Raw genomic sequence first — 183834 nt, forward strand, 5'->3', positions numbered from 1 at the left:
CGCCCGAAGGCGGCTGTTTCAGATCTGGCGTCAGGCTGGTACCGGCGGTCGGACTCGAACCGACAAGGGCTTGCACCCGGCGGATTTTGAATCCGCTGCGTCTACCAATTCCGCCACGCCGGCAACGCGCAGGCATTATACGTGGGCACCGGGCCAGGTCAATCGGCCGGCTGACTTCCCTGACACAAAACGGTATCCTTTCGGGCTTTGCGCGGCTCGCCGAGCCGCCCGCCACGCCCCAGAGCCGGACCGACATCCACCATGCAGCGCGCCGACTTTCACTACGAGCTCCCCGACGAGCTGATTGCCCGCTACCCCTCCGAGCAACGCAGCGACTGCCGCCTGCTGTGCGTCGATGGCGCCACCGGCGCGCTCGCCCACCGCCGCTTCCCCGATCTTGTCGAACTGCTCGCCCCCGGCGACCTGCTGGTGTTCAACGACACCCGGGTGATCCCCGCTCGCCTGCACGGCCACAAGGCCAGCGGTGGCAAGGTGGAGATGCTGCTCGAGCGCCCGCTGGACGCGCACCGCGGCCTGGCCCACCTGCGCTCAAGCAAGTCGCCGAAGCCCGGCACCGAGCTGGTCTTCGAGGGGGGCATCCGGGCGGTAGTGGAAGGTCGCCGCGAGGCGTTGTTCGAGCTGCGCTTCCTCGGCGAGACGCCGCTGATCGCGTTGCTGGAGCAACACGGCCATATGCCACTGCCGCCCTACATCACCCGCGAGGACGAGCTGGCCGACCGCGAGCGCTACCAGACCGTCTACGCGCGCCGCGACGGGGCCGTAGCCGCCCCCACGGCCGGGCTGCACTTCGACGAGCCGCTGCTCGAGGCCCTGGCCGCCAGGGGCATCGAAAGCGCCTACGTGACCCTGCACGTGGGCGCCGGCACCTTCCAGCCGGTGCGCGCCGACGACATCCGCGAGCACCAGATGCACAGCGAGTGGATCGAGGTCAACGAGACCGCCTGCGCGCAGGTTCGCGCCGCCAAGGCGCGAGGCAACCGCGTCATCGCCGTGGGCACCACCAGCGTGCGCTGCCTGGAGAGCGCCAGCGATGCGGCCGGCGAGATCGCCCCCTTCAGCGGTGAGACCGACATCTTTATCTACCCGGGCTACGCATGGCGCTGCGTCGATGCGCTGGTGACCAACTTCCACCTGCCGGAGTCGACCCTGCTGATGCTGGTGGCATCCTTTGCCGGGTTCGACACGACGCTGGCGGCCTATCGCGAAGCGGTGGCCGAGCGCTACGCCTTCTTCAGTTATGGCGATGCGATGTTCCTGACCCGCAAGGAACGCTGAGATCGATGATGCGGCGTAGGGTGCCCCCGCCATGCCGGATCTTCCTCCGCGCCCCTTGCCAGAAATTGAGATTCCAATGCGTGACGAAAGCTTCATGACCTTCGAGCACCTGGCCAGCGATGGCCGGGCGCGCCGCGGCCGCCTCACCTTCCCCCGTGGAACGGTGGAGACCCCCGCTTTCATGCCGGTCGGCACCTACGGCACCGTCAAGGGCATGACGCCCCAGTCGGTCGAGGAGATCGGCGCCGAGATCATCCTCGGCAACACCTTCCATCTGTGGCTACGGCCGGGCATGGAGGTGATCGAGGCGCATGGCGACCTGCACGACTTCGCCCAGTGGGAGAGGCCGATCCTCACCGACTCGGGGGGCTTCCAGGTGTTCTCACTGGGCGCCATGCGCAAGATCACCGAGCAGGGCGTGCATTTCCGCTCGCCGGTGGATGGCACCAAGGTGTTCATGGGCCCTGAGGAGTCCATGGCGGTGCAACGCTCGCTCGGTTCCGACGTGGTGATGATCTTCGACGAGTGCACCCCCTACCCCGCCACCGAGAAAGAGGCCGAGCTCTCCATGCAGCGCTCGCTACGCTGGGCGCAGCGCTCCCGGGAGGCCCACGGCGACTCCCCCTCGGCGCTGTTCGGCATCATCCAGGGCGGCATGTACCCGGCGCTGCGCGAACGCTCGCTCGAGGGTCTGCTGGAGATCGGCTTCGACGGCCTGGCCATCGGCGGGCTCTCGGTGGGCGAGCCCAAGGAGGAGATGATCCGGGTACTCGACTACCTGCCGAGCTGGATGCCCGATGATACGCCGCGCTACTTGATGGGCGTGGGCAAACCCGAGGATCTGGTGGAGGGCGTGCGTCGCGGGATCGACATGTTCGACTGCGTGATGCCCACCCGCAACGGCCGCAATGGCCACCTCTTCACCGCCGAGGGCACGGTCAAGATTCGCAATGCCAAGCACCGCCACGACACCGGGCCGCTCGAGGCGGGCTGCGACTGCTATACCTGCCAGCACTTCTCACGCGCCTACCTACACCATCTCGATCGCTGCGGGGAGATGCTCGGCTCGATGCTCAATACCATCCACAACCTGCGCCACTATCAGCGCCTGATGGCCGGTTTGCGCGGTGCCATCGAAGCGGGTACATTGGCGAACTTCGTGGAAGGCTTCTATGCGCAGCGCGGCCTGCCGGTTCCTCCCGCACCGAATTGACCCACGGCCGGCCCCATGGCCGGCCGTCGAATATCACGCTTTCATCACTCAGGAGATCGTCATACATGCTGGACTTCTTCATTTCCCCGGCCATGGCCCAGGATGCCGGCGCTGCCGGTGGCGGCATCGCCCAGATCGTCATGCTGGTCGGCTTCGTGGCCATCTTCTACTTCCTGCTGTGGCGCCCCCAGGCCAAGCGCGCCAAGCAGCACAAGCAGCTGATCGGCAACCTCTCCAAGGGTGACGAGATCGTCATCGGCGGCGGCATGCTGGGCCGCATCACCAAGGTGAGCGACGACAGCGAGTTCCTGAGCATGGAGATCGCCGAAGGCACCGAAGTCAGCGTGCAGAAGAACGCCGTTGCCGCCGTACTGCCCAAGGGCACGCTCAAGTCCATCTGACCCGGGCACCTTGCCGCCCCGCCGCGACTACTAACGAGCCGTGACGGGGCTGCCCTGCGGCCGGTGCGGCAGGAGCCGCGCGACCGGCTCCCGCCCTCACCGGTCGCCTTGTCCGTCTCCAACGTCCGCAATCTGAGGGCAGGGCTCCCATGCTCAACCGTTATCCCCTGTGGAAGTATCTGCTGATACTCGTCGTTCTCCTCGCCGGCCTGGTCTACTCCCTCCCCAACCTCTTCCCCGAGGACCCGGCGGTCCAGATCAGCAGCGAACGGGGCGACAGCACCATCGACGAACGCCAGCTGGAGCGCATTCGCGCCTCCCTCGGCGAGGCCGACATCGACATCCAGGCCGTACAGGAGGACACCAGCAGCATGCTGATCCGCCTCGCCGATGCCGACGACCAGATCAGGGCTCGCGACCGCATCAGTGACCTGCTGGGTGATGAGTACGTGGTGGCGCTGAACCTGGCCGAATCCACGCCAGCCTGGCTACAGTCGCTCTCCGCCTCGCCCATGACTCTGGGCCTCGACCTGCGCGGCGGGGTGCACTTCCTGCTGGAAGTCGACATGGACGCCGCCCTGGAGCAGCGCCTCGAGGTCAATGCCAGCGCCATGCGCGAGCAGTTGCGCAGCGAACGGATCCGCTACCGCGATACCCAGATCGAGGAGCGCACCGTTTCCATGGCCTTCGCCAACGCCGAGGACCGTGACGAGGCGCGTGGCCTGATCGCTCGAGAATTCCCCGAGTTCGACTACGCAAGCGAGGAAGGTGATCGCGGCGCCCGGCTGGTCATGACCATGACCGACCAGGCGGTGAACGAACTCCAGGACTACGCCATCAACCAGAACCTCACCACCCTGCGCAACCGCGTCAACGAACTGGGCGTGGCCGAGCCGCTGGTGCAGCGTCAGGGGCCGGAGCGTATCGTGGTCGAGTTGCCGGGCGTGCAGGATACCGTGGCGGCCAAGCGCATCGTCGGCGCCACCGCCAACCTGGAATTTCGCCTTGAGGCGCGCCCCGACACCCCGGAAAGCGAGACCGAGTCGTTCCCGTTTCGTAACAACCCATCACGCAGCGCCGACCTGATGCGCGATGTCATCATTACCGGCGACAGCGTCTCGAATGCCAACCACAGCTTCGACGAGAACGGCCGCCCCCAGGTCAACATCAACCTGGACGGCACCGGCGGCACCCTGATGAACCGGGCCACCCGCACCAATATCGGCCGCAACATGGCGGTGCTGTTCATCGAGCACAAGACCCGCGAACGCACGGTGATCGAGGACGGCGAGGAGGTTGTGGAGCGTGAGCCCTACACCGAGCGCGGCATCATCAGCCTGGCTACCATCCAGAGCGCACTGGGCAACAGCTTCCGCATCACCGGGCTCGACTCGCCCACCGAGGCGGCAGAGCTCGCCCTGCTGCTGCGCTCCGGCTCGCTGGCGGCACCCATCTACTTCGTGCAGGAGCGCACCATCGGGCCGAGCCTGGGCGCCGAGAACATCGAGCGCGGCGTGATGTCGGTGCAGATCGGCCTGCTGCTGGTGGTGCTGTTCATGCTGGTGCGCTACAAGGTGTTCGGCGTCTTCGCCAACGTGGCGCTGGCCCTTAACCTGACCCTGCTGGTGGCGGCCATGTCGCTGCTCGGCGCCACCCTGACGCTGCCCGGCATCGCCGGCATCGTGCTGACGCTGGGCATGGCGGTGGACGCCAACGTGCTGATCTTCGAACGCATACGGGAGGAGCTGCGCACGGGGCTGTCGGTGCAACAGGCCATCTCGGCCGGCTACGAGCGCGCCTTCACCTCGATCATCGATGCCAACATCACCACCCTGCTGGTAGCGGTGATCCTGTTCTCCATCGGCACCGGGCCGGTCAAGGGCTTCGCCGTGACCCTCTCGCTGGGGATCATCACCTCGCTGTTCACCGCCCTGCTGGTGACGCGAGCGATGGTCAACCTGACCTATGGCGGCAAGCCGGTCAAGAAGCTCTGGATATAAGAGGTAGCCATGAAATCCCTTGTCAATCGACAGCTCGACTTCATGGGCAAACGCCGGATCGCCTTCGCGATCTCGGGCGTGATGCTGCTGGTGTCGATCGCCTCGCTGCTGTTCCAGCAGCTCAACCTGGGGCTGGACTTCACCGGCGGCACGCTGGTGGAGGTCCGCTATGCCATGGCGCCCTCGCTGGATGCGATTCGCCAGCTCCTCGAGAACGAAGGCTTCCGCGACGTCTCGGTACAGACCTTCGGGGCGTCCACCGAGGTGCTGATCCGCCTGCAACAGGCCTTCGACCCCGATGTCGGCGAGCAGGTCGTCAACCTGCTGCGCCAGTCGGGCGACAGCGTCGAGCTGGTGCGGGCGGAGTTCGTCGGCGCCCAGGTGGGTGACCAGCTGCGCGACCAGAGCGGCATGGGCCTGCTGGTGGCGCTGGGCATCGTGATGCTCTACGTGGCCTTCCGCTTCCAGTACAAGTTCGCCATCGGCGCACTGCTGGCGCTGATGCACGACGTGATCATCGTCGTCGGCCTGTTCGCGCTGTTCCAGTGGGAGTTCGACCTCACCGTGCTCGCCGCGCTGCTGGCGGTGATCGGCTACTCCCTCAACGACACCATCGTGGTCTATGACCGCATCCGCGAGACCATCCGCAAGTCACGTATCGACGACATGCCGACGATCTTCAACGAGGCGATCAACATGACCCTGTCGCGCACCCTGGCGACCTCCGGCACCACCCTGTTGGTCCTGCTGGCGCTATTGATACTGGGCGGCGACATGATCCACTTCTTCTCCATCGCGCTGATCGCCGGCGTGGTGGTCGGTACGTTCTCCTCCATCTACGTGGCGGCGGCCCTGCTGCTGGCGGTGAAACTGGATCGCGAGGACCTGATCCCGGCGAAGAAGGAAGACCCCGAGGCCGAGGAGCTGCCCTGACAGCTGGAAGCTGGAAGCTGGAAGCTGGAAGCTGGAAGCTGGAAGTGCAGAGCCTGAACCGAATCCGCCCCCACAGCCTGGCTGTGGGGGCGGATTTTTTCTTCCCGCTTCAGGCTTTCAGTTTACGGCTTTTAGAAATGCGGCTTGAGCTGCTGCACCAGCGCCTTGTAGAGACGCGGGCCAGCCGCCATCAGGCGTCCCTCGATCTCGACACTGGGCTGACCGTCGGGGGTGCCCATCAGCGCGCCGCTCTCCTTGAGCAGCAGCGAGCCGACCTGCTGGTCCTGCTCCTCGAGGCCCAGCACGAAGGCCGCATCCACTCGCCCTGCCGCCAGTTCGGCGATGTCGAGCAGGCCGCTGCCCGAGGCACGCTGCAGTTCGATCTGCGGCCCGAGCTGCTGCACCAGAGTCAGGTAGGACGGCAAGAAGCGTGAACGCAGCCAGGTCTCGGGCAGGCTCATGGCGATGCGGGTGCCGGCCACGGCGGTATTCTTCGATACCCGCAGGCGCTTGCCGTTGAGCTGCGCACCGCGCCCGCGGCTGGCCAGATATTCGTCATCATTGAAGGGGCAGATCACCACCGCATGCTCCGGGCGGCCCTTGACGAGACACACGACCGACAGCGCGAAGCCGGGGGCAGCGACGCTGAGGTTGGAGTAGCCGTGGAAGGGTTCGATCTTCCACAGGGTGTCGGCACCCTCGCCCTCACCGGCGCGGTGAGGCGTGAAGCGACCCTGGACGCCGTGCTGGGGGTAGCCGCGGGAGAGCTGACGAACGATCAGCGTCTCGGCATTACGGGCGGCGTCCTCGAGCAGGCGGTCGAGGTTGTGCTCTTCATGGGCGTTCTCGATGCGCTCGCGGATGCGCAGGAACTGTTCGCCGGCGCTGCGTGCGGCACGCAGCGCGAATTGGACCATCGGATGCATGATCGGGCCTTGGGGAGTCGGTGGTGTTAAAGAACGGGTCGGCGCGCATCCTAGCAGAAGCACGCGGGGCGCGCCATTCGACGCATCGGGCCGGCGTGATAGAATCGCCCACCTTCTCCCAGGATCTACAGGCCCACCATGCTCGAGCGCATCCGCATCGTCCTGATCGGCACCAGCCACCCCGGCAACATCGGCGGTACCGCCCGCGCCATGCACAACATGGGTCTATCCGACCTGGCGCTGGTGGCGCCACGCTGCGAACCGCTCACCGCCGATACCGTCTCCCGTGCGTCGGGGGCCGACCACATCGTCCACGGCGCGCACACGGTGGAAACGCTGGAACAGGCGGTAGGCGACTGCACCCTGGCCGTCGGCGCCAGCGCCCGCTCGCGAACCCTGCCCTGGCCGATGATCACGCCCCGCGCCCTCGGCGAACAATTGCCCGCAGAGCTTGCCAGCCCCGCGGCGCGCGTCGCCCTGGTCTTCGGCCGCGAAGACAGCGGCCTGACCAACGCCGAGCTGCAGCGCTGCCATGCCCATGTGCATATCCCCACCAACCCCGACTTCAGCTCCCTGAACCTGGCCGCTGCGGTGCAGGTAGTGGCCTACGAGTGCCGACAGGCCTGGCTTGGTCAGCAGGTAGCGAGCGGTCCTGCCGAGATGCCTGCGGCCGAGCCGCTGGCCAGCCACCGAGAACTTGAGCACTACTTCGCACACCTGGAGCGCACCCTGGTCGCCATCGGCTTCCACGACCCGGCCACCCCACGCCAGCTGATGGCCCGGCTGCGCCGCTTCACCCTGCGGGCCCGTCCCGAGCGGATGGAACTCAACATCCTGCGCGGCATCCTCACCGCCACCGAGCAGCAGGCCGAGCGCCATAAGTAGATGATGCAAGCCGCTTGAAGCCGGCTCTCCGCGCCCCCACTATGAGGCCATCCCCTTACCGCCCTGCCACCCAAGGACCGTTGCATGCTTGAACGTCTGCGCGAAGACATCAACAGCGTATTCGCCCGCGACCCGGCGGCACGCAATTTCCTGGAAGTGCTGACCAACTACCCGGGCCTGCATGCCTTGCTCATCCACCGTGTCAGCCACTGGCTGTGGCGCAAGAACCTCAAGTGGCTGGCGCGCACGCTCTCGACCTTTTCGCGCTGGCTCACCGGCGTGGAGATTCACCCCGGGGCGACCATCGGCCGACGCTTCTTCATCGACCATGGCATGGGCGTAGTGATCGGCGAGACCGCCGAGGTGGGCGACGACGTCACCCTCTACCAGGGGGTGACCCTGGGGGGCACCAGCTGGAACAAGGGCAAGCGCCACCCGACCCTGGAGGATGGCGTGATCGTTGGCGCCGGCGCCAAGATACTGGGTCCCTTCAGCGTCGGCACCGAGGCCAAGATCGGCTCCAACGCTGTGGTCACCAAGGAGGTGCCCGCCGGCGCCACGGTGGTCGGCATCCCCGGCAAGGTCGTGCAGCGCGTCGAGCCGGACGAGGCCGAGGAATTGAACGTGGACCCCGCGCGTCGCGAAGCGATGCGCCGCAAGTTCGGCTTCGATGCCTACGGCGTCAGCCAGGACATGCCCGACCCGGTGGCCCGCTCCATCCAGGCGATGCTCGACCATATGCACGCCGTGGACGAGCGCATCGAACGCATGTGCACGACCCTGCGCAAGGTCGATGCCAGCTATCGCGATGGTCGCCTGCCGGAGCTGCGCGACGAGGACTTCGCCGACATCCTGGCCGACGTCGACAGCTGCTGCCCGCCCCGGGATGAGCAGGGCGAGGCGCCTACCGAGCAGACAACGCCGGGCGAGCGGGGGGCCGGCGACGCCCCTCGGCGGCGCAATGGTTGACCGGGATACTGGGTCTTTATCATAATGGCGAGTCTCGTTCATTGACTGCCGACCCGCGTGTCGGTGCCGAGGTGAGTTCCTCATGCGCCTGACCACCAAGGGACGCTACGCCGTCACCGCCATGCTCGACCTGGCCATGAATGCCGACACCGGCCCCATCTGCCTCGCCGACATCTCGAAGCGCCAGGAAATCTCGCTCTCCTACCTGGAGCAGCTGTTTGCCCGGCTGCGGCGCGCAGGGTTGGTGGATAGCGTACGCGGCCCAGGAGGCGGCTACCTGCTGGCCCAGGCTGCCGAGGGCATCACCGTGGCCCAGGTCATCGAGGCAGTAAATGAGTCCGTGGACACGACTCGCTGTGGCGGCCTCTCGGACTGCCAGCAGGGTGATACCTGTCTGACCCACCATCTATGGTGCGAGCTCTCCGAGCATATCCACGACTTTCTTCAGGACGTCACCCTCGCCCAGCTGGCCGGGCGCGGCGAGATCCAGGCCATCGCCAGCCGCCAACGCGGCCGCTGGGATGACGGTATCCTGGCCTCCACCACCTGAGAGCCGCCGCGCCTGACAGCCGCTCACCATAGCCCGGTCACCGCAGCCCGATTCGACAACCAGAACAGCGAGCCCATGAGCGTACCCGTCTACCTCGATTATGCCGCCACCACCCCGGTTGACCCGCGGGTCGCGGAGGTCATGAGTCACTACCTGACCCGCGACGGCATCTTCGCCAATCCCGCCTCGCGCAGCCATATGCTGGGCTGGCAGGCGGAACAGGCCGTGGAGAGCGCCCGCCGCCAGGTGGCAGACCTGATCACCGCCGACCCCCGCGAGATCGTCTGGACCAGTGGCGCCACCGAGGCCGACAACCTGGCACTGACCGGTTTCATGCGCGCCAATCGGGCCCGTGGTCGCCACCTGGTGACCTCCCTCGTCGAGCACAAGGCGGTGGTCGACACCGCGCTGGCGCTGGAGAAGGAGGGCTTCGAGGTGACCTGGCTGACGCCGGACCGCGACGGGCGGATCAGTCCGGCGCAGCTGCGCGAGGCGATGCGCGACGATACGGTGCTGGTCTCGCTGATGGCCGTCAACAACGAGCTGGGCGTGATCCACGACCTGGCGGCGCTGGCCGAGGTAAGCCATGCCTTCGGCGCCAGCTTCCACGTGGATGCTGCCCAGGCGGTGGGCCGCATCCCGCTGGATGTCGGCCGAATGGGCATCGACCTGATGTCGCTCTCCGGCCACAAGGCTTACGGCCCCAAGGGCGTCGGCGCCCTCTATGTGCGACGCAGCCCCGAACTCCGACTGGAAGCGCTGATCCACGGCGGCGGCCACGAACGCGGTATGCGTTCGGGCACCCTGCCGACGCACCAGATCGCCGGCATGGGAGAAGCCTTTGCCCTCGCCGCCGCCGAGGGTGAGGCCGACCAGACGCGTATCACCGCGCTGCGCGACCGCCTGCTCGAGGGCCTCGGCGATCTCGGCGGCATCCATTACAACACCGCTGTCGACGCCGCCGTTCCCAACATCCTCAATCTGGCGTTCGAGGGCGTGGAAGGCGAGTCGCTGCTGATGGCGCTGCGCGATATCGCGCTCTCCACCGGCTCAGCCTGCAACTCGGCAAGCGTCGAGCCCTCGTATGTGCTCAAGGGCATCGGCGTGCCGCGCCCCTTGGCGCTGGCCTCGCTGCGCTTCAGCTTCGGCCGCTTCACCAGCGAAACCGATATCGACCGCACACTGGATGCCCTGCGACATGCCCTGAACGGGCTGCGTCGCCGGGCGGTCTGACCCTACTACGTTCAGGAGAGAGACCATGGCGCACCTTTCGATCACCACTGCCGCCGCCGAGCAGATCCATCGGGTGCTCGACGAGCGAGGCCACGGCCTTGGCCTGCGGGTCTCGGTCAAGCCCAGCGGCTGCTCTGGCTACAGCTACGTGCTCGACTTCGCCGACGAGGCGGCCAATGACGACGTGACCTTCGAAGAGCACGGCGTGACGGTCTTCGTGGCCCCCGAAGCCCTGGAGATGCTCGACGGCAGCGAGGTCGACTACGTCTCGGAGGGGCTTAACCGCTTCTTCCGCTTTAACAACCCCAACGTCAAGGATGAGTGCGGCTGCGGCGAGAGCTTCAGTGTCTGAACGATTGTTCAACGCCGTCCCGCAGCGTTATACTCCTCGCCCGTTCGGCGGCAAGCTGCCGAATCGCCGGGCGCCAGCTGCCGAGGCGCCGGCCCGATTCCCGTGAATCGCCGCGCCGCCCTCTCCCTCGCGGAGACAAGGGCGGTGTGACGCTGTCCATCACGACTGCACTCATCACACCATCATCCAGCCAACCGGAGAACATGCCCCCATGGCCAACCAGCGTACCCTGTCCATCATCAAGCCGGACGCCGTCGCCAAGAACGTGATCGGCGAGATCGAGAGCCGCTTCGAGAAGGGAGGCCTGAAGATCGTGGCCGCCAAGATGCTCCAGCTCTCCGACGAGAAGGCCGGTGGCTTCTATGCCGAGCACAAGGAGCGTCCCTTCTTCAAGGACCTGGTCGGCTTCATGACCTCCGGCCCGGTGATCGTGCAGGTGCTCGAGGGCGAGGACGCCATCGCCAAGAACCGTGACCTGATGGGCGCCACCAACCCCAAGGAAGCGGCGCCGGGCACCATCCGTGCCGACTTCGCCGAGACCATCGATGCCAACGCCGTGCATGGCTCCGATTCCCCGGAATCCGCCGAGCGCGAGATTGCCTACTTCTTCGCGGCAGACGAGATCTGCCCGCGCTGAGCCGACCCTGATTTATGGCTGCGCCCCGGCGTCGACCGACGTTTCTTCGCTTGCGACATAAATCAGCAGCTCACTCAGGCAGCGTTTTCTGCCGAGCGGGGGCACTGCCCCCGCCACCCCCACTGCCCACGACGCGCTGATCGCCATGACCGCCACCACTGCTCCCCGTCTCACCAACCTGCTCGGCATGACCCGCGAGGAGATGGAAGCCTTCTTCCTCTCCATCGGCGAGAAGAAGTTCCGCGCCGCCCAGGTAATGAAGTGGATTCATATCGAGGGCTGCGATGACTTCGCGGCCATGACCAACCTCTCCAAGGCGCTGCGTACGCGCCTGGCCGAGGTCGCCGAAATTCGCGGCCCGGGCGTGGTCTACGAGGGAAGCTCCAGCGACGGCACGCGCAAGTGGGTGCTCGAGGTGGAGGACGGCAGCTATGTGGAGACGGTGCTGATTCCCGCCGACAACGGCAAACGTCGCACGCTGTGCGTCTCCTCCCAGGTCGGCTGCTCGCTGGACTGCAGCTTCTGCTCCACCGGCAAGCAGGGCTTCCAGCGCAACCTCACCGCCGCCGAGATCATCGGCCAGGTGTGGGTCGCCCAGCGCAGTGTGGGCCCGCGCCGCGACACCGCCAATCGCCCCGTCACCAACGTGGTGATGATGGGCATGGGCGAGCCGTTGCTGAACTATGACAACGTCGTGCCGGCCATGAAGCTGATGCTCGACGACGACGGCTATGGCCTCTCCAAGCGCCGCGTCACGCTTTCCACCTCCGGCGTGGTACCGATGCTCGACAGGCTCGGCGACGAGCTCGACGTGAGCCTGGCCATTTCGCTGCATGCTGCCAATGACGAGCTGCGCAACGAGCTGGTGCCGCTCAACCGCAAGTACAACATCCGTAGCCTGCTCGATGCCTGCCACCGCTACCTGGCCAAGTGCCACGACACGCGCATGGTGACCATCGAGTACACGGTGATCAAGGACGTCAATGATCAGCAGGAGCACGCCGAGCAGCTCGCCACCCTGCTCGAGGAACTGCCATGCAAGATCAACCTGATCCCGTTCAACCCCTTCCCGCACTCGGGCTATGAGAAGCCCTCACGCAATCAGCTAATGCGCTTCCAGCAATGGCTCTATGAGCTGGGCTACACGGCGCCGATCCGCACCACCCGCGGTGACGACATCGATGCCGCTTGCGGTCAGCTGGTGGGCCGCGTCAAGGACCGCACCAAGCGCCACGCGCGCTATATCCAGTCTATCCAGATCGACGCCGACTGAGCCGGGGCCACCTTGACTTCAACCGGGCGCGGCGCTTTGATGGACGGGCCTTTTTTCACTATCGGCCGCGAACCGAGAACCGCGCGGCCGTGGGTTTCGTGCCCACCCGGAGGGGATGCCATGAATCGTCGCCCGCGCTTGATCAGCCTGAGGCAGTTACCCGCTGCCACCGTGCTGCTGGGGGCGCTCTGGCTGGCCGGCTGCGCGACCCAGACCAACCTGCCGGGAAGCAGCGACAGTGATGCCGCCGAGGCTTATACGCGTCTCGGCGTCGCCTATCTGGAACGCGACAACCTGCCGCGCGCCATGAATGCCCTCGACCGCGCACTGGAGATCGACCCCAGTGACGCCGAGGCTCTGCAGGCGATGGCCATGGTCCACCAGCGCCAGGGCGAGTCCAGGCTCGCCGACGAGACCTTCCAGCGCGCCATCGACAACGCCCCCGCGTTCACCCGGGCACGTAACAACTACGCTGCATTCCTGTATGATCGTGGCCGTCTGAGAGAGGCCTGCGAGCAGCTCGAAGAGGCTTCCCGCGATACCCAGTACGACAACCGGGCGCAGCTGTTTGCCAACCTCGGCCAGTGCCGACTCGAGATGGGCGATATCGACGCCGCTCGCGAGAGCCTGAGTCGCGCCCAGGCCATGGCCCCGCGCCGTCCGCGCAGCTACCTGCTGCTGGCCGAGCTCGAGTATGCCCAGGGCAACCTCGGACGCGCCGAGCAGCAGATCGAGACTTACATGCGCCTGGCCGGCCCGCAGGCCGAGGCCCTGCGGCTGGCCCGCGACATTGCCCGAGATCGCGGCGACCCGGCCACTGCCAGCTTTTACGCCGATCAGCTGGAGTGATTCCGTGCCGGGCCCCGACCACCGTTTTCTGACGAAGGATGCTCAGTTATGAGCGACATTCACACCGATGATGCCGCCGAGACCGCGCCACGCCAGGCCTCCCCGGGCGAGATGCTGCGTCACGAGCGCGAGGCACAGGGCCTCGACCGCGAAGAGGTCGCCGCCGCCCTGAACCTGCGTCCGGCGGTAATCCAGGGACTGGAGAACGACAGCTACGAAGAAGTGCCGGTGCCAGCCTATCGCCGCGGCTACCTACGCAGCTATGCCAACCTGCTCGGCATCGAAGATGGTCCCGTGCTGCAGGCCTACAAGGCGCGCTTCGGCAGCCAGGAGAACGAACACCGCGTCACCCCCGTCCAGGTCACTCGGCCGCCGTCGCGCCTCGGCGCCTGGCTGTTCCGCCTGGTCACCGTGCTGGTGATCGCCGGCCTTATCGGCCTGACGCTGATGTGGTGGCAAAGCCGGGGCGGCAGCCAGCCCCCCTCCCCAGGCGACAGCGGGCCGGTATCGGTGGACAGCCTGGATGGCAGCACCACCATCACCGAGGACGGCAGCAGCAACGACACCGCGCTGCCTCCGCTGCCTGAAGAGGAGAGCGACCTCGGCCTGGTCGAGGACGCCCCCGGCGATGAGGCGACGGGCGATGAGGCCCCGCAACCGCCTGCCGACAGCGCCGACGAGCCGACGCCTGGCGAGGACGAGAGCGTCGCCGACGACCTGGCGTCCAGCGACGGCGAAGCGGCCACAGAAGTCGCACCCGATACAGCTGAAGAGGCCGCTGCCGAGACCGAGCAGACCGCCGAGGCACAGGCCCGCGATGCGCGGGTGCTAGAGCTGACCTTCAACGAGCAGTCCTGGACCGAGATCTTCGATGCCAGCAACCAGCGTATCTTTGTCGGCCTCCAGGAACCCGGCACCACGGCACGCGTCGAAGGCGAACCGCCGTTCCGCCTGACCGTGGGCAACGCCACCGGCGTCGAGCTGAGATGGGCCGGCGAGAGCGTGGACCTCACGGCTCGCGCCGGTGCCAACAACGTCGCCCGCTTCACCCTGGGAGAATGATTCCGTCATCATGCACGCACAATCCCCCATCGTTCGCCGCACGTCACGCCAGATCCATGTCGGCAGGGTGCCGGTCGGGGGCGATGCCCCCATCTCCGTCCAGAGCATGACCAACACCGATACCCTGGACGTGGCCGCCACCGTGGCGCAGATCCGCCAGCTCGAGGCGGCCGGCGCCGACATCGTGCGCGTCTCGGTCCCCGACATGGACGCTGCCGAGGCCTTCGGCCGCATCAAGCGCGAGGTCGAGGTTCCGCTGGTCGCCGACATCCACTTCGACTACAAGATCGCCCTGCGCGTCGCCGAGCTCGGCGTCGACTGCCTGCGCATCAACCCCGGCAACATCGGCAAGGAGGAGCGCGTCCGGGCGGTCGTCTCGGCCGCGCGCGACAATGGCATTCCGATCCGCATCGGCGTCAATGCCGGCTCGCTGGAGAAGGACCTGCAGAAGAAGTACGGCGAGCCCACGCCCGCCGCGCTGGTCGAGTCCGCCATGCGCCATATCGACCACCTCGACCGCCTGGACTTTCCCGACTTCAAGGTCAGCGTCAAGGCCTCCGACGTCTTCATGGCAGTGGCCGCCTACCGCGATCTGGCCACGCGCATCGAGCAGCCGCTGCACCTGGGGATCACCGAGGCCGGTGGGCTGCGCTCGGGCACCGTCAAGTCCTCGATTGGCCTGGGCATGCTGCTGATGGACGGCATCGGCGACACCATCCGCGTATCGCTCGCCGCCGACCCGGTCGAGGAGATCAAGGTCGGCTACGACATGCTCAAGAGCCTGCGCCTGCGCAGCAAGGGCATCAACTTCATCGCCTGCCCGAGCTGCTCGCGCCAGAACTTCGACGTCATCGGCACCATGAACGCCCTCGAGGAGCGCCTGGAGGACGTCATGACGCCACTGGACGTTTCGGTGATCGGCTGCGTGGTCAACGGCCCGGGCGAGGCGAAGGAGAGCGATATCGGCCTCACCGGCGGCAGCCCCGCCAACCTCGTCTACATCGACGGCAAACCGGCGAGCAAGCTGCGCAACGACCACCTGGTGGACGACCTGGAGCGGCTGATCCGCGACAAGGTTCGGGAAAAGCAGCAGGCCGAACAGGATGTGATCGCCCGGGACGCCTGATCCAGGGGTGGCCTCCGGCGAGCAGACAAGGAGCAAGCATTGAGCACGTCCCAAGCGAGTCGCGACGCGACAAGCCAGAAGAAGATCCAGGCCATCCGCGGCATGAACGATCTGCTGCCGGAGCAGTCGGTGCTGTGGCAGTATGTCGAGCGTCAGATCCAGGCGCTGATGCGGCGCTACGGCTATGCCGAGATCCGCACGCCGATCGTCGAGCAGACCGCGCTCTTCAAGCGCTCCATCGGCGAGGTCACCGATATCGTCGAGAAGGAGATGTACACCTTCGATGATCGCAACGGTGACAGCCTGACCCTGCGCCCCGAGGGCACGGCAAGCTGCGTGCGCGCCGCCATGGAGCATGGTCTGCTCCACAACCAGACGCAGCGGCTGTGGTATCAGGGCCCGATGTTTCGCCACGAACGTCCGCAGAAGGGTCGCTACCGCCAGTTCCACCAGGTCGGGGTGGAGGCCTTTGGCCTCGAGGGTCCGGACATCGACGCCGAACTGATTCTGCTCTCGGCGCGCCTCTGGAAGCAGCTCGGCCTGTTCGACCAGGTCACCCTGGAACTCAACTCGCTGGGCTCACCGCAAGCCCGTGCCGCCTACCGCGACACGCTGGTTCGCTACTTCGAGGCGCACCATGAGGTCCTTGACGAGGATTCCCGCCGGCGGCTGTCCACCAACCCGCTGCGCATCCTCGACTCCAAGAACCCGGCCATGGCCGACATGCTGGCCGATGCGCCGCGCCTGATGGATCACCTGGACGCCGAGTCGAAGGCGCACTTCGAGCGGCTCACCGCCATGCTCGACGCCGCCGGCATCAGCTACGTGATCAATCCGCGCCTGGTTCGCGGCCTGGACTATTACTCGCGCACCGTCTTCGAGTGGACCACCACGGCCCTGGGCAGCCAGGGCACCGTCTGTGCCGGCGGCCGTTTCGATGGCCTGGTCGAGCAGCTGGGCGGCAAGCCGGTGCCGGCGGTGGGCTTCGCCATGGGCATCGAGCGCCTTATCCTGCTGCTCGACACGCTGGACCTGATTCCCGAGGCGGCCCGTGGTGAACTGGACGTCTATCTGCTGCCGATGAGCGATGCCACCGAGCCTGCTGCCCTGCTGCTCGCTGAGCGCCTGCGCGAGGCGCTCCCCGCGCTGCACCTGCAGCTGCATTGCGGCGGCGGCAGCTTCAAGAGCCGGATGAAGAAAGCCGACCGCAGCGGTGCCCGCCTGGCCCTGCTGCTGGGCGAGGACGAGCTCGCCGAGGGCAGCGTGACCCTGAAATTCCTTCGCGAGGAGCGCGAACAGCAGCGCGTCCCCCAGACGGGGCTCGCCGACACCCTGACATCCCTGCTGACAGGCGAATCCTTCGCCTGACGGACACCGCGTGAGAGGAGACCGCCCGTGGCGGAGCTGAGAACTGAGGAAGAACAGCTGGAAGCCATCAAGCGCTGGTGGAAGGAGAACGGCACCTCGCTGATCGCTGGCGTGGCGATCGCCGCCGCCGGCGTGTTCGGCTGGAATACCTGGCAGGACTACCAGGCGAACAAGGCCGAGGCCGCCTCGATGCGCTACCAGCAGTTGCTGGACCTCACTGGCCAGGACAACTCGAACGAGCAGGCCCGACAGCGCGCCACCGAGCTGGTCGGCGAGATCACCGACGAGCATGGCCAGACCCTCTATGCCGACCTGGCACGGCTACTCGATGCCCGCCTGGCCGTCGAGGCCGGCGACCGGAGCCGGGCCCGCTCCGCGCTCGAAGCAGTCATCGAGGACAGCGAACGCGATTACCTCGAGGGCCTGGCGCGCCTGCGCCTGGCCCGCCTGCAGCTTGCCGAGGGCAGTGCCGAGACGGCCCTGACGACCCTGGAAGGCGTGCCCGAGGCCCTGGCCGCCCAGCGCGCCAACGTCCGCGGCAATGCTCAGCATGCCCTGGGACGCGATGCCCAGGCCCGCGATGCCTGGCGCGAGGCCCTGGCCCTTGCCGATCAACGTGACCAGCCGCTGTACGGCGTCCAGCTCAAGCTGGACGATCTCGGTGCCGAGGAGGCCACCCTATGAGACCCACCCTGCTGATTGCCGCCACCACCGCTCTGGCCCTGCTGGCCGGCTGCGCCGGCAAGGTCGAGCCCGAATATACGCCGCGCGAACTGCAGTCGCTGGAGGCCACCACCGAGCTGGAGACCCTGTGGCGCGAGCGCGTCGGCGACGGGCTGGGTGATGCCGGCTACCCGGTGGCGCCAACCCAGGACGGTGACACCCTGTTCGCCGCCGATGGCCGTGGCCTGGTGGAGGCTCTCGATGCCGACAGCGGCGAGAGCCGCTGGGACGTGGAGCTCGACACGCCGGTCTCCAGCGGCCTGACCGCCGTGGCCGGCAGCCTCTTCCTGGCCACCCGCAACGGCGAGATCCTCTCCCTGGACCAGGCCGACGGCGAGATCCAGTGGCGGGCGCGGGTCACCAGCGAGGTGCTGGCCGCGCCGCAGGCCAACCAGCAGCTGCTGGTGGTCCAGGCCGTCGACGGCAGCGTCACGGCCCTGGATCGCCAGAGTGGCGACGAGCGCTGGGTCTACAGCGGGCCGCGCCCCTCGCTGACCCTGCGCGGCACCGGCACGCCCACGGTGATCGATCCGGTGACCTTCGCCGGCTTTGCCAACGGCCGCCTGGTGACGCTGGACAACCGCAGTGGCCAGCCGCTCTGGGAGCGTCGCATCGCCATTCCCGAGGGGCGCAGCGAGATCGAGCGCCTGGTCGATCTGGCCGGTCAGCCGGTCCTCACCCAGGACGGCCGCCTCTTCGTCACCAGCTACAACGGCCGCCTGGCGGCCCTCGATGCCCCCTCCGGTGAGGTGCAGTGGTCACGAGAGCTCTCCAGCTACCACACCCCGATCCTGGTGGGGGACTACCTGTTCGTGGTCGACGAGGCCAGCCACGTCATCGCCGTGGATGCCGGGTCCGGCAACGAGATCTGGCGCAACGAGGCCCTCGAAGGGCGCTCGCTCACCGCGCCGGCCTTTGCCACCGACCACCTGGTGGTGGGCGATGTCGAGGGCTACCTGCACCTGATCGATGCCCGCGCGGGCGAGATCGTCGGCCGTACCCGCGTCGATGGCTCGGGCATCGGCGTGCGGCCGCTGACCGACCGCCGGCGCATCTACGCGCTGGCCAACGACGGCACCCTGGAAGCGCTGGAGCTTCGTCAATGACGCCGGTGATCGCCCTGGTCGGCCGCCCCAACGTCGGCAAGTCGACGCTCTTCAACCGCCTGACGCGCTCGCGGGACGCCCTGGTGGCGGATTTCCCGGGACTGACCCGCGACCGCAAGTACGGCAACGGCATGCTCGGTGACAAGGCCTACACCGTGATCGATACCGGCGGCATCAGCGGTGACGAGGAGGGTATCGATGCGGCCATGGCCGAGCAGTCGCTGGTCGCCATCGATGAGGCCGATATCGTGCTGTTCCTGGTCGATGCCCGCGCCGGGCTGAACGTCGCCGACGAGGCCATCGCCAACCACCTGCGGGTCAACCAGAAGAAGACCTGGCTGGTGGTCAACAAGGTCGACGGCCTGGAAGAGCACAGCGCCATGGCCGACTTCTGGCAGTTGGGGCTCGGCGACCCGCACCCCGTTGCCGCGGCCCATGGTCGCAACGTGACCGCGCTGATCGAGGAGGTGCTCGAGCCCTTCCCCGCGCGCGACGAGAGCATTCCCGCGGACACAGGCACCAAGGGCATCCGCATCGGCGTGATCGGTCGCCCCAACGTGGGCAAGTCAACCCTGGTGAACCGCCTGCTCGGCGAGGAGCGGGTGGTGGTCTTCGACGAGGCCGGCACCACCCGCGACGCCATCGAGATCCCCTTCGAGCGGCGCGGCAAGCCCTATGTGCTGGTCGACACCGCCGGGGTCAGGCGGCGCAAGAATGTCCGCGAGGTGGCCGAGAAGTTCTCGATCATCAAGACCCTGGAGGCGATCAAGGAGTGCCACGTGGCCATCGTGGTGCTGGATGCCCGCAGCGGCCTGGTGGAGCAGGACCTGCACCTGCTGGACTACGTGCTGACCAGCGGGCGTGCCCTGGTGCTGGCGGTCAACAAGTGGGACGGCCTGGAGCATGAGGCCAAGGAGTCGATGCGCGCCGAGATCAAGCGCCGCCTGGGCTTTGCCGACTATGCCGACCTGCACTTTATCTCGGCGCTGCACGGCACCGGCGTGGGGGATCTTTACCCGTCGCTGGAGCGCGCCTTCGCCTCGGCCAACGCCCACTGGTCCACCAATCGACTGACCACCATCCTCCAGGATGCCGTGGAGGCCCATCAGCCGCCGCTGGTGCGTGGGCGACGCATCAAGCTGCGCATGGCCCACCAAGGCGGCAGCAATCCGCCGATCATCGTGGTCCACGGCAACCAGACCGGCTCGCTGCCCGAGGCTTACAAGCGCTACCTGACCAACACCTTCCGCAAGGTGCTCAAGGTGCGCGGCACGCCGATGCGCTTCGAGTTCCGCTCGGGGGAGAACCCCTACGACCAGCTGGCCGGCGCCAGCGATCGCGAAAAGGCCAAGAAGCGCGAGCTGGGCCGCACCAAGGAAGCGCGCAAGAGCCGCCGCTAGCGTGCTCGTCCCGTCTTGACGGCGCTGCGGTAGCTAGCTGCCGTGCAGCCGACGCTTGCCCACCCATTGAGTGGCGAACTGCCAGGCGCCGCGACCGCTGCGGCCGCCGCGCAGGGTGGCGAAGCGGATCGCCTCCGCTCGCGCTTCGGCGTTCCAGTCCTCGCGATGGCCCAGCTGACTGACCCAATGGCAGCAGGCCTCGAGGTAGACATCCTGGTTGAAGGGGTGGAAGCCCAGCCACAAGCCAAAGCGGTCGGAGAGCGAGATCTTCTCCTCCACGGCATCGCCGTGATGGAGCTCGTCGCCTACCAGCCGCGATCCCTCGTTGTCGCTCATCGTCTCCGGTAGCAGGTGGCGACGGTTGGAGGTGGCGTAGAGCAGCACGTTGGGCGGCGGCCCGGTCAGGGCCCCGTCGAGCACGCTCTTCAGCGCCTTGTAGGCATCGTCGTGTCCCTCGAAGGAGAGGTCATCGCAGTAGACAACGAAGCGCTGACGTTGGGGGCGCAGCTGCTCCACCAGCATCGGCAGCGCCGAGAGGTCGTGACGATCCACCTGCACCAGGCGCAGCCCCTCATCCGACAGGCTATTGAGCAGCGCACGGATCAACGACGACTTGCCACTGCCTCGCGATCCCCATAGCAGGGCATGGTTGGCCGGATGCCCATGCAGGAAGGCACGGGTGTTGTCGACTAGCGCCAGCTTCTGGCGCTCGATGCCCAGCAGGTCATCAAGCGAAAGAGCATCGCGGGGCGGGACAGGCAGCAGCCGCCCGCCCAGCGCATGGCGCTGCCAGAGGGCGGCGACATCGCGCTCCCAGTCCACCTCCACCGGCGGAGGCGGCAGCCAGTGTTCGACGTGATCCAGCAGCTTGAGCAAACGACGCGACAGCTCGGCGTCCATGGGGCTTCCTCCGGGTATCCATGTTTCGCGGTTGACCTGATCCACCGTCGGGGTATCTTGTGGCGAACCTCGACGCCCCGTCCAGAGTCTCAGTGATCTGGAACCGACAGGAGCTCTCCATGCGCTGGACCCATTTGCTCGCCGTTGGCGCCCTGAGCGTCAGCCTCGCCGCCTGTACCACCTCGCCCACCGGACGCTCGCAGCTGACCCTGATGTCCGACGCGCAGCTCGACCAGATGGGGGCCCGGGCCTTTGCTCAGTATCAGCAGGAGCTGCCGACCGTCGGCGGCGCCCCGCTGCGCTACGTGCAGTGTGTGACCGAGGCCGTGGTCCGCGCCCTGCCCGAGCGGGAGCGCAACCAGAACTGGCAAGTCAGGGTATTTCAGTCCGAGCAGGCCAATGCCTTCGCGCTGCCGGGTGGCTACGTGGGCATCAATACCGGCCTGCTCGATATCGCCGAGAATCAGCACCAGCTCGCGGCGGTGATCGGCCATGAGATCGCCCATGTGCTGGCCCGTCACGCCAACGAGCGCGCCTCCACTCAGACGGCGACCCAGCTGGGCCTCTCGGTGATCTCCTCCGCCTCCGGCATGCAGGGCGCCGGCGGCGAGACCATGATGGCGGCGCTGGGCATGGGCGCCCAGTATGGCATCCTGCTGCCCTTCTCGCGGCGTCACGAGAGCGAGGCTGACACCCTGGGTCTTGACCTGATGGCCGAAGCCGGCTTCGACCCGCGTGCCAGCATTGCCCTATGGAACAACATGGGCGCCGCCGGGAGCGGTGCTCGGCCACCCGCCTGGATGTCCACCCACCCCAGTCACGGTCAGCGCATCGGCGGCCTGGAAGCGGCCATGGGCAACGCCATGGCCCGCTACGAACGCGCCCGCAACGCCGGCCGCACGCCCAACTGCCCACGCCCCTGACGACAGGCTCGATTCGCATGCTGAAACTCGGACTACTGCTGCTGATACTGCCCATCTTGGTGCTGATGGGCGCCTACTTCATGGAACTGAGTGACGTCCGCGACTGCCTGCTCGTTCAGGAGGGACACTGGGACTACCGAGCCGGTGTCTGCCGCGACACGGCCCAGCCCTTCGTGCCCTGGGTCGACCGTCATCCCTGGCTGGTCAACGGTGGCATGCTGACCTCGGTGGCAGGCGTGGCGCTGTGCATGGTGGGGCTGTACGTCAAAAAGCGCTGAGGGCCACCGGCCGTCGATCACACTTTCTTAAAGCGCCTGCCTGAGCATCTCCAGCACAGGCGCAGTATCGGGGCGCCTGCCGCGCCACTGGAAGAACGACTCCGCCGCCTGCTCGACCAGCATCCCCAAGCCATCCACGGTGTGTGCGCCGCGCTCGGCGGCCCAGCGCAGGAAGACCGTGGGCTCGGCGCCGTACATCATGTCGTGGGCGGTGGCCTCCGGCGCAAAGAGGTCGTCGGGCAGCGGCGGCAGGTCACCGGCAAGGCTCGCGCTCGTGCCGTTGATCACCAGGTCATAGGGCCCTTCCACGGCGTCGAAGCCACCGCCGGCGATCTCGCCCAGGTCGCGGAAGTCGGCAGCCAGGACCTCGGCCTTGGCTGCCGTGCGGTTGGCCACTCGCACGCTCACCGGTCCTTCGACCAGCAGCGGCTCCAGCACACCGCGCACCGCACCGCCGGCGCCCAGCACCAGGATCCGCGCCCCGGCCAGTTCCACGCCATGGCGCCTGAGATCACGCACCAGGCCTACCCCGTCGGTGGTGTCGCCATAGACCTTGAAATCGTTGCTCAGGCCGTTGCCGCCCAGGATCAGGGTGTTCACCGCTCCGGCTCGCCGACCACGCAGGCTGAGGGTATCGCAGAGGCGAAAGGCCTCTTCCTTGAAGGGCACGGTGACGTTGGCGCCGCGACCGCCTTCGGACACGAAGCGCCGCCAGGCGCCGGCGAAGTCGTCCAGTGGCGCCTCGATCGCGACATACTCGATGTCATCACCGGTCTGGCCAGCAAAGGCGGCATGAATGGCCGGCGACTTCGAATGGCCGACCGGGTGGCCAAAGACGCAGTAGCGATCGGTCATGCTCCTCCCTCCTCTTGCGGCTCGCCGAGCCAGTCGCGGGGCCGCAGGTAGTCCTCATAGAGCCGAGCCTCGGGGCTACCCGGCTCGGGGTGCCAGTCGTATTCCCAGCGCACCAGGGGCGGCAGCGACATCAGGATCGATTCACTGCGTCCGCCGCTCTGCAGACCGAAGAGGGTGCCGCGGTCCCACACCAGGTTGAACTCCACGTAGCGTCCACGACGATAGAGCTGGAAGTCACGCTCGCGCTCGCTCCAGGGTATATCACGACGCCGCCGTACGATGGGCAGGTAGGCGTCGAGGAAGGCGTCGCCCACGGCGCGCTGAAAGGCGAAGCACTGCGCAAAGCCGCCCTCGTTGAGGTCATCGAAGAAGAGCCCGCCGATACCGCGGGTCTCGGCGCGATGCTTGAGATAGAAGTAGTCGTCGCACCAGGCCTTGTAGCGAGGGTAGACCTCGTCGCCGAAGGGCGCGCAGGCATCGCGGGCCACGCGGTGCCAGTGCACGACATCCTCGTGCACCGGGTAGAAGGGGGTCAGGTCGAAGCCGCCGCCGAACCACCAGACGGGGGCTTCCCCCGCCTTTTCGGCGATGATGAAGCGCACGTTGCCATGGCTGGTGGGCACATGGGGGTTCTCCGGGTGCAGCACCCAGGAGACCCCCACCGCATGGAAGCTGCGCCCGACGAGCTCCGGCCGTGCCGCCGTGGCCGAGGGCGGCAGGCGCTCGCCGAACACGTGGGAGAAGTTCACGCCGCCCTTCTCGAAGAGCCGGCCGTGCTCGATCACCCGTGAGCGGCCGCCGCCACCCTCGGGCCGGTCCCAGGCGTCCTCGCGGAAGCGGCCGCCATCCTCGGCGGCCAGGGCCGTACAGAGGCGCTCCTGGAGGTCGAGCAGGTAGGTCTTGACGTCATCGAGATTGGCGTGGGCCAACGGGGCCTCCTGGGCTGGAAGAGGATTGGCGGGAAAGCGAGCGCGTCAGGAACGCAGCACCCGGCCGGTGACCAGGTCGCGGATGGTACTGGGGCGTTCGAGGCCGCCCAGCGGGCCGTCGAGGACGGCATCGAGGTCGGCACCGAAGGTCGCGAGGACCTGGTCGGCACTGATTGCCGGCGGCTCCCCGGCACGGTTGGCCGAGGTCGAGACCACGGGGCCACCGAAGGCTTCGCAAAGTGACACGACAAGCGGGTGGTCGGAGACCCGCAGCGCGACCCGGTCGTGGTCGCCGCGCACCAGGCGGTGGGCGCGTCCGTTGTCGGGGACCAGCCAGGTCGTGGGGCCCGGCCAGCTGGCCACCAGCGGGGCATGCAACGCCATGGGCAACCCCTCGAGCCAGGGCGCGAACTGGCCGATGCTGGCCGCCACCAGGATCATGCCCTTGGCAGGCTCCCGGCCCTTGAGGCGCAGCAGGCGTGTCAGTGCCCGGTCGTCATCGGGGTCGCACCCCAGGCCCCAGACGGCCTCGGTGGGATACGCGATCACGCCTCCCGCACGCAGGGCGTCTAGGGCCTGCTCAAGATCACTGGCCTCGATCATGGGTCTCCTCGTCTGAACGCGACATGCCGGGTGACCGGCCTCGGAGGGCTATCCTATCACGCTCCCCGCCGGGCCGGCAGGCGTATCCAGCCGCCGGCGGCGTGGGTCACGGCGCCTTCCAGCTCCAGTTCGAGCAGGCCGCGCTGACAGTCGGCAACGCCTCGGCCGGTCAACGTCACCAGGGCATCCACCGGCGTAGGCGTATCGCTCAGCCAACGCAGCAACGAGTCCTCGCGCGCCTCGACGGGTGCAGGGGCCGGATCGGGCCCGGCAGAAACGGCCACGGCCCACTGGCTGAGTTCTGCGAGGATGTCATTCAGGTCACGGACCAACACGGCACCATCGCGGATGAGTTGCAGGCAACCGCGCGCTGTCGGGTTATGGATCGATCCGGGCAGGGCAAAGACCTCACGGTTCTGCTCGAGGGCCAGCCGGGCACTGACCAACGAGCCGCTTCGCTCGGCCGCCTCTACTACCAGCACGCCCAGCGAGAGGCCGGTGACGATACGGTTGCGGCGGGGGAAGAAGCCGGCGCGTGCCGGCGTGCCCGGCGGATGCTCGGAGAGCAGCAGGCCACCGGGCTCCTGCAGGCGCCGATAGAGGCGGTGATGGCGCGGCGGATAGACGACATCCACCCCGCAGCCGAGCACCGCAACGCTTGCACCACCGGCGTCGAGGGCGGCCTGCTGGGCGGCGGCATCGATGCCCAGCGCCATGCCGCTGACCACGCACCAGCCACGCTCGGCCAGCTCCCGGGCAAAGCCTGCGGCATTGGTGAGCCCCTCGCGGGTTGGCCGCCGCGAACCGACCATGGCCAGCCGCGGCGGGCCAAGGGCACCGAGGTCGCCCAGCGCCCACAGCACCGGCGGCGGATCGGCAATCTGCCCAAGCAGTGTCGGCCAGGCCGGATGGTCGGGGTGAAGCAGGTGCCGGCCCGACTCGGCAGCGAGCCAGGCCTCGTCGGCCGCCAGCTCGGTGGAAAGGGGGCTGCGCGCAGGATGGTCGAGCCACAGCCGCAAGGCCATGCCGGCCTCACGCGGCAGTATGGCCAGCCAGCCGCCCGGCCATTCGGGTCGCGATGCCGTCAGTTCGGCCAGGCGCGCGGCTCCCATGCCCGGTAACCGGACGAGCGCCAGCCATTCCCGCGCCTGCACCGTCAGGGTCCCGCCCTAGCGCAGCGCCGTGTCCAGCAGCCGCTCGGGGCTATGGATGCGATCGCCCACGGAGAGCGTGCGACGGGCCTGCATCACCAGGCCATAGCTCATCTTTTCGTAGGGACGGAAGACCATCACCAGGCCGGCATCTTCGCCGGGCAGGCGCAGGGCCTCGCCGGTACGCGGGTCACTGACCAGCTCGCCGCGCTGCTCGACCATCAGCACATGGCCCGCCTTCAGGCCGTCGCGACGGCCACGGTCGAGCGCCACCACCTGCAGGCGGCCGATGAAACGCACACCGCCGGGCACCGCCAGGATACGCCCATCGATCTCCCGGTCGGGAGCCCGGGGCAGAAACTCGGTGACCAGCCGGCGATCCTCGAGCGGCAGCACGATGTCGTCGTTGCGCACCTCCTGACTGGCAGAGGTCACCTCCAGCACCGCAATGTCATCCTCCTGACGCAGGCGGCGCGCCTGACCGACACTCTCCAGTTCAAGGCCGAGCGACTCGCCGCTGGCGCTATCGACGTAGCGCTCACCCACTCGATAGATACCGAAGCGGCCGCCACCCGCGACCCGACCCCGGGCGTAGAGACGGTCGCCGGCACCGCTGACCAGACGACCATCATCCCCGGCGACCACGTAGGCCAGCTCGTCCAGCGCCTCGGCATCCTCGATCACGCGATGATCGCGCAGGAAGTGGCGTACGGTATCCAGGGGAATCGGCTCGATGGCCTCGCGGTGTGGAGTGGTGCGAACCTCCGGTGACAGCCGGACGATGCCCTGGCCACGCTCGAGGCCCAGGCAGGGACGCCCGTTGCAGTCATACAGGTAGACGACGTCGCCGGGATAGATCAGGTGCGGGTTCTTGATCTGAGGATTGACCTGCCACACCTCGGGCCACTGCCACGGATGCTGCAGGAAACGTCCCGAGATGTCCCAGAGGGTGTCCCCCTTTACCACCGTGTAGCGATCCGGCGCGTCGCCTTGCAAGCCATCTTCCCAGGAGAGTCCCTGGGCCTGGGCCAGGGTGCTGGCAAGACCCAGGGCAGCGCCCACCAGCAGGGAAGAGAGCCCGCCTTTCAGTCGTTGGCGCCAGCCCAAGGCGCATGCTGTCTGTCCCATCCCTGCTTTCCCCCACGTTGCTGGCCACACGCCCGACGCCAAGGAACGACGGCGACGTGGTATAGTCAGATACTATTGAAATGATGCGCACCTGGCAGTTTCGCCATCAAGCGCGTACTTCTAGAATAGTGTCATCCTGTAAATGACAGCATAACGGTGATTCCAACGCCATGGCCAAATTACCCATCCTCGAATTTCCCGACGAGCGGCTGCGCACGATCGCGACGCCGGTCGAGACGGTTGACGACGAGGTGCGCCGACTGGTCGATGACATGCTCGAGACCATGTACGACGCGCGCGGCATCGGACTGGCCGCGACTCAGGTAGACATTCACCGCCGGGTCATCGTCATGGACGTCAGCGACGATCAGTCACGCCCGCTGGTACTGATCAACCCGACATTCACGCCCATCGGTGACGAACGTGAGCCGATGCAGGAAGGCTGCCTGTCGATACCCGAATACTATGCCGATGTTCCCCGTGCCCTGAGGGTGCACCTCGAGGCGCTGGACCGCGACGGCCAGCCCTATGAGCTGGAGGCCGATGGCCTGCTCGCTCACTGCATCCAGCACGAATATGATCACCTCGAGGGGGTGCTGTTCGTTGACTACCTCTCCGTGCTCAAGCGCGACCGGGTGATGAAGAAGATGCAGAAGCGCCACCGGCAGATGCAGCCCGCCTGACCCATTGCCGATCCCAGCGTAACGCCGTCCCATGAAGGCCGACACCGACGTGTCGGCCTTCCGCGTTTTCGGCCACCTCCGTTATCATTAAGGACATCGCCCACTGGCAAGGCCCTGAACATGTCCCCACCCCTGCGCGTCATCTTCGCCGGCACCCCCGACTTCGCCGCCGAGAGCCTGGCAGCACTGCTGGCGAGCCACCACGACGTCGTTGCCGTCTATACCCAGCCCGACCGTCCCGCAGGTCGCGGTCGCAAGCTGACCCCGAGCCCGGTGAAGGCGCTGGCACTGAAGCACGACCTGCCGGTCCTCCAGCCGGCCACGCTGAAGGCTTCAGAGGTACGGGAGGAGCTCGCCGGCCACGCCGCGGACATCATGGTGGTGGTGGCCTACGGCTTGATCTTGCCCCGCGCCGTGCTCGAGACCCCGCCACTGGGCTGTCTCAACGTGCATGCCTCGCTGCTGCCGCGCTGGCGCGGGGCGGCACCCATCCAGCGAGCGATCGAGGCGGGCGATAAGGAGAGCGGCGTGACCATCATGCAGATGGACGCGGGCCTCGACACCGGCGACATGCTGCTGGTCAAGCGTACGCCGATCTCCGCTACCACCACCAGTGGCGAACTCCACGACCGCCTGGCGCGTCTCGGCGGCGAGGCGATCGTCGAAGCCCTGGACTCACTGGCCGGCGAAGGACTCGACGCCACGCCCCAGCCCGACACAGGCGTCACCTATGCCGCCAAGCTCACCAAGGCCGAGGCGGAACTCGATTTCCGGCGCCCGGCGGTCGAGCTTGCCGCCCGAATCCGCGCCTTCAACCCCTGGCCGGTCGCCTGGTGCGCCCTGGAGGGTGACCGCCTGCGCCTGCTGATGGCACGCACTGGCTTGCCCTCCGCGGGCGAGGTCCCGGTGCCACCTGGCACGCTGCTTGCCCACGGCGCTGACGCCATGCGCATCGCCTGCGGTGAGGCCGGCGATCAGGTGCTGGAGGTGACCCGCGCCCAGCTGCCCGGCGGCAAGCCCCTGGCGGTGAGCGAACTGCTCAAGGCCCGCGCCGAGCGCTTCGCGCCCGGCACCCGACTGGGACACATCGATAAGGAGGCCACACCATGAGCCAGGATCCCCCCGTGCACCGCTCCCGCGAGGACAATCGCGACAATGGCCTGGCCGTGCGGGCTGCCGCCGCCCGTGCCCTGGCCCCGGTGATCACCAGCAAGGGCTCGCTCACCGGCCTCGACGACCATCAGGTGGTGGCCCGCGATCGATCCCTGTTCAAGGCCCTGTGCTTCGGCACCTGCCGTACCCTGCCTCGACTCGAGGCACTGGCCGGCAAGCTGCTGGTCAAGCCCTTCAAGGCCCGTGACGCCGACATCCAGGCCCTGCTGCTGCTCGGCATTTATCAGCAACTCTACCTGCGCATCCCGGCCCATGCCGCCGTGAGCGAGACCGCCGGTGCCGCTCGGCTGCTGGGCAAGGAGTGGGCCACCCGTGTGCTCAACGGCTGCCTGCGCCGTCTGCAGCGCGAGAGTGAGGAACTCCTCGCCGAGGTCGACCGCGACCCGGCCGTGGCGCTGCTGCATCCCCGCTGGTGGCTCAAGGCCCTGCGCCAGGCCTGGCCCGATGACTGGCGTGCCATCTGCGAGGCCAACAATACGCCAGGCCCCATGACGCTGCGCATCAACCGCCGCCATGGCGACCGTGAGATGTACCTGGACCGCCTCGCCGCCGCGGGCATCCAGGCGCGTCTCTGCGCGCATGCGCCGGATGGCCTGACGCTCGAAGTGCCCAGCGATGTCGAGAAACTGCCGGGCTTTGCCGAGGGCCATGTGAGCGTCCAGGATGAGTCCGCCCAACTCGCGGCCGTGCTGCTCGGCCCCTCGCTGGCGCCGCGTCCCGGCGCTCGGGTACTGGATGCCTGTTGTGCTCCGGGCGGCAAGACCGCCCACCTGCTGGAGCTCTTCGACATCGACCTGCAGGCCGTCGACAGCGATGCCTCACGTCTGGCCCGGGTCGAGGATACATTGTCACGCCTGGGGCTCAGTGCCACGCTGGCCGAGGGGGACGCCACCGAGCGCAGCTGGTGGGATGGCACCTCCTTTGATGCCATCCTGCTGGATGCCCCGTGCTCCGGCAGTGGGGTGATCCGCCGCCACCCCGACATCAAGCGCCTGCGCCGTCCCTCGGACATCACCAGGCTGGCCGAACTCCAGGCCCGGCTGCTCGACAACCTGTGGCCGCTGCTGCATGCCGGCGGCACGCTGCTCTACGCCACCTGTTCGGTGCTTCCCGAGGAGAATGCCGAACAGATCGACCGCTTCCTGTCGCGCACGCCTGACGCGGTGGCGACCACCCCGGCCGACATGGCCTGGGGCCGTGCCGCAGGTGCCGGACGCCAATTGCTGCCGCAGCCCGACAGCCAAGACGGCTTCTTCTATGCCAGACTGGAGAAGCGTCCCGCCTGATGGCGGGCATCACACTCCCCATCACTGGAGGTTTCATGAGCCACCATACCTACAAGCATATCGAGTTGACCGGCTCCTCGGAGAAGAGCATCGAAGATGCCATCCAGAGCGCCCTGACCAAGGCGTCCGAGAGTCTGCACGGCATGCGCTGGTTCGAGGTCACGGACACGCGTGGCCATATCGAGGATGGGCGGGTTGCCCACTGGCAGGTCACCCTCAAGGTCGGCTTTACCCTGGACTGAGCCCCGCCACGACCTGTTCATCTCACGGCGGCTGGTTTAGGCTTGCCACATCATGCTGCGGCGCACAAGGTGCGCCGCTCTCGATCCCCCGCCGTCTGACCGGAGCGGAACGTAACGACCATGAAGATCATTATCCTCGGCGCCGGTCAGGTAGGTGGCACCCTGGCCGAGCACCTGGCCCGGGAAGAGAACGACATCACGGTGGTGGACACCGACGGTGAACGCCTGCGCGAGCTGCATACGCGCCTGGATATCCGCACGGTGACCGGGGCCGGCTCCTACCCCATGGTGCTTCGCCAGGCCGGTGGCGAGGATGCCGACATGTTGATCGCGGTGACCAACTCCGACGAGGTCAACATGATCGCCTGCCAGGTGGCCCACACCCTGTTCCGCACGCCGACCAAGATCGCCCGGGTGCGTGCCACCGCCTACCTGACCCGCAAGGGGCTGTTCGCCCACGAGGCGGTACCCATCGATGTGCTGATCAGCCCCGAGCAGGTGGTCACCGACCATATCCGGCGGCTGATCGAGCATCCCGGCGCCCTGCAGGTGCTGGAGTTCGCCGGCGGCCTGGTTCAGCTGGTGGCGGTAAAGGCCTTCTATGGCGGCCCGCTGGTCGGCCAGGAGCTGGGCTTTCTGCGCCGTCACATGCCCAGCGTCGATACCCGGGTAGCGGCCATCTATCGCCAGAACCGGCCGATCATCCCGCGTGGTGACACCGTGATCGAGGCCGACGACGAGGTCTTCTTCATCGCCGCCCGCCGCGACATCCGCGCGGTCATGAGCGAGCTGCGCCGCCTCGATCGCGACTTCCGCCGGGTGATGATCGCCGGCGGCGGCAATATCGGCGAGCGCCTGGCCGAGCACCTGGAGCACAGCCACCAGGTCAAGATCATCGAGCACAACCTCGAGCGCTGCACCCAGCTCTCCGAGCGCCTCGACCGCACCGTGGTGCTGCACGGCAGCGCCACCGCCAAGCGGCTGCTGGAAGAGGAGAACATCGAGGACTGTGACATCTTCTGCGCGCTGACCAACGATGACGAGGTCAACATCATGTCGTCGATGCTGGCCAAGCGCATGGGCGCCAAGAAGGTGCTGACGCTGATCAACAACGCCGCTTACGTGGACCTGGTGCAGGGCGGCGAGATCGACATCGCCATCTCCCCCCAGCAGGCCACCATCGGCAGCCTGCTGACGCACGTGCGGCGCGGCGACATCGTCAACGTCCACTCGCTGCGGCGCGGTGCGGCCGAGGCCATCGAGGCCATCGCCCACGGCGACACCCAGTCGTCCAAGGTGGTGGGGCGCCCCATCGGCGAGATCGACCTGCCCCAGGGGGCCACCATCGGCGCCGTGGTGCGTGGCAAGGAGGTGCTGATCGCCCATGACGACGTGGTGGTGGCATCCGGCGACCACGTCATCCTGTTCGTGATCGACAAGCGCCGGCTGCGCGACGTGGAGCGACTCTTCCAGGTCGGGTTGACGTTCTTCTGATGGCACGGCCCACGACCCCCGGTGACCCGAGGAGAAGCGACCGATGAGCCTGCGCATGATCCTGCGCATCCTGGGCCTGCTGCTGATGATGTTCAGCCTGACCATGGTGCCGCCGATCCTGATCTCGCTGCTGTACGCCGACGGCATGTGGGAGGCCTTCGCGGTGGCCATCGCTATCACCGTGGTCACCGGGGCGGTGATGTACCTGCCCAACCGCCACGCCCGCAAGGAGCTGCGTACCCGCGACGGCTTTTTGATCGCGGCGCTTTTCTGGAGCGTGCTGGGGCTGTTCGGCGCGCTGCCGCTGATGCTCACCGGGGACACGGCCCTGACCCTGACGGACGCCGTCTTCGAGTCCTTTTCGGGCCTGACCACCACCGGTGCCACGGTGATCACCGGCATCGAACACCTGCCCAAGGCTGTCCTCTACTACCGCCAGCAGCTGCAGTGGCTGGGCGGCATGGGGATCGTGGTCCTCGCCGTGGCCATCCTGCCGACCCTGGGGGTCGGCGGCATGGCCCTCTACCGCACCGAGATCCCGGGCCCGCTGAAGGACTCCAAGCTCACCCCGCGGATCACCGAGACGGCCAAGGCCCTCTGGTACATCTACGCCACCCTGACCCTGACCTGCATGCTGGCCTACATGGCGGCCGGCATGGACTGGTTCGATGCTCTCGGCCACAGTTTCTCCACCGTGGCCATCGGCGGCTTCTCCACCTACGACGCCAGCATCGGCCATTTCGACAGCGCCACCATCGAGATGATCTGCGTTTTCTTCCTGCTGGTCTCCGCGGTGAGCTTCAGCCTGCACTTTCTGGCCTGGCGCCAGCGCAGCATCACGCACTACTTCCAGGACCCGGAAGCACGTTTCCTGATGCTCTTCCTGCTTGGCCTGACGGTGATCACGGTGATCTCGCTGTGGCTGACCGGCACCTATGGCACCGAGCGTGGACTGCGTCATGCCCTGTTCGAGGTCGTCTCGGTGGCCACCACCGCCGGCTTCGCCGTGGCCGATTTCTCCACCTGGCCCGGTGCCCTGCCGTTCCTGCTGTTCGTCGCGGCTTTCGTCGGCGGCTGTTCGGGCTCGACCGGGGGTGGCATGAAAGTGATCCGCATCATCCTGATCCTCAAGCAGGGCATGCGCGAGGTGATGCGCCTGATCCACCCCAATGCGGTGATCACGGTGAAGATCGGCAAGGTCAGCGTGCCGGATGGCATCGCCCAGGCGGTGTGGGGATTCTTCTCTGCCTACGTGATGCTGTTCTTCCTGATGCTGGTGGGGGTGATGGCCACCGGGGTAGACCAGGTCACGGCGTGGTCCTCGGTGGGCTCGGCCCTCAATAACCTGGGGCCGGCGCTGGGCGAGGCCTCCGCCCACTACGGCGAACTGCCCGTGCTGGCCAAGTGGATCCTGGTCATGGCCATGCTGCTCGGTCGCCTGGAGATCTTCACCGTGCTGGTGCTGTTCACCCCGGCCTTCTGGCGCAAGTAGCCAACCCCAGCAAGCATCGCGGCGGGGTTGCCCGCCGGCTGGCTTCGTGGATAATCGCCTTTCACTCCTACTGCTCGAGCGTCCATGACCGACTCCCAGGACTCCGTGACCCCCGCTCGCCAGAGCGATACCACCAGCGGCCCTCGCCAGGTTCTGCAGGTGGGCGAGACCCGCTATACGCTGCTGGGCACCGCCCATGTGTCGTCGGAGAGCGCCGCGGACGTACGTGCGTTGATCCGCTCCGGCGATTTCGACGCCGTGGCCATCGAACTGTGCGACTCGCGCCACCACAGCCTCACCAACCCTGATGCCATGGGCGAGCAGGACCTGTTCCAGATCTTTCGCCAGGGCAAGGCCGGCATGGTGGCGGCCAGCCTGGCGCTGGGCGCCTTCCAGCAGCGCGTGGCCGAGCAGTCCGGTATCGAACCCGGAGCCGAGATGCGAGCCGCCCTGGAAGAGAGCCGCGAGGCCGACCTGCCGCTGCTGCTGATCGACCGTGACGTGGGCATCACCCTAAAGCGCATCTATCACAACGTGCCCTGGTGGCAACGCTTCTCGCTGCTCTCCGGGCTATTGGGCAGCGTGCTGTCGCGCCAGCAGGTCTCCGCCGAGGAGATCGAACGGCTCAAGGAGGGCGACGTCCTGGAGTCCACCTTCAGCGAATTCGCCGCCGAGTCCGCCTCCCTCTATATGCCGCTGATCAGCGAACGCGACCGCTACATGGTGCTGCGCCTGGCAGAGGACGCCGGCCCCGGGCGCTATCGCCACGTGCTGGTGGTGATCGGTGCCGGCCACATGAAGGGCATGGCCGAGCAACTGGCTCAGCCGCTGCCCGCCGACCCCACGCCGGAACGTGAGCAGCTCGAGGTGACCCCGCCGCCCTCGCGGATCTGGCGAGCGCTGCCCTGGGTGATCACGCTGCTGGTGCTGACCGGCTTCGCTATCGGCTTCTCGCGCAACACCCAGCTGGGCTGGCAGCTGGTCGGGGAATGGTTTTTGATCAACGGCGTGCTCTCCGGGGCTGCAACGCTAGCGGCTCTCGCGCACCCCGTCACGGTGGCGGCGACCTTCGTTGCCGCCCCGCTGACCTCGCTCAACCCCACCATCGGCGCCGGCTTCGTTGCCGCCGGGGTGGAGCTGTGGATGCGCAAGCCCAAGGTGCGGGACTTCTCGACCCTGCGCCACGACGTCACTGAGCTCAAGGGTTGGTGGCGCAACCGGGTCTCGCGCACCCTGCTGGTCTTCCTGACCGCCACGCTCGGCTCCGCCGCCGGGACCTGGATCGCCGGCTTCCGCATCGCCGGGGCGCTGTTCGGCGGCTGACCGCCCCCGCAAGGGCGAGCGCCGTGACGGTGCCCGCCACCGCCCCTAGTGCTCGCAATCCAGACAGTGGCGGGCGTCGACATGAGAAAAAGCAGAGCCCACACCATGGCCATGGTGTGATCGCCGGGCTATGTTCAAAGCAGCTGCAACGCTTATCGCATCGATCCCTGAGCATTGTGGTTGCAGTGTTTTTGACGACCCACCATGGCAAGCATCCGGATGAAGGTCTCCGGGCGCACTAGAGGGGAGCGAGGAGATGAAAACAGCCATTGCATCCATGGCGCTGACCAGCCTGTTGCTGGGCGCCTTTCCTGTGTCTGCCGACATGCATGGCGACATGCAAAAGCTGGCAGAGGAGAAACAGTGCCTGAGCTGCCACGCCAGCGACGATGACACCCCGCGGGCGCCGGGCTTCAACAGCATCGCCGCCAAGTACGCTGGGAGCGAAATGAGAGGCTACCTGGTCGATGTCGTGATGACGGGGGGCGAAGATCACTGGGGATCGGCGACCATGCCGGAGTCCGACGAGCGTGCCGAGGTCAGCGAGGAGGAGGCCGGGCAACTGGTCGACTGGATCCTGAGCAAGCACGAGAAGTGAGCCTCCGCACGGCGGGCGAGGCAAGGGTGCGGGCTCAGCGACGCGCACGTTCCAGTAGGCGCCGCATCGCTGCCGTCGGCACCTCGAGCTTGCTGTGGCGTCGACTGGCGGCGTAGCTGTCGTTGAAGGCGTCGAAATAGTCGTCGAGCACGTCGGCTGCCTGGGCGTCTCCGGCCTGCCGCAGCAGCTCGGTGGCGACCTCGGCGGTACAGAGGTGGGCGGCGGAGGCCGGCTTGCGCAACCGGTAGCGGGTAAGCCGCTCGGTGGCCAGTGGCAGCACCGGCAAGCGGTCGAGGTAGGGACTCTTGCGAAAGATCCGCCGGGCCTGCCGCCAGGTCCCGTCGAGGATGATAAAGACCGGGGTCCTGTTCTCCTCTGTTGCCGCCGTCACCGACTCCATGCCCACCACCCGGTCGGCATAGTCCGGCTGGTCATCCGGAAAGATCACGAAGGGCGCGAAGCGCCTGTCCTCGAGCAACGCCAGCAGCCGCTCGTCAGGGGCCGTGCGGTACCAGGTGAAGACCTCGGTGTCGGGCAGGACGTCGCCGATCAGCCGCCCGGTATTGGTGGGCTTGTGGTGCTCCAGCGGGTGAGTGATCAGCCACACCCTCGCCTCGCTGGTGGCGGTGACCCGATAGGGACAGAGGCAGTTGAGCAGCGGCAAATTGCAGCTCTCACAGCGGGTGACGAAGCTGCCCCGGGCCTTGAACTCGCGACGCGGGGGCCGCGGATGCCCGGTCGCGGGGTCGCGCTCGATGACGCCGTCGTGGAGGGTGTCGTCCTGCATGTATGCCATGGTCCGGGAGCCGAAAGGGGCGGCATTCTAGCATAGGCCTCGCGCGCCTTGCTGCCCGCCTACTCTACTCGCAGGGCTAGCGCAGCAGGGCTATCGCAGATAGCGCTCATCGCTCGGGGCTGATCTGGGGACAAGCCTCATCTTTCGTCATTGCGAACGCGCTTACTCGAGCACCGTCTCCGGCAGCCACAGCCGCCCTTCACGCTTCCAGTGGCGCACCAGTGCCGGCACGCCTTTCCCCGCCGGCTGACCCAGGCGGGTCACACCCGGCGGTGCCAGATCATCGGCCTCGGGGTCGACCAGTATGCAGGGGGCGTCCAGAGGGGCATGCTCGAGCAACGAGGCCGCCGGCATGACCGCGAGCGAGGTGCCCACCACCAGCAACAGATCGGCCTGGGCGGCAATCTCGCAGGCCTCGGCGAAGTGCGGCACGCTCTCGCCGAACCACACCACGTCCGGGCGCAGCTGGCTGCCCTTGTCACAGATGTCCCCCAGTCGAATACCGCCACGGGGCAGCGGGTAGTGCATGCGCGGGTCGACCGAGGAACGCGCCTTGAGGATCTCGCCATGCAGGTGCAGCACCTGGCGCGACCCGGCGCGCTCATGCAGGTCATCGACGTTCTGGGTGATGATGCTGACCCGGAAGCCCTGCTTCTCCAGCGCCGCCAGGGCCTTGTGGGCCGCATTGGGGCGCGCGCGGCGCACCTGCTCGCGACGCTGGTCGTAGAAGCGCAGGACGCGCTCGGGGTTCCGCCGCCAGGCTTGAGGCGTGGCGACCTCCTCGACCGGGTGGTCCGCCCACAGGCCATCGCTGGCGCGGAAGGTCTGGATACCGCTCTCGGCGCTGATGCCGGCACCGGTGAAGACCACCAGGTGGGGGCGTCTCGGTTCACCCATGGGCCGCCTCATGCTTGCTGGGAGTCTCTCGTCGCCATCAGTATGTCAGACCGTTATCGTCCTCACCGGCGAAGCGACGCTTGTTGCGATAGGGATAGACGTCGATCACGCGGCCATCGAGGATCGCCTGCTGCAGCCCTTTCCAGTAGTCGGCATCGAACAGCTCCGGGTGCAGCTGATAGAACAGCTTGCGCAACCTGACGTCGGCGAACAGGAAAGGCCCGAATTCCTCGGGAAAAATATCATTGGGCCCCACCGAGTACCAAGGCTCGTCGGCAAGCTCCTGCTCCGGGTACATCGGCTCCGGGATATGCCGGAAGTTGCACTCGGTGAGATAGCAAATCTCATCATAATCGTAGAACACCACCCGGCCGTGGCGGGTTACCCCGAAGTTCTTGAGCAGCATGTCGCCGGGGAAGATATTGGCGGCGGCCATCTGCTTGATGGCGTTGCCATAGTCCTTGAGCACCGCGCGCGCCTCGTCCGCGTCGCACTGCTCGAGGTAGAGGTTAAGCGGGGTCATCATGCGCTCGGTGTAGCAGTGCTTGATGATCACCTTGTCGCCGCGCAGATAGACGGTGGAGGGCGCCACCTCCAGCAGGTGCGCCAGGCAGTCGGGGTCGAAGTGGTCCTGGCGGGCAATGAAGTTGGAGAACTCCTGGGTGTCGGCCATGCGCCCCACCCGGTCGTGACGCTTGACGAGGCGGTACTTCTCGCGGACGTTCTCGCGCGACATGTCCTTGCTGGGGTCGAAACGGTCCTTAATGATCTTGAACACGGTGCGGAAGGAGGGCAGCACGAAGACCGCCATGACCATGCCGCGAACCCCGGGGGCGATGACGAACCTGTCCTCGCGGCGTGCCACCTGGCGATTGAGGGCGCGAAAGAACTCGGTCTTGCCATGCTTGAAGAAGCCGATGGCGGCATACAGCTCCCCCTGGGGCTTGTCGGGCATCAGTTCCTGGAGGTAGTGCACGAACTCGCTGGGCACCACTACCTTCACCTGGAAGTAGGCCCGGGTGAAGGAGAAGATGATCGAAACCTCGTCGGGCTCGATCAGCACGGTGTCCAGGTGCAACCCCTCGCCTTTCGCATGCAAGACCGGCAGCACCAGCGGCACCTGCTGGCCACCGCCCAGCACCCGTCCGACCAGGTAGGCGCCCTTGTTGCGGTAGAAGACGCTCTTGATCAGCTCGATCTCTGCCTCGGGATCCTCGCGGATGGCCGCGGGCAGCAGCCGCTGGAGCATGTCGCTGCCCAGCGCCGCATCCCGCGCGAGATCGACGAAGGGGGTCTCGAAGCGTCCCTCGCCCAGCGCCCAGCGCAACCCTGCCGCCCAATCACCGCCCACCCGCTGCCGGCGACACAGCTCGAGGCCGGAGTGATGCGCCGCCTGATCCCGGGAGCTATAGACGAACATCCAATCGTTGTGAATGTGCCGGTGATGGAAGAACGAGCAGAACATCGAGTTGAAGAAGGTCTCGGCCAGCTCGTAGTCCAGCCGCTGGTCGATCAGCTCGGCATAGTGCTGCCGTGCTTCACCCCAGTGCTCGCAGTGGGTCAGCAGGTCATCGTCGAAGGTGCGCCGCAGCCTGGCCAGGGTGTCCTGGACCTTCTCGTCATAGAGGTTGATGCGCTCCGCCGAGGCCTGCTGGGCCTCGCGCCAGGCGGCATCCCGAAAGCGACGGCTGGCATCCGCGGTGATCTGCTTGAAGCGCGAGCGGTACTCGTCGAAGCCATGCAGCACGGTGGCAGCGAGGTGATAGGCGGGTGAATGCTTCATGTTCAGCTCAAGCTCCGGGGATCGTTCCCCCCCAGCATGACGAATTGAGCACCGCAAGGCGAGCCGATCAAGGCGGTGACCCGTGGGGCTTCAGGCCCTGTTGCTGCCTCTCGCCCAGGGCCAGTACATGCTCCACTGCGCGCCAAAGCGCCCAGCCATCCCGCCAACCCGGTGATACGGCGACATGCTTCAGGGCCTCGGTTTCGAACAGACGCGCCTGACCGGCGGGCAAGGCATCGCGCAACCGCCGGCTGTGGCTTATCGGGATCACCCTGTCCTGAGGGCCATGAATCAGCACCAGCCTGGCCTGCAACCTGTCGAGCGAACGCTGTGACGGGTCGAGCGCCTCGAGCTCGTTCACCAGCGCTGGCGGCAACTTGCCGATCAGCGCCTCCACGCGGTCTGGCTGCTGGTTGGTCACCAGCGCGTAGAGCGCTCTCCCCGACGGCCCAAGCCGGCGGACATCGTCGGCCACCGAGGCGTCGGGGTCCGCCAGCCGGCGCCTGGCGATGCTCTCGAGCAGCGTGCGATCCTGCTCATCCCGCAACCAGTGCAGCTGGCTCAGCAGCACGGCCCAGCGCGCCTCACGCTGCGGTGGCGGCGCCGCCCGGCCGATACCGCCGCGGTCCTCGCCGGTGGTCACATAGCGCAGCATGTCCGTCATGTCATAGTAGCCGCCCACGGCCACCACGAAGCTCACCCGATGGGCCACCGCCTCGTCCATGGCGGCGATCAGCGTCGGCCCCACCGCAAAGCTGACCGCTGCTATCGCCGTCTGCGATGGCGTCTCGGCCCCCTCACGGGTGGCATAGCGAATGGCATCGACGATCGCCGTCACCTCGCGCGTGCTGATGGAGTAGTCCCTGAGACCGTCGAGTTCCGGCACCATCACCCTGAAGCCCACCCGGCCGAGGGTCCTCGCCAATGCCACCAGGCGCGCGTCGCGGCGGCCCTGCTCGGTGAAGCCATGCACCAGGATCAGCGAGCCCCGGTTCAACGTCGGCGGATGATAGAGGTCTGCCTGGTAGGCGCGCCCCTGGTGCTCATAATGAAGTCCCTCCCGGCGCGGCGGTTCGGTGCGACGCTTGAGCCGGCTTGTCTCGCTGCCCGCCGAGAGGTCACCCAGCACCAGCAGGGCCTGGTGGTGGCGATTCAGGCTGGCACAGCCAGACAGCAGAAGGGGGAGCAGGCTCAGCGCCATCAACAGAGTCCCAAGGCGTCGACGTGTTCTCATGTCGACCAGACTAGCGGCGATGTCGAGCTCTCACAGGACTTTTGCACGCACGACGGTTGCCGGACGGGATGACAGCACGCTACGCCCCAGAGACAATGGCGGCCCTTGCCCCCAACGGTGCCTCGATGACTGCCCCGCTGAGCCTTCTCCATCAGGACGATCACCTGGTCGCCGTGCACAAGCCGGCCGGCCTGCTGGTGCATCGCAGCGCGCTTGCCCGCGGCGAGCGCGAATTCCTGCTGCAACGGCTGCGCGACCAGCTCGGCTGTCGCGTCTATCCCGTACACCGTCTGGACCGCCCGACCTCAGGGGCCATCGTCTTCGCGCTCGACCCCGAGACCGCCGCGAGCCTCCAGGCGGCCTTCGCCGCCCGCCGGGTGGAGAAGCGCTATCTGGCGGTGGTGCGTGGCCTTGGCCCGCAACACGAGCGGCTGGACTACCCGTTGCGCGCCGAAGAGGGTCGTCGTCCCAAGGCCGAGATGCCGGCCATGACGGCGATGACCGAGGTCCGCCGCCTCGACAGCGTCGAGCTGCCGGTCCAGGTGGATCGCTACCCGCAGAGCCGCTACTCGCTGATGGAGGCACGACCGCAGACCGGTCGTCGCCACCAGATCCGCCGCCATCTTTCACGGCGCGGGTACCCGATCATCGGCGATGCCAAGCACGGCAAGGGCAATCACAACCGCTTCTTCGCCGAGCACCTGGAATGCCCGCGCCTGCTGCTCGCGGCGGTGGGTCTGGCCTTCGACCACCCGGTGAGCGGCCGGCGCCTCGATCTCTGCTGTCCGCTGGATGCCTGCATGACGAGACTCTTCGAGCGCTTCGGCTGGTCGGGTCACCTGCCGGCGCCTCGACACCCCGACCGTCCGAGCGTGATGCCATGACCGATTTCGCCTTCTCCCCTGTTGCTGTACCGGACGAGGATACCCGCTTCGGCGGCATCCGCCGGCTGTATGGCGCACGCGCCTTCGAACGCTTCCGCGACGCCCATGTGGTGGTGGTCGGCGTAGGCGGCGTGGGCAGCTGGACCGTGGAGGCCCTGGCCCGTTCGGGTATCGGCCGGCTGACGCTGATCGACCTCGACGATGTCTGTGTCTCCAACGTCAACCGCCAACTGCATGCCCTGGATGGCACCATCGGACGCCCCAAGGTGGAGGTGCTGGCCGAGCGCTGCCGGGCCATTCAGCCGGGCATCGAGGTCGTTGTCGACACCGCTTTCGTCACGCCGACCAACCTGGCCAAGCGCATTCCCGACGACGCCGACCATGTCGTGGATGCCATCGACAGCGTGGTCGCCAAGGCGGCGCTGATCGCCTGGTGCAAGCGTCGCAAGCTGGCGCTCACCGTCACCGGCGCCGCCGGCGGCCAGACCGACCCCACGCGTATCCGCGTGGCTGATCTGTCGCGCACCGAGCACGATCCGCTGCTGGCCAAGGTCCGCGCCAGGCTGCGTCGCGATTTCGGTTTCTCGCGCAACCCTAGGCGGCGCTTCTCAGTGGAGTGCGTCTACTCCGACGAGCAGCTGGTCTATCCCGGCATCGACGGCGAGGTGTGCTTCCAGAAGCCCGCCGACGGGGAGGCTACCCGCCTCGACTGCGCCTCCGGCTTCGGCGCCGCTAGCTTCGTTACCGGCAGCTTCGGCTTTACCGCTGCTGCCCGGGTGCTGACTCGGCTGGCAAAACAGGCTCGCGTCACGCCCTGAGATAGCGGTTCAGATCGACGCCCGAGACTACGCCCTCGATGCTCGAGCTTGAGCGCCTGTCCCTGAGACCCTGTCCTGGAAACCCTGTCCTTGAAACCCTGTGGTTGAGAACCTAGGAGCAGCACCATGGAACATCACCTGCCTCGCCCCGGCATCTACCGTCACTATAAGGGCCCGCTCTACGAGGTGATCGGCGTTGCCTGGCACAGCGAGACCGAGGAGCCGCTGGTCGTCTACCGTGCCCTCTATGGCGACTACGGGCTCTGGACGCGTCCTCTGGACATGTTCCTCGAGACCGTCGAGGTCAGGGGCGAGCCGGTACCCCGTTTCGCCCTGGAAAAAGCCTTTACATGAAGAACGCCCCGTGGCGACAGGCCACGGGGCGTTACTGGAGTTCTCGCGTCGAAACTGACCGGCAGTGCGCCGGGTAGCCGTTACTCTTCGCCGGCTTCCTGCATCTGCCGCTGCAGGTAATTCTCGATGCCGACCTTGTCGATCAGGCCGAGTTCGGTCTCGATATGGTCAATGTGACCTTCCTCGTCGGCGAGGATATCGCGGAAGAGGTCGCGGCTCACGTAGTCCTTGACCTGCTCGCAGTAGGTGATGGCCGCGATGTAGTCGTTGCGACCCTCGTGCTCGATCTTCAGGTCGCACTCGAGCATCTCGCGCACGTTCTCGCCGATGTTCAGCTTGCCAAGGTCCTGCAGGTTGGGGACACCCTCGAGGAAGAGGATCCGCTCGATCAGCTTGTCGGCGTGGTTCATCTCCTCGATGGACTCGTCATACTCCCACTTGGCTAGCGCCTTCAGGCCCCAGTCCTTGTACATCTTGGCATGCAGGAAATACTGGTTGATAGCTACCAGTTCGTTGCCGAGCGCGGTGTTCAGGTGTTCGATGACCTTGCTGTCGCCTTTCATCACAATACCTCGATTAGGGTTGTCAGAGAGCTGGATTGCCAGCTTGGCATGACCAACACAATCTGGCCAGCCGATACCCCTTCAGTCTAGGCAATGCCACGTATAGCTCAATCAAATCATATACTTGATAAGATAAAAGCAAATGATAGCGATTGTCATCAAACGGCGTAAGCGAGCCCCTCGGCTGCGGCGTTCAGCTCATCCCGGATCGCCTCGCGGGTGATGTCCTTGCCGGTGCAGGCGCACTTGCCACACTGGGTACCGCACCCCGTCAGCTGCTGAACCTCGCGCCAGCTGCGCGCGCCATTCTCGACGGTTTCACGGATCCGGTGGTCGGTCACGTTCTTGCAGATACAGACGTACATCACATCACCTCGCGCTGGCCATTAGGGTGAATGTAAATGATTCGCATGGGTAATCGCAAGCATATCCCACGAAAACCTGACCTCGGTCACGCCTGATGCATCAGCCTCCCCTCAACGGCGTTTGGGCAGGACCACCACCCGGGTACCGGAGGCGATATCCGGCCAGCCACGTTTCTCGCCATCGACAAGAATCCACAGGTAGCCCAGGCCAAAGGCCGCCAGGGAGATGCCGGCCACCAGAAAGCGCTGCAGCGCCTGGAGGCCGGTGATCGAGCAGCCGTCGGGGGTCTGCACGCGAAGGCGCCAGGCCTGCATGCCCAGCGTCATGCCCCCGCGGGTCCAGAAGTAGGCGAAGAAGGCAAAGGCCGTCACCGCCATCAGCAGGCGCAGCGAGACCACCTGGGCGATTCCCGTGCCGACCTGATCCGCCGGCACCTCCAGTAATAGCCGCACCACGGCCAGGTGCGCCGATGCAATGAGGATCCACAGCGCCAATACCAGCAATCCATCGTAGAGCATGGCGCCCAGCCGCCGGCCAAGGCCGGCCGGCCAGACATCGTCGAGTTGGTCGAAACGTCGTTGCATGAAGACCTCGGTTCAGCCGGTACGGCGTAACAGATAGAACCCCACTCCGGCACACAGCAGGGTGGGCGCCAGCACCGCCCAGACCGGCGAGAAGCCGAATACCGTGGAGGCGGGCCCCAGCAGGTCCTGGAGGTACTTGAAGAGCAGGCCGGTAATCACACCGTAGAAGACCCGCGTGCCGGCGGCCACGCTGCGCAGGGGGCCGAACACGAAGGAGGCGGCGACCAGCACCAGCGACGCCATGGTCAACGGCATCAGCATCTTCTGCCAGAAATAGAGCAGCGGCTGGGTTGCCTGCTGGCCCTGGTCGCGGAGGTAGCGCGCGTAGGCCCACAGCTCGCTGGGCGCCTGACTCTCCACGTCGCGCAGCAGCCGGTCGAGCAGGGACGGCGTCATGGCGGTCTCCCAGCCCAGGGTAGCGTGGTGCTCGACCTCGGTGCGCGCCTCATGGAAGCGTGTCACCGCCACGTCTTGCAGTTGCCAGTGGCCATCGCGCCATACCGCCCGCCGGGCACTCATCGCCTCGCGCAGGGCCTTGTCCTCGAAGCGGTAGCGGGTCAGGTCGAGCACGGTATCATCGGCGCGGATCGCCCCGAAGCGATAGAAGCTGTCGCCTTCGCGCTGCCAGCCGCCACGCTGGGTGAGCACCGCGCCCTCGCCCTGCATCTGTTCGAGGCGCCAGGCACTGGCAAACTGCTCGGTGCGCGGGCTGACGAACTCGGCGATGACCAGCACCACCAGGATCACCAGGATGATCGGCTTCATCACCCCCCAGAGGATGCGGACCAGCGAGCGTCCGGCGGCGCGCATCACCGTCAGCTCGTTGCTCGATGCCATGCTGCCCATGCCGATCAGTGCCCCGATCAGCACGCCCACCGGGGCATACTGGTAGAAGCGCCAGGGAAGACGCATCAGCAGATAGAGCAATACCTCAAAGGCGCCGTAGTCGCCTTCCACGTCGCCGAGATCGTTGATGTAGGTGATCACCAGATCGAGGCCCAGCAGCACCACTTGCACCACGATGATCGCGCCCAGCACGTTACGGGCGATATAGCCATCAAGCCGGTCGATGATCATCCGCTCATCCCCTTGTGCTGAGCCCGAACCATCATCACCAGGCCGATGGCCAGGAAGCCGCCATGAATCGGCCACATCCCCACCGTCACCGGCCAGCTGCCGCGGCCGATGGCGTCCAGCGCCGCCAGTAGCAGGCTGAGGTAGGCCACATAGAGGAAGATGGCCGGCAACAGCTTGGCAAAACGCCCCTGACGAGGGTTGACGCGGGACAGTGGCATGGCCAGCAACGTCAGGATGAAGACCATCAGCGGCAGGCCCAGCCGCCACTGCAGCTGGGCCCGCGCCGGCAGGGCATCGTCGGCAAACAGCGCGACGGTAGACGCATATTCAGGCGAGTCGAGGTCGGCCTGTTCGACCGCCCCCGAGAGGCGCACTGCGTAGGTGCCGAACACCAGTCGCTCGGCCTCGGCCCGCCCGGGGTCGACGCTATAGCGCTGGCCGTCGGCGAGCACCAGGAAGCGGCTGCCCGTTTCCGGGTCGACGGTCTGGTAGCCGGTTTCGGCACGCGTGATCGCGCTCTCCGGGGTACCATCGCCGCGAGATTGCCGCTCGCTGATAAAGACTTCCTGCATGCGGCTCTGGTCCTCGTTGATGCCCTCGATATAGGCCGTGCGACCGCCGCCGAAGCCCTGGAAGCGCCCCGGTGCCAGAGCGGAAAAGTCGAGCTGGCTGCGCTGCTCCTCGAGCAGCACCTCGTTGTGCAGGGCACCGGCCGGCGTCAGCCAGAGGCTGCACAGCCCTACCAGCGCCGCCACCAGGGTAGCCGGCACCAGGCTGACCTGCAGCAGGCGATTGGGGCTGGTGCCACAGGCCACCAGCACGGTGATCTCGCTGTTGAGGTAGAGCTGACCATAGGCCAGCAGGATGCCCAGGAAGAAGGCCAGCGGCAGGATCAGTTCGAGAAACCCCGGCAAATGGAAGAGCATCAGGGTGCCAAGGATACTCGCCGGGATGTCGCCCTCGGCGGCATTGGAGAAGTAGCGGATGAAGCGGCTGCCCATGATCACCAGCAACAGCACACCGGCCACGGCGGCCATGGTCAGCAGGATCTCGCGGGTCAGATAACGGAATATGATCAACGCTGTCTCCCGGCTCGGCCCCCCGCGGGGCCCGGCCATCTTCCATGCAATGACGCCTTGCCTTGGGTACACTGGGACGACTCGGCAACGTGCCGGCATTATCCAGAATCCCTCTTCGCTTGTCTCGTGGAGCCACAATGGAATTCCCTGTTCAGACGGCCAATCCCGCCAAGGCCGAGACGGCCTGTCTCGTGGTACCGGTATTCAAGGACGGGCCGCTGCTGCCCACCGCCGCCAAGCTTGACGATGTCAGCGAGCGGCTGATCGGCCAGCTGATCGAGCGCGGCGACTTCGATGCCAAGCTGGGCAATGTGCTGATGGTTCCCTTCGCCCCGGGGCTCAATGCCGATCGTCTGATGCTGGTAGGGCTTGGCGAGCGCGAAAGCTGCCGGGAACGCGCCTTCCGCAAGGCGCTCGATGCCGCCTTCAGCGCCCTGGCAGCGCTGCCCGTTGAAGACGTCGCCGTGGCCTTTACCGACGTGCCGGTGCCGGAGCGCGCCTGCGACTGGAAGGCCCGCATGGTAGCCGAGGCGGCCCATCGCGCCGTCTACCGCTTCGACGCCTTCAAGTCGGACAAAGCCCCGGCGCCTCAGCTCGCCCGCGTCACCCTGCTGGTCAACGAGCAGGGCGTTGCCGAAGCGGCCCGTCAGGGCGGACGCATCGGCGATGCCATCGGCCAGGGGGTGGCCACCACGCGTACCCTGGGTAACCTGCCGGGCAATGTCTGCACCCCGCGCTACCTGGCCGAGCAGGCCGAGTCCCTGGGTCAGGGAAGCGGCGGTGCGCTGTCCGTGGAGATTCTCGACGAGGAGGCCCTGGAGCGCCTGGGCGCCCACAGCCTGCTCTCCGTCGGCCGCGGCAGCGAGCAACCCTCGCGACTCATCGTCATGAGCTACCAGGGCGCCGACAACCCTGACGACGCGCCGCATGTGCTGGTCGGAAAGGGCATCACCTTCGATACCGGCGGCATCTCGCTCAAGCCCGGCGAGGGCATGGACGAGATGAAGTTCGACATGTGCGGGGCCGCCAGCGTATTTGGCACCGTCACCGCCATCCTGGCCCTCAAGCCCAGGATCAACCTGGTAGCCATCGTCGCCGCCGCCGAGAACATGCCCGACGGCCGTGCCACCAAGCCCGGCGACATCATCAAGACGCTCAAGGGCCTCTCCGTGGAGGTGCTCAATACCGACGCCGAGGGGCGCCTGGTGCTATGTGACGCCCTGACCTACGCCGAACGTTTCGAGCCGGCCAGCGTGATCGACATCGCGACCCTCACCGGCGCCGCCATCATCGCCCTGGGTCATCATGCCACCGGTCTGCTTGCCAACGACGACGATCTGGCGCTGGATCTGCTGGACGCCGGCGAAACCGCCTGGGATCGGGCCTGGCACCTGCCGCTGTGGGACGAATACCAGGAACAGCTCGACTCCAACTTCGCCGACCTGGCCAACATCGGCGGGCGCCCGGCGGGCACCATTACCGCCGCCTGCTTCCTTTCGCGCTTCGCCGACACGTTTCCCTGGGCTCACCTGGACATCGCCGGTACGGCCTGGGCCTCTGGCAAGGAGAAAGGCGCCAGTGGTCGGCCGGTGGGGCTGCTGACGCAGTACCTGCTCGACCGCGAGGCCGATCACGAGGTCGAGATCAGCGAGGACTGATTCGCCCCGTCAGGGTTGCCTTTTGCCGATGGTGACCTTTTCATATGAGTTGTCGACTTCCATGCTCCGGGCCCTTGCCGGCCCGGCACCCAGTTTTGTGCCGAGGGCGCCCGGATGCGCCCCGCCAGTAGCGGAGACCCTTGCCGTGTCCATCGAACGCTTTTCCGTGAGTCCTTCCACCCAGCCGACCGCGGCGCAGATCCGCGACGATATCCTCGACAATCCTGGCTTCGGTCGCTACTTCACCGATCATATGGCACATGTCCGCTGGACCCTCGATGCCGGCTGGCATGGTCATGAGGTGCGCCCCTACGGCCCGCTGACCCTGGACCCCGCCGCTGCCGTGCTGCACTACGGCCAGGAGATCTTCGAGGGCGTGAAGGCCTACCGCCATGCCGACGGCTCAGTGTGGACCTTCCGCCCCGAGAAGAACGCCGAGCGCTTCCGCCGCAGTGCGCGTCGCCTGGCCCTGCCGGAGCTCTCCGACGAGGACTTCGTTGACTCCCTGCGCGCCCTGCTGGCCCAGGACCAGGCCTGGGTACCCACGCCCGCCAGCGAGGCCGACGAGTCGAGCCTCTATCTGCGGCCCTTCATGATCGCCAGCGAGACCTTCCTCGGCGTACGCCCGTCCCACGAGGTCGACTACTACGTGATCGCCTCGCCTGCCGCCGCCTATTTTCAAGGCGGCGTAAAGCCGGTCTCCATCTGGCTCTCCTCGCACTACAAGCGCGCCGCGCCCGGCGGCACCGGATTCGCCAAGTGCGGCGGCAACTATGCCGCCTCCCTGGCGGCCCAGAAGGAAGCCGCGGCCCACGACTGCAGCCAGGTGGCCTTCCTCGACGCCGCCGAGAACAAGTGGGTCGAGGAACTCGGCGGCATGAACCTGTTCTTCGTGTTCCGCGACGGCCGCATCGTCACCCCGCGTCTCACCGACACCATCCTCGAGGGCGTGACGCGCGACTCGGTGCTGACCCTGGCCAAGGACGAGGGCCTGACCCCGGAGGAGCGCCCGATCAGCATCGACGAGTGGCGCGAAGGGGCCGCCTCCGGCGAGATCACCGAGATCTTCGCCTGCGGCACGGCAGCGGTCATCACGCCGGTGGGCGAGCTGGTCACCGAGAGCGACCGTATCCGCCTCTCCGCCCAGCGCGACAATGAGATGGCCAAGCGTCTGCGCACCCGCCTGCTCGACCTGCAGTATGGTCGCAGCGAGGATACGCGAGGCTGGCTGACCCGGCTGGTATGACAGCGAGGCCACTGCAGCGGTCCGCCAGGGCCCCGGCTATCACCACCGCGGCGAGGGGTGCCTAAGGGCAGGCCGACGCGGAGGTCCGACGCCAGGGATGGCGTCGGTAGCGTACAGGTACGTATTCACAGTGCCTCCGCAAAGGCCTGCCCTAAGGGAAAGCCCCGGGAAGACTCAGAATGACCCAAGTCGACTTCTACATCCTTCCCGATACCACGCTCGAGGCCCGCCTGCTCTTCGCCTGCCGGCTGGCAGAGACGATCTATCGCAAGGGCTACCGGCTGCACCTGCATGCCGAGGACGAGGCTATGGCCCGGGACCTGGACGACCGGCTCTGGACCTTCCGGGACGACGCCTACGTGCCACACGCCCTGTCGGGAAGTGAGGCAGCAGACAGCGTACCGGTGACCATCGGCTGGCAAGACCTGCCCATGGTCGGCGAACCGCCCCAGGCGCTGCTCAACCTGCATCCCGGCATTCCCGAATGGTTCTCGCGCTTCGAGCGGGTCGCCGAGATCATCAACCAGCACCAGGACGTGCTCACCGCCAAGCGCGAGTGCTGGCAGACCTACCGCAAGCGCGGCTACCCGGTTACTCCACACCAGCTCAAGGGCCAGTCGGGCTGACGCCTCCCCCGGCGTCACGCTATAATCGGGCCCATTTTTTCAGTATCCCCGGCACCCTGGCAGCGCCCGCAAGCGCGCGGCCATGGGTCGGTGCCACCTCCTCGACCCGGAACGCCCATGGACAAGACCTACCAACCCGAGCAGATCGAATCCCGCTGGTACGAGCGCTGGGAAGCCGACAACCGCTTCGCCCCCTCCGGCGAGGGCGAGCCCTACTCGATCATGATCCCGCCGCCCAACGTCACCGGTAGCCTGCACATGGGCCATGCCTTCCAGGACACGATCATGGACACCCTGATCCGCTGGCGGCGCATGCAGGGCCACAACACCCTCTGGCAGGTCGGCACCGACCATGCCGGCATCGCTACCCAGATGCTGGTCGAACGCAAGATCGCCGCCGAGGAGGGCAAGACCCGCTTCGACCTGGGGCGCGAGGCCTTCATCGACAAGGTGTGGGAGTGGAAGCAGGAGTCGGGCGGACACATCACCCGCCAGCTGCGGCGCATGGGGGCGAGCGTCGACTGGTCGCGCGAGCGCTTCACCATGGACGATGGCTTCTACCGGGCGGTGCAGGAGGTCTTCGTGCGCCTCTTTGAAGAGGACCTGATCTACCGCGGCAAGCGGCTGGTCAACTGGGACCCCACCCTGCACACCGCCATCTCGGACCTCGAGGTCGAGAACCGCGACCAGCAGGGCAGCTTCTGGCACTTCCGCTACCCGCTGGCCGACGGCGTCACCACCGACGACGGCCAGGATCACCTGGTCGTCGCCACGACCCGCCCCGAGACCCTGCTCGGCGACACCGGCGTGGCGGTCAACCCCGAGGACCCGCGCTACGCGTCGCTGGTCGGCAAGTTCGTGGAACTGCCGCTGGTCGGGCGTCGCATCCCGGTGGTGGCGGATGAGCATGCCGACATGGAGAAGGGCTCGGGCTGCGTGAAGATCACCCCGGCCCACGACTTCAACGACTACGAGGTGGGCCGCCGCCAGGGCCTGCCGCTGATCAACGTCTTCACCCAGGACGCCGCCGTCCTTGCCCGCGCCGAGGCCTTCGATATCCAGGGCCGCCCCCTGCCCGATATCGACCCGACGCTGCCCGAGGCCTACGCCGGCCTGGACCGCTTCGAGGCGCGGGCGCGCATCGTCGCCGACATGGAGGCCGCCGGCCTGCTCGAGCAGGTGGAGACCGTCAGCAACACCCTGCCCTATGGCGACCGGAGTGGCGACGTCATCGAGCCGTTGCTCACCGACCAGTGGTTCGTGGCCGTCGAAGCGCTGGCCAAGCCCGCCATCGAGGCCGTGGAGCAGGGCGATATCCAGTTCGTGCCGAAGAACTACGAGAACATGTACTTCGCCTGGATGCGCGACCTCCAGGACTGGTGCATCTCCCGCCAGCTGTGGTGGGGCCACCGCATCCCCGCCTGGTATGACGCGGAGGGCCACGTCTACGTGGCGAGAAGCGAGCCGGAGGCCCGAGAAAAACATGGCCTCGCGGCCGACCTCGAGCTGACCCAGGACGAGGACGTGCTAGACACCTGGTTCAGCTCCGGGCTGTGGACCTTCGGCACTCTGGGCTGGCCGGAACAGACCCCGGAACTCGCGACCTTCCACCCTTCCAGCGTGCTGGTTACCGGCTTCGACATCATCTTCTTCTGGGTCGCGCGGATGATCATGCTGACCGGCAAGTTCATGGGCGAAGTACCCTTCAAGCAGGTCTACGTGCATGGCCTGGTGCGTGACGGCCAGGGCCAGAAGATGTCCAAGTCCAAGGGCAACGTGCTCGATCCCATCGACCTGATCGACGGCATCGACCTGGAGAGCCTCGTCCAGAAACGCACCGGCAACATGATGCAGCCGCAGAAAGCCAAGGCCATCGCCAAGGCCACCCGCGCCGAGTTCCCCGAGGGCATCGAGCCCCACGGCACCGACGCGCTGCGCTTCACCTTCCTCTCCCAGGCCACCACGGGGCGCGATATCAAGTTCGACATGGGCCGCCTGGAGGGTTATCGCAACTTCTGCAACAAGCTGTGGAACGCCTCGCGCTATGTGCTGATGAACGCCGAGGGCGAGGATACCGGGCTCGCTCTCGACGGGCAGGGTGAATCACCGGTCGAGCTGTCGCTGGCCGACCGCTGGATCATCTCGCGCCTGCAGCAGACCGAGACCCAGGTGACCCGGGCCCTGGAGGAGTTTCGTTTCGACCATGCCTCCCAGGCGCTCTACGACTTCGTCTGGAACGAGTACTGCGACTGGTACCTGGAGCTCTCCAAACCGGTGCTGTGGGACGAGGCCGCCTCCGCGGAGGCCAAGCGTGGCACCCGTCGCACCCTGGTCCGCGTGCTGGAAGCGATCCTGCGCCTGGCCCACCCCATGATGCCCTTCATCTCCGAGGAGATCTGGCAGCGCGTCGCGCCGCTGGCCGGCACCTGCCAGGGCGAGGGGGACTCGCTGATGGTCCAGCCCTGGCCGCAGGCCGATGAGAGCCAGGTCGACGAGTCGGCGACCCGCGATATCGAGTGGCTCAAGGGCGTGATCGTCGCGGTGCGCAACATCCGCGCCGAGATGAACATCCCCCCGGGCAAGCCGCTGGAGGTGCTGCTCACCAAGGGCAGCGCGGAAGACGCCAGGCGCCTGGCGGCCAACCGGCCGTTCCTGGCCAAGCTGGCCAAGCTCGAGCGCGTCGAGTGGCTCGACGACCCCGAGCAGGCGCCGCTGTCGGCGACTCAGCTGGTAGGCGAGATGGAAGTCCTGGTGCCCATGGCCGACCTGATCGACAAGGAGGCCGAGCTCGCCCGTCTGGCCAAGGAGATCGACAAGCAGGACAAGCTGATCGGCGGCATCGAGAAGAAGCTCGGCAATGAGAGCTTCGTCGCCAAGGCCCCCGAGGCGGTGGTCGAGAAGGAGCGCGGCAAGCTCGCGGACTTCCAGGCGGCTCGCCGACTGCTGGTCGAGCAGCGCGACAAGATCGCCGCGCTCTGATCGCTGCCCACTCCCCCCAGCCACAAGGGCCCGCCAACGGCGGGCCCTTGTCGTTCAGGGGGCGGTCGCTACGGGATCAGTCGACGCGTCGCCAGCCGCCCAGCACCCGCTGGTCGGGACCGAAGAACACCAGCCGGTCGTGGTCGATCAGGTAACGATAGGCGTTCTCCAGCATGCCGGTCACGCGGGCGGCGTCCTCGGCCCGGGGGCAGGCACGCCGGGTGGTGGCCAGCTCCGAGAATTCGATGCGGTTGTTCTCGCCCAGCGCGGCCCGGCCGATCAGTCGGTTGCAGCCGTCGCTGCCGCTCACCCGGCCATCGCGGTCGATCACGAAATGGGGACGCTCCGGCATCTCGAGACGCTCGTTGGTGCCCACCAGCAGCAGGTTCCAGCGCTGGTCGACTACCGGCCCCTCGAGCCGGGCCGTGGGGTCATCGATCTGGGGAGCCGGACGGCTGCTGCAGGCGGCCAGCAGCAGGGCGCCAGCCGCGAGCAGCAGCGTGTTGCGTAACGATTTGATCATCATGGTATCTTCCTTGAGGCATGAGGCGATTGCCCAGGCACCAAGCTTGCCCCAGCTGGGGCAACGAGACAATTCCCCCGCTCCACCGCTCCTTGTTCCCCCATGAGGCCCCGCATGCTTCACGCGCTCCACAACGATGCCCTCGGCAAGCTGATCCTGCGACTCACCGTGGCCGGCCTGCTGCTGCCCCATGGGCTGACCAAGCTGCTCGACCCGGGCAGCCTGACCGGGATTGGCAACACCCTGACCGGCCAGGGCCTGCCGACCGTACTCGCCTACGGCGTGCTGATCGGCGAAGTGGTAGCGCCGCTGATGGCGCTGGTCGGCTGGCGAAGCCGTGTGGCGGGGCTGCTGATGGCCGCCAACATGGTGGTGGCCATCTTCCTGGTACACATGGGGGAGGTCACCGCCTTCAAGGACAACGGCGGCTGGGCCCTGGAGCTGCAGGGCTTCTTCCTGTTCGGCGCCCTGGCGCTGGTCTTCCTGGGCAGCGGACGGATGGCCTGGCGACCGGACTGAGCCTGCCACCCGGACACCGAGCCCTGGCGATTACCAGGTACCCGTGTTTTCCATGGAAGCCCAAGGCTCTTTCGGTTCCTGGGGTTCCCCCTTCTGGAGCAACTCGACGGAGATATTGTCGGGACTTCTGACGAAGGCCATGTGGCCGTCCCGGGGCGGACGGTTGATGGTCACCCCATTCGCCTGCAGGTGCTCGCAGAGGGCATAGATGTCGTCCACCCGGTAGGCCAGGTGGCCGAAGTTGCGCCCGCCGCTGTACTCCTCGGGATCCCAGTTCCAGGTCAGCTCCAGCTCTGGCGCCTTGAGCTCGGCGGAGCGGGCCTCGTCCTCCGGCGCGGCCAGGAAGACCAGGGTGAAGCGGCCCTTCTCGCTCTCCTTGCGACGCACCTCGCTCAGGCCGAGCAGGTCGCAGTAGAAGTGCAGCGAGGCGTCGAGGTCGCTGACGCGCACCATGGTATGCAGGTACTGCATGGCCAACTCCTTGTCGTTTAGAGCGAAACTATCTAGTGGAACGGGGGCTTTACTGGCGACAAGCCTTTCCGGAGGCGCTTTGAATACTTCCCTGTACGCTACCGACGCCATCCCTGGCGTAGGACCTCCTCCAAGGCTTGTCCCCAGCGCCCCTCTCTATTGCTGGGTCAGTTCGGATCAATGGGTGTATTCGGAGAAGATGGCCGGCGTGCGGTCGTCATGACGCCAGCCCAGCACCGCGTAGTCGTCCTGACGGCCAGTCTCCATGCCCGGAGATCCGTGGGGCATGCCCGGCACCGCGAGGCCCGCCATTTCGGGCTGCTCGTCCAGCAGGCGGCGGATGTCGGCCGCCGGGACATGGCCCTCGATCACGTAGCCGTCCACCACCGCGGTGTGGCAGGAGGCGAGCTCGGGCGAGACGCCATGCTCGATCTTCACCGCCCGCATATCGCGGGTCTCGTGCTGTGTGACCTCGAAGCCCTCGGCCTCCAGGTGCTCGGCCCAGGCGGTGCAGCATCCGCAGTTGGGGTCCTTGTGCATCTCCACCACGGGCGTCTCGGCCCAAGCGGGAATGGCAATGACGGCCAGCAAGGCGCCGGCGAAGGTCTGGCGTAGCGGTGATGTCATGACGGGTACTCCCCGGTATAAGGTATCGGCACGATTGTCGGCCACCTCCCGACCCCACTGCCACCCCCGGAGCAACAGCGTGAGCCACTACTGCGACCTGGCCCCCGGGCATCCGTTCCATGGGCCCTATCACGACCACGAATACGGCTTCCCGGTCGACGACGACCGCACCCTCTTCGAGCGACTGGTGCTGGAGATCAACCAGGCGGGGCTCTCCTGGCTGACCGTGCTGAAGAAGCGCGAGGCCTTCCGGGCTGCTTTCGAGGGCTTCGATATCGATCGCATTGCCGGCTATGGCGAGGCCGAGCGGGCGAGGCTGCTGGCGGATGCAAGCATCATTCGCAACCGCCTCAAGGTCGATGCCGTGATTCACAATGCCGGGGTGGCGCAGGCCCTGCAAGCCGAACACGGCAGCCTGCGCGCCTGGCTCGATCACCACCATCCGCTGGGGCATGCCGCCTGGGTGCGACTCTTCCGGCGCACCTTCCGCTTCACCGGGCCGGAGATCGTCGGCGAGTTGCTGATGAGCACCGGCTACCTGCCCGGCGCCCACCGCGACGACTGCCCGGTGCAGGCGTGCATCCTGGCCGCGGGGCCGCCCTGGACGCAGTTGAGCTGAGCGCCGCCCTGGGGGAACCCTCGGCACACCGGAACGTCACAGGAAAGTCTCATCGCTGACCAAGGACCTCCTGATGGACTCGATTACCCAGGCCGCCCTGGGCGCGGCAATCGGCGGCACCGTGCTCGGGCGTCGGTTGGGCCGCAAGGCGGTCCTGCTCGGCGCGGCGCTCGGCACCCTGCCCGACCTGGACGTGGTCATCGACTACGGCGATGCCGTGGCCAACGTCACCCAGCACCGCGGCTTCTCCCACTCGCTGTTCGTGCTGGCGGGGCTAGCCATTGCCCTGGCAATGCTCTCGTGGCGCTTCGCCCCGGCCCGGGACATTTCCCTGCGTCGCTGGGGGCTGTTCTTCGGGCTCATCCTGCTGACCCATCCGCTGCTCGATACCCTGACCACCTATGGCACACAGCTGTGGTGGCCAATGGAGGTAAGACCAACAGCCTGGCCCATCGTGTTTATCATCGACCCGCTCTACAGCCTGCCGCTGCTGGCTGGCGTGGCCGTCGCACTGATCACCGGCAAGGCGCGGCGGGCGTCTCACTGGGGACTGGCCCTCTCCTGTGCCTACCTGGTGTTCGCTGTCGGGGCCAAGCAGCTGGTCGAGGCGCGCATCGCCCCGGTGCTGGCCGAGCAGGGGCTGCAGCAGGCGCCGCGGCTGGTCCAGCCGACGCCCTTCAATACGCTGCTGTGGCGCGTCACGGTGGCCGACGGCGCGCACCACCACGAGGCCCTGGTCGGGCTGTTCGACGGCGACCGCCGCCCCGCATTGGAGACCTATGCGCGTGGCGCCGACCTTGAGCCGACGGCGCTCGACACCGCCCGCGGCCGACGACTCGACTGGTTCGCCGGCCCCTTCCTGCGCTACGAGACTCGCTACTTCGACGGCCGCGAGACCCTGGTGGCCACCGACCTGCGGCTCGGCTTCCCCGGCTTTCATCCCTTCGCCTTCACGCTGGCCACCCGCGACGACGATGGCTGGGAGCCGGTCGAAGTTTCGACGCAGCTGTCCGCTGCCACCCGCGGCAATCGGGATGCCCTATCACGGTTGGGATCGCGCATCCTCAGCCCGGAACCGGCACTATGCACCAGCGATTTCGTGCCACGCCGGTGGCTGATCAGCACGCCCGGCCAGTGCTGAAGACGGCTGCCGCGTCCGGCATCGCCATGTCCAGCATGTTACTGGCGTTGCGCGCGTTCAGGGCGCGATGCCCTGGCCGCAGCCGCGGTACTGCTCGCCGTCGATGCTCAGGGTGACCCGCGCCGGGAAGGGCTGACCGCTCATGCTGTCGAAGCAGGCCCGCGCCTCGAGGCGCAGCTCGAAGGGCGTGTCGGCCCGGCCACTGGCCAGGATCATGCGCCCCTCGGCGTTGTCCAGGGTGGTCACGCGGTAGGGCAGGGTCATCTCGCGCTCGCCATAGTCCAGCACCAGGGTCGCCTGGGGCCGGTCATTGGCCAGATTGACGATCCAGCCCGGCTCGTTGCCGCGGGCGTGGAACATGGTACCCGGCCGCTGGCGACGGGTGAGCACCTTCTGGGTCAGGTCGCGGGTGCAGTCGAGCCGCCCGGTGGCGCTCTCCACCACCGCCTCGTCACCCTTGTTCCAGAAGCTGAGCTCGCCCTGCTGGTAGCGAGCACCGCTGGCCACCACCGCCGGCAGCAGCCGATAGGCCCCATGGGCCGACCAGAGCCGCAGCTCCTCCTCGGCCGCCGCGGTGACCAGGTCCTGGGCCGGCGTGCAGCGCCAGGCGGTGAGCGACTGAGCCTCCCCGGGAAAGAACAGCGACGGCATCAGCGGCGCGGTAGGCTGGGCCTCGGGGGTTTCCTGATCGCGGGGTGCCCCGCGATCGCTGATCTCAGGGCGCGTCGACGTGCCGTCGGGGGTGGCGGCGCAGCCGGCAAGCCACAGGGCCGTCCCCAGCAGGACGAGGGGGCGGGTGACGGAAGCGGTGTAACGAGACATGGCGGCTCCTTGCGTGTCGGCGATGTTCCCCGGGAGCATACCAGCCACCCTGCCCCGGCGCGCCGGCTACCGGCTCAACGCAGAGCGTCAGCCATGGCGTCGCCTCAGCTCCCGCGCCGCTTCGACCATGTTGGCCAGGGCCGGCGCCACTTCGGCCCAGCCACGGGTCTTGAGGCCACAGTCCGGGTTCACCCAGAGCCGCTCGACCGGGATGCGCTCGGCAGCCTTTTCCATCAGCGCCACCATCCAGGCCACCTCGGGGATGTTGGGCGAATGGATGTCGTAGACCCCCGGCCCGATGGCGTTGGGGTAGGCGAAATCCTGGAAGGCGTCGAGCAGTTCCATCGCCGAGCGCGACGTCTCGATGGTGATCACATCGGCGTCCAGGGCGGCAATCGACTCGATGATGTCGTTGAACTCCGCATAGCACATGTGGGTGTGGATCTGGGTCTCGTCGCGCACCCCCGAGGCGGCCAGCCGGAAGCAGGCCACCGCCCAGTCAAGGTAGCCCTGCCACTCGGCGCGGCGCAGCGGCAGTCCCTCGCGCAGCGCCGGCTCGTCGATCTGGATGGCGCGGATGCCCGCCGCCTCGAGGTCGAGGACCTCGTCGCGCAGCGCCAGGGCGAGCTGCCGGCAGGTGGTCTCGCGGGGCTGGTCGTCGCGCACGAAGGACCACTGCAGCAGGGTCACCGGCCCCGTGAGCATGCCTTTCATCGGCCTGTCGGTGAGCGACTGGGCATATTCGCTCCAGCGCACCGTCATCGCCGCCGGGCGCACCACGTCGCCGAAGAGGATCGGCGGCTTGACGCAGCGTGTCCCGTAGCTTTGCACCCAGCCGAAGCGCGTGAAGGCGTAGCCATCGAGCTGCTCGCCGAAGTATTCGACCATGTCGTTGCGTTCAGGCTCGCCGTGCACCGGCATGTCGATGTCCAGCGCCTCCTGGCGGGCGACCGCTCGGGCGATCTCCTCACGCATCCGGGCCTCATAGCCCTCACGCGAGAGCTCGACGGCCTTGAAGGCGCGCCGGTCGGCGCGGATCTCCGCGGTCTGGGGAAAGGAGCCGATCGTCGTGGTGGGAAACAGTGGCAGCGCGAGATGGCGCTGCTGGGCCACGGCACGCTCGGCGAAGCGATGCGCGCGCCGGGTATCGGCCGTCGTGACCCCGGCCAGCCGCTCGGCCACCTCGGGGCGATGCAGGCGAGGCGCCTCGCGACGCGACTGCAGGGCCCGGCTGGCAGCTTCCATGCGATCACGATCGGCGGCGCCGGCGCGGCCGTCCAGCAGGCGCGCCAGGGTGGCCGTCTCATCGAGCTTCTGCCGAGCGAAGGCCAGCCAGCTTCTGAGCTCGGCATCCAGCGTGGTCTCGGCGGCCAGGTCCACCGGCACATGCAGCAGCGAGCAGCTCGTGGCGATCCACAACCGTTCGCCTAGGCGCATGCGCGCCGTGGCCAGGCATTCTCGCAGCAGGGCCAGGTCGGCTCGCCAGACGTTGCGCCCGTCGATGGCCCCCACCGAGAGCACCTTGTGGGGCAGCAGGCGATCCAGCACCGCCTCCAGCTGCGCCGGGGCACGCACCACGTCGATGTGCAGACCATCCACCGGCAGGCCCACCGCCAGCGAGAGGTTGTTGCCCAGACCGCCGAAGGGGCTGGCCAGCAGCAGCTTGACCGGGGTGGCCTGCAGCCGATGGTAGGCGCGCTCGTAGGCCTGCCGCCAGGCCAGGGGAAGGTCCTGCACCAGGGCCGGCTCGTCGAGCTGGACCCACTCGACGCCCTGCCCGGCCAGCCGCTCCAGCACCTCGGCATAGACATCGAGGACACCCTCGAGCAGCGAAAGCCGGTCGACATCGTCGCCGGCCTCGCCGCGCTCCTTGCCCAGCCACAGCCAGGTCAGCGGGCCGGTCAGGGCTACCTTGACCGGATGGCCGGCGGCCCGGGCCTCATCCACCTGGTTGAAGAGGCGTGTACTCGCCAGGCGAAAGGTCTGGCCAGCGTGCAGCTCAGGGACCAGATAGTGATAGTTGGTATCGAAGTACTTGGTCATCTCGCAGGCCGCGGCCGGCTCGCCACTGGGGGCCCGCCCCCTGGCCATGCGGAAGGCGGTGTCCAGTGAGACTTCGCCGCTTGCCACCTCCTGCTCGGCCGCGAAGCGCTCCGGCACCGCCCCCAGCAGCACCGAGACATCGAGCACCTGATCGTAGAAGGCGAAGTCCCCCACCGTCACCAGGTCGAGCCCGGCCTCGCGCTGGGCCGCCCAGTTCGCGAGGCGCAGTGCGCGCCCGGTGGCCTCCAGGGCCTCGCGGTCGATGTCGCCCTGCCAGTAAGCCTCGGTGGCACGCTTCAGTTCGCGATCCGCGCCGACGCGCGGATAGCCGATGACATGAGCCAGCGTCATGATGACGTCCCTTCTGCATGAATGATGCCGGGAAGTCTCGCTGGCCCTCCGATGTGAATCAAACTAAACTTATTAATCTTGAAGATGAATCAGGCTCACTCGAATGCTCGAACTCCGTCACCTGCGCACCCTGGTCGCCCTGCGCGATGCCGGCTCCCTGGTGGAGGCCGCTGAACGCGTCCACCTGACCCAGTCGGCCCTCTCTCACCAGATCAAGGACCTGGAGGAGCGCCTGGGCAGCCCGCTGTTCCTGCGCAAGTCCAAGCCGGTGGAATTCACCCGGGCCGGCACGCGCCTGCTGACCCTGGCCGAGCAGATCCTGCCTCTGGTGCGCATGGCCGAGCGCGACCTGGCCCGACTGGCCGGCAACGAGCAGGGGCGGCTGCACATGGCCATCGAGTGCCACAGCTGCTTCCAGTGGCTGATGCCCACCATCGACCACTTTCGCGACCACTGGCCGGAGGTGGAGATCGACATCCCCGGCGGCCATCACTTCGACCCCCTACCGGCGCTGGCCCGTGAACAGCTCGACCTGGTGATCACCGCCGACCCTCAGCCGCTGCCCGGCATCCACTACGAGCCGCTGTTCCGCTATGAGGGCCTGCTGGCCGTGGCTCGCCAGCATCCCCTGGCGGGGCGCCCCTTCGTCACCCCCGAGGAACTGGCCGAGGAGACCCTGATCACCTATCCGGTGGAACATGCCCGGCTGGACGTTTTCACCCAGTTCCTTGACCCCGCCGGGGTGCGGCCGAAGGAGGTCCGCACCGCCGAGCTGACGATCATGATGATGCAGCTGGTGGCCAGTGGACGCGGCGTCTGCGCCCTGCCCAACTGGGCTCTCACCGAGTACCTGGAGCGAGACTACGTCAAGGCCGTGGCGCTGGGCGAGAAGGGAGTGTGGAGCACGCTGTTCGCGGCCATCCGCGAGGAGACCCGCGGCGCGCCCTGGATGGAGGACTTCCTGCGCACCGCCCGGGAGACCTCCTTCGCGGTACTGGAAGGGATCAGGCCCGCGTAGCGTTGCGCCGCGGCAGCAGCAGGGTGAAACGCGCGCCGCCAAGCGCGACGCTGGCATCCACCATCACGCTGCCGCCGTGCCATGCCATGACCTTCTGCACGATGGAGAGCCCCAGGCCATAGCCCCCGGAGCGGCGGGCGCGGCTGTCGTCCAGGCGAGCGAAGGGTTTGAAGACTTCGCTGCGCGCCGCCTCGGGGATACCGGGGCCGTCGTCCTCCACGTCCAGGCGCACCAGCCGGGGTTCGCTTTGCAGGCGGATCACGACTCGACCATGGGCATGGCGACAGGCGTTGGCCACCAGGTTCTGCAGCGCCCGTTGCAGGTAGCGCGGCTCCGCCTGGACCTCCACCTCCGGCCCCTCGTCAAGCGCGATGTGGATATCGCGATGCAGCGGCCGCAGCGCCTCGATGACCCGCTCGGCCATGGCGCGACAATCGACCAGCGAGGTCTCGAATTCGGCACCGTTGGCCGTCTCGCTGCCCAGTCGGGCATAGGTGAGGATCTCGTCGATCAGCTCGTCGAGCTCGGTGATGTCGCCATCGACGCCCTCCAGCTGACGCCGGATCGCCGGGTCGTCGGTCATGTCCTCGACCATCTGTACCGCGAAACGAATGCGCGCCACCGGGGTGCGCAGCTCGTGAGAGACGGCGCGAATCATGTCCTGCTGGGCGCGCAGCAGCGACTGTACCTGGGTGGCCATGCCGTTGAAGGCCATCCCCAGGCGCCCCAGGAAGTCGCCGCTCTCGACCTTGACGCGGGTATCCAGGCGGCCGCCGGCAATGCGCGTCGCCGCCAGCTCCAGTCGCGCCATGCGGGCCTCCACGCCGCGCACGATGAGGTAGATGATCGCTGCCAGCACGCCGAGCAGCAGCACCAGCAGCAGCAGCAGCAGCGAGACCGGCAGCGGCTCGAAGGCCTTCACCGGGCCGATGGCCAGCCAGCGAGGCTGCGCCTCGCTGCCGGGCAGCAGACGATACATCGCCATCGACCAGCGCCCGGGCAGCAGACGGATCACCACCTCGCCCTCGGCCAGGCGCGCCAGCTGGCGAGCGTCCAGCCCCTCGGGCGGGGCGTCGCTCAGCTGCAGGGGAATGCCCTCGCCGGTGACCCGCGCGAGCCGGGCCTGTTGCGCGCCGTCGTCCGGCACCCGGATCAGCCACTCGGCGAGCAGTTCGGTGAGCCCGCGCAGCTGCTGTTCGCTGAGACTCGCCAGATCGACCTCCAGCAGCTGCTCGCCACTGGGCAGCAGGCGCTGCAGGCGCCAGCCATGCTCGCCTCGCGGCATGACCAGGACGCGGCCGCGCTCGAGGCGCGAGCGGGAAAAGTAGTTCAGGGACAGGTCATCAACCGATACCAGCCGCAGGGTCATGTCGAGCTGCTCGGCGCGGCTCGCCAGCCAGGCCTGGCGCCCGGCCTCGGGCAGCGCATCAACCCAGGCGGTCAGCACCCGCATGGGCGGGTCGACCAGCTGCTCGCGATAGTGCTCGCGGCGCACCTGGTCGACCATGGCCAGCCCCAGCAGGGCCAGCCCGAAGGTCAGCAGCAGCGCCAGCGCAAGCAGCACATAGACGCGCAGGAAGGTGCTGTCGGCCAGAGTCCGACGCATGCTCAGCCATCCTTGACGAAGAGGTAGCCCTTGCTACGCACCGTCTTGATGCGGTGCGGCTGGTTGGGATCGTCGCCAATCTTGGGGCGAATGCGCGAGACGCGAACGTCGATGGAGCGATCCTGACCGTCGTACTTGATGCCGCGCAGGCGGTCGAAGATCTCTTCGCGGGTCAGAACTCGGCCGGCGTTGCTGGCCAGCAGCCACAGCAGGTCGAACTCGGCACTCGTCAGGTCGATGCGCTGGCCATCCAGCCAGGCCTCGCGGGTGGCGTTGTCGATCACCAGATCGGAGAAGGTCAGGCGCGTCTCCCCGCCGGCCTCGATCGGCTCCGCGCGCCTCAGCAGGGCACGCATGCGTGCCAGCAGCACCCGCGGCTGCACCGGCTTGGGCACATAGTCGTCGGCGCCCATTTCCAGGCCCAGCACCTGGTCCATGTCATCGGTACGGGCGGTGAGCATCATGATCGGGCCGGCGTATTCGCTGCGCACCCGGCGGCAGATCGACAGACCATCCTCGCCCGGCAGCATCAGGTCGAGGATCACCAGGTCCGGTTGCAGGGAGAGAATCCGTTCCACCCCACGGGCACCATCGGCCTCGACCGTGACCCGGAAGCCGTTGGCCTCCAGATAGTCGCGGGTCAGGCCGGCCAGCCGCTCGTCATCCTCGATGATCAGCACATGATCCTGTTCCTGGGCTTGCAAGCTGTCGTCCATCCTCTGTTCCATCCTGACGGGCAGGTGAGCGGTCGCGGGGCTCCCGTGCGCGGGAGACAAGGTTAATGGCTAAAGGATACCCGAAATCCGTCACTGCGCCTTCCCGTCGCCATACGACGACACTGAATGTCTCCCAGGCCCCACGACAGGGGCCTGGCGACGGGTACCATTCTGTCCCACGGATGGCCACAGACGGTCCACAACTTATCCACTTGATGGACCCCGGAAAGCACACTATCTTGTGTCTCGGTCTGGCACGGATACTACATCGTGTGCCTTAGCAATCGAGACCATGCCTGTCAACCGTCGCCACAAAGGCGGCCTGCGGCCATTCGAACCACCAGTCAGGGACTCCGGCGCCATGGATACCATTGTCACCCAGGACGAGCCGTCCGTTTCCGTCACCGCACCCAAGGCCCTACGCGTCATCAAGCGTAACGGCGATGTCGTGCCCTTCGACGGCGACAAGATCGCCGTCGCCATGAGCAAGGCCTTCATCGCCGTGGAAGGCGACAACGCCGCCACCTCCTCGCGGGTGCGCGATTTCGTCCGCCAGTCCACCGACAGCATCGAGCAGGCCTTCCTGCGCCGCATGCCCGACGGCGGCACCCTGCATATCGAGGACATCCAGGACCAGGTCGAGCTGGCGCTGATGCGCGCCGGCGAGCAGCGGGTCGCCCGCGCCTATGTGCTCTACCGCGAGGAGCATGCCCGGGCGCGGGCCGCGGCCGGCGACGACATCGTCAAGCCCCACCCCAGCCTCAACGTCACCCTCGCCGACGGCACCACCCGACCGCTCGATCTGGGCCGCATCGAGACCCTGGTGGCGGATGCCTGCGAGGGCCTGGCCAACGTCGACGCCGGGAAGATCGTCGAGGACTCGCTGAAGAACCTCTATGACGGCGTGACCGTGGACGGCGTCTCCCAGGCGCTGATGATGACCGCGCGTACCCTGGTGGAGAAGGACCCCGACTACACCTACGTCACCGCCCGACTGCTGCAGGACAACCTGCGCCGTGAAGCCCTCGCCTTCCTGGGTATCGCCGACGAGGCCACCTACGGCGAGATGGCCGAGCTCTACGCGCCGGCCTTCAAGGCCTATATCGCCAAGGGCATCGAGTTCGAGCAGCTCGACCCTCGGCTTGCCGAGTTCGACCTCGACCGCCTGGGCGAGGCGCTGGACCACCATCGCGACAACGCCTTCACCTACCTGGGCCTGCAGACCCTCTACGACCGCTACTTCATCCACCGCGACGAGGTGCGCTACGAGCTGCCCCAGGTGATGTTCATGCGGGTCGCCATGGGCCTGTCCCTCAACGAGGACGACCGCGAGGGGCGGGCCATCGAGTTCTACGAGCTGCTCTCGAGCTTCGACTACATGGCCTCCACGCCGACCCTGTTCAACGCCGGCACCGTGCGCAGCCAGCTCTCCAGCTGTTACCTGACCACCGTGCCCGACGAGCTGGACGGCATCTACAGCGCCATCCGCGACAACGCCCTGCTCTCCAAGTGGGCCGGGGGCCTGGGCAACGACTGGACGCCGGTGCGCGCGCTCGGCTCCTGGATCAAGGGCACCAACGGCAAGTCCCAGGGCGTCGTCCCCTTCCTCAAGGTGGTCAACGACACCGCCGTGGCGGTCAACCAGGGTGGCAAGCGCAAGGGCGCGGTCTGCGCCTACCTCGAGACCTGGCACCTTGATATCGAGGAGTTCCTGGAACTGCGCAAGAACACCGGCGACGATCGCCGCCGCACCCACGACATGAACACCGCCAACTGGGTGCCCGACCTGTTCATGAAGCGGGTCTTCGATGATGGCGAGTGGACGCTCTTCTCCCCCGCCACCTGCCCGGACCTGCACGATCTCTACGGCGCTGCCTTCGAGCAGCGCTACGAGGAGTACGAGGCGATGACCCGCACCGGGGAGCTCAAGCTCTACAAGCGCGTCCGCGCCAAGGACATGTGGCGCAAGATGCTCTCGATGCTGTTCGAGACCGGCCATCCCTGGATCACCTTCAAGGACCCGTGCAACCTGAGGAGCCCGCAGCAGCACGCCGGCGTGGTGCACAGCTCCAACCTCTGCACCGAGATCACCCTCAATACCTCGGCCGACGAGATCGCGGTGTGCAACCTGGGCTCGGTCAACCTGGCCCAGCACGTCGTCGATGGCCGGCTCGACGGCGAGAAGCTCAAGAAGACCGTGCGCACCGCCGTGCGCATGCTCGATAACGTCATCGATATCAACTATTACGCGGTGCCCCAGGCCAGCCACTCGAACGCCAAGCACCGTCCGGTCGGGCTGGGCATCATGGGCTTCCAGGATGCCCTCTACGCCCAGGACATCGCCTATGCCTCGGAAGCCGCCGTCGCGTTCGCCGACCGTTCCATGGAGCTGGTCAGCTACCACGCCATCGAGGCCTCCTCCGACCTCGCCGCCGAGCGTAGCCGCTACCAGAGTTTCGAGGGCTCGCTGTGGAGCCAGGGCATCCTGCCCATCGACTCCCTGCAGAAGCTCAAGACCGAGCGCGGCGAGAAGTACCTCGAGGTCGACGAGAGCGCGACCCAGGACTGGGATCGCCTGCGCGACAAGATCGCCGAGCAGGGCATGCGCAACTCCAACGTGATGGCCATTGCCCCGACCGCCACCATCTCCAACATCTGTGGCGTGACCCAGTCGATCGAGCCGACTTACCAGAACCTCTACGTGAAATCGAACCTCTCCGGCGAGTTCACGGTGGTCAACGCGCCCATGGTCAACGACCTCAAGGCGCGCGGCCTGTGGGACGAGGTGATGATCAACGACCTCAAATACTACGACGGCTCGGCCCAGCCCATCGACCGCATCCCGGACGATCTCAAGGCCAAGTACGCCACCGCCTTCGAGGTGGAGCCCAAGTGGCTGGTGGAGGCCGCTGCGCGGCGCCAGAAGTGGATCGACCAGGCCCAGTCGCTGAACCTCTACATCAAGGGAGTTTCCGGCAAGAAACTCGACGTGACCTACCGCATGGCCTGGTTCCGCGGCCTCAAGACCACCTACTACCTGCGCGCCCTGGGCGCCACCTCGGTGGAGAAGTCGACCGTCGATCGCGGCACCCTCAATGCCGTGAGCAACGCCGCCCCGGGGCAGGCACCGGCGCCAGAGCCCTCTGCCGGGTCGAGCCGCGAGCCGCGCGGCATCGACGACTTCCTGCAGGGCAAGGGCGGCCAGCGGGCACCGAGTGCCGGCGAGATCGACGAGCTGGGCTGCGAGGCCTGTCAATAAAGCTGTAAGCCGGAAGCTGGAAGCTTCAAGCAAAACCGGCTTCCTGCCGACTCACATACCACGCTGGCACACACTCCGGTGCCAGCCTCGTCTGAAAGACGATCTGGAGAACGCGAGAATGCTGAACTGGGACGAATTCCACGAGGACGAGACAACCGTCGCCGAGCAGCCCAAGCCGGCGCCCGCCCCGCAGCCCGCTGCCGAGTCCCAGGCCGACGACGCGGCCGTTGCCGAGCACCGCAGCAGCTACCAGGCCGCCGAGGGTGACCGCCTGGCCCGTGCCCGGGCCTCATTGGAGGCCCTCGACGTGGCGGCCGGGCTCGAGGAGCTCGAGATGGGCGCGGCGCGCATCGAGGTCGACGACAAGCGCATGATCAACGCCCGCGCCGACCTCAACCAGCTGGTGCCCTTCAAGTACGAGTGGGCCTGGCAGAAGTACCTGGACGGCAGCGCCAACCACTGGATGCCTCAGGAAGTGAACATGAACGCCGACATCGCGCTGTGGAAGAGTGCCGAGGGCCTCACCGCGGACGAACGGCGCATCGTCGAGCGCAGCCTGGGCTACTTCTCCACGGCGGACTCGCTGGTGGCCAACAACCTGGTGCTGGCGCTCTATCGCCTGATCACCAACCCCGAATGCCGCCAGTACCTGCTGCGCCAGGCCTTCGAGGAGGCGATCCATACCCATGCCTACCAGTACTGCGTGGAGTCGCTGGGCATGGACGAGGGCGAGGTCTTCAACATGTACCGCGAGGTGCCCTCGGTGGCCGCCAAGTCCGCCTGGAGCCTCAAGCACACCCAGTCGCTAGCGCGTCCGGACTTCAATACCGGCACCACCGAGACCGACCAGGAACTGCTGCGCAACCTGATCGCCTTCTACTGCGTTACCGAAGGCATCTTCTTCTATTGCGGCTTCAGCCAGATCCTCTCCATGGGCCGGCGCAACAAGATGACCGGGGTGGCTGAGCAGTTCCAGTACATCCTGCGCGACGAGTCCATGCACCTGAACTTCGGCGTGGACATGATCAACCAGATCAAGATCGAGAACCCGCAGCTGTGGACCGCGGAGTTCCAGGACGAGGTCACCCAGATGATCCTCGAGGGTACCGAGCTCGAGATCGCCTATGCCCGCGACACCATGCCCCGCGGCGTACTTGGCATGAACGCGGCGATCATGGAAGAGTACCTGCACTTCATCTGCAACCGCCGCCTGGCGCAGATCGGCCTGAAGGAGCAGTTCCCCGGCGCGCAGAACCCCTTCCCGTGGATGAGCGAGATCATCGACCTGCGCAAGGAGAAGAACTTCTTCGAGACCCGCGTCACCGAGTACCAGGTGGGCGGTGCACTGAGCTGGGATTGACGCATGCAGCAGCCCATCATCGGCTATCACCGCGACGAGGAGGACCACTGGGTCGCGGAACTCGCCTGCGGCCACAACCAGCACGTGCGCCATCAACCGCCCTGGACCGAGCGACCCTGGGTGATCACCGAGGCGGGTCGCCGTTCGCGACTCGGCCTCGCGCTCGAGTGTGTGAAGTGCGATCGAAAGGAGCCTCGCGACAATCCCGTGCCGCGACTGGACTGATCGGCAGTAGCGGCAACCAGCCGAGTCCTGACTCCGGTCCTGGCCGTCGCCCTGCGCCTCTTCCCCTTGCTACCCACCCCGGGAAGGCGGCGGCCGCCGCCAACTCAGCAACAGGAAGAGGCCCACCACCATTCCCGCCAGGTGAGCGAAATGCGCCACCCCCTGTTGGGTGCCGGCGATACCGGACCATAGCTCGATGAGGCCGATGACGATCACGAAGTACTTGGCCTTCATGGGGATCGGCGGGATCAGCAGCAGGATGTACTGGTTCGGGTAGCGCATGCCGAAGGCCAGCAGCAGCGCGTAGACGCTCCCCGAGGCGCCCACCGTAGGGGCGAATTCGCCCATCGAGACCACCAGTAGTTGGACGGCCCCTGCCCCCAGCGCGCACAGGACGTAGTAGGTCGCGAAACGCTGGCTGCCCCAGTCGCGCTCCAGCGGACTGCCGAACATCCACAGCACGAACATGTTGATGAAGAGATGGAAGAGGCTGCCATGGAGAAAGGCGTAGCTCAGCAACTGCCAGAGATGGAACTCACCCACCGGCATGTCGAGTGACAGCGGCAGCGCCGCCGGGGCCTCGCCGAGAGGCCAGAGGGCGAAAAGCTGGAACATCACCCGCGGCATGACCAGTTCGACCAGGAAAATCAGGCCGTTGGCCAGCAGCAGCAGCGTGACCACCGACATCCCACCGGGTCGGCCAACGTTGAGTCGCTCCAGGTCCCGTCCCATCCGTCACTCCTTTTCCGGTGCCATTCCCTCCTTCAAGGTGGACGGCAATGCGCCTCGGGACAATCCCCTGCAGCGACTAGACTGGTCGACAGGCCCTCACCTGCCAAGAGGCGACCATGGCGACATCTCGCGACAACCTGAAGCGCTACCGCGAAAAACGCGACCTGCACCGCACACCCGAACCCGACGAGGGCGGCAGAGAAGGTCAGCGGCCGCGCTTCGTCATCCAGCAGCATGATGCCTCAACCCTTCACTACGATGTTCGCCTGGAGGTCGACGGCGTGCTCAAGTCCTGGGCAGTGCCCAAGGGCCCCTCTACCGATCCGCGCGACAAGCGCCTGGCCATTCCCACCGAGGATCATCCCCTGGCCTATGCCGACTTCGAGGGCGTGATACCGAAGGGCGAATATGGTGCCGGTACCGTGCTGATCTGGGACCGCGGCGACTATCGCAACCTCAAGGAGGGCGACGACCGGCCATCGATCGCCGAACAGCTCAAGGAGGGCCATGCTACCGTCTGGCTGGAGGGCGAGAAGCTACGCGGGGGCTATGCGCTGATCCGCACGCACCTGGAGCAGGGGGAGGGGTGGCTGCTGGTGAAGATGGAGGACGAGGCCGCCGATGCACGACGCAATCCCACGTCCACCGAACCCGAATCCGTGGTATCGGGGCGTACGCTGGAGGAGATCCGCGCCGAGGAAGGACAGCAAGAGCGCTGAACCGGTGAAAACCGGCATACCGTGCGAAGCGCCCGCGGTCCGCAAGGACCACGGGCGCCTATCGTTCAAGCAAGCCATGATCAGGGAAGCCCGCTATCCCTTCGGCCCGAACAGCAGCCAGATGATCAGCCCGATCAGCGGGAAGAACAGCAACACCAGGATCCAGATCAGCTTGGCCAGTCCTCCAGCCGAGCTCTGGGCCACCTTGACGATCGCCCAGATGACGATAATCAGCCAGATCAGGCCCAGCAGACCGCCTACCTCGATACCCATGCGACGCCTCCTTGTCGGTTTCCATTCGGCGAAATGCCATGCCTAGAGGTAGCACAGGAGCCGCAAAACACACAATCGTGGCCGACTGCCCGTTCTGGGCCTGGCTGAACGGGCACCGCCATCACTCGGGCAGCAGGTGGCCGACCTTGACGTAGATCAGCGCGCCATCCTCCTGCGTGAACGGCGTGTGCTGGCTGCGATGGGGGCTGCGCAGCCAGCTGCCGGCGGGATAGGCCCCATGCTCGTCGTGGAAGGTGCCCTCGAGGACCAGGATCTCCTCGCCGCCCCAGTGGGCATGGGTCTGGAAGCGGGTGTTGGGCGCCCAGCGCACCAGCGCCACGTGCTCGCCCTCGAAATCATGAAGCGGCAGCACCTCGAGACCCTCGACGAGCCCGGGGCGCCAGCCGCCGGCGCGGGTGTCGATGGCCTTCTGCTGGGTATCGTCCGGCGCGAACTGGTGCAGCTTGACGAAGATCAACGCCCCCTCTTCGCCCACCCGCGGCGCGTGAGCAGTGCCGATGGGGTTGCGCAGGTAGTGCCCCGCGGGATAGCGGCCATGCTCATCGGCGAACTCGCCCTCCAGCACCAGGATCTCCTCGCCGCCACCGTGCTCGTGGGTCGGGAAGGTGCTGTCAGGCGCATAGCGCACCAGGGAGGTGGCCCGGGCCACCTCGTCGCCGACTCGGTCCAGCATCATCCGTTCCACCCCCGGGGTCGGGGACGCCACCCAGCGGTACTGGTCGGGAGTGACCACCGCGCGGCGGCTGAAGTCGGCATTGAGTCGCATGACGCTCTCCTTCTGATGGGGCCTCCGAAAGGGGCCTCTCGAGGCCGGGCCCGCTCACCTGGCCCGACGCTTGCATGATCACTGCATGATCTCCCTCAGGTAGAATGGAGACCTTCATCGCCATTCGCAAGGAGGCCCCTTGGCTACCGACCTGCTGCTCAATGCGCTGATCTTCCTGGTGGCAGCGGTGCTGATCGTGCCGGTCTTCAAGCGCCTGGGGCTCGGCGAGGTGCTGGGCTACCTGGCCGCGGGGGTGGTGATCGGTCCGTCCGTGCTGGCCCTGGTGGCCGACGCCGAGGCGGTGCTGCAGTTCTCCCAGGTCGGCATCGTCTTCCTGCTGTTCGTGATCGGCCTGGAACTCAAGCCCTCCCGCCTGCGCGTGATGCGCAAGGCGGTGTTCGGCTTCGGTAGCCTGCAGGTCGCCATCACCACGACCCTGCTCTCGCTGGCCGCCTGGTGGCTGGGACTCTCCCCGGCCGCGGCGCTGGTCGTCGGCTTCAGTCTGGGGCTCTGCTCCACACCGCTGGTGCTGCAGCTGCTCGGTGAACGCCATGAGCTGCAGACCCGTCACGGCCGCAATGCCTTCGCCCTGCTGCTGTTCCAGGACCTGGCGGCGATCCCGGTGCTGGCCATCATTCCCATGCTGGCCGCCGAGAGCCTGCTGGCCGAGGGGCTGTTGCCGCTGCTTCGGGAGCTTCTGGTGGCAGTCGGCGCCTTCTTCGGACTGATCGTCGGCGGCCGCTACCTGCTGAGACCGCTATTCCACTATGCGGCGGCCACCCGCAGCCGCGAGGTCTTTGCCGGCACGGTATTGCTGGTGGTGATCGGCGCCGCCCTGCTGATGGAGCTGGCCGGGCTCTCCATGGCCCTGGGGGCCTTCATCGCCGGCGTGCTGCTCGCCGACTCGAGCTACCGCCATAACATCGAGGCCGATATCGAGCCTTACCGCGGCCTGCTGCTGGGGCTGTTCTTCATGGCCGTGGGCATGACCGCCGATATCCGCCTGCTCGGCGAGATGCCGCTGGTCGTGCTCGGCCTGACCCTGGGGCTGGTGGGTCTCAAGGCGCTGACCATGCTGGTTGCCGCGAAAGTCCACGGCACGGGGTGGAAGGATGGACTCAACCTGGCGGTACTGCTCTCCCAGGGCGGCGAGTTCGGCTTCGTGCTGCTCTCCGCGGCCGCAACGGCTGCCCTGCTTGACCCCTCGCTGGTCAGCCTGCTGATTCTGGTAATCTCGCTCTCCATGGCGACCACCCCGCTGCTCTTCCTGCTGCATGTGCGGGGCCTTCGCCGGCTCTTCTCCCCCCGCCGGGCGAAGCGCGCCTATGACCCCCTGCCCGACAATGCCCCGCAGATCATCATTGCCGGATTTGGCCGCTTCGGGCAGATCATGGGGCGCGCGCTGCAGGGACTGAAGATCCCCTACACGGTGCTCGACATCAACGCCGACCAGGTCGAGGTAGTGCGCCGTTACGGCAACAAGGTCTACTACGGCGATGCCTCGCGTATCGACCTGCTCAAGGCCGCCGGCGCCGACCGGGCCAGGGTGCTTGTGGTGGCGGTGGGCGACCCCGAGGCCTCGATGCGCATCGTCGGCCAGGTGCGGCGTCAGTTTCCCCACCTTCAGCTCTATGCCCGGGCACGCAACCGCCACCATGCTCACCTGCTGATGCGAGCCGGGATCACTCACATCGTGCGTGAGCTGCTGCCGGCCAGTCTCGAGCTGACCCGCGAGGCCCTGATCGGCCTGGGCATCCCCCGCGAGCAGGCCCAGCACACCATCGATACCTTCCGCCCCCACGATGAGCAGGCGCTGCTGCGCCAGCTCGAGGTGTTCGGCAACGAGACGCAGCAGATCCAGACGATTCAGGAAGCCGCCCGGGAACTCGAGGCGCTCTACGAGGCAGACGAGGACATCGCCACCCGCGTGGAAGAGATTCCGAAACAGCCGCGCTGAGGCGCGATCACTCGACCGCCCACCACCCCGGCAGGCGGGCCTGAACCTCGCGGCGCGCGAAGCGGTCGTCCATCAGCACGACCGTGCCTTCGTCCTCGGGCCCCCGGATCACTCGCCCCGCCGCCTGCACCACCTTGATCAGCCCGGGGACACGATAGGCATAATCGTCGCCGAGGCCGAAGCGGGCCTGCAGCCGCGCCTTGAGGGCCTCGTTGAAGTCGTTGAAGGGCGGCAACCCCAGGGTGGCGATGAAGGCGCCAATCAGCCGCTCGCCCGGCAGGTCGATGCCCTCGGCGAAGGCCCCACCCAGTACCGCGAAGCCGATTCCCTGCCCGCCCGGCGTGAAACCGGCCAGGAAGGCATCGCGAGCCTCCTCGCGCATGCCACGGGTCTGGGCGCGCACGGGAATCGCCGGATGGGCCGCCTGCAGTCGTGCCAGGACCGCCTCCAGATAGGCGAAGCTGCTGAAGAAGGCCAGGTAGTGGCCCGGCCGTCGGCGGTACTGCCCGGCCAGTTCGGCAACGATGGGCGCAAGAGACCTCTCTCGATCGCGCAGTCGGGTGGAGATGTCGGCCCGGATGCGAACCTCGAGCTGCTCGGCGGCGAACGGCGAGATAACCTCGTGCCACACCGTGTTGACCGGCAGGCCCAGCAGGTCACGATGGTAGTGGGCAGGGCTCAGGGTCGCCGAGAACAGCACGGCCGAGTGGGCCGCCACGAAGCGCGACGCCAGGAAGTCCGCCGGCACCAGGTTACGCAGCCCCAACACGGCGCGGCCACGGCCTTGGCGGGCCAGGTCGCACAGTGAATGCTCGCCGAAGGACGCCGCCAGGCGAGTGAAGGCCAACGCCTCGAAGAGCAGCTCCTGCAGGGCGAGGGAGGCCTGGTCGGGGTGTTCGCCCAGGTATTCAGTGATGGCGCTGGCGACGCCCTGCAGGGCCGCGACCAACCCCTCGGGCAGATCGTCGAGCACGCAGTAGGCCGACCGGCCCGGTTCGCCGGCCTCGCTCATCCCCGCCGCCTTGACCAGCGCCTGCCACTGCCGGGCCAGGCGCCCCAGGGGGCGCCTCAGGGCGGAAGGGGCCTCACGCCGCAACCCCGCGAGGCGGCGCTGATCCAGCTCGGCGCTGTACATGCCCCGGGCCCGTTCCACCAGGTTGTGGGCCTCGTCCACCAGCAGGCCCTGCCGCCAGCCGTTGGCTCGGGCGAGGCCATGCAGCGGTGCATTGGCATCGAACCAGTGGTTGACGTCGCCGACGACCACGTCGCACCAGCGCGCCAGCTCCTGCCCCAGGTAGTAGGGGCAGACGCCGTGATCGAGGGCCACCTCGCGCAGCGCCTGGCGATCCAGCCAGCCCCTCGCCACGGCAGCCTGGCGCGCTGCCGGCAGCCGGTCGTAGAACCCCGCCGCCAGCGGGCAAGCCTCACCATGGCAGGCCCGGCCGGGATACTCGCAGGCCTTGTCCCGAGCGGTGAGTTCCAGCACCCGCAGCGGCGCGGGCTTGCCATCCGGGCTGCCGATGCCCGGGCCTTCGGCGTCCGGGCTTGCCGTGGCTCCGTCGTCGCCACCAAGGGTGGCCAGCGCATCCAGGGCCAGCCTGCGCCCCGGCGTCTTCATGGTCAGGAAGGCCACGCGGTCGAGCCCTTGGCGAGGCATGGCCTTGAGCAGCGGAAACAGGGTGCCGAGGGTCTTGCCGATGCCGGTGGGCGCCTGGACCAGCAAGCAGCGGCCGGTGCTGGCGGCCTTGTAGACGGTCTCCGCCAGGTCGCGCTGGCCGGGACGAAAGCGCGCGTGGGGAAAGGCGAGCTCGCCGAGCGCCCCGTCACGCCGCTCGCGATGCCGGGCCTCCTGCGCGGCCCAGGCCAGGAAGCGGCGGCACTGGGTCGCGAAGAAGGCCTGCAGTTCGGTGGCGCTCGCCTCGCGGGTCAGCACGGTCTCGCGGCCGGTGGTTATGTCCAGGTAGACCAGCGCCAGCGTCAACGACGCCAGGCCACGCTCGGCACACAGCAGCGCGCCATAGACGCTGACCTGCGCCCAGTGCAGGGCGCGCTGGTTGTCGGCCATGCGCTCCAGCCGGCCACGATGGGTCTTGACCTCCTCCAGCCGGCCCGCCGCGGAGTCGAAGCCGTCGGCGCGACCGCTCACCGTCAGGCCCTCGAAGACGGCGGAAAGCGGCAGCTCGGCCTCGTATCCCTCGCCCCTCCGCCGTGATACCAGGGCATGGCCCTCGATACCCTCCTGGGCACTGGGGGCCGGGGTGAAGCGATGGTCCAGGTCCCCCTCTCGGGCGGTGAAGTCGCACAGCGTGCGCACCGCCACGCGATAGCGCGCCCCCGCCCTCATTCGCCGTCCAACGTCCAGCGCACATGGCAGACAACCGCCGGCATCTCCCGCGCCTGGAAGAAGGCCAGCCAGCGCCGCTGGTTGTCCTGCAGCCGGTCGCCGGGCCCTTTTACCTCGATCATTCGGTAGCGCGGTTCGCCCTTCGGGGCCTCGGGCAGGAACTGGATCAGGTCCGGCAGGCCGGCACGGTTGGCCTTGAGGTCGACGAGCAGCCGCTCGAAGCAGGCGCGCAGGTGAGTCGCTGGCAGGCAGGCCAGCGCCTGCTCGAGCAGTGCCTCGTCGAGGGCTCCCCAGTGCACGAAGGGCGAGGCCAGCCCGTACTTCTCTCGCCAGGTGGCGCGGATCATCTCGCGATAGTCGCCGCTCTCAAGCCGGGCGAGGCAGGCATCGAACAGGTCACGACGGCGAGCCACGAAGTCCTCGCGGTAGAGATCGGCCGGTCCGCCATGGAAGGGATGAAAGAAGGCACCGGGCAGCGGCGCAAAGAGCGCCTCCCAGCAGAGCAGGCCGAAGAGCCCGGTGAACAGGCTGTTTTCCACGTAGTGGACCGGCGCCGCATCATCGTGCAAGTGGTCGCGCACCGCGGCTTCCACGGGGCCGGCTGCCAGGGTCAGGGTCCACTGTCGAGGGACGGGCTCGGGCGTTGCCGCCTGCGGGGCAAGCCCCAGCCGGCGGCGCAGCCGCGGCCCAAGCCGGTTCAGCGCTTGTGCCTCCTCCTCGCTGGCCGGGGCGTCCATCAGCGGTTCCACCAGCGACAGAGCCGTGGCGTGGGCCCCGCGGCGCTCCAGCAGGCGCAGGTGACGGATGCGCCCCTCGACGCTGCCGGCGTGGCCCGCGTCCGGCCAGCCGGCCCGCGCGTAGAGGGCAAGCGCCGTCTCACCCTGGCCTTCGCGCTCCGCCTGGCGTCCCAACGCCACGCAGAGCCGCCGATGCCGCGCCGCCAGCCAGGTGTTGTCGGTCAGGGGGGCGGGCAGCTCGCGGTACAGTGCCGACGCTGCCTCTCCGGCTTCGAGACGCTCGCGTAGCCGGTGCAGGGCGAGATAGGCATCCACCTCCGTGCGCTGCCGAAAAGCCCGCGAACCGGCCGTGATTGCCACCCGTTCGAAGCGCTGCAGGCCGAGTTCGGTGAGCACGAATTCGGCCCAGTCCTGACGCAGGTTGCCGAAGAACATCAGCCGCATTCGGTCGCAGGTTGGCATCACGGCAAGGCGCACGACCCGGTCCGGTGCTGCGGGCCACCACTCGGTGAACGGGCGGGGCTTGGTGAGCCGCGCCGCGAGCGCCTCGAGCAGCGCGGCCTTGCCGGTGGCGGCGGGCAGCCCCGCGGCGGCGATCTCGCCGGCCAGGGCACGGCGCAGTTCGGGAAGGCGCAGCTGGCGGAAGAGTTCCTCGAGGTCGAGCGCCGGGGCGGGCTCAACCAGGCCCGCCTCGACCAGCGGCGCGAGCGCCGACTCGGTGTCGCCGATCTCGGGATAGCGCAAGCGCGAGGTGCGAAAGTGCTCCCCCTTGCGCATCACCATGCGCACCAGCAGCGCCTGCGAGCTTTCGGGCAGGGCCGCGAACGCGGTCAGGAAGTCATGCTCCGTCGCGTCCAGCAGATCACCATGGCGCTCGGCGACCCACGCCAGCACGAAGCGGAAGTTCGCCAGGTAGTAGCGTGGGTCGTCCAGGGGCGCGGTGACCGAGGCGGCGGCGGGAATACTGTTCATGCATCCATGATATCAGGGCCGATGAGCCAGCGTCAGCGCAGCAGGCCGAGCGCCAGATCACGCACTACCTCGCAGGCGGGAACCTCGCGGCAGCGGCTGGCGTTCTGCCCGGCCCATAGCGGCGAGAAATCGCCACTGCCTTGCGCCTCGGCGGCGGCCCGCAGCGGGGCGATGGCCGCGGTGGCCAGCGGGAAGGCCGGCGCCGCGTCACTGATCGGCCCCAGCTCGCGCATCAGCCGGGTGACGATGCCCCGAGCCGGGCGGCCGCTGTAGAGGTTGGTCAGGGCCGTATGGCGGGCCGCCTCGCTCATCAGCGCCCGGCGATGGATGGCCGAGGCGCGGGACTCCGGACAGCAGAGGAAGGCCGTGCCGACTTGAACAGCCTCGGCGCCAAGGGCCAGCGCCGCCGTCACGCCGCGGGCATCGGCGATACCCCCGGCGGCGATCACCGGCACGTCCACGGCTTCCCGAACCTGAGGCAGCAGCGCCAGGGTCCCCATCTGGGTGGTCAGGTCCTCGGTCAGGAAAAGCCCGCGATGGCCGCCGGCCTCGAGCCCCTGGGCGATCACGGCGTCGGCGCCATGGGCCTCGAGCCAGCGTGCCTCTTCCACCGTGGTGGCCGTGGAGAGCACCGTGGCACCCCAGGCCTTGACCCGTGCCAGCAGCTCAGCTGCCGGCAAACCGAAATGGAAGCTCACCACCTCCGGACGAAAGGATTCGAGGACGTCGCAGGCCGCATGATCGAAGGGACGCCGCCCGGCCCCGGCCGGCACCGCCTCGAGATCGAGGTCGAACTCGGCATACCAGGGCGCCAGCGCCTCCAGCCAGCGCGCCTGCCGCTCGGGGTCGGGTGCGGGCGGGGCGTGGCAGAAGACGTTGACATTGATCGGCCCCGCGGTCCCGGCTCTGAAGGCGTCAAGCTCCTCCTCCATGGCCGCGGGCGAGAGCATCGCGCAAGGCAGTGCCCCGAGGCCGCCGGCGCGCGAGACCGCCGTGGCCAACTCGCTGCCCTGGGCGCCCGCCATTGGCGCCTGAAGGATCGGGAGATCCAGATCAAGGCGTTGCAGCAGCGTCTTCATGTCGTGCGCTCCTCGGCGTCGGTGAGGGGGGATCGGCCCATTTCCACATTGATCAGCGCGCCGAGCAGGACGACGAAGGCCGACAGCCAGAACCACAGCATCAATACCACCACCGCGCCGAGGGAGCCATAGAGCTGGCCGAGGTTGGCAACGTGGCGCGCATAGAGCGACAGCCCGCCGGAGCCCATCAGCCACAGCAGGGTGGCGCCCAGCGTACCTACGCGGATCCACTCCCAGCGCGGGGTCTGCCGATAGGGCCCAAAACGGTAGAAGACGGCGATGACGGCCATCATGGCCAACAGCAATACCGGCCAGCGCAGCAGGCTGATCAGGGTGAAGAGCGGTCCTTCGAGGCCCATCATCGAGATGGCCAGGGGGAAGAGCGCCACGAAGGCGATCGCCACCTGGGTGGTCACGACCAGCCCCAGGGTCAGGGCCAGGATCATCACGCCGCGGTGCCAAAGGGCACGCCGTTCTGTCTCGCCATGCACCACCGCCAGCCCGACCAGCAGGCCGCGTACGCCCTTGGAGGCAACGAACATGGCAATCGACAGACCGCCCACGGCCGTGACGCTGAGACCGGCCTGGGTATGCTCGCCGATCTCCCGGGCCTGCTCCTGCACCAGCCGCGCGGCGCCGGGAGGGATCAGGCGGCTCGCCTCGCCGATCTGACGCGCCATGTCCTGGGGGTCGAATACCAGCGCCCACAGGGAGATGATGGCGGCGATCGCCGGAAACAGCGCCAGCATTGCGTAGAAGGCCACGCCGGCCGCCAGAATGGTCACTCGATAGTCGATCACCGCCTGCCTGACCCGCAGGGCGATGAGCACCCAGAGATGCAGGGCCTCGGGGAGACGTCGCAGCAGCGAACGAACCGTCATGTCGACCTCATGACCGCTGCGGGGGACGCAGCACCATGCGTCCGTCGCGGATCTCGATGTCGAAGCGGCCGAGAAAGCTCATGCCCAGCAGGGCCGCGTCGCCGGCGAGACCCGGGCTGATGGAGCCGCGAACCTCTCGCGCGGTGAAGCCGCCGAGACTCACCTTGTCGAGCACCGTCAGTTCGCCACGCACTCGACCGTTGGCGGTATTGAACCAGGCACTGCCGGTGCTCTCGAGCCCCAGCCGTTCGGCCAGCTCGGCCGGCACGGCCACATAGGTGGCGCCGGTATCGAGCAGGAACTCGACCGGCTCGCCGTTGATACGTCCGGTGGCCACGAAGTGGCCGGCGCGGTTGCGCTCCAGCACCAGTGGCTCGCCCTCCCCTATCGAGACATCGGCGAGGTGGGCATTGGGGTTGCGCTGCGCCTCCAGGTAATCGTGGAAGTACCAGGCCCCGCCCCCCAGGAATAACACCCAGAACAGCAACATCATGCCCAGGCCGGCACGGCGTGTGGCTCGCTCCTCGCTCATGATCTTTCCTCTCGGCGACTGCCCCTTGAGACCATCATGCCACAGGGACATTCCGCGACGGTCCCGAGAGGTCTCGGTGCCCGTTGCGCGCCTCCCAGTCGCGTGCCGCCTGCTGGCCACGGGACTGGTTCACGCCCAGACAGATCAGGATGGCAAGCACGAACAGCACCGCACAGAGCAGAATCGATGCCTTGAGCCCCACCAGCGACTGCAGCAGGCCCAGGCCGATGATGCCGATCACCCCGGCGAGCTTGTTGGCCAGCCCCCAGAAGCCGAAGAACTCGGCGGCCTTGCGGCTCGGCGAGAAGAGTCCCACCAGGGCGCGGCTCGCGGACTGGCTGGAGCCCAGCGAGAGCCCCGCCAGGCAGCCCACCACCAGGAACAGGTGCTGGGCTTCCCAGTCGAGCCCGAGACGGGCATGCAGGAAGGCGGTGACCTCCGGCGTGGCCCAGATGGCGAGTATCGCCGCCACCCAGAGGCCCAGGGTGAAGAGGTAGGTGACCTTGGTGCCGATGCGATCCTGGATGAAGCCGAAGCCCAGCGCGCCTGCCGCCGCGGTGATCTGCACGATGATAAACATGATGTTGCGCACCGATTCGTCCCAACCGATCACCTGCGCACCGTAGATGAAGGCAAAGGCGATGATGATGTAGACACCGGCCATGGAGAACAGCAGCGAGACCAGGAAAACGCCCAGATCACGAAAGCGCCGCAGCTCGTGCAGGGTGGTGGCCACCCGCTGCCAGGCGATCTCCCGATAGGGCTTGCCCGGCGGCTGGGGCGTGCCGCGCTCCTTGACCCACAGGAAGGTGGGAATGGCGGTGACCAGGAAGAACCCCGCGGCAAAGGGGCCGACCCAGCGGATGCGCTCGAAGTTTTCCGCCGTGGCCTCGCCCAGCACCACCAGCGTGAAGCCGGCGGCGAACAGCCCGCCAACGTAGCCCAGCGCCCAGCCGAAGCCGGAGATCTTGCCCAGATCCTGCGGTGGTCCCAGGTCGGGCAGGAAGGCGGCGATGAAGGATTCGCCCATGGAGTAGGCATAGTTGGAGACCACGATCAGCAGCAGCCCCAGCACCACGTAGCCCGGCGCCACGAAGTAGAGCATGGCGGTAGTAGCCACGGTGGCCAGGTAGCTGATGAACAGGAATTCCTTTTTGGCGGCCCGGTAGTCCATCACCGCCCCGCACAGCGGGCCGGTCACCACCACCAGCAGGTAGCTGATCGACAGCGCCAGGCTCCACAGGAAGTTGGCCAGGCGGTAGCCGTCGCCACGATCGCCGACGATCACCGTGGTGAATAGCTCGCCGAACACCACGGTGATGATCAACAGGGTGTAGGCCTGGTTGGCGAAGTCGAACATCGCCCAGCCGAGGATCTCCTTGCGCGAGGCGCGAGGGGTCGTCGGCACGGCAGCGGGGATCAGGCTCATGCAGGCGTCCCGGTTGGAATCAGCCCGTCACCATAGCAGCCCCTACCCGCCTAGACGAGATCGCGAGGAATGGTCTCATCCCAGGTCTGCGCGTAGATCCGGGTCTCTCCCTCCCAGGCATCCAGGGTGGCACGGATGCGAAAGTTGTCGACGTCGCTGGTCAACTGGGTGCGGGTCAGGGTGCTGACCGCCCAGTCACCGCGCTTGAAACTGCGCTGCCACTCCGTCCAACCGCTCACACTGTCGTAGCTGCCGTAGGAATACTGGTAGCGTTCGGTGACCCGGGCAGCGATCTCGAGGTCGATATCGTCGATGCGGTAGCGCCCCTCATCATTGATCACTTCCAAAGTGGTGCGATCGTTGGCCAGATCGCGGATCACCTGCCAGCTCTCCTGGGTCGGCTGAAGCAGCGTTTTGGCCATGGGCGCCGCCCCTTCGGGCTCGTCAAAGGCCCGCAAGGCAGCTTCCTCCTCGGGCCGCGGCGCACGCACGGGTAGGACCAGGCGGCAGCCGCTCGGATGGATGGTGAGCCTGACCGGCCGAGGCGCCGGCCAGGCGAGCGGCCAGTAGCTAGTGGAAAGTGCCAGACGAACGGCATGCCCTTCGGCAAACCGCTGCGCAATATGCTTGAGCGGAATCCTGACCCGGTAGCGCTGGCCCGGCACCAGCGGCTCGGGGTTCTCGTTGCTGTCACGGTGCGTGAGGTTGAGCAGCCCATAGGAGACTCGCGTGGCCTTGTCATCCTCGGCAATGTCGGAGAGACGCAAGGCCACCATGGCGACCGGCTGGTCGGCGGCGATGTCGAGCTCCACCATTGGCGACCCGCAGATCTCAAGCGGGGCCTCGAGACGAGGTGTCTGGAAGATCAGGGAACCACCATCCTCATCGCGCTGATCATGAGGCAGGTCAGGAGGCGCATTGTAGGAGCACCACTTGCCGGCATAGAGCCCCACCGATAGCGGTGAGCGAATGTCCAGAGTGGCCTCATCGTCATCTGCAACACCGTCGACTTCGGGCAACAGGTCATGCCCAACGGTGAGCTGGAACGAGGTTGACAGGATATTCGGCGATGGCCATTCCGGCTCGGCAATCCAGCGCCCAGGCCGCTCATCGTAACGCGCCGAAGGCGGCACCGAATCCTGCATCCAGACCCGCAGCATGGGCTCGTCCATGATGCCGGTCTCCTCGTCTTTCAGCCACTGGTCCCACCAGCGCAGCGTCTCCTGAAGGAAACCGATGGCCGGTCCCGGCACGCCAAGGTGGGGGTACTTGTGGGCCCAGGGGCCGACCAGCCCCTTGCGCGGCACCGAGAGTCCCTTGAGCACCCGGAAGACGGCATTGCAGTAGCCGTCGGCCCAGCCGCTGACGGCATAGACCGGGCACTGAATGCGTGAATAGTCTTCGCACACCGAGCCATGCTTCCAGTACTCGTCACGGCGCTGATGCTCGAGCCACTGGCCGAGCCACATGCCGCTACCCCTCAGGCGCTCGAGCCACATCTCTCGCCAGCGCTCCCCTACCAGCTCGGGATCGGGCGGGCAGGCGTTGCCATCGAACATGGTCGAGGCCCAGGAGAGGTTGTCGGCCAACAGGCAGCCACCCATATGATGGATGTCGTCGGCGTAGCGGTCGTCGGTGAAGCACAGCGTGATCACTGCCTTGAGCTGCGGAGGACGCAGGGCGGCGATCTGCAGGCCATTGAAGCCGCCCCAGGAGATGCCGATCATGCCAACATCGCCGGTGCACCAGGGCTGGGCCTCCAGCCACTCGAGGATCACCAGACCGTCCTCGAGTTCACTGGGCAAGTACTCGTCGGTGAGCACGCCGTCGGAGTCGCCGGTGCCACGAATGTCGACCCGTACCCCGGCGTAACCATGACCGGCCCAGTAGGGATGCATCTGGATGTCACGCTCGGCGGTGAGGTCGCGCTTGCGGTAGGGCAGGTACTCGAGAATCGCCGGTACCGGCTGCTGCTCGGCATCCACAGGACGCCAGATGCGCGCCGCCAGCCGGCTGCCATCAGGCAGGGGAATCCAGGTCTCTTCTTCCATGACCCGGCGGGGAAAATCATTGACGATACGCATGGTGCTGCACTCCTCATTCCTTGTGCTCCGCGTGCCACTCCCGGCCACCTCAGCCCTGAACGTCATCGAACTCGAACGCCAGTCGCGCCACCAGACGGTCGAAGTCAGCGAGCAACTGCTCGACCGATGACGCACCGAGATAGACATGCGCCAGGGCAAAACTGTAGGCGTCCTGCTCGGGGAGTGAGGAGAGCCGCTGCCCTTCCTCCACCTGCACGGCGACATGACAACCGGGGAAGTCGGTCACGAGTTCCGCGAGCTCCGCGTCGGTGGGAACCCTTGTCACCACCGCATCGGTAAAGAATACCCGGTGGAAGAACTTGGCGGCTACGGGAAATTCGCCCTCGCGATGCGGCATGTCAGGCCGTCGTCCCAGCCCCAGATCGATGGTGACTTGCTGGTTGCTGACGCCGTCGACCTTCTCGAAGAGATCGCAATGCGACTGCGAGATGCGCGTATTGATCTCCAGAAGCCAAATGCGTCCCTGGACCTCGTCCCAGAAGTACTCAATGTTGAAGGCGGCGTTGTCATAACCGATATGGGTCATGATGCGGTCGGTCAATTCGACCATGGTGGTCTGAATATCCTCGGGCAGTCCGGAGGGATACCGGTAGTGGAAGAAGCTCAGCACCTGCGGGTAGCGCAGCGAGTCGACGATACCGTAACTGACTACCTTCCCCTCGAAGACATACCCTTCCACCGTGCATTGCCAGCCGCCGATGATCTCCTCGGCCATGCAGAAGTGGCCGTCCACGGCGGCGATTTCCGGCGGCAGCTGTGCTTGCTCGAGCACCGTATTGAAGGGATCCGCGATGGTACCGATCGATTCGCGAAGCTGCGCGATGGCCTGATAGAAATCCTCGGGGGTATCGATGCGAAAGCCCAGTCGTGAGCCGGAGGACTTGATCGGCTTGACGAAGAAGGGGAAGTAGAGACCCGCCTCACCGATGCGCGTCATCGCCTCATCATCAAAGGGGTCGAAGGCGGTGAAGCCGGGGATGTGGTCGGGGATCACCTCGCGCTGAACGCGGCGACTCCAGTACTTGTGCTCGCACTTCAGCAGGCTCGAAAGCGAGGTACTGCGGACATCGAAGCGTTCGCAGAGAATCGGCAGCATGGTCGAGACGGGAAAGTCCATGTAACCGACGATGGCGTCGATGGAGCCCTCGAAGGCCTCGAGCTGCGCCGTGGCCTCCGAGAGCATGGCGGCAATATCGAATTCCTCGGTATCGTAGACCAATTCCGGGGCAATCACCCCGTGGAACCGGCAACCCTCTGCACCATGTAGCGTCTCGAGACGCTGGCGGTTGAAGTCGTTGAGTCCCACTACAAAGATGTTCTTGACTGCGGCCATTGCCTAGCCCCTCTGTGGAACGCCGGAATCGGCGCCTTCGAGCAGCATAGTCCAGCGCGCGACACCAAGGGTCAGCCGTGGCGATCGGGGTCGATGACATCGCCTGCTTCGCGGCCGCGGTGGAGGCGGCCGATGGCCTCGCTACCCCGGCCGGCCAGGGTCGCCAGCCGATCGATCTGATCGTCCAGCCGCGGCAGCGCCTCTTGCCGATAGCGGGACAGGTCGTCAATGGCGCCCATCACCTCGTCGAAGGCCTGCTCCAGGGCCTGCATGTCGAGCATCGCCGACGAGGCCCGCTGCTGGATATCGACGCCCTGCTGGCGCAATGCCCGCGCCGTCCCGCCGATCATCTCGGAGGTCGTGGCATTGAGTGCCTCGACGCGGTCCAGCACCAGCCGCTGGTTGGCAATGGCCAGAGCAACCGTGGCAGCGACGGTCAGGGCCGAGACGGTGACGTTGATGGCGCGATCGACCCCGCGCATCAGTTCGCGATTGTTGCGGATGATCACCTCCAGCGCCAGGATGCCCTGCTGGCTCACCGCCTGCTGCTGCTGCAGGTCGACGATGCGCTGGCGAAGCGGGAACAGCAGCTCCTCTTCGAGAAAGCGCCGCTGGGAGTCTTCCTCATCGCGACGGGCGATGGTGGCCTGTAACCGCTCGTCGATCAGCCGACCCAGGGCGACCTGACGCTCCAGCTGGGCGAGGCTGTCGCGCAGGGCCTGCTGGTCGTCGCTCAGGGTGAGGTTGTCGCGATGCAGCATGTCGCGCCCCCCTTCCAGGTCGGCAATGATCGAGTCCAGCGCCTGCTGAGCCGTCTCGAACTTGCGAAAGTAGCGCTGCAGACGGCTGCTGGCACCCGGCAGCAGGGCCAGCACGCGATCCAGCGGACCGGGCGACAGGCGGTGTCGGGCCGGGTCGAGTTCCTGCATCCGGCCGCGCAGGTCGACCAGCGCCTTGGCCACGGGGCCGCCCTCATCGCCGTGGTGGGCCAGCTGGCGCAGCGGGGTCTGCAGCATGGCGCTCTGATGGGCGGCCTGCTGCTGCAGCTCCAGCCCCAGCTCGTCGATGGCACGTCGCTTGCGCGCCAAGGCATCCGCCTCGCCGTCATCGACCAGTTCGTCGACGAAGGCATCGGCCTGGGCCGCCAAGGCGGCGTCTTGTGTGCCGCCGTGCGCTTCGCTGTCGTCGAGCTGGCGGGCGATCTCCTCCACGGGGGGCAGCGACAGGTCGGCGTCGCGTTCGGGTTGCTGGGTCATGGGCACCTCGTCGAAGGGTAGGCTCGGAGGGAAGGAAGGGCTGGCATCAGGACCTGCCACGCTCATAGCGGTCGGCACGGGAAGCGAAATGGCGCAGCGCCTCCAGCGCCTGGTCGGTGCTGACCGTGGCCTGTGGACGCCCGGTCTCGATGCGCGCCAGGGACACGGCCGTGTCGTCGAGGACGGTCAGCGCCGCCTCATTGCGCGCGGCCAACTCGCGCAGCCCTTTCTCGGTTTCCTCGATCAGTTCCAGTCGCCGCACCAGGGCGGCTCGCTCCTGTGTCCCCAACTGGCGGCCTTCGCGACTCAGGCGGCGCCGCACGAAGTCACCGTCCACGTTCGCTACCCCGCGGGCCCGGGAGGCCATGGCATCCAGGGTATCCACCACCCCGCGACAGACCTCGATGACCAGTTCACGCGCGCGGGCGAAGGCCAGTTCGCCGCTGTCGAAGCGGCTCCCCAGCACGCCCAGCACATGACAATAGCGGCTGTAGACCCGGTCGGCCTGGACCGCCAGGTCGGGGCGCCGTGCGTCGATGAGCCGCTGCTTGGCGCGGCACAGCGCCAATACCAGGTCATCGGCATCCGCCGGCGGATGTGACGGGTCGAGCTCCGCCAGGTTGGCTTCGTGCGCGTCGCGCTGCTGCTGTGCACGACGACGTGCGGCCTCGGCGGCCAACGTCGCCTGCCGGCGCTTGTCACGCCGCCGAGCGAACCAGCCGCGCAGCCGACGCTCCAGCGGTAGCGCCACCGGAATCGCCACCAGACCGGCCAGCCAGCCTGTCAGGGTCGGCCCGAAGCCGCCCCACAGCGAGGTCAGCCACAGCAGCATGCTGATGAACGGCACTATCAGGGCATAGCGCAGGATGACCTGCAGACGGCCGGGCGGTTCGAACGGCACGGCCAGGCGGGGATTGATCAGGCCCACCAGCAGCCATGGCAGACACGTCAGAAAGAGGCCGTAGGAAAATCCCTGGAGGAATCCCAGCATGGGGCTGACCATCCTTATATACGTCAGAGAAACACTTATCAGAGCGACACTTAGAGGAAAAGTGTAAGGAACAGGGCCACGCCACCCACCAGCAGCGCGATGATCACCGCGGCCACCACCACCCGATCCAGCCAGCGATCGAAGCAGGCCCAGTCGAACCGACGCCGCTGGCGCCGGCGGGTGGCACCGCGGCGGGACGCGTCGCGGCCGGTGCGGATGCGTGTCATGGTCGAAGTCCGATTTCACCATCATCCCCTGAGCTTACGGTCTGCCGCGGCACCTGGCCACCGACATCGACGCTGCCGCCAACGGTACGCTTCAGTGCTTGCTGCGTTGCTGACGTGGCAGGGTACAGTGGCGAAATACAGGGACACCTGTTACGGGCGGCATCGGCATTGCATTCCACCCCGGGCGCCCTGATGCTAGGAGAAACTCAGCAGGCTAATTGTTTCCGGAGTTATCCACGACATGTCCCGACTCGCCGACACGCCGCTTTCCGTGCTCGACCTGGCCCCGATTCGCGAGGGCGGCAGCGCCGCCGACACCTTCAGGGAGAGCGTGGCGCTGGCGCGGCTCACCGAGCGGCTTGGCTTCACGCGCTACTGGCTGGCCGAGCACCACAGCATCGAGGGCATCGCCAGCGCCGCCACCGCGGTGCTGATCGGGCATCTCGCCGGGGCCACCGAGCGCATCCGGGTGGGCAGCGGCGGCATCATGCTGCCCAACCACCCACCGCTGGTGGTGGCCGAGCAGTTCGGCACCCTGGAGACCCTCTACCCCGGGCGCATTGACCTGGGCCTGGGTCGCGCACCGGGCTCCGACGGCCCCACCATGGCCGCCATGCGCCGCGACCCCTATGCCGGCGTCGATGATTTCCCAAAGCGACTAGCGGAGCTGCAGGGCTATCTCGATGACGAGCGGCCGGGCCAGCGAGTGCGGGCGGTGCCCGGCCAAGGCACCCAGGTGCCACTCTGGCTGCTCGGCTCCAGCGACTTCAGCGCCCGCCTGGCGGCCCGGGAGGGGCTGCCCTTCGCCTTCGCCGCCCAATTCGCCCCGGCCCAGCTGTTCGAGGCGCTCAAGCTCTATCGCGACAACTTCCGGCCCTCGGCGGTGCTGAACCGGCCCCATGCCATGGTCGGCCTGCCGGTGATCGCCGCCGACAGCGACCTCCAGGCGGACTACCTCGCCTCCACCGCCCGCCGTAAGTTCCTGGGCATGATCCGCGGCCAGCGCACCAAGGCCCTGCCGCCGGTGGAAGCAGTGGACTGGTCGCCCCGGGAGCAGGCGCAGGTGGAGCAGTTCCTGGGCGCCGCGGTGATCGGCGGGCCCGAGACCGTGCGCGAGGGCCTGGAGCGCTTCCTGGAGCTGACCGGCGCCGACGAGCTGATGCTCAATACCGATGTCTACGCGGCCGAGGACCGGCGGCGAAGCTACGAGATCGTCGCCGAGATGTGGCGCTCATGACCCGCCCCGACACCTCGCGACCGACCCTTGGCCATCTGGTCGACGGCTTCCGGCGCATGGCGCCGCTGTCGCTGTTCGTGATCGTCTTCGGGCTGGCCTTCGGGGTGGCGGCCCTGCAGCAGGGGCTCTCCGCGGCCGAGACCCTGCTGATGAGTGGCCTGGTGTTCGCCGGGGCGGCGCAGTTCGCGACCCTGGAGCTGTGGGGCGACACCATCCCGCTGCTGCCGCTGGTCGCCATCACCCTGGCGATCAACGCCCGTCATCTGCTGATGGGTGCCGCCTTCTATCCGCACCTGCGTGACCTGTCGAGCGGGCGGCGCTACGCCAGCCTGCTGCTGCTTAGCGACGCCAACTGGGCCATGGCCATGAGCGGGGGCACCACGGCGGCGCGCCTGGGCATCCTGGTCGGCGGGGGCCTGGCCTTATGGTCCACCTGGATGATCGGTACCGGCCTTGGCGTGGCCTTCGGCAGCGGCATCAGCGAGCCCGACCGCTTCGGGCTGGATGCCATCATGGGCTGCTTCCTGCTGGCCATGCTGGTGGGCGACAAGCGCGACCTCAGCGTGCTGCTGCCCTGGGGCGCCGCGGCGCTGGCGGCCCTGGCGGCGATGGCCTGGCTGCCGCCCCACGCCCACGTGATCGTGGGGGCGCTGGCGGGTGGTGTAGTAGGCCTGTTGATGCCCACAGCGCGCAAGGAGGCCTCGCCATGACCCTGTCGGCTGCAAACGGTGGCGTGCTGCTGGCCATCGTGATCATGGCGCTGGTCACTTACCTGACCCGCGCCGGCGGGGTCTTCGTGATGGCCCGAGTACCCATCGGCCCACGGGTCGAGCGCTTTATCAACGCCATGGCCGGCTCGGTGCTGGTGGCGGTCATCACCCCCATGGCTGTGCACGGCGACGGCGGGGCCCGCATGGCCCTGGTCGCCACAGCGGGGGTGATGCTGGTGCTGCGCAAGCCATTGCCGGCGATCGCCGCGGGGATCCTGACCGCCGCGCTGTGGCGCCTGGTCGCATCTTGATCCCGCCTCGGAACGAAGCGCCCCGCACGCTTTCCAAGGGGCAGTCATTCACGGGGCGTCGGCCGGGCCGACGCCCCTTCATAGACATCGGAGTCCCGCATGCCCGACCCCCATGACCCGCGCCGCGGCTCACAGCAGAATGCCGCCTGGCGCGCCGCCCAAGAGTGGCAGGCCCGCGCCCGCCAGACCCGCCCCAGCGGCCCCCTGAGCAGCTTGAAGCTGCTGTTCATCTGGCTGCTGTTCGGCGTCATGATGATCGTCGCCCTCGTACTGGGGCTGTTTTTCCTGCTCGTCGGCTGGGCGATGATGCCCTTCCTGCGCCACCGCATGAAGAAGCGGATGGAAAGGATGCGCGCCGACCGGGCCGAGGACGTGGACGGCAGCGTCCACTATCGCGAGACTCGCTATCGCGACAGCCGCGACGCGGACGGTCGCTACCGCGAACAGCAGGTGCTGGAGGGCGACTATGAAGTCAAGGACGGGGAGCGAAAGGACACCGACCGCTCCTGACGGCTGACATTACCGACAGGGCCCGCAGGGAGGCATCGCTCTCGTCCATCGCCACATGCATCTTGTCCATCATCGGACTCCTCTGGATCGCGTTGTTGTTGACATGTTAGGGGTGAGGATCAGGACGTTCTGCGGGCCGGATCCCGCGCGGCCCGGCGATCCAGGCCGGGCAGCGGCCGGTGCAGCAGGGCATGGGCCAGCGCGCCGACCACCACGCCCCAGAAAGCCGACCCTAGCCCCAGGAAGCTCATCCCCGATGCCGTGGCAATGAAGGTGATCACCGAGGCCTCCAGGTGGTCCTTGTGAGTGGCGAAGGCGCTGAGGTTGCTGGTGATGGCCCCGATCAGCGCCAGGCCCGCCAGCACCGCGACGAACTCGCCGGGCAGCGAGGTGAAGAGCAGCACGATGGTGCCGGCGAAGGTGCCGCCGATCAGGTAGAAGACCCCGTTGGCGACCCCGGCCACGTAGCGCTTGTCGGGATCCTCGTGGGCCTCCTTGCTGGTGCAGATGGCCGCCGTGATCGCCGCGATCACCGTGGTGATCCCCCCGAAGAAGGCGGTGACGAGGGAGGTCAGGCTGGTCAGGGTGACGATCGGCCTGGCCGCAGTGTTGTAGCCGGCGCTGCGCATGATCGCCATGCCCGGCAGGAACTGCCCGGTCAGGCTGACCAGCACCAGCGGGATGGCCAGGCTCAGGGTCGCATTCCAGGTCCACTCGGGACGGATGAACTGGGGGTTTGCGAGGCTCAGCGTCACGCCCTCGAGGCTGGCATCCTCGACGGCCACGGCCAGACCTACGCCGACCAACAGCAGCGCCACCAGGCTGTAGCGGGGCGTCAGCCGCTTGAACACCAGGTAGGTCAGAATCATGCCCAGGGTCAGCGCCGGCACCGCCTCCAAGGAGACGAAGACCCCGACCCCGAACTGGAAGAGGATGCCCGCCATCATGGCGCTGGCGATGCCCGGCGGAATCGCCTGGATGATGCAGTCGAAGGAGCCGGTGATGCCGATCAAAAAGATCACCGCCGCCGCCGTAAGGTAGGCCCCCACCGCCTCGTTCAGTGACAAGCCGGGGAACAGCGTGACCAGCAGCGCCGTGCCCGGGGCCGACCAGGCGGTGACCACGGGCACCTTCAGCCACAGGCTGAGTGCGATCCCTGAGACGGCGGCGCCGATGGAGATCGCCCACACCCAGGAGGTCATCATGGTGGTCGAGATCTCAGCGCTCTGGGCCGCCTGGAAGAAGATCGCCAGGGGGCCGGAGTAGGAGACCAGCACCGCCACGAAGCCGGCGGTGATCGCGGGTATCGAGACGTCCTTTAATAACGACATGGTAAAGCGTCCTGATGGTTCTCTATCGACAATAAAAAGGGCCTGAACTACCGAAGCAGATTCAGGCCAAGGAGGAGAGGTGCGACGCCGGCAGTATCAGGTCGCCTCGCCGGCGACCCTGGCAGCCTTGCTCTCACGGGAGAAGTCGAAGTCGCGGAACTCCACCAGCATCGAGATCGCAGCCCCCAGGATCAGTGCCCAGAAGGAGGCGCCGATGCCGAAGATCTGCAGGCCCGACACCGCGATCAGGAAGGAGAACATCGCCCCAACCTCATGCTTGCCGGAGAAGGTGATGTGCATCGCCGAACTGATCACCCGCAGCAGCGCCAGGCCAGCGATGATGGCGATGAAGTAGCTCGGCATCGCCTCGATCAGGCTGAACACGAAGCCGTAGAAGGGGGCGCCGACCACGAAGATGATGCCGACGATCACCGCCGCCACCCATCGCTTATCGTGGGTTCCCGCCTCGGGGGAGGAGCAAATGCCGGTCATCGGCGCGGCGATGCAGGTGCTGTGCAGGTTGAAGAAGGCCGACACCATGGTGCCGATACCGCCGACGAAGGTGATGGCATTGGCCGGCGCCTCCTTGTAGCCCATGCCCTTGACCAGCCCCACGCCGGCGGGCGTCTCCATGCCCACCAGGATCAGTGCCAGTGGCAGGCCATAGGCCAGGAAGGCGTCCATGGAGAAGGCCGGCATGATGAACTCGGGCATGCGGAAGGAGAACTCCACGCTTGCGAAGTCGGCACCGGAGAGCGCCATGTAGAGTACGCCCACCACCAGGGTAACCACCAACGGCGGAATCCGGCGCAGGAAGCGCGCCGAGAGGAAGAAGGCCGCGATCATCACCACCGCGGGGATCAGGGCGTTCTGCAGCGGCATCACCATATTGGTGCCGAACTTGAGCAGCACCCCGGCCACCATGCCCATGACAATGGGCATGGGGATCAGCCGCATCACCAGGCTCATCCAGCCGGCCAGGGCCACCACCACCGAGATGGCGCCTGCCATCAGCGTCGCCCCCAAGGCCTCATTGAGCCCCACCACGGGGATGATGGCGGCGAACAGCAGGGCGCCGGGGATGGAGTTGGCCACCGGCAGGGGTAGCCGGTAATAGGCCGGCAGGATCAGGCCGAACAGGCCGTTGATGAACAGGTAGCTGATCACCCATAGCAGGGTGAAATCCTTGGGCAGCCCCGCCGCGGTACCGGCGCTGATATGGATGATGCCGGCACTGAGGCCGAAGATACCGGCGACCACGCCGGCGCTCAGGTTGTCGGCGTTGAGATCGCGCAGGAAGTCCCGCGGCGCCGATGCGAGGCCGGCGCCTTTCTCGAGGTGTCTCATGCTGTGCTCCAGGGGCTTGTTGTCGTTGCTGTCGGAAGCCACGGATGGTCAGGGGCAAGGCGAACGGGGCGGTCCGAAGCCCGCCTGGCGCAGGGGTCAGCCCTGGTCGCCGCCGCCCACCGGCAACACGCTGCCGGTGATGTAGCTCGCCTCGTCGGAGGCCAGGAACAGGATCGGCGCAGCCATCTCGTCCAGGGTGCCGTAGCGCTGCATCAGGCAGCTCTGCTTGGTCTGGTCGATGTGCGCCTGAAACCAGGCTCGCTCCGTCTCGTTTTGGGGCTCGGGCGTGCCGCGGGAGATCTTCCGCGGCGGCGCTTCGGTGCCGCCGATGCCGGCGGCCGCCACGCGGATACCGTGCTCGGCGACCTCGAAGGCCAGGGACTCGGTCAGCGCATTGACGCCCCCCTTGGCCGCCGAGTAGGGGATCCGGTGGATGCCCCGAGTCGCCACCGAGGAGACGTTGACGATCACCCCACCGCCCTGCGCCACCAGGGTCGGCAGCACCGCCCGGCAGCACCACAGCGTCGGCATCAGCGAGCGCTGGACCTCGGCGGCGATCTCGGCCTGGGTGAACTCGGTGAACGGCTTGAAGTTGATCGCGCCGCCCACGTTGTTGATCAAGATGTCGATCCGGCCGAAGTGCTCCACCGTGCGGGCCATCACCTCCTCAGCCCCCTCCCAGGTCTCGAGGTCGGCCTGCAGGGCGATGGCGTCCACGCCCTGCTCGGCGAGCCCCGCCACCACCTCATGGACCAGGTCGGCACGATCCACCAGGGCCAGGCGGGCGCCCTCGGCGCCGGCCCGCTCGGCAACCCGCCGCCCGATGCCCTGGGCTGCGCCGGTGATGACCATCACCCGCCCCTGGAACCGCGAGCCGTTGACGGGTGCTATGCTCATGACGCCTCCTTGGGTGCCTGGTTGGGGGTGAACTTCTCGTAATGGAAGCTCTGCGGAACGATGCCCTCGGCATCGAAATGCTTGAGCACGGCATCGACCATCGGGGGCGGCCCGCACAGGTAGACGTCGATGTCACCGTCGTGCAGCACCTCGGCATCCATGTGATGGGTGACATAGCCCTTGCGCGGATGCTGGCTCGCCTCGTCCACCACCACCGTGGAGTAGCTGAAGGTCGGCAGCTCCGCGGTGAAATGCTCCAGAGCGTCGACCTTGACCAGGTGGTCGTCCTTGTTGACGCCGTAGATCAGATGGATCGGATGCTCGCAAGGCGTCCCTTCCGCCCGCTTCTGGACCAGCAATTCGAGCATGGAGAGGAAAGGGGCCAGTCCAGTACCGCCGGCCAGCATCAGCACCGGGCGGGAGATCTCGCGCAGGTAGAAGCTGCCCATCGGCCCGGTCAGGGCCAGCCGGTCGCCGACCTTGGCGCGCTCGGTCAGATAGCCGCTCATCACCCCGTTGGGGATATTGCGGATCAGGAAGGCCGCACGCCGGTCGCCGGGCTTCGAGCTGAAGGAGTAGGAGCGGTGCTCTCCGCTGCCGGGCACATCGATGTGGATGTACTGCCCCGGCAGGAAGGTCAATGCTGCCTCGTCATCCAGGTCCACGCCCAGTTCGATGCTGTCCTCGGAGAGTTGCTCGACCACGGCCAGGGTGCCCTCGATCTTGCCGACCTGGGTCTTGCACACGGCGGAGGCCACCGGGATCTGGATGACACAGTCGGAGGACGGCACCATCTGGCAGGTCAGCACCTGGCCCTCGGCGGCTTCCTCGTCGGAGAGCGCCTCTTCCAGATACTCGTCCCCCATGTCGAACCCGCCCTGCTCGCAATGGCCCTTGCAGGTGCCGCAGACGCCGTCGGAGCAGTCCATCGGCAGGTTGACCTTCTGCCGATAGGCGGCGTCAAGGACCGTTTCCCCCTCCTTGCAGCCGATGAAACGGGTGACGCCGTCCTCGAAGTTGAGTGCAATGGTATAGCTCATGGTCGAATCTCCTCCCGCACCGGGTCAGCGTGACCAGGTCAGATGTGATAGATGTCGATGACCTGGTGGATGTAGTCGTTGTTGAGTTGCACGACTTTTCTGGTGATCAGCGGCGTCTCCCCCGACACGTCCAGGGTGTAGAAGGCGCTGCCGAAGTAGCTGTCGGTCTTCTTGTAGCGGTGGCTCAGGGTGTGCCAGTTGAAGCGCAGCTCCACCGTGTCACCTTCCTCCTTCAGCACCTCGAGGTTGGTGATCTGGTGGGTGGTGCGCGGCTCCGGCGTGCTCGCCCCGCTGCGCTCGGTCTTGATCCGGTAGACCCGGTCCTCGAGCCCCTCGCGGTTCGGGTAGTAGATCAGCGAGATCTCGGCCTCGGGGTCCCGGGTCAGCTGGTCGTCGTCGTCCCAGGCCGGCATCCAGAACTCGGCGTCCTGGCGGTAGCACGCCAGCCATTCGTCCCACTGGCGGTCGTCGAGCAGGCGCGCCTCGCGGTACAGGAAGGCCTGGATGTCGTGGTAGCTGGTGCTCATGGTCTCTCTCCCCTGTCAGGTCGCTCGGCTCAGGCCGATTCGGTGGCGATGAACTGGCTGCGTTCCTTGTCGATGGCGCGCAACATCTCCTCGACCCAGTGCTGGTGGTGCAGCACGTAGAGCCCCTCGTCTTCCGGGGAGGCCCCGCTGAGCAGCGGCTTCATGTCGATTGCCTGGGCGTTCTCGTCGGCCCCCTCGATCCACTGCTTGGCGCCGCGAGAGAGGTCGTTCCACTCGGCAAGCTGGCCGTTGTAGCCGTCCTGGCAGGCGCGGAATTCCTCGAGGTCGTCCGGCGTGCCCATGCCCGAGACGTTGAAGAAGTCCTCGTACTGGCGGATGCGCACCCGGCGGTTCTCCGCGGACTCGCCCTTGGGCGCGAAGCAGTAGATGGTGACCTCGGTCTTGTCGACGGAGAGCGGACGCAGCACGCGGATCTGCGTGGAGAACTGGTCCATCAGGTAGACGTTGGGGTAGAGGCAGAGGTTGCGGGTCTGGTTGACGATGGAGTCGGCCCGCGCCTCGCCAAGCTCAGCCTCGATCTCATCCTTGCGGGTGTAAACCGGGCGCACCTCGGGGTTGAGCAGCCGGGTCCACAGCATCATGTGGCCGTTCTCGTAGGAGTAGAAGCCGCCCTGGCTCTTCGACCAGCCGTCGGCGTCCACCGCCTTGGTGCCGCCGGCGTCGTAGTTGCGACGCTCCATGGTCGAGGCGTAGTTCCAGTGCACCGAGCTCACGTGGTAGCCGTCGGCGCCGTTCTCGGCCTGCAGCTTCCAGTTGCCGTTGTAGGTGTACGACGAGGTGCCGCGCAGGATCTCCAGGCCTTCCGGCGCCTGGTCGACGATGTTGTCGATGACCTTGGTGGTCTCGCCCAGGTACTCCTCCAGCGGCTGGACGTCATCGCTCAGGCTGCCGAACAGGAAGCCCTTGTAGTTGGCGAAGCGCGGCAGGCGCTTGAGGTCGTGGGAGCCCTCCTGCTTGAAGCCCTCCGGGTAGGCGCCGTTCTTCTCGTTCTTGGCCTTGAGCAGCTTGCCGTCGTTCTTGAAGGTCCAGCCGTGGAAGGGGCAGGTGAAAGTGCCCTTGTTGCCCTGCTTGCGCCGGCACAGGGTGGCGCCGCGGTGGGCGCAGGCGTTGATCAGGCCGTGCAGCTCGCCCTGCTTGTCGCGGGTGATCACCACCGGCTGGCGGCCCATGGTCACGGTGTAGTAGTCGCCCGGCTCGCGGATCTGGCTCTCGTGGGCAAGGAACAGCCAGTTGCCTTCGAAGATGTGCTTCATCTCCAGGTCGAAGAAGGCCGGGTCGGTGAACATGCTGCGATGGCAGCGGAAGATGCCGTGGTCGGCGTCGTCGACGACGGCGCCGCGGACGCGTTCCTCGAGTTGGTCAAGCTGGGTGGTCATGATCCATCTCCTCGATTGTTATGCGGGGGAGGATCCGCCCCGGGGCGGACCGTCCGTTGATCAGGGGGTGAAGGGGCGACGGCTCGCTCAGACCTTGGCGGTGCCGGCCAGCTGGCTGTGCTGGTCCTGCTCGTCTTCCTTGGCCCGCGGGCGGGCGTGGCGATGCTGCAGTTCGGGGGCGTCGGTCTTCGCCAGCTCGACGTCGAACACCACCTCGGAGAAGGGGCCGTCCAACTCGCGCCGGGCAATCTCGGCCGGGTCCTCGATGCGGTTGGCCGGCACCACCAGCTCCTCGCGGGTGGCGAAGGCGAAGTCGTCGAAGGTGTAGGGGTCGCCGGCCAGGTTGATCTGGGTGGTCAGGTGCTTGTGGCCCGGGGCGGAGATGAAGTAGTGGATATGCGCCGGGCGCTGGCCGTGACGGCCGAGCAGGTCGAGCACCTGCTGGGTCGGGCTGTCCGGCGGGCAGCCGTAGCCGGAGGGGATGATGCTGCGCGCGGTGTAGCGGCCCTCGGCATCGGTAACGATGCTGCGGCGCAGGTTGTACTCGGACTGGGTCGGGTCGAAGAAGGAGTAGCCGCCCTTGGAGTTGGCGTGCCAGATCTCGACCTTGGCGCCGGGAACGGGGTTGCCGTCGACGTCACGCACCTGGCCGGTCAGCCACATGGTCTCGCCGTCCTGGTCCTCGCCGTCGTCCATGCGCGCGAAGCCCTCGGCCTCCGGGGCGCCGGCCACGTAGAGCGGGCCCTCGATGGTGCGCGGAGTGCCGCCCAGCAGGCCGCGTTCGCGGTCGTCGGCGTCCATGCGCATGTCCAGGTAATGGTCGAAGCCCAGCCCCGGGGCCAGCAGGCCGAACTGGGTGCCATTGCCCAGCGCGTTGAGCACGCTGACGGCGGACCAGAACTCCTCGGCGCTGACGTCGTAGTCGTCCATCAGCCGGAACAGGTCGGAGAGCAGGCGGTGCATGATCTGCTTGGCGCGCTCGCTGCCGCCCGCCTGGTCGAAGCCGGCGACGGTGGTCAGAAAGTCCTGGACCTCGGGGGTGTCGAATATCTTCACGGTCATGGTCGGTTATCCTCGATCGTTATTTGGTGCAGTCCCGCAGCGGACTGGCGTGCTTCATCCGTGACTCAGGCGTCGTCCTCGCGGATGGAGGACGGGTGGCGACACAGCGGCTTGACGCTGATCTCCATGTAGGGAAAGAGCGGCAGGTTGCTGACCAGCTCCTGCAGCTCGGCGTTGTCCTCGACGTCGAAGATGCTGACGTTCGAGTAGCTGCCGGCCACGCGCCACAGGTGGCGCCACTTGCCGGAACGCTGCAGCTCCTGGGCGTAGGCCTTCTCGGTCGCCTTGATCTCGGCGGCCTGTTCGGCCGGCATGGACGGCGGCAGCTTGACGGTCATTTCCACCTGAAACAGCATGATGTTCTCCTCCTCTCTTCGGGACTGGCCCGATAACGATTGATGGCGACCCCGGTCCTGGCGAAATGCCGGCGGACCTACGGGCGCGCGTAATGGGCCAGCTTGTCTTCGTCCAGGGTGATGCCGAGCCCCGCGCCCTGGGGCAGGTCGACACCGAACTCGCGGTAGTTGAGCGGCTCGGCAACGATGTCGTCCTTGAGCAGCAGCGGGCCGAACATCTCGGTGCCCCAGGCCATCTCGTCCTGTGTCGCCCAGGCGTGCAGGGAGGCGGCGGTGCCGATGGTGCCCTCGAGCAGGGTGCCGCCGTAGAGGCCGATGCCGGCGGCCTGGGCCACGTGGGCCAGCTCCAGCACGCCGTGCAGCCCGCCGGACTTGGCGATCTTGAGGGCGAAGGCGCCGCTGAAGCCGCCAACCACCAGGTCGAGCCCGTCGCGGGCGTCCTGCACCGCCTCGTCGGCCAGCATCGGCACGTTGAAGCGGTTGGCCAGGCGAATCAGGCCGGCATGCTCACGGGCGGGAATGGCCTGCTCGATCAGCTCGATGCCGGCATCCTGCAGTGCGTGGATGCCGCGCACCGCGGTGGGCTCATCCCAGGCCTGGTTGACGTCGACCCGCACGCTTGCCCGGTCACCCAGGGCCTCCTTGATGGCGGCCACGTGGCGTACGTCCTGGTCCACCGGGTTGGCACCGATCTTCAGCTTGAAGTCGCAATGGCGACGTTGTTCGAGACGCAGCAGGGCCTCGTCGATGTCCTTTCGGGTATCACCGCTGGCCAGGGTCCAGAGCACCGGCAGGTGCGTCTGGCGGGCGCCGCCCAGCAGCTCAGCCACCGAGAGGCCCAGGCGCTTGCCCTGGGCGTCGAGCAGCGCGGTCTCCAGCGTCGACTTGGCGATGGCGTTGCCACGGGCATGGCGATTTAGCCGGGCACGCAATGCATGGACGTTGCCCGAGGGCTGGCCCACCAGCAGCGGTGCCAGGTAGGTGTCGATGTTGGTCTTGATGCTTTCGGGACTCTCAGGGCCATAGGCCAGCCCGCCGATGGTGGTGCCCTCGCCGAGGCCCTCGATGCCATCGCTGTGGCGCATCCGCACGATGACCATGGTCTGGCAGGCCATGGTGGTCATGGAGAGCTTGTGCGGGCGGATGGTCGGCAGGTCGACCAGCAGCGTCTCGATGCTTTCGATCACGGATGACATGGGGGCTCCGAAGTCCGGGAATCTGGTGATTGCATGGCAGTCTGATTGCAGCGGGAAGACCGAACCAATATTGTTTGGGTGCCCTGCCATACCCAGGAGGTATCATGGAACTGCGCCACCTTAGGTACTTCTGCGTGGTCGCAGAGGAGCTGAATCTGACCTGTGCTGCCGAGCGGCTGCACATGTCGCAGCCGCCTTTGTCTAGACAGATCAAGCAGTTGGAGAAGGAGGTCGGGGCCGAGCTGTTCGAGCGCGGATCCCGTGGCCTGCGCCTGACCACTACCGGGCAGTTCTTCCGGCAGCACGCTATCCAGATACTCGAGAAGGTGGACGCCACCCTGGAGGCAACACGGCGCATGGCACGCAGCAAGCGCGTCATGTTCGGCATTGGCTTCGTGCCATCGGTGTTCTATGGGCAGCTGCCGCTGCTGGTCCGCGACTTACGACAAAAGGATAATGTCGAACTGAGCCTGGCCGAGCTGACCACGGTGCAGCAGATCCAGGCCTTGAAGGCGGGTCGTATCGACATGGGCTTCGGTCGTCTCAGAATCGACGACCCGGACGTGGCGCAGGAGGTGCTGTTCGACGAGCCGCTGATGGCGGTGGTGCCGACCGGCCACCCGCTGGAAGGCACCACCCCCACCCTAGAGCAGCTCGCCCGCTATCCGCTGATCCTGTTTCCCGCCAAGCCCCGCCCCAGCATGGCCGACATGGTGCTCGGGCTATTTCGCCGCCAGGCGCTGAAGGTAGAAGTGGTACAGGAGGCCAACGAGTTGCAGACGGCGCTGGGCCTAGTGGCCTCGGAAATCGGCATCAGCCTGGTGCCAGAGCAGGTGCGCCGCGTGCAACGCGACGGCATCAGCTATGTCTACCTGGCCGACAAGAGCATCACCACCCCCGTCATCTGCAGCCGCCGACGCGGAGAGGCCCCCTCCCCGGTGATGCAGGAAGCCAACGCCATCCTCGAGGTGCTGGTGGAGAACCGCCGTAGCGGCCGCTATCCCTGAGGCGCCGGGATTCTCAGCTCGTAAGCGGCTCGACCACCCAATCGATGAAGCCCCGCAGCCGCGTGCCAATGCGCCAGGGGGTGAGTCCCACCCAGCCGAACCGCTAGACCTACCGAGTTGCGCCGACGAGGTACCGCTCGACTGGCGTACGACGACGATACTGTCTTCGAGGTGGGGGCTTCGATGAGGCCTACTGGCGTCATGACCTCGGGTGAGAAGGCGCGAGGTCGTGGAGCCCAAGGGGGCTGCCGGGTGCGGCGTCCTCTAAGTCTCCACCCGGTTTCTGCCACGCTTCTTGGCCCGGTAGAGGGCATCATCCACGCGTTGAACCAGCGAGCGGGAGCTCTCGCCAGGCGCGAGCTCCACCACGCCGAAGCTGGCGGTGATAGTGCCAAGCTTTTCGAAGCAGTGACCGGCGATCAGGCTCCGCAGTTTTTCCGCGACCTCACTGGCTGCTTCCAGACCGGTATGTGGCAGTAGCACCATGAACTCCTCGCCGCCCCACCGTCCGTGGAGATCGATGCCGCGAATGTTGCTGCTGACCAGTCTGGCGATCGTCTTAAGTACATCGTCACCGGTGTTATGGCCGAAGCAGTCGTTGATTCGTTTGAAATGATCGAGGTCGTACATGATCAACGAAAGCGGGGACGCGTACCGGGTGGCACGCTCCATCTCCTTTTCCAGCAGCTGGCCGAACGCCTGGCGATTAGTGATACCGGTGAGGCCGTCGGTGATGGCCATGGTGTTCACGCGTTCTTCCGCCCGTTTGCGCTGCGTGATATCCAGAAGGATGCCGGTCCACAGAATACCGCCGTCGGCTTCCTTCTGTGGTGTCGCGCGACACTCGATCCAGCGAATCGACCCGTCACCATGGAGAATTCGAAACTCCACGTGAACTTGAGCCATCGTGGCGGCGCTGTTCTGGGTCTGGGCTTCGACGCGCTCGGCATCCTCGGGAAGAATCCGCGACATGACCGGATCCGTATCGGGCCCCGAAATGGCTTCGAACGGCAGGCCACCCAGTGCGACGATTCCCTCGCTAAAATAGGGGAAGCTGCGTGAACCATCCGGTGCCATGCGGTATTGGTAGAGCGCTCCCGGCACCTGGGAGGCGATGCCATGCAGCAGCGCCTCGTTCCGTCGAAGTTTCTCTTCGGTCGCCTTGCGTGACGTGATATCTCTCACGATGCAGAAGATCAGCTTGTCACCCTCGTAGGTGGCAGCATTGTTGCTGAGTTCAGCGTCGATGACGGTGCCATCCTTGCGGCGCTGCTGGGTTTCGAAATGCGCTCCAGTGCTGTCGACGCTGCGCAGCATTCCCTCGACCTCCTCCCTGCTGAGGCGAGCATCGAGATCCCACACGTGCAGGGCCTCCAGCTCCTCACGCGTGTAGCCGAGCATCTCGGCATAACGATGGTTGACTCGGTAGAGGCTGCCGTCGAGCCTCAGGACCACCATGCCATCCCAGGAGTGCTCGAACAGGGCACTCCAGAGGATGGTTTCGTTCTTCCTGGGTGATGGCATAGGGGAGTTCCAGGCCTCAAGGAAGGGAGTCACTTACCACCATAGTATCTCACGGGTCGCTGGCATTGCCCGCCCGTCGACGGAGGGGATCCACCCGCTGCGGCGGATTTACGCCCCAAAGGCCGGCGTCATGAGTGACTTCCCCTGGCGGCGCTACCGACAGCGCACCTCACCCGAACACCTCCTCGACCAGGCCAATCAGGTTGTGAAGGGCCGGCGCGTCGTTGCTTGATCGCCAGGCCAGCCATAGCGGCATGTCGCAGGCAGCGAGCTCCTCCAGATGAAGGAAGCGGATACCCGGCATGGGATGGGCGCTACTGGCCGAAGGGACGATGGCGATCCCCAGGCCGGCCGCCACCATACTGAGGATGGTGATGTTGTCGGCGCCGTACTGCACCACCCGCGGCTCGAAGCCCAGGCGCTGGAAGTGGGCCATCACGCGGTCGTAGTAGACCGGTGAAACGCTGCGAAAGCCCCATACGAAGTCGGCCTCCTTCAGCACGCTCAGGCAGTTCGGCGGCGCCGAGGCCCATGGCGAGGCCTCGGGTACGGCCAGCATCAGGTGGTCGTGCTGCAGCAGGCGAGTTTCCAGGCCCGGCTGGTCGGCGCTGTCCAGGTAGAGGATGCCGGCGTCCAGGGAGCCCTCCCGCAGCCGCTCCAGCTGGGGCCCCGAGAGCAGCGGGAAGACCTCGAAGGCGACCCTGGGGTAGCGATCGCGATAGCGCCTCAGCAGGTTGGCCACCTCCGGCACCCAGAGGTGCGTCACCGTCACCCCCAGGCTGACCTTGCCGATCAGCCCCTGGCCCAGCGAGGTGAGTCGCGTCCGGATCTGGGTGCGCCTGTCGAGCAGCTGGACGGCCTCCTCAAAGAGCGCCTGGCCGGCCACCGTCAGGCTGACTCCACGAGCATGGCGCTCCAGCAGCCGGGTGCCCAGGTCCTCCTCCAATAGTCGAACCTGCCGGGTCAGTGCCGGCTGGGCGACATGCACCCGGCGGCTGGCCGCGGAGATGGAACCGGTCTCCGCAACGGCAATGAAATAGCTGAGCTGGCGGAATTCCACGGGCCCTCTCGTCTCATCCGGGTGGGGATCTCTCACTCTATCCATATCAATCCGGCATGTCAGCAATGCCAAACCTATATTTTTTCTATCGAGAAAGGCGTTCCATAGTCTAGGGACAACCCACAACAAGACTCGCCACGGCGAGCTGGACTCTCCCCATGAACAAGACCTATCACCTGCTGACGGGGTTGCACTTTGCGGTATGCACCCTGGCCATGATCTGGCCCGGCGCCCTGATCGCCAACCGTATCGAGCCCATCGTGCTGGGCCTGCCCTTCCTGTTCTTCTGGTACACCCTGTGGATGCTGGTGCTCTTCGCCGGCATGTGGATCGCCTTCGTCGTTCGTCACGGAGGTGGCCGCCATGAGTGATTCCGTGATCATCATCGGCATTACGCTCGTCTACCTGATCATGGTGCTGGTGGTGGGCCTACGCGCCCGCGGCCAGTCGAGCTCCAGCCTGGAAGGGTATGTCGCCGGCGGCCGCCACGTGGGCGTGGTGATCCTGTTCTTCATCCTGGGCGCCGAAATCTTCTCCGCCTTCGCCTTCCTCGGCACGCCGGGCTGGGCCTACAAGCACGGCGCGCCGGCCTTCTATATCCTCGCCTACCTGTCGCTGGTGCCGATCACCATCTGGGCGTTGGGCCCGCGGGTGGCCAAGCTGGGCCGCGAGCGGGGCTACCTGACCCAGGGCGACATGATCGCCGATCACTATCGCAGCAAGCCGCTCGGCATGCTGGCCGGCATCATCGGCGTGGTCGCCCTGGTGCCCTACCTGACCATCCAGATCGCCGGCGCCGGCCTGCTGTTCCAGGCCGCGACCGATGGCATGGTGCCCTTCTGGCTGGGTGGGCTGCTCGCCTTCGTGGTGGTGGCCGCCTACGTGTTCTGCAGCGGCCTGAGCGGGATCGGCTGGACCAACCTGGTACAGGGCGTGATGATGATCGCCATCGCCTGGTTCCTGGGACTGGCCATCTCCGAGCGCCTCTACGGCGGCGTGGGGGAGATGTTCACCCAGCTCCAGCAGCAGGCACCGGAGTACCTGACCATGCCCGGGGCCACCGGCATGGGCTGGGGCTACTTCAGCACCGCCGTGCTGGTCAGTGCGTTCGGCGGCGCCATGTGGCCGCACCTGTTCATGAAGTTCTACTCGGCGGACAGCGGCAAGACCCTGCGCAAGGTCAGCGTCTTCTACCCCCTCTACGCCTACCTGCTGGTGCCGCTGCTGTTCATCGGCTTCGCCGGCATCCTGGCCTTCGCCGATACGCCGCTGGAGCGCGCCGACACCGTGCTGCTGAATATGGTGATGGAGGTGGCCAACTTCTCGCCTTGGGTCATCGGCCTGATGCTCTCCGGCGCCCTGGCAGCCGCCATGTCCACCGGGGCCAACCTCGCCCACACCGCCGCCATCGTACTGGTGCGTGACGTGATGGGCCCCACCGTGATGAAGGGTGCCAGCGAGACGACCACGGTCAGCGTGACACGCTGGAGCGTGCTGGGGCTGTCGCTGGCGGCCTACCTGATCGCGCTGCTCAACCCCGGCTCGCTGGTCATGATCCTGCTCACCGCCTACGGCGTGATCATCCAGCTGTTCCCGATGGTGATCGGCGCGCTGTTCCTGCCACGGCTGCGCCGCGCCAGTGTGATGTCGGGTGCGCTGATCGGCAGCCTGGCCTTCCTGATGATGGAGTTCGTCTGGAGCTCGCCGCTGGGTTGGCACGCCGGGGTCTGGGCCATGCTGCTCAACGTGGCGGCGGTCGCCGTCTGGCAGCGCTTCAGTTACGCCACCCAGGCCCACCAGCCCCAGATCCGCAACAGCCACTAAGCCCCGGGAGACCACAATGACGACGCAAACCAATATGCCGGATCTCAAGGGCGCCATTGGCGCCCAGGTGGAGGCGACCCTCGAGGAGGTTCAGGCGCTGTACCGCCAGATTCACCAACATCCCGAGCTGCCCTTCCAGGAGCATGAGACCAGCGCCCGCCTGGCCGAGGCCCTGGAAGCGCTGGGCTACGAGGTGACCCGCGGCGTGGGCGGCACCGGCGTGGTGGCCCTGCTCGAGAACGGCGACGGCCCCACGGTGATGCTGCGCGGCGACATGGATGCCCTACCCATCAAGGAGGACACAGGGCTTGAGTTTGCCAGCACCCGCACGGCTGAGACCGAGAGCGGCACCGTGCCGCTGATGCATGCCTGCGGCCATGACCTGCACAGCAGCTGCGTGGTGGGGGCCGCCGCGGTGATGGCCGGACTTCGGGAACACTGGTCCGGCACCCTGATGCTGATCTGCCAGCCCGCCGAGGAGATCTTCGGCGGCGCCAGGGCCATGCTCGATGACGGCCTCTACACCCGCTTCGCCCGGCCCGATGTCATCCTTGGCCAGCACAACATGCCGGCGCTGGCCGGCACCGTCGGCCATCGCCCCGGCAGTGCCATGGCCGCCTGTACCAACCTGGCCGTAACGATCCACGGCGCCGGCGGCCACGGTTCCATGCCGGCGCAGACGGTCGACCCGGTGGTGATCGCCGCCCATGTGGTCACCCGCCTGCAGACCATCGTCTCCCGCGAGGTGCCGCCGGAGGAGACCGTGGTGGTGACCGTCGGCAAGCTGCACGCCGGCACCCAGGCCAACATCATCCCCCACTCGGCCGAGCTCGAGATCAATATCCGCAGCTTCGACAACGCCCTGCACCGCCAGGTGGTGGAAGGTATCGAGCGCATCATTCGCGCCGAGTGCGAGGCCGGCCGCTCCCCGACGCCGCCGGAATTCCGCGTGCTCAACGAGACCCTCGCCCTGCACAACGACCCGGCGACGGTCGAGCGGGTGCGCCGGGCCCACGCCAAGCACTTCGGCGAGGCCAACCTCTACGCCATGCCGCGCCTCAACGGCAGCGAGGACTTCCCGTTCTTCGGCAGCGCCGAGGCCGGCGGCTTCGGCGGCGAGGACATCCCCTATGTCTACTGGTTTATCGGCGCGACGCCAGAATCACGCTGGGTGGAGACGCCGGGGACGAGCGTGGCGGAGAAGATGCGCCACCTGGAGATGCCCCACTCGCCCTACTACTTTCCGGGCAATGCGGTCACGCTGCGCACCGGCATCGAGGCCATGGCCGCCGGGGCCCTCGCCTACCTGAGGTGAGAAATGCACATATAGCCGTCATCCGGGATCCTGCCTTTCGTCAAACCTGTCCCAGAAAGGCGGATCGCCGAAATAGCCCTCCAAGAAGTCGACAAAGCAGCGTACCTTGCTCGCCAGCAGCTGTCGGTGGGCGTACACCGCATAGAGTGACATCGGCTCGGGCTCATGCTCCGGCAGGATGATCCGCAGTTTTCCCGCCTTGATCGCGGCGCTCGAGATGAAAGTAGGCTGCAAGACGATGCCGGCACCGGCGATGGCGGCTTCGACCAATACATCGCCGTTGTTGCTGACTAAGTCGCTGCTGACTAAGTCGTTGCTGACTAAGTCGCTGCTGACCATATTGCCATGGTGGTGTTGGCCACGCCCTGGCAACCAGCGGAAGACCGACTCGCCGGATTCCTGCTCCATGTAGCTGTAGCGCAAATAACGATGCGACTCGAGGTCTTCGGGGCGTTGAGGTGTGCCGTACCGCTGGAGGTACGCTGGCGAGGCGCACAACACCAGGCGTACTGGTGCGATTCGCTTGGCGATCAGCGAGGAACTCTTCAGGTGACCGATGCGCAGCGCGATATCGAAGCCTTCTTCGACGATGTCGACCTTGCGGTCATTCAGCTGCAGGTCGATGCCGACGGCAGGATGAGCGCGCTGAAAGTCACTCAGCAGCGGGGCCAGATGACGAATGGCGAAGGAGACCGGCGCGCTGATCCGCAGCCGGCCCCGAGCCTGGGTCTGCAGATTACCCAGTTGGCTCTCCATGTCATCGATCTCGGCTAGCACCTGCTGGGCGCGTTGATGATAGGTGGCTCCCGCCTCGGTCAGGTGAATCCGGCGCGTGGTGCGGTTGAGCAGGCGCACCCCCAAGTGTTGTTCGAGCTGCGACACGTATTTACTGACCAACTGCGGCGATATATCCAGTCGCCCGGCAGCACGGGTAAAGCTGCCTTCGGCCACGACGGTGACGAAGGCGCGCATAGCATCGAGTCGGTCCATCGGTAGCTCCGGGGGTGGGTTCATTTAATTATCAATGAAATATTGATAATCACGCAACGGAAACGCCGTTATTCCTTCTCTTTGGTGGTAGTAAGGTGTCTCCATCACCTGACGGCCATTCAGCGCCTCAGGGACAACCCCGATGACATGACACGAGGTAAACGCCATGAAGACTCAATTTGTAAAAGCACTGTTCGGCACCAACGCTGGCCTTGCGGCACTGGCCCTGCGGGTGCCGGTGGGACTGATCCTGGCCGCCCACGGCGCACAGAAACTATTTGGCTGGTTCGGTGGCTACGGCCTGGAGGGGACCGGGCAGTGGCTGGCGAGCATCGGCCTGGCGCCAGGCACCCTGATGGCCTTGCTGGCCGGTAGCGCCGAGTTCTTCGGCGGGCTGGCACTGGTACTTGGCCTGCTGACCCGTCCCGCAGCGCTGGTATCGGCCTTCACCATGCTGGTGGCCATTTTCGCCGTGCATATCGGCAATGGCCTGTTCATGTCCAACAACGGCTACGAGTTCGCCCTTGCTCTGCTGGCCGCCACCGTCGCCCTGACGATTCAAGGCGCCGGCCGCTTTTCACTGGATACCCTGCTGTTGGCACGCTTCGCGGCTGGCCGGACCGCACAGGGCGCTGTCACCGAAAGCGCGTCAGCCTGATACTGACGCGGCCATCATCGACTCGCGGGCACCCCGCTTAGCCGGATCGATTCATGGAATCCTGACGGCATCGGCCGTCAGGATCCGACGAGATCTGGCGTGACCCCAGGAGCGACAACAATGACCACCCCCACCGATATACTCTTCATCTCCCATGGCGGCGGCCCGATGCCGCTGCTGGGGGACCCGGGCCACCGTGAGATGGTGGAAAGGCTCAAGGAGATTGCGGACCGACTGCGCAAGCCCTCCGCCATCCTGGTCATCAGCGCCCACTGGGAGGAAGCGGTAGCGACGCTCACCTCGGGTGCCAACCCACCGCTGATCTACGATTACCATGGCTTTCCGCCCGAGTCCTACGAGATCACGTATCCCTGCCCAGGTGAGCCGGCGCTGGCGAGGCAGATCCACCAGGCACTGGAGCAGGCCGGCATCTCAGCACGGCTCGATGATCGGCGGGGCTTCGATCACGGTACCTTCGTACCGCTTAAGCTAATGTACCCGAAGGCAGATATACCGTGCGTGCAGCTGTCACTGATAAACAGTCTGGATGCTGCAGCGCACCTGGCTATCGGCAGGGCGCTGCAGGCGCTGGACGTCGACGACCTGCTGGTCATCGGGTCCGGATTCTCCTTCCACAACATGCAGGCGTTCTTTGCCCCCAACACCCCGGAGACCCAGGCCCGTAACCAGGCATTCGAGGACTGGCTGGAGGAGACCTGTTGCGACGCACAGATCGATGAAGCGGAACGTGCCGAACGGCTTCGACACTGGGATCGAGCCCCCTATGCCCGCTTCTGCCATCCTCGCGAGGAGCATCTACTCCCGCTGCATGTCTGCTACGGCATGGCGGGAAAGCCCAGTGATCGCCATATTTCCGCAACGATTCTGGGAAAAGCATCCGGGATGTTCTACTGGCGGGTCTCGAGGCAGGCGGCCTAGTCGACGCCGTTAGTGCCCACGTCGCTCAGGTCCACCGCCATCACCGCCAGCAGCTTCTCGGCGAAAAGGTCCGGCACCTCCACGGAAGGCACGTGGCCGACGCCCTCGAGAATCTCGAGCGGCGCGCCGTCGCACTCGCCCGCCAGGGCCTCCAGGGTCGCCGGCGGGGTCGCCATGTCCTCGCTGCCGCCGAACAGCTGGACCTTCACGTCCTTCCCGGACAGCTTGCCGGTGAAGACGTCGCGCCCCAGCATCTCGCACAGCAGCGCATAGGATTCGTCGTCGCCGCGGCCCATCTGGATGCACCAGCCGTTCTTGAGGGCCGGCTCGGCCTCGAAGCAGGCGGGGGCGAACCAGCGTGGCACGATCTCCTCGGACATCGCCGCCAGGCCCTCCTGACGCACGCGGCCGGCACGGGTCGTCCACAGTTCGGCGTTGCCGATCACCGCCCCGGTGTTGGTCAGGGTGGCGGAGAGCAGCCGCTCACCATGCTCGGCGACCAGCTGCTGCCCCACCACACCGCCGATGGAGGTGCCGGCGAAGTGGAAGCGGCCGGCCCCGGCGTGGTCGGCCAGCGCCAGGGCCTCGGCGGCCAGGTCGGCCGGGATGATCGGCCCCTCGCCCCAGGCCTGGCTGGCGCCGTGGCCGGGCAGGTCCCAGGTCAGCACCCGGTAACGCGGCAGCAACCCCGGCAGGACGTCGTCCCACACCGCCTGGCTCATGCCCAGCGGGTGGGCCAGCACCACCAGGGGGTTGGCCTCGGCACCGAGCAGGCGATAGGCCACGCTGCGGCCGTTGATGTTCAGAAATGCCATGGAAGTCTCTCCTGACGCCGTACGTCAAAATGCAATGTTGTCCCCCCCGACGGCGGTCTGGACCGCCCGTCAGTGGCCCCGCAATGGACGCGATGGCGAGTCGTTACACCGCCTCGAGCCCCAGGATCTGGCGAGCCTGTTGCCAGGTCGCCACCGGGCGCTCGTACTTCTCGCAAAGCGCTGCCACCCGCTCGACCAGGGCGGCATTCGAGGGGGCCAGGCTCTCCTTGTCCCAGCGGACGTTGTCCTCGAGGCCGGTGCGCGTGTGGCCTCCTGCGGCGATCGACCACTCGTTGAGCTTGAGCTGGTTGGCGCCGACACCGGCCCCGCACCACTGGGAACCCGGCGCCAGGCGTTCGAGGGTCTCGATGTAGAAGTCGAAGGTCGGCTTATCGGCCGGCATGGCGTTCTTCACGCCCATCACGAACTGGACGTAGAGCGGCGCCTTGATCTTGCCCTGCTTCATCAGGTTCACCGCCTGATGGATATGCGACAGGTCGAAGGCCTCGATCTCGGGCTTGATGTCATGGGCCAGCATCTCGGAGGCGAGCCAGTCCACCAGGTCGGGGGAGTTCTCGTAGACCCGCGTGGGGAAGTTGTTGGAGCCCACCGACAGGCTGGCCATGTCGGGCTTCAGCGGTAGCATGCCGCCGCGCTCACGCTCGGCACCTGAGCGGCCGCCGGTGGAGAGCTGGACGATCATCCCCGGACAGTGCTTGCGCAGTCCCTCGAGCAGGCGGGCGAACTTCTCGGGATCCGAGGTCGGGGTCTGGTCGTCGTTGCGGACATGGCAGTGCGCAATGGTCGCCCCAGCCTCGAAGGCCGCTTGGGTGCTCTCGATCTGCTCCTCGATGGTGATCGGAACTGCCGGGTTGTTCTCTTTGCGTGGCAGGCTGCCGGTGATGGCAACACAGATAATGCAGGGATTTGACATGGGAACCTCGCGTTATGCCCAGGGGCTGTTGTGGAGGGGTTGAAGGAATCTCAAGGTCGGTGCCGCAGGCGCCTAGGCCCGCTCGATCAGGGTGGCAATGCCCTGCCCCACGCCCACGCACATGGTGCACAGGGCGTAGCGCTTGCCGCTCTTGTGCAGCTCATGGGCGGCGGTCAGCAGCAGGCGTGCGCCGGACATGCCCAGCGGGTGGCCCAGGGCAATGGCGCCGCCGTTGGGGTTGACCCGCGGGTCGTCATCCTCGAGGCCGAGGTCGCGCATGCAGGCGAGCGCCTGGGCAGCGAAGGCCTCGTTGAGCTCGATGACGTCGATCTCGTCGAGCGACACGCCGGTACGCGCGAGCAGCTTGTTCACTGCCGGCACCGGGCCAACCCCCATGATGCGCGGCTCGACCCCGGCGGTGGCCATGCCGAGGATCTTCGCCATGGGTGTCAGGCCGTGCTGCTCCACCGCGGCGGCGCTTGCCACCAGCATGGCGGCGGCGCCGTCGTTGACCCCCGAAGCATTGCCGGCAGTGACGCTGCCGCCCTCGCGGAACGGGGTGGGCAGGCCGGCGAGCTTCTCGAGGGTGGTCTCGCGCAGGTGCTCGTCCTGGTTGAAGATCAACGGCGCCTGCTTGCGGCGCGGGATCTCGATGGCGGTGATCTCCTCGGCAAAGCGGCCGGCCTGCTGGGCGGCGGCGGCCTTCTGCTGGGAGCGCAGGGCGAAGGCGTCCTGGTCCTCGCGGGAGATCGAGAACTGCTCGGCCACGTTCTCGGCGCTCTCGGGCATGGACTCGACGCCGTAGGCCTGCTTCATCAGCGGGTTGATGAAGCGCCAGCCGATGGTGGTGTCCTCGATCTTCTGGCCGCGTGAGAAGGCGCTGTCGGCCTTGCCCATCACGTAGGGCGCACGGGACATGGACTCCAAGCCGCCGGCCAGGGCCAGTTCCATCTCGCCGGCCTTGATGGCACGGAAGGCGGTGCCCACCGCGTCCATCCCGGAGCCGCACAGGCGGTTCAGCGTGGTGCCGGGCACAGAGGTCGGCAGGCCGGCGAGCAGCAGCGACATGCGCGCCACGCTGCGGTTGTCCTCGCCGGCCTGATTGGCGCAGCCCATGAAGACATCGTCGATGGCCGCCGGATCGAGCCCCGGGGCATCATTCAGCACCGCCTGGAAGATGGTGGCCGCCAGATCGTCGGGCCTGACGCTGGCCAGCGAGCCGCCGAAGCGGCCCACGGCACTGCGCCGCGGATGACAGAGGAATATATCGCTCATGGAGGTTCTCCTGTTCGTCGCCGGCTTGCTGGCGTTCGGGAGGCCACCGACCGGAACCTGGCTGGCCCGCAAAATGTTCGCTATGTGAACACAGGTTTGCATTACGAACAAAGTACGCTCATCGCGGCCGAGCGTCAATTCCTTTAGAGCCGGTCGCACAAGTGTTCGCATCTCGAACATCATGGTAGATTGAGGCACCTTGACCCGACCACTCCACAGGACCATTAGCGGATGACGTGCCCATGCAAGACGAGACCCTGACACCGGATGACCGCGACTTCGTCACGGCCCTAGCCAGCGGACTTGAAGTCATCCTGGCCTTCGACGAGACCCACCCACGCATGACGCTCAGCGAGGTGGCGTCGCGCACCGGCATGAACCGTGCCCGGGCGCGACGCTTCCTGCTGACCCTCCATGCGCTAGGCTATGTGCGTAAGCAGCAGCGCCACTTCGAGCTGGCCCCCAAGGTGCTGAATCTCGGCTATGCGTTCCTCTCGGCCAACAACTACCGCAGCGTGATCCAGCAGATTCTCGAGGACATCACCACCGCGTGTGGCGAGTCCTCGTCGCTGGGCGTGCTGGATGGCGACGAGGTCACCTATGTGGCGCGCTCCTCGTCGCGCCATCGGCTGATGGCCATCACCCTCTCGGTGGGCACGCGCCTGCCCGCGGCCCACACCTCCATGGGGCGGGTGCTGCTGGCCCAGCTGCCGGATGCCGAGCTCGACGCCTTCCTGGCGCGGGTGGTCCTCGAGCCGCACACCGACAAGACCATCACCGACAAGGCCGAGCTCAAGCGCTGCATCCTCGAGGTGCGCCAGCAGGGCTTCGCCATTGCCGACCAGGAACTCGACTCCGGATTGCGCTCAGTGGCCGTGCCGGTCTTCGATGCCAACGGCCGGCTGCTCGGTGCGATCAACATCAGCACCAATGCCGCCCGGGTCGACTTCGACACCCTGATGCGCCAGTACCTGCCGCTGCTGCAGGAGAAGGCCCGACAGATTCGCGCCAGCATCAGCTGATCCACTTGCCTCGCCAAGGACGGCGAGGTGATAGAGATATTGGCGATCACACTGCCGATCTTCCTGCTGATCGGCCAGATTCCCTTCAGGGTTGCTTGGCCGGCAGATGAAGGTCCAGCGCCCATGCCCGCCTGAAGCTGTCACAGAATCTCCCGAAAAATCCAATCTGGTCAGATTGACGATGGCGGCAACTGTCATTGGACGCCCGGCCTGCAGACAATACCGATCAACAAGGAAACACGACGCATCGCTACGCCGAGCTCGCGTGACAGGATTCCTTGTCGATCCAGGCTCCATACGCCCAGACAAGAGGCCATCAGATCCGCGGTGGAATGGAGAGACCCACAACAAGATTTCCGAGGTGACACCATGGACAAGACCCGACTCGAAGGAAAGAATTGCCTGATTACCGGTGCTGCACGTGGCATGGGGGCCGCCGTTGCCGAGCATTATGCCGAACAGGGCGCCAATGTGTGTGTGGCCGATCTCAATATCGAAGGCTGTGATGAGGTTGTGGCACGCATCAAGGAGAAAGGTGGCAATGCCATCGCCGTGAAGCTCAACGTGACCGAGCGTGACCAGATGCAGGCCGCCGTCAAGGCGACCGTCGATGCCTTCGGCAGCCTCAACGTCATGGTTAACAACGCCGGCATCAACAAGCCACTGATGTTCCTCGATATCACCGAGGACAACTGGCACCAGATCATGGACGTCAATGCCCTGGGATGCCTGATCGGCATGCAGGAAGCCGCCAAGCAGATGATTGATCAAGGAAAGGAGGGTGGCCCCTACAAGATCATCAATGTCGGTTCCATTCTGTCTCGCCAGGCCTTCGATGACGTGGTGCCCTACTCCTGCAGCAAGCACGCCGTACAGGCCATGATCAACGGTGGCGCCAAGGCGCTGGTCGATCACAACATCACCGTCAATGGCTATGGGCCCGGCGTGGTGCGCACCGAGCTGTGGGAGCAGCTCGACAAGGACCTGGTCAGCATCGGCAAATTCGAAAAGCAGGGCCAGTCCATGGATGAGCTCGCCGAAAAGATGATTCTGATGAAGCGCTATTCCTACCCCGAAGATGTGGTCGGCACCGCCTCATTCCTGGCCAGTTCGGAATCGGACTACATGACGGGCCAGCTGCTGATGATCGACGGCGGCATGATCATGCAATGACGCCGACGGCAACCCGGCGGGTGGCTCAGTAGTAGCCCCTGTCGCGCATCACCCGATCGGCCCTGTCCTGCGCCATGGACAGGGCCTTCTTGATGGAGCGCCGGCCGTCGAGCACCTCGAAGATCTCGTTCCCAGCAATACTGATCACGTCCGTGATGCCCGGCACCGGAGGGCGCGGCCAGGCTTGCAGAATGTCCTTTCTCGCCATGTCATCCACCACCTCGATCAACGGCGATAGCGCCGAGACCTCCGGGTCCTGGCTGACGCTAAAGCGCGGGGTCACCAGGCTGCCGTTGAGGATGTAGAGCTTGGACATGTTGGCCGAGGTGAGGTGACGAAGAGCCGTCCAGACGCTCTCGACCCGCTCCTCCGCGAGGTTGGCCGGAATGGCGAGGGCATAGCCGCCGATCGGCGTGATCGGGCGGCCATGGTTACCGACGGGGTGGGGAAGGTACCCGGTATTCCCCCAGGCCGGGGAGTCCTTGTTGAGCTCGAAGAGGGGCGCCAGTAGCGTGTAATTGTAGGCCATGCAGGCCTCGCCGCTCGCGTAGGACTGGGCGCGCTCGTACCAGGCCATATTGAGGATATGGGGCGGCGAATATTTCAGGATATCGAGCATGTATTCGCAGGCCCGATAGGCGGCATCCGACTGAAACATCGGCCGCAGCTCCTCCCCCACGGCCTGCTGGAAATCATAGCCGCCCTGGCGGCGGCGAAGATTGATGATCGGCTGTCCGAACTTGGCCATCAGGAAACTGAAGGTATGGCCCAGCGGCGTGCCTCGCGCGGCATTCCAGGCGATGCCGTAGCGCCCCCTGGCAGGATCATGTAATCGCCTGGCCACCTTGACCAGCTCCTCGGTCGTCGTCGGGGGCTCAAGCTGTGCCTGCTCGAAAATATCCTTTCGGTAACAGAGCAGCTCCGGGGTGGTCTGCAAGGGGATGCCGTATTGCTGTCCGGCGTAACGCGTACTCTGAACGGCAACCGGATGGAAGTCGGAAAGGTCGTAGGCATCGCGACGCATGAAGCGGTCGAGGGGTTGCAGGATTCCCTTCGAGGCCAGTTCGCCGAACCAAGGGAGGTCGCAGGCGACGAGATCGTAGCGAGACGTCGCGCGGCCGGCATTGGCCAGGATCGCCTTGAGCAGGTCGTCGATCGACCGAGCAGAGTTGTGGATCTCTAGGCCGAAGATCGATTCCAGCTGCTGCTTCAGGTTATGCATCGCCATGAAGGTTGGATCGGCATGGATCAGCCCTCGCAGGCCGCCCTTCAGTTCGAGCCGTGCCGACAGCACCGCCGGTGGTGAGATCACGTGATCCGTCGCGGCCGCATCAAGGAAGATCCGGCGACCGGTCTCGGATACCGGATCCACGCCGAACAGGGGTCCCAGAAGGCCCTTGATGCGGTGCGCATAGGTCTCCCACTCGTCGATCATCATCGGCGAGGGGTGCAACGAGACGGTCTTGCCCGATTTCGTGCGGGGGCGTGACAGGATCAGCCCGCGAGCGATGATGCTCTCGATCCCGCGCTTGGCGGTGCCGTAGGAGAGACCAGAGGCATCCGCTAGCGAGGTGGGCGTCGTCAGTCGGCCCGCCAGATGGTTGCGCATGAGATGAAGCATCATGCGCATCTCCCGGTAGCCGTGGCTCAGGGAGAGTGAATGCTCGGTCTCCTCCTCGAGCTTCTCGATGAAGTCGATGAAGCGAGAGAGCTCCGTATTGGAGAGCTTTGACCTGGGCGTCTGGGACAGCCTGTCGTAGGGCCCCTCAGGATGGCTCTCGTCGGTGAGGTCGCTCATGGCCGCCTCGGGGCAGGATGAAGGGAGTGCCACACGATAGCGCCGCCTCGTGCCTGGCGGTAAACGCTACGCCAACGCGGCTATCCCCAGCCATCAACGATCAGCCGAATGCCCAGCAGGATCAGCAGGCACAGGATGATCATGAAGAAGCGCTCACCGCTCAGCCGCTTCTGTATGACCAGCCCCAGACGCACACCCAGCCAGGCCACCGGAATCAGCAGCAGCGCAATGCTGAGGTTTGCGACATTCAGCAGGCCGAGCATGCCGTAGGGCACCAGCTTGACCAGGTTGGTGGCAGCCAGGAAGACCACGGCGGTGCCCAGGAACTGCTCCTTGGAGAGCCGGCACTGCAGCAGGTAGAAGTTGAGCGGCGGCCCGCCGGCATGGGCGATGAAGCTGGTGAAGCCGGCGATCCCGCCACTCAGTCCACCGATCCAGCCGGGCATCACGCGACCTCTGAAGGGCTTGAACAACCCCCACAGGCCAAACAGGATCGAGAATGCTCCCAGCAGCACCTTGAGCAGGTCATCATCGAAGAACCCGTATGTCAGGTAGCCGACGGCGACGCCCAGCACCGCCGGGGGGAACATCAGCCACAGCAGCGAGCCGACACGATGTCGCCACCAGGCCCGCAGGCTGAAGACATCCATGACGATCAGCAGCGGCAGCATGACGGCCACCGCAAAGGTGGGGCTGGCCTTCAGCGAGATCAGCGGCACCGCCACGACCCCGACGCCTCCGGCGAATCCCGACTTCGAGATGCCGGTGATCAACACCGCCACGATCATCAGGACAATGAACTGCCAGTCATACACCATATAACGCCTCGTGCGTTCCCGAAGAGAACAAAAAAGGACCGTGCAAACACGGCCCAAATCGGCGGAACCTGCAGTGTCCGGTTCCCGCTACGGCTGACCGAAGCGTCAGCCTTTCCGCCCTGTCAGAGGACCTGGCAGACCTCGTCGAACTCGAACCGATCCTGACGCGGGAAGAGCGCTGAGGCATCGCCGTAGCCCAGATTGCAGAGGAAGTTGCTCTTCACCTGGCCATCGGGGAAGAACTCCTCATCCACGGCGGCGTTGTTGAAGCCGGACATCGGCCCGGCACTCAGCCCCAAGGCGCGGGCGGCCAGGATGAAGTATCCCCCCTGGATGGAGCTGTTGCGGAAGGCCGTGGAGTTGATGAAGTCGGTCTTGCCCTCGAACAGCGACTTGGCATCCTTGTTGTGGGAGAACATGCGCGGCAGGTGCTGGTAGAACTCGGTGTCATAGCCCAGCACGGCCACCACCGGTGACTTCATGGTCTTCTCCTGATTACCCGGCAGCAGGGCCGGCTTGAGCCGCTCCTTGGCGTCCTGGCTCTTCAGGAACAGCACCCGAAGCGGCTGGCAGTTCATGGAGGTGGGGCCAAAGTGCATCACCTGATAGAGCTCGCGGAGCGTGTCATCGCTCACGTCCTTGTCCAGCCAGACGTTATGCGTCCGGGCAGCGGTGAACAGGGTCTCGATGGCGTTCTGATCAATGGCAGTCATACTAATATACCTCTTTTGGGACAATGGGTTAGTGCGTGAGGACTGTCAGCTTGCCTTCAAGCCGAAGTCATATTTCAAGTGGCGATAGGGCGATGACATGGAGCGGCCATCCGGTGCCTCTCCCGGCGGCATCAGCCGGAAGTCCCTGACCAGGGAGTCCTTGACGCCAAAGACGGCATCGGAATCCAGGTAGGGATCATCCTCGGCGAAGATCTGGGTCACTAGGGTTTCACAGCCGTCGGCCATCAGCATGAAATGCACGTGGGCCGGTCGATAGGGGTGGCGACCGGTCACCTCGAGCATCTTGCCGACGGGGCCGTCGGTGGGGATCGGATAGGGCGCCGGGGTCACGGTCCAGAAGGCATAGCGTCCCTGATCGTCGGTGGTGAACCGGGCCCGCAACGAGGCACTCTCGAGCTCCTTCTGGACGTCATAGAAGCCTTCGCTGTCCGATTGCCAGACGTCGACGACGACATTGGCCAGCGGTTCACCGCGCTCATCATGGACTCGCCCTTGGACGTAGAGCGGCTCACCCTCGACGTTCCAGTCGATCGACGCGCCCTGGTCCGCCTGCGGCGGATCGGCGACGTAGAAGGGACCCAGCACCGTGCTCTCCGACACCATCGGGTCCGACGTCTGATGGTTGAGGGCGTCGACCAGCATGGTCACCCCCAAGGTATCGGAGAGCAGGATGAATTCCTGGCGCTGGTCGTCGCACATCTGCCCGGTGCGCGTCAGGAAATCGATGGCCTGAGTCCATTCCTGCTCGGTGGGCTCGACCTCGCGCAGGAAGGCGTGCAGGTGGGTCACGAGGCTGTTCAGGATCGTCTTCAGTCGCTCGTCCTGACACCCGGAGAACTCTTCGATCACGGCGCCTGTGATGTTCTCTGCATTCAGGTTTCTCATCTGGTCATTCCTTCTCGAAGGCCGGCAGCCCGGCGAGGCGCTCGGTGTGATGGACGGTGGCGATGTAGTCGTCATCGCCGTGCCCCGTGCCGATCAGCGAGGTGTAGGCCTCGCGCATCTGGGCGGCGAGGGGCACCGGCACGCCGGCGCCATGGGCACAGCCGAGGATCAGGTCGAGATCCTTGGCCATCTGGGCGGCAGAGAACGTCGAGGTGAAGTCGCGCTCGCGCAGGGGCGGCACCTTGTACTGGACCATCGGCGAGCCCACCGCGCTGTCGGCGACCAGCTCGAGCATGTCGTCCCAGCCGATGTTGCCCTTGCGGGCCAGGGTCAGGGACTCGCCCAGCATCCCGGCGCTGACCGCGATCATCAGGTTAATCGCCAGCTTGGCGTAGCGCCCCTGCTCCTCCTCGCCCAGCCAGTACTGGGCCTTGGTGAAGCTCTGCATGACCGGAACCGCGTCATCCAGCGCTTCTCGAGGACCGGAGACCATGGCCGACAGGGTGCCGGCCTCGGCGGCGACCGGGTTGCCCGACACCGGACTGCGCAGGTAGGCGATGCCACGCGCCTCGGCGGCACGGGCCACCTGCGCGGAGGCCTCGATGCTCACGGTGCTGGTCTCGATCAGCGTCGAGCCGGGCGCCATGTGCGCGATCAGGTCCCCGGCCTCCAGGCAGAGCCCCAGCAGGGCCCGGTCATCGGGAATCGAGACCAGCACCAGGGAACAGCCATCGACGGCACTGGCCAGGTCTTGATGGGCGACGATACCGGCCTGCTCGGCCAGGGCCAGGCGCTCGGCGCTGAGGTCGAACCCCTGCACGGCATGTCCCGCCGCGGCGATGCGGGCCGCCATGGGCAGGCCCAGCTTGCCCAGGCCCACCCAGGCCACCTTGCGTGTGGTTGTCATTGGGCTGTCTCCTCGTGTTGTTCGCGCTTCTGCAACTCGGCGTAAATGCGATGACCGGACGCCTCCAGCTCACGCAGGCCATCGGCGACATCGGCCAGCAACCGGCCGTGGCGCTTGTGAAACTCTCCCGCCACCATGACGCTGTCGACATTGGCGAGGCTCGCCTGCATGACGACACTCGACACCGGGTCACTGACCGGCTGCATGTTCAACAGGCTGCTGTCCAGCAACACGAGATCGGCCTGTTTGCCGGGCGTGAGGCTACCGATGCGGTCCTCGAGGCCAAGGGCGCGGGCGCCGTCGAGGGTGATCCACTCCAGTGCCTCGCGGGTGCGGATGGTGGAGGTAGCGGGGATGCTGCCCTGCTCGCGACGCGAGGCGTCGTTGTCGAGTGAGCGCTGCATGCCCAGTGCCATCCGCGCCACGCAGAACATGTCACCCGAGATCACCGATTCGAGGTCTACCCCCAGCGACACAACGCCGCCATGGCGACGGACATGCCCGGTGATCGGGAAACCGTGCCCCTGGGTCATCTCGTTCTCGGGGGCAATGGAGAAGGTCACGCCCTTGGCGCAGAAACGGGATAGCTGGCCATCATCCAGGCTCTGGCCGTGCACGATGTTGATGTCCGGCCCCAGCAGTCCGCGCTCCTCGATCACGTCCCAGCCACCGGGACTCACCGCCTCGCCGCCGCCCTGGTGCATGGAGGCCACCAGGCCGAACTCCTTGGCGAGCTCGAAGTCGTGCAGGGAGACGTCGAGGGTCGAGTAGTGAGGGCCGAGGATCGCCAGGCCCAGGGTCACGCGCCCCTCACGATCCCCGAGCGGTCCGGCGAGCAGCCGCTCGACCTCACCGCGGGGATGCGGGATCTCGCTGAAGTGGGGCTGGCCCGGCTTGGGATCCGGCTTGGGGGAGCCATGGAAGAACAGCGCCCGGATGCCCGCTTCCTGCAACCCCGTCACGGCCGCATCGGTATGCGCTGGGGTGGGGTTGTTATGGCACCAGTCCCCGAGCGTGGTGGTGCCGCAGTTGAGCTGGTTGAGCGCGCCCAGGCGGGTCGCGATATGGATGTCCTCGGGGGTGAATAGCGCGGCCAGACCACGGTGCACATGGCCGAAGTACTCCAGCAGTGTCCAGTTGGCGGCAACGCCGCGCAGGGCCGTCTGCCAGGTATGCATATGGGCATTGACAAGCCCCGGGATCAGGATGCCGCCGTGACAATCGATGACCTCGGCGCCTTCGGCAGACAGGTCATGCCCCACGGCCAGGATACGGTCGTCTTCCACCAGCACCTGGCCAGAGGTCAGGTCCCCGATGGCCGGGTCCAGGGTCAGCACGGTGGCATTGGTCAGCAAGGTCTTCATGCGTCAAAGGCCTCCAGGGTCGTCGGGCGTCGGCCGGCATAGGCATCACGCAGCAAGCGATGGATGCCATCGGGCTCGATGTCGCGGGGATTCCAGTAGGGATTGGCGGTGGCGATCTCGGTAGCCCGGTCGATGTCATCTTCATTCAGGCCGATGTCCCTCAGGGCGAGAGGCGCCCCCACGGCGCGGGCCAGGTCATAAAGCCCCGCGGCGGCATCTTCCGTGCCCAGCGCCCGGGCAATGCGGCTCATCGCCTCCGGGGCGGCCTCGGCGTTGTAGGCCACGGCATGCGGCAGGACGATGGTGTGGGTCTCGGCATGGGGCAGGTCGAAGGAGCCCCCCAGGGTGTGACAGAGCTTGTGATGCAGCGACATCCCCACCGAGCCTAGGCAGGCGCCGCACAGCCAGGCGCCATAGAGGGCATCGGAGCGGGCGGTGGCGTCGGTGGGATTGCTGGCGATCGTCGGCAGGCTGCGAGCGAGTGCCGCGATGCCCTCCTCCGCCATCAGCGAGACAATCGGGTTGCGATCCTGGGCATAGAGGGCCTCCACGGCATGGGCGATGGCATTGAGACCACTGGTGCCCGACATGCCGACGGGCAGCCCGAGCGTGAGGTCGACGTCGTAGATGACTGTCTCGGGCAGCACCTCGAGGGTCCTCTGCGTCGTCTTAAGACCCTCCTTGGTCTCGCCGAGGATCGGCGTCATCTCAGAGCCGGCGTAGGTGGTGGGGATGACCAGCTGAGGCAGACCGGTGCGCAGGGCAATGGCCTTGCCGAGGCCGATGGTGGAACCGCCCCCGATGGCGACGACGCCATCGGCGCCCAGCGATGCCAGGACGCGCATCGCCTCCTCGGTGGTCTCTACCGGGGTATGCATCCTGGCCCCGGGGAAGATGTCGGCGCCTAGCTCGCCGAGCTGATCCAGGACCTGACGGGCCTGGCCTTCCTGCTCGGGCGTGGAAAGTACCAGCACCCGCTGGCAGCCCAGCGCCTGGACCTCTTCAGCCACCCGGGCCAGGGTTGCCTGGCCGAAGATGACCCGAGACGGCAGGCCATTGTAGGTGAATGGCATCATGATGTTGTCCTCCTTGGTTGGGTGAGCCACACGGCGGGCATCAGGCAACGGGCCGGTCAACCGGCGCATCGGCACTTGCCACAACCTGCCCGGTGATGGCTTGCACCAGCACATCCTCGGAGACGGCATCGCCATCGAACTCGGCGGTCACCCGCCCGTCGTACATCGCGACGATGCGATTGCTGACACCCAGCACCTCGGGCATTTCTGACGAGATCACCAGCACCGCGTAGCCTGTTCGGGCCAATTCCTTGATCAGCGCATGGATCTCGGCCTTGGAGCCCACATCGATGCCGCGGGTCGGCTCATCCAGGATCAGCAGCTTGGGATGGGTATGCAGCCATTTGCCGATGACGATCTTCTGCTGGTTGCCGCCACTGAGGTTGCCGACCTTCTGGCGCCAGCTGGGCGTCTTGATCTTCATCGCCTGCTGATACTTGTCGTAGACGCGCTTCTCGGCAGCGGCCTTCATGAACCCCTTCGAGGAGACGGTGTTCAGGCCTGCGAGGGTCATGTTGTCGCGACAGTTCATGCCGAGAATCAGTCCCTGGTCCTTGCGATCCTCCGGCACCAGGGCGATCCCCTCGACCACGGCATCGTGGCTGGAACGAATCGACTCGACCTTGCCGTCGAGCAGGATCTCGCCTCCCGAAGGCTTACGCAGGCCGAAAATGGTCTCGGCGACCTCCGAACGCCCGGCCCCGACCAGACCGTACATGCCGACGATCTCACCCTTGCGGATAGTGAAGCTGACATCCTCGAAGACCCCATTGACCGTGAGGTTGCGCAACTCGAGCATGTTCTCGCCGAAATCCTTCGGCTTGCTGGCATGGTCGAGCTCGAGGCTGCGGCCAATCATCAGCTTGGTGACCTCGTCCTCGCTGGTGTCGGCGGTGTTCACCGTGCCGTTGTACTCGCCGTCCCTCAGCACAGAGATCCGCTGGGAGAGGTGGAAGATCTCGTCCATGCGGTGGGAGATATAGACGATGCCCACACCCTGCTCGCGCAGGGTATTGATGATGTCGTAGAGCACCGGCTTCTCGTGGTCGGTCAGCGACGCTGTCGGCTCATCGAAGACCACCACTTTCGGGGTAAACACCAGCGCCCGGGCAATCTCGACCATCTGCTTCTTGGCGATCGACAGATCGCTCACCATATCCTTCGAACTAAAAGAGCACTTCAGACGATCGAGAATCTCGGTGCTGTCTCGATGGAGAGTTTTCCAGTCGACGCGGTTGCCCCACTTCTTGGGCAGGCTGCCCAGGAAGATGTTCTCGGCTACCGACATCTCGGGCACCAGCGACTGCTCCTGGTGGATCAGCACGATGCCGCTCTTCTTGGCCTGCTTGGGCGTCTCGAAGACCTTCTCTTCTCCCTCGAGCAGGATCTGGCCGCCGTTGGGCTTGTGCTTGCCGGCCAGTACCTTCATCAGCGTGGACTTGCCGGCCCCGTTTTCACCCAGCAAGGCATGGACTTCGCCCGCCCGGACATCGAAGCTGACCTTGTTGAGCGCGACCACGCCCGGGAACTTCTTGGTGATATTCACCAGAGAGAGAATGGGAATTTCTCCGCGACCGGGTGCGCCTGAGGCGTGTGCTGTAGCTGCATTATTCATGCCTGCACCCCCTTGGAAGACTTGACGTTGATCTGCTGGTCGATGATCAGCACCGAGATCAGGATCACCCCGAGGATGACCAGCACGTAGAAGGCGGGCACCTGCATCATGTTCATGCCGTTGCGCAGGATACCGATGGCCAACACACCCCCCAGCGTGCCAGTGATGCTGCCGTACCCCCCGGTGAGCTTGGTGCCGCCGAGCACGACGGCGGTGATGGTCCAGAGCTCGTAATCTCGGCCGAGGTTGGGTGTCGAGGCACCCATCTGGGTCGCCAGCAGGACACCGGCCAGGGCCGCGAAGAAGCCGACGATCATGAAGTTGATCATCATGTTGCGGCCGATGCGGATGCCGGCATCCAGGGCCGCCTCGGGGTTGCCCCCCACGGCGAAAGTGTTGCGTCCATGGCCGGTCTTCTTGAGCACCAGGTGCATCACCAAGGTGCAGAGCAGGAAGATGATGGCCAGCACGGGAATAGGGCCGATCGTGCTGGCACCGAAGTCCGAGAAGGCGAAGTTGCTGGCATAGAAGGACTGCTCTTCGGTGTAGACGAAGATCAGCCCTCGTACCCCGATCATCGCCCCCAGGGTGACGATGAAGGCGTTGACCCCGGTCTTCCAGACGAGCAGGCCATTGAGGGCACCCAGCGCCACGCCCGTGGCGATGGCGGCCAGTACCGCCAAGGTCAGGCCGTAGTCCTGCAGGCCCACCGAGAGCGAGGCCGCCAGCCCCAGGGTCGCCCCCACGGAGAGATCGATGTTGCCGTTGATCATCACGTAGGTCATGCCGAGGGCGATCAACCCGATGGTGGAGGTCTGGACGAGGATGTTCGTCAGGTTGCCCAACGACAGGAAGTAGTCGGACATGACGCTGAAGAAGATGGTAATGGCGATGACAAAGACCCAGATTGGCTGGATGGCCGCACCGCCGCTCATGAAACGCTTCATATCGATCATGGTGTTCACCCTGTTAGGAGTGGCGGGTCAGCAGACGCTTGCGCTTGTTGGCAAGGTCCAGCCATACCGCGAGGATGATGATGACCCAGGTCACAAGCCACTGGGTGTAGTAGGGGTAGCCCAGCAGCAGCAGGCCGTTCTGGATGAAGCCAAGGATCAACACCCCGATGACCGTCTTCCAGATGCTGCCGGCGCCGCCCAGCAGACTGGTGCCGCCAAGGATGATCCCGGCCAGCACGAGCAACTCGTACCCCTGCCCCACGTTGTTCTGGGAGCCCATCACGCGCGAGCCGAGCACCAGCGCGGCACAGGCCACGCAGAAGGCCGAGATCAGGTAAGTGCTGAACACGCACCAGTTCTTGCGAATGCCGGAATAGACGGCTGCCACGGGATTGCCGCCGATGGCGAAGATGCGTCGGCCATAGCCGGTAAAGGACATGACGACCTGCACGATGATGGCTAGCAGAGCGAAGAGCAGCACCGGTACCGCGATGCCCAGCAGATAGCCTCGACCGAATACGCCGAACCATGTCTCGCTCTGATTGGCGATGTCGACGTTCTGACCACCGCTGTAGATCAGCACCAGCCCCTGGATGGCCGAGAGCATCGCCAGGGTGACGATGAGCGAATTGAGCCGCATGAACCCCACCAGGAAACCGTTCACGGCACCCAGCAGCAGGGTCAGGGCGAACATCGCGAAGATGGCACCGGTCGGGCCGATCTTGTCATGCAGGTCCACCACCACGACGGTAGCGAACGACAGCATCGATCCCACCGACAGGTCGAGGTTGCCGCCGATGATCACCACGGTCACGCCGACCGCGATGATACCGATGATGGAGGCCTGTCGAACCACGGTCATGATGTTCGACTGGGAAAGAAACTGTTCGGAAAATAGCGAAAAAGCAAACATGCAGATCAGGAAGAACACCAGGATTCCCTGGGCCGAGAGGAAGTTCAGGAGACCGGCCTTGTGTGTCTTGCTGAGCATGAAGCCTTGCTTGGTCTGTTCTGCAGAAGCCATATCACTCACCTGTATGGGCGCAACCTTATGCCGAAGGTCACCGGGTGTCCGTGCAGTGGGCTGACGTTTCCGACGGTGCATCGATGCCGGAGAAAATGCAGGGCACTGCCGGCCCATCCATCAGGGCCAACGGACTGTCTTTGACGAAGCGCTAGGGCGCATGAGATCCAGAGACCTCATGCGTCTCGGCGGGGCCTTCAGAACACCGGCTTGTCGAACTCGGACAGATTGCTGGCCGTGATCTTGGGGGTCTCAAAGAAGTTCATTTTCGGAACCTCCTTACCTTCCAGAACATCAAGGGCCGTCTGGAGCGCCGCTTCGGCGTCATCGACCGGGGACTGGTAGATGGAGCCGTAGTACTCACCACGCTCGATGGCCTCGTAACCGACGGCGAAGTTGGTGGCACCGATGAAGGCGATCTCCCCTACCCTGCCGGCACTCCTGGCCGCGTTCAGGGCGCCAACACCCATGTTGTCATCGCCGGCATACACGCCGTCGATATCGTCGTACTTGGTGAGGAAGTTCTCCATGACTCGCTGAGCCTTTTCGCGGTTCCAGTCCGCGGGCTGGGTCTCGAGAATCTCGACCCCCGGGCAGGCGTCGGCCAGTTGGTCCTCGAACCCTTTCGAGCGCTCCATCGCAGTGGTGTAGCCGGGCTGCCCGGCAACCTGGACAATCTGCCCCTCACCATCGAGAGCCTCACACATCATCTCAGCGGATGAGGCACCCTGCTGGACGTTGTCGGGACCCGAGAAGGCGGCGATATACTCCATGCCCGCCTCAGCGATCTTGGAGTTGGTCACCACGACGGGGATACCCGCCTTGTGGGCCTGCCGAATGGCGGGAATGACTGCCTGACCGTTGGTTGGCCAGATGATAATGGCATCGACCTGCTGCTGGATCAGGTTGCGAACCTGGCCGATCTGGCGCGCCACATCGCCGCCGGCATCGAGCACGACGACGTCGATGTTCCCGTTTTGTGCGGCGGCATTTTCGAAGGCGCTTTCATAGGTCGTCTGATAGCTGTCGACGCCGACATTGTTCTGGGTGATGCCGATCCGGTAGGTCTCTTCTGCCTGGGCAAGACCCGCGGAGAGCATCATGACACTGGTCGCTAGCGCTGTTTTATAGAACATTTTGTCACCTGCTTTGTTGTAGTAGCTTTCACCGACTAACCGGGGGGCCGTCAGAGTTCGTGAAGCTTATGGCCGCGCCCTGATTTGGCGCAACGCGACCGCGACAGAGAAATGGCCAATCTGGTTATTTTGTCCATTTGTCGCTCGCACCGAACCGGCGCAGGCAAATACTGCGCAGAAATCCCGTAAGCCACTCAAATATCGATTTATTTCAAGAAAATAGCGGCCAGAAAGCTTGCTATAGGAGAGTAGGGAGACCTGCCAGTCGTGGTCTGGCAGGGTGCAAGCCATAGGAAGCGGGGAGTGGGCGAGCAGATTCGTACCGCGTCATGGGTGTGGTGGGACTCGCCGGGCGTCAAGCTAACCTGATAGTCGGTACGGGTAGCGTGCTAGCCGGCGCAGCTGGCCGGGGGAGCATCACGAAAGACTGACAAGGCATCTTCCATGTCGCGCTGCAGGGCCTCGATACGCGAGCCATGGGCAGGGTGGGTCGACAAGAACTCCGGCGGCTGGCTGCCGCCTGCCTCGGCCATGTTGCGCCACAGGGCCACGCTCTGCCGAGGGTCGAAGCCCGCCCCAGCCATGATGGCCAGCCCCATCTGGTCGGCCTCTTCCTCGTGCGCACGACTGAACGGCAGGGCGATGCCGAGGCGGGCGCCGATGCCCAGGGCCCGCATGGCCGCCTCTGTGGCCAGCTCCCCCTCGCTGAATAACCCCACCAGCAGCAGCACCGCCTTGATGCCGAGCTGCTGGGTGAAGCGCTCGTTGCCGTGGTCTGCCAGCACGTGACCAACCTCATGACCGATCACGGCGGCCAGCTGAGCGGGTGTCTCCGCCACCCGCAACAGTCCGGTGTGCACCCCGATACGTCCACCCGGCAAGGCGAAGGCATTCGGTGAGGGGTTGTCGAACACGACCACCTCCCACTCCTCGGGCATGCCCGCGTCGGGGTAGCGCGCCTCGGCGGCCTTGACCACCAACCTCGCCACACATTGCACGAGTCGGTTGGCGGCAGGGTCACGCGCGATGGGTTGCTGGCGACGCATCTCGGCAAAGGCCTCGCCGCCCATCTCGGCCATCAGGCCCTCGGGCACCAGCGCCAATTGAGACCGCCCGGTCGGTGTTTTCTCGCAGCCGGCCAGCAACAGCGTGGCCAGAAGCGTCAGCAAAGGCAGCAGGCGTCGCCACATCGTCCTACTCCGCCATCACCGCCTTCAGGGCGGCTCGATAGCCCTGGCTACCGAGCCCGGCGATCACCCCGTCGGCGCGCAGCGATACATAGGAGTGGTGACGAAAGCTTTCGCGCTGGTGAACGTTGGAGAGATGCACCTCGATCACCTTGCCGTCGAAGGCGTTCAAGGCATCCAGAATGGCGACAGACGTATGCGTGTAGGCGGCCGGGTTGATAATGATCGCCGCCGTGCCATCCAGACGTGCCGCCTGGATGAGGTCGATGAGCTCGCCCTCGTGATTGCTCTGGCGGCAGCTGATCTCCCAGCCCCCCACTGCTGCCGCCTGATAGAGATCGTTGTTGATGTCCTCGAGCGTCTGATGGCCGTAGACCTCGGGCTGGCGGGTGCCCAGCAGGTTGAGGTTGGGACCGTGCAGAACCAGTACCTTGTTCATGTCGTCGCGTTCCTTGATGGTTCGAGAAGGCGCTGCCAGAGCGCGATCACGGCGTCGCGATGCTCCCGGAAATCCGTGTTGCGTCCGCGGGCAGGCTCACCGGTCAGGGCCGCGCGGTGGGCGGCGGTGCGACAGGCGAGATAGGCCTCGCGCAGGCGTCGGCACTCGTCGGCGGGCAGTTGCCCGGTCGCCTCAAGGGTCTCCAGGATGCGCATGTTATCGCTGTAGGCCAGCAGGTCGGGCGTCTCGTGACTCATGGCCAGCACGGCGTACTGGCAAAGGAACTCGATATCGACCATTCCGCCAGGGTCATGCTTAAGGTCGAAATCATCGCCTTTCCCCTTGCTGCCCAGGTGGTCGCGCATCTTGTGGCGCATCTTCACCACCTCTGCGCGCAGCGCCTCAAGGTCCCGCTTGCGACCGAGGATCTCGCCGCGAATTGCATCGAAACCCTCGGCCAGCTGCGGGTGGCCGGCCACCACCCGAGCCCGCACCAGGGCCTGATGCTCCCAGGTCCAGGCCTGCTCGCGCTGGTACTCGGCGAAGGCCGCAAGCGTCGAGACCAGCAGGCCCGAGTTGCCCGAGGGTCGCAGGCGCATGTCGACCTCATAGAGGCTACCCGCCGGTGTCACCGCAGTGAGCAGGTGGATGATGCGCTGGCCCAGCCGGGTGAAGAAGACGGCGTTGTCGATGGGGCGCTTGCCGTCGGTGGTCCCCTGGGTGGCACCGTCGTGGAGGAACACCAGGTCCAGGTCGGAGCTGTAACTCAGCTCGATGCCGCCGAGCTTGCCGTAGCCGACCACCAGGAATTCGGGCTCGCTGCCACAGCGCCCGCCCTCACGGCGCTCCGGAAAGCCGTGCTTGCGAGTCAAGTGCTTCCAGGCCATGGCAAGCACCGCCTCCAGGACCACCTCGGCGATATAGGTGAGGTAGTCGCTGACCTTCATCAGGTGGCGAGTACCGGCAATATCGGAGGCCGCGACATGCAGCACCTGGGCATGCTTGAAGACCCGCAGCGCCTCCAGCTGCGCCTCCTCGTCATCCTCCGGAAGCCGCCCCAGGGCCTGTCGCAACTCGTCGGCCAGGCGCTCCTTGTCGGCCGGGGTATAGAGGGTCTCGGGCGTCAGCAGCTCATCGAGCAGGATGGGGTGGCGAGCGAGCTGGGCGGCGATCCAGGGGCTGGCGCTGCACAATTTCATCAGGTGCCCCAGGGCGTCCGGGTTCTCGCGAAGCAGCGCTAGATAGGCGGTACGTCGCAACACCGCCTCGACCAGCGGCAGGACCCGCTCCAGGGCGATATCCGGCGTGTCGCTGGCGGCCACGGCATCGAGCAGCAGCGGCATCAGGGCCTCGAGCCGTTCGTAGCCGATGCGCTGCATGGCCTGCACCTGGCGGGACTGGCGCAGCGTCCGCAGCCGGCGCAGGGCAGTCTCCGGTTCGGCGAGGCCGGCTTCCTCCAGGTGCTCGCGGGCCTCGTCATCTTCCAGCTCGTCGCGCCATAGCGCGCGCCACTCCTCGAGGCCGACGGCGCCGGAGGCCTGGCCGACGTCCTCGACCTCGTCGCGCTCCTCCTCGGGTTCGGCGATCACTGCATCGAAGTGGCGACGCACCCGCTCCCGCACTTCATCGAGGCGGGCCATCACCGCCGGCCAGTCTTCCGTCTCGAGCGCCAGGGCCACCCGTTCGCGGTCGACGTCGTCGCCGGGCAGGGTCTGGGTCTGGCGATCCTCCAGGGACTGCAGCACGTGCTCCAGGTCGCGCAGGAAGACATAGTCAGGCATCAGCTCATCGACCACGTCCCCAGGCAATAGACCGAGTTCGGGCAGACGTTCCAGGGCCGTCTTCAACGAGGTGACCTGCAGCTCGGTATCGCGGCCGCCGCGGATCAGCTGAAAGGCTTGGACCACGAACTCGACCTCGCGAATGCCGCCGGGGCCGAGCTTGATGTTGCCCTGCATGCCGCGGCGACGCACCTCGCGGTTGATCATCGACTTGAGCTCGCGCAGCGACTCGATGGCGCCGAAGTCCAGGTACTTGCGATAGACAAAGGGGCGCAGGCTCGACAGCAGCTCGGCCCCGGCGTCCAGGTCGCCGGCCACCGGCCGCGCCTTGAGCATGGCGTAGCGTTCCCACTCGCGCCCCTGGTCCTGGTAGTAGCTGGCCAGCGAGGCAAAGTTCCCCACTAGCGGGCCGCCGTCGCCCAGCGGGCGCAGGCGCATGTCGACGCGAAAGGCGAAGCCGTCGGCGGTCACCGCATCCAGGGCGGTGATCAGCTTCTGACCAATCTTGGTGAAATACTCCTGATGCTCAAGAGACTTGCGCCCACCCTCGGTCTCGCCCTTCTCGGGGAAGGCGAAGATCAGGTCGATATCGGAGGAGAGATTCAGCTCGCCGGCACCGAGCTTGCCCATACCCAGTACCACCAGCCGCTGCTCGCTGCCATCGCGACGCGGGGCGGGCCGCCCCCAGCGGGGAGCGAAATGGGCCTCGAGCCATGCCAATGCGCCCTCCAGGCAAGTCTCGGCAAGCCGCGAGACGGCACCGCTGGTCGCCCACATGTCGATGCCCGGGGGACGGGTCAGGTCACGCCAGACGATGCCCAGCATGCGCGCGCGACGAAAACGACGGATGGCGCCATGCAGCGCCGCCTCGTCCTCGGCGGCTTCCAGGCGCTCGTCCAGCCAGTCGCGCAGGGCGTCGGCGGGGGGCGTTGCATCCAGTTCGCCGCTGGCGTCCAGGTGCAATAGCCATTCCGGGTAGCGCACCAGGGTCTCGGCGGCAAAGGTCGAGACGGCCAGCACCTTCGCCAGCTGACGCCGCCGAGCGACGGAAAGCGCCAGCCAGTCCTCCCGCGGGGAGTCGCTGCCGTTCATGTCGGCCAGGTTGTCGGCCTGCTCCAGCGAGCTAGCCAGCCGGTCGCGAGCATGCGCCAGGGGCGCCCTCAGGGGGTCGGGAATGTCATCCAGCGGCAGAAAGTCGTCGGGCAGGGCCATGGGCATCTCGTATCCGGTTCTCGAATGCCTCCAGCATAGCGAAGCCTGCCCCGCCCCATAACCCGGCCTAGCCGAGGAATTTCTGCCAGACTAGCAACCCCCAGGTCAGGCCGGCAATGAACAGCGACAGCATCACTGCCGCCGAACCGATGTCCTTGGCGCGTCCCGAGAGCTCGTGGTGTTCGCTGCCGATACGATCCACCACGCTTTCGATGGCGCTGTTGAGCAGCTCCACGATCAGCACCAGCAGGCAGCTGCCCACCAGCAGGATCCACTCCACCGGCCCTTGGCCAACCCACCAGGCCAGCGGCACCAGTACCAGGCAGAGCCCAAGCTCCTGACGGAAGGCCGCCTCGTTGCGAAAGGCGGCGCTGAGCCCCTTGATGGAGTAGCGCGTGGAGTGCACCAGATGCTGCCAGCCGGTATATCCTGGTTTCATGTCGGGAGGTCCGGAGTATCAGTGGGCATCGATCATTGCCTCGAGATCGGCGGCGAGCGGGTCGAGGACCTGCCGCCAGTTGAGCCAGGGGGTGGTCGCCGTGCCGTTGACGAGCGCGGCGAACACGCCCCACTGCCCGCCGCGGGTGCGGAAGTAGCCGCCCACGGCACGCACCGCCACCGGCTGGTTGAGGGTGCCGGTCTTGAGCATCACATGCTGCTGGAAGGTCGCTGAACCACGGCGCAGAAAACGCATCACGCCGTTGGCCGGCGACTGCAGGGCAGCTACGAAGCTGGGGAAGAGCGCGGGCCGGCGGTACATGCTCTCCAGCAGGGCGGTGACGCCCGCTGCCGAGGTGCGGTTTTCCGGCGTCAGGCCGCTGCCGCTGCGCAGCGTCACGGGGCCATGGTCAGGCAGACCGGCCACGAAGGTCTCCAGCGCCCCACCGGCCTCCACCAGGCCGGCGCGGGGCGATGCCACCAGGTTCAGCGCCAGCTGGTCGGCCATGAAGTTGTTGGAGTGGTTGAGGGTGCGCAGCAACAGCTCCTGCAGCGGCTCGCTCTCCACCTCGGCCAGGGAACGGGCCTCGGCGGGTGGCTGGGTGGCGGATACGCCAGCACCGTCTCGCACGCCGATACCGGCCTGTTCCAGCATCGCCAGCAGGGTGGCCGCGCTCTGACGCGCCGGGTCGGAGCTGGCCCGATAGATGGACCTTGGCCGCGCATTGGTGGAGATCTGACCGCTCACCACCATGACGTCGCCGCTGTCGCGCAGCACGCGCTCGGCATTGAGCCGGGTGCCGCTGTCATCCGGCTGGGTCACGACGCGATTGTCGATGCCGACGATCGGCGCCTGGCTATCGCAGTTGGTAATCCGTGCCGGGTCGCCGGGCTCGGGGGCAGGCGCCACGCTGACACACCAGCTGCCATGATTCACCCCGGCCGAGGAGAGCAGTGCGCTGTAGGCATTGGCGACCCGCGAGTGGGCCTGACAGCGGTCGGTGGTGATGCACTCGACCGGGCCATAGCGCCACTGGCTGACGATCAGCTGACCCTCGACCCGGCGCACGCCGGCCTGGTGCAAGCGCTGCGTGAGTCGCCACAGGTCCTCGCTGGTCAGCATCGGATCTCCCCCGCCGTCGAGCACCAGGTCACCGTGAAGCACGCCGTCCGCATCGGGGTCGGCCAGGCTCACCAGATGAGTGGTGAAGCGGTGCTGGGGTCCCCAGCGATCCAATGCCGCTGCCGCCAAGTAGACCTTGGAGACCGAGGCCGGCGACAGCTGACGCTCGGGCTCGATGGCACCCAGGGCCTCGCCGCTGTCCAGCAGACGCGCCTCGGCGCCGATCAGGAAGCCCTTGTCGGCCAGTTCGCCCAGGCGGGAAAAGCCACTCGCCTGGGCGAACAGCGGCAGCAGCATCAGCAGGACGCCAAGCAGCAATCGACGGGGCATTGAACCTCCAGGGAACATAACGTTGCCAAGCTTAATGGGACGCGACGGAAGAGAACACCTGGATCACCACCACCCCACCAACGATCATGCCCAACCCCAGCAGGGCCGGCAGGTCCGGCTTCTCGCCATAGACCAGGATGCCCACCAGGGTCACCAGCACGATGCCGAGCCCCGCCCAGAAGGCGTAGGCGATGCCCACCGGCATGGTGCGCAGCACCAGGGCGAGCAGGTAGAAGGCCAGGCCGTAGCCAATCACCACGGTGACGCTGGGCCACAGCCGGGTGAAGCCTTCGGAGGCCTTCAATGCGCTGGTAGCGACCACTTCGGCGACGATCGCCAGGGCCAGAAACAGGAATGCCATCATCTCTCCTCCCCGGCGGCCGGCAACGCCTCTCCGGGCACCAGTCCCGGGGCGTGAGGCAGCTCGACCACCAGCCGCCACAGCGCCTGGCCGCTGGCGTGGTACTTCTGCTCGAAGGGCGTCAAGCAGGCCTCGCCCGGCACGAAGGGCTCGGCCTCGGCGGCCCTGGCGGTGACCTGGGTCACCGCCAGGGCAAACTCCTCCACATAGAGCCGCCAGTTGGAGCGCAGCTCCAGCCGTCCCCCCAGCGCCAGGATCACCGGCAGCACCGGATGGCCCTGCCAGCGCATCTTCAGATGGGCGGCCTTGGGATAGGGGTTGGGATAGAGCAGGTAATGGCGTGCCGGACGCCAGCCCTCGGCCAGGGCCAGGCGCCAGAAGTCCACCAGGTCGGCCCGCACCAGCAGGGCGTTGTCGGGCAGACGACCATGATCACGGGAGAGGCGGTCGGCGCTGCGGTCGATGCCGATCACCGCGGCGCTCGGGAATTGCTCGGCCAGCCGACGCGTCGAGAGCCCTACGCCACACCCCGCGTCCAGTATCAACGACGCTCCGTCACGACGCTCGCGCCAGTCACGGGCCCGAGCGAAGGCCTCACGGGTGTGCTCGGCGAGTGGTTTACGCAGCGGATGCTCCAACGCCCGCGTCACACGGCGGGCCAGGTCCTCGTGGGGGCCGGTCTGGCGGCTGACGATGGATCGTGAGCGGGCGGTCATGGCAGCGGACTCGGCGGAGTGGCGAAAGGACGCGCATTCTACCAGCCACAGCCCCACCGCGCAGGGCCTCGGCATGACGCCGCCGCGGGCCGGGTGCTATGATCCAAGGCCTGACAACAACGAATAATGCAGCCCCGATATCAATCGCACAACGAGGAATCCGGCTTGCCACATTTACCGGTGATCGTCGGCATGGGCGGCGTGAATCCCGCCGGCCGAACCTCGGGCCACCAGGCGTTTCGCCGTACCGTGCTCGACGCCCTGCCCGACGACGACCAGGCCCGCACCCTGCTGGGCCTGGCGGCGATGATGCGCCTGGCCGACTGCCAGGCAGATGGCGCCTGGCACGACGCCGAGGGGCGTCCGCTGGACGCCGCCGGGATTGTCGAGCAGACACGCCAGCAAGTGCTCGACCACACCCTGATCCGGCGCATCGAGGATCCCCGCTTTAACGAGGAGGGCCTGCCGGCCAATCGCAAGGCAAGCCTCGGCCTGGAGGTGCCGCTGACCTTTCGCATCCGCCGCCGTCAACTGCCCGACGACCTCCCGGCCACCTGGCAGGTCCGGGAGCTGGACCGCCAGAGCCTCGAGGTCACGGTTCCCGCCGGCAACATGGAAGTGATGCTGCCCGAGACTCGCCCGGCCCAGGTACGCGCCGCCGGCCAACTGCCCACGGGCTTCGAGCCCAGCCGCTTCTACCGCAGCGTGCACCATCCGCGAGGGCTCTCGATGACCGTCTTCGCGGCCAGCGACTGCCTGGGCGACAGCGGCCAGCAATGGGACACCCTGCGCGACCGCCTCGACCCCGACGAGGTCGCCGTGTACGCCGGCAACTCCATCGGGCAGCTCGATGACGAGGGCTGGGGGGGACTGCTCAAGAGCTTCGTCTCCGGCAAGCGCGCCACCTCCAAGCAGATGCCGCTGGGCTACGGCCAGATGCCCGCCGACTTCCTCAATGCCTATGTGCTGGGCAGCGTGGGCGGCACCGGGGCGGCACTCGGCGCCTGCGCCAGCTTCCTCTACAATCTGCGCCTGGGCGTGGATGACATCCGGGCCGGCCGCCGCCGCGTGGTGCTAGTGGGTACCGCCGACGCCCCGATCACCCCCGAGATCATCGAGGGCTTCCGCACCATGGGGGCGCTGGCCGACGACGACAGCCTCAAGGCCCTGGATGCCCTAGAGCTTTTGACCGACGCCGACTATCAGCGTGCCTGCCGTCCCTTCGCCCGCAACTGCGGCTTCACCATGGGGGAGTCCAGCCAGTTCGTCATGCTGATGGACGATGCCCTGGCCCTGGAAACCGGTGCCGAGGTCCTCGGCAGCGTGCCGGGCGTGTTCGTCAATGCCGATGGCTGGAAGCGCTCGATCTCGGCGCCCGGCATCGGCAACTACATTTCCTTGGGTAAGGCGGCAGCGCTGGTGCGCGACATGCTCGGCGAGACCGCCCTGCGCCAGCGCACCTTCCTTCATGCCCACGGCACCAGCACGCCCAAGAATCGCATCACCGAATCCCATGTCTTTGATCAGGTCGCCCGCGCCCACGGCATCACGGCATGGCCGGTGGTGGCGGTGAAGGCTTTCGTCGGCCACTCCCAGGGCAGCGCCGCCGGCGACCAGCTGACCAGCGCCCTGGGCAGCTTCGCTCACGGCCTGCTCCCGGGCATCTCCACCCTGGATGCGGTGGCCGACGACGTTTATGGCGAGAATCTCAAGCTGTTCCGCGACCCGTTGCCCTTCGTCGCGGATGCCGCCTTCATCAACGCCAAGGGCTTCGGTGGCAACAACGCTACCGGCGTGGTGCTCTCCCCCGCCGTGACCGAACGACTGATGGCACAGCGCCACGGCGAAACCGCGGTGGCCGCCTGGCAGACGCGCCGCGAAGCCACCCGTGAGGCTGCCGCCCGCTACCACCAGGCCGCCGATCGCGGGCGCTTCGATGTACGCTATCGCTTTGGCGAAGGCGTGCTGGAGGGACCAGAGCTCGATGTTGGCCGGGATGCCATCCGCATTCCCGGCTACGCCAGGGAGGTGTCACTGGCGGTCGACAATCCCTTCGGACGACTCGACGAGGGAGACACATGATGAACACTGCCATCTATCCCGGCACCTTCGACCCCGTCACCAACGGCCACCTCGACCTGATCGAGCGCGCCGCCCGGCTGTTCGACAAGGTGGTAGTGGCCATCGCCACCAGCCCCGGCAAGGGGCCTGTGCTTGATCTCGATACCCGTATCGCCCTGACCCGGGAGGTAGTGGCCGGCCTCGACAACGTCGAGGTGGTCGGTTTCTCGGGACTGATGACCGAGTTCATGAAGCAGCAGCAGGCTCGCGTGCTGCTGCGCGGCCTGCGGGCCGTGTCGGACTTCGAGTACGAGCTGCAGCTGGCCAACATGAACCGCGCCCAGATGCCGGAGCTGGAAACGGTCTTCCTCACGCCGGAGGTGGAGAACTCCTACATCTCCTCGACCCTGGTACGCGAGATCGCCCGACTCGGCGGCGATGTCTCCAAGCACGTGCATCCCAGGGTCGCCGAGACGCTGAAGAGCCATTACAATACCTGACTAGGAAGCTCGGGATTGAACCCGACCCGAGACCGCTTGCCGGCCAGCGACATCCGTGAGGTACCCCATGGCCCTGATGATCACCGACGAGTGCATCAACTGCGACGTCTGCGAACCCGAATGCCCCAACGGCGCCATCTCGCCGGGGGAAGAGATCTACGTCATCGACCCTGGCCTGTGCACCGAGTGTGTCGGTCACTATGACGAGCCCCAGTGCCAGCAGGTCTGCCCGGTGGACTGCATTCCGCTGGACCCGACGCACAAGGAAAGCCGGGACGAATTGATGGAGAAGTACCACCTCATTACCGCTGCCTGACACCGCTCGCCACCCGCACGACCAATGACGCCCCGCTTACCGAGCGGGGCGTCATTATCTGGCACGTCTTCACGACAGACCCATCAGCGAACATCCGGGCCCAGCAACCAACCTCTACCTTTCGTCGGCGCGCCGACTCACCGTGCACCCCAGGCAGCGCCGGAAAGCCGCTTCGGCGGGGGTCTTGATCAGGGTCTCTGCCGCCCCGTCGACGTTGCCCCCCAAGGCAGTAAAGGGAAGCGACACCAGAAAGATCGCCGCACCGCCTACCGTGGCCACCGCCAGCAGCGGCCGGGCCACGACCGCATCAGCGATCATCGCCCCGCCGCTGGGCTTAGCCTCCACGCGCTCTCCCTGTGCCGCGGCCGGCAGGCTGGCCAGCAGCATCACCAGCGCCAGCATGGCGAACATCGTGCTCTTGCCAAGTTGCTTCATCATCCTCGCTCCCCGCCCTGTCTGCCTGGATTGTCGCCTTGCCGGCTGACGCCGGACCATGGCATTCATTCGAATTAGCACCTAGAATCATCGAGGTTACATCTTTTCACAGGATCTTACATCAGGGTAGCCGGCTTTCGCCGCAAGCCCAACGCCACGGGCTCTGCCCGCCCCATGCAAAGGAGCGCATGATGAAACGCCTGATCGCCACCGCCGCCCTGGCCACCCTGGTCGCCAGCCCCGCCTTCGCCCAGAGCTATCAGTACAACCCCAACGAGGGGCCCTATCTGGGTGCCGGAATCGGGTATTCCAAGCTGGACAATGACACCCTCGATAGACTTGACTCAGCTGGGGCTAATACTGACGACAGCGATACGGGTTACAAGCTATTTGCCGGATACCAGTTCAATCCCAGCTTTGCCGTGGAGGCCAGCTATCTGGACTTTGGTGAGTTCGAAGCTAACGCAGGCTCTGAAAAGCTAGAGGCTAGCGCCGATGGTTTCGGATTTTCCTTGGTCGGCAAACTTCCCATTCAGAACGGGTTCAGCGTGCATGGCAAGCTGGGCATGGTGGTCTGGGATGGAGACTTGGATTATAGCGATAGCGATCGTGGTGTCTCGTCGTCACTGGGAGAAGACGGCACTGATCCCTACTACGGTATCGGCGCCGAGTACGAGGTACAGCAGATCATGATGCGTGCCGAATACGAGCGCTACGATATCAGCGACAGCGGCGAGGACTTCGAGATCGACCTCTTCTCCGCCAGTCTGGGCTACCGCTTCTAGCCCCTGCTCCAGGCTCTTCGACGGCCCCGCCAACCGGCGGGGCCGTTGCGTTCCGCGGCGGGAAACGCCACCCTGCCCCGTTTCACCGCCAAGGGTCCCGCCGTGACGTCGTCCACGAACACCGCCGGCACGCGACAGCGCATCCTGGCGCTTGCCTGGCCGATCATCCTCTCCAACATCACCGTGCCGCTGCTCGGCCTGGTGGATACCGCTGTGGTCGGCCACCTGCCCGACTCGCGCTACCTCGCCGGCGTGACACTGGGCGCGACACTGTTCAGTTTCCTCTACTGGGGCTTCGGCTTCCTGCGCATGGGCACCACCGGCCTCACCTCCCAGGCGGTGGGCCGCGAAGCGGACGGCGAGGTACGCAACCTGCTCGGCCAGTCACTGCTGCTCGCGCTGGTGATCGGCCTGGGACTGATACTGGCCGGGGGCCCGCTGGTGACGCTGGGACTGCGGCTGCTCGACGGCAGCGAGGTGGCCACGCAACTGGCCGCGGAATACGCCCGCATCCGCCTGCTCTCCGCGCCGGCGGTGCTGGCCAACTATGCGATCCTCGGCTGGTTCCTCGGCCAGCAGAACTCACGGGTCACGCTTTCCATCCTGGTACTGACCAATGGCGTCAACATCGCCCTCGACCTGCTGTTCGTGGTGGGACTGGGCATGAACAGCGACGGTGTGGCCTGGGCCACGGTGCTCGCCGACTACACGGCACTGGCCTTCGGCCTCTGGCTGGTCTCGCGCCAGCTCAGATGGCTGTCGGGGCGCTTCCTGCGCGAGCGGCTACTGCGCCTGGCCGCCTACGGCGAGCTCTTCCGGGTCAATGCCAATCTCTTCGTGCGTACCCTGGGCCTGCTGTTCGCCATGGCCTTCTTCACCTCCCGCGGCGCCGCCCAGGGTGATACGGTGCTGGCGGCCAATGCCGTGCTGCTGCAGTTCATCATGCTGACCAGCTACGCCCTGGATGGCTTCGCCCACGCCGCCGAGGCACTGGCCGGCCGCGCCGTGGGTCGCCAGCGCTTCGACGAGTTCGGCCAGGTCGTCCGCAGTGCCGCCCGCTTCTCGCTGGTCACGGCGGGGCTTGCCGCGCTGGCCTTCGCGCTGGGCGGCGAATGGCTGATCGCGCTGCTCACTGGCCTGCCGGAAGTGCGGGCCACCGCCGGCGACTACCTGCCCTGGATGGTCGTCATGCCGCTGGTGGCGGTATGGAGCTACCTGCTGGACGGGGTCTTCATCGGGGCCACGGCGATCCGCGAGATGCGCAACAGCATCTATGCCGGGCTCGCGGTCTATCTGCCGCTCTGGTGGCTGACCACGCCGCTGGGAAACCACGGGCTGTGGCTGGCCTTCCTGGCCTTTGCCGTGGTGCGCTCGGGCGTGCTGGTCGCCTACTACCGACACCATCGCCGCACTCGCTGGCGGCATCACGCCGCAGTTCGGGGCGGGAACGGTATCTCGCCTGCCGGGTAGCACAACCGATTGACGTTGCGCTACTTTCTGTAAGTCACGCCAAGAATGGACACCAGAAAAAGGGACTCCCCCATGCTCAAGGCCTTATCAAGACCGGCGGTCAAGCTGGTTGAACGCTATCTGCCTGACCCCTATATCTTCGTACTGCTGCTGACGATCATCGCCGCCGCGGCGGCCATCGCCGTGGAGCGCCAGACCCCGCTGGCGGTGATGCGCTTCTGGGGGGACGGCTTCTGGGGCCTGCTGACCTTCTCGATGCAGATGCTGCTGGTGCTGGTCACCGGCTACATGCTGGCCAGCTCCCCGCCCGTGAAGCGACTGCTGCAGAAACTTGCCGGCCTGGCGAAGAACGCCGGCAGCGCCATCATCCTGGTGACCGTGGTATCGCTAGTCGCCAGCTGGATCAACTGGGGTTTCGGTCTGGTGGTCGGGGCCCTGTTCGCCAAGGAGCTGGCCCGCCTGGTGCGCGTCGACTACCGGCTACTGGTGGCGAGCGCCTACTCCGGTTTCATCATCTGGCACGGCGGCCTGGCCGGCTCGATCCCGCTGACCATCGCCACCGACGGCCATTTCACTGCCGAGCAGATCGGCGTGATCGGCACCGGCAACACCATCTTTTCGCTGTTCAATCTGGCCATCGTGGGCTGCCTGTTCATCGCCGTGCCACTGGTCAACCGGCTGATGCTCCCAGACGAGAACGAGAGCGTCTACATCGACCCCAAGCTGCTGGGTGACGACGAGGAAACGCGCGTGCGCATCACCCGCCCCGCCGAACGCCTGGAGAACAGCACGACCCTGGCCTGGCTGGTGGGGATTCCCGGGGTGCTGTTCCTGCTTGACCACTTCATCTTCCGGGGTGGCGGCCTAAACCTCAACGTGGTGAACTTCCTGTTCCTGTCGCTGGCCATCGTGCTGCACCGGACGCCGCGCAGCCTGCTGGAGAGCCTCCACGAGGCGATCAAGGGCGGTGCCGGCATCGTCATCCAGTTCCCCTTCTATGCCGGCATCATGGCGATCATGGTGCAGTCGGGCCTGGCCGAGAGCATGTCGGAGACGCTCATCTCCTTTGCCACCGAGACCACGCTGCCCTTCTGGTCCTTCATCAGTGCCGGCATCGTCAACATCTTCGTGCCCTCCGGCGGTGGCCAATGGGCCGTGCAGGCCCCGGTGATGCTGCCCGCCGCCCAGGCCCTGGGTGTGGATATCCCCCGGGTGGCCATGGCCGTGGCCTGGGGCGATGCCTGGACCAACCTGCTGCAGCCCTTCTGGGCTCTGCCGGTACTTGGCATCGCCGGCCTCAAGGCCAAGGACATCATGGGCTTCTGCCTGATCCAGCTGTTCATCACCGGCATCATCATTGCGGCAGGCCTGACCTGGTTCTGAGATCGCGCCGGGCACAGTAGCATCGAACGCCTTGCTCCCCTCACGGGGGCAAGGCGTTATGCTGTAAGAAACCTCTCCAGGAAACATGACGATGGACGATCAAGCGCTGAGCGGCCAGCACGAACTCTCGATGACCGTACTGATGACGCCGGACATGGCCAACTTCAGTGGCAAGGTGCACGGCGGCGCCATCCTCAAGAAGCTCGACGAGGTCGCTTATGCCTGTGCCAGCCGCTATGCCGGCCATTACGTGGTAACACTTTCCGTCGATCAGGTACTGTTCAAGCAGCCGATCCATGTCGGCGAACTGGTCACCTTCCTGGCCTGTGTCAATCACGTCGGCCGTTCTTCCATGGAGATCGGCGTCAAGGTCGTGGCCGAGGACATACGCAACAAGGTGATCCGCCACACCAACAGCTGCTATCTGACCATGGTGGCCGTGGACGAGAGCGGCAAGCCGGCACGGGTGCCGCCCCTGAAGCTGGAGACACGACTCCAGAGGCTGCGTTTCGAGAAGGCGGCCCTGCGCAAGAAGCTGCGCAAGCAGGCCGAAGAAGAGGAGCGTCGTACCCAGGCCGAGCACGACGCCCCCTGAGGGAACTCAGCCGCAGTCCAGAGCGGTGATCCGACCTCGGTCGTCCAGACGGACATTGAGGCGCTCGGCGCGGTAGTCGAGGGTATGGGCCTCACCGGGGCGCATCACGCGCAGTGACCCGGCACCGCTCGCTTGGCGCAGCGACGCCCTCATCGACTCATCGAAATGGCGCCCCACCATCTCCTGGACGCGTCCTGCCCCGCAGGGGTCTGCCTCCCCGGTGACGCGAGGAGGCTCGGGCGCCGGCTCGCGCGACACCGGGGACGTTTCGATGATGCCGCAGCCGGTCATCAGCGACAGGCCGACCACAGCAAGTCCGTGCTTCAATGCGATAGCCATGGCAATACTCTAACCGCGATTCCAACAGGCATACCGGACAGTATGACCGCTTCGCAACCCACCAGCCCAAGCTGCCAGACGGCAGAAAGCTCAGCTGGCGGCGTCCTGTACGGCTTCGCCACCCTCCTCGATGTCCTGACCAGCACCGCGGATGGTATTGCAGCCACTGAGCAGGGACAGGGTGAAGAGCGAGACCAGGATCAGCGATATCGTTCGTTTCATGATGGCATCCTCGTTGCAGTCACGGAGAGAACAAAAAAGCTCACCCTTCAATCTAGCAGCTTCGGCGAATATGCCCAGCCGACGACGGCTCAGCCAAGCAACAAGCGCAGGATGATCACGACGATCACAGCGATGGTCAGCCACTTGACGACGAAGGCTCCGCGCGGACTCATGTTGACCTTCACCGCCAGCCAGGCCCCCAGCATGCTGCCGGCTGCCAGTACCAGCCCGTAGCCCCAGCGCACCTGGTCGTTGACCAGGAAGATGGCCAGCGCCGGCAGCGTGTAGACCAGCACGATCAGCACCTTGAAGACGTTCACCTGGGCCAGGTCGATCTTCAGCATGCGGTAGAGCACCACCAGGAACAGGATGCCCACCCCGACCTGGATGAAGCCGCCGTAAAGGCCGATGGCAAACATCGCCAGGTAGACCGCCGGCGTGAGGTGCTCCGGCGTCAGCGTCCGGGTTTCCAGCTTCGGCTGGGGCAGCAGCATCAGTACCGCCGAGCAGGCCATCACCGTGATCAGGATCGCCTCGAAGAGGGCGTCATCGGTCTGCAGCGCCAACCAGGCACCGAGCAACGAGCCGACCACCGCCGGCACCGAGAGCCGCAGCGAGAGACCCAGGTAGCGCGCACCGGCACGCAAGAAGCTGGTCACCGCCGAGATGCTCTGCAAGGCAATGGAGACCCGGTTGGTACCATTGGCCGCCTGGGGGGGCAGTCCCAGGAACATCAACAGTGGCAGGGTCAGCATCGAGCCCCCGGCAGAGAGCACGTTGATGAAGCCGGCCAGGGTCCCGATGGCCAGCAGGGCAAGCGCCTCGAGCAGGGTCATGGCAGCGTCCGTTGTTTGCGGGGCGGAGATAGGCCGCCCAGCATACCGGCGCCGCCTCGATGGGGGAATCTATCCCCGATGCCGCAGGGGTATGCCATGATGACGAGCACTGGGACAGCCGACGCGAAAGGAGACCCGTGATGACGGATTTCGAACCCGATGCCCGCCTGGTGCAAGACAGCTACCCGGTGACCGAGTTACCCCTTTGCCAGCTGCGGCTGATGGACGATGCCCGCTTTCCGTGGCTGGTACTGATACCCCGCTGCCTCAAGGCCAGCGAGGTGTTCGAACTCGACGCGTCCACTCAGCAACAGCTGTGGCGGGAGGCGACCGTGGTCGGCCGCGCCATGCTCGAGGCCCTGGGAGGCGACAAGCTCAACATCGCCAGCCTCGGTAATATGGTCGCCCAGCTGCACGTGCACGTCATCGTGCGGCGACGCGAGGATGCCGCCTGGCCGGCACCGGTCTGGGGCCATGGTGAAGCAGAGGCCTACAATCTGGACGAGTTGGCCGACATGCGCGCTCGCATCCTGGCCGAGGTGGAAGGGCTGAACCTGACGTCGCCCGCGGATCAGCCGCCGAAGGGATGAGGTGACGTCACGCTGCGCGACGGCGGCTCGCCCAGCAGTGTCGCGCTGGCTGGTTGGCCGATGCCGGTCACGCTCAGTGATATCCCAAGGGCCACGATGGCCAGCCCGCCGGCCAGAGCGGCCCAACCGAACAGGCGACCCACACGATGCGCCTGCTGCTGGCTGGCCAGGCGTCGCTCCGCCCAGCCGCGGGCAACCACGCTGGCCAGCGCCAGGGACGAGACGGTCAGCGCGGTGCCCAACGACATCACCAGCACTGCCGCGACTCCCACCGCGAAGTTCCCGAGCAGGCTCGCTGCGCCCAGCAGCAGCACGGCACCGCTGCAGGGGCGGATGCCGATGGCGACCACCGTGGCCAGCGCTGTGCGCCAATCCCCGGCCCGCTGTGGATCCACATGGTGGTGTCCCCCGCAGCAGGCAGCGTCATGATCGTGGGAAGGGGGGTGACCTGGCCCAGCCGACACCGTCGCGCTGCCACGCAGCTGGCGGATGGCCCGCAGGCAGAGCCAGGCACCCAGCAGGGTCACCATGATGAAACTCGCCTGCTCCACCCAGGCCACACTGCCCATGGCATGACGCGTCAGCCAGCCCAGGCCATGCACCAGTACCACCACTAGGCCGATGGCCGCCGCCCCCTGCAGCAGGGAAGCCGCGAAGGAGAGGGCCAGGGCCCGACGGCGGGCACCGCCCTGGGAGAGCAGGTAGGTGGTCAATACCGCCTTGCCATGGCCGGGACCGGCAGCGTGGAAGACGCCGTAGCCGAAGCTGATGCCCAACAGGGTCATCCAGGTCGCCGGCGAGGGAGTCCCCGAAAGCTCGGTAATCGCCAGGGTCAGGGCGCGATGGAAGTCGCGCTGCCAGGCCACCAGCTGCAGGCTGACGTTCTGCAGGCCACCCTGAACCAGCAGTTGCCAGGCCAGACCGGCGAGCAGCAGGCCACCGGCGAGCCACAGCAGTCGAGTGCGCATCAGCGGCATGTCACCTCCCCGGTCTCGGCGAAGTGGCGACCCAGGCCGGACTCGGCCTCGTCGTTGACGTCGAGCATCGCGGCCTCCATGACCGCCTCGGGATCCGGGTCGGCGGACAGGATTCGCGTCTCGCAGTCGAGTTCACCGCCCACCAGCAGGGCGTCGCCCGCTGGCGAGCTATCTTCCTGCTCGTGAACCACCTCGATGTAGTAGGTGGGATCGAACACCCGATAACGCAGGGTCTCTCCTGCGATGGCGCGAGACTCGGTCAGCGGCAGCAGAAAGACGAACTCGATCCGGCCGTCGCGTTCGAGCACGGTGTAATCGTCGACCTCACCGAGCTCGAGCCTGCGCCCCTCGAGGGTCAACTCGGTGAAATAGCCCTGCGGCGAAAGGTTGTCCCGCATCTCGCTGCCCAACTGGTCCAGCGCCGCGTCGAGATTCGCGCTCCCCTGCTCGCGTTCGAGTTCCTCGAGCACCACCAGGCTGTAGAAGGGATCCAGGCGCCAGGACTGTTGCAGGGCCACAAGCTGGCGTTGGTCATCGAGTATCAGGCGCATGCGCAGGTCGATCCAGCCGTGGGGATGCGCCGCGGCACTCAATGGCATGAGAAGGCCGACGGCGAGGCAAAGCAGGCCAATACGGCGCAGCAGAAGTGAATGTGACATGGGCACCTTGTTGTGATCGTGATATCAGGGCAACGGCTCGAGGCGCGTCTGCAGGTCGGTCAGCAGCGGGTCCAGCACCCTCGGGGCCAGGGGCCGCCCCCCGCGGGTGGCGACAACGCTGACCCGGCTGCCGTCTTGCTGGCCGGCCACGCGCAGCGATACGCCATAACCCGGCATCCGGCCCAGCACCGCCTCCAGGCGCCCCAGGTCGCCGTCGGCATAGCGGATCACGTAGCCGCGCTCCATCAGCAGGTCCATGGCCTCGCGCAGGGTGGTCTCGGGTGTCGCCGCCAGGTGAATCTCGCGGGGCTCTGGCGGGGTCGGGGTGGCGCAGCCGGCCAGCCAAACGGCCAGCAGGATGACGACAGGGATTCGCCTCATGGAGACTCCTGTGGCGGGACGGCCTCGATGGCATCGCGCAGCTCGCGGCAGAAGGCAGTATCGCTGGCACTGCGCGACTCGCGCAGCTCACCTCGCCAGTCGAAGAGTCGGATATCCCGGGACACCTGCACCTGCTGCGCGCCCACCACCACCGAGACCCGCTCGATGCGCGTGGCCTCGTCGGTCGCCGGCCCGAAGCCGCCGCCGAAGCCGAGCATCACGCCGGAGGCGACATGCCCCCCGCTGCCGCCCAGCACGAAACCGCCGAAACGCGGCAGGCGCTCGACGCCATGGTCGTGATAGAGGGTGCTGCGGGCACGTTCGGCACTGACCAGCCCCAGCGCCGCATCGGTGTGGCGCACCAGGAAGCCCTCCGCCTCCAGGGCGGTGACGGCCCTGGCCAGGCTGTCGCCGGGCCCAGCGGGCCAGCGGCACTCGGCGGCCGGGGCAGGCTCGGCCACGGGCAGGGTCGTCGGCGTCACCTGGCAGCCAGCCAGCAATGCCGGCAGCAGCAACAGCAGCCATCTACGCATCGGATGCTCTCCGCGAAAGCTCTGGAGCAGTCTACGCCGGAAGCCGGTGGGGATGAAGCGCCCCGGGGTTCTGTCCCGCGGCGGCCGGCGCTAAGCTGGAAACCCCTTCCACCAGACGAGAGCGGCCATGAAGATCCTCATCTGCCCGGACAGCTTCAAGGATGCCCTGCCCGCCGCCGATGCCGCGCGCGCCATCGCCGTCGGAGCGAAGCGCGCCGGTGGCGACATCGAGGCCCGGGAATGCCCGCTGGCCGATGGCGGCGAAGGCAGCCTGGATGCCCTGCTGGCGGCCACCGGGGCCGAGCGACGCTCGGCTGACGTCCACGACGCCCTGGGTCGCCCGGCCCGGGCCGACTGGGGCTGGCACGCCGCGAGTCGCACCGCCTACGTGGAACTGGCCGAGGCCAGCGGCCTGCAGGCGCTGGCGCCCGACGAACGCACCGCCCTGGATAGCAGCACCTACGGAGTCGGCGAGCTGATCCGCGAGGCACTGGATTCCGGTGCCGAGCACCTGCTGCTCACCCTCGGCGGCAGCGCCACCAACGACGGCGGGGCCGGGATGCTGGCCGCCCTGGGAGCGCGACTGCGAGACGGCGAGGGGCGCGACCTGGCCCCGGGCGGCGCCGCCCTCGCGGACCTGGCCGAGCTCGACCTGGACGGCATCGACCCGCGCCTGGCTGGCCTGCGGGTCGAGACCGCGGTGGACGTGGACAACCCCTTGCTGGGCAAGCGAGGCGCCAGTGCGGTCTTCGGCCCCCAGAAGGGCGCCTCGCCGGATGAGGTGGGACGCCTCGATGCCGCCCTCGCCCGCTTCGCCGACGTCACCGCCGCGACCCTGGGCGCGGATTACCGCGACCTGCCAGGCGCCGGCGCCGCCGGCGGCATGGGCTTCGCCGCCCGGGCCTTCCTCGACGCCGAGCTGCGTCCCGGAATCGAGCTGGTGATGGCCCAGGCCGGCGTCGAGGCCCTGCTCACGGACGCCGATCTGGTGATCACCGGCGAGGGCCAGCTCGATGGCCAGAGCCTGGCCGGCAAGACGCCGGTGGGCGTGGCGCGGCTGGCCCGGCGTCACGGCGTGCCGGTGGTGGTGCTGGCCGGGCGCCTGGCCCCGGGCTGGCAGGCCGCTTTCGACGAGGGCGTCTCCGCGGCCTTCGCCCTGGCCGATGGGCCCATGGCGCTCGACGAGGCCCTTGAACGCTGCGCCGAGCTGCTGGCCGACCGCAGCGAGAGCCTGGTGCGGTTCTGGGTCGCACTGGCCGGCGGTCGGCCTTGAAGTGCCTATCCTAAACCCGCACGTCATGTGCAACGGCTATAGTGGCCATGGCGACAATCGACTTACCCACCGCCGGCGGACGTTTTACCCGACCTGCATAGCGATCAAGGAGGCATTGCATGAGCGACACCAATACCATCGGCCTGCACGAGGCCAGTGCCAGCCAACTGGCAGAAAAGCTCAACGAGCTGTTGGCCAACTACCAGATCTTCTATATGAACGTGCGCGGCTACCACTGGAACGTTAAAGGCCGCCAGTTCTTCCAGCTCCACGAGAAGTTCGAGGAGTTCTACACCGACCTGCTGACCAAGGTCGACGAGGTCGCCGAGCGCATCCTCACCCTGGGCCACCAGCCGGTTCACGCCTACAGCGACTACGTGAAGCTCGCGAGGATCCAGGAGGACAAGAACGTCCACGACGGCGAGGCCTGCGTGCGCGGCGTGCTGACAGGCTACCAGACCCTCATCGAGCTGCAGCGCGAGCTACTCTCCCTGGCCTCGGATGCCGACGACGAAGGCACCGCCGCCCAGGCCGGCGACTACATCCGCGAGCAGGAGAAAACCGTGTGGATGCTGGGCGCCTACCTCGGCTGAGCAACGCCACCCCGGCACCACCATCTACCACGCCGCCCCGAGGGGCGGCGTTTTTCATTGTCGTGCCGATCGATATGGAGCGGGGTCAGTCTCTTCCGGCCGCCTCGTCGTCCGCCTCTCCCTGGGCGGCGCGCACCAGCTCCGTTGGCAACGGTTTCTTCATGCGTACCCCCAGGCGCTGCAGCTCGGTGGCCTGGGCTACCAGGCTGCCCTGCCCGCGGGAGAGCCGCCCCATGGCCTGTCGATGGCTGTCGCCCGCCCGCTCCAGGTGGCGGCCGACCTCCTCCAGGCTCTCTACGAAGCCCGAGAACTTGGCCAGCAGCTTCTCGGCCCGCTCACCAATCAGGCGCGCGTTCTCGTTCTGGCGCTCCAGGCTCCACAGGCCTGCCACGGTGCGCAGGCTGGCCAGCAGGGTGGTCGGGGTGACCACCACTACCTGGCGGTCGAAGGCCTCCTGGAAGAGCGTGGGATCACGCTCGAAGGCGGCGGCGAAGGCCGGCTCGACCGGCACGAAGAGGAACACGAAGTCCGGCGAGTGGAGCCCCGGCAGCGCCGGGTAGTCCTTGCCGGAGAGGCCGGCGACATGGCCACGCAGCGACTGCAGGTGGGCCTTCATCGCCGCCTCGCGTTCGGCTTCGTCCTCGGCATTGACCACCCGGGTCCAGGCCACCAGCGACACCTTGGCATCGACGATCAGGTGGCGATCGTCGGGCAGGTAAATCACCGCATCAGGGCGTTGGCGTCCCTGCTCGCCCTGCAGCGAGACCTCGCGGCGGTACTCGATGTCGCGGCGCAGGCCGCTGCGCTCGAGCACGGTCTCGAGCATCAGCTCGCCCCACTGGCCCTGGGCCTTCTGGTCGCCCTTGAGGGCCCGGGCGAGGCCTGCGGCCTCCTCGCCGAGGCGGGCATTGAGACCGGCAAGCTGTTCGAGCTGGGCCTTGAGGGAGCCGCTGTCGCGGCTCTGCTGGCCATGCAGCTCCTCGACCCGGCGACGGAACTGTTCGACCTGCTCACGGAAGGGCTTGAGCGTCGCCTCGAGGCCGTCGCGACTCTGGGCCGAGAAGGCCTGCTGGCGCTCCTCGAAGATGCGTCCGGCCAGCTGGCGAAACTCCTCCTTGAGCCGCTCGCGGGCCTCCTCGAGCAGGGCCAGCTGCTCGCGATGGCGCAGCGCCATCTGCTCGCGCTCGGTCTCCAGCCGAGCGGCCCGCTCGCGCTGCTCGGCCAGCCGGTCACGCGTTCCGGCGAGCTCGGCCTCCGCGGCTGCCAGCCGCTCACGGCTGCCGTCCAGCTGAGCGTCGCTCTGGGCCAGCTCCTGCTCGAGGCGTCGCACGCCGGCCTCGCGCTCGGCGCACGCCTGCTCTGCGGCGAGCAGGCGAGCCTTGGCGGCAACCAGCCGTTTGCGCCAGGACAGCCCCGCCCCGGCCATGACCAGCAGCAACCCGGCCAGCCCCCAGGCCGCCCAAGCCGGCACCGTCTCCTGCAGCAGTTCGTTCATCACGCCCTCGAATATAGAGTGATCAAGGCGTCTCGCCCCTGGCCAGGTCCTCGATCAAGGCGCGCAGCAATTCCCAGAATTCCGCCACCGAATCCAGCTCTACGCGTTCGTCCGGCGAGTGGGCGCCGCGGATCAGCGGTCCGAAGGAGATCATGTCGAGCTGAGGATACTTGCCACCGAGGATGCCGCACTCCAGGCCGGCATGGATCACCTTCACCTCAGGGTCGCTCCCCAGGCGCTTCTGATGCAGGCGCCGAAAGCGCGCCAGCAGCGGGCTTCCCGGATCAGGCGTCCAGCCCGGATAGGCGTTCTCGACCCGAGTGCGGGCACCGACCAGCTCGAACAGCGCCCGGAAGCGGTCGGCGAGGTCCTGGGTGGCACTGTCATGCAGCGAGCGCACCAGGGCACAGAGGTGGAAGCCGCCATCTTCCAGGCGGATGACGCCCAGGTTGTTGGAGGTCTCCACCACGCCGGGCACCGCGACGCTCATGCGTTCGACGCCGCAGGGCGCCACGTGCAGGGCGCGCACCAGTTGCTGGCTGGCCTGCTCGGTCAACGCCTCGGACGGCCGGACGTCCAGTGGCAACAGCGTCAGGGTGAGTCCCTCGTCGACCTCGGCCAACTCGGCGCGCAGTTCCGCCTGCAAGACGGCCACTCGCTCACTGGCGGTGGCCTGCTCGTCGCCGGGCAGAACCAGCGTGGCGAAGGCTTCCCGCGGCAGGGCATTGCGCAGCGTGCCGCCACGGTAGTCAACCAGCCGCGCACCGTAGGGCTCGAGGGCACGCAGCACCCGCACCAGCAGCCGGTTGGCGTTGCCCCTTCCCTTGTTGATATCGATGCCGGAGTGACCTCCGGAGAGCCCGGTCAGCGACAGCCGCAGCGCGATCTCGTGGTCGACCAGCGGCGCGGTAGGCAGCTGTGCCTCGACGATGACGTCGGCGCCGCCGGCGCAGCCGATGTAGACCTGGCCGCGGTCCTCGGAGTCCAGGTTGAGCAGCAGGCTTCCCTCGAGCCAGCCCTCGGCCAGGTTTAGCGCTCCCCCCATGGAGGACTCCTCCTCCAGGGTGAAGAGTGCTTCCAGGGGGCCATGCTCCAGGGTCTCGTCCTCGAGGATCGCCAGCGCCGCCGCCACGCCCAGGCCGTTGTCCGCCCCCAGGGTGGTATCGCGGGCATGCAGCCAGCCGTCATCGCCCACCCGGGTTTCGATGGGGTCCCGGGTGAAATCGTGGGGATGCTCGGCGTTGGCCTGGGCCACCATGTCCAGGTGGCCCTGCAGGATCACGCCCGGCGCCGACTCGGCCCCCGGGGTGGCGGGCTTGCAGATGCGCAGGTTACCGAAGGCATCGCGGTCGTGAGCCAGCCCCAGACCGTCGGCCCAGCGCTCGAGGATCGCCACCAGGGCCGCCTCGTGGCCGGAGGGGCGCGGGGTGTTGCACAGGGTGCGAAAATGGCGCCACAGAGGGCGGGGAGAAAGCTGCTCGAGATGTGCGTTCATGATGGGTATGTCTCGCGATTGACCCGGGCACTCTACCGACCGGCCTCGTCGGGGGAAAGCCCGCCATCACCGCCGAGGAGCCCTGCCACGGCTTCGCGCAGCCGGGCCTGCACGCTGCGTTTGCCCGTCACCCCGAGGCGCGCTGCCAGCCAGGCCGCGGTTCGCCCCTGGAAGGCCCAGGCGGCGAGCAGTGCCAGTGCCTCATCCTGTCGGCTTGCCGAGTTCCTCGCTCGGCACCGCACCAGGGCCTGGATCGCCGGGCGGGCCAGCGCGAGATCGCGATGACCGAAGGCCACATCCTCGAGATCGCGGCGATCCTCGTCGCCCAGGGAAACGCAGGGCGCCTCGGCGAGTAGCGCCACGACCACCGCCGGTTCCAGTTCGGCCAGCTCGAAGGCCAGCAGCCCCGGCAGCTGACGCTGGAAGCGCGCCTGGAGGCGCTCGGCGAGTCGCTCTCCCGTGGGACTGGTGGGTCTTGCCACCATCAGCGCATGCTCGCCGGTGGCCGTCTCCCGGGTCAGCCCCAGGCGCACCGCCCGAAAGCCCGCCGCCTGCCAGAAGGCCTGTAGCCCCGCCTCGGCGCCGAAGCTCGCGCCCAGCAGGTCGATGCCGTCGCAATGGGCTCGCTCGACCTCGGCCTCGATCAGTCGCCGCCCCTCGCCGTGGCGGCGCCGCTCGGTCGGCACGGCGATGCGCAGCACGCGCCGCAACCGGCCGGTCAGCGCCTGGCGCTCGCCGGCATGGGCCGCCAGCGACTGGGCCAGCAGATGGCCTCGCGGACGACGCTCGCCCCGCGCCACCTGCTCGGCGAGGCCGGCCTCGAAACCTCCCTCGTCGCCGCTCACCACCACTCCGCAGAGCGCCGACCCGGCTTCGAGAACACTGAGGACGATCCCGGGACCATCCAGCAGCCGACGCAGATCGGCGGGGGTCGTGCGATAGTGGGCCTGCACCAGCAGGCCGAACAGCGCGCGCAGTCGGGGCTCGTCGTGGGCCAGGACATCGCGGTCCAGTCGCCGCCGGGCCGGCTCTTCCGGCCCATCCGGGCAGGCCGTGGGCTCGGCATCCAGCAGCAGCAGACGTGCGGTCAGTGCTTCCAGCGGATCACCCTCGGCCCAGCGGATCGGCTCGGCCAGGTGGCAGGTCCGCCAGTCGGGCGTCTGGCGGGCGAGCCGCTCGCGAAAGCGCAGCGCGAAGCCGCGCCCGGAGCCCTCGTAGCCGTGGATCGTGGTGGCAAAGGCGATACGCGGAAAGGCGTCGAGCCACTGCCCCAGCAGCGGTGCGGGAATCGCCGCGGCCTCGTCGACCAGCAGTAGCCGGCCGGGACCGCCGATGTCGCCCTGCTCGGCCCGCTGGGCCAGGGCGTCGGGAGGCAGGAAGGCGACACATCCCTCTCCCGCCTCGAAGACATTGCCACGCCGCTGCCCCCCGGGACAAAGGTCTGCCATGCGCTCGAAGGCGCCGTCGACAGCCGACGGACGGGGCGCCGTGACCAGTATCTCGCGCTCACCCGCCGCCAGCAGCCGCGCACAGGCGATACCCAGCGCCGCCGTCTTGCCGCGACCGCGGTCGGCGGTCAGCACCAGCGGCCGGCGGCGGCGCAGTCGGCTGAGCCGTGCCACCGCCTCGGCCTGATCGCGGGTCAGGCAGTCCCGATCCTCGACAGCCGGCGACGTCTCCGACCTCGCTGTCTCGGGCAAGGGCGGGCACCACGGCTCCTCGCCCGCCGTCCAGCGGATCACGCGCGCGTCGGCACGCAGCAGCCGAGCGAGCCGGGCCAGGTAGCGGGCGCTGAGCTGCTCGACTCGCCAGGGGTGTTCGGCCAGGCGGCGGTAGTCGGCATCGGGGCGCGCCCCCCAGTCGGGTGGGGTCATCAGCACCAGCAGGCCACCCGCTCGCAAGGTGCCCGTCAATGCGCCGAACGCCTCAGGGTCGAAACCGCTCGCGGCCGAGACGGCATCGAAGACGACCAGGTCCTGCTCCCCGCCCAGTCGCGTGCGGGCCTTGGCCGCCGGTAGCCAGCACGAGGTTTCGATGCCATCGACCGGCTCGGCAGCCACCCACAGTGGCGCTTCCCAGGCGCTCTGCTGCCACAGGGCCAGGACCTCACGACGACACGCCTCGGCCGTGCCGGTCAGCCAGACGAGTCCCCGCCAGCGATGCTGCCGCAGCCGGCGTCGCGAGTCGTGCAAGGGGGCGAGGCGGTCGCGAGTCATTCGGGGCTCCTCTAGGGCTTCAACTTTGGTCCAAGGTGGCGTGCCCTTTCAACGTTACCGAGTATTTCGGATCTGCAACACCGCTGTCATACAAACGTTTCAAATTATTGATTTTAGGGATATCCTCAGCCTGCAGCGGGAAGTCTGGCAGGGCCTGCGTGAGCTTTCCTGGCCGCCATCGCGCCGGTCGAACATGTCCAGCGTCCCATGCTAGCTTGAATCCTGTTGCCGAGTTGCCCGGACGGTCAGGCCCGCCCGAACCGCAGGTGGACGCTGCCCGGCACCGACGGCCGTTCCATTGACTTCTCGACAAGCAGAACAACCCACAAGGGAGCACCTCAATGAAGAAAATGACCAAATTCGCCCTCACCGGGCTGGCAGCGGGCGTTGCCCTCGCCGCCGTGAGTTCCACCGCCCAGGCCCAGGAAACGTGGACCATGACCACCACCTGGCCGGACAACCTGGATCTGATCCAGATCGACCGCCACTGGGCGGAGTTGGTCAACACACTGGCCGGTGACGAGGTGCAGATCAACTTCCGCGCCGGCGGCACCCTGATGCCCGGCACCGAGGTCTTCGACGCCACCCAGACCGGCGCCATCCAGGCCGCCGGCGACTGGCCCGGCTACTGGGCCGGCTTGAGCCCGGCCTTTTCGCCGCTGGCGACCACCACCAGTCTGTTCAACGGCGTGGACTACCTGAACTGGATCAACCAGTGGGGCGGCTTCGAGCTCTACCAGGAGGTCTACGGCGACTACAACATGGTCTATCTGCCCTACGGCATCACCAACAACGAATCCGGCTTCCGCGGCAACACGCCCATCGAGAGCATCGCTGACCTGGAAGGCAAGCGCCTGCGCCTTTCGGGCCGTGATCAGGGCCGCGTCCTGGAACAACTCGGCGGCTCTCAGGTCACCTTGGCCGGCGGCGAGATCTACCAGGCCATCGAGCGGGGTGTGGTCGACGGCGCCGAGTTCTCTACCCCGGGCGTGGACTACAAGGCCGGCTTTTCCGAGGTGGCCGACTACTGGTCCGTGCCGGGTTGGCACCAGTCTGCCAGCGTGTTCGGCGTGATGATCAACCAGGACGCCTGGAACGCCCTCTCCGAGGAAACCCAGGAAAAGCTGAAGATCGCCGCCCAAGCGACAATGGCCTGGTCACTGGCCTGGTCCGAGCGCGAGTCCACCGAGGGCACGGTGAAGTTCATCGAGGACGGCACCGAGATCAATCAGCTCTCCGAGGAGGACCTGGCCGAGATCCAGCGCATCACCAACGACGTGATCATCCAGGGCGCCTGCGAGGACCCGATGCACGCCAAGGTCTACCACTCCATGATCAGCTACCTGGAGCATTACGCCAACTGGCGTGATATCTCGGTGCCCTACAACATGAGCCGCGTCACCGACGACCTGCCGTCCCTCGAGGAGATCGAGGCCTGCATGAACCAGTAACCGATTCGGGCCGGCCCCCGGCGGGGCCGGCCCTAGAAGCCGACTGACCCGCTGACACCCCTCCCGAACGATTCGCCCGATTCCGAGAGCTCACATCATGAACGCCATTGCCAGGGTCATAGACGCCCTCAACGAGGGGTTCGGACGCCTGATCGCTCCGCTGCTCGCCGTGATCACGCTGATCGTGATCTACGACATCGCCATGCGCTTCTTCATCGGACGCCCCAGCGACTGGGCCTTCGATGTCACCAAGATGCTGTTCGGCGCCCACTTCATGCTGATGGCGGCCTTCGGCCTGCGCCATCATGCCCACGTCGAAGTCGACGTCCTCAAGCGGCTGCTCTCAAGACGCAAGCAGGCCGCCCTCGAACTCCTTGGCTACCTGATCTTCTTTGTGCCCTTCATCTGGATGCTGCTGACCTTCGGCTGGGCCTTCTTCGAACGCTCCTTCAGCCGTGGCGAGACCACCTACGGCATGATCGCCATCCCGGTCTACCCGGTGAAGGGGGTGATCGTGGTCGCCGCCGGACTGCTGATACTGCAGGCCGTTGCCATCGTTATCCGGGCCATTCAGCAACTGCGCCAGGAGGAGACCGCATGAGCCCCGAAATGCTCACCCTGTTCATGTTCGGCGGCCTGCTGGTCGGCCTGTTCATGGGCCATCCGCTGGCGTTCGTGCTCGGCGGCGTCGCCGTCCTGGGCGCCTGGTTCGGGCCCGGTGCCAATACGCTGGGTATCCTGATCAACAATATCTACGGCAACGCCATGGACAACTACGTCCTGGTGGCGATCCCGCTGTTCATCCTGATGGCACGCTTTCTTAACGACTCCGGCGTCACCGAGAAGATGTTCGAGTCGATGCGCCTGCTGCTGGCCAATCTGCGCGGCGGGCTGGCCCTGACAGTCGTCGTGGTCTCGGTGCTGCTGGCCGCCACCACCGGCATCGTCGGCGCCTCCATCGCCGTGATGGGCATGATCGCCCTGGCCCCGATGCTGAACTATGGCTACAACAAGCAGCTCAGCACCGGGGTGATTATGGCCAGCGGCTGTCTGGGCATCCTGATTCCGCCGAGCATCATGCTGATCCTGATGGCCAGCTACTCGCCGGTCTCGGTGGGGGCGCTGTTCGCCGGCGCGCTGATTCCCGGGCTGATGCTGGGTGTCCTGTATGCGCTTTACGTGCTCGTCATCTGCCATCTCAAGCCCGAATATGGTCCTCGCGTACCGGCCGAGGAGCGCGCTCAGGTCTCTACCGGTGAACTGCTGGTCATGCTCGGCAAGTACGTGCTGCCGCCCATGTCGCTGATCCTCGGCGTGCTGGGCTCGCTGTTCACCGGCATCGCCACCGCCACCGAAGCCTCGGCGATCGGCGTATCCATCGCCTTCCTGCTGTTCCTGATCTTCGGCGACCGCAAGGCGTCCACCTGCTACCGCACCCTGATCGAGGCCAGCAAGACGACCACCATGGTCATGCTGGTGCTGGTCGGCGCCACCGCCTTCACCGGGGTGTTCTCCATCGGCGGCGGCATGGACGTCATCCACGAGGTGGTGATGGCGATGCCCGGCGGCACCACCGGGGCGCTGATCCTGATGCTGTTCCTGGTGTTCATCCTGGGCATGTTCCTGGACTGGACCGGCATCGTGCTGCTGAGCTTCCCGATCATGCTGCCGATCGTCGAAAGCATGGGCATCGACGTGCTGTGGTTTGTGGTAATGGTTGCCGTGGTGCTGCAGACCTCCTTCCTCACCCCACCCTTCGGCTATGCGCTCTTCTACCTGAAAGGGGTGGCGCCGCCCGGGGTCGAGACCCTCGACCTCTACAAGGCGGTGATCCCCTTCGTGACGCTGATCGTGCTGGCCTGCCTGCTGATGGCTTTCTTCCCGGCACTGGTCACCGGCCTGCCCGCCCTGCTGCTCGGCTACTGAGCCTTACCGGTCAGCGCCTTGACGCCCGCCGCTCGATGAGCGGCGGGCGTTTATCTTGATGCGGGTCAGCCGCAATGGCTGCAGCACCAGGGGTGCAGCTGATACAATTCTCACGCGCAAATGCCTCGCATCCATACCGCCTCCAGACCCCCGCTGGGAGGAGACCTCGTTGACCAGACCGGCCAGTTCCCGTGCCCCCCTCGCCGCCCGCCTGTCGCTGCCCTTCAATGTCTGGAACGCCCTGACCATCGGCATCGCCCTGATCGTGGCGCTGCCGGTCATCGTGGTGCTGGCGCATCTGTTCGTACCCGCGGAGGGCATCTGGCAACACCTGGCCAGCACCGTGCTCCCCCGCTACCTGGGCAACACCCTCTTCCTGGTGGTCACGGTGGGCGTGGGCACCTTCGTGATCGGCACCGGCACCGCCTGGCTGGTGGTCATGTGTCGCTTCCCGGGACGTCGGCTGTTCGAGTGGGGGCTACTGCTGCCGCTGGCGGTGCCGACCTATGTGATCGCCTATGCCTACACGGACTTCCTGCAATTCGCCGGTCCCGTCCAGACCTGGCTGCGTGACAGTTTCGGCTGGTCGGCCGGCGATTACATCTTTCCCAACATTCGCTCGCTGGGGGGAGCGGCCGCCCTGATCACCCTGGTGCTCTATCCCTATGTCTACATGCTGACGCGGGCGGCTTTCCTGGAGCAGTCAGTCTGCGTGCTGGACGTGGGACGGACCCTGGGGCGAGGCCCCTGGCGGCTGTTCACCAGCGTGGCGCTGCCGCTGGCGCGGCCGGCCATCGTCGGTGGCGTATCGCTGGCGCTGATGGAGACCCTCAACGAGTTTGGCGCCGTGCAGTACTTCGGCGTCGACACCTTCACCACCGGCATCTACCGCACCTGGTTCGGCATGGGTGAGCAGGTGGCTGCGGCACAGCTCGCCGCCTGTCTGCTGGCCTTCGTCATCGCCCTGGTGCTGCTCGAGCGCGCCTCGCGCGGCAAGCGCCGCTACTTCCACACCACCGGTCGCTACCAGCACTTGCCGGAATTCGCGTTGCACGGCTGGCGCGCCTGGGCCGCCACGCTGGCATGCCTGATGCCGGTGCTGCTCGGCTTCCTGATCCCCAGTGGCCTGCTGGGCTACCTCTCGGTCCAGGGTGGCGATGCGCTATTCGGCCCGGCCTTCCTGGACTTTGCCGGCAACAGCCTGCTGCTGGCGTCGCTCGCCTCGATCGTCGCCGTCAGTCTGGCGCTGCTGCTGAGTTACGGCGCCCGTCTGCACCCGGGCAAGGTGACGCGGGTCGCGACCCGCGTGGCCGCCATGGGCTATGCGGTGCCCGGCTCGGTGGTGGCCGTGGGCATCCTGATTCCGTTCGTGTGGCTGGACCATCAGATCAACGACTTCATGAAGGCGCAGTTCGGCGTCGTGGCGGGGCTACTGCTCAGCGGTTCGGCGTTTATTCTGGTGTATGCCTACCTGGTGCGCTTCCTCGCCGTCTCCTTCAACGCCATCGAAGCAAGCCTTGGCAAGGTCACGCCAAGCATGGATGCCGCGTCACGGACCCTGGGTCAGACGGCGGGCGGCACGCTGCGCAAGGTGCACACCCCGATAATGCGCGGCAGCCTGATCGCCGCCGGCATCCTGGTGTTCGTGGACGTGATGAAGGAGCTGCCGGCCACGGTGATCCTGCGCCCCTTCAACTTCGATACCCTGGCAATCCGCGCCCACAACCTGGCCGCAGACGAGCGTCTGGCCGAGGCCTCGACCTCGTCACTGGCCATCGTGGCAGTAGGCATCCTGCCGGTGATACTGCTCAGTATCGCCATGCGCCGCTCCCGCCCCGGCAGCCGCTGAGGGCTCGAGCGGAAAGACAAACACCTGAGAGGCGTCCAGCCCGATCATGATCGGCTGGCCTTCACGGGGCAGAAAGACGCCCGGAGACCGGGCATGCAGGTGGGTCTCCCGACCGTCGGGGGCATGGGCGCAGATATGTACCAGGCTGGTACGCCCGAGCAGCTTGGCCATGATAACATGGCTGTGGTGATGCTCCGGCGGCTCGTCCAGCGGGACCACCCGCAGCGCCTCGGGACGGATCATCACATGCACCCGGCTACCCTCTGGCATCCCCCTGGCGGAGACATCGCCCACCGGCGTCGCCACCTTGCCGTCCATGACGCGACCCTCGATCTCGTTCACCTCGCCGAAGAAGGTGACCACGAAGGGGTCGGTGGGAGCACAGTAGAGGTCCAGCGGCGTTCCCGCCTGCACGACTCGCCCCTCACGCATCAGCACGATGCGATCCGCCATGAACATGGCTTCCTCGGGGTCGTGGGTCACCAGCAGCACGCCGGCGCCCACTTTCTTCAGCACGTGCAGCGTATCGTCGCGGATGCGGTCACGCAGGCGCGCATCGAGACTGGAAAAAGGTTCGTCGAGCAACATCAGCTGAGGTGCCGGCGCCAGCGCCCGGGCCAACGCGATGCGCTGCTGCTGCCCGCCCGAGAGCATGTGCGGGAAGACCCGTGCATAGCGCTCCATGCCCAGCAGTTCAAGCAGTTCATGGGCCCGGCGGCGCCGCTGCTGAGCGGGCTGGGACTCGAGCCCGAAGGCCACGTTGTCGAGCACCGACAGATGCGGGAACAGCGCCGAATCCTGGAAGGCCAGGCCGACGTTACGTTTCTCGGGCGGCACATGGGAACGTCTGCCGCGCCCCATCGACTCGCCACCCAGCTCCACATGCCCCTGTTGCACCTCCTCGAGGCCCGCAGCGATGCGCAGCAGCGTGGACTTGCCGCACCCTGAAGGCCCCAGCAGACAGACGATCTCGCCGGGCTTGACCTCCAGCGAGACATCCTCCACGGCCAGGTGCTGTTGATAGGCATGGCGGATCTGGTGCATGGCGAGGACGGGCGCCGCTGCGGCGCTCTCATCGATCGGGAGGGTCGGTTGGCTTGTCATGAGGTCTGATCGGCCATTGGAAAGAAAAGTATACCCTGCATGGTAACGCGAAAGCCTCCTGAATGCGTTGTACTATCGCTCGCATTTCGCCGCATCGGCTGTCAAGGCACGACGATGCCTGACCTGAGTCAGATTCGACGCCAGCAAGACTTGACGCCGGCGGCGCCAGGCGCTTCAATGTCGGAAGAGTAATGCAAAGCATTATCATTCGAAACCGCAATCCCGCACGAAGAGGTGTCTCCATGCCGCTGAACCGTCGTCTCGCCATGCCCCTTGCCGCCCTGGTGGCCGGCTCCGCCATGGCCTCACAGGCCGCCGTCGCCGATGAGCTCAACATCTACTCGGCCCGTCACTATGACTCCGACGAAGCGCTCTACGCCGCCTTCACTGAAGAGACCGGCATCGAGGTCAACGTCCTGGAAGGCGACTCCGACCAGCTGATCCAGCGCCTCAAGCTCGAGGGCGAGGCCAGCCCCGCCGATGTGATGATCACCGTGGATGCCGGCCGCCTGTGGCGCGGCGAGCAGGAGGACATCTTCGCCAGCGTGGAGTCGGAGGTGCTCAACGAGCGACTGCCGGCCTACATGCGCCACCCGGAAGGCAAGTGGTTCGGCTTCAGTCAGCGCGTGCGGGCGATCTTCATCGACCCCGCCGATGTCGACGCCGAGGCCATCACCAGTTACGAGGACCTGGCGGATCCGCAGTTCGAGGGCCAGGTGTGCATTCGCTCCTCGAACAACATCTATAACCAGTCCCTGCTGGCCTCGATGGTCGCCCACCACGGCGAGGAAGAGGCAGAAGCCTGGGCCCAGGGTGTAGTCAACAACTTCGCGCGCGATCCCGAGGGCGGCGACACCGACCAGATCCGCGGCGTCGCCAGCGGCGAGTGCGACATCGCCGTGGCCAACCACTACTACTACGTGCGCCTGGTCAACTCCGACAACGCGGCCGACCGCGAAGTGGCCGAGAAGGTCGAGATCGTCTTCCCCAATCAGGACGGTCGCGGTGCGCACGTAAACGTGGGCGGTGCCGGCATGGTGAAGGGCGCGCCCAACGAGGAAAACGCCGTGCGCTTCCTCGAGTTCCTCGCCTCCGACGAGGCCCAGGCCCTCTTCGCTACCGGCAACTACGAGTTCCCCGCCGTGGAATCCGCGGAGACCGATGGCGTCATCGCCTCCTGGGGCGACTTCAAGAAGGACGATCTGAACGTCAGCAAGCTGGGCAAGAACAACCCCGAGGCCGTGCGGATCTTCGATCGCGTCGGCTGGCGGTAAGCCTTCAGGCCAGCCCTGGAGGAAAACGCCACCGCTGCCGCGGTGGCGTTTTTGATGGTCAGTGGGCCTCGTCCCAGTTGGCCCCACTCTCGGCCTCGACGGTCAGCGCTACGTCGAGCGTTGCGGCCCCTTCCATGCGCGTCTTCACCTCCGCGATGAAGTCGTCGAGCTGCTCTTCGGACACCTCGAAGACCAGCTCGTCGTGGACCTGCATCACCATCACCGCATCGAAGGCCTCGTCCGCGAGCCAGGCATCGACATCGATCATGGCGCGCTTGATGATATCGGCCGCGGTGCCCTGCATGGGGGCATTGATGGCGGTGCGCTCGGCTGCCTGGCGACGGGTGCGGTTCTGGGAATGGATCTCCGGCAGATGGAGGCGCCGGCCGAACACCGTCTCCACGTAGCCATCCTCGGCCGCCTGGGTGCGAATGCGCTCCATGTAGCGCGCCACACCGGGGTAGCGGTCGAAGTAGCGATCGATGTAGGTCTGCGCCTGGCCGCGCTCGATGTGCAGCTGACGGCCCAGTCCCCAGGCGCTCATGCCATAGATCAACCCGAAGTTGATCGCCTTGGCGCTGCGCCGCTGATCGCCCGAGACCTTGTCGAGCGCCACCCCGAACACCTCGGCGGCGGTGGCGGCGTGGATGTCGCGGCCCTCGGCGAAGGCCGCGAGCAGCCCCTTGTCACCGGAAAGATGCGCCATGATGCGCAGCTCGATCTGCGAGTAGTCGGCAGCGACGATCCGGTAGCCTGGCCGGGCGACGAAGGCCTGGCGGATCTTTCTGCCCTCTTCGGTCCTGATGGGAATGTTCTGCAGGTTGGGGTCCGACGACGACAGCCGGCCGGTGGCGGTGACCGCCTGGTGGTAGCTGGTGTGCAGCCTGCCGGTCGCCTTGTTGACCAGCCGCGGTAGCTTGTCGGTGTAGGTGGACTTGAGCTTGGCGAGTCCGCGGTGCTCCATGATCACCTTGGGCAGCGGGTAGTCCAGCGCCAGCTCCTCGAGCACCGCCTCCGCGGTGGAGGCCGCCCCCTTGGGGGTCTTCTTGATCACCGGGATCTTCTGCTCCTCGAAGAGGATCTGGCCGAGCTGCTTGGGGGAGCCGAGGTTGAACTCCCGCCCGGCAAGCTCGAAGGCCCTGGCCTCCAGCTCGCGGATGCGCGTCTCGAGCTCCCGACTCTGGGCGTGAAGGCGTTCAGGGTCCAGCGCCACCCCGGTGCGCTCGATGCGTGACAGCACCGAAATCAACGGTAATTCGATCTCCTCGAGCACCGCACCGAGCCGGCCCTCGGCCTCGACGCGCGGGCGCAGCGCCTGGTGCAGACGCAGCGTGATATCGACGTCCTCGCAGGCGTAGGGTGCGGCCTCTTCCAGGGCCACCTGGTTGAAGGTGAGCTGCTTGGCCCCCTTGCCGGCGATCTCCTCGAAGGAGATGGTCTTCTCGCCCAGGTACTTGAGCGCCAGGGAGTCCATGTCGTGGCGGGTCGCCGTGGAGTCCAGCACGTAGGACTCCAGCATCGTGTCCTCCAGTGGCCCGGCCACCGCAATACCGACGTTGGCCAGCACCGAGATGTCGTACTTGAGGTTCTGCCCGACCTTGGTCCGGTCGCCGCTCTCCCAGAGCGGGCGCAGGGCCTCGAGAACGGCCTCGCGGTCGAGCTGCAGGGGGGCGTCGAGATAGTCGTGCGCCAACGGGATATAAGCCGCCTCCCCGGGCCTAAGCGCGAGCCCCACGCCGACCACCTGCGCCTCCATGTAGTTCAGGCTGGTGGTCTCCAGATCGAAGCAGAAGGTATCGCTCGCCCTCAGCCGCTCGAGCCAGGCGTCGAAGTCGGTCCGGGCAAGGATGACATGGTCCTGGCGGGCCGCATCGCCGTTGGCGTCGGCCGTATCTTCCTCCTCGGCCGGCAGCGGCGTGCCGCCGGCGGCATCGTCGACGCCCTCGTCCTTGCCCTCCAGCAGTTCGGAGAGCCAGGCCTGGAACTCCAGTCGGCGATAGAGCTCGAACAGCGCCTCACGGTCGGGGGAGGCGATATCCAGGTCATCGAGCCCCACCGGCAGTTCGCAGTCGGTCTTGATGGTGGCCAGACGGTAGGAGAGGAAGGCCTGGTCACGGTGCTCCTCAAGCTTTTTCGGCAGCGTCTTGGCACCGCGAAAACCCAGTGTCTTGACCTTGTCCAGGTCGTCGTAGACGGTCTCGAGGCCGCCGTCCATGCCCTGCAGCAGCCCCAGGGCGGTCTTCTCACCGACCCCGGGCACCCCGGGAATGTTGTCGACCTTGTCGCCCATCAGGGCCAGGAAGTCGATGATCCGCTCTGGTGGCAGGCCGAACTTGTGCTTCACGCCGTCGACGTCCAGGGTCTCGTCCTTCATGGTGTTGACCAGCGTGATGTGCGCATTGACCAGCTGGGCCATATCCTTGTCACCGGTGGAGATCACCGCATCGCGACCGGCCTCGGTGGCCTGGTGGGCCAGCGTGCCGATGACGTCGTCGGCCTCCACCCCCTCGATGCACAGCAGCGGCAGGCCCAGCGCCTTCACGCAGTCGTGCAGCGGCTGTACCTGGGAGCGCAGATCGTCAGGCATGGGCGGCCGGTGGGACTTGTACTCCTCGAACAGCTCGTCGCGGAAGGTCTTGCCCGGGGCGTCGAAGACCACCGCCATGGGACTGTCGGGATAGTCCTTGATCAGCCGCTTGAGCATGTTGAGCACGCCCTTGATGGCCCCCGTGGGCTGGCCATCGGAGGTGGTCAGCGGCGGCAGGGCATGAAAGGCGCGGTACAGGTAGGAGGAACCGTCGACGAGAACGATGGGCGTATCGGCCATGTAGGGCATCCATTGAAGCGTGGCGTGAGGGGATCCTGATCGTCCATGATACGCATTGCCGCCAGCTTTTGCCGTGGGAGGTAGGCCAGCCGACGGCTAGCCCCTACACTGGGGGTAACCCCGCTTTGCCGCTCATTGCGGCCATGGAGGTCAAGATGAAGAAGATACCGAGACGTTCGCTCAGCGTCCTGCTACTGGCCCTCGTCATGGCCCTGGCCACCGGCGGCAGTGCCGTGGCGCAGTCCTCGAGCGACCTCGAGCCGGACATCACCATCCGCCAGGAGGAAGAGCGCACCATTCGTGAGTACCGCGTCAATGGCGAGCTCTATGCCATCGAGATTCGCCCCTCCTCCGGGCCCTCCTACTATCTGGTCGACCATGACGGTGATGGCGACTTCGAGCGCCGTGAGGGCGACCGCATCGCCGTTCCCCAGTGGGTGCTCAAGACCTTCTGAACCTGCCGCTTCCCCGCTTTCGACTCCCGTCCACGGCACCACGACTGCCGAGGACGGGGTACGTGCATCGGTGTGCCAAGTCGCTACAATAGGCGGCTTGGCATTTCCCGGGCGAGAGACACATGGCCGTATTCACACCGCTTACCGAACCTCAGGTCGCCGACTTCCTCAGCCGCTTCGATGCCGGCTCGCTGGTCTCCCTCGAGGGTGTGCCTGCCGGCACCGAGAACACCACCTTCTTCGTCACCACCGACCGACGCGAGCTGGTGCTGACCCTGTTCGAGCAGGGCGAGCACGAGGAGCTCCCCTTCTTCGTCGAGCTGCTCGACTACCTGGACGAGCACCGCCTGCCGGTCCCGGGGCCGCTGCACGATCTCGACGGCATCGCCCTGCACGCCCTGGCCGACAAGCCGGCCTTGCTGTTCCCGAAACTGCCCGGCCGACACCCGGCGGACCCGAACCTGGCGCAATGCCGCGAGCTCGGCAATGCGCTGGGTCGCATGCATGTGGTCTCCCGCCACTTCCCGGGCCACCGCCCCAATCCGCGCGACCTGCATTGGCTGCTGCCCATGCACCACAAGGTGCTGGCCTACCTCTCGCCGCAGGACCAGGCGTTAATGAAGGATGAGGTGGAGATCTACCAGGGATTCTTCGGCGATAGCCCGGACCTTCCTCGGGGGGCGCTTCACGGCGATCTGTTCCGCGACAACACCCTCTTCGACGGCGACCGCCTGGGCGGGCTGATCGACTTCTACAACGGCTGCACCGGCGATCTGCTGTTCGACCTGGCCATCGTCATCAACGACTGGGCGACCGGCCCGGACGGCCGCCTGGACGCGGCGCGTCACGATGCCATCCTCACTGCCTACCTGGCCCGCCGACCGCTGACCCCTGCCGAGCGCGATGCCTGGCCGATGATGCTTCGCCTGACGGCCCTGCGCTACTGGCTGTCGCGACTGCTGGTGGTCTACGTGGATCCACCGGCCCACAACCTCACGCCGCATGATCCCGAACGGTTTCGCACCATCCTCAAGGCACGCCTGGAACATGGCGCCCTGCCGCTGCCCGAGGTAAGCCAATGAGCCAGTCCAAGTATCGCGCGGCCGGACCGGCCCTGCGCGCCCGACGCACCTGGAACATCGACCAGTGGGGCAGTGGCTACTTCGACGTCGACGACAGTGGCTGCGCCCTGGTGCGCCCGCTGGGCAGTGAGACCGAGGGCCCGGCGCTGCCGCTGAACGATCTGGTGGCCGAGCTCAAACAGGCAGGACTGCGCCTGCCGGTGCTGGTACGCTTCACCGACATCCTCCACGATCGCGTCGAGCAGCTGTGCGCTGCCTTCGATACCGCCATGCAGGAGGAGGCGTTCGATGGCGGCTACACCGCGGTCTATCCGATCAAGGTCAACCAGCAGCGGCGCGTGGTGGAAGAGATCCTCGGCACCCAGGAGCGCGGTCATGGCCGAGTGGGACTGGAGGCCGGCAGCAAGCCCGAATTGCTCGCCGTGCTGGCGCTCTCCGGCGACGGTTCCTCGCTGATTGTCTGCAACGGCTACAAGGACCGCGAGTACGTGCGCCTGGCGCTGATGGGCGAGAAGCTCGGCCATCGGGTCTACCTGGTGGTGGAGAAGCTCTCGGAACTGCCGCTGATCCTCGAGGAAGCCGAGCGCATCGGTGTGACGCCTCGTATCGGCCTGCGCGCCCGGCTGGCGACCGTGGGACGCGGGCGCTGGCAGAACACCGGGGGCGAGAAGTCCAAGTTCGGCCTTACCGCGAGCCAGGTGCTGGCGGTGGTGGAGCAGCTGCGCGAGGCCGATGCCCTGGCCAGCCTGCAGCTGGTGCACTTCCACCTGGGGTCGCAGATCGCCAACATCCGCGACATCCAGCGCGGCCTGCGCGAGTGCGCGCGCTTCTACCAGAGCCTGGTGGAACTGGGCGCACCGGTGGATACCGTGGACGTGGGCGGTGGCCTTGGCGTCGACTACGAAGGCACCCGTTCACGCAGCTTCTGTTCCGCCAACTACTCCATGCTGGAGTACGCCCGTAACGTGGTGTACGCCTTCCGCCTGGCCTGCCAGGAGTTCGGCCTGCCCGAGCCCCACCTGATCAGCGAGTCGGGACGGGCACTCACCGCCCACCACGCGGTACTGATCACCAACGTGATCGGCGAGGAGCGCATCGGCGACGAGGCACCCCCGCGCCGGACCGAGGGCGACCCCCAGGTGGACGAGCTGTGGCGCGTCCACGAGCTGCTGCACGAGCAGACCGAGCCGCGCGGACTCGTGGAGGCCTGGCATGACCTGGTGCAGGCCATGGGCGAACTCCACGAGCGCTTCGTGATGGGCCTCACCGACATCACTGCTCGCGCCGAGGGCGAGGGCGTCTACTTCGCCGCCTGTGCCCGGCTACGCGCACGACTCGACACCCGCAACCGCGCCCACCGCGAGATCGACGACGAGCTCGCCGAGAAACTTGCCGACAAGCTGTTCGTCAACTTTTCGCTGTTCCAGTCGGTGCCCGACGTCTGGGGCATCCAGCAGATCTTCCCGGTGCTGCCGCTGACTGGCCTGGACCGTGAACCGGTGCGCCGCGGGGTGATCCAGGACATCACCTGCGACAGCGACGGACGTATCGACGGCTACGTGGATGGCCAGGGTGTGGAGACCACCCTGCCGCTGCCGGAGTGGCAGCAGGGCGACGAGAAGTTGCTGGGCTTCTTCATGGTAGGCGCCTACCAGGAGATCCTCGGCGACCTGCACAACCTGTTCGGCGACACCGACTCGGCGGATGCCGCCCTGGACGGCAACGGCCGCTGGTCGATCAGCCAGATCCAGCAGGGCGACCGGGTTGCCGACGTGCTCGGCTACGTCAACTTCGATGTCACCGCCTTGCGCGAGCGGCTGGCTGAGCAACTCGCGCGCAGCGGCCTGGAGCGAGCCGAGCAGCAAGCCTTCCTCGACGACCTCTCGGATGGCCTGGACGGCTACACCTACCTGGAGTGAACACGCGCCCCCCGGACACACACGCCCCGCAGTGAAAGCTGCGGGGCGTGTGTGTCCGGGGACATCGCGGGTCGGGTTACTCCACCACGTGAGTGGTGACTTCCAACCCGCCGGTAAGAGTGAAGTGCAGCGTTGCGCCACGCTCCAGCGACCCCACCCCGGCCGGCGTGCCGGTCAATACCACGTCGCCCGGCTGCAGGGTGAAGTGGCGGCTCATCTCCGCCACCAGAGTCGCCACCTGAAACAGCATGTCCGCCCCTTCCCCGTGCTGGCGCATCTCGCCGTTCACCTCCAGGGTAAACACAAGGCCACTCCAGTTGGGTACCTGGGTGAGCGGCAGGAAGGACGAGAGCGGGCAGGCACCGTCGAAGGCCTTGGCGATCTCCCAGGGGTGCCCCTTCTCCTTGAGGCGCGACTGGACATCGCGCAGGGTCAGATCCAGTGCCAGCCCGATGCCGACGATGCCGCGCTCGGCCTCTTCGCCCGTGACGTGCGAGAGCTCCTCGCCGATCAGCAGCGCCAGCTCGGTCTCATAGTGGACCTCCCCCTGGGAGAAGGGCGCGTCGACCGGCTGCTCCAGCGGGACAACGCTGGTCGCCGGCTTGATGAACAGCAACGGCTCGCTGGGCACCGGATTGTCCAGCTCCCGGGCATGATCCGCGTAGTTGCGACCGACACAGACGACCTTGCCTAGCGCGTGGGGAAACTCCTGGCCATCGGTAAAACGTGGAACAAAGCGCATGCCGAGTCTTCTCCTTGTCGTTATGCGTGCCGCGTCAAAGCGACGAATTTCTCAGTCTACCCCTGAGGCACCGTGGGTCCAGCGCGGAGGTAGCGACTCGGCTCAAGCCGGCCCTTCCATCGACCAGCGCTCGCCCGGCTCGTGAGCCAGGAAGCGCGGGCGCCGGCGACTCGCCCCGAAAGGCGCCACGCAGCGGTTATCGAGGCGATTGTAGACGAAGAAAGCGTTACTGCGCGGGTCAGGCGACATGTTGGCATTGGAGCCGTGCAGCACGTTGCAGTCGAACAGCAGCAGGCCACCCGCAGCACCGGTCGGCGCCTCGATACCGTGCCGGTCGATCAGCGCGCGCAGCGCCTCGCGGCCAGGCACGCCGGCCTGCTGCTGCTTGAGCGACTGCCGATGGTTCTCGTCCGGGGTCTCGCCCAGACAGGGCACGAACACCCGGTGGGAGCCCGGCACCAGCATCAACGGGCCGTTGAAGGGGTGGTTGTCGGTCAGCACGATGGAGGCGCTCACCGCATGCATCGCCGGCATGCCGTCCTCGGCATGCCAGGTCTCAAAATCCGAGTGCCAGTTGAAGCCCTTGCCCTCGAAGCCCGGCTTGTAGTTGATGCGCGACTGGTGGACGTAGGGCTCGCCGCCGAGGATCTGGCGGGCGCGGCCCATCAGGCGCTCGTCTTTGGCCAGGCGAGCAAAGATCCGCGACAGGAAGTGCACCGCGAACAGCGAGCGGATCTCATTGCCTTGAGGCTCGGTGATGCTGAAGTCGCGGCCGCGGAAGTCGTCGTTGTCGAGAAGGGCCCCGAGTTCCCGGCGCAGCTCGGCGAGCTCGTCGCCGCTGATGAAGCCGGGCTCGAAGAGGAACCCCTGGCGCTCGAACGCATCGAGCTGCGCCTGGCTCAGTGGCCCTTCCTCGGCATGCCCCTTGACCACCCCCTCGTAGCGGCTGAGCCACGGCATGTCCAGCGGCTCGGCCAGCCGGGTGGGATAGGGGTCCTGGCCCGGGCGCGGCGCACTCTTCACGCGGCTTTGGGGATCAGGAGAATCAACAACGGAGCGCAGGTCAGGGTGTTCCAGCGTGCGGTAGGACGATGTCTGCACTGACATCCAATCACCTCCCATGAATCCGTGATCAGTCTCAGTTCGAACACATTCCAACGGCCGGACAGCCGTGAGCGACCCCAGTGAAGGAGCCGCACGATGCCATATGGTGACGCCCTCGGGGGTTTCAAGGGCAACGAAAAAAGCCACCTCGACGGGTGGCCTCTTCTATGCTGCGACTCTTGATGTGCCTGGCGATGGGCCAGGGAAATCCCGGTGCTTGATGGTGCCGGCAGCAGGAGTCGAACCCGCGACCTACTGATTACAAGTCAGTTGCTCTACCAACTGAGCTATGCCGGCTCGGGAACCGACTCGAGTCACAGAATCGGAAACAAGGTTGGCGTGGCTGGGGTACCAGGATTCGAACCTGGGAATGCCGATACCAAAAACCGGTGCCTTACCACTTGGCTATACCCCAGCAGATTGGTGGCCAGAGACGGAATCGAACCGCCGACACGGGGATTTTCAATCCCCTGCTCTACCGACTGAGCTATCTGGCCGCTGCCAACGGTGCGTATTAAACCCCAGCGAGCCGTTTCCGTCAACCCCTTTCGTTTCAGAAAGATGGCCGGTGAACGTCGACATGGCGGGGCTACTCGCTCGGCGGCACATAGCCCTCGGCCTGGTCGGTCTCGCGGTTGTCGAGGAAGCGCTCCATCTGCTCCATCAGGTACTCCCGCGAGGCGGGATCGAGCATGTTGAGGTGCTTCTCGTTGATCAGGCGTGTCTGCAACGCCTGCCACTCCTCCCAAGCCTGGCGGGATACGCTGGCCTGGATCTCCTGGCCCTTCTTCCCGGGCAGCGGCGGGAATGGCAGGGCATCCATTTCCTTCTGGTACTTGCGACAGAAGACGGTCTGGCTCATCGGGTCTCTCCTCATGCAGGGGTCAGGGCCCGGCGGTGGTGGTCAGTGCGAACGGCGCCAGCGACGCCAGCAGTGCCTTGACCGGTGCCGCCAGGCCGATACTGGGGGGATCAGAAGGATCGTACCAGCAGCGTGCCTCGTCCACCGAATCCATCCGGCCGACGCGAGCCGGCTGCGGGGTGATCTCCAGGCGAAAGTGACTGAAGACATGGGTGAAGGGCTGCCAGGTCGGCTCGAGCTCGCTGTCCGGTGCTCGCGCGAGCAGCCAGGCCTGCAGCGCCTCGCTGTCATCGAACTGAGGCAGGCTCCAGAGCCCGCCCCACAGGCCGCTGGAAGGACGCTGCTCGAGCAGCACGCGCCCCTCTCGATCCTGCAGCAGCAGCATGAGGGTCGAGCGCGTGGGCAAGGCCTTCCTCGGCTTGGACTCGGGGAAGCGCTTCTCCTCGCCGCGAGCGTGGGCCACGCAGACCTCTTCGAAGGGGCAGCGACCACAGTCTGGCGTGCCGCGCCGACAAAGGGTTGCCCCCAGGTCCATCATCGCCTGGGTAAAGTCGACCAGTCGCTCATCGGGCGTATAGTGCTCGGCCAGGGCCCACAGCCGCCGCTCCACCGCCGGCCGTCCGGGCCAGCCCTCCACGGCATGCAAGCGCGCCAGCACCCGCTTGACGTTGCCGTCGAGGATCACCGCTCGCCGTCCGGTACTCTGGGCGATGATGGCCCCGGCCGTGGAACGGCCAATGCCGGGCAGCGCCGCCATTTCGTCGAGGCTGTGGACGGGAAACTCCCCATCGCACTGATCGACCACCACCCGAGCGGCCTTGTGGAGGTTGCGTCCCCGGGCGTAGTAGCCGAGCCCGGTCCACAGGTGCAGCACCTCATCCTGGTCGGCCGCTGCCAGCGAGGCCACATCGGGGAAGCGCGCCATGAAGCGCTCGAAGTAGGGGATCACCGTGGCCACCTGGGTCTGCTGCAGCATGATCTCCGAGACCCATACCCGATAGGGGCTACGCTGCTGCTGCCAGGGCAGGTCGTGGCGACCGTGCTGGTCGAACCAGGCAAGCAGACGCCGCTGGAAGCGCTCCGGCGGCAGAATGGCGGGCGGCATATCCATCATGAAGCTCTCCCGTCACCAAAGTCTCAGGGCGCAAAAAAGCGCCGACTGGGGAAGTCGGCGCAGGGACTGGACGTACGTGTTACTCAATCAAGGAGACCCTTCAAGGCATCGCGAAGTTCCCGGCCGGCCTCCTCGCCAATACGCTGGTCGATCTGCTCGGCGGCGCCCTCGAGACGCTTCTCGACCTCCTCGCCGGCACGCTGCGAGGCCTCCTCCCTCAGCAGCTCGGCGAGAGTGGCCTGGAAGGCCTGGCGATCGAAACGGCACCATTCGGCGCTGTCCCGGTCCAGCTGCCCCTCGCAACGCACCGGCAATGGCACCCGCTCGAGGCGCCGGTTGATCTCGCAGGGAGCGTTCTCGGCACTGACCAGGCGAAGCGCGGCGCGCAGATCGAACTGCTCGCTGACCAGGTCCAGCTCGCCCTTTCCGCCCACTTCCATGCCGGGCAGCGTGACCACCAGATCGTCACTCCTGACGCTGCCCTCATCGAGTGTCAGGGTGGCACGGATGCGCTCGAAGCGAGTCTCGTCGCGCCACTCGCGGTTGAGCGACTCGCCCTCCAGGGCAGCGGCCGTGGTGCAAAGCTCCCGGGAGATGTTGACGCCGGGTATCGCGCCCTCCTCGATGCGAGTGGTGAGAGTGCCGCCCAGGTGACGCCTGAGGGCCACCAGGGTGTTGCCGCGGGTGGCGAGCTCGCCCTCGCCGCTGAAGCGACCGTTCAGGGGCGAGGGCGCGTTGCCGAGAGCCTCGAGCAGCGACTCCAGGCGCACTCGCTCGACCTTCGGCGCCAGCTGCCAGCGAGCCGGTGTTTCACGTACATCGAGAACCCCGGAGGCGGCCAGGCCGCCATCATAGAAGCGCGACTCGAAGGCCGTCAGGCGATGGCGACCGTCGCGCCCCTCGAGGGTCAGGTCGACGTCGAGGAAGTCGAGTCCGGCCAGGCGCAATTCACCCAAAGCCAGTTGGGCGTCGAGGCTTAGCGCGGCCAGCCATTTCGTGGGCACCAGGGTATCCGATTCGGCGGCATGGGCCTGACGGAAACCTGACAGGCGCCACAGCGAGGCGCTATCGTCTGCCATCCCCGGGGGTGGCAGATAGCCGTCCAGGTCGAGCCGGTCACCCTGCAGGTCCGCGGCAAGCCAACCACCATCGAACTGACCCGCCAGCCGACCGGTAAACGTGCTGCCGTCCAGCACCAGGGTCAGGCCGGCGAGCTCGAGGCGTTCGAGATCGCCGCTGACCGGGCTGGTCAATGCCACATCGGAGAGCGCCTCACCATTGGCCATGACCGGCATCATGTCGAGCCGCGTCAACCAGGGCCTCAGCGAGAGTGGCGCCAGGCGCAGCTGGCCGGTGTAGGCCGGCGCCTCGGCGAGGTGACTGAGGTTGAGGTTGCCGCTGAGCTTCAGGGCATCGGGGCCGGTCAGCGCGATGTCGCGCAGGTGGGCACTCTGCTCAGCGAGATCGGCATCCAGGGTGAAGGCCAGCGACAGCGGCAGTACCTTCTCGCCCAGGCGCGGATGCTTGAGGCTGGCATCGAGCTGCCCCTTCTCCAGCTTCAGGCTGCCCTCGCCGAGGCTAACCACCAGTTGGGCACCCTTGAGCTTGAGCGTCTGTTCGCTCTCGAGACCGGCGAAGCGGTTGACCGTCTCGAGACTCAACCCTTCCAGCACGTGTCGGCCCTCCGCCAGGCCCAGCGCCACGCGACTCTCCAAGGCGACCTCGCTGACCAGGCGCGCCTCACGCTCCTGTTGCCGCCCCTCTAGCCCCTCGTAGCCCGTCAGCCGGAAGGAGGACGCGACCGGAAAGGCTCGCCTGGGGTTGACGTTGCTGCCACTGACCTGGACGTTCTCGAAAACCAGTTCGCGATCCGCCAGGGCATCGCGGAAGCGTATCTCCCCATCCCGGACCCGCACGCTTGCGATGTTGAGCGCCACAGAGAGGCCGGCGCCGGGTTCGGACCCGGCGCTGGCCGGACCCAAGGCGGCTTCGGCCTGGTTGCCGCTCTCGCCAAGGCGCTCGAGCAGCACCTCCCAGTTGCCCTCCCCCTGTTCGTCACGCTTCAGGGCCAGGTAGAGGCCATCAAGGGTAAGGCCGTCGATGGCAACTTCGCCGCGCAGCAGCGGCGTGAAAGCGAGGCTGACCTCGGCATGAGAGAAGGCGGCGAAGGGTATCGCGTCATCCTCCTGATCAGGCAGGCGGGCCTCCGCCTTTTCCACCCCGACCCCCAGCCGGGGATAGAAGGACCAGGTCAGGGCGCCATCGAGGCTCAGCTCCAGCCCGCTGTGCTCGCGCACCACCTCGACCAGCCGAGGCTTGAGGTCATTGGGATCGAAGAAGGTGGTGACATATACCACGGCGCCGACCATCACCAGCCCGAGCACCCCGATGGCGGCAAGCAGGGTTCGCAACAGACGCCTCATTGCCGGCCTCCTGGTGAGGGAACGTCCAGCTCGAAGTAGTCGCCGTCCTTGGTAAGGCGGTAACCCAGCCGGGTGAGCAACATCTGGTCGGCCACCGGCAACCGGGAGGAGTCGGCATAGAGGCGGCGTCCTGCGGCATGGGCGTTCTCGCTGACCAGCGCCAGCAGCCTTGAGCCGACGCCGCGACGCCGGGTCGTCCTGCGCACGCAGAGGTTCGACAGCCACCAGGCATTGTGATCGGATTTCACCGCCACCGCGCCCAGCAGTCGGTCATTGAAGCGCGCACAGCTGAAGAGGTGGCCACTGGCGAGATGGTCACGGATGAACTCGTCCACGGGCAACGGCAGTCGCTCGGCGGGAGCGTCAGCGTAGATACGCGCAAGGTCGAGGCGTACCTGGGCATCCGCTTCCCAGGCGGCCTGATCGACCTGTTGAAGGGTCACCGGCATGCGTGGTTCTCCTTGAGCCGGGGCAGCGGGGTCGCCACCACTGTAATGACCCGCATTGTAGCGGATGGGGCCGGCGATTCACTATAATGGCAGGCTCACGGCGTCGGGCTCTGCGCCCGGCACACCTTCGCCTTGCCGGCCGGTGACCCTCACCGACCTATCGACACGCGCCACCGGCGCTGGAGATCCGACATGCCCGAGCGTATCGCCACGGTCACCCGGAACACGCAGGAAACCCAGATCACGGTGACCCTCAATCTCGACGGCGAGGGGCGCCTGGCCTGCGAGACCGGCGTGCCCTTCCTCGACCATATGCTCGACCAGGTCGCTCGCCACGGTCTTGTCGACCTCGACATCGAGGCGGTGGGCGACCTGCATATCGATGATCACCATACCGTCGAGGACCTCGGCATCACCCTGGGACAGGCCTTCCACCAGGCGATCGGCGACAAACGCGGCATCCACCGTTACGGCCATGCCTACGTCCCCCTGGACGAAGCCCTGTCGCGGGTAGTGATAGACTTCTCCGGGCGCCCGGGGCTTTACATGGATGTCGAATTTACCCGCGCCAGCATCGGTCGACTGGATACCCAGCTGTTCTGGGAGTTTTTCCAGGGCTTCGTCAACCATGCCCGGGTGACGCTGCACATCGACAACCTGAAGGGCTTCAACGCCCACCATCAGGCGGAAACCATCTTCAAGGCCTTCGGCCGCGCGCTGCGCATGGCGGTGGAGCCTGACCCGCGCATGGCCGGCCAGATGCCGTCCACCAAGGGCAGCCTCTGAGGCCGCCGAACGATTACACGAGGAGCGTTCCATGACCATTGCCGTCATCGACTACGGAATGGGCAATCTTCATTCCGTCGCCAAGGCACTGGAACACGTCACCCACGAGAACGTGATCGTGACGCGGGATGCGCGCCGTATTCGGGGCGCCACTCGCCTGGTACTACCCGGCCAGGGGGCGATCCGCGACTGCATGGGCGAGCTCGAGAAGACCGAGCTGCGCGGCCTGGTCGAGGAGCTGCTGGCCCGCCAGGCCAAGCCGCTGCTGGGCATCTGCGTCGGCCAGCAGATGCTGCTCGATCACAGCGAGGAGAACGGCGGCATCGGCTGCCTGGGCTTTCTGCGCGGCGAGGTGCGAAAGTTCCCCGGCGACATGCGCGATGACCGCGACAACCGCCTCAAGGTGCCCCACATGGGCTGGAACCTTGTGCACCAGCACCATGACCACCCCCTGTGGGCAGGCATCGACCAGGATGAGCACTTCTATTTCGTGCACAGCTACTACGTCGACGCCAGCGATGATGCCACGGTGCTCGGCACCACCGACTACGGGCGGGTGAGTGCTCATGTGGCGATCGGCCGCGATGCTACCTTCGCCGTGCAGTTTCACCCGGAGAAGAGCTCTCGGGCCGGCCTCAAGCTGCTGGAAAATTTCGTCCAATGGACGCCCTGAGCATTGCTCCACGCTATCGCGCCGCTGCGCCGCCCTTCATCGCGCTCGTGGCCACGCTCCCCTGCAAGCGCTAGTTGGCCGCGCCATGCTTTACAGGGGCGCGTGACCGCGCCAACTCAAGGACACTGACATGCTGGTAATTCCTGCCATCGACCTCAAGGATGGCAAGTGCGTGCGCCTCAAGCAGGGCCGCATGGACGACGCCACCACCTACGGCGATGACCCCGTGGCCATGGCCGCCCGCTGGGTCGAGGCCGGCGCCCGCCGCCTGCACCTGGTCGACCTCAATGGCGCCTTCGAAGGCACGCCGGTCAACGGCGAGGCCGTCACCGCCATTGCCCGCGCCTGGCCCGACCTGCCGATCCAGATCGGCGGCGGCATTCGCAGCGCCGAAACCATCGAGCACTACCTCGAGGCCGGGGTCTCCTACGTGATCATCGGCACCAAGGCGGTCAAGGAACCGGACTTCGTTGGTGAGATGTGCCGCGCATTCCCCGGTCACGTGATCGTTGGCTTGGACGCCCGGGATGGCTTCGTGGCCACCGACGGCTGGGCCGAGGTCTCGACGGTGAAGGCCACCGACCTGGCCAAGCGCTTCGCCGACGACGGCGTCTCCAGCATCGTCTACACCGACATCGCCCGCGATGGCATGATGTCCGGCGTCAACGTCGAGGCCACCGCGGCGCTGGCCCGGGAAGGGGGCCTGCCGGTGATCGCCTCCGGCGGCGTGACCAATCTCGACGACCTGCGCGCGCTGATCGCGGCGCGGGAACCCGGCATCCTGGGCGCCATCACCGGCCGCGCCATCTACGAGGGCAACCTCGACGTGGCCGAGGGCCAGAGGCTCTGCGACGAACTCAGTCTGAAGGGGAGCTGATCCATGGGACTCGCCAAGCGCATCATTCCGTGCCTGGACGTCGACGCCGGCCGCGTGGTCAAGGGTGTCAACTTCATCGGCATCCGCGACGCCGGTGACCCGGTGGAGATCGCCCAGCGCTACAACCAGCAGGGCGCCGACGAGATCACCTTCCTGGACATCACGGCGAGCCATGAAGACCGCGACACCACGGTGGAGATGGTCGAGCGAATTGCCGGCGAGGTGTTCATTCCGCTCACCGTGGGCGGCGGCATCCGCACCTGCGACGACATTCGAACCATGCTCAACGCCGGCGCCGACAAGGTGTCGATCAACACCGCCGCGGTGACCAATCCGGATTTCGTGCACGAGGCCGCCGAGCGCTTCGGTAGCCAGTGCATCGTGGTAGCCATCGACGCCAAGCGGGTCTCGGAGGAAGGCGAGCCGGGACGCTGGGAGATTTTTACCCATGGCGGACGTCGCCCCACCGGCCTGGATGCCGTGGAGTGGGCGAAGAAGATGGTGGCCTACGGCGCCGGCGAGTTGTTGTTGACCAGCATGGACCGCGACGGCACCAAGGCCGGCTTCGACCTGGGCGTGACCCGCGCCATTGCCGACGCGGTCAGCGTCCCGGTGATCGCCTCGGGCGGGGTCGGCAACCTCGACCATCTGGTCGATGGTGTCATCGAGGGCGGCGCCGACGCAGTATTGGCCGCCAGCATCTTCCACTTCGGCGAATACACCATCCCCGAGGCCAAGCGCTACATGGCTGAGCGGGGCATCGAGATGCGCCTGTAGCCCCGCGCCGCCTCAGTCGGCGGAGAGGCCCAGGTTGCTGACGCCATCGTTGCGCCCCAGCCGGCGCAGCGCCTTGAGCGCCTCGCGATCCAGCGCTCCCGCCTCCACGGCCTCGAGCACGGCATCCTGGAAGTCGTTCTCGTCCGCCATCAGTGGATGATCGCGAATCAGCTTGTCCAGGCGCGTGGCGTCCTCCTCGCCCTCGGTGAGCTCGATAAAGGCCCGCACTCCGCTGCGTGACGTACGGCTGACCTCCAGTACCGCCTCGGGAGCCTCGCCGCGCAGAATATCGAGCAGCGCCGAGAGGGCCACCACGGCCTCCAGAGCGCGCCGAGCGCCGAAGCTGTCATCCTCGGCGGGGGGCTCCAGTTCGGCGAGCTTCTCGGCCTGGCGGTCAAAATCGATGCGCGCCTCCTTCACCGCCAGCTGCTCCCAGACCAAGTCCAGGATCACCCTCATGCCATGCGGGTCGCCATGGCCGGCGGTCTCGGCGTAGAGGCGGTAGTTGGGCAGCAGCCGCTCGCACAGTGCCGCCATGAAGGCCTGCTGGCGTCGCGGGTCGAGCTGCTGCAGGCGCTGGAAGAAGCCGCTCATGGAGTCTCCTTGGGATCCTGTTGTCTGAGTTCTCAATGGATGGCGAAGGGCGTCGGGGACAGGCCGGAGGGAAGGACTCCATATACGCCCAGGGAGGGGTTCACAGCGCCTCCTCGATGGTCCGACACGTCGGGGCCTGTCGACGAATCAGCCCCGCTGACGTTTCGCAGATCAAGGCCATAAAAGCTCCGCCGGGGCACGCCCACGGCGATCGAACAGCACGCCCTCGGCGACCAGCCGCCGGCGCTGCTCCTCGGCCCCGCCGTGATCGGCCAGCTTGCGCGAAGCGGTAATGACCCGGAACCAGGGCAGGCCGTGGTCCGCGGGAAGCTCACGCAGCGCCCGGGCTACCAGGCGCGGCGTGGCGCCATCGGTCATCGTGGCGATGCGCCCGTAAGTGGTCACCCGGCCGGGCGGGATCTCAGCCAGGATGGTCAGTATCTGTTCCCGCAGCTCCGGCTTCATGTACCCTTGCGCTCCGTCCCGTCCGTCACCCGGCATTTCATCAAGGCGAGGCCCGCATGCACGTTCACCTTCTCCAGCACAGTCCTCACCAGGGACCGGCCCGCATCGCCGACTGGCTTGCCAGCATGGGCCACAGCTTCACCATCTTCCACCTCGATGCGGGGGAGCTGCCGCCGCGGCTGGCCGATGGCGATGCGCTGATCGTGCTCGACGGCCCCGAGGGCAACCTCGATGCCGACCAATGCCCCTGGCTCAGGGGCGAACGCAAGCTGATCCACCGGGCGCTGGACGCCAACAAGCCGCTACTGGGGATCGGCTTCGGCGCCCGGCTGATCGCCGAGGCGCTGGGGGCCATCGTGGCTCGCGGCACCGTGGCCGAGACCGGCTGGCACCAGGTGGACCTCGCCCCGCTGAGTCCCGTCGACCTGCCCGACACCTTCGAGGCCTTCATGTGGCACCGCGAGGTCTTCGCCCTGCCCGATTATGCCCTGGCGCTGGGCCGCAGCGAGGCCAGCCCGCTGCAGGGCTTCACCTGGGACGACGGCCGGGTGGTCGCCCTGCTGTGCCACCTGGAGGCCACCCCCGACAGCGTCCGGGCGCTGCTCGACCATCAGGCGCCGCCTCTCGGCAACGAGACCAGCCCTCATGCTCAGGACCGGGAAACGATACTCGAGGACCCGAGGCGCTTCGACCGGCTGCCCCCGCTGCTCGACCGCCTGCTCAGCCAGTGGTTGAGGAGCGCGGCCGGGGCATGACCGTTCAGGCCGGTTGAGGCTGCGGCCGGCCATCCCGACGCGCCTCGGCGGACCACTCGCGGGCGGCCTGCAGACAGCTCTCCCAGTCCCCCACGTGAAGAAAGTGGCGGTCGGGGTGCTTCTCCAGCTGATGGCGATAAAGAGGGTCGTAGTATTCGGTCAACAGCGGCGCCAGCCAGGCCTCATGGGCCTGTCGATTGCCCCGCTCATGCTCGCGAAAGGCCAGCGCCTGCAACCGCTGCAGGCGCGATAGGCGTTCGCTGCCCAGGCGCTTCCTCAGCCGGCCCAGGGCCGATGAGAGCTGCTTGCGCATCAGCGCCCAGCCCAGCCAGTCGCCGAACTGTCGGCGATGGATCTCCCACAGGTCATCGATGTAGTCCTTGTGGATCTGCGCGAGCCGCCAGTCCAGCGGCATTTCGATGCGAACGCGCGGCGCCGGCACCATGCCCTCCCAGAAACGCAGCGGGATATTGGCTGCCCCGATGCGACGGGACTCATCCTCCACCACCAGCGGACCGGGCAGCGACAGCAAGCGCTGGCCCATGGCATGCTCAAAGTCGATCTGGCTGGGTGCCGGCAGCGGGTGGCGGCCGAAGGCCGAGCCCTTGTGGCGCGCGCAGCCCTCGAGGTCCAGGCCGTTGGAGAGCTGCAGGATGAGGGAGGTCTTGGCGCAGCCGGTGAGACCGCCCACCACCAGCAGCGGCTGCTCGGCCGCAGCGTCGATGCGCGCGCAGAGGGCCTGGCGCATCGCCTTCCAGCCGCCGCGAATGCGCGGGCGCAGGCTGCCGGCATCCGCCAGCCACTGCTGGGCGACCTGCGAGCGCAGCCCGCCACGAAAGCAGTAGAGGATGGCGTCAGGATGTGCCGCAAGGAGTTGCTGCCAGGCAGCAACCCGCGCCGCCTTGCGGCCGCCGTTGACCAGCCGCTCGCCCAGGGCGATGGCGGCGTCCTGGCCGCGCTCCTTGTACTCAATCCCCACGAGGTGGCGCTCCTCGTCGTCCATCAGCGGCAGGTTGACCGCCCCGGGCAGAGCGCCCTGGGCGAACTCCACTGGGGCACGGACATCGATCAGCACCCGCCCTTCTCGCAGCAGCGAGAGGTCGGGCTCGACCAGCGGCAGGCTCATCCACGCACCTCGATCAGCGCCGGCCCGCTGGCCTTGACGACTTCACCGAAGGGCACGAGCTCGATGCCGTGATCGCGGCCGATGCGCTCCACGTCGTCTTCCCAGGAGGGATGCACCGAGAGCAGCAGGCCGCCGGAGGTCTGCGGGTCGCAGAGCCACTGCCAGTGGGCCTCATCCATGTGCGGCAGGCTGGCACCCAGCGCGTCGCGATTGCGCCGGGTGTCGCCGGGCACCGCGCCCTGACGGCGATAGGCCTCGGCTTCGGCGAGCCGTGGCAGGCGGCGGAAGTTGACCCTGGCGGCCACGTCACTGGCCGTGCACATTTCAGCGAGGTGTCCGGCCAGGCCAAAACCGGTGACGTCGGTCATGGCATGCACGCCCTTGACCTTGGCAAGCGCCATGCCGATGGCATTGGACTGGAGCATGGTTTCGCGCGCCAGCCCATGGTGGCCGGGCTCCAGCAGCCCTTGCTTCTCGGCCGTGGTCAACAGCCCCACCCCCAGCGGCTTGGTCAGAAACAGCAGGTCGCCGGGCTTGGCGCCCTTGTTGAGCTTGAGGTGCTCGAGATCGACCAGGCCGTTGACCGCCAAGCCGAAGATCGGCTCGGGCGCATCGATGGAGTGACCGCCGGCCAAGGCCAGGCCGAGTTCGCGACACACCGCCTGGGCACCGGCCACCACGTCGCCGGCGACCTCGGCGCCGAGTACGTCCAGCGGCCAGCCGAGGATGCCCAGGGCCAGCACCGGCTTGCCGCCCATGGCATAGACATCGCTGATGGCATTGATCGCGGCGATGCGGCCGAAATCGAAGGGGTCATCGACAATCGGCATGAAGAAATCGGTGGTGGCAATCATGCCGCGACCATCCCCGAGATCGTAGACAGCGGCGTCCTCGCGCCCCTGGTTACCGACGATCAGCCGCGAATGGCTGGCGCCGGGGCCGGCCTTGGCGAGGATCCCGTCGAGCACGTCGGGAGCGATCTTGCAGCCGCAGCCGGCGCCGTGGCTGTACTGGGTCAGGCGAATGGCGCTCATCTCGTTCTCCTTGGCGTTCGTTACAGCGCATTCTACATCAAGCCAGCGTGCCCTGAGTGCCGGGCGCGTGGGCCGAGGTCAGCGTGGGGAAGCCGTCACCGTCTCTCTGTCGGTGGGTCAAGTTCGACCCCGCACGGGCAGCACTCACAAGGCGTCAAGGGCCTCGGCAAGCTTGTCCACGGCAACGACCTGCATACCCTCGGGCGAGCGCTTGGGGGCATTGCCGCGGGGCACGATGGCCCGCGTGAAGCCGTGCTTGGCCGCTTCGACGATGCGCTCCTGGCCACTAGGTACCGGGCGAATCTCGCCGGAGAGCCCCACCTCGCCGAACACTACCAGCTCCCGAGGAAGCGGCCGGTTCTGCAGGCTGGAAACCACCGCCAGCAGCACCGCCAGGTCGGCGCTGGTCTCCAGCACCTTGACCCCGCCGACCACGTTGAGAAAGACGTCCTGGTCGCCGGTAAACAGCCCGCCATGGCGATGCAGCACCGCCAGCAGCATGGCCAGGCGGTTCTGATCGAGGCCCACGGCGACACGACGCGGGTTGCCCAGCGCCGACTCGTCGAGCAGCGCCTGAACCTCGACGAGGATCGGCCGGGTCCCCTCCCAGACCACCATCACCAGGCTGCCGGCACTCTGCTCCTCGTTGCGCGATAGGAAGATGGCGCTGGGGTTCTTCACCTCCTTGAGGCCGTGCTCAAGCATGGCGAAAACGCCGAGTTCGTTGACCGCGCCGAAACGGTTCTTCTGCCCGCGAAGCGTGCGAAAGCGCGAGTCCGCTCCGCCCTCGAGCAGCAGCGAGGCATCGATCATGTGCTCCAGCACCTTGGGGCCGGCCAGGCTGCCATCCTTGGTGACGTGCCCCACCAGCATCAGCACGGTATTGCTCTGCTTGGCGAAGCGGGTCAGGGCCGCGGCGGACTCCCGAACCTGGGCCACGCCGCCGGGGGCCGAGGCGATGTCCTCCAGGTGCATGGTCTGGATGGAGTCGATGATCAGGATCTCGGGACGCTCGCGTTCGGCCACGGCGAGGATGGTCTCGATGCTAGTCTCGGCCAGCATCTTCAGGCCCTGTACCGGCAGTTGCAGGCGATGGGCGCGCATCGCCACCTGGGAGAGCGATTCCTCACCGGTGACATAGACGACCTGTCGAGACTGGGCCAGTTTGCAGGCGGTCTGCAGCAGCAAGGTCGACTTGCCGGCCCCGGGATGCCCCCCGAGCAGTACCGCCGACCCCGGCACCAGGCCGCCACCCAGCACCCGATCGAACTCCGCGAAGGTGGAAGAGAGCCTCGGCACCTCGCTGAGGTCGACGCTGCCCAGATCGACCACCTCGCGGGACAGGCCACCGGCATAGCCGCCGCGTGGAGCCGAGGGGGTGCTCGTGGCGGCACCGGGGCGTGCCGCCGAGAGACAAACCTCGCTCAGGGTATTCCATTCCTGACAGCTGCTGCACTGCCCCTGCCACTTGCGATACTCGGCACCACACTCGGTGCAGACGAAGGCGCTTTTCGCTTTGGCCATGCGGCACTCCCTCTGGTTCTCTCCCACATTCGGGGCAATCTGCACACCGCCGGGCCGCCTGCCGATGGCAGGCCCGCAACGACAAGGGGCGACCCTGAGGGCCGCCCCGATACTGCGCATTCAGACGTTTACTGGCGCCGGAGCTGCAGCATCTCGCTGTTCTGGAAGCGCCGCAGGTTGGGGTCGATCAGCTCGAGGGTCTGGTCGTCGACGCGCAGAAAATAGTAGGTCTGCCCATCACCATCGGGGGTCAGCTCGTAGACGGTGGCGGTGGGATCCTGCTCAGTGCCTTCGAGAACTTCCCAGTTGCCCGCGTAATTCTCGTTCGGCGGGTCCTGAGGGTGCGCCCGATAGGAAGCCTCGAGGTCGAAGGTACGCTCCTCGGCCGCGTCCTGCTCCTCGCCGTTCAGGGTCACGTTCAGGTCGATGCCGTCGCAGTTGCGACACGGCAGGGTTCCCTGATAGGTCGACGTAGTCGGCTCCATCTCCGGGGCAGCGGCCTGGTCGGTGGGTCCGGCGGCGCAGCCGGCCAACAGGGCGGCCAGGGCGGTGCCGGCCAGCAAGCTCCTGATTTGCATTTTTGTCCTCCTAACCAATGGGCATGACGCCGTGGGGCACGGCAGCCTGCATCACAGCATAACCTCTCGTGTGCTTAGCGGACAGCCTCTCCGCCATGCATCAGGCCAGCGGGTAGACATGGGTGAAGATCAGTGCCAACACCAGCGGCATGACCACCAGGCTGCCCAGGTTGCCGATCAACACCAGTGAAGCCACCTTATGGGGCTCCTGTCGATACTGTTCAGCCACCAGGTAGTTCAACACGGCCGGCGGCAAGGCGGCAAATACCCAAAGGGCCGCCGCCTGCAGGCCCGACAGGTCGAGCCACCAGATCAGCGGCACGGCCAGCACCAGGCCGGAGAGCGGACAGAGCACTGCCCCGAGCAGGCCCGTCTTCCAGTCGCTGAAGTCGATGTCCAGCATCCTCACCCCCAGGGCAAAGAGCATCAGCGGAATGCAGACGCCGCCCAGCATGTGCAGCGCCTCCAGAAACCAACCCGGCAGGGGAATTCCGCCCAGATTGACGGCCAGGCCCGCCAGGCTGGCCAGCACGATGGGCATGCGCAGCAGACGCCACAAGGGAGTATGCGGGCTGAGCATGTAGAGTCCGACCGAGAAGTGCAGCAGCATCTCGATGATGAACAGCACCACCGCTGCCGGCAGGGCCTTCTCGCCGAAGGCCAGCACCAGCAGGGGGATCCCCATGTTGCCGGAGTTGTTGAACATCATCGGCGGGAGGAAGGTCTTGGTCTCGAGTTTCAGCCACTTTGCCACCGGCCAGAGCACGATCCCCGACCCCAGCACCACCACGGCCCCCGCCAGGGCCAGGCTCGCATAGTCCGCCAGGGGCGCCTGGCGGTCAGCGAGCACGGCGAACACCAGCATGGGCACGAAGAGCTCCATGTTGAGGGTGTTCAGGCCACGGATGTCCGGCGTGCGGAAGCGGCCATAGAGGGTCCCGCAGCCGGCGATCAGGAAGACGGGCAGCAGGGTGGCAAGGATCTGGGCGGTCATTGCAGGGTCCGTAGGCAGCGAATGATCGATGGCGGCCCCCGAGACTAGCATGGCCGCGGCTTGCGCGGTCACGCTGCTCGAGTCACCATGACCAAAGTCCAACCCCCGAGCGAGTGACCATGAGCAAGTTCTGGAGCCCCGCCGTTCGCGAGCTGACCCCCTATGTCCCGGGCGAGCAGCCCCGCGAACGACTGATCAAGCTGAACACCAACGAGAACCCCTATCCGCCGGCCCCTGGGGTCGAGGCTGCGCTGCGCGACTACCCCGCCGATCACCTGAGGCGCTACCCGGACCCGGAGTCCCGCGCCCTGCGCGAGGCGCTGGCGGAGGAGCTTGGAGTGTCGACAGCCCAGGTCTTCGTCGGCAATGGCTCCGACGAGGTCCTCGCCCTGGCCTTCCAGGCCTTCTTCCGCCAGGCACGCCCGCTGGAGATGCCAAGCATCTCCTACAGCTTCTATCCGGTCTACTGCCGCCTCTATGGCGTCGAGCGCCGCACCCATCCTCTCGACGCCCAATGGCGTGTTGACCTCGACGCCTTCGATCCCGACGCCGGAGGGGTGATATTTGCCAATCCCAACGCCCCCACAGGCCACGGCCACGAACGCGGGGCCATTGCCGGTCTGCTCGAGCGGGTGACCGACTCGGTGGTGTTGGTCGACGAGGCCTACGTGGACTTCGGCGGCGAGAGTGTCGTACCGCTGGTCGAGCGCTTCCCCAACCTGCTGGTCACCGGCACCTTCTCCAAGTCACGCAGCCTGGCCGGCCTGCGGCTTGGCTATGCGGTGGGCTCCCGCGAGCTGATCGAGGGGCTCGAGCGAATCAAGGATTCCTTCAACTCCTATCCCGTCGACAGCCTGGCCAGCGCCCTGGGCATCGCCTCCCTGATTGACCGCGAGCACTTCGAGGCCTGTCGCGAGGCGGTGATTACCACCCGCGAACGCACCCGCGGGCGTCTCGAGACCCTCGGCTTCCAGGTGCTGCCCTCGCAGACCAACTTCATACTGGTCAGCCACCCCGATTTCGATGCCGCCCAGCTCTTCGCAGGCCTTCGCGAGCGCGGCGTGCTGGTGCGCCACTTCAATACCGACGTGCTGCGCAATCACTTGCGTATCTCCATCGGTACCGATGACGAGATGGACAGCCTTATCGAGGCCCTTGAGAGCCTGTGTCGCTAGATCCGACAAGGATCATGCGCTGCAATGAAAAAACCCCGTGCTCTGGTGAACACGGGGTTTTCTCGGGATAGGTGCCTGACGATGACTGCGGCGGTCGGCGCCCCGCTACTCTACTCGTCTCATCCTGAGACTCGCCCTCCGGGCCCGCTAAAGCGGTTCCCGTTTGTTCCCGACAAACGGGTCCAGGGGGGAGGCCCTGGCATCACGTGCGTTTGGCTGACGCACATGAAAAGACCCCGAGCTCTAGTGAACTCGGGGTCTTCTCGGGATAGGTGCCTGACGATGACCTACTCTCGCATGGGGAGGCCCCACACTACCATCGGCGCTGAGTGGTTTCACTGCTGAGTTCGGCATGGGATCAGGTGGTTCCCGCACGCTATGGTCGTCAGGCGAAAAACGGTGAATCATGCTGTTGAGATGCGTCTC

177 protein-coding genes, 4 tRNA genes and 1 rRNA gene are annotated in these 183834 nt (G+C 66.6%); 81 read left to right on the forward strand and 101 right to left on the reverse strand.

Annotation, left to right across the window (positions count from 1 at the left end):
* Positions 1-36: 36 nt before the first annotated feature.
* Positions 37-123, reverse strand: a tRNA-Leu gene (locus FHR95_RS11855).
* Between the two features lie 138 nt (positions 124-261).
* On the opposite strand from FHR95_RS11855, the gene queA reads away from it, so the two are divergent.
* The 5 genes from queA (at position 262) to secF (ending at position 5843) form a co-directional block, all read left to right on the forward strand.
* The gene (gene queA / locus FHR95_RS11860) at positions 262-1296 is read left to right on the forward strand and encodes a tRNA preQ1(34) S-adenosylmethionine ribosyltransferase-isomerase QueA (RefSeq protein WP_183314538.1); all 1035 of its coding nucleotides are present in this window, start codon (positions 262-264) and stop codon (positions 1294-1296) included.
* Positions 1297-1390: 94 nt separating this feature from the next.
* A complete protein-coding gene (gene tgt, locus FHR95_RS11865; protein WP_183314648.1) occupies positions 1391-2509 on the forward strand; it encodes a tRNA guanosine(34) transglycosylase Tgt in 1119 nt (372 codons plus the stop codon).
* A gap of 65 nt (positions 2510-2574) precedes the next feature.
* Positions 2575-2910: a preprotein translocase subunit YajC gene (gene yajC, locus FHR95_RS11870; RefSeq protein WP_040184141.1), complete on the forward strand. Its 336-nt coding sequence runs from the start codon at positions 2575-2577 to the stop codon at positions 2908-2910.
* Positions 2911-3059: 149 nt separating this feature from the next.
* Complete coding sequence (gene secD / locus FHR95_RS11875; RefSeq protein WP_183314539.1) at positions 3060-4910, forward strand: protein translocase subunit SecD; 1851 nt, start codon at positions 3060-3062, stop codon at positions 4908-4910.
* A 9-nt stretch (positions 4911-4919) separates the two neighbouring features.
* A complete protein-coding gene (secF, locus tag FHR95_RS11880) occupies positions 4920-5843 on the forward strand; it encodes a protein translocase subunit SecF (protein ID WP_040184139.1) in 924 nt (307 codons plus the stop codon).
* 131 nt (positions 5844-5974) lie between these two features.
* Here the strand turns inward: secF and FHR95_RS11885 are convergent, their stop codons facing one another.
* Positions 5975-6769, reverse strand: a complete 795-nt coding sequence (locus FHR95_RS11885) for an inositol monophosphatase family protein (RefSeq protein WP_040184138.1) — start codon at positions 6767-6769, stop codon at positions 5975-5977.
* Positions 6770-6907: 138 nt separating this feature from the next.
* Here FHR95_RS11885 and FHR95_RS11890 point away from each other — a divergent pair, with 138 nt between their 5' ends.
* The 14 genes from FHR95_RS11890 (at position 6908) to der (ending at position 20302) form a co-directional block, all read left to right on the forward strand.
* Positions 6908-7654: an RNA methyltransferase gene (locus FHR95_RS11890; protein WP_183314540.1), complete on the forward strand. Its 747-nt coding sequence runs from the start codon at positions 6908-6910 to the stop codon at positions 7652-7654.
* Between the two features lie 84 nt (positions 7655-7738).
* The gene (gene cysE / locus FHR95_RS11895) at positions 7739-8623 is read left to right on the forward strand and encodes a serine O-acetyltransferase (RefSeq protein WP_183314541.1); all 885 of its coding nucleotides are present in this window, start codon (positions 7739-7741) and stop codon (positions 8621-8623) included.
* Positions 8624-8705: 82 nt separating this feature from the next.
* The gene (gene iscR, locus FHR95_RS11900) at positions 8706-9173 is read left to right on the forward strand and encodes a Fe-S cluster assembly transcriptional regulator IscR (protein ID WP_183314542.1); all 468 of its coding nucleotides are present in this window, start codon (positions 8706-8708) and stop codon (positions 9171-9173) included.
* Positions 9174-9248: 75 nt separating this feature from the next.
* Positions 9249-10406 carry an aminotransferase class V-fold PLP-dependent enzyme gene (locus FHR95_RS11905; protein WP_040184133.1) on the forward strand — a complete coding sequence of 386 codons (1158 nt, stop codon included), beginning with the start codon at positions 9249-9251 and terminating at the stop codon, positions 10404-10406.
* A gap of 25 nt (positions 10407-10431) precedes the next feature.
* The gene (locus tag FHR95_RS11910; RefSeq protein WP_040184132.1) at positions 10432-10758 is read left to right on the forward strand and encodes a HesB/IscA family protein; all 327 of its coding nucleotides are present in this window, start codon (positions 10432-10434) and stop codon (positions 10756-10758) included.
* 211 nt (positions 10759-10969) lie between these two features.
* Positions 10970-11395 carry a nucleoside-diphosphate kinase gene (gene ndk / locus FHR95_RS11915; protein ID WP_183314543.1) on the forward strand — a complete coding sequence of 142 codons (426 nt, stop codon included), beginning with the start codon at positions 10970-10972 and terminating at the stop codon, positions 11393-11395.
* A gap of 145 nt (positions 11396-11540) precedes the next feature.
* The gene (gene rlmN / locus FHR95_RS11920; protein WP_040184128.1) at positions 11541-12668 is read left to right on the forward strand and encodes a dual-specificity RNA methyltransferase RlmN; all 1128 of its coding nucleotides are present in this window, start codon (positions 11541-11543) and stop codon (positions 12666-12668) included.
* 120 nt (positions 12669-12788) lie between these two features.
* Positions 12789-13517: a type IV pilus biogenesis/stability protein PilW gene (pilW, locus tag FHR95_RS11925; RefSeq protein ID WP_183314544.1), complete on the forward strand. Its 729-nt coding sequence runs from the start codon at positions 12789-12791 to the stop codon at positions 13515-13517.
* A gap of 48 nt (positions 13518-13565) precedes the next feature.
* Entirely contained in the window at positions 13566-14579 is a 1014-nt protein-coding gene (locus FHR95_RS11930; RefSeq protein WP_183314545.1) for a RodZ domain-containing protein, read from the forward strand.
* A gap of 10 nt (positions 14580-14589) precedes the next feature.
* Entirely contained in the window at positions 14590-15705 is a 1116-nt protein-coding gene (gene ispG, locus FHR95_RS11935) for a flavodoxin-dependent (E)-4-hydroxy-3-methylbut-2-enyl-diphosphate synthase (RefSeq protein WP_040184122.1), read from the forward strand.
* 39 nt (positions 15706-15744) lie between these two features.
* Positions 15745-17073: a histidine--tRNA ligase gene (gene hisS, locus FHR95_RS11940; RefSeq protein ID WP_281380762.1), complete on the forward strand. Its 1329-nt coding sequence runs from the start codon at positions 15745-15747 to the stop codon at positions 17071-17073.
* Between the two features lie 27 nt (positions 17074-17100).
* Entirely contained in the window at positions 17101-17757 is a 657-nt protein-coding gene (locus tag FHR95_RS11945; protein WP_183314546.1) for a tetratricopeptide repeat protein, read from the forward strand.
* Positions 17754-18902, forward strand: a complete 1149-nt coding sequence (bamB, locus tag FHR95_RS11950) for an outer membrane protein assembly factor BamB (RefSeq protein WP_183314547.1) — start codon at positions 17754-17756, stop codon at positions 18900-18902. Before FHR95_RS11945 ends, bamB begins: the two co-directional genes overlap by 4 nt.
* On the forward strand, positions 18899-20302 hold the full coding sequence (gene der, locus FHR95_RS11955) for a ribosome biogenesis GTPase Der (protein WP_040184116.1): 1404 nt from the start codon (positions 18899-18901) through the stop codon (positions 20300-20302). The genes bamB and der overlap by 4 nt, the downstream gene beginning before the upstream one ends.
* Before the next feature lie 33 nt (positions 20303-20335).
* Here the strand turns inward: der and FHR95_RS11960 are convergent, their stop codons facing one another.
* On the reverse strand, positions 20336-21202 hold the full coding sequence (locus tag FHR95_RS11960; protein ID WP_183314548.1) for an ATP-binding protein: 867 nt from the start codon (positions 21200-21202) through the stop codon (positions 20336-20338).
* Positions 21203-21321: 119 nt separating this feature from the next.
* Between FHR95_RS11960 and FHR95_RS11965 the strand changes: the two genes are divergently transcribed.
* Together FHR95_RS11965 and FHR95_RS11970 are read left to right on the forward strand one after the other, a co-directional pair.
* Complete coding sequence (locus FHR95_RS11965; protein ID WP_040184114.1) at positions 21322-22125, forward strand: M48 family metallopeptidase; 804 nt, start codon at positions 21322-21324, stop codon at positions 22123-22125.
* A gap of 17 nt (positions 22126-22142) precedes the next feature.
* Positions 22143-22403 carry a hypothetical protein gene (locus FHR95_RS11970; protein ID WP_040184113.1) on the forward strand — a complete coding sequence of 87 codons (261 nt, stop codon included), beginning with the start codon at positions 22143-22145 and terminating at the stop codon, positions 22401-22403.
* Between the two features lie 27 nt (positions 22404-22430).
* Here FHR95_RS11970 and aroE read toward each other — a convergent pair whose 3' ends face one another.
* From aroE to FHR95_RS11995, 5 genes are read right to left on the reverse strand one after another with little or no spacing between them, the layout of a single operon-like run.
* The gene (gene aroE / locus FHR95_RS11975; protein WP_183314549.1) at positions 22431-23258 is read right to left on the reverse strand and encodes a shikimate dehydrogenase; all 828 of its coding nucleotides are present in this window, start codon (positions 23256-23258) and stop codon (positions 22431-22433) included.
* Complete coding sequence (hemF, locus tag FHR95_RS11980) at positions 23255-24187, reverse strand: oxygen-dependent coproporphyrinogen oxidase (RefSeq protein WP_183314550.1); 933 nt, start codon at positions 24185-24187, stop codon at positions 23255-23257. Before hemF ends, aroE begins: the two co-directional genes overlap by 4 nt.
* A gap of 45 nt (positions 24188-24232) precedes the next feature.
* The gene (gene tsaC, locus FHR95_RS11985; protein WP_040184107.1) at positions 24233-24790 is read right to left on the reverse strand and encodes an L-threonylcarbamoyladenylate synthase type 1 TsaC; all 558 of its coding nucleotides are present in this window, start codon (positions 24788-24790) and stop codon (positions 24233-24235) included.
* Between the two features lie 56 nt (positions 24791-24846).
* Complete coding sequence (gene dprA, locus FHR95_RS11990; RefSeq protein ID WP_221199320.1) at positions 24847-25902, reverse strand: DNA-processing protein DprA; 1056 nt, start codon at positions 25900-25902, stop codon at positions 24847-24849.
* A gap of 57 nt (positions 25903-25959) precedes the next feature.
* Positions 25960-27069: a LysM peptidoglycan-binding domain-containing protein gene (locus FHR95_RS11995; RefSeq protein WP_183314552.1), complete on the reverse strand. Its 1110-nt coding sequence runs from the start codon at positions 27067-27069 to the stop codon at positions 25960-25962.
* A 170-nt stretch (positions 27070-27239) separates the two neighbouring features.
* Here FHR95_RS11995 and def point away from each other — a divergent pair, with 170 nt between their 5' ends.
* From def to FHR95_RS12035, 8 genes are all read left to right on the forward strand, one after another.
* Positions 27240-27752, forward strand: coding sequence for a peptide deformylase (gene def, locus FHR95_RS12000; protein ID WP_040184104.1), 513 nt, complete (start codon positions 27240-27242; stop codon positions 27750-27752).
* A gap of 120 nt (positions 27753-27872) precedes the next feature.
* Positions 27873-28862: a methionyl-tRNA formyltransferase gene (fmt, locus tag FHR95_RS12005; protein ID WP_183314553.1), complete on the forward strand. Its 990-nt coding sequence runs from the start codon at positions 27873-27875 to the stop codon at positions 28860-28862.
* Complete coding sequence (gene rsmB / locus FHR95_RS12010; protein ID WP_183314554.1) at positions 28859-30211, forward strand: 16S rRNA (cytosine(967)-C(5))-methyltransferase RsmB; 1353 nt, start codon at positions 28859-28861, stop codon at positions 30209-30211. Before fmt ends, rsmB begins: the two co-directional genes overlap by 4 nt.
* A 35-nt stretch (positions 30212-30246) precedes the next feature.
* Positions 30247-30453 carry a dodecin gene (locus tag FHR95_RS12015; RefSeq protein WP_040184101.1) on the forward strand — a complete coding sequence of 69 codons (207 nt, stop codon included), beginning with the start codon at positions 30247-30249 and terminating at the stop codon, positions 30451-30453.
* 120 nt (positions 30454-30573) lie between these two features.
* Positions 30574-31947 carry a Trk system potassium transporter TrkA gene (gene trkA, locus FHR95_RS12020; RefSeq protein WP_040184099.1) on the forward strand — a complete coding sequence of 458 codons (1374 nt, stop codon included), beginning with the start codon at positions 30574-30576 and terminating at the stop codon, positions 31945-31947.
* A 43-nt stretch (positions 31948-31990) separates the two neighbouring features.
* A complete protein-coding gene (locus tag FHR95_RS12025) occupies positions 31991-33439 on the forward strand; it encodes a TrkH family potassium uptake protein (protein ID WP_183314555.1) in 1449 nt (482 codons plus the stop codon).
* 84 nt (positions 33440-33523) lie between these two features.
* Complete coding sequence (locus FHR95_RS12030; RefSeq protein WP_183314556.1) at positions 33524-34762, forward strand: TraB/GumN family protein; 1239 nt, start codon at positions 33524-33526, stop codon at positions 34760-34762.
* A 256-nt stretch (positions 34763-35018) separates the two neighbouring features.
* The gene (locus tag FHR95_RS12035) at positions 35019-35360 is read left to right on the forward strand and encodes a c-type cytochrome (protein ID WP_052448580.1); all 342 of its coding nucleotides are present in this window, start codon (positions 35019-35021) and stop codon (positions 35358-35360) included.
* A gap of 34 nt (positions 35361-35394) precedes the next feature.
* Here the strand turns inward: FHR95_RS12035 and FHR95_RS12040 are convergent, their stop codons facing one another.
* From FHR95_RS12040 to FHR95_RS12055, 4 genes are all read right to left on the reverse strand, one after another.
* On the reverse strand, positions 35395-36147 hold the full coding sequence (locus FHR95_RS12040) for a tRNA-uridine aminocarboxypropyltransferase (protein ID WP_183314557.1): 753 nt from the start codon (positions 36145-36147) through the stop codon (positions 35395-35397).
* Between the two features lie 171 nt (positions 36148-36318).
* Entirely contained in the window at positions 36319-37053 is a 735-nt protein-coding gene (locus tag FHR95_RS12045; protein ID WP_040184093.1) for an SIR2 family NAD-dependent protein deacylase, read from the reverse strand.
* A gap of 37 nt (positions 37054-37090) precedes the next feature.
* Complete coding sequence (gene aceK, locus FHR95_RS12050) at positions 37091-38836, reverse strand: bifunctional isocitrate dehydrogenase kinase/phosphatase (protein ID WP_183314558.1); 1746 nt, start codon at positions 38834-38836, stop codon at positions 37091-37093.
* A gap of 67 nt (positions 38837-38903) precedes the next feature.
* The gene (locus FHR95_RS12055; RefSeq protein WP_183314559.1) at positions 38904-40037 is read right to left on the reverse strand and encodes an alpha/beta hydrolase family protein; all 1134 of its coding nucleotides are present in this window, start codon (positions 40035-40037) and stop codon (positions 38904-38906) included.
* 158 nt (positions 40038-40195) lie between these two features.
* Between FHR95_RS12055 and FHR95_RS12060 the strand changes: the two genes are divergently transcribed.
* The 3 genes from FHR95_RS12060 to FHR95_RS12070 all read left to right on the forward strand — a co-directional run bounded on the left by FHR95_RS12060 (position 40196) and on the right by FHR95_RS12070 (position 42126).
* The gene (locus tag FHR95_RS12060) at positions 40196-40954 is read left to right on the forward strand and encodes a pseudouridine synthase (protein WP_183314560.1); all 759 of its coding nucleotides are present in this window, start codon (positions 40196-40198) and stop codon (positions 40952-40954) included.
* A complete protein-coding gene (gene tcdA, locus FHR95_RS12065; protein WP_183314561.1) occupies positions 40951-41772 on the forward strand; it encodes a tRNA cyclic N6-threonylcarbamoyladenosine(37) synthase TcdA in 822 nt (273 codons plus the stop codon). Before FHR95_RS12060 ends, tcdA begins: the two co-directional genes overlap by 4 nt.
* A 126-nt stretch (positions 41773-41898) precedes the next feature.
* The gene (locus FHR95_RS12070; RefSeq protein WP_183314562.1) at positions 41899-42126 is read left to right on the forward strand and encodes a DUF1653 domain-containing protein; all 228 of its coding nucleotides are present in this window, start codon (positions 41899-41901) and stop codon (positions 42124-42126) included.
* A gap of 80 nt (positions 42127-42206) precedes the next feature.
* Here the strand turns inward: FHR95_RS12070 and bfr are convergent, their stop codons facing one another.
* From bfr to lptF, 5 genes are all read right to left on the reverse strand, one after another.
* Positions 42207-42689 carry a bacterioferritin gene (gene bfr, locus FHR95_RS12075; protein ID WP_040184089.1) on the reverse strand — a complete coding sequence of 161 codons (483 nt, stop codon included), beginning with the start codon at positions 42687-42689 and terminating at the stop codon, positions 42207-42209.
* Positions 42690-42847: 158 nt separating this feature from the next.
* A complete protein-coding gene (locus tag FHR95_RS12080) occupies positions 42848-43054 on the reverse strand; it encodes a (2Fe-2S)-binding protein (RefSeq protein ID WP_040184088.1) in 207 nt (68 codons plus the stop codon).
* A 111-nt stretch (positions 43055-43165) separates the two neighbouring features.
* Positions 43166-43639, reverse strand: a complete 474-nt coding sequence (locus FHR95_RS12085; protein ID WP_040184087.1) for an RDD family protein — start codon at positions 43637-43639, stop codon at positions 43166-43168.
* A gap of 12 nt (positions 43640-43651) precedes the next feature.
* The gene (lptG, locus tag FHR95_RS12090; protein WP_183314563.1) at positions 43652-44716 is read right to left on the reverse strand and encodes an LPS export ABC transporter permease LptG; all 1065 of its coding nucleotides are present in this window, start codon (positions 44714-44716) and stop codon (positions 43652-43654) included.
* Positions 44713-45795, reverse strand: coding sequence for an LPS export ABC transporter permease LptF (gene lptF, locus FHR95_RS12095; protein WP_183314564.1), 1083 nt, complete (start codon positions 45793-45795; stop codon positions 44713-44715). The genes lptG and lptF overlap by 4 nt, the downstream gene beginning before the upstream one ends.
* Positions 45796-45932: 137 nt before the next feature.
* Here lptF and FHR95_RS12100 point away from each other — a divergent pair, with 137 nt between their 5' ends.
* The 4 genes from FHR95_RS12100 to FHR95_RS12115 all read left to right on the forward strand — a co-directional run bounded on the left by FHR95_RS12100 (position 45933) and on the right by FHR95_RS12115 (position 52304).
* Positions 45933-47453 (forward strand): leucyl aminopeptidase, encoded by a 1521-nt coding sequence (locus FHR95_RS12100; RefSeq protein ID WP_183314565.1) that lies wholly within the window; start codon positions 45933-45935, stop codon positions 47451-47453.
* A gap of 145 nt (positions 47454-47598) precedes the next feature.
* Positions 47599-48699, forward strand: a complete 1101-nt coding sequence (locus FHR95_RS12105; protein ID WP_183314566.1) for a branched-chain amino acid aminotransferase — start codon at positions 47599-47601, stop codon at positions 48697-48699.
* Between the two features lie 179 nt (positions 48700-48878).
* Positions 48879-49325 (forward strand): DNA polymerase III subunit chi, encoded by a 447-nt coding sequence (locus FHR95_RS12110; RefSeq protein WP_183314567.1) that lies wholly within the window; start codon positions 48879-48881, stop codon positions 49323-49325.
* A gap of 117 nt (positions 49326-49442) precedes the next feature.
* Entirely contained in the window at positions 49443-52304 is a 2862-nt protein-coding gene (locus FHR95_RS12115) for a valine--tRNA ligase (RefSeq protein WP_183314568.1), read from the forward strand.
* A 76-nt stretch (positions 52305-52380) separates the two neighbouring features.
* Here FHR95_RS12115 and FHR95_RS12120 read toward each other — a convergent pair whose 3' ends face one another.
* Positions 52381-52830 carry an META domain-containing protein gene (locus tag FHR95_RS12120; RefSeq protein ID WP_183314569.1) on the reverse strand — a complete coding sequence of 150 codons (450 nt, stop codon included), beginning with the start codon at positions 52828-52830 and terminating at the stop codon, positions 52381-52383.
* Positions 52831-52941: 111 nt separating this feature from the next.
* Here FHR95_RS12120 and FHR95_RS12125 point away from each other — a divergent pair, with 111 nt between their 5' ends.
* A complete protein-coding gene (locus tag FHR95_RS12125; protein ID WP_183314570.1) occupies positions 52942-53346 on the forward strand; it encodes a DoxX family protein in 405 nt (134 codons plus the stop codon).
* 30 nt (positions 53347-53376) lie between these two features.
* On the opposite strand, the gene FHR95_RS12130 is transcribed toward FHR95_RS12125, so the two are convergent.
* Together FHR95_RS12130 and FHR95_RS12135 are read right to left on the reverse strand one after the other, a co-directional pair.
* Complete coding sequence (locus FHR95_RS12130) at positions 53377-53817, reverse strand: VOC family protein (protein WP_183314571.1); 441 nt, start codon at positions 53815-53817, stop codon at positions 53377-53379.
* A 177-nt stretch (positions 53818-53994) separates the two neighbouring features.
* A complete protein-coding gene (locus FHR95_RS12135; RefSeq protein ID WP_183314572.1) occupies positions 53995-54444 on the reverse strand; it encodes a DUF411 domain-containing protein in 450 nt (149 codons plus the stop codon).
* Positions 54445-54523: 79 nt separating this feature from the next.
* Between FHR95_RS12135 and FHR95_RS12140 the strand changes: the two genes are divergently transcribed.
* Positions 54524-55063 (forward strand): DNA-3-methyladenine glycosylase I, encoded by a 540-nt coding sequence (locus FHR95_RS12140; RefSeq protein ID WP_183314573.1) that lies wholly within the window; start codon positions 54524-54526, stop codon positions 55061-55063.
* 73 nt (positions 55064-55136) lie between these two features.
* Positions 55137-56204, forward strand: coding sequence for a metal-dependent hydrolase (locus FHR95_RS12145; protein ID WP_183314574.1), 1068 nt, complete (start codon positions 55137-55139; stop codon positions 56202-56204).
* Between the two features lie 57 nt (positions 56205-56261).
* Here FHR95_RS12145 and FHR95_RS12150 read toward each other — a convergent pair whose 3' ends face one another.
* The gene (locus FHR95_RS12150; protein ID WP_183314575.1) at positions 56262-57026 is read right to left on the reverse strand and encodes a COG3650 family protein; all 765 of its coding nucleotides are present in this window, start codon (positions 57024-57026) and stop codon (positions 56262-56264) included.
* A gap of 87 nt (positions 57027-57113) precedes the next feature.
* Positions 57114-59420 carry a 5-methyltetrahydropteroyltriglutamate--homocysteine S-methyltransferase gene (gene metE, locus FHR95_RS12155; protein ID WP_183314576.1) on the reverse strand — a complete coding sequence of 769 codons (2307 nt, stop codon included), beginning with the start codon at positions 59418-59420 and terminating at the stop codon, positions 57114-57116.
* Between the two features lie 103 nt (positions 59421-59523).
* Here metE and FHR95_RS12160 point away from each other — a divergent pair, with 103 nt between their 5' ends.
* Complete coding sequence (locus FHR95_RS12160) at positions 59524-60438, forward strand: LysR family transcriptional regulator (RefSeq protein ID WP_183314577.1); 915 nt, start codon at positions 59524-59526, stop codon at positions 60436-60438.
* On the opposite strand, the gene FHR95_RS12165 is transcribed toward FHR95_RS12160, so the two are convergent.
* A complete protein-coding gene (locus tag FHR95_RS12165; protein WP_183314578.1) occupies positions 60425-62044 on the reverse strand; it encodes an ATP-binding protein in 1620 nt (539 codons plus the stop codon). The two genes, FHR95_RS12160 and FHR95_RS12165, sit on opposite strands and share 14 nt — an antisense overlap.
* A 2-nt stretch (positions 62045-62046) precedes the next feature.
* Complete coding sequence (locus FHR95_RS12170) at positions 62047-62760, reverse strand: winged helix-turn-helix domain-containing protein (protein ID WP_183314579.1); 714 nt, start codon at positions 62758-62760, stop codon at positions 62047-62049.
* Positions 62761-63121: 361 nt separating this feature from the next.
* Here FHR95_RS12170 and FHR95_RS12175 point away from each other — a divergent pair, with 361 nt between their 5' ends.
* The 3 genes from FHR95_RS12175 (at position 63122) to FHR95_RS12185 (ending at position 67604) form a co-directional block, all read left to right on the forward strand.
* Positions 63122-66019 (forward strand): ribonucleoside-diphosphate reductase subunit alpha, encoded by a 2898-nt coding sequence (locus tag FHR95_RS12175; protein ID WP_183314580.1) that lies wholly within the window; start codon positions 63122-63124, stop codon positions 66017-66019.
* A gap of 118 nt (positions 66020-66137) precedes the next feature.
* Positions 66138-67379, forward strand: a complete 1242-nt coding sequence (locus tag FHR95_RS12180; RefSeq protein WP_183314581.1) for a ribonucleotide-diphosphate reductase subunit beta — start codon at positions 66138-66140, stop codon at positions 67377-67379.
* Between the two features lie 3 nt (positions 67380-67382).
* Positions 67383-67604 carry a DUF3565 domain-containing protein gene (locus FHR95_RS12185; RefSeq protein ID WP_040184066.1) on the forward strand — a complete coding sequence of 74 codons (222 nt, stop codon included), beginning with the start codon at positions 67383-67385 and terminating at the stop codon, positions 67602-67604.
* A gap of 69 nt (positions 67605-67673) precedes the next feature.
* Here the strand turns inward: FHR95_RS12185 and FHR95_RS12190 are convergent, their stop codons facing one another.
* Entirely contained in the window at positions 67674-68336 is a 663-nt protein-coding gene (locus FHR95_RS12190; RefSeq protein ID WP_246378554.1) for a rhomboid family intramembrane serine protease, read from the reverse strand.
* A gap of 116 nt (positions 68337-68452) precedes the next feature.
* On the opposite strand from FHR95_RS12190, the gene FHR95_RS12195 reads away from it, so the two are divergent.
* On the forward strand, positions 68453-69055 hold the full coding sequence (locus tag FHR95_RS12195) for a DNA polymerase ligase N-terminal domain-containing protein (RefSeq protein ID WP_183314582.1): 603 nt from the start codon (positions 68453-68455) through the stop codon (positions 69053-69055).
* Positions 69056-69148: 93 nt separating this feature from the next.
* Here the strand turns inward: FHR95_RS12195 and FHR95_RS12200 are convergent, their stop codons facing one another.
* Together FHR95_RS12200 and FHR95_RS12205 are read right to left on the reverse strand one after the other, a co-directional pair.
* A complete protein-coding gene (locus FHR95_RS12200; RefSeq protein WP_040184064.1) occupies positions 69149-69328 on the reverse strand; it encodes a PLDc N-terminal domain-containing protein in 180 nt (59 codons plus the stop codon).
* A 121-nt stretch (positions 69329-69449) separates the two neighbouring features.
* Positions 69450-70115, reverse strand: a complete 666-nt coding sequence (locus tag FHR95_RS12205) for a cupin domain-containing protein (protein WP_040184063.1) — start codon at positions 70113-70115, stop codon at positions 69450-69452.
* Between the two features lie 139 nt (positions 70116-70254).
* Here FHR95_RS12205 and FHR95_RS12210 point away from each other — a divergent pair, with 139 nt between their 5' ends.
* Positions 70255-72072: a monovalent cation:proton antiporter-2 (CPA2) family protein gene (locus FHR95_RS12210; RefSeq protein WP_183314583.1), complete on the forward strand. Its 1818-nt coding sequence runs from the start codon at positions 70255-70257 to the stop codon at positions 72070-72072.
* A gap of 7 nt (positions 72073-72079) precedes the next feature.
* On the opposite strand, the gene FHR95_RS12215 is transcribed toward FHR95_RS12210, so the two are convergent.
* The 11 genes from FHR95_RS12215 to FHR95_RS12265 form a co-directional block, all read right to left on the reverse strand.
* Entirely contained in the window at positions 72080-74416 is a 2337-nt protein-coding gene (locus FHR95_RS12215) for an ATP-dependent DNA helicase (RefSeq protein WP_183314584.1), read from the reverse strand.
* On the reverse strand, positions 74413-76125 hold the full coding sequence (locus FHR95_RS12220) for a VRR-NUC domain-containing protein (RefSeq protein ID WP_183314585.1): 1713 nt from the start codon (positions 76123-76125) through the stop codon (positions 74413-74415). Before FHR95_RS12220 ends, FHR95_RS12215 begins: the two co-directional genes overlap by 4 nt.
* Positions 76126-76157: 32 nt before the next feature.
* Positions 76158-77204 carry an NAD(P)H-dependent flavin oxidoreductase gene (locus FHR95_RS12225; protein WP_183314586.1) on the reverse strand — a complete coding sequence of 349 codons (1047 nt, stop codon included), beginning with the start codon at positions 77202-77204 and terminating at the stop codon, positions 76158-76160.
* Positions 77201-78085, reverse strand: a complete 885-nt coding sequence (locus FHR95_RS12230) for a YihY/virulence factor BrkB family protein (protein WP_183314587.1) — start codon at positions 78083-78085, stop codon at positions 77201-77203. Before FHR95_RS12230 ends, FHR95_RS12225 begins: the two co-directional genes overlap by 4 nt.
* Before the next feature lie 7 nt (positions 78086-78092).
* The gene (locus FHR95_RS12235; RefSeq protein ID WP_183314588.1) at positions 78093-78617 is read right to left on the reverse strand and encodes a retropepsin-like aspartic protease family protein; all 525 of its coding nucleotides are present in this window, start codon (positions 78615-78617) and stop codon (positions 78093-78095) included.
* A gap of 34 nt (positions 78618-78651) precedes the next feature.
* Positions 78652-80046, reverse strand: a complete 1395-nt coding sequence (locus FHR95_RS12240) for an MFS transporter (RefSeq protein ID WP_183314589.1) — start codon at positions 80044-80046, stop codon at positions 78652-78654.
* A 50-nt stretch (positions 80047-80096) separates the two neighbouring features.
* Entirely contained in the window at positions 80097-82130 is a 2034-nt protein-coding gene (locus FHR95_RS12245) for a CocE/NonD family hydrolase (RefSeq protein ID WP_183314590.1), read from the reverse strand.
* Positions 82131-82179: 49 nt separating this feature from the next.
* Positions 82180-83484: an ATP-grasp domain-containing protein gene (locus FHR95_RS12250; RefSeq protein WP_183314591.1), complete on the reverse strand. Its 1305-nt coding sequence runs from the start codon at positions 83482-83484 to the stop codon at positions 82180-82182.
* A 71-nt stretch (positions 83485-83555) separates the two neighbouring features.
* Positions 83556-84740, reverse strand: coding sequence for a toxic anion resistance protein (locus tag FHR95_RS12255; RefSeq protein WP_183314592.1), 1185 nt, complete (start codon positions 84738-84740; stop codon positions 83556-83558).
* A gap of 46 nt (positions 84741-84786) precedes the next feature.
* Positions 84787-85731 (reverse strand): cobyrinic acid a,c-diamide synthase, encoded by a 945-nt coding sequence (locus FHR95_RS12260; RefSeq protein WP_183314593.1) that lies wholly within the window; start codon positions 85729-85731, stop codon positions 84787-84789.
* A gap of 50 nt (positions 85732-85781) precedes the next feature.
* Positions 85782-85958: a hypothetical protein gene (locus FHR95_RS12265; protein WP_179861999.1), complete on the reverse strand. Its 177-nt coding sequence runs from the start codon at positions 85956-85958 to the stop codon at positions 85782-85784.
* 241 nt (positions 85959-86199) lie between these two features.
* Here FHR95_RS12265 and FHR95_RS12270 point away from each other — a divergent pair, with 241 nt between their 5' ends.
* From FHR95_RS12270 to FHR95_RS12285, 4 genes are all read left to right on the forward strand, one after another.
* On the forward strand, positions 86200-87195 hold the full coding sequence (locus tag FHR95_RS12270) for an LLM class flavin-dependent oxidoreductase (protein WP_183314594.1): 996 nt from the start codon (positions 86200-86202) through the stop codon (positions 87193-87195).
* Positions 87192-87905: an AzlC family ABC transporter permease gene (locus tag FHR95_RS12275; protein WP_183314595.1), complete on the forward strand. Its 714-nt coding sequence runs from the start codon at positions 87192-87194 to the stop codon at positions 87903-87905. Before FHR95_RS12270 ends, FHR95_RS12275 begins: the two co-directional genes overlap by 4 nt.
* Positions 87902-88216 carry an AzlD family protein gene (locus FHR95_RS12280; RefSeq protein WP_040184034.1) on the forward strand — a complete coding sequence of 105 codons (315 nt, stop codon included), beginning with the start codon at positions 87902-87904 and terminating at the stop codon, positions 88214-88216. The genes FHR95_RS12275 and FHR95_RS12280 overlap by 4 nt, the downstream gene beginning before the upstream one ends.
* 99 nt (positions 88217-88315) lie before the next feature.
* Entirely contained in the window at positions 88316-88726 is a 411-nt protein-coding gene (locus tag FHR95_RS12285) for a hypothetical protein (protein WP_183314596.1), read from the forward strand.
* Between the two features lie 119 nt (positions 88727-88845).
* On the opposite strand, the gene FHR95_RS12290 is transcribed toward FHR95_RS12285, so the two are convergent.
* The 9 genes from FHR95_RS12290 to FHR95_RS12325 form a co-directional block, all read right to left on the reverse strand.
* Complete coding sequence (locus FHR95_RS12290; RefSeq protein ID WP_183314597.1) at positions 88846-90057, reverse strand: benzoate/H(+) symporter BenE family transporter; 1212 nt, start codon at positions 90055-90057, stop codon at positions 88846-88848.
* 96 nt (positions 90058-90153) lie between these two features.
* A complete protein-coding gene (locus FHR95_RS12295; protein ID WP_183314598.1) occupies positions 90154-91404 on the reverse strand; it encodes a benzoate/H(+) symporter BenE family transporter in 1251 nt (416 codons plus the stop codon).
* 96 nt (positions 91405-91500) lie between these two features.
* A complete protein-coding gene (benD, locus tag FHR95_RS17035; RefSeq protein WP_221199322.1) occupies positions 91501-92301 on the reverse strand; it encodes a benzoate diol dehydrogenase BenD in 801 nt (266 codons plus the stop codon).
* Positions 92298-93341: a benzoate 1,2-dioxygenase electron transfer component BenC gene (gene benC, locus FHR95_RS17040; RefSeq protein WP_040184030.1), complete on the reverse strand. Its 1044-nt coding sequence runs from the start codon at positions 93339-93341 to the stop codon at positions 92298-92300. The genes benD and benC overlap by 4 nt, the downstream gene beginning before the upstream one ends.
* A gap of 38 nt (positions 93342-93379) precedes the next feature.
* Positions 93380-93868, reverse strand: a complete 489-nt coding sequence (gene benB / locus FHR95_RS12305) for a benzoate 1,2-dioxygenase small subunit (RefSeq protein WP_040184029.1) — start codon at positions 93866-93868, stop codon at positions 93380-93382.
* 29 nt (positions 93869-93897) lie between these two features.
* Positions 93898-95265 carry a Rieske 2Fe-2S domain-containing protein gene (locus tag FHR95_RS12310; protein WP_183314599.1) on the reverse strand — a complete coding sequence of 456 codons (1368 nt, stop codon included), beginning with the start codon at positions 95263-95265 and terminating at the stop codon, positions 93898-93900.
* 87 nt (positions 95266-95352) lie between these two features.
* On the reverse strand, positions 95353-96327 hold the full coding sequence (catA, locus tag FHR95_RS12315; protein ID WP_183314600.1) for a catechol 1,2-dioxygenase: 975 nt from the start codon (positions 96325-96327) through the stop codon (positions 95353-95355).
* A 65-nt stretch (positions 96328-96392) separates the two neighbouring features.
* The gene (gene catC / locus FHR95_RS12320; RefSeq protein ID WP_040184026.1) at positions 96393-96683 is read right to left on the reverse strand and encodes a muconolactone Delta-isomerase; all 291 of its coding nucleotides are present in this window, start codon (positions 96681-96683) and stop codon (positions 96393-96395) included.
* A 77-nt stretch (positions 96684-96760) separates the two neighbouring features.
* Positions 96761-97879: a muconate/chloromuconate family cycloisomerase gene (locus FHR95_RS12325; RefSeq protein WP_183314601.1), complete on the reverse strand. Its 1119-nt coding sequence runs from the start codon at positions 97877-97879 to the stop codon at positions 96761-96763.
* A 104-nt stretch (positions 97880-97983) separates the two neighbouring features.
* Between FHR95_RS12325 and FHR95_RS12330 the strand changes: the two genes are divergently transcribed.
* The gene (locus FHR95_RS12330) at positions 97984-98886 is read left to right on the forward strand and encodes a LysR family transcriptional regulator (protein WP_183314602.1); all 903 of its coding nucleotides are present in this window, start codon (positions 97984-97986) and stop codon (positions 98884-98886) included.
* Between the two features lie 264 nt (positions 98887-99150).
* Here FHR95_RS12330 and FHR95_RS12335 read toward each other — a convergent pair whose 3' ends face one another.
* The gene (locus FHR95_RS12335; RefSeq protein WP_183314603.1) at positions 99151-100410 is read right to left on the reverse strand and encodes a sensor domain-containing diguanylate cyclase; all 1260 of its coding nucleotides are present in this window, start codon (positions 100408-100410) and stop codon (positions 99151-99153) included.
* 169 nt (positions 100411-100579) lie between these two features.
* Entirely contained in the window at positions 100580-101470 is an 891-nt protein-coding gene (locus FHR95_RS12340) for a LysR substrate-binding domain-containing protein (RefSeq protein ID WP_040184022.1), read from the reverse strand.
* A 158-nt stretch (positions 101471-101628) separates the two neighbouring features.
* Between FHR95_RS12340 and FHR95_RS12345 the strand changes: the two genes are divergently transcribed.
* From FHR95_RS12345 to FHR95_RS12355, 3 genes are read left to right on the forward strand one after another with little or no spacing between them, the layout of a single operon-like run.
* Positions 101629-101841: a hypothetical protein gene (locus FHR95_RS12345; protein ID WP_040184020.1), complete on the forward strand. Its 213-nt coding sequence runs from the start codon at positions 101629-101631 to the stop codon at positions 101839-101841.
* A complete protein-coding gene (locus tag FHR95_RS12350; RefSeq protein ID WP_183314604.1) occupies positions 101834-103294 on the forward strand; it encodes a sodium:solute symporter family protein in 1461 nt (486 codons plus the stop codon). Before FHR95_RS12345 ends, FHR95_RS12350 begins: the two co-directional genes overlap by 8 nt.
* A 16-nt stretch (positions 103295-103310) precedes the next feature.
* Positions 103311-104609, forward strand: coding sequence for an amidohydrolase (locus tag FHR95_RS12355; RefSeq protein ID WP_183314605.1), 1299 nt, complete (start codon positions 103311-103313; stop codon positions 104607-104609).
* An 18-nt stretch (positions 104610-104627) separates the two neighbouring features.
* Here the strand turns inward: FHR95_RS12355 and FHR95_RS12360 are convergent, their stop codons facing one another.
* Positions 104628-105599, reverse strand: a complete 972-nt coding sequence (locus tag FHR95_RS12360; RefSeq protein ID WP_183314606.1) for a LysR family transcriptional regulator — start codon at positions 105597-105599, stop codon at positions 104628-104630.
* 166 nt (positions 105600-105765) lie between these two features.
* Here FHR95_RS12360 and FHR95_RS12365 point away from each other — a divergent pair, with 166 nt between their 5' ends.
* Together FHR95_RS12365 and FHR95_RS12370 are read left to right on the forward strand one after the other, a co-directional pair.
* Positions 105766-106257: a DoxX family protein gene (locus tag FHR95_RS12365; RefSeq protein ID WP_040184016.1), complete on the forward strand. Its 492-nt coding sequence runs from the start codon at positions 105766-105768 to the stop codon at positions 106255-106257.
* Between the two features lie 120 nt (positions 106258-106377).
* Complete coding sequence (locus FHR95_RS12370; protein WP_183314607.1) at positions 106378-107196, forward strand: DODA-type extradiol aromatic ring-opening family dioxygenase; 819 nt, start codon at positions 106378-106380, stop codon at positions 107194-107196.
* Here FHR95_RS12370 and FHR95_RS12375 read toward each other — a convergent pair.
* From FHR95_RS12375 to pcaF, 3 genes are all read right to left on the reverse strand, one after another.
* Positions 107193-108011, reverse strand: coding sequence for an alpha/beta fold hydrolase (locus tag FHR95_RS12375; RefSeq protein ID WP_183314608.1), 819 nt, complete (start codon positions 108009-108011; stop codon positions 107193-107195). The genes FHR95_RS12370 and FHR95_RS12375 overlap by 4 nt on opposite strands.
* A 103-nt stretch (positions 108012-108114) precedes the next feature.
* Positions 108115-108945: a 3-oxoadipate:acetyl-CoA acetyltransferase gene (locus FHR95_RS12380; RefSeq protein WP_183314609.1), complete on the reverse strand. Its 831-nt coding sequence runs from the start codon at positions 108943-108945 to the stop codon at positions 108115-108117.
* Positions 108946-109017: 72 nt separating this feature from the next.
* Complete coding sequence (pcaF, locus tag FHR95_RS12385) at positions 109018-110220, reverse strand: 3-oxoadipyl-CoA thiolase (protein ID WP_183314610.1); 1203 nt, start codon at positions 110218-110220, stop codon at positions 109018-109020.
* Between the two features lie 242 nt (positions 110221-110462).
* On the opposite strand from pcaF, the gene FHR95_RS12390 reads away from it, so the two are divergent.
* Complete coding sequence (locus tag FHR95_RS12390; RefSeq protein ID WP_183314611.1) at positions 110463-111242, forward strand: IclR family transcriptional regulator domain-containing protein; 780 nt, start codon at positions 110463-110465, stop codon at positions 111240-111242.
* A gap of 369 nt (positions 111243-111611) precedes the next feature.
* Positions 111612-112415: an SDR family NAD(P)-dependent oxidoreductase gene (locus tag FHR95_RS12395; RefSeq protein WP_183314612.1), complete on the forward strand. Its 804-nt coding sequence runs from the start codon at positions 111612-111614 to the stop codon at positions 112413-112415.
* A 25-nt stretch (positions 112416-112440) separates the two neighbouring features.
* Here FHR95_RS12395 and FHR95_RS12400 read toward each other — a convergent pair whose 3' ends face one another.
* The 18 genes from FHR95_RS12400 to trmB form a co-directional block, all read right to left on the reverse strand.
* Positions 112441-114213 (reverse strand): ABC transporter substrate-binding protein, encoded by a 1773-nt coding sequence (locus FHR95_RS12400; RefSeq protein ID WP_183314613.1) that lies wholly within the window; start codon positions 114211-114213, stop codon positions 112441-112443.
* Between the two features lie 80 nt (positions 114214-114293).
* Positions 114294-115031 (reverse strand): sulfite exporter TauE/SafE family protein, encoded by a 738-nt coding sequence (locus FHR95_RS12405; protein WP_183314614.1) that lies wholly within the window; start codon positions 115029-115031, stop codon positions 114294-114296.
* Between the two features lie 122 nt (positions 115032-115153).
* A complete protein-coding gene (locus tag FHR95_RS12410) occupies positions 115154-115744 on the reverse strand; it encodes a malonic semialdehyde reductase (RefSeq protein ID WP_040184005.1) in 591 nt (196 codons plus the stop codon).
* Positions 115745-115789: 45 nt separating this feature from the next.
* The gene (locus tag FHR95_RS12415; RefSeq protein WP_183314615.1) at positions 115790-116650 is read right to left on the reverse strand and encodes an intradiol ring-cleavage dioxygenase; all 861 of its coding nucleotides are present in this window, start codon (positions 116648-116650) and stop codon (positions 115790-115792) included.
* A 4-nt stretch (positions 116651-116654) separates the two neighbouring features.
* Positions 116655-117557, reverse strand: a complete 903-nt coding sequence (locus tag FHR95_RS12420) for an NAD(P)-dependent oxidoreductase (RefSeq protein WP_183314616.1) — start codon at positions 117555-117557, stop codon at positions 116655-116657.
* Complete coding sequence (locus tag FHR95_RS12425; protein WP_183314617.1) at positions 117554-118921, reverse strand: amidohydrolase family protein; 1368 nt, start codon at positions 118919-118921, stop codon at positions 117554-117556. Before FHR95_RS12425 ends, FHR95_RS12420 begins: the two co-directional genes overlap by 4 nt.
* Positions 118918-119997 carry a maleylacetate reductase gene (locus tag FHR95_RS12430; protein WP_040184000.1) on the reverse strand — a complete coding sequence of 360 codons (1080 nt, stop codon included), beginning with the start codon at positions 119995-119997 and terminating at the stop codon, positions 118918-118920. Before FHR95_RS12430 ends, FHR95_RS12425 begins: the two co-directional genes overlap by 4 nt.
* A 40-nt stretch (positions 119998-120037) precedes the next feature.
* A complete protein-coding gene (locus FHR95_RS12435) occupies positions 120038-121612 on the reverse strand; it encodes a sugar ABC transporter ATP-binding protein (RefSeq protein ID WP_183314618.1) in 1575 nt (524 codons plus the stop codon).
* The gene (locus FHR95_RS12440; RefSeq protein WP_040183999.1) at positions 121609-122568 is read right to left on the reverse strand and encodes an ABC transporter permease; all 960 of its coding nucleotides are present in this window, start codon (positions 122566-122568) and stop codon (positions 121609-121611) included. Before FHR95_RS12440 ends, FHR95_RS12435 begins: the two co-directional genes overlap by 4 nt.
* Before the next feature lie 13 nt (positions 122569-122581).
* Positions 122582-123592, reverse strand: coding sequence for an ABC transporter permease (locus FHR95_RS12445; RefSeq protein ID WP_082042520.1), 1011 nt, complete (start codon positions 123590-123592; stop codon positions 122582-122584).
* A gap of 197 nt (positions 123593-123789) precedes the next feature.
* Entirely contained in the window at positions 123790-124695 is a 906-nt protein-coding gene (locus tag FHR95_RS12450) for a sugar ABC transporter substrate-binding protein (RefSeq protein WP_246378556.1), read from the reverse strand.
* Positions 124696-125117: 422 nt separating this feature from the next.
* Complete coding sequence (locus FHR95_RS12455; protein ID WP_183314620.1) at positions 125118-125918, reverse strand: M48 family metallopeptidase; 801 nt, start codon at positions 125916-125918, stop codon at positions 125118-125120.
* Positions 125919-125922: 4 nt separating this feature from the next.
* Positions 125923-126354: a type II 3-dehydroquinate dehydratase gene (gene aroQ, locus FHR95_RS12460; protein WP_040183996.1), complete on the reverse strand. Its 432-nt coding sequence runs from the start codon at positions 126352-126354 to the stop codon at positions 125923-125925.
* Positions 126351-129347 (reverse strand): bifunctional [glutamate--ammonia ligase]-adenylyl-L-tyrosine phosphorylase/[glutamate--ammonia-ligase] adenylyltransferase, encoded by a 2997-nt coding sequence (gene glnE / locus FHR95_RS12465; protein WP_183314621.1) that lies wholly within the window; start codon positions 129345-129347, stop codon positions 126351-126353. The genes aroQ and glnE overlap by 4 nt, the downstream gene beginning before the upstream one ends.
* 67 nt (positions 129348-129414) lie before the next feature.
* A complete protein-coding gene (locus tag FHR95_RS12470; RefSeq protein ID WP_183314622.1) occupies positions 129415-129786 on the reverse strand; it encodes a diacylglycerol kinase in 372 nt (123 codons plus the stop codon).
* An 18-nt stretch (positions 129787-129804) separates the two neighbouring features.
* Complete coding sequence (gene dacB, locus FHR95_RS12475) at positions 129805-131238, reverse strand: D-alanyl-D-alanine carboxypeptidase/D-alanyl-D-alanine endopeptidase (RefSeq protein ID WP_183314623.1); 1434 nt, start codon at positions 131236-131238, stop codon at positions 129805-129807.
* A gap of 31 nt (positions 131239-131269) precedes the next feature.
* Positions 131270-131602 (reverse strand): DMT family transporter, encoded by a 333-nt coding sequence (locus FHR95_RS12480; protein WP_179861997.1) that lies wholly within the window; start codon positions 131600-131602, stop codon positions 131270-131272.
* Positions 131599-132315, reverse strand: a complete 717-nt coding sequence (trmB, locus tag FHR95_RS12485; RefSeq protein WP_183314651.1) for a tRNA (guanine(46)-N(7))-methyltransferase TrmB — start codon at positions 132313-132315, stop codon at positions 131599-131601. Before trmB ends, FHR95_RS12480 begins: the two co-directional genes overlap by 4 nt.
* Before the next feature lie 192 nt (positions 132316-132507).
* Between trmB and FHR95_RS12490 the strand changes: the two genes are divergently transcribed.
* The 3 genes from FHR95_RS12490 to FHR95_RS12500 all read left to right on the forward strand — a co-directional run bounded on the left by FHR95_RS12490 (position 132508) and on the right by FHR95_RS12500 (position 135192).
* Complete coding sequence (locus tag FHR95_RS12490; RefSeq protein WP_183314652.1) at positions 132508-134397, forward strand: beta-ketoacyl synthase; 1890 nt, start codon at positions 132508-132510, stop codon at positions 134395-134397.
* A complete protein-coding gene (gene coaD / locus FHR95_RS12495; protein ID WP_040183991.1) occupies positions 134397-134876 on the forward strand; it encodes a pantetheine-phosphate adenylyltransferase in 480 nt (159 codons plus the stop codon). The genes FHR95_RS12490 and coaD overlap by 1 nt, the downstream gene beginning before the upstream one ends.
* Positions 134877-134943: 67 nt before the next feature.
* Positions 134944-135192: a YfhL family 4Fe-4S dicluster ferredoxin gene (locus FHR95_RS12500; RefSeq protein WP_040183990.1), complete on the forward strand. Its 249-nt coding sequence runs from the start codon at positions 134944-134946 to the stop codon at positions 135190-135192.
* Between the two features lie 114 nt (positions 135193-135306).
* Here the strand turns inward: FHR95_RS12500 and FHR95_RS12505 are convergent, their stop codons facing one another.
* The gene (locus tag FHR95_RS12505; RefSeq protein ID WP_246378558.1) at positions 135307-135630 is read right to left on the reverse strand and encodes a hypothetical protein; all 324 of its coding nucleotides are present in this window, start codon (positions 135628-135630) and stop codon (positions 135307-135309) included.
* Positions 135631-135818: 188 nt separating this feature from the next.
* Here FHR95_RS12505 and FHR95_RS12510 point away from each other — a divergent pair, with 188 nt between their 5' ends.
* From FHR95_RS12510 to FHR95_RS12525, 4 genes are all read left to right on the forward strand, one after another.
* Entirely contained in the window at positions 135819-136412 is a 594-nt protein-coding gene (locus FHR95_RS12510) for an outer membrane beta-barrel protein (RefSeq protein WP_183314624.1), read from the forward strand.
* Between the two features lie 102 nt (positions 136413-136514).
* Entirely contained in the window at positions 136515-137882 is a 1368-nt protein-coding gene (locus tag FHR95_RS12515) for an MATE family efflux transporter (protein WP_183314625.1), read from the forward strand.
* A 72-nt stretch (positions 137883-137954) separates the two neighbouring features.
* A complete protein-coding gene (locus tag FHR95_RS12520) occupies positions 137955-139265 on the forward strand; it encodes a short-chain fatty acid transporter (protein ID WP_040183984.1) in 1311 nt (436 codons plus the stop codon).
* A gap of 91 nt (positions 139266-139356) precedes the next feature.
* The gene (locus FHR95_RS12525; protein WP_040183983.1) at positions 139357-139860 is read left to right on the forward strand and encodes an acyl-CoA thioesterase; all 504 of its coding nucleotides are present in this window, start codon (positions 139357-139359) and stop codon (positions 139858-139860) included.
* A 6-nt stretch (positions 139861-139866) separates the two neighbouring features.
* Here FHR95_RS12525 and FHR95_RS12530 read toward each other — a convergent pair whose 3' ends face one another.
* The 3 genes from FHR95_RS12530 to FHR95_RS12540 form a co-directional block, all read right to left on the reverse strand.
* Positions 139867-140199, reverse strand: coding sequence for an I78 family peptidase inhibitor (locus tag FHR95_RS12530; RefSeq protein WP_040183982.1), 333 nt, complete (start codon positions 140197-140199; stop codon positions 139867-139869).
* Between the two features lie 90 nt (positions 140200-140289).
* On the reverse strand, positions 140290-140421 hold the full coding sequence (locus FHR95_RS12535; protein ID WP_040183981.1) for an entericidin A/B family lipoprotein: 132 nt from the start codon (positions 140419-140421) through the stop codon (positions 140290-140292).
* 89 nt (positions 140422-140510) lie between these two features.
* Entirely contained in the window at positions 140511-141257 is a 747-nt protein-coding gene (locus tag FHR95_RS12540) for a sulfite exporter TauE/SafE family protein (RefSeq protein ID WP_183314626.1), read from the reverse strand.
* Positions 141258-141397: 140 nt separating this feature from the next.
* Here FHR95_RS12540 and FHR95_RS12545 point away from each other — a divergent pair, with 140 nt between their 5' ends.
* Positions 141398-141847 (forward strand): HIT domain-containing protein, encoded by a 450-nt coding sequence (locus FHR95_RS12545; RefSeq protein ID WP_183314627.1) that lies wholly within the window; start codon positions 141398-141400, stop codon positions 141845-141847.
* On the opposite strand, the gene FHR95_RS12550 is transcribed toward FHR95_RS12545, so the two are convergent.
* Genes FHR95_RS12550 through FHR95_RS12565 form a run of 4 tightly spaced genes read right to left on the reverse strand, consistent with a single transcriptional unit; the run spans position 141829 to position 144397 of the window.
* A complete protein-coding gene (locus tag FHR95_RS12550; protein WP_183314628.1) occupies positions 141829-142824 on the reverse strand; it encodes a nickel/cobalt transporter in 996 nt (331 codons plus the stop codon). The two genes, FHR95_RS12545 and FHR95_RS12550, sit on opposite strands and share 19 nt — an antisense overlap.
* The gene (locus FHR95_RS12555; RefSeq protein WP_183314629.1) at positions 142815-143483 is read right to left on the reverse strand and encodes a DUF1007 family protein; all 669 of its coding nucleotides are present in this window, start codon (positions 143481-143483) and stop codon (positions 142815-142817) included. Before FHR95_RS12555 ends, FHR95_RS12550 begins: the two co-directional genes overlap by 10 nt.
* A gap of 24 nt (positions 143484-143507) precedes the next feature.
* Entirely contained in the window at positions 143508-143864 is a 357-nt protein-coding gene (locus FHR95_RS12560; protein WP_183314630.1) for an outer membrane protein assembly factor BamD, read from the reverse strand.
* A complete protein-coding gene (locus FHR95_RS12565; protein WP_183314631.1) occupies positions 143861-144397 on the reverse strand; it encodes a hypothetical protein in 537 nt (178 codons plus the stop codon). Before FHR95_RS12565 ends, FHR95_RS12560 begins: the two co-directional genes overlap by 4 nt.
* A gap of 127 nt (positions 144398-144524) precedes the next feature.
* Between FHR95_RS12565 and FHR95_RS12570 the strand changes: the two genes are divergently transcribed.
* Both FHR95_RS12570 and FHR95_RS12575 read left to right on the forward strand, forming a co-directional pair.
* The gene (locus FHR95_RS12570) at positions 144525-145670 is read left to right on the forward strand and encodes a glycerate kinase (protein WP_183314632.1); all 1146 of its coding nucleotides are present in this window, start codon (positions 144525-144527) and stop codon (positions 145668-145670) included.
* Between the two features lie 119 nt (positions 145671-145789).
* Complete coding sequence (locus FHR95_RS12575) at positions 145790-146263, forward strand: Dps family protein (protein ID WP_040183974.1); 474 nt, start codon at positions 145790-145792, stop codon at positions 146261-146263.
* Between the two features lie 85 nt (positions 146264-146348).
* On the opposite strand, the gene FHR95_RS12580 is transcribed toward FHR95_RS12575, so the two are convergent.
* The 3 genes from FHR95_RS12580 to FHR95_RS12590 are packed head-to-tail and all read right to left on the reverse strand — an operon-like array spanning position 146349 to position 151469.
* Positions 146349-147758 (reverse strand): DNA recombination protein RmuC, encoded by a 1410-nt coding sequence (locus FHR95_RS12580; protein ID WP_183314633.1) that lies wholly within the window; start codon positions 147756-147758, stop codon positions 146349-146351.
* Between the two features lie 22 nt (positions 147759-147780).
* Positions 147781-149253 carry an aminoacyl-histidine dipeptidase gene (locus tag FHR95_RS12585; protein ID WP_183314634.1) on the reverse strand — a complete coding sequence of 491 codons (1473 nt, stop codon included), beginning with the start codon at positions 149251-149253 and terminating at the stop codon, positions 147781-147783.
* Positions 149254-149285: 32 nt separating this feature from the next.
* Entirely contained in the window at positions 149286-151469 is a 2184-nt protein-coding gene (locus FHR95_RS12590; protein WP_183314635.1) for a tRNA(Met) cytidine acetyltransferase TmcA, read from the reverse strand.
* Between the two features lie 341 nt (positions 151470-151810).
* On the opposite strand from FHR95_RS12590, the gene dctP reads away from it, so the two are divergent.
* From dctP to FHR95_RS12610, 4 genes are all read left to right on the forward strand, one after another.
* A complete protein-coding gene (gene dctP / locus FHR95_RS12595; RefSeq protein ID WP_040183964.1) occupies positions 151811-152920 on the forward strand; it encodes a TRAP transporter substrate-binding protein DctP in 1110 nt (369 codons plus the stop codon).
* Positions 152921-153017: 97 nt separating this feature from the next.
* Positions 153018-153521 carry a TRAP transporter small permease subunit gene (locus FHR95_RS12600; protein ID WP_040183963.1) on the forward strand — a complete coding sequence of 168 codons (504 nt, stop codon included), beginning with the start codon at positions 153018-153020 and terminating at the stop codon, positions 153519-153521.
* The gene (locus FHR95_RS12605) at positions 153518-154846 is read left to right on the forward strand and encodes a TRAP transporter large permease (protein WP_040183962.1); all 1329 of its coding nucleotides are present in this window, start codon (positions 153518-153520) and stop codon (positions 154844-154846) included. Before FHR95_RS12600 ends, FHR95_RS12605 begins: the two co-directional genes overlap by 4 nt.
* A 211-nt stretch (positions 154847-155057) precedes the next feature.
* Positions 155058-156695, forward strand: coding sequence for an ABC transporter permease (locus FHR95_RS12610; RefSeq protein ID WP_246378564.1), 1638 nt, complete (start codon positions 155058-155060; stop codon positions 156693-156695).
* Here the strand turns inward: FHR95_RS12610 and FHR95_RS12615 are convergent.
* Complete coding sequence (locus FHR95_RS12615; protein WP_183314637.1) at positions 156612-157799, reverse strand: ABC transporter ATP-binding protein; 1188 nt, start codon at positions 157797-157799, stop codon at positions 156612-156614. The genes FHR95_RS12610 and FHR95_RS12615 overlap by 84 nt on opposite strands.
* A gap of 242 nt (positions 157800-158041) precedes the next feature.
* Between FHR95_RS12615 and FHR95_RS12620 the strand changes: the two genes are divergently transcribed.
* Positions 158042-159073, forward strand: a complete 1032-nt coding sequence (locus FHR95_RS12620) for a Fe(3+) ABC transporter substrate-binding protein (protein ID WP_183314638.1) — start codon at positions 158042-158044, stop codon at positions 159071-159073.
* Positions 159074-159131: 58 nt separating this feature from the next.
* Here FHR95_RS12620 and polA read toward each other — a convergent pair whose 3' ends face one another.
* Positions 159132-161900: a DNA polymerase I gene (gene polA, locus FHR95_RS12625; protein ID WP_183314639.1), complete on the reverse strand. Its 2769-nt coding sequence runs from the start codon at positions 161898-161900 to the stop codon at positions 159132-159134.
* A 155-nt stretch (positions 161901-162055) separates the two neighbouring features.
* Between polA and FHR95_RS12630 the strand changes: the two genes are divergently transcribed.
* The 3 genes from FHR95_RS12630 (at position 162056) to speA (ending at position 165356) form a co-directional block, all read left to right on the forward strand.
* Positions 162056-162355: a DUF2782 domain-containing protein gene (locus FHR95_RS12630; protein ID WP_040183959.1), complete on the forward strand. Its 300-nt coding sequence runs from the start codon at positions 162056-162058 to the stop codon at positions 162353-162355.
* Positions 162356-162477: 122 nt separating this feature from the next.
* Complete coding sequence (locus FHR95_RS12635) at positions 162478-163437, forward strand: homoserine kinase (RefSeq protein WP_183314640.1); 960 nt, start codon at positions 162478-162480, stop codon at positions 163435-163437.
* A complete protein-coding gene (speA, locus tag FHR95_RS12640) occupies positions 163434-165356 on the forward strand; it encodes a biosynthetic arginine decarboxylase (RefSeq protein WP_040183957.1) in 1923 nt (640 codons plus the stop codon). The genes FHR95_RS12635 and speA overlap by 4 nt, the downstream gene beginning before the upstream one ends.
* A 76-nt stretch (positions 165357-165432) precedes the next feature.
* Here speA and FHR95_RS12645 read toward each other — a convergent pair whose 3' ends face one another.
* The 9 genes from FHR95_RS12645 to FHR95_RS12685 form a co-directional block, all read right to left on the reverse strand.
* Positions 165433-166098 (reverse strand): fumarylacetoacetate hydrolase family protein, encoded by a 666-nt coding sequence (locus FHR95_RS12645; RefSeq protein ID WP_040183956.1) that lies wholly within the window; start codon positions 166096-166098, stop codon positions 165433-165435.
* Positions 166099-166200: 102 nt separating this feature from the next.
* On the reverse strand, positions 166201-167205 hold the full coding sequence (gene thpD / locus FHR95_RS12650; RefSeq protein ID WP_183314641.1) for an ectoine hydroxylase: 1005 nt from the start codon (positions 167203-167205) through the stop codon (positions 166201-166203).
* 218 nt (positions 167206-167423) lie between these two features.
* Positions 167424-167499, reverse strand: a tRNA-Thr gene (locus tag FHR95_RS12655).
* Between the two features lie 43 nt (positions 167500-167542).
* A tRNA-Gln gene (locus tag FHR95_RS12660) sits at positions 167543-167617 on the reverse strand.
* 6 nt (positions 167618-167623) lie between these two features.
* Positions 167624-167699, reverse strand: a tRNA-Phe gene (locus tag FHR95_RS12665).
* A 92-nt stretch (positions 167700-167791) separates the two neighbouring features.
* Entirely contained in the window at positions 167792-168064 is a 273-nt protein-coding gene (locus FHR95_RS12670; protein ID WP_040183954.1) for an oxidative damage protection protein, read from the reverse strand.
* 22 nt (positions 168065-168086) lie between these two features.
* Positions 168087-169178 carry an A/G-specific adenine glycosylase gene (gene mutY, locus FHR95_RS12675; RefSeq protein ID WP_183314642.1) on the reverse strand — a complete coding sequence of 364 codons (1092 nt, stop codon included), beginning with the start codon at positions 169176-169178 and terminating at the stop codon, positions 168087-168089.
* Positions 169179-169261: 83 nt separating this feature from the next.
* Positions 169262-171601: an AsmA family protein gene (locus FHR95_RS12680; protein ID WP_183314643.1), complete on the reverse strand. Its 2340-nt coding sequence runs from the start codon at positions 171599-171601 to the stop codon at positions 169262-169264.
* Positions 171598-172050, reverse strand: coding sequence for an acetyl-CoA sensor PanZ family protein (locus FHR95_RS12685; RefSeq protein ID WP_040183951.1), 453 nt, complete (start codon positions 172048-172050; stop codon positions 171598-171600). Before FHR95_RS12685 ends, FHR95_RS12680 begins: the two co-directional genes overlap by 4 nt.
* Before the next feature lie 192 nt (positions 172051-172242).
* Here FHR95_RS12685 and hisB point away from each other — a divergent pair, with 192 nt between their 5' ends.
* The 4 genes from hisB to hisF all read left to right on the forward strand — a co-directional run bounded on the left by hisB (position 172243) and on the right by hisF (position 175163).
* The gene (hisB, locus tag FHR95_RS12690) at positions 172243-172836 is read left to right on the forward strand and encodes an imidazoleglycerol-phosphate dehydratase HisB (protein ID WP_040183950.1); all 594 of its coding nucleotides are present in this window, start codon (positions 172243-172245) and stop codon (positions 172834-172836) included.
* A 31-nt stretch (positions 172837-172867) separates the two neighbouring features.
* Complete coding sequence (gene hisH, locus FHR95_RS12695; protein ID WP_040183949.1) at positions 172868-173509, forward strand: imidazole glycerol phosphate synthase subunit HisH; 642 nt, start codon at positions 172868-172870, stop codon at positions 173507-173509.
* 130 nt (positions 173510-173639) lie between these two features.
* Positions 173640-174386, forward strand: coding sequence for a 1-(5-phosphoribosyl)-5-[(5-phosphoribosylamino)methylideneamino]imidazole-4-carboxamide isomerase (gene hisA / locus FHR95_RS12700; protein ID WP_040183948.1), 747 nt, complete (start codon positions 173640-173642; stop codon positions 174384-174386).
* Positions 174387-174389: 3 nt separating this feature from the next.
* Positions 174390-175163 (forward strand): imidazole glycerol phosphate synthase subunit HisF, encoded by a 774-nt coding sequence (gene hisF / locus FHR95_RS12705; protein WP_040183947.1) that lies wholly within the window; start codon positions 174390-174392, stop codon positions 175161-175163.
* 12 nt (positions 175164-175175) lie between these two features.
* Here hisF and FHR95_RS12710 read toward each other — a convergent pair whose 3' ends face one another.
* Both FHR95_RS12710 and FHR95_RS12715 read right to left on the reverse strand, forming a co-directional pair.
* Positions 175176-175757, reverse strand: coding sequence for a YjaG family protein (locus FHR95_RS12710; RefSeq protein ID WP_040183946.1), 582 nt, complete (start codon positions 175755-175757; stop codon positions 175176-175178).
* A 171-nt stretch (positions 175758-175928) separates the two neighbouring features.
* Positions 175929-176222, reverse strand: coding sequence for an MGMT family protein (locus FHR95_RS12715; RefSeq protein WP_040183945.1), 294 nt, complete (start codon positions 176220-176222; stop codon positions 175929-175931).
* Between the two features lie 56 nt (positions 176223-176278).
* Here FHR95_RS12715 and FHR95_RS12720 point away from each other — a divergent pair, with 56 nt between their 5' ends.
* Entirely contained in the window at positions 176279-176977 is a 699-nt protein-coding gene (locus FHR95_RS12720; protein ID WP_040183944.1) for a type 1 glutamine amidotransferase, read from the forward strand.
* A 4-nt stretch (positions 176978-176981) separates the two neighbouring features.
* Here FHR95_RS12720 and mnmH read toward each other — a convergent pair whose 3' ends face one another.
* From mnmH to FHR95_RS12745, 5 genes are all read right to left on the reverse strand, one after another.
* Complete coding sequence (gene mnmH, locus FHR95_RS12725) at positions 176982-178103, reverse strand: tRNA 2-selenouridine(34) synthase MnmH (RefSeq protein ID WP_183314644.1); 1122 nt, start codon at positions 178101-178103, stop codon at positions 176982-176984.
* Entirely contained in the window at positions 178100-179137 is a 1038-nt protein-coding gene (gene selD, locus FHR95_RS12730; RefSeq protein WP_183314645.1) for a selenide, water dikinase SelD, read from the reverse strand. The genes mnmH and selD overlap by 4 nt, the downstream gene beginning before the upstream one ends.
* A gap of 144 nt (positions 179138-179281) precedes the next feature.
* Complete coding sequence (gene radA, locus FHR95_RS12735; protein WP_183314646.1) at positions 179282-180661, reverse strand: DNA repair protein RadA; 1380 nt, start codon at positions 180659-180661, stop codon at positions 179282-179284.
* Positions 180662-180789: 128 nt separating this feature from the next.
* Positions 180790-181239, reverse strand: a complete 450-nt coding sequence (locus FHR95_RS12740; RefSeq protein ID WP_040183940.1) for a copper resistance protein NlpE N-terminal domain-containing protein — start codon at positions 181237-181239, stop codon at positions 180790-180792.
* Between the two features lie 100 nt (positions 181240-181339).
* Positions 181340-182233, reverse strand: coding sequence for an AEC family transporter (locus tag FHR95_RS12745; protein ID WP_040183939.1), 894 nt, complete (start codon positions 182231-182233; stop codon positions 181340-181342).
* Between the two features lie 119 nt (positions 182234-182352).
* On the opposite strand from FHR95_RS12745, the gene hisC reads away from it, so the two are divergent.
* Positions 182353-183408, forward strand: coding sequence for a histidinol-phosphate transaminase (gene hisC, locus FHR95_RS12750; RefSeq protein ID WP_183314647.1), 1056 nt, complete (start codon positions 182353-182355; stop codon positions 183406-183408).
* A gap of 274 nt (positions 183409-183682) precedes the next feature.
* Here hisC and rrf read toward each other — a convergent pair.
* Positions 183683-183798 (reverse strand): 5S ribosomal RNA (gene rrf, locus FHR95_RS12755).
* Positions 183799-183834 lie beyond the last annotated feature (36 nt).

It is taken from the genome of Halomonas fontilapidosi, assembly GCF_014192285.1.
Taxonomy (GTDB): domain Bacteria; phylum Pseudomonadota; class Gammaproteobacteria; order Pseudomonadales; family Halomonadaceae; genus Halomonas; species Halomonas fontilapidosi.

Bases quoted from the DNA above. Each gene is read 5' to 3' on its own strand.
- queA (WP_183314538.1), top strand. From the start codon at position 262: ATGCAGCGCGCCGACTTTCACTACGAGCTCCCCGACGAGCTGATTGCC.
- tgt (WP_183314648.1), top strand. From the start codon at position 1,391: ATGACCTTCGAGCACCTGGCCAGCGATGGCCGGGCGCGCCGCGGCCGC.
- yajC (WP_040184141.1), top strand. From the start codon at position 2,575: ATGCTGGACTTCTTCATTTCCCCGGCCATGGCCCAGGATGCCGGCGCT.
- secD (WP_183314539.1), top strand. From the start codon at position 3,060: ATGCTCAACCGTTATCCCCTGTGGAAGTATCTGCTGATACTCGTCGTT.
- secF (WP_040184139.1), top strand. From the start codon at position 4,920: ATGAAATCCCTTGTCAATCGACAGCTCGACTTCATGGGCAAACGCCGG.
- FHR95_RS11885 (WP_040184138.1), bottom strand. From the start codon at position 6,769: ATGCATCCGATGGTCCAATTCGCGCTGCGTGCCGCACGCAGCGCCGGC.
- FHR95_RS11890 (WP_183314540.1), top strand. From the start codon at position 6,908: ATGCTCGAGCGCATCCGCATCGTCCTGATCGGCACCAGCCACCCCGGC.
- cysE (WP_183314541.1), top strand. From the start codon at position 7,739: ATGCTTGAACGTCTGCGCGAAGACATCAACAGCGTATTCGCCCGCGAC.
- iscR (WP_183314542.1), top strand. From the start codon at position 8,706: ATGCGCCTGACCACCAAGGGACGCTACGCCGTCACCGCCATGCTCGAC.
- FHR95_RS11905 (WP_040184133.1), top strand. From the start codon at position 9,249: ATGAGCGTACCCGTCTACCTCGATTATGCCGCCACCACCCCGGTTGAC.
- FHR95_RS11910 (WP_040184132.1), top strand. From the start codon at position 10,432: ATGGCGCACCTTTCGATCACCACTGCCGCCGCCGAGCAGATCCATCGG.
- ndk (WP_183314543.1), top strand. From the start codon at position 10,970: ATGGCCAACCAGCGTACCCTGTCCATCATCAAGCCGGACGCCGTCGCC.
- rlmN (WP_040184128.1), top strand. From the start codon at position 11,541: ATGACCGCCACCACTGCTCCCCGTCTCACCAACCTGCTCGGCATGACC.
- pilW (WP_183314544.1), top strand. From the start codon at position 12,789: ATGAATCGTCGCCCGCGCTTGATCAGCCTGAGGCAGTTACCCGCTGCC.
- FHR95_RS11930 (WP_183314545.1), top strand. From the start codon at position 13,566: ATGAGCGACATTCACACCGATGATGCCGCCGAGACCGCGCCACGCCAG.
- ispG (WP_040184122.1), top strand. From the start codon at position 14,590: ATGCACGCACAATCCCCCATCGTTCGCCGCACGTCACGCCAGATCCAT.
- bamB (WP_183314547.1), top strand. From the start codon at position 17,754: ATGAGACCCACCCTGCTGATTGCCGCCACCACCGCTCTGGCCCTGCTG.
- der (WP_040184116.1), top strand. From the start codon at position 18,899: ATGACGCCGGTGATCGCCCTGGTCGGCCGCCCCAACGTCGGCAAGTCG.
- FHR95_RS11960 (WP_183314548.1), bottom strand. From the start codon at position 21,202: ATGGACGCCGAGCTGTCGCGTCGTTTGCTCAAGCTGCTGGATCACGTC.
- FHR95_RS11965 (WP_040184114.1), top strand. From the start codon at position 21,322: ATGCGCTGGACCCATTTGCTCGCCGTTGGCGCCCTGAGCGTCAGCCTC.
- FHR95_RS11970 (WP_040184113.1), top strand. From the start codon at position 22,143: ATGCTGAAACTCGGACTACTGCTGCTGATACTGCCCATCTTGGTGCTG.
- aroE (WP_183314549.1), bottom strand. From the start codon at position 23,258: ATGACCGATCGCTACTGCGTCTTTGGCCACCCGGTCGGCCATTCGAAG.
- tsaC (WP_040184107.1), bottom strand. From the start codon at position 24,790: ATGATCGAGGCCAGTGATCTTGAGCAGGCCCTAGACGCCCTGCGTGCG.
- dprA (WP_221199320.1), bottom strand. From the start codon at position 25,902: ATGGGAGCCGCGCGCCTGGCCGAACTGACGGCATCGCGACCCGAATGG.
- FHR95_RS11995 (WP_183314552.1), bottom strand. From the start codon at position 27,069: ATGGGACAGACAGCATGCGCCTTGGGCTGGCGCCAACGACTGAAAGGC.
- def (WP_040184104.1), top strand. From the start codon at position 27,240: ATGGCCAAATTACCCATCCTCGAATTTCCCGACGAGCGGCTGCGCACG.
- fmt (WP_183314553.1), top strand. From the start codon at position 27,873: ATGTCCCCACCCCTGCGCGTCATCTTCGCCGGCACCCCCGACTTCGCC.
- rsmB (WP_183314554.1), top strand. From the start codon at position 28,859: ATGAGCCAGGATCCCCCCGTGCACCGCTCCCGCGAGGACAATCGCGAC.
- FHR95_RS12015 (WP_040184101.1), top strand. From the start codon at position 30,247: ATGAGCCACCATACCTACAAGCATATCGAGTTGACCGGCTCCTCGGAG.
- trkA (WP_040184099.1), top strand. From the start codon at position 30,574: ATGAAGATCATTATCCTCGGCGCCGGTCAGGTAGGTGGCACCCTGGCC.
- FHR95_RS12025 (WP_183314555.1), top strand. From the start codon at position 31,991: ATGAGCCTGCGCATGATCCTGCGCATCCTGGGCCTGCTGCTGATGATG.
- FHR95_RS12030 (WP_183314556.1), top strand. From the start codon at position 33,524: ATGACCGACTCCCAGGACTCCGTGACCCCCGCTCGCCAGAGCGATACC.
- FHR95_RS12035 (WP_052448580.1), top strand. From the start codon at position 35,019: ATGAAAACAGCCATTGCATCCATGGCGCTGACCAGCCTGTTGCTGGGC.
- FHR95_RS12040 (WP_183314557.1), bottom strand. From the start codon at position 36,147: ATGCAGGACGACACCCTCCACGACGGCGTCATCGAGCGCGACCCCGCG.
- FHR95_RS12045 (WP_040184093.1), bottom strand. From the start codon at position 37,053: ATGGGTGAACCGAGACGCCCCCACCTGGTGGTCTTCACCGGTGCCGGC.
- aceK (WP_183314558.1), bottom strand. From the start codon at position 38,836: ATGAAGCATTCACCCGCCTATCACCTCGCTGCCACCGTGCTGCATGGC.
- FHR95_RS12055 (WP_183314559.1), bottom strand. From the start codon at position 40,037: ATGGCGCTGAGCCTGCTCCCCCTTCTGCTGTCTGGCTGTGCCAGCCTG.
- FHR95_RS12060 (WP_183314560.1), top strand. From the start codon at position 40,196: ATGACTGCCCCGCTGAGCCTTCTCCATCAGGACGATCACCTGGTCGCC.
- tcdA (WP_183314561.1), top strand. From the start codon at position 40,951: ATGACCGATTTCGCCTTCTCCCCTGTTGCTGTACCGGACGAGGATACC.
- FHR95_RS12070 (WP_183314562.1), top strand. From the start codon at position 41,899: ATGGAACATCACCTGCCTCGCCCCGGCATCTACCGTCACTATAAGGGC.
- bfr (WP_040184089.1), bottom strand. From the start codon at position 42,689: ATGAAAGGCGACAGCAAGGTCATCGAACACCTGAACACCGCGCTCGGC.
- FHR95_RS12080 (WP_040184088.1), bottom strand. From the start codon at position 43,054: ATGTACGTCTGTATCTGCAAGAACGTGACCGACCACCGGATCCGTGAA.
- FHR95_RS12085 (WP_040184087.1), bottom strand. From the start codon at position 43,639: ATGCAACGACGTTTCGACCAACTCGACGATGTCTGGCCGGCCGGCCTT.
- lptG (WP_183314563.1), bottom strand. From the start codon at position 44,716: ATGATCATCGACCGGCTTGATGGCTATATCGCCCGTAACGTGCTGGGC.
- FHR95_RS12100 (WP_183314565.1), top strand. From the start codon at position 45,933: ATGGAATTCCCTGTTCAGACGGCCAATCCCGCCAAGGCCGAGACGGCC.
- FHR95_RS12110 (WP_183314567.1), top strand. From the start codon at position 48,879: ATGACCCAAGTCGACTTCTACATCCTTCCCGATACCACGCTCGAGGCC.
- FHR95_RS12115 (WP_183314568.1), top strand. From the start codon at position 49,443: ATGGACAAGACCTACCAACCCGAGCAGATCGAATCCCGCTGGTACGAG.
- FHR95_RS12120 (WP_183314569.1), bottom strand. From the start codon at position 52,830: ATGATGATCAAATCGTTACGCAACACGCTGCTGCTCGCGGCTGGCGCC.
- FHR95_RS12125 (WP_183314570.1), top strand. From the start codon at position 52,942: ATGCTTCACGCGCTCCACAACGATGCCCTCGGCAAGCTGATCCTGCGA.
- FHR95_RS12130 (WP_183314571.1), bottom strand. From the start codon at position 53,817: ATGCAGTACCTGCATACCATGGTGCGCGTCAGCGACCTCGACGCCTCG.
- FHR95_RS12135 (WP_183314572.1), bottom strand. From the start codon at position 54,444: ATGACATCACCGCTACGCCAGACCTTCGCCGGCGCCTTGCTGGCCGTC.
- FHR95_RS12145 (WP_183314574.1), top strand. From the start codon at position 55,137: ATGGACTCGATTACCCAGGCCGCCCTGGGCGCGGCAATCGGCGGCACC.
- FHR95_RS12150 (WP_183314575.1), bottom strand. From the start codon at position 57,026: ATGTCTCGTTACACCGCTTCCGTCACCCGCCCCCTCGTCCTGCTGGGG.
- metE (WP_183314576.1), bottom strand. From the start codon at position 59,420: ATGACGCTGGCTCATGTCATCGGCTATCCGCGCGTCGGCGCGGATCGC.
- FHR95_RS12160 (WP_183314577.1), top strand. From the start codon at position 59,524: ATGCTCGAACTCCGTCACCTGCGCACCCTGGTCGCCCTGCGCGATGCC.
- FHR95_RS12165 (WP_183314578.1), bottom strand. From the start codon at position 62,044: ATGCGTCGGACTCTGGCCGACAGCACCTTCCTGCGCGTCTATGTGCTG.
- FHR95_RS12170 (WP_183314579.1), bottom strand. From the start codon at position 62,760: ATGGACGACAGCTTGCAAGCCCAGGAACAGGATCATGTGCTGATCATC.
- FHR95_RS12175 (WP_183314580.1), top strand. From the start codon at position 63,122: ATGGATACCATTGTCACCCAGGACGAGCCGTCCGTTTCCGTCACCGCA.
- FHR95_RS12180 (WP_183314581.1), top strand. From the start codon at position 66,138: ATGCTGAACTGGGACGAATTCCACGAGGACGAGACAACCGTCGCCGAG.
- FHR95_RS12185 (WP_040184066.1), top strand. From the start codon at position 67,383: ATGCAGCAGCCCATCATCGGCTATCACCGCGACGAGGAGGACCACTGG.
- FHR95_RS12190 (WP_246378554.1), bottom strand. From the start codon at position 68,336: ATGGGACGGGACCTGGAGCGACTCAACGTTGGCCGACCCGGTGGGATG.
- FHR95_RS12195 (WP_183314582.1), top strand. From the start codon at position 68,453: ATGGCGACATCTCGCGACAACCTGAAGCGCTACCGCGAAAAACGCGAC.
- FHR95_RS12200 (WP_040184064.1), bottom strand. From the start codon at position 69,328: ATGGGTATCGAGGTAGGCGGTCTGCTGGGCCTGATCTGGCTGATTATC.
- FHR95_RS12205 (WP_040184063.1), bottom strand. From the start codon at position 70,115: ATGCGACTCAATGCCGACTTCAGCCGCCGCGCGGTGGTCACTCCCGAC.
- FHR95_RS12215 (WP_183314584.1), bottom strand. From the start codon at position 74,416: ATGAGGGCGGGGGCGCGCTATCGCGTGGCGGTGCGCACGCTGTGCGAC.
- FHR95_RS12220 (WP_183314585.1), bottom strand. From the start codon at position 76,125: ATGAACAGTATTCCCGCCGCCGCCTCGGTCACCGCGCCCCTGGACGAC.
- FHR95_RS12225 (WP_183314586.1), bottom strand. From the start codon at position 77,204: ATGAAGACGCTGCTGCAACGCCTTGATCTGGATCTCCCGATCCTTCAG.
- FHR95_RS12230 (WP_183314587.1), bottom strand. From the start codon at position 78,085: ATGACGGTTCGTTCGCTGCTGCGACGTCTCCCCGAGGCCCTGCATCTC.
- FHR95_RS12235 (WP_183314588.1), bottom strand. From the start codon at position 78,617: ATGAGCGAGGAGCGAGCCACACGCCGTGCCGGCCTGGGCATGATGTTG.
- FHR95_RS12240 (WP_183314589.1), bottom strand. From the start codon at position 80,046: ATGAGCCTGATCCCCGCTGCCGTGCCGACGACCCCTCGCGCCTCGCGC.
- FHR95_RS12245 (WP_183314590.1), bottom strand. From the start codon at position 82,130: ATGCGTATCGTCAATGATTTTCCCCGCCGGGTCATGGAAGAAGAGACC.
- FHR95_RS12250 (WP_183314591.1), bottom strand. From the start codon at position 83,484: ATGGCCGCAGTCAAGAACATCTTTGTAGTGGGACTCAACGACTTCAAC.
- FHR95_RS12255 (WP_183314592.1), bottom strand. From the start codon at position 84,740: ATGACCCAGCAACCCGAACGCGACGCCGACCTGTCGCTGCCCCCCGTG.
- FHR95_RS12260 (WP_183314593.1), bottom strand. From the start codon at position 85,731: ATGCTGGGATTCCTCCAGGGATTTTCCTACGGCCTCTTTCTGACGTGT.
- FHR95_RS12265 (WP_179861999.1), bottom strand. From the start codon at position 85,958: ATGACACGCATCCGCACCGGCCGCGACGCGTCCCGCCGCGGTGCCACC.
- FHR95_RS12270 (WP_183314594.1), top strand. From the start codon at position 86,200: ATGTCCCGACTCGCCGACACGCCGCTTTCCGTGCTCGACCTGGCCCCG.
- FHR95_RS12275 (WP_183314595.1), top strand. From the start codon at position 87,192: ATGACCCGCCCCGACACCTCGCGACCGACCCTTGGCCATCTGGTCGAC.
- FHR95_RS12280 (WP_040184034.1), top strand. From the start codon at position 87,902: ATGACCCTGTCGGCTGCAAACGGTGGCGTGCTGCTGGCCATCGTGATC.
- FHR95_RS12285 (WP_183314596.1), top strand. From the start codon at position 88,316: ATGCCCGACCCCCATGACCCGCGCCGCGGCTCACAGCAGAATGCCGCC.
- FHR95_RS12290 (WP_183314597.1), bottom strand. From the start codon at position 90,057: ATGTCGTTATTAAAGGACGTCTCGATACCCGCGATCACCGCCGGCTTC.
- FHR95_RS12295 (WP_183314598.1), bottom strand. From the start codon at position 91,404: ATGAGACACCTCGAGAAAGGCGCCGGCCTCGCATCGGCGCCGCGGGAC.
- benD (WP_221199322.1), bottom strand. From the start codon at position 92,301: ATGAGCATAGCACCCGTCAACGGCTCGCGGTTCCAGGGGCGGGTGATG.
- benC (WP_040184030.1), bottom strand. From the start codon at position 93,341: ATGAGCTATACCATTGCACTCAACTTCGAGGACGGCGTCACCCGTTTC.
- benB (WP_040184029.1), bottom strand. From the start codon at position 93,868: ATGAGCACCAGCTACCACGACATCCAGGCCTTCCTGTACCGCGAGGCG.
- FHR95_RS12310 (WP_183314599.1), bottom strand. From the start codon at position 95,265: ATGACCACCCAGCTTGACCAACTCGAGGAACGCGTCCGCGGCGCCGTC.
- catA (WP_183314600.1), bottom strand. From the start codon at position 96,327: ATGACCGTGAAGATATTCGACACCCCCGAGGTCCAGGACTTTCTGACC.
- catC (WP_040184026.1), bottom strand. From the start codon at position 96,683: ATGCTGTTTCAGGTGGAAATGACCGTCAAGCTGCCGCCGTCCATGCCG.
- FHR95_RS12325 (WP_183314601.1), bottom strand. From the start codon at position 97,879: ATGTCATCCGTGATCGAAAGCATCGAGACGCTGCTGGTCGACCTGCCG.
- FHR95_RS12330 (WP_183314602.1), top strand. From the start codon at position 97,984: ATGGAACTGCGCCACCTTAGGTACTTCTGCGTGGTCGCAGAGGAGCTG.
- FHR95_RS12335 (WP_183314603.1), bottom strand. From the start codon at position 100,410: ATGCCATCACCCAGGAAGAACGAAACCATCCTCTGGAGTGCCCTGTTC.
- FHR95_RS12345 (WP_040184020.1), top strand. From the start codon at position 101,629: ATGAACAAGACCTATCACCTGCTGACGGGGTTGCACTTTGCGGTATGC.
- FHR95_RS12350 (WP_183314604.1), top strand. From the start codon at position 101,834: ATGAGTGATTCCGTGATCATCATCGGCATTACGCTCGTCTACCTGATC.
- FHR95_RS12355 (WP_183314605.1), top strand. From the start codon at position 103,311: ATGACGACGCAAACCAATATGCCGGATCTCAAGGGCGCCATTGGCGCC.
- FHR95_RS12360 (WP_183314606.1), bottom strand. From the start codon at position 105,599: ATGGACCGACTCGATGCTATGCGCGCCTTCGTCACCGTCGTGGCCGAA.
- FHR95_RS12365 (WP_040184016.1), top strand. From the start codon at position 105,766: ATGAAGACTCAATTTGTAAAAGCACTGTTCGGCACCAACGCTGGCCTT.
- FHR95_RS12370 (WP_183314607.1), top strand. From the start codon at position 106,378: ATGACCACCCCCACCGATATACTCTTCATCTCCCATGGCGGCGGCCCG.
- FHR95_RS12375 (WP_183314608.1), bottom strand. From the start codon at position 108,011: ATGGCATTTCTGAACATCAACGGCCGCAGCGTGGCCTATCGCCTGCTC.
- FHR95_RS12380 (WP_183314609.1), bottom strand. From the start codon at position 108,945: ATGTCAAATCCCTGCATTATCTGTGTTGCCATCACCGGCAGCCTGCCA.
- pcaF (WP_183314610.1), bottom strand. From the start codon at position 110,220: ATGAGCGATATATTCCTCTGTCATCCGCGGCGCAGTGCCGTGGGCCGC.
- FHR95_RS12390 (WP_183314611.1), top strand. From the start codon at position 110,463: ATGCAAGACGAGACCCTGACACCGGATGACCGCGACTTCGTCACGGCC.
- FHR95_RS12395 (WP_183314612.1), top strand. From the start codon at position 111,612: ATGGACAAGACCCGACTCGAAGGAAAGAATTGCCTGATTACCGGTGCT.
- FHR95_RS12400 (WP_183314613.1), bottom strand. From the start codon at position 114,213: ATGAGCGACCTCACCGACGAGAGCCATCCTGAGGGGCCCTACGACAGG.
- FHR95_RS12405 (WP_183314614.1), bottom strand. From the start codon at position 115,031: ATGGTGTATGACTGGCAGTTCATTGTCCTGATGATCGTGGCGGTGTTG.
- FHR95_RS12410 (WP_040184005.1), bottom strand. From the start codon at position 115,744: ATGACTGCCATTGATCAGAACGCCATCGAGACCCTGTTCACCGCTGCC.
- FHR95_RS12415 (WP_183314615.1), bottom strand. From the start codon at position 116,650: ATGAGAAACCTGAATGCAGAGAACATCACAGGCGCCGTGATCGAAGAG.
- FHR95_RS12420 (WP_183314616.1), bottom strand. From the start codon at position 117,557: ATGACAACCACACGCAAGGTGGCCTGGGTGGGCCTGGGCAAGCTGGGC.
- FHR95_RS12425 (WP_183314617.1), bottom strand. From the start codon at position 118,921: ATGAAGACCTTGCTGACCAATGCCACCGTGCTGACCCTGGACCCGGCC.
- FHR95_RS12430 (WP_040184000.1), bottom strand. From the start codon at position 119,997: ATGATGCCATTCACCTACAATGGCCTGCCGTCTCGGGTCATCTTCGGC.
- FHR95_RS12435 (WP_183314618.1), bottom strand. From the start codon at position 121,612: ATGAATAATGCAGCTACAGCACACGCCTCAGGCGCACCCGGTCGCGGA.
- FHR95_RS12440 (WP_040183999.1), bottom strand. From the start codon at position 122,568: ATGATCGATATGAAGCGTTTCATGAGCGGCGGTGCGGCCATCCAGCCA.
- FHR95_RS12445 (WP_082042520.1), bottom strand. From the start codon at position 123,592: ATGGCTTCTGCAGAACAGACCAAGCAAGGCTTCATGCTCAGCAAGACA.
- FHR95_RS12450 (WP_246378556.1), bottom strand. From the start codon at position 124,695: ATGATGCTCTCCGCGGGTCTTGCCCAGGCAGAAGAGACCTACCGGATC.
- FHR95_RS12455 (WP_183314620.1), bottom strand. From the start codon at position 125,918: ATGTGGCGACGCCTGCTGCCTTTGCTGACGCTTCTGGCCACGCTGTTG.
- aroQ (WP_040183996.1), bottom strand. From the start codon at position 126,354: ATGAACAAGGTACTGGTTCTGCACGGTCCCAACCTCAACCTGCTGGGC.
- glnE (WP_183314621.1), bottom strand. From the start codon at position 129,347: ATGGCCCTGCCCGACGACTTTCTGCCGCTGGATGACATTCCCGACCCC.
- FHR95_RS12470 (WP_183314622.1), bottom strand. From the start codon at position 129,786: ATGAAACCAGGATATACCGGCTGGCAGCATCTGGTGCACTCCACGCGC.
- dacB (WP_183314623.1), bottom strand. From the start codon at position 131,238: ATGCCCCGTCGATTGCTGCTTGGCGTCCTGCTGATGCTGCTGCCGCTG.
- FHR95_RS12480 (WP_179861997.1), bottom strand. From the start codon at position 131,602: ATGATGGCATTCCTGTTTCTGGCCCTGGCGATCGTCGCCGAAGTGGTC.
- trmB (WP_183314651.1), bottom strand. From the start codon at position 132,315: ATGACCGCCCGCTCACGATCCATCGTCAGCCGCCAGACCGGCCCCCAC.
- FHR95_RS12490 (WP_183314652.1), top strand. From the start codon at position 132,508: ATGGGCGGCGTGAATCCCGCCGGCCGAACCTCGGGCCACCAGGCGTTT.
- coaD (WP_040183991.1), top strand. From the start codon at position 134,397: ATGAACACTGCCATCTATCCCGGCACCTTCGACCCCGTCACCAACGGC.
- FHR95_RS12500 (WP_040183990.1), top strand. From the start codon at position 134,944: ATGGCCCTGATGATCACCGACGAGTGCATCAACTGCGACGTCTGCGAA.
- FHR95_RS12505 (WP_246378558.1), bottom strand. From the start codon at position 135,630: ATGATGAAGCAACTTGGCAAGAGCACGATGTTCGCCATGCTGGCGCTG.
- FHR95_RS12510 (WP_183314624.1), top strand. From the start codon at position 135,819: ATGAAACGCCTGATCGCCACCGCCGCCCTGGCCACCCTGGTCGCCAGC.
- FHR95_RS12520 (WP_040183984.1), top strand. From the start codon at position 137,955: ATGCTCAAGGCCTTATCAAGACCGGCGGTCAAGCTGGTTGAACGCTAT.
- FHR95_RS12525 (WP_040183983.1), top strand. From the start codon at position 139,357: ATGGACGATCAAGCGCTGAGCGGCCAGCACGAACTCTCGATGACCGTA.
- FHR95_RS12530 (WP_040183982.1), bottom strand. From the start codon at position 140,199: ATGGCTATCGCATTGAAGCACGGACTTGCTGTGGTCGGCCTGTCGCTG.
- FHR95_RS12535 (WP_040183981.1), bottom strand. From the start codon at position 140,421: ATGAAACGAACGATATCGCTGATCCTGGTCTCGCTCTTCACCCTGTCC.
- FHR95_RS12540 (WP_183314626.1), bottom strand. From the start codon at position 141,257: ATGACCCTGCTCGAGGCGCTTGCCCTGCTGGCCATCGGGACCCTGGCC.
- FHR95_RS12545 (WP_183314627.1), top strand. From the start codon at position 141,398: ATGACGGATTTCGAACCCGATGCCCGCCTGGTGCAAGACAGCTACCCG.
- FHR95_RS12550 (WP_183314628.1), bottom strand. From the start codon at position 142,824: ATGCCGCTGATGCGCACTCGACTGCTGTGGCTCGCCGGTGGCCTGCTG.
- FHR95_RS12555 (WP_183314629.1), bottom strand. From the start codon at position 143,483: ATGTCACATTCACTTCTGCTGCGCCGTATTGGCCTGCTTTGCCTCGCC.
- FHR95_RS12560 (WP_183314630.1), bottom strand. From the start codon at position 143,864: ATGAGGCGAATCCCTGTCGTCATCCTGCTGGCCGTTTGGCTGGCCGGC.
- FHR95_RS12565 (WP_183314631.1), bottom strand. From the start codon at position 144,397: ATGCGTAGATGGCTGCTGTTGCTGCTGCCGGCATTGCTGGCTGGCTGC.
- FHR95_RS12570 (WP_183314632.1), top strand. From the start codon at position 144,525: ATGAAGATCCTCATCTGCCCGGACAGCTTCAAGGATGCCCTGCCCGCC.
- FHR95_RS12575 (WP_040183974.1), top strand. From the start codon at position 145,790: ATGAGCGACACCAATACCATCGGCCTGCACGAGGCCAGTGCCAGCCAA.
- FHR95_RS12580 (WP_183314633.1), bottom strand. From the start codon at position 147,758: ATGAACGAACTGCTGCAGGAGACGGTGCCGGCTTGGGCGGCCTGGGGG.
- FHR95_RS12585 (WP_183314634.1), bottom strand. From the start codon at position 149,253: ATGAACGCACATCTCGAGCAGCTTTCTCCCCGCCCTCTGTGGCGCCAT.
- FHR95_RS12590 (WP_183314635.1), bottom strand. From the start codon at position 151,469: ATGACTCGCGACCGCCTCGCCCCCTTGCACGACTCGCGACGCCGGCTG.
- dctP (WP_040183964.1), top strand. From the start codon at position 151,811: ATGAAGAAAATGACCAAATTCGCCCTCACCGGGCTGGCAGCGGGCGTT.
- FHR95_RS12600 (WP_040183963.1), top strand. From the start codon at position 153,018: ATGAACGCCATTGCCAGGGTCATAGACGCCCTCAACGAGGGGTTCGGA.
- FHR95_RS12605 (WP_040183962.1), top strand. From the start codon at position 153,518: ATGAGCCCCGAAATGCTCACCCTGTTCATGTTCGGCGGCCTGCTGGTC.
- FHR95_RS12615 (WP_183314637.1), bottom strand. From the start codon at position 157,799: ATGACAAGCCAACCGACCCTCCCGATCGATGAGAGCGCCGCAGCGGCG.
- FHR95_RS12620 (WP_183314638.1), top strand. From the start codon at position 158,042: ATGCCGCTGAACCGTCGTCTCGCCATGCCCCTTGCCGCCCTGGTGGCC.
- polA (WP_183314639.1), bottom strand. From the start codon at position 161,900: ATGGCCGATACGCCCATCGTTCTCGTCGACGGTTCCTCCTACCTGTAC.
- FHR95_RS12630 (WP_040183959.1), top strand. From the start codon at position 162,056: ATGAAGAAGATACCGAGACGTTCGCTCAGCGTCCTGCTACTGGCCCTC.
- FHR95_RS12635 (WP_183314640.1), top strand. From the start codon at position 162,478: ATGGCCGTATTCACACCGCTTACCGAACCTCAGGTCGCCGACTTCCTC.
- speA (WP_040183957.1), top strand. From the start codon at position 163,434: ATGAGCCAGTCCAAGTATCGCGCGGCCGGACCGGCCCTGCGCGCCCGA.
- FHR95_RS12645 (WP_040183956.1), bottom strand. From the start codon at position 166,098: ATGCGCTTTGTTCCACGTTTTACCGATGGCCAGGAGTTTCCCCACGCG.
- thpD (WP_183314641.1), bottom strand. From the start codon at position 167,205: ATGTCAGTGCAGACATCGTCCTACCGCACGCTGGAACACCCTGACCTG.
- FHR95_RS12670 (WP_040183954.1), bottom strand. From the start codon at position 168,064: ATGAGCCAGACCGTCTTCTGTCGCAAGTACCAGAAGGAAATGGATGCC.
- mutY (WP_183314642.1), bottom strand. From the start codon at position 169,178: ATGATGGATATGCCGCCCGCCATTCTGCCGCCGGAGCGCTTCCAGCGG.
- FHR95_RS12680 (WP_183314643.1), bottom strand. From the start codon at position 171,601: ATGAGGCGTCTGTTGCGAACCCTGCTTGCCGCCATCGGGGTGCTCGGG.
- FHR95_RS12685 (WP_040183951.1), bottom strand. From the start codon at position 172,050: ATGCCGGTGACCCTTCAACAGGTCGATCAGGCCGCCTGGGAAGCGGAT.
- hisB (WP_040183950.1), top strand. From the start codon at position 172,243: ATGCCCGAGCGTATCGCCACGGTCACCCGGAACACGCAGGAAACCCAG.
- hisH (WP_040183949.1), top strand. From the start codon at position 172,868: ATGACCATTGCCGTCATCGACTACGGAATGGGCAATCTTCATTCCGTC.
- hisA (WP_040183948.1), top strand. From the start codon at position 173,640: ATGCTGGTAATTCCTGCCATCGACCTCAAGGATGGCAAGTGCGTGCGC.
- hisF (WP_040183947.1), top strand. From the start codon at position 174,390: ATGGGACTCGCCAAGCGCATCATTCCGTGCCTGGACGTCGACGCCGGC.
- FHR95_RS12710 (WP_040183946.1), bottom strand. From the start codon at position 175,757: ATGAGCGGCTTCTTCCAGCGCCTGCAGCAGCTCGACCCGCGACGCCAG.
- FHR95_RS12715 (WP_040183945.1), bottom strand. From the start codon at position 176,222: ATGAAGCCGGAGCTGCGGGAACAGATACTGACCATCCTGGCTGAGATC.
- FHR95_RS12720 (WP_040183944.1), top strand. From the start codon at position 176,279: ATGCACGTTCACCTTCTCCAGCACAGTCCTCACCAGGGACCGGCCCGC.
- mnmH (WP_183314644.1), bottom strand. From the start codon at position 178,103: ATGAGCCTGCCGCTGGTCGAGCCCGACCTCTCGCTGCTGCGAGAAGGG.
- selD (WP_183314645.1), bottom strand. From the start codon at position 179,137: ATGAGCGCCATTCGCCTGACCCAGTACAGCCACGGCGCCGGCTGCGGC.
- radA (WP_183314646.1), bottom strand. From the start codon at position 180,661: ATGGCCAAAGCGAAAAGCGCCTTCGTCTGCACCGAGTGTGGTGCCGAG.
- FHR95_RS12740 (WP_040183940.1), bottom strand. From the start codon at position 181,239: ATGCAAATCAGGAGCTTGCTGGCCGGCACCGCCCTGGCCGCCCTGTTG.
- FHR95_RS12745 (WP_040183939.1), bottom strand. From the start codon at position 182,233: ATGACCGCCCAGATCCTTGCCACCCTGCTGCCCGTCTTCCTGATCGCC.
- hisC (WP_183314647.1), top strand. From the start codon at position 182,353: ATGAGCAAGTTCTGGAGCCCCGCCGTTCGCGAGCTGACCCCCTATGTC.